This window comes from Acinetobacter haemolyticus, from assembly GCF_003323815.1.
GTDB lineage: Bacteria > Pseudomonadota > Gammaproteobacteria > Pseudomonadales > Moraxellaceae > Acinetobacter > Acinetobacter haemolyticus.
In genome coordinates this window covers 1,384,114-1,614,799 of sequence record NZ_CP030880.1, presented here as the reverse complement: position 1 = coordinate 1,614,799, position 230,686 = coordinate 1,384,114, and the positions used below count along the sequence as shown (strand labels likewise).

Here is a 230,686-nt window from a genome sequence, read left to right as displayed (position 1 = left end):
TAATAAGAAAATTCTTTCAAACCACTTCAGTCACTTAAATCTTTAATCAAATCTACTTTTACTCTAGACAAAGGTCTAATAAAAAATAATTTTGCCAATGATTTAAATGCTAAAACTTCAAATAATAGCTCCCGATGTCATGTCGGATTTGACATAGCACTTCGGTGGAAAACTAAAAAACAGGATTGTGATTGATGATTAAAACGGTTAAATCATTAGGATTAGCATGTACCCTACTTGCAGCTTCAGTTTCATTGTATGCAAAAAATAATGTCGTTATTATGGCGACAGGTGGCACGATCGCAGGTGCAGGCGCGAGCTCAACCAATAGTGCAACCTATACAGCAGCAAAAGTTCCTGTAGAGACACTAATTAACTCAGTTCCTCAAATTAAAGATCTAGCAAATGTCAGTGGTATCCAAGCCCTACAAATTGCATCTGAAAACATTACCGATAAAGAGCTTTTATCGCTGGCACGTCAAGTCAATGATTTAGTTAAAAAACCATCTGTGAATGGGATCGTGATTACACATGGTTCAGACACACTTGAAGAAACTGCATTCTTTTTAAATCTTGTTATCCATACTGACAAACCGATTGTTCTAGTTGGTTCAATGCGCCCATCTACTGCTCTTTCTGCGGATGGACCACTTAATTTATATAGTGCTGTTGCCCTTGCTTCATCTGATGAAGCAAAAAATAAAGGCGTACTGGTACTGATGAATGACTCAATCTTTGCTGCACGAGATGTGACCAAAGGAATAAATATCCATACCAATGCCTTTGTTAGTCAATGGGGGGCATTAGGAACAGTTGTTGAAGGAAAACCATATTGGTTTAGAAACAGTATTAAACGACATACCAAAGCATCAGAATTTAATATTGAACAGATTAAAGGTGAACAGCTACCCGTTGTTCAAATCGTATATGGTTCAGACTCAATGAAACCTGATGCGTATCTTGCTTATGCAAAAGCTGGAGCACGAGCAATCATCAACGCAGGTACGGGTAATGGATCTGTTGCAAAATATTTAGTTCCAACCTTACAACAACTACACAATGATAACGGGATTCAAATTATCCGTTCTTCTCGTGTGGCTCAAGGTTTTGTTTTACGTAATGCTGAACAACCTGATGATAAATATGGTTGGGTAGCTGCACATGATCTTGATCCACAAAAAGCACGCATTCTCGCGGCATTGGCACTCACTAAAACCAATGATGCAAAAGAAATTCAACGGATGTTCTGGGAGTATTAATTTACGTCCATAACGACTAAACCGATGTATATGATCAAATCGCATATACATCGGTTTTTTAGTTTCTGAGTCGAATACAAAGCAGATATGATCTTATTGCAAAAATATTAGACAACAGCCATAGACAGAGCGTGTTAGAATAATCGGCGGTCGCGTTAAGGATAGATCTATGCAGTTTGTTCATCTTGGTATTCATACAGAGTTTTCGATTACAGAGTCGATTGTTCGCATACCCGATTTGGTCAAAGCTGCTATAAACGATGAAATGCCTGCTCTGGCATTAACTGACCTGTCAAACCTACATGCTGCAGTGAAGTTCTATGAAGCATGCCTTAAGAAAGGAATTAAACCGATTTTAGGCAGCGTCATTCGACTCAATGATGCTGAACATCGCGCCACACTATTAGCAATGAGCAATACAGGTTGGAGAAACCTGACTGAAATTGTGTCCCGCGGTTTTATCGAGGGGCAACAACTCAGTATTCCTTGCGTCCAAAAAGAATGGGTACTCGAACAATCTGAAGACTTGATTATCTTGCTTGGGCAACACAGTGATGTGGGTAAAATGCTCTGCTCTTCAAACCCACAAAAAGCTGAACCGTTATTAGAAGCATGGATAGAAAAATTTGGTAACCGTGTTTATCTAGCATTAACACGTACCGAACGCGCGGGTGAAGAAGACTTTATCCAAGAAGCAGTCAAACTCGCCGCAAAATACCAAATTGGTGTTGTTGCGCATAATGACATTCATTTTATTGAAAAAGACGACTTTTACGCACATGAAGCCCGTGTTTGCATTGCGGATGGTTATGTACTCGGTGATGATAAACGTCCCAAAAACTATAGTCCCGAACAATATTTCAAAACTGGGCAACAAATGTCTGAACTTTTCTCAGATATTCCAAGTGCAATTGAAAATACATATTACGTCGCACAGCGATGCAATGTAGCACTCCAACTCGGAACCTATTTCTTACCAGACTTCCCTATCCCTGATGGTTATACCATTGATACCTATTTTGAGCATCTGTCTCGTCAAGGTTTAGAGGAGCGCTTAAACCATCTTTATCCAATATCAGAGCGTGATGAGGATTGGGAAGATATTCGAAAACCCTATGATGAACGAATCAAATACGAAGTTGATATCATCTTAAAAATGGGTTTCCCCGGCTACTTCCTCATCGTTATGGACTTCATCCAATGGGCAAAAAACAATGGGGTACCTGTCGGGCCGGGACGTGGTTCTGGTGCAGGTTCACTGGTCGCATATAGTTTAAAAATTACCGACCTCGATCCACTCCGATATGACCTACTCTTTGAACGTTTCTTGAACCCTGAACGTGTTTCAATGCCCGATTTCGATGTCGATTTCTGTATTGCAGGTCGAGATCGCGTTATTGAATATGTTGCGCAGAACTATGGTCGCCAAGCTGTTTCCCAAATTGCAACGTTTGGTACCATGGCTGCAAAAGGTGCTATTCGAGATGTTGCACGAGTCTTGGGTAAATCATACGGACTCGCGGACCGTATCTCAAAAATGGTGCCAACCAAACCACTTGGCGTTGATCTAGCGACTGCGATTGATATGGAGCCGCAACTTAAAGATATCGTTACCAATCCATCCAACCCAGACAATGATGATGCGGCTGAGATCTGGGAAATGGCGCTTAAACTTGAAGGTATCACACGAAATACAGGTAAACACGCGGGTGGTGTAGTTATCGCTCCCGGAAAAATTACCGATTACTCTGCGGTGTTATGCGATCCAGATGGTACCAACCGTGTAGCGCAATATGACAAGGATGATGTCGAGGCAGCAGGACTCGTCAAATTTGACTTCTTGGGTTTACGGAACCTCACGGTGATCGAGGATGCCGTTCAGAATATTAATAAACGAATCAAATCTGAAACTCCACTCGAAATTGCAAATGTCCCTTTAGACGATAAAGATGCATACTTAGTCTTTGCTGAAGCGAATACGACTGCGGTATTCCAGTTTGAATCCGTCGGCATGAAAAAAATGCTTAAAGAAGCAAGACCAAGTAAATTTGAAGAAATTATTGCCTTCGTTTCTTTATATCGTCCGGGTCCAATGGATCTAATTCCCGACTTTATTCATCGTATGCACGGTGGCGAGTTTGAATATTTACATCCATTACTCGAAAGCGTTTTAGAACCGACTTATGGCATCATGGTTTACCAAGAACAGGTCATGCAAGCAGCACAATTCTGTGCGGGTTACACCTTGGGTGGTGCAGATTTACTTCGTCGAGCAATGGGTAAAAAGAAACCTGAGGAAATGGTAAAGCAACGCCAAATCTTTATTAAAGGTGCTGCTGAAAAAGATATTGATGAAGCCACAGCCAATCATATCTTTGACTACATGGAAAAGTTCGCAGGCTATGGTTTTAACAAATCACATGCGGCTGCCTATGCACTGGTTGCTTATCATACCGCATGGTTAAAAGCACACTATCCATCAGAATTTATGGCAGCGGTACTATCATCGGAAATGCAGAACACTGACAGTATCGTGTTCTTGATTGATGACTGCCGTAACAATAAGTTAGAAGTACTTCCTCCGTCTGTAAATATGTCCTTATATCATTTCCATGCCAGTGATGAACGTACCATTGTCTACGGTTTAGGTGCGATTAAAGGTGTTGGCGAACAGGCAATGCAGTCTGTGATCGACTCACGCATTAAAGAAGGTCCATATAAAGACTTATTCGATTTCTGTCATCGTATTGACCTAAAAAAGATTAACAAACGTACCTTAGAAGCGCTTATCCGTGCCGGTGCATTAGATTGTCTCGGCATAGAACGCTCAAGCTTGATGGCGCAACTTCCAGAAGCCGTACAAGCAGCTGAGCAAGCACGTAGTAACCGAGAAACAGGAATTATGGATCTGTTTGGTGAAGTTGAAGAAGTTCAACGAAAACCAGCCAAACCTGTGAAGCCTTGGTCTGATGAAGTTCGTTTAAAAGGTGAAAAAGATACGCTCGGACTGTATTTGACAGGACATCCGATTGATGTTTATCGCCAAGAGTTAAAAGCCTTTATTCCAGCCAAATTAAATGAACTTACACCGACACGTCGAGGGGTCACAACTGTTTTTGCAGGGTTAGTCGTAGATATTGCTAACTTCCCGAATCGAATTATGATTACCTTAGATGATGGCACTGCACGTGTAGAAATCAGTTGCAATCATGAACGTTTCCAACGTTACAAAGATATTGTTCGACTCGAACAAGTCGTTGTAGTCGAAGGCGAAATCTATGAACGTGAAGGTTATGATCGCCCAATGGCCCGTTTAAGCAAAGCATTTAGTTTAAATGACATCCGCCAAAAGCGTGCTCAAAGTATTCAAGTACAGCTAAGCCCTGATTTAATGACCAAATCCTTAGCCAAAGATCTACAAGCTATTCTGCTTCCGTATTGTAATGTCGATATGAGTCAACATATTGGTTTACAGTTACAAATTGAGCAAAGCTTTGCCTATGCTGAATTACATCTTGGACCACAATGGAAAGTTGCCCCTCAAGATGAATTACTCGCTAAATTACGTGATTATTTTGGAAAAGATGCTATTTTCATCGAATATCAAGTGAAATCAAAAGCTGCCAAAGCAATTGAAAAACCTAAAGTTAGCACTGTCGCAACACCTCCTGAAAATATGTCTATGGATGAAGCCTTGGATCTTTATCAAGCCGAAGTTTCTCAATATTCTTAAATTTGGATGATATATGAATCAGTTTGAGCAAAATAATATGACCAAACCTTTGGATCATGTCCGTATTGTTATGGTCAATACAACTCTCCCTGCAAATATTGGTAGCGCTTTACGTGCGATGAAAACCATGGGATTATCCAAATTAGTTTTAGTCGCACCTAAAACATATCCTCACCCAGATATTGATGCCTTGGCGGCAGGCGCACAAGATCTAATCGAACATATCGACATTGTAGAAACACTCGAACAAGCGATTCAAGATTGTCATCTGGTGTTTGGAACCAGTGCTCGTAGTCGTACCATACCGTGGCCATTATTAGATGTAAGACCAGCAGCAAAAGAAGCACTTCACACGGCGTCACAACAGCAAAACATTGCTATTGTTTTTGGTCGTGAAGACCGTGGTCTGACAAATGAGGAGCTCGCCCTCGCCAATTATCATTTAACAATTCCTGTAAATCCTGAATATGGTGTGTTAAATGTCGCACAAGCCATTCAAGTTGTATGCTACGAGTTAAGAATGGCGGCACTGGAGCAAATCAGTCCAGTGGTTGACACATCAAATGAGCAAATGCAACTTAAACAACAGCAAACCATGCAATGGGACGAACCGCTTGTAACCCAACAGCAAATGGAAGAGTTTTATCCTCATTTTGAGAAAATGTTGACTGAAATTGAGTTTTTAGATCCTGATAATCCCCGTTTACTCCCTTTACGCTTGCGTCGTTTATTCGGAAGGATACAATTAGATCGTATGGAATATCATTTATTACGCGGTGTTTTTAGTCGTGTACAGTCTTTGGCAAATGGTTCATGGAAAAAATCTCAATCGGAGGATCATAACAAATGATTAAACAGCTTAAAGAAGATATTGAGGCTGTATTTGCACGTGATCCTGCAGCACGCAATACGCTTGAAGTTTTAACCACTTACCCAGGAATTCATGCATTAATCATGCATCGTATGGCGCATGAACTCTGGAAAAAAGAGTTTAAAGGGACTGCACGTTTACTCTCCTCTTTCAGCCGTTTTGCCACTGGTATTGAAATTCACCCTGGTGCAAAAATTGGTAAACGCTTTTTCATCGATCATGGTATGGGGGTCGTGATTGGTGAAACTGCTGAGATTGGGAATGACGTCACCCTATATCATGGCGTTACACTGGGTGGTACCACATGGAATAAAGGTAAGCGTCATCCAACCTTAGAAGATGGTGTGGTGGTTGGTGCAGGTGCGAAGATCTTAGGCCCTTTCACAGTTCACAAGGGTGCGAAAGTTGGATCGAATGCTGTTGTTACTAAGGAAGTTCCAGCAGGCGTTACTGCGGTGGGTAGTCCTGCCCGCTATATCTTTAAACAACAAAACACCAAAGAACAGACAGAACAAGAAGCTTTGCGACGTGATTATGCAGAGAGTATTGGTTTCGAACCGTATGCGACAACGGAAGATCAATCCGATCCGATTCTAGAAGGCATTCGGGTATTGCTTGATCGCATGCAAAAGAATGAAAAGCGTATGAATACACTTTGCCAAAGACTATCTCTGCTTGATCCGACTTTTAACGGTCAGAATTCTAAAACTCAACCATATAGTAAAGAAGAATTAAAAATCATCGAAGAAGTACGTCGTGAATGTGAAGCGCAAAGTACAACCTTTAAAACCGAGTAAGTTAAAAAAATATAACATCTCGTACATTGCAAGTTGGTTCCGCTTTTCCTAGACTAGCGGAACCAATCATTTTTATCCTCTTACTAAAATTAATGGATGTAGATCATGAATTTTAAGCCCTTGGCATTACTTGTACTTTCAACCACTTTTCTAACGGCTTGTGGCGTAGCCCCAACAAAAAAAGAAAATGTTGCTGAGCCATTTGTATTTAAAGAACCTGATCCTACTCCAGCATTCTATGCTTTAAATCCAATTCAATACGATGCACCACCGAGTTTTGAGTTAGCTATCAAAGAAGCTGCTGCACAACCAGTGACTAAAATGGTAGTTTCTCTCCAAAGTGATCCATCTAAATCAATGACTTTAGATGTAAACAAAATTATTATTCCGACGATCGATAGTAAACAACGTAATGTCAAATATGCGGTGCTTGCGGGTGAAAATGAAGTTGATGTGACTGAGATTGATGATTTCTTACAGCTTGTCGAAGGTAAAGCGCGTCACTATCCGCCACGTTTTACTGAACGCCAAGAACGTAAAGGTTATGAAACTAAGCTCAAAGAAATCACACATAAGCTGGATGCGCTCGCAGAAAAACCGAATGCATCATTTGATGTATTATCGCGTGCATTTAAAGCCAGCGTCATGGCACGCAACCTTGATCTAGGAACATCATACACCTCCAAGTCGTTAAACTATGCACAACGTATTCTTGCGATGAGTCCAAATGATCCTGAAACCAATTTCTGGTTTGGATTTGGCTTGTCTGAAGGTGGTGGTCAGCGCGAAGCTATCCCTTATTTAGATAAAGCAATTAAAGGCGGTGTACAAGAAGCATATCTTTCTGCTGCAAACAACTATTTATGGTTAGAGCAAAAAAGAAATGCAATTCAAACTCTCAGAAACTATAAAATCAAGTTCCCTGATGAGGCTGAAGTCGCAGATCGTTTAATTCGTGAAATTGAATCTGGTAAGCGCTGGAACGTGTGGCAAGTGATGAATTAATTTTTTATTTCTTGAACAAATAGACTGCCCTGAGCAGTCTATTTTTTTTACATTGAAAAAACATTAATTTTTCGTATTATAAATAACATCCAAGCCTACCGTGCTGATCCATCATGTTTGCATTTCAACCGAATAAATCTTTATTTATTGTTAGTCTACTCAGTGCAATCATGGTGAGTGGTTGCCAAGTCGTCAGTCTAAAGCAACAAGCGATAAATGTAACCATCGCCAATGAACGTAATAGCATTTTAACGCATAAAAAATTAAGCGAAGCCAGTCTGAATGTCCTCTCCATGTCTGGTAAAGAAGCTAAAGTCTGCACCCAAACACCAAATGACTGTGTCGCTGATTTACACAAAATCCCACAAATTTTAGATGAACAGCTCTTATCAACTGCAAGCGAATTGTATCTCGCTAAAGCATTGTCATTATCTGAATCTTCGGATTGTAAAATTAGCAAGCTAAGCAAACATCGTAAAGAAGAAGAACAGAAAGTCATTCAACAAAACTATGAAAAGTGTCTAGATCAAGAACTTGAGTCCTTAGATAAAAGTATTCGATATAGCTATGCATATTTATTCAAAACAAGTCGTCAACCACAAGAACGTATTTTTGATAACCGACAAGTTCAAATTCGAGATTTCTATAATCAAGCACTAACCAAATTAGTTAATGTACACAGTCTTCGAAATCCATCTAAAACCATTACCCCAACAATTAAAATTGGTAAAAGTATCTATACGATCGATATCGAATCTTATCAACGCCTGCAAAATGTTCAACAGCTTGAACAATTTGTTTCTAGCTATAATATGAATTTTTCAGGGTTAAGAGCCATTAACCGCAGAGATGGTTTTGGTTCTGATTTTGTGGCGGTCTTCCCGTCCTCAGAAGCCAATCGTGGGGAAAATAAATATATTCTTGATCCTCTGAATTATAAATATCCAAATGGCACCAACCCAAATATTCATAAAGCACGTTATTTGGCAGCGACGATCATTGCTCAACCTAAACAAGCAACTGCCAGCGTGGAAGATGTTTTAAATAACCCAAATTTTGAAATTAAAGTTTATGATCCTTACAACACTGAAAGAGTCAATATCGCAGGCAAAGCATACTCACTTGCCGCAAACTTTTCTGCGCCTTACGGCCTATGGTTAGCAGAAAACAATCTAGGTGCAGCTGCTTATCTTTCGTTGATTGATCGTGACCAGCATCTCACCATGCCGCATCTTTATATGTTGGAACCTTATAATCCGAATAAAAAAGTTATCGTATTAATACATGGTTTGGCGAGCAGTCCTGAAGCATGGATTGCGGTTACCAACGATATTATGGGTGATCCAGTTTTGCGTGAAAACTATCAAGTATGGCAAGTTTTCTATTCAACCAATATGCCTATCTTAGAAAGTCGCTTTCAGACCTATGCATTATTGAAACAGGCTTTTTCATCATTGAATCCTAGAGATGCTGCTGCAAAAGATGCTGTTTTAATTGGTCATAGTATGGGCGGTATCATTAGCCGTTTACTGGTAAGCGATGTAGATCTATCGAAACAAGCTTTAGCAATGATGACCAGCCGTCAGCAAGCCCAGCTCAGAAAGCATCCTGTTATTAGTGAGCGATTAAAGATGAAACCAATTCATAACTTTAATCGAGCTGTTTTCTTAGCGTCGCCCCATCGTGGAACTGATTATGCTGACCGTTGGTTTACCTTAGCTGCGCGGAAAATTATCCGTTTACCTGCAACTTTTCTCACAACTTTAGCAGACACACTTACCAGTGATGATATGGATCTTAAAGATTTTGTGAAAACACTGACTAATGATGTCATCCAAAATGGGCCAAGTGATTTAAGTAAAAAATCGAAATTTATGGAGTTAACTGCCGATGTTCCACCTGAAAAAGGTCTAGTGTTCCACTCTATTTTAGGCAACATTACTAAAAGTGATGATCCAAATGTCATCACAGATGGAATCGTTCCATACAAAAGTGCTCACTTAGATGGAGCAGTTTCAGAAAAAGTTTTGCATGGCGGACATTCTATTCAAGAAACGCCTGAAGCAATACTTGAGTTACGTCGAATCCTTCGTCAGCATCTTGTTGATCATGGCTTGTATAAGCAATAAATAAAAAAGCCCAAACTAAAGTTTGGGCTTTTTTGATTCTAATTTATTAAACGCCAGAACGAATCATATAATCAAAAGCAGAGAGCGAAGCTTTCGCGCCTTCACCTGTGGCAATGATAATTTGCTTATAAGGTACCGTAGTACAGTCACCCGCAGCAAATACACCTTTCACATTGGTTTCGTTGCGATCATTCACCATGATCTCACCACGATTGCTTAATTCAACAGCGCTGTCTTTCAAGAAATCTGTATTCGGTAATAAACCAATTTGAACAAAGATTCCTGCAAGCTCAACCACATGTTCTTGATCTGTAGCACGATCTTTATACTTCAAGCCTGTCACTTGTGAACCATCACCAAGCACTTCAGTACTCAATGCATTCATGATTACTGTTGTATTAGATAAGCTGTTTAACTTATCTTGTAACACTTGATCCGCTCGAAGTTTGGTATCGAACTCAACCAAGGTTACATGTTCAACAATTCCAGCAAGATCAATCGCAGCTTCCACACCAGAGTTACCACCACCAATCACAGCAACACGTTTACCTTTGAACAATGGACCATCACAGTGTGGGCAATAAGCGACACCACGGGTACGATATTCAGCTTCACCCGGTACATTCATCTCTCTCCAACGCGCACCAGTTGAAAGAATAATGGTTTTGGATTCTAGTTTGGCACCATTCTCCAGTTCAACCTCAACCAAGCCCGTTGCTGTTTGATCCGCACCAGTCACTTTGCTCACACGTTGGAGATTCATGATATCGACATCATACTCACGGACATGTGCTTCCATTTCAGCTGCAAACTTTGGACCTTGGGTCTTTTGCACTGAGGTAAAATTTTCAATATCCATGGTATCCATCACCTGACCACCAAAGCGTTCAGCCACGATACCTGTTTTAATTCCTTTACGTGCTGCATAGATTGCCGCAGTTGCACCCGCAGGACCACCACCAATTACCAAGACATCAAATGCATCTTTGGCATTGATCATCGCAGCATCTTTTTCCGCAGAGTTAGTATCTAACTTGGCAATGATTTCTTCCAAAGTCATGCGACCTTGACCGATATGTTGCTCATCTTGGAACACCATTGGCACGGCCAAGATTTTGCGTTGTTCCACTTCATCTTGGAAGAACGCACCATCAATCATGGTGGTCGTGGTATTTGGGTTATAGATTGCAATCAAGTTCAAGGCTTGAACTACATCTGGACAGTTATGGCAGCTCAATGAAATAAACACATCAAAGTTTGCTTTAAGATTTAAGCCTTTGATCTGATTTAAAACGTCATCAGAAACTTTAGGTGCATAGCCTGAAACTTGTAACAATGCCAAGATCAAAGAAGTAAACTCATGTCCCATTGGTAAACCCGCAAAGAACACACGCGGTTGTTCACCTGCTTTGGCAACACCAAAACTCGGACGGCGAGCGTTTGAACCGTCAAAACGCGCCGTAACTTGATCAGACAGTTCAGCAATTTCAGTCACGAGTTCTTTTACTTTCGCAGCTTTATCTGAATCATCTAAAGCAGCCACCAACTCGATTGGACTTTCTAAACGTTCTAAGTAAGCTTTTAATTGAGTTTTAATATTTTGATCTAACATGCAAATCTCCAAATTCTAAGCAGTTCAAGTCGGCTAAATTAATTTCATGGGGCTATAGTACGCAAAAGTTCAGCATAGAGGAAACAGTATGTTTTTATGAGTTCAATCGGTTTTTTGAATTTCAATCAATGCGATGTAGTGTTTGCTCGATACGCTGGCGACGAGTTTTTAAATGCTTCGCCAATATAAATAAAAAGATGCTTAAACTGATAAAAATAAAGCTCAACACCAATAACAACAGATTAACAATCTGAGACGTTTTTTCGGCTTTTTGAACACGAGGTTCCAATGATTGGGTTACTGGCGTAACACTTTTTCCATACAGTTGTTGTTGCATTGCCCATAATTGTTCAGGCTTAAAATTATAATCTTTGAACTGAGTTGGATTATTTTTTTCTATATTCATCAGCTGATTGACATAAACATTTGCTGTTTGTCGGTCTACAGGTCGATGCATTAAAGCGACTTGAGCCAGAACATAAGCTTTTTCTGCTGAGGGGACACGAGCTTGTTGCAAGTCTTGAGCAATCTGACTTTCAATAATATTACTCTTATAACTCATCCACTGTTGATAGGCTTGCTCCGTTTCATCTTTCCAATCGTATTGTAGATAGCTCAAACCTGACCAAAGTAAGATAAAAGCAATGATCCACGCCAGAATACGCTGTGACCAAGCTTGTAAGCGGCGTTGAAAAAAGCCAATTTTTTTTATCCAACTCAGTAACAAGAAAGCACCAATAAAGGAGACTAAAAGCTTTAAAAACAACCAGCCCACCCAAGACAATAAATTAAAAAAATAGTCGACTGGTTGCTTGAATGGAATAAATTCTTGAATGCTATAAGGTAAATCTAAAGCTTGAACATGTAATGAAAGATCAAAGAACCGATAGATAAATTCTTTTTGCAAAAACAAAGAAGCAACCATAACGAGTGCAAATGTAGTAAGGCACACAAACCAAATCGTCAAATGACGCTGTCTCTGTCGCAAACCTGCTAAACGTTGCTCAATCGGTTGAACATTTAAATCATCTATAGGTGACAATGATCTTTCCTTTCATACGAAAAAATTAGACTTTAGGTGGATTATGCCCACTATTTTCTAAAACCAAATGATTCAAATTTTCTTGCAACACCCGCAATCGCGTTGTTGCTTCTGCACGTTTTTGCATGCCCTCTTTTTGGATTTGAATCACATCATTCACAGTATTAATGAGGGTGTTTTGTACATGTTCAAGGGTTTCAACATCAATCACTGAACGTTGATTGGCTTTCGCTGTATCCACAGAGTTTTGATGCAATAACTCAGCATTACGGCGTAATAAATCATTTGTCGTATCATCGATTGCTTTCGCCAACTGCACACTATTCTTTTGTTCTTGCAATGAAATTGCCAAACTAATCTGGTTTTTCCAAGCGGGTAGCGTAATATTCTTAATCGCGTAAAACTTATCGACCAACATTAAATTGTTCGATTGAATAATACGAATCATCGGTAAAGTCTGCATCGCAGATTGCTGTAGAATCTGTAAATCGCTTACACGTTTTTCAAGATTGTTCGCTAAATGATTTAAATCATAAATTTGCTGGGTTGTCTTTTGATCTTGCTCCAGCGTCGTCAGAGTTGAGATTTGTTGCTGAATATCTTGCTGCTTCAGGTGTCCAGCTGCAATATAGACCCCAAGCTGTTTATATTCCTCTTGAACAGCATCAAACATTTTATCTAGTGTGCCTACACGCGCTTTCAAACCAGACTGAGAGCTTTCAATTTCTTTGACTAATGCATCAATTTGCTCTTTAGTTGTATTAAAGTGCTGATCAAAACTTTGCTTAGCTCCTTTAATTTTACTGAGCAAGCCACCAAAGAAACCTGAGCTTTTGGACTTATTTAAAATACTCGATGTATTCAATTGTTGTGCGACCTGCACCACTTCATTTAATTTTTGTCCTGTGGCATCCAAGTCCTTGTTTTGCACAAGATTGAGCAACTCATCCGTATAAGTAGAAGTTTTAGTCGCTATATTTTTGCCATATTCAGCCACAACAGTAGTATTGATCTCAGCAAGCTCTTTGTGTGCATTCATCACTTCAGCAAGATCTTGCGGTTGTAAGCCTAATTCTTTTAAATTTAGTCGTTCAAATCGCTGTTCTGGTTTTTCCACCAGCTCATTCGATGACTGTATCAATTCTGAATTTGACATGATGTCCCCTCTTTATTTCTGTAATGACTTTTTGAGATTTTGGATTAAATTTTCTCTGCTCTTATCTAACTGTTCAAGCACTGCCGATGAGTTTGATTCACGACTTTGCTTCAAATGATATTGCCAAGCAGGGATTAAAACTTGCTGTGCTTCTTTAAAACGATCTAATAGACTAAAAGATAAATGTTGAGACAATTGCATTTGTTTTATTGCGATATCATTACTGGTTTGTAGCGTTTGCAAAGTATTAATTTTTTTTGAAAGGCGTTCTACAAAATGATCCAAGCTCTGAGGTTTACTAAACTTTGGATATTCGTTTAGAAACTCTTCAGCCGCGACAATATAAACCGCCATCTGCTCTCTCAATCCTAATACCTGCTGCAATCTCGCTTGAGACTTTTGGATTTCGATCTGCAATTTTTGGCTTAAATGATTGGCTTGTTGTATTAGCTGATCTAAATCTTTGAGGTATTTGACCTGACCCGCATCATATTCAATATCAATTCCCAACCATTTTTGTATTGCGTTAAAACGTCGTCCACCCAAATATTTTTTAGATTGCGATAACTGAGTAATGATTTGTGTAATCACTTCACTCAACTGCTGGTTTAATTTAGGATCAACCCCATTTAATAACACACTTTGAGCTTGCACCAAATGATCAGCATAATGATTCAAATGATGAGGATCATTAAATAAAGGCAGTAAATCATTACGCTTGATTGCCAAGATACGTTCTGGGTCTACTTCAATTTGCGATAATGGTATGAGGTCTAGCGAAGTGGTCATGTTTACCGAATAATGTCAGAACAAATAAATTTGAACATCCTTAGTTTTAGCATGTTCTGACTCATCCGCATACTATAATGTTGTTATGTTTTTAGATATTTCATATTGTTAGCCATAAATGTGGTTAGGGTTTGTTTGGAAGTGCATAAGTTCCAATCACATGCGCTACTGGTTCTTCCTCTTCTCCTGAATATATCCAAACCTCACCTGTAACTAATGTTTTTCCCACTTTAATCAGTTTACAAACGGCTCGTATATTCTGACCTGCTTTGGGTTTTCGAAAAAAATTTATGGTCATATTGGTTGTGACAGCCATCGCGATCAAGCCCATATGTCCCATGATAGCGACATATAAAACGAAATCTGCTACCAACATTAAGGTTGGACCTGAAACAGTCTGACCAGGACGTAAATCATCCTGATCGACTTGATAGAGCAACTCAGCGCCCTTATCCGTAATCGCTTCAATGGTGCATTTTCTAAGTGCTTGCGGAAATTCTTGAGCTAAAAACTCAATAATTTCTTGCTTACTCGCCATCTTGTAACCCCCAATCCCAATCTTTGGTTTTCAACTTAATCTTCTTTTTTAGAAAGCTCATCCAATACTTGCCAATATGTCGGTGGTTCAGATACATGTCCTCGCTCACGCAACATTTGATGCATTTTAGGCAATTTAAAATAAGGTACTGCTGCCATCAAGTGGTGTTCTTTATGATAATTAACATGAATCGGTGCAACCAAAGCTCGTGCAATATAACCTGCTTTAGTCGTACGAGTATTCATCAAAGCACTTTTGCTACTTGGCATCCCTGCATGCTCGGCCATAGAGCGTACACGCAAGAATAATGGAAACGGTGTTAGATATGCGAGTATCCATAGCCCGTATAATTTAGGATGACCTGCTGCCCATAACGCTGCAAATAAAGCTGCGTTCGTGATGATCGCTCCGCCACTATTCTTAAAAAAAGCTTTCGGATAATCTGACCAATGCCTGCCTTCTTGTGAAATCCAACGACGATCATTCGAAACCGTCCACTCCATTTTTTCAATATCCATCAGAACTCGTCCGACTGCGAACTTGAATCCAGTAATACCAGCAAGGTCGCGTGCAAACTTACGCATCAAGGATTTTTTTGAGGTTGGAAAGCCAGCGACCAACGATAAATCGGGATCATCTTTTGTCGAAGTTTTACTATGATGACGCATGTGATGAGCACGGTACTTATGCAAATCATTCCAGATCGGACGTGCACATAACCAATCCGTTAAAGTGTCATTCAACCATTTTGTTTTAAATAAACTCTGATGTGAAGCATCATGCATAATAATGGCAAGTGCTAACTGACGCCCAGCCAAAACTGCTAAGGCAGCAATACACAACAATAACTTCCCCCAATTTGGTAAATATTCCCAAGAACTTGCAACAACAGCAAAGGTACCACCAATTACGGCCCAAGTTGAAAAAACAGCCCAACTACCATGCAAATCTGATTTGCTGGTCAAATCAGTGATTTCATCACGGCTAAATAAATCACTAATCGCGACTTGTGTATTCATATTCCCATCCGTCCTTCACATCTTATTTTTGTATTTACATAAATATTAATTTTATTTTAAACCATGTAATATTTCTGTCAATAAATTAAAAATAGATTTATTGTAATATTTTTAGATAAAAAATTAAGCTGTATTTAGCTCATAAAACTTTGCCCAAAGTGCCAAGCCTGTTTGATCAAGTTGTTGTACACTTGCTGCAAATTGATTACGCCCAGCCACATCCACAAAATCTTCTGGTAATAAAGGGTCATTCATCAATAAGGAAATTGTTTGGCGGCCTAACAATAAAGACTCTTTGGTTGCTTCTTCCAAATCTAATTGCTGCACATTGAGCAACCACTCCTGAATCATTTGACTATATTTTTTATAATTCTGATTTAAGATTTCAGTGGGCCACAAGCTTGGGATACTCGATGCTGTATGCGCATCAAAGTGATTGATTTGGCAGACTCTTGCATTTTCCTCCAGACCAGAGTTTCTGAGTTCGATGATCAAATCATTAAATTCAATTGCCAAGTTATCGGGACGGATAAAAATCCCTTGTTCCAGTTCCTTAAAGCCGAAATGTTTCAGAACACGTTCACGACGATGTAGTGCCGTCCGATCAACACGCCCAAGCCCACCGGTAAAAACCGCAAGATATTGATGATTCCAAACTTTAGTGTGCTTAATACCACGTTTTCGATTCAACATGACATCAGCCCATTCATGAGATCGATGTGTAAATTGATACACACCACGCTCGATAGCTTCAATCACACCCTCGCTAGACAAACGAGTTACCGCCACTCGAATACTATTTTCACTAATCTCAAACAGTTTTGCGGCGATAATAATCTGTTTGATTGAAATTGCTCGTCCTTGTGAACCTAAAAGTAAATCGACAATCAAGTCACGGGCATTCATTTTTATTAATATCATTTTTTCCATACAATCAACTAAATAATCATTAAACTATTTTTCTTAAGCATTTGCTCAACGACTTCTTGTGTGTCAAAACCTAAACGCCAATATAACAACTCCAAAACATCAAGTTCATCTTGAGTAATAATTCGATCACTCCATAAGCAGCGCTCTGCGATTGAAAGAATATTCAGACGATCACGTAGCAACAGCCCAGACACGTCATTCAATATCTCTGCTAAATCTAAAGGCTCATCTGAAATATCAGCATAAATCTGCATTTCATCGTCAGTTAAGATAAATCTTAAAATACGCTCGCGGACTTCTAACTGATTAGGGCTATTAATTTGTTGCACATGCAATAAAGCATCAATCAAATGAACAATCTGCGACTTTACTTCCTCAAATGATGTAGGTAAATGAGCAGGCATTAAATTCAATTCATGCTTCACTTTTTCTAATAACAATGCATCGAGTAAACCAACTTCACCATCGGCCTGTATAATATTGGCTAGTTTGGTTAAAAACTGACGTGCAATACTCGCTGGCATATGCCCTATGTTCTTACAAGCATCGTGGAAAATCTGCACATGAATACGGCCATCAAGATGAAGTAATGCATCGACAATCGCATGGCTTACAGGTGCATCTTGTGGAATAAATTCACGATATTGACGAATCATTAAAATCGCAACCATAACTTCACGAGAGCCCGTCGCTGTTTGCATGGCTCTTTGAATCAGTTCAGGACGCTTCTTATTTTTTCGCAGCTCAGGATTTAACGGTTTAATCGCATCATTTAAAGCAAAGCTGATCGGCGACAAACGCAACAATGGTAATGGCTGAGGAGAGCTCCAAGGTGTTGTCGCATCTGCTATTTCTTCCTCTAATGAGCGAAATAAACTAAACAAAGGACGACTACGTAACTTTCGTAAATTTTCTAGTTGTAAGTCCTGTAGCAAAGTTGGATTTAACTCATAAATACGGTCTTTAATACTAGGATGAATATTCATCCAGCTTTGAGGGCTAAGAGAGTTCGCAAAACACATATGTGAAATAGATTCAGAATATGCACTATGGATCTGAGAACCCGAGTGATGCACATAGATACGTAATAACGTCTGAATATTGGCATTGTTATTCATTAAATGCATTGTCTTCAAATCATTACGAAAAGTACGACCACTTAAGGTTAGATATTTAATAAAACGTGTAATTAGTATCCCTAAACTGCCGATTAGCCAAATCACGCCTCCAATTGCCACAAAGATTGTCTCGAATTTATTGCGACGATTCGTTGCATAGGGATTATAGCCAGCTTGAGCTAATTTACTTCCCCATTGGCTAAAAGTAGTTAGACCACTATATAAGATTTTAAGTTTGGTATTTTCAACCGCTTCACCTGATAAGATTTGATTGAACTCGTAACTTAACAGACCATACAGTTCTAACTCATCAAGATTCTGCAAAGCTCCCCAAGTCAAAATAATCACAATATCTTGAGACTTGAAGCCTGCTGTTAAAGCATTTACTCCCACTTCATCAGGCAGAACATAAACTGCAGGCGTTTCTATTGCAAAACTTTTAGCGACTTGTTCAGCAACTTTTAAGGCTGTACTTTCTTCAGGTGTACTTTCCTCATAAACCAAACGGCGGGCTTTTAATTGCTTAGCAAGAGAATGACCGCCTTCACGTAACACATAGAATTCAGCCCCAACGGACCAAACCAGCACAAGAAACAATAGCGCAATAAAATATGGACTAAGGACATGCCACCAAATTTGCTGTGTATAATCAAAAAAATGAACCACTAAACCTAAGATTAAATTGAGAATAAAAACTGTCAACAGCATCGCAAGCCAACAAAAACTCATTGACCATGCGATGCTTTTATTTTCAATTAAATAATGGCTCATTTCTTTCAATGTAAATTTTCCTGATTACATTGTTTATAGGTAAATTCAACATCTATCATAAAATAAAAAAGCGGGAATTTCCCGCTTTTCTAAACATAACAAATTATGCTTCTCGAATACCCGTTAAATCAACGGAAGCTGCATCAATATTCACATCAATATAGCCATCTGCATTTTTCTTGGCTGTATCATTACGCTTTTGCTCAAGATCTGTCAGATATTGTTGATTAATACCACCTGCAACATACACACCATCAAAAACAGAGCAATCAAACTCTCTTAAGTCTGGTACTTTGCTGGTACGCACTGCATTTTTCAAATCTTCTAAATCTTGGAAGATTAAGCGGTCAGCACCAATAATTTCACGAATTTCTTCTACACTACGCTCAGAAGCAATTAATTCTGATTTAGCTGGCATATCGATACCATACACGTTTGGATATTTCACCATAGGTGCAGCAGAGGCAAAGAATACTTTCTTCGCACCAGAATCACGTGCCATTTGAATGATCTCATTACACGTTGTACCACGCACAATTGAGTCATCCACCAATAAAACATTCTTGTCTTTAAACTCAAGTTCAACTGGGTTCAACTTTTGACGTACAGATTTTTTACGCTGTTGTTGACCTGGCATAATAAAGGTACGACCGATATAGCGGTTTTTCATAAAACCTTCACGGAATTTTACCCCAAGAATATTGGCCAACTCTAAAGCAGACGTACGACTCGTATCAGGAATAGGAATCACAACATCAATGTCATGCTCTTCACCCCATTCTTTGAGGATTTTATAAGCAAGCTTTTCACCCATTTTCAAACGAGCTTTATAAACTGAAATCCCGTCAATTGTTGCATCTGGACGAGCAAAATAAACGTATTCAAAAATACATGGACGGTATTCTGGATTTACTGCGCATTGCTTCGAGAATAACTGACCTTCACTATCAATAAAGATTGCTTCACCTGGTGCAATATCACGTTCAATTTTAAAACCAAGTGCAGTAATCGCAACCGATTCAGACGCAATAATATATTCTGTACCTTGCTCAGTCTCACGTGAACCATAGATCAATGGACGAATACCATTTGGATCACGGAAGCCAACCAAGCCATGCCCAGTGATCATAGCGACTACACCATAAGCACCTTTGCAACGTTCATGTACACGCGAAACGGTATGAAAAATATCTTCTGGCGTTGGATTTAATGTACCAATTTTCTGCAACTCATGCGCAAATACATTGAGTAAAACTTCAGAATCAGAATCGGTATTCATGTGACGTAAGTCTGTTTTGAACAGGTCATCATGAATTTCTATCGCATTAGTCAAGTTACCATTATGCGCCAAGGTAATACCGTATGGAGAGTTCACATAGAACGGTTGTGCTTCAGCACTGCTTGATGAACCCGCTGTTGGATAACGCACATGACCGATTCCATAATTTCCCAGTAATGCGCGCATGTGACGGGTATGGAATACATCACGCACCATTCCATTATCTTTTCGGAGAAATAATCGCCCTTGATGGCAAGTCACGATCCCCGCTGCATCTTGTCCTCGATGTTGCAACATCGTTAAAGCATCAAATAACATTTGGTTTACTGGCGATTTACCGGCAATCCCAACAACTCCACACATAGCAACCTCGCGACAAGCTAGGAACAGGGTTTAACCCCGATTAATAAAACGGATTTTTGGTTGAATGATCAGAACGTTCATTGACTAATACCCGCTCCGATTCATTGATTTTGCTTGAAGGACGGTGTAATAACGCACCTTCAGATGTCATTTGATGTAATGCTTCATTGGCAGCATCTTTCGATAACTCAGTTGCCAAAGGTGCATAAGGCAGTAAAACTTGTACAAATTTAGATTGTTTCCAGTGCGGTGAACTCTCAACCCAAGGACCTAAACCCTGCATGGTAATGAGGACAATTAATAATCCTTTTAAAGAACCAAAAGCACCGCCTGCTAAACGATTTAATGGGCCCAATTTCAGACTTTTCAAGAGCCCATTCAAAAATGCAGAAACAATCCATGTACACACAACAATGATCAAAACAATAAAAGCAAAAGCTGCAATTTTTTGCACGACTGGATCTTGACTCAAACCAGCCATTGCAGGTGCGAACACCACAGCGTATTTTGCCCCAACGATCAATGCGAATATCCATCCGATCAAGTTCGCAAAGGCTTTTATAAATCCTTGACGCAAACCGTTCAGCCCTCCAATGAGCAAGATGATCAGAATAATGATATCAAGCGTGTTCATTTCACACAGTCATCGCACTAACACAATCTTTTACAAGTTTTGGGCCTGTATAAATTAAGCCACTATATACTTGTACTAAACTAGCACCAGCAAGTTGTTTGGCAACAGCCTCTTCGCCAGACAAGATACCACCAACACCAATCAGTGGGATTTTGCCTTTTAGAATTTTTGAAAACTGTCGTAAACATTCAGTGCTTTTCGCAAAGACTGGCGCGCCAGATAAACCACCTGCCTCATCGCCATGTGCTAAGTTTTCAACACCCTCACGTCCCAAAGTTGTGTTAGTCACAATCAAACCGTCAATTTTAAAACTCAATAATTGATTCGCGATAAACTGAATATCTTCTGTCGTTAAATCTGGTGCAACTTTTAATACTAATGGCACATAATGATTGTATTGTTGCGAAAGTTCTAACTGACGATCTTTTAAAGTCTGTAACAACTCAGTTAATGCATCACCACTTTGTAAGCTACGGAGATTTTTAGTATTTGGTGAGGAAATATTGACTGTAATGTATGAAGCGTAGTTATAAACTTTTTCTAAGCAAATCAAATAATCTGAAACGGCATCTTCTACAGGTGTATCGGCATTTTTACCAATATTAATACCAAGAATTCCCTTAAATTTTGAAGCTTTGACATTTTCAACCAGTTGATCAACACCCTCATTATTGAATCCCATACGATTAATAATTGCTTTCGCTTCAGGAATACGGAATAAGCGAGGTTGTGGATTACCAGCTTGTGGGCGTGGTGTGATTGTACCAATTTCAATAAACCCAAAACCTAATGCTGCTAAGGCATCAATATGCGCACCATTTTTATCCAAACCTGCTGCAAGACCGACAGGATTAGGAAATTGAATCCCCATACATGTCACAGGTTTTGTTTCGACTTTTTGATGCATTAGACCCAATTTATGCGCTTTATCCAGCATAGAAAGTGTGACTTCGTGCGCACGTTCAGGTGCTAAAGTAAACAACAAAGGGCGAGCCAATGAATATAACATACCAATCACAGTCTACTGATTTTCAAGTAACCATATTATAGGCATAGGCTCGTGAAAACACCATGCTTGGCATGGAGTTATTTTAAAGTCTGCTGACATTTCAACCATAGATTATGATTTATTGAACTGTTGCCGTTAATTTGATCTGATTATTGTTAGAAACCATGTCCATTTTTACAATGCTTAACCCCATTTGAGATAATTGCATAAGGAAATTGGCCAATACGGCATAGTTCCGATGCTCTGCAACCAGTTGCAGTTGTTCACCATTTTGCTGTGATGAAACAGCAACTCCCTGTTGTTGTGCCGCGCGCTGGATTTTGTCTGCCGCAGAAAGCTCAAGATCATTCGCAGGCTTCATCGTAGCAGCATTGCTTTGCATCCATACGGTTAAATCTTTTAACTCATTTAGACGCTTTTGCTGCTGGTTTGCCTTGCTATGCATTTGCCAAAGCGCAGTTCCAATCATCACGACAACCACAAAAATAGTAGTGAATATAACCATCACTCTTTCACGTGGTGATAATCTTTGTAAATATTGATCAATCAGTTCTACTTTCTGATCCACAAAGTTTTGTAATTGTGTAAGTGCTTTCATTATTTTACTTTTACCGTCCCGATAGCACCCACACTATCTGCTTGTACATTCCCCAATTCTGCTTGGAAACCTTGTTGATTTAATTGCTGCACCAATGTTTGTAAGTCATTGGCTGCATTTGCCTTTAATGCCATTGATAAAACAGCAGCATCAAAACTCACTTGCTGAGCAACAATTCTGTTTTGCATCAAAATTGGTCCAACTCGACTTAATAATGATAGTGCTTGCGCATCCCCTTGTTTGCTCATTCGCAACTGACTTTCAAATTGGCTTTTAATATTTTGCTCAGTCACACGACTATTTTCACCAAACCAAGATTTATACTGATCCACCGCTTGTAATGCAGTTTGATCAGCAACACGCTTCAATTTCGACCAACGCAATACATCATAACTTAACTGTACAACGATCACTGCCATGAAGACAATTGCAGCGGCTTTCCAGTAACCTGACCACTTTACATTTGAGTTTTTTGCCTTAGGGAATACATTAAAAGGATGTTGCTTAGCACGAATCGGTTGAACGAACTGATAGCTAAATTCGGTACGATGGTCACGATCCGAAACATTTGCCAAATGATCGAGTTGATCTGCATTTAAATTAGCAAATTGATAATTCATTTCTGATGGCTGAAACTCTAAAAATAGCGCGAGATCATCCACAGAGTTGCCTATATATGCGCCTTCTCGGACCAACAAGTGCTCATACAAGTTAACCATCACCACTTGATCTATTTCAGGTTCTGGTAAAATCAAGAAATCTGGTAAGAATGCAACAATTTCAATAGTTAGCAAACTCAACGCATGTTGCCATGTTTCTACAGCCGATTGTGCTACCCCAAGAATACTCAATTGATCATTATGAAAGTGATGAACAACCTTCATCTGATCAATAGGTAAGGTCACGTATTCTTCTAATAAATATTTGACACCATCATAACCCAATTGCTTATAGTGCATCTTGGTCATTGTTTGTTGCAATATTTGTGCATTACGGCTAGGAAAATAGACAACCGCCTCTTTCCCATGGTACGCCTGTAATTCTTGAATTAATTGTTCAAGACTACTCGCCTGCACCCAATTTTCCCCAGTCGACCAATACCATGTTCCATTGGTTTCGGGCATCCATATATACAACATCGTTGTTTTATACTCTTATTTTATTGCGGACATAAAGATCTAGATCGTTGGAATAAAACGGTTCTTCTGTGTTGATAAACCGTTAGCTATCACTGCCTGATCATATATACGAGCTTCAGCCAATGCAAATGGTTGGAAATTTTCATGCGTCAATTGTTCAGCAATATGCGCCACAACGTTCATATGACAAACCACCGCAATCGACTCATATGGCAGTTTTGATAGCCATTCAATTGCATCTTTGGCATCATCATCTGGCTTAATTTTATCGCACATTAAAACAGGAATACCCTGAAAATGTGTTTGTATATGTGCCAACGTTTCTTGAGCTCGTAATAATGGACTAACTACAAAAATTTCAGGGCGTATAACCTCTTTCAAAAAAAGCCCTGTTTGTTCAGCTTGTTGATGCCCACGTTGTGTTAAAGGGCGTTGCATATCGTTTCCATTCACTGCTGGAGACGCTTCACCGTGACGGACTAAAGTTAACTGCATAAAACTACCTTATTCTTTATATTGATATCTTAACTATGCAAGATGACAATTTAATAAATCGATCTGGCTATATATTAAATACTCGTCTTTGTAATGGCTAAACCATGTCAATCATCATGCAAAAAATCTTTAAACTTCATGATGAGGTAAGACAAACTCGACATCACTCCGATGACCATTTTTCATTAAAGAAAGTGCGATTGTCATTGGCGGTGCGTTTTCAAAAATCACTTCATAGAGTGCATTGGTAATTGGCATATAAACATCTAGCTCTTCAGCTTTGGTACGCACTTGAACAATCGTATTAATACCTTCGGCTGTTTGACCTAATTCTTTGGTTGCTTGATCTAATGTTTTGCCTGACCCTAATGCATAACCAATTTGGTAATTACGACTCAACGGACTGTTACAAGTCGCAAATAAATCGCCTACACCTGACAACCCCAAGAATGTAAGTGGATTTGCACCTTGTTTTACTGCAAAACGGCTCATTTCTGCCAAAGCACGAGTTAAGATCATACTCTTAGTATTTTCACCAATGTTGTAGGCAGCACCCATTCCCATCGCAACGGCATAAATATTCTTTAACGCACCACCTAGCTCAACACCATGCACATCATCACTACCAAAAACACGGAATAATGCACTATGTAAAGCATGTTGCACAGCATAGCGGACCAACTCTGACTCACTTGCAATCACGGTACCCGATGGCATACCTGCCATGATTTCTTTGGCTAAGTTTGGACCAGATAGAACACCATAAGGAACTTCGGGTAACTCTTCACGAATAATCTCGCTCATAAAGCTAAAAGTTTTTGCTTCAATCCCTTTCGTTAGAGACACAACGGCTTGTGCGCTGATAAATGGTGCAATTTGCTTGAGTACATCTCGATAAGAATGACTTGGTATCGCAACCAAAATAATATCGCGATCACGTACAGCTAACTCTAAGTCAGCAACTGCGTGTAAAGCAGGCTCCAAAGTATAGTCTGGCAAATAACGCTTATTAATATGTGTTTGATTAATTTCTTCGGCTACTGCCGCATCACGTATCCAAATCATGGTATCGCAGCCATTACGTGCTGCCAAGTTCGCCATAGCAGTACCAAAACTACCGCCACCGAGAACCGTGATTCTCAACGCTGTTTTTTGATCTACTGCAACAGGTTCAACCAAATCAGTAAATTTTAACTCTGCCATTTTCTATCCTGAAACTCATTATTCTTTAATCATTTAAGATATAACTAAGGGGTTTGCCATACTGTCACAAAAGCTTGGCTATCTATTTCTGCACGAGGTGGAATTGCTTTGGCCGCTGTTCCAACATAAATAATACCAGAGATCAGATCCTGTTCTTTTAAACCCAATTGCTGCTTAAGCCAATTTGACTCTACAACCGCTCCAGAACGCCACATCGTGGCAAAACCTTGAGCTTGAAGAGATAATAAAAAATTCTGTACCGCAGCACCCGTACTTAAAATTTGTTCGAAGTGAGGAACTTTAGGATGGTCTTGCAGTGTTGTGAGCGCTAAAACCAACATAGGCGCACGAAAGGGATGATGTTTAACGCGCTCCAAATGTGCAGGCTCAGTTTCGCCTAAGTCTGCTAAAGCATTTGCTAAAAACTCACCAAAAGCAGCACGTTGATCAGCACCCACAATGACAAAACGTGTTGGTTTCAAACGATGATGATCAGGCGCAGTTAAAGCAGCCTGAACTGCTTTTTCGATTTGTTGAGTATCTGGTGCGGGTTCAATTAATTGCCCAATAGATTGACGTTGATGAATATTTTGATGAATTGTCTCTATTTTGGAGTCCGCCATTAATATAAATCTAACTAGCACAAGGATTTCGCTAGATTAGCATAATCTTATTCTTTTTCACTATGGGTAATTTTGGCTTGATGTATATTCATGGTTTACAACACCCTATCAATTACTTTTCTTACTAAGTTTCACAACAAACTGTACATAAGCTGCCAAAGAAATTGAAAATTCTATGCTCAAATAATCAAATAACTTTTTGACTAGAGAAAAGCAATGAAAAAAACTTTAATTTTTAGCTTACTAGGTAGTGTTGCACTTGGACTTACGGCATGTGCATCTTCCCCTACCCACACCTTAGCCATTCAGAAAGAAAATAATCATTATGAAGTAACGGGTATAGGCAAAACCAGCTTAATTGCTAAAAACAATGCTGTCAGTGCTGCTCAAAAAACCTGTACACGAAACACATCACCAGTCTTAGTTGACGAGAAAGTTGCCTATCAAGGTGTACTTAAAGGTGTTGTGGATGAAGAGACTGGAAAACTGGTTGAAGCTGCTGCTGGTGTGATTGGCACCATTACAGGACGAAACGCATCTTTAGCTAAAGATGATGACTATCAAACCACGCTGACATTTTACTGTAAAGCCAATTCGTAAACGAAAAAAAGCCGATGTTTGAAACATCGGCTTTTTTATTATCTGAATCCTATTGAGCTTCACTTGCTGCTACTTCAGCATCCTCAACATCAGTATTCTTTTCATCTAAAATCGGTTTATCAATTGCATCAATAGCTGCCTGTTGTTCTGGCGATGTTTGAACTGATTCAACCTCTGCTGCTTGTTCAGCATTTTTTGCTTCTTCTTTTTTTGCACACGCTGTTAACATAACAGTTGGTGCTACCATTAAAGCAATAAGTGTTAACTTCAAATTCATTACAGCTTCCCATCATAACTGGTTAGTTTGATGACAATCATATTGCAACAATATGACATTTTTATGACTAAGACGAAATTTAATCAAAAAAAGAGCCGACTTTCATCGACTCAATTTTAGAATATATAACTAAATCAATTATTAATATTGATTTAACTAGTTAGCTTATGCACGCTCAAGCAAAACAGCAACGGCTGGTAGAGTTTTGCCTTCAACAAACTCCAAGAATGCACCACCACCCGTTGAGATATAGCCAATTTGATCAGCAACTTGATACTTATCAATCGCCGCTAATGTGTCACCACCGCCAGCGATAGAAAAACCAGCTGACTCAGCAATTGCTAAAGAAAGTGTCTTTGTCCCTTCACCAAACTGATCAACCTCAAATACACCGACAGGACCATTCCATAGAATCGTTTTAGATGACTTCAAGATTTCAGCAAATGATTTTGCAGTCTCAGGGCCAACATCTAGAATCATATCTGTATCAGCGACATCTTCTACTTTTTTCACAACTGCTTGTGCATTTGCCAAAGAACCTAAGAAATCTTCGAAATTGATTTGGCTTGCATCTGCAACCACAACATCAGTTGGTAAAGGTACGCTTACTTTGGCAGCGATTTGTTTTGCAGTCTCAACCAAATCCGCTTCGTACAATGATTTACCGACATTGAAACCAGCAGCAGCCAAGAAGGTGTTTGCAATACCACCACCCACAATCAACTGATCACAGATTGTAGAAAGTGAATTAAGTACATCTAGCTTAGTTGAAACTTTAGAACCAGCAACAATTGCCACCATTGGCTTTTCAGGTGTTTGCATCGCTCGACCAAGTGCATCTAACTCAGCAGCCAATAATGGACCCGCTGCTGCAATTGGAGCAAAACGTGCTGCACCTTCAGTTGATGCTTCGGCACGGTGTGCAGTTCCAAATGCATCCATCACGAATACATCACAAAGCGCTGCATATTTTTTCGCAAGCGCTTCATTATTTTTCTTTTCACCATGATTGAAACGAACGTTTTCAAGTAAAACCACTTGCCCCGCTTCAACCTCTACACCCTCTAGGTAATCTGTAAATAGTTTTACTTCTTGCCCCAATGCTTTGGTTAAATAAGCTGCTACAGGCGCAAGCGATTGTTCTGGTTTTGGCTCACCTTCTACAGGACGACCAAGATGAGAAAACACCATCACAGCCGCGCCTTTCTCTAAAGCCGCTTTGATAGTAGGCAATGCAGCACGTAAACGTGCATCACTCGTAATTTCCCCATTTTTTACAGGAACGTTTAAGTCTTCACGAATAAGAACACGTTTACCTGCTAAATCAAGGTCAGTCATGCGCTGAAAATTCATGGATGGCTCTCTAGTTGATTTAAAAAACGGCACAATTTTAAATGATTATCAAAAATAAAGGTGAGTTTTTTTACAGAAAAGCTGCCGAAAGCGTCACTTTTGATTATGATAATGAGTACCACTGAATTTTTATAGAATTATGTCTATTCATCCAGATCCAAAAATCAATCGTTTGAACGTTCTCGGCGAGCCATTAGCAAGTTGTTGCTTTGACCCGATTACTGGTTATTTTCGCAATGGTTTTTGCCATACAGCGGTCAGTGATCTAGGCCAACACACCATGTGTGTGCAAATGACCTCAGATTTCTTAAATTTTTCTCAAAAAATGGGCAATGATTTGATTACACCTTTGCCTGAAATCGAATTCCCAGGTTTAAAACCAGGTGACTTTTGGTGCATTTGTGTGACGCGTTGGGTTGAAGCGTACCAAGCTGGTCACGCTCCTCCTGTGAAATTAAATGCTTGTCACAATGCTGTCTTGCACTACGTGCCTCTCAACGTTCTTGCGGAATATGCTGTCTAATGAATAGCTTGGAACTCATCTTGGCATCGAGTAGCCAAACCCGTAAAGAACTCATGGACCGTTTACGATTGAACTATCATTGTATTTCACCTGATATTGATGAGTCAGCAAACGGTGAATTACATGCTGATGATTTGGCAAAGCGTTTAGCTTATGAAAAAGCCCGTGTGATTGCAGAACAATATCCAAACGCAATTGTGATTGGTTCAGATCAAGTCGCTTGGCGAGAACATGCGCCTTATGATTTTATCGGGAAGCCACTTACTGTTGAAAATGCGATCCAACAGTTACAAGCCAATTCGGGTAACACCGTTTTTTTCAGCACTGGACTCAGTGTTCAACATATCCAATCTGGTTTTGAAACGACGCTAGTTCAACATTACCAAGTCAAATTTCGTCATCTGACACTCGGTGAAATTGAACGCTATGTTGAAATTGATCACCCCTTGCATTGTGCAGGCAGTTTTAAGTGTGAGAGTCTGGGCATTAGCTTATTTGAAAAAATGCTTGGTGATGATCAAACCACATTAATGGGTCTACCCATGATTCAGCTTTGTAAGATCTTACGTGAATTTGGGATAAATGCGCCTTAAACAGTCGCGAGTCGTTGCATTACCCAGTTTTGAAAAGCAATTACACTCGGATGATTGAGATTTCGCTTAGGAATAACACTGTAATAACAAAGATTATCCATGCCCTCAATTTGAAAAGATGGACTCTCTAACAACCAACCTTGAGTAACAGTTTGCTGGACTAAAATTTTACTTACATAAGCAACTCCTTGCCCTGCAAGTGCGGCTTGAATGACTTGATTCTCATCTTCAAAATACTCAACCGTGGGGCAAACTTGACCAAATCGCTGCAATAAAATATCAGACTGATCATGTTTTAATAAATTATCATTTTTCCATTGAGTCACTAGCAATTTCACATCAGAATTTCCCTCCTCTCTATCACGCCAATATTGTTGTGTCGCAAATAAACCAAATTGGTCATTTATAATCTTGCTCACCTGAATATGTTTTTTATCAACAAAGCCATAACGAATCGCCATATCAAATTTTAGATCATGATCGATATCAATTAAGCGATCATCTGCTTTGACCTGCACTTCAATATCTGGATATTGTGTTTTAAAAACATGTAATTGAGGAACTAACCACATTGCCGCAAAAGCATTTGTGGTGCTGATGGTAATATGCATGGAATATGTTGTGAGTTCTAATAGTGTTTGTTTCAATTCTGAGATTAATCGAATACTCACTTCAGCGAGCTTTTTACCCTCATCCGTCAAAGTTACGATCCTGAATCCTCGAATAAATAGCTTAATTCCTAACTCTTTTTCTAATTCACTAATCTGATGTGAAATCGCAGTGGGTGAAACATTTAATTCATGCGCTGCAGCTTTAAAACTACCTAACCGTGCAGTTGCCTCAAACACTTTTATACTATTTAGTGATGGTAATCGCTTCAACATCCTGTACTTCTTTAAAGATGAGAAAAACTCATCTTACACACAAATAATGTCATTTGTCAGCAGATTGCAAAATCCTCTACCTTGAAGATCTAGTAATCAAATCGAGTACAATTAAAATGACTAACTTATTACATATTGATGCCAGTGTCCGCTCATTCCTTGGCGAAGGTGAGAAACATAGTTCAATTTCTAAAATGTTAGGACATCTCTTTATCACTGATTGGAAAAAGCAACACCCTCATGATCCAATCACATATCGAGATCTAGCGGAAGATACACCAAATTTTATTTCCCAAGACTGGCTGGGAGCAGTATTTACCCCTGAAGAAAAAAGAACTCAAGTTCATAAAATGATACTAAGTGAATCTGATCAATATATCAATGAAGTCGCAATCGCAGATATCATCTTAATTACGACGCCCATGTATAATTATGGGATGCCTGCTGCCCTAAAAGCATGGTTTGATCAAATTATAAGAATCAATAAAACCTTTACTTTTGACTTAGCTAGAGGTGATTTTCCTTTGGCCCCTATATTTTCAAATAAAACCTTAATTTTACTCAATTCATGTGGAGAGTTTGGTTTTGGTGAAGGTGAAGGTGAAATTAGAGAACACATGAATCATCTGGGTACACACATCAAAGTGCTTAGTCATTACTTGGGTGTAAATCAATTCTTTGAAATTCGATCTGAATATCAGGAGTTCGGTGATCAGAGACATCTTGACTCCCTTAATGCTGCAAAACATCAAGTTAGACAACTCGTTGTAGAGTTATCTCAGGATCAATCCAAAGCAAAACTAACTGCTTAAAGCTGGTTAACATTTCAGCCAATTGTATGAACAGTGATGCCCCCTCACTCAAATATCAGTTTAAATGAGGGGAACCAACTTATTCTTCAACCGTAATCACTTTCTTCGGCAAAGCAAACCAAATAAATACAGTCAACACCAAAAAGAAAGTTGCTGCCACTTGTAATACAGCACGATGTGATTGACTAAAAGCATGTTGAGCCGCAGAAATCACTTGATCAGCAACGATTGGCGATACCTGTTTAGCTGCTTGCACAGCCTCACCAATCGAAGCACTAACTTGAGCCATCAATGATTGAGGAAGTTCGCTTGGTATTATGATTGCTTGCGCATAGAACCAAGAGAGCAATAACCCAAAGAAAGCAATACCGAAACCAGCACCAAGTTCATAGGCCATTCCTTCAATCGCACCAGCAGCACTCGCCTTGGTTGGTGGCACTGATGACATGATTGCAGAGGTAGACGCAAGCAACGCAATCTCAACGCTCAATCCCAATGTTCCCATCCATGCCCAAGCTTGCAATTTTGCTTGCATAAAGTCTGTATTGGCTAATCCCCACAAACTGATAGCACTCATCAACATTCCAAGACTTGCTATTAAGCGTAGACCAAAGCGATTGACCAAAATACTAGCAATAGGTCCGCCTAAACTAAATGCCAACATGAAGGGTAAAATAAACATCCCTGCTGCCAATGGCGATAGCTCATAAACAAACTGTAACTCCTGAGAAATCAGTAATTCAAAACCAACCAAAGCCATCATTGAGACGACTGCCATCACCATACCTGTGGCAATCACAGGATGCTTAAATAATTGAATATCAATCATTGGTGATGTAGCCGTTAATTGTGTACGGATAAAACCTATTAATAAGCCAAAGCCCACAACAAACATCACAACCACACTCATACTGAAAGCATGCATTGCTGTTTTTACTGCATAAATGATGCACAAAATAGCAACCACCAATACCAAGGCTTGTATTAAGTTTAAGCTTTGTTTAGGTTGTCCTTGCTGTTTTGGAATCACCCAGTAGGCCATGATCAATACCAATATAACGATTGGAATATTGATTAGAAATACGGCCCCCCAATGAAAATGCTCTAGTAAAAACCCACCAAATAAGGGACCGAAGGCTGCACCACCGCCCCCAACGGTCGTCCAAATACCAAGTGCAATATTGCGCTGTTTTTCATCCAAAAAGGTATTACGTACAGCTGAGAGCGTCGCTGGTAAAATCATGGCCGCGCCCACAGCTAAAAGTGCTCTAGATGTAATCAACATCCAAGCTGTAGATGAAAATGCAGCCATCAATGATGCTAAACCAAACAGAGCTGCACCGATCATCATTAAGCGTTTAAACCCAATCCGATCTCCTAACGCACCCATTGGTAAAATGAGCCCAGCCATGACTAAAGAATAAATATCAATAATCCACAACAGCTCATTATTCGATAGTGACAACGCATCAATGAGTGTTGGCGCAGCAACGTGTAGGACTGTTGCATCTATAACAACGGGAAGATAGATCAATGCGATGATTGCAAGAATTAACCACTTGCGTGACATAAAATGCCTCTAAATTTGGACAGATGTTCAATTTCAGCTATTATAATCAAAATTGAACACTTGTCCAATTTTAAAATTTAAGTTAGTTTGTTGCAGCTTCCGCTACAATTTCATCGGATTTTTAGAAATGGCCTATTTAAATCGAGAGCAACGTCGTGAAATGATTCTTCAAGCTGCAATGCAAGTTGCCTTGAACGAAGGATTCTCGGCAATGACTGTGCGTCGTATTGCAACCGAAGCTCAAACGTCAACAGGGCAAGTGCATCATCACTTTGCTTCTAGTTCTCATTTAAAAGCCGAAGCATTTATTAAACTGATGCAACAATTAGATGAAATCGAAAATCAAGTAACGACCAACAGCTATTTACAGCGTCTATCCTTGTTTTTAGGTTGTGAAAATATTGAGCAAATTCAACCCTATCTGCGCCTATGGAATGAAGCTGAAGTTCTCATTGAGCAAGACCAAGAAATCAAGAATGCATACAACATCGCGATGCAAGATTGGCATCAATCCATAGTTGCTATGATTGATGAAGGAAAAGATAAGGGAGAGTTTAAATTCGATTCAAAGAGTCGAGACATTGCTTGGCGATTGATCGCATTTGTATGTGGTCTAGAAGGGATTTATAAACTCGGCCTCAATGGTTTAAATGAAGCCGATTTTAAACGCCATGTAGAAGCGATTATTCAGGCGGAGCTATATACTTAAATTAATGATCGTGGGCATGTAGCTCGTGATCCTCAACACCCTCATCCATACCTTGAACAATTCCACGACCATTTTTGATTTCAGCAGTATAATTTCCCTTATCTGTATAAATCTGCATGATCGTGTACTGATCTTTTTGGCTTTGGGTTATGGTAAAGAAATTTAGCTCAGGATTTCCTTGCTGAAATCGACCATGCCACCGCAAAATATCATCATCAATCTTTTCAATTTCAACTATTTCCCCACTACGATTCAAACCATATTCAAGCATTTGAAATCGAACTTCATCACCGATTTTTTTGGTTTCAATGATATTTTGATCATAGCGAATCGCCATACCTTTGCCACTTTTTGCCAACGGTAAAAGAGTATTCGCCTCTAAGTCACCAGCCTGAATTTCATGAAATAAAACCGTTTCTTTCGCAGCTTTCTCTAACTCTGTCTTTGATAGTGTTAAATTGTGACGCGGATAAATTGAATCGGTTCGGTTAAAGGATTCCTGCTCTTTCGTTACAGCATTGTCTTGAACTAATGCTTTAACATTATTGGGTTTCAGGAAAATTAATAAAGTAGCAATCACGATGAACGTGACTGCTAGCAAAAGTAAAATTTTAGAGTGCTTCATATGATTGAAATCACTTAATTATATTGAGAAATACGAACAGCGTTGGCATTAATGACACTTACTGCATCTTTTTTACCTTCCTCGCCTAAACGTACTCCGTACTTAGGATTATAGAGATAAGGGCTTGAATAAAAGTTTAAATTATTTCCACCTAAAGCTGTGCTACCAAGCGGATGTGTAAAGCCCGAACCAATCTGACTTGAATCACCATGATATAGACCTAAATTATGGCCAATTTCATGACGCATTGCAGCTACTGAACAACCTGAAATGTCGTTTGTACCAATCATATTGTAGGCACTTGCATTTACATAAGCCCAACCACAACCACCATTCCCTGGCTCATTCCCTTGATAATAAACGCCATCTGCCAATACACGTTTACGTTCAGTTTGTACGGTTGTATCAGAACGACCAATGCTCAGAACAGCAGTTAATGTATCCCCTGGAATTTTATAGGTAATATAGCCAGTTTTGCGCAAATAGAACTTTGCAGATGAGTTTTCAGCCGTAACATTTGTTAAGCTTAATCCTTCAATCATACGAAGTTTTGCAGCACTTTCTCCCAAGATCGTTGAAACCTCTGGACTATTTACAAACAACATATCAATTGTATGGCTATCAGCAGCCCATCCTTGCTGCGTATAAACAAATCGGCGTGTTTCACCATTTTGCAGAACAGTTGAAAGCCCGTTAGATGCCAAAATGAAGCTGTTTGAATCTGCAGTTGAGGCCAAAATTACTTTATCTCCAATCTGAGCACTCGCAGGTAGATTGATTGATTGTCTCCAATTACTATTCGACACTTTCACCTTTAAAGTTGGTTCAGTCATGTTCGGTAGGACAGATGCAATGTTTGAGGTACTTTCAATATTCTTTATCGGCGCAGACATTAGCACCCAATACCCTTTATCACTTACATACATGAACTCATATTGATCTCCTGTTTTGAGCATCAAAGAAGCACTGCTATTAATGTTGGTGTTATTGATTTTGGCTGTCCAAGTTGCGGTGGACTTTACTAAGATTCGATCTCGGTCATTCGCAGTGGATGGTAAAGTAAAATTAGCGACCCAGTTTGCATTGGCAAAATTTACTTCCGTTACCGGTGCCGAGACTGCATTCAAATTTGTTCCAATATCTTTTACATTGAGTTTAATCGGTTTAATGAATTCTGGTACCCACTTTTGTAATGCTGAATTGTACTTAAACCAATACTCACTACCATTCTGCAAATTAAAACTACTTGGAAACAGTAAATTATTCGTCGCAATCATTGATGGATATGTGGCCGTTGAAGTAACTTGAACTAATGTTCCATCATTAACATTAGTTGGTAACGCGATTGTTTGTGCCCATTTACCATCAGCTAATGAAATATGTTGTAACTTTGCACTAGTAAGTGTGATTTCTTCAAATGGCATACCATTGGTTGGGCTCACAGCACTCAATTGCGCCACCCATTTTTTTTGATTGCCATCATAAGTAAACTGAAACACATCACCACTTTGAATTTCGAGTACTTCGATCGGTAGATTTGTATTGGAAGTATCTAGATAGCTCTTCCAACCCGCACTCGATTGAATCGTAATTTTATCTTGGTGATTGGCTGTATTTGGCAAATAAATATTTTTGACCCAATTCCCATTTGCCAAAACAAACTTTAAATCTGCGTAACCACTTGGAATACTTCCACTATTGTTAAGTTGATTTGGAGATAATGTGGTTGAAGCATACACTGCTGAAGCTGCAATTAGACTTGCAAAACAAATCGCTTTAATTCCAAATTTCATTTTCACCTTTCCTTTTAAGTATATTTTTTACACAACAAACACTACCAAACCAAATCAGACTTATCAATTATTTTAAAATTTTTCCGATTAAATATCATATATTTATTTTTATCACAATTTAACAAAAAGCTATTAAACAAATCAAAAAAATACGTAATAAGTAGGAGCGGCTTTATAAATTTGAGTTTAAACCATATCACATCAAAGTTTAAAATATGATCGAGAACCAAGACTCAAAGATCATTAAAACTCATTAACAGTTCTAAATAATATAACTAAATACCCAACTCTATTCTGGAAAAAAACGTTCTTAGATATTACATAAAAAAAGATGGTTTAGAACCATCCTTTTCTTCCCTTTAAGACTTGATCTGCACATCTTAAAGCTTCTTGGCTCAAACCCCATAAGCGGTAATCACCTGTTGCGGAGGTAATATTAAAATTATGTGTGTAAGCAAAACTGAGCTCTCGATCGGAATCGCACCATGCACCAGAACCATTAAAGCCAACATGACCAAAACCGTGTGGTGCACGTTTTCCCATAGTAAGAATTCGGTGATAACCCAAACGCCAATGCATTGGAATTGGCATAACACGATCACGTGCTTTCGATTGTACAATCCCTAATTGCTTGAAAATTTCAGGCCTGATCAACTGTTCACCATTCCACAGACCATTATTAGCAAGCATAGCGTAAACTCTAGCTAAGCTATCGGCAGTGAATACACCATTTGCAGCAGGAATAACGGCCTGCAAACCAGCATCACTAAAAAAGCTAAAATTACCCATTCCTTTTGGAATCATTGCATCTTTGAAATCTTGTGGACTTTGTCCTGATAACTCTAACAGTTTTTCTGATAATGACGGTTTTCGTGTTTGAGTACTTTTTCTATTTTCAGATTTCGAAGCAACAGAAGTTTTAGGTTTGGATATTAAACGAGCTACACGATCCAATTCAGAACTTGGAACACCAAAATACGCTCCATTTAATCCAAGTGGTTGCACCAAATAACGTTGCATTAGCCAGCTCAATGGTTGCTTGGCTGCCTTTTCAATCACACCACCAAGAATCCAACCATAGGTCAATGGTTGATAAGCAAAGCCTTGCCCAGCGGCAAAGCGCGGTGTAGCTTTGGCGATTACATCCAGCATATGCGACCAATCAAGCATTTCTGTTGCTGTCTCGATGAGATTTCGAATATCAAATAAACCTGTCTGGTGAGATAGGACATGTCTTAAAGTAATATATTGCTTTCCATTTTGAGCAAATTCCGGCCAATATTTTGCAATCGGCTCATCATAATCAAGCAAGCCTTCACTCACTAAAACATGAGCAAGTGTAGCTAAAATTCCTTTGCCAGTTGAATAACACATAGCCAAAGTATCAGACTGCCAATCTTCTTCTTGTGATTTTTTACCTGTAAATATATCGACAACTTTTTGACCTTGAAAATAGACAACTAAAGCTGCTCCACCCTGATGGCTTCTTGCATCTTGAAATCGGCTAAATTGAGTTGCTAAATCTAGGAATCGTTCATCAACAGTGCCATGATAGTTTTGAGTATTGGCCAAAAGGAATTCTTTAATCAAAGTACGCATCCTTATAATCATTTTATTGTAAGACAATCTCTCCTGCGAACAGAAGAGATGTAAATCTAAGGAATTAATTAAAGCTTAAATTGCTTTTACTGTTCCAGCGACATGTGGCTTTTTAGATTTCAAATTACGTATCAAAAATTCAGTTTGCTTCGCTTCATTCGCTGTTAAAAACTCAACTGTTGATGGTAAATACATTGGTAATTTAAACCACACATCCGCTTCATAAGCTGATGGCAATTCAATACTAGCTAATGCTTTTGCCTTACTCCACATACCATGCGCAATTGCTTGTTTAAAACCGAATGCTTTCGCAGTCACAGCATGAATATGAATCAGGTTAAAATCACCTGAAATTACGGCATAACGGCGACCTGTATTTTCAGAAATATTCCATTCAGCTTGTGGCTGATAAGCTGGCTCTTTGGTTTCTTTCGCTTTCTCAGCAGCTTTTTTCTCAGTTTTTTGGCGAGATAAGTAAGTGGTTAGACTTTCCATCACCACTTCACCACCTACTTTTGCAGTTGTGATGAAATCAAACTGCAAGCCTTTATCATGTGGTTGCAACTCACCAAATTTACATGACAATGTAATTTGTTCATCTACACCAATTTTGCGTGTTTGTTTGATCTGGTTACGAATATGCACCAAACCTAAAATCGCAAATGGGAACGCTTCACTCGTCATCATGTGCATTTGCAAGCTTTGAGATAATACTGCCAAGTATATTGCAGGTACGAATCCATCATTTTTAAAACCACAAATTTCGTTGTAGCTTTCTAAATGTTTTGTATCAATCTTGAGTGTATCAACCACATATTCAACTTGTGGCAAAACTTTTTCACCTTTCGGCTTTTTGAAAATTAAACCTTGGATAACTTTTGGATAAGCTAAATAAGGTTTTGGTAATTGACTAAAATGACGTGTATTCATAATAAACCTTTCTATATTTTTATAAAAAAGGGATGCACTAGCACCCCTCTTCAAAACCTTAATGCTTAAGCACCTAACAAGCTTTGACCACAAACGCGTACAACGTTACCAGTCACACCTGTTGAACCGGTTGATGCATACCAAGCGATCGCTTCAGCGACATCTACTGGTAAACCGCCTTGATTCATTGAGTTCATACGACGACCTGCTTCACGAATCGCAAAAGGAATCGCAGCAGTCATCTGAGTTTCAATAAAACCTGGTGCAACAGCATTGATGGTAATGCCATTCTTTAATGTAGGCGCAGTGAACTTCACCAAACCAATTACACCCGCTTTGGAAACAGCATAGTTGGTTTGACCTAAGTTACCAGCGATACCACTGATAGATGATACACAAACGATACGACCATTTGCATTTAAACCATCATTAGAAAGTAAGTAATCGTTAACGCGCTCAATTGCTGATAAGTTAATGTTGATTACAAGATCCCAAAGCTCAGGCTTCATATTTGCCAAAGTTTTGTCACGAGTAATACCAGCGTTGTGAACAATCACATCCAAACCACCCTGCTTGGCAGCAGCAGTTTTAATTTTTTCACCCGCATCCGCAGCAGTGATGTCAATTGCCAATACTGAACCACCAATTGAACCAGCAACACGCTCTAAATCAGCTTGTTGTTGTGGAACATCTAAACAAATTACATGCGCGCCATCACGAGCAAGAACTTGTGCAATTGCCTCACCGATACCACGGCTTGCACCTGTAACTAGCGCAGTTTTACCCGCCAATGGTTTTGCCCAGTCAATATCTACAACATCTGCTTTTGAAACACGAATCACTTGACCCGATACGTAAGCTGAACGTGGAGAAATTAGAAAACGTAACGTAGATTCTAGATTCGCTTCAGCACCTTGATCAACATATACAACTTGAGCAGTAATACCTTTTTTAAATTCTTTACCAACAGATTTGACAAAACCTTCAAGTGCGCGTTGTGCAATTGCTTGTTTTACTGTTTTAGCCGTTTCAGGTGTTGTACCAACAACGATAACTCGACCCGAACTTGAAATTTGACGAGCGATTGGATTAAAGAAATCATACAACGCTTTAAGCTGTTCAGAATCCTGAATGCCAGAAGCATCGAATACAACTGCTTTAAATTTTGACTCTTTGTCATCTGCGTTTAATGGACGAAGATTCAAACCTACTTTTGCAGCTGTTTGTTGTAATTCAACATTGTTTCCTACGTAGCTATCCGCATGAATATTGCTAAGAACCTGAGCAATCGCAGCAGAATTTGTACTTGAAGGTGCTGCGCCAAGCAATACTGCACCATTCACAACAGGTTGAGCATTTTCAAAACGATCTAGAACTACAGGTGATGGTAAGCCTAGATTTTTTACAACAAATTTACCCAAAGGTGATTGTGTAAATGCTTGGTATTGATCGGTCATGGTTATTATCTCTCATACAAATGAATTTTTTACAAACATGTGATTTTTGTTTGGTATATAACATAAAATCAATGTTTGATTGACTCATAGCAAATCATACTTGAGTTCATGTCTAGATGTCTTGACCTGAATGTGGTCTAAAGCGTCATTCTAGTCAATACAGCAATATTTGAAATATGCTATGGTTATATTAAGAATATCCCAATTATGCTTGGAAAAGCCTTATGAGCAAAACAACTCAAGAAAATCCAGCAGTCGAGAATTCTGCTGAAGAGAATGTGTCAAATACATCAAAAGCAACTTCGACTAGAAGTAAAAGTACGAGCACAACTCCTAAAGCAGCAAGTACGGCAACTAAAACGACTCGCACTCGTTCAACTAGTAGCCGTAGCACCAAAAGCACTGCTTCTTCTGCAACCACAAAAGCAGCTACAGCTAAAACAACCAAACCTTCTGTTCAACAGGATAAAACCATGAGCCAAAACACCGTTCGTCGTGTAGCCATTATCGGCGGTAACCGTATTCCTTTCGCTCGCTCTAACGGCGCATATTTCACAGCTTCGAACATCGACATGTTTACTGCTGCGTTAAACGGTTTGGTTGAGCGTTTCAACCTACAAGGTCAGCGCTTAGGTGAAGTTGTTGCTGGTGCAGTATTAAAACACAGCCGTGACTTCAACATGACTCGTGAGTGTGTTTTAAACACTCAACTTGCTCCTGAAACTCCAGCTTGTGATCTTCAACAAGCTTGTGGTACTGGTTTGCAAGCAGCATTCCAAGTCGCAAACAAAATTGCTTTAGGTCAAATCGAAGTGGGTATCGCTGGTGGTGTTGATACAACATCTGATGCTCCAATCGCTTTCGGTGATGGTTTACGTAAAGCTTTGCTTGAACTTAACATCGCTAAAACTGGTAAAGATCGTTTAAAAGCTTTATCTAAAATCAACATTAAAGATCTTATGGATGCGCCTAAAAATGGTGAGCCACGTACTGGTTTGTCTATGGGTGATCACCAAGCAATTACTGCTCTTGAGTGGGGTATTGCACGTGAAGATCAAGACGCTTTAGCTGCTTCTTCTCACCAAAAAATGGCGAAAGCATACGAAGAAGGTTTCTTCGATGACCTAATTACACCATTCCTAGGTTTAAGCCGTGACAACAACTTACGTGCTGACTCTACAGCTGAGAAATTAGCTAAATTAAAACCTGTATTTGGTAAAGGCGAAGCTGCAACGATGACAGCGGGTAACTCTACTCCACTTACTGATGGTGCATCATGCGTACTTTTAGCCTCTGAAGAATGGGCTAAAGCAAATGGTCACGAAGTTCTTGCTTACCTAACTTTCTCTGAAACAGCTGCAGTTGATTTCGTTGGTAAGAAAGAAGGCTTATTGATGGCGCCTGCTTATGCAGTTCCGCGTATGCTTGAGCGTGCTGGTCTTAAACTTCAAGATTTCGACTACTATGAAATCCACGAAGCATTTGCATCACAAGTTCTTTCTACTTTGAAAGCATGGGAAGATGAAAAATTCTGTAAAGAGCGTTTAGGTTTAGATGCACCTTTAGGTTCGATTGATCGTAGCAAGTTAAACGTTAAAGGTTCTTCTTTAGCTGCTGGTCATCCATTCGCTGCTACTGGTGGTCGTATCATCGCGACTGCTGCGAAGATCTTAAACCAAAAAGGTTCAGGTCGTATCTTAGTTTCGATCTGTGCTGCTGGTGGTCAAGGTGTAACGGCTATTATTGAAAAATAACTGCTAGCCTGACACAAAAAGGGATTAAATCTTTGGATTTAATCCCTTTTTTATTATAATTATGATTAAATAAACCAATATCTATAAAATATAGCACATGCAGTCATTTCTATTTGATCAACTCTTTTACATTGGTACTTGGCATCCAATATTCTTGATCATGCTATTTGCTTTTGGATTCTATCTAGCAGAGCTATCATTTAAAAAGGCTCTAGTTATACACCCTATTCATCACTTTAAAACTGGAAAAAGATTATTCAATAGTTCTTTTGGTGCTTCGCTATCTTTTTTAATAACTTATGCTCTTAATTTCAATTTTATTTTCTACCTAACGTTTTGTATTTTTGTTCCTTCTATCTTAGTAAGTAAAACGTATCATCAAGCACAAAATGGATATTAAAACATGTGGTTATTCATCATAAATATCTTCCTATTTTTGGGGCTATGTTTTGTTCTACTCCATTTCTTAGCTGGTGAAGAACAACATTTATCTATTATTATATTTTTGGCTATTTGTCTTTGGGGAGTAAGTTTCTTTGTTTCCGCTTTACATCTAGCTAATAAAATTCATTCTTAGGTTATTTAGCTCTTTTAAACTTCACGTAATAATCATTCAAAATTTTGATCATTTGTTTCAACTCTTTGAGATTTTCTTCTGTATTCCCCAAGCGTTCAACAAAACGTTGCGAATGAATTTCTAAATCAATTTTTTCATTTATCTGTGGGCTGATTTCAAACAACTTTGCCAAATCATCAAAGTGATCTAATTTTCGATTTGAAAAATACTCAAGGCGAAAACCCAATTCATTCAGTTTTACACCATTTAATATAGTGCCATGTTCCGTATCAAAGGCTAAAGCATGCTCTTTCAAAAACAATTGTTCTGGTGTTTCTTTTGAGCTTTTGAATAAACTAGATAACTGACTTAACATGAGTTGTTCACATCACAATATTTACTAAAGTATTTAAGCTGCAAAACAATCATGAATGCAACAACCAAATGATACAAAAAAGCACCTTCTTAAAGGTGCTTTTTCAAAGCTTATTGTCCGTACTGTTTCTTTAGATATTCAACAATTTTAGCTGATTCAAACATTTTCACACCCGTGTTCGGATCAACCAAATATGGAACCTGAATATCACGCCCCATGATTTCAACAGTCTTTTCACGCTTACCATTTGGCAATGGAATATATTTTCCTGGTTTTAACCGCAAAACCGCAGGTCCCATATCTTGCCAGCGCTCTTTCGGTACATTATGTAAAACATAAGGCAATTCTAATTCACACAATACTTCACGAACCAAACGTGTATATGGACTCGCCTCAAAGCTCCACAGCTCTAAAAGCTGTTCTGGCGCTGGACGATGAGTAATTTTCTTATTAATCCAAACACCGCGAGCTGCATTTGCAACAGTAGCCAAAGTCGAAACATACGGTAATTTAGGATAATGACTATATTTTTTTGGAGTTTGTCCCGTTTTTCCATAATGCTTAAATAAGTGATGAATGATCTCTTGTGACTCATATAACTGATCAACTGTATTCTCATCAATTAAAAATGGAAACTGCTTTTTCCCGCCTTTTTGTTTTACGATTTGGCGGTATTTTTCACCACCTTTGGGACACGGATAGATTTCAACATCTAAATTTAGGAGTGTAATCACTTCACGTACACGTCTGCAAAATGGCGAACCTTCAAATTCATATAGCTTGATTGGTTTTTCAGGCTGTTGGGGAAATGGTGTTCCTGATACACCACGCCCACCTTCGATAAGTGTTGCAGCTACTGATTGTAAAACTTTAAATTGATGGCTCACCATTTTAAGCATACTTTTATCCTTTTAGCAGTCGACTAATTTTTCTTTGGCAATCACAATTCCATTGTTATCTGCATAGATATAATCACCAGAATTGATTGTTACACCACCAAAATACAGCGTACTGTCAACCTCACCAATGCCTTTACGATTACTTTTTTGAGGGATTGCTGCCAATGCATGAACACCCAAATCAAGTTCTGCTAATGCATCTACATCGCGCACACAACCATAAATCACCACACCATTCCACTTATTCTTTACGGCAGACTCAGCGATCATATCTCCCATCAACGCACAACGCATTGAAGCCCCTCCATCTACAACAAGCACTTTACCAGCACCTTCTGTTGCCAGCAGCTCTTTCACTCTAGAGTTATCTTCAAAGCATTTAACCGTAACAACTTCACCACCAAAACTTTTACGTGCTCCATAACTTTTAAAGAATTTACCATCTAAGGAAGGAATCACCACTTGTAAGTTCTTTTCAGGATTATCATCTAACAAATCGCACGTTACAAAAGGTACAGTTGTCATTTAAGCTCTCCATTATTGGGTTTGTTGTATCGCTAAATTATCATACAGTTTAAATGCAGCGGACTGTGTTTGTGCTGCAACCACCATAGTATGCGCCAATTGTTCGGCTGTGACAGGCTTAAATTTAAACGGCTTCGTCCATTTTTTTTCGATCAATTTAAAGGCTGTCTGTGCCATATCTTCTAACAATCGTACATCACTACGTTTTCCGATCAAAAGTGAAGGTTGAAATATCGAAAGCTTAAAAATTGACAGACTTTTTAAATAATCTTCTAATTCACCTTTGACTTTATTATAAAAAACAGGTGAATTTGCGTTCGCACCTAAGGCACTTACAATCAAAAAATGAATATTTTTATCTTGAATTAAATCTGCAAAATGCGCATTGATCTCATAGTCAATTGCATAAAAAGCCTCTTTAGATCCTGCCTTTTTGATCGTGCTCCCCAAACAACTAAATGCGTGCGTATATGTATTCACATCTTCATCATTCAACAACAAGAAATCATCAATCACTAGTTGATTAACTTTACTATAACTATCTAATGTATCTAATTTTTTCCTTACAACAACCGTTATAGTTTCAAAACTATCTGACTGCTGCAACTCACTGACCAATGCCTGACCAACCAAGCCAGTTGCGCCAATAACAATTGCTTTTTTATCTGCTTTGCTCATTTATAGTTCTTCCGATTGATCATTGAGATTAATGTAACGTTTTCTTTTAAGATTATCACCTGTTAAATGCACTTAAAAACATGACAAGACTTGACTTCACGGCATAGTTTCCTCAAAATATGGCACTTGTTTACGGGCTGGTGAATGTTGCTAATATTGTATTGGTTTTAACTTCAGCCCGCCCAGACCAACTTATTTTCAAGGAGTGCACGAGTGGCAAACTCTGCTCAAGCTAAAAAACGTGCTCGTCAAAACGTTAAAGCACGTAAACACAACGCAAGCTTGCGTTCTATGGTTCGTACTTACATCAAGCGTACAGTAAACGCGATCGCTGCTGGTGATTATGCTGTTGCTTCAGAAGCTTATAAAACAGCTGTTCCTGTAATCGACCGTATGGCTGATAAAGGCATCATCCACAAAAACAAAGCTGCTCGTCACAAGAGCCGCTTAAATGCTCAAATTAAAGCATTAGCTAACTAATTTGCTGCATATAAAAAAGTCCGAATTATCGGACTTTTTTATTGTTTTAATTTTAGTAAAAATAGCTGATTAAGTGCCTAAGCTTAAATTTATTATCCTCGAACATAAGGTTTTAAAGCAGTCCCCTCACTTTCTACAATTTTCATTAACTTTTGACAAAAACTATAACTCTCTTCCAATAGACCTAGATCATGTGCGCGCGCATTACTTCGTGTAAATTGTTCCCTGTATTCTTCATAACGTTCAATTAGATATTCCTCATCCAAGCTCAATGCAAACATCATTAGCTCAAAACGAAAATCCATATCAATCATCAAACCAGCAGGCATATCACCATATGCCCAAGCCTGTAATGCATCTAACTTACCTTGGCCCAAATGGAAAAAAATAAAATTAATATACGCATCTAAATTTTTAAGAAAATCCTGAATATCCGAAACAGTATCCCAACGTCCAATCAAAGAAAAACATAAATCTGAGCGCCCTTTATCTTCTGAATAATGATAAATATCCATAGAGCGTAAACGAAAGATCAAGCGTTCAGATAACTGTTCCTGCAAATACTGCGAAATAAAACGATCTGTAAAATCCATAGCAAACGATAGCATTGGACTGACCGTTAGCTTTCTAAGCACCATTTTTAATTGATAAAAAACACCAATCTGTTTTTGTGTTAATAAAAAACAACGATACCCTGTATCCAATGCTAATTCAGGTCGCCCAATATTACCCCAATTAGAAATGTAATCATGCGCGATATTAAAAACATCGAGTTTTAGATCTTTAGTGTATGTCTGCTGCTCAAACCACTGACACATGAATTGTTCAGCAGCAGCCATATTATGCGGGATTTGAAAATCAGGCATTTGCCAAGCTGCAACTGTCTCTGTTTGTTCAAGTTTTAGACTTTGCACATCTAATGGTTCTAATAAATAAGGTTGTAGCATATGCTCTACAGCATTTTCAGGTGACTGCAATTCACCAATTGCCCAAATATTAAAATTAGGCTCATAAAACCCTACACCAGTTTCATGTACTGCCTCATAAAAAACACGATATATCGCATCGTTTTGAGTCGTATCCAACATAAACCCATCGATCGGCATAATCGCACATAAGTTCTCGGAAAATTGTTGCTGAACATGATCCAACCATTGTTGAACTTGTACTGAAAAAAAACATTGATATTGGGGATCACTAATCTTATCAGCAACATAATCCAACCATCTGAGCAATGTTTTGCCATGACTCGGCGTATGGCAATATTGTTGATGCAATTCAAATGCCACTTGATAAGAATCATCTTCTGCAGGAACTTTACCCGTAAATATTTCAGGTTCCCACAAATAAATCGTGTTTGATGACATGTTTTTATCCAGTTATGTGTCTAATTTATCTTTTTTATTGATACATAATGACGAATTTTTTGTTTTTTTAAAAGTAATTTTTTAATTTTCTAAGCAGAGTCTATTCATACTTAAATAGACCCTGCTTGCAACTATGATTCATCCTAAGATGGATAAAAAACTTCTATTTTTTTAATCCATCTTTTCTTAACAACGGTTCCGCTAACACTAAATTTTTTGCAGTTAACTCTGCAAGTATTAAGCTATTGTTGACCAATGGAATCGTCCACTTTTGATTGCTACCTCCCGTACAAGCATAGCGAATCAGACGTGCTCGATTATTGGTCAAATAACCACCTTCCAAATCGAAACATTGGTTGGATTGCTTAATGGCCTGTGCAGCAGGATCAACTGTCCAAATCTGATTTGCTAAATTACCGCATGGCAATAAATTAACAACATTACCCGCACTAGTAGTTAAACATTGGCCTATATATTTCTTATTATGAATTTTGCCATTGGCATCATAGATCCATTTTTCAGAATCATCCCCTGAACAGCCAGCTGCACCACTTATATAAGTATTTAAGACGCCACTTTCTAATTGCTCAGCTTTAAGGCAATGGGTTCTATTCATCAATGGAGTCGCAGAACTGAGTTCTAAATCATTGGTTAAGCCAAGTTTCTCAACAAATCCATTGAAGGCCTGTACAGCCTCAGGTTCAGTCTTATGCAAATCTGAAGAATAAACATTCATCCAGCGATTCAAGCGATACATTTTTTCTTGCTGATGATTATAACGAAGCATTTCCTTCTGAGCATCAGCAGACAATTGCCCTATAAATGATTGATAGGTTTCTAGCAATAACTTTGACTCAGCCGAAAGCGTCATCACCACTCGACCTTTATTGGCAAGCAAAGCCTGTTCAAGCCGTGGTAACTCAATTGCCCTAAGCGCCGAATAACCAGCTTGTTTGCCAATTTCCACATACGGATCTGATACTACCTCATATGCGGGTATTGTAATACTTGATAGTAGTGTTGCATCTTCATTTGCTTTTCTACAATACAAATTCGCAGTTTGAGGTGCATCAGCTTGTGCAAGATTAATGTGGAATTTATTTGCATTACTTCCAGCATTTACGCGCTGTGGCGCTAAAGCTATATTCTGAGAACTTTTAGGAAATTGAATATTAAGCCAACAATTTGCCGACTTAGCATTTGTATCAACTTGAGATAAGTTAAATACATTTCCCCAATTACCTTTAGCCGCAGGATAAATCAATCCGACCTGATTGACCGGATCATACCCCCCTAAGATCGTATAAACAGGAACACCAAACAACCGTGGTTTCAAATAGTTCCCATCCTTGCTGTTATACCAAACATTTTTCGAAGAAGGCACTTTGGGCTGTGATACTTCCATTTGTCGAGTTATCGTATTCCATTTTTTATAACCTGTTGGAGAAGACTCATCCCAAACATGACGATCAAAAGCAGGTTGAATCTTTGAATAGGTACTATAACCAGTATAGTGCGTATATTTTGAGATACTGCTTGCACTACCACCACCTGACATTGCATCCCAACCATAAGCATATTGATTCAAGAAGTTAGGTACACCATTTTTACCATCAGATAATTTAGTCGACGTCCAATTTAAATTACCACGCATCTTATTTCGAAAAGCAATATATCCCCAACCACTATCCGCATGATGCGCTGCCCAAAACATATTGTCTCCTACAGAACCCGGATAATGCCCCAAGCCATAGTGATGTCCAATTTCATGACTAAATTCGTTACCAATCGAATCAATCAAAGTCAGCATACCGTTTCCGCCACTCAAACCGTGTGTGACATCACCATTGCTATATTTACCACGAGCATGGTGAGCAACAACGCTTTGCGTAAGTTGTGGTTGTTCTTGGCTTGCCATGGATGCACTGGTAATCCCCCAGTTAGCGAGATTAATACCAACACCAAAAGTAGATTTTGCTGTATTTTCACGCATATCACCACTATACACGTCACCCGTAGTGTCGCTAGCTGCATCGTAAATAACGCCACTAGCAACCATTACTTTATCTAGCTTTAAATCATCATACTTCGCGACCACCATACGTGCAGCTGGAATCGTTTGAAAATAGTCCGTCCCCGCTTTTGCAGGTTCTAATAACATATAGTGACCTGTTGATTTAGGTGGCTCAGTGAGCAATCCCAGTCGAATGTTATGAAGCACCAATTCGCCAGGTACAGCAAAATCAATATTTTCTGCTGGCAAATCACCAACACGATTATTCGTAGGATCTATAATTCGGATGTTTAAACCTGCTCGAATTTCATCCCAGTTTAATGCTGCACTCCATGCTCGTTTTGAATAGCTTACCTTTGGGCGGCCATCGGCGTTAGATTGATCTGATGCTGGAATTCGTGTCGGCTCAATTAAATCTATCGTTCTTAAACGTTTCTGACCATCATAAATCTCTGCTTGTAAAGCTTGAATGTCACCCATATCAGCCAGAGGCGTAACCAATAAAAGAGCATCTTTTTCAGCCGTAAGTCTCGGCATCCAATCTTTTTCATTATTTTTTGGATTCACCACATGACTTTGTGCAAATTGCACCATCGCCATGAAATCTCCATTTAAATCATTTCTTAATACGCGTGTTTGTTCAGATTTATCATAATCGTAGAACCCAATAATAGAATCATCGACCACATCTTTCGTTGGTTCAGGGTATTTATTTATAACAGGAGGTATGGTGGTATTTTCACTTTTATTTTTGTCACCTGCGTCCCCTCCACCTCCACCACAGGCAAATAAAGTAGCAGGCAGCAGACAAACAGCTAAATACTTTAGGCGTAATTGCATCACATTTCCCCAAATATAAACACGATAACTTATCGTTAAAAACAAATTATGTGATTCAGTTAATTTATAAAAATCATATAGTTATAACAATATAACCTAAAACAAACCACAGGGGAAATTTAATAAAAACTAAGGAAAACTAATTTCTAAAATGATAGTTTTATTGATTATGAAGGATCATGAAAATGCTTAATCAGCAACTCTTCTCTCTGACCACGCCAAATCCATTTAAGTTTGCTATTTGCGAAATCTTCCCCCTCAAACCACACGAATAAACCTTCCATCATATCTGGCCAATCCGCTTGCTCAATTTGATTCTTGCCTGAGATTACTGCAATAATCGCTGCAAGTATGGTGTCATGACTGACGGCTAAACTTAAACCATGCTGATGTGTAGGATGAGTGTGATATAGCAACTCCAACACGTCAAAAACACCTGTGATTGGATGCTTCATGCCAGGCAAGGCGTTATTCACAAAGCTATTGATAAAACCTAATGCCCCTTGTTTACGAAAATAAGGAGCTGCTTGCTGTATATCAAGCACAAAACTACCTGGTTCGACTAATAAACGCTGCTCAACGATCTCTATCGTATGAGTATTTACTAACTTATGAACTACATCTGCCCCTTCGATCATCAAAGCAGCTGTATCCACGCATCGTTGAATAGGACTTGAGATGCAATGTTGAATCGCTCGATCCGTATTCTTAATTAAATATTGCCCCCAAGCATAGGCAAGTTCACGCCCTTGTTCAGTCAATTGCAAATCGTAGCCAGCCAAACCCTTCCCATTCACCAATTCACGCAAAGAATGACGCGTAAATAGCGTTACAGGAGTCGAAGCTTCTGGAAGTAAATCAATCGCTTCAAACATGCTTTTGGGTAATAAGTGCAAGGCCATATTCAATCGTTTAAATGAGAACTTAACTCACTATACCATGAGCAGCATAACACTCAATCTAAAATACCTGACAGGCGCAATGCATCATAAGCAATTGTTTTATAGTCTTGATCTCTAAATGCAATGAAGCCATTGTTTAATACTGTTTCACGCTGATTGTATTGAAATGGTTTTCCTTCTAATGTCATCAAACCACCTCCAATACTTTCCAAAAATGCTTGTCCTGAACTGGTATCCCATTCTGAGGTTGGATGAAATCGTGGATATATATCAATCTCACCTTCAAGCATCATACAAAATTTATAGGCACTGCCAGCTTCACGTCGCGTAACTTCTCGGTGCTGTAAAATCGGTTCAATAAATTTTTTATATTTAGGGTTTTTGCTATTGTGACTCAAACCTATTTGTACGGGTGTCGTTAATGAATGTGATTCCACCTGATACTGAAACCATTCTTGTCTACTAAAACTATACTTATAGGGTAATTGTGATCGATAGCCGATATACATGACTTGTTCACATGGCACTGCAATAATAGCAAATGTCGTTTCATGGTTTTCAATCAAACTTAAATTGATCGTAAACTCATCACGTTCATGAATAAACTCTTTTGTCCCATCCAGTGGATCAAGCATCCAACAGCGTTCCCAGTCTTTACGTGCTGAGTAATCGCTTTCTTCTGATAATACTGGCAAATCAGGCGTTAGTTCGGCAAGTTTCTTGATTATAAAACGATTTACCTTTAAATCAGCTTGTGTCACTGGTGAATCATCTATTTTTTCCTGAATATTAAACTCACCACCCGCACAATAATTTTGATATTCTTCCAGTAATATTTGACTAGCCTGCGCCATAACCGGGACAAGTTGCAAAATAAAGTTGTCTTGTGGGGCAAGCGTTTTAACAAACATAGATTAACCTTATGTCATATTCAGATTTACAACAGCCAATCATCATGTTTGACATGGATGGCACATTACTTGATTTAGCTTTTGATGATTTTATCTGGAACGATTGTTTGCCTGAACGACATGCGCAAGTCCATCAATGTAGTCTGGCACAAAGTCAACAAACACTATTTCAATTTTACCAACAGCATAAGCATACACTATCTTGGTATTCTTCGGCGTACTGGACGACCAAAGTTGGTGTCGACACGTTGCAACTACAGTATGAACATCAAGAAAAAATTAAAGCACGTTCTGGTTGCCATGAGTTATTAGAACAGCTCAATGCTCAAGGCTATCGTTGTTGGCTTTTAACCAATGCAGATCAAGCTGGTTTACAACTGAAACTTGAAAATGTAGCACTCAGCCCTTATTTTGAAGTGATGATCAGTAGTGAAGAATTGGGTTTTGCAAAAGAAGATGTCCATTTCTGGAAAGCCCTACAACAGCGACACGCATTTGATCCAGTAAATGCCGTCTTTGTTGATGATACAGTTGCTGTATTAAGAGGTGCTGAGAAATATGGAATCACAAAGTTATATAGCATTTTACAACCTTCGAGCAGTAAACCCACTCGCATCGCGACAGAACTAGAATATCTTGCTCTCGATCATCTCACAGAACTCCTTGATTATCTTGAACCCGACACACAGGTAACAGATGCCAAAACAGCATGAAGCAGAAAGCATGGATGCCATGCGAATTGATAAATGGCTTTGGGCAGCACGTTTTTTTAAAACACGCTCTATCGCCAAAGCAGCTATCGAAGGTGGTAAGGTACATCACAATAATGAACGCGTAAAAGTTTCTCGCGATGTACGTATTGGCATGCAGCTTACCATCCAGCAAGGTTTTGATAAAAAAACCGTAGTAGTCAAAGCACTTTCGTCCGTTCGTGGTGGAGCCCCAATCGCACAACAGCTTTATGAAGAAACAACTGAAAGTATTGAGCGCCGAGAGTTGCATGCATCACAGCGAAAGCTGCATAATCTAGCGCGACCAGATCACCGACCAAGTAAAAAAGATCGTCGTGATATCAATCGTTTTAAACATGAAAATGCTCAGTCATGGTCTTATCATGATGAATAAGATGAGATTGAGATTTTCTCAATTTGGGCGCGTCATTTTGTGTCGTACCGACATAGATCAGATGTGGAATTAATAACGAGAATCTGCCACTATACCCAAGTCCCAACAAGTTGAGATTCAGTACATCCACTTGGGTTAGTCGTTAAGAATATAAAGTTTTGAGGTTTTGAGATGGATGATAATAAAAGTAAAGCGTTACAAGCCGCTTTAAGCCAAATTGAAAAACAATTTGGTAAAAACACAGTGATGCGCTTAGGTGATAATACCGTACAAGCAGTTGAAGCTGTATCAACGGGTTCTCTAACACTTGATATTGCGCTTGGTATTGGTGGTTTACCCAAAGGGCGTATCATCGAAATCTATGGACCAGAATCTTCTGGTAAAACCACAATGACTTTGCAAGCCATTGCTCAATGCCAAAAAACTGGTGGTACATGTGCATTTATCGATGCAGAGCATGCCTTAGACCCTGAATATGCACGTAAATTAGGCGTAGATATTGACAACTTGTTGGTTTCACAACCTGACAACGGTGAACAAGCATTAGAGATTGCGGATATGCTGGTTCGTTCTGGCGCAATTGATCTTATCGTTGTCGACTCCGTTGCAGCCCTCACCCCTAAAGCGGAAATTGAAGGCGAAATGGGCGATTCACATATGGGCTTACAAGCACGTCTGATGAGTCAGGCATTGCGTAAAATCACTGGTAATGCGAAGCGCTCAAACTGTATGGTGATCTTCATTAACCAAATCCGTATGAAGATTGGCGTTATGTTTGGTAGCCCTGAAACAACGACTGGTGGTAATGCACTTAAATTCTATGCATCTGTACGCTTAGACATCCGCCGTATCGGTGCAGTGAAAGAAGGTGATGAAATCACCGGTAATGAAACTCGCGTTAAAGTTGTTAAAAATAAAATGGCACCGCCTTTCAAAGAAGCAGTGTTCCAGATCATGTATGGTAAAGGTACAAATCAACTAGGTGAACTGGTTGATCTTGCAGTTCAACAAGATATCGTTCAAAAAGCAGGTGCTTGGTACTCTTATCAAGGCAATAAAATCGGTCAAGGTAAGAATAATGTCATCCGCCATTTTGAAGAAAACCCACAAATGGCACAAGAAATTGAAAAGCTTATTCGTGAACAGCTTCTAACAAAGAACAGCAACGAAGCCGCAGCAGTGGAAGAAGATGAGCTAGATCTTCTAGAAAGCTAAACTAGACGCCCTTCGGGGCGTTTTCTTTTCGTCTATCATTTAAACCCAAGGTAATCTGCCTCAGAATAAATCACGAATAGCCGTAAATAAATCACCATTGAATTAATAACCATGTTTAGCACGACAAAAAATGACAAACCGAAAACACTCACAGGTCAAAGACTCAGGTCATATGCCTTTGCATTATTGACACGTCGAGATTACTCACAAGCAGAATTAACCGAAAAGCTAAATCAATATGCAATTGATCCAAATGAAGTTGCAATTTTAGTAACAGAGCTAGCAGAAAAAAATTATCAGAGTGATCAACGTGTTGCAGCTTTAACCCTATCAAGCCAAATTCGTAAAGGAAAAGGCTTACAACGTATTAAACAAGCACTTAAGGCGAAACAGCTAGATGCAGAATTAATAGCAGAAGAACTTGAAGAAGTGGATTGGCTAGATCAAGCCTACCAACTTAAAGTAAAAAAATTTGGTGAAGACGTTACAAAAGACCCAAAACTCAAAGCAAAACAAATTCGATTTTTACAATATCGCGGTTTTGATATGGGGGTAATTTTAAAAGCAATTGCTCGAACGAGCGAAGAAGAATAATTGGTGGCAACCCTACTAGCAAGATTTCGGCACATCATAGTTCTACTACCGTTGCTACCTTCCGGTCCTGGCGGGGTTCATAGAGTACAATTGCGAAGCTACCAGCAGGGCTACCATTGCCTGACAAAGTATAGAGATTTTTACTTGAGTTGCAAGACTTGTCTCTGTTTTTCAGTGAGTTTTCCGTTCAACTGCCTAATTACTCAACAATAAGTTAAAGCTTTCATTTAGTAAGCTTTAATAATGTACAAAGATTAAACAACAACCAAGCAATTCTCTTCAAAAGTGCTTGAAGATTGTAAATGCTTATTGCATTTAAATGAGTTGCTGTTTTAATGACTAAATCAAAATGCATATTTGCTGTGTGCTAGTCTGTAAAAAAGTGGAGACTGATTCGCTCGCAGCTTTAATTTTCAACTGAATGGATAGATTTTCATGCTAAAAAAGCATTCTGTACTCTTTGTTGCGTTACTCAGCAGTGCATATGTATATGCCAATATTCCAATTGAATCTCGTGCACTTAGCCAGCAGACTGCCAGCAGCAGTAATACCACAAATGTCGGCTCTAATTTAAACTGGGAACTCATCCAAAAAAATCAACGTCTTGAAGAAGAAGTACGTAAATTACGTGGTCAATTAGAAGAGCATGACAATGCGATTGAGCAATTAAAAAAAGAACTTGCCAACCGCTATACCGATTTAGATCAACGCTTAGAGCTACTGTCTCAGAAAATTGATCCACCAGAAGAAAATACTGAAGAGCCAATTGATGCTTCACAGCCACTTTCAAATAATACAGCTACACAAAGCACAGCTACGACAGCACAATCGCAGCCAAGCCCCGCTGCATCCAATATGAATGTGAACAACCAAATCGAGTTAGAGAAAGCTGCGTACACTGTCGCGTTAGATGCTTATAAACAAGGCGGTGCAAAACAAGCTATCCAACCGATGCAGAACTTTATCAAAAACCACCCAAATGGGATTTATATCGGTAATGCATACTTCTGGCTTGCAGAATTTTACCTCGCAGTAGAACCCGTAAATTACACAGCAGCAAAACAAAATTACACGACTGTTGTGAATCAATATCCAAACTCAGCTCGCGCATCTCGTGCCTTATATCAGCTCTACAGCATTGCAAAGGAAGTCGATAAAAATACAGCGCAAGCTAACCAATACAGAACCAAGCTACTAGCTCAATACCCTCAATCTGAAGAAGCAAAGTTTATTCAGAAAAAATAAAAACTCGGGTACAGGAGTCATAAAAAAGCCAGTTCATTGAACTGGCTTTTTTTATCGCGATCAAATCAAGCTTACTTGATATCGGCTTGAGATTTTAAATATGCCGTGTAGTCTTCTAGAACCTGCTGACCACGGAATTGTTGATACAACTGTTTTAATTCCAACAACTCTTTTTCTGGCAAGCTACTCGCCACACTACTATCCACATTTGAAACAGCAACGATAACGAGTTCATTTGGCAATTTCGCCGTTGTTGCAGACCACATCCCTTCCTTACTTGGCGCAGGAATGCTAAATGCAGCACGTTCAATCGCACGCTTTAAACCATGTGAGCGAGCAAAAGTACCTGCACTCTCAAAATTGACTTGTGACTTCGCAACAACTTGTGCAGCAGGCTGAGTTTTGAAATCAGCAAGGATAGATGCCATTTTTGCCTGAGCAGCTTTATAGGCTTTCTGTTCTACTACCTTTGCTTTAACTTCAGTAGTCACTTCAGATAATGGTTTAATTCCTGCTGAGTGATAATCACGAACTTTAATCCAGATTGAATCACCATTCGCCAATTGAATATTTGATGATGCGTTACGATCACCATTTTTCACATCATCACTAAATAGTTTCACTTTAACATTCAAATCACTCAAGATAGGATGTTGTGTTGCCAAAGTAATCGCTTTTGCAGATTCAACACGTGCAGCTTTGACTTCTTGTGCAACAACCTCTAGTGAATCACTCCCCACAACCATTTCGTTTAAGTTGTTGACCGTATCACTAAACAGATTTGCGGCTTTAGTTTTCTCAACTTCAGCAGTTAGACGTGCTTTTTCTGATTCAAATGACGGAATATTTACTGTTGGTACCTGCACTTCAATAATGTGATAACCATACTGCGTTTTTACAGGCTTAGAAACCTGACCATTTTTTAAAGTGTTTACAGCATTATCAAAATCAGCAGAGAAAGCTCCAGGCGCATAAGCACTTACCAAACCACCTTGATTTTTAGAACTCGGATCTTCCGAATATTGGCTTGCAGCTTGAGCAAATGTCATACCCGATTGAATTTTCGCGTAAACATCATTAATCAATTTCTGTGCTGCAGCATCATCACGCTCATCCGTCGTTACTAAGATATGCTTCACTTCACGCTTCACACTTTGCTGCTGTTTTTCTACAAACGCTGCATAAGCCTGTTGTAAGTCTGCATCAGTAACAGCTAAATTAGCTTGTTCTAATAATGCTGGGCTTAAAACCACATAATCCACATCAACACTTGCAACTTGCTTGAATTCATTTTTATGCTTGTTGTAGTAGTCAGTGATTTCTTGAGTTGATGCTGTAACACCCTTTTTATAATCATCTAGCTTGATGCTTGCCAAGTGCAATGTACGTTGCTCTGTTTGCAAATTCGCAAGTTGCTGTAAATCAGACTTACTTACCAATGCATTGTCCATCAGACTCGATGAGATCATTTTAAGAGCATGATCTTGACGCAAACTCGAAATGAGAGCCTGATTCGTTAAACCAACTGAGCGTAGATAGTTCTCATAAAGCTGTTGCGAGAATTGTCCATTTTGCTGAAAGCTTGGTTGCTGCGCCAACATCTGTTCAAGTTGCGCATCACTCAAAGAGATACCCAGTTTTTCAGCCTGCTGAGACAATAAGCTACGTGCCACAAGTGCATCCATCGCTCTTTCTTGAATCGCTGACAGATTCAACAATGACTCATCACCTTGAACCAAGGCCAAATATTGATCTTTATAATTCTTGATTGCACTTTCTAATTCTTTATTAGAAATATCTTGACCATTTACCGATTTGGCAACATCTGCTTTATTGCCACCGCTAAAATATCCTTCAATACCGACAAGAGCTAAAGGGGTCAAAAACAAAACTAACAGGACTTTGCCAAGCCAACCTTTAATGACCGTACGAAATGATTCCATAAATATTCCAATATTTAATTCCGGGGCAATTTTAACTTAAAAAACAAAGTGAATGAATGCCGAATGAAGATCAAATTAACTTTTTCATTGGATAAATAAAAAACGCACCCAAAATGGTGCGTTTATTGATTTAGAAAGATTACGCAACCGAATCTTTTAAACCCTTACCAGCTTTAAAGCTAGGTACTTTGCTTGCTTTGATTTGAAGCTCTTCACCAGTTTTAGGATTACGACCAGTACGTGCAGCACGTTCTTTTACGCTAAAAGTACCAAAACCAACTAAAGTAACCGTATCACCCTTTTTAAGTGCTTCAGTGATTGATGCAATTGTCGCATCGAGTGCTTTACCAGCATCCGACTTAGACACTCCCCCTTTTTCAGCAATCGCATCAATTAATTCTGATTTATTCATGATAAAAAATATCCTCTTAATATCGTTTGTTAAGATCCAAGGCTATAGTTTAAAAGGCCATGCAGCCTTTATAGCAATGCTTTAGGGGAGAACGCAATACTAGAAAGGCTTTTTTAATTAAAATAAATACCGAAATACGACATAAACGGACGAGTTACTTGCAATTTTTTTACTTTTTATTCAATTTAGCCTTCAATTGATCATTTTCTTCAATTAAAGCGTCCACCTTAATGTGAAGCTGTACTAACAGTTGTTCGATATGTTGAAGGTCTTTTGGTGTCACTAAACCAATACGATTCAGCGAGTGATTTACACCACTATCTAAAATCTTTTCAACCTTATCTTTGGTATCTGTTACCGACTCTTTTGCTTTCTCGGTTACCTTACCGACAGTGTTATCTGCAAAATCGACAGTTTTAGACTCAAGCTCCTCACCCACCTTGACTAAAGAGTCGAATAATTTGTTGCCCTCTTCTTCTGCACGCGAAAAAGCGCCTAAACCAGCTAGCCAGATCTGTTGTGTATACTTTTTAAAATCGAGTGCAGATTTCTTAGAACTCTTTGATTTTGACTTGGTTTTTGCTTCAGTATCTTCACTAGCATTGTCTATATTTGTATTATCCATGAACCATCACTCCTAAGCTCGTTACAAACAGCATGTCGTATTTAACCATAAAAATGTTTTTATAATATCAAAGTTAGGACTTGATCGTTTTAAAAAACTGTTCTACAAAGCAATATAGTCATGTAAATTATTTTTAACAATTGGGTAAGGATACTCAAGATTTACTAGACTTGATATTTTGTTATTTATTTTTTGGCAAGGAAAAAGAGATTTATGATTGATACGCAACAAAGACATAAACATCCGCATTTGTTGCTAAACATTGTCATCATTGTTTTAGAAACTTTTTTTTCCTTCATCTTGACGCATGATGCTGGGCTGCGTTTGCAAACGAAAAAGCTAATTGATGATAAAATTACTATTCGAATTAACAGCTATATTCCTTTCTTTGACTTTTACATTCAGTTCACGGAAAAAGGTTTACTGTTTGACATGAAAGCCTTGGATCGAAAAATTGACCTTGAAATCAATTGCACTCTGATCGATTTGATTAAAATTTTTGTTCTAAATAATCAAAAAAGTATTTCTAATCTTCGTATTTTAGGAGATTCGACTTTAGCCGAACAATTCACAGATCTCATTCCTCACTTTACCTTATCTAGTATCTTGGTGAACTGGAGACAATGGTTTAATGCATTTGATGATGATGCTGACACCATCGCATCCCAACATCGAATCGCTCCTCTTTTGGAAAAAATCGATCAACAACGCTCTGAAATCAACACGTTATTGGTTGAGGTAAAACAATACCAAAATCGCATTCATCGACTTCAAAAACGTCAACGTATGATCAATATTGCTTTTGTGACACTAAGCTTTATTTTAGTTGCCATTTTTGTATATAATATGTGGATACAATAATTCCAAAATATTTTACTTTTCACACGCATAATGGCAATTAAAAAACTTGACTATTTTAGTCGGAATTCATAAAATTTAGACATCTAGTCTATTCATGTGTATCGAATCATGCGCCTAACAACTCGCGGTCGTTACGCAGTGACTGCTCTACTTGATTTAGCTTTGCAGCCAACTGAACAAACGATCACGCTTGCGGAAATAGCAGCACGCCAATCCATCTCAGTCGCTTATTTAGAACAGTTATTCGCAAAACTTAAGCGTCACGGGTTAGTTTCAAGCGTTCGCGGTGCAAATGGTGGATATCACCTTGCACGCAATGCAAGTGAAATTACTGTGCTAGAAATCATTGAAGCCGTAAATGAAACTGTCGATGCAACGCGTTGTGACCATAAAGGTAACTGCCAAAATGGTGCAATGTGTTTAACGCATGACTTATGGCAAGACCTCTCCCACCATATTGCCGATTATCTTGCGAAAATCACTCTTGCTGACCTGATTGCGCGTGACAATGTTCAAACTGTTGCGTTACGTCAGAACTCACCAAGTTTAGATTCAGCCCTTCTATCGGTTACAGGTATTTGACATGAAACGTCCAATTTATCTAGATTACGCAGCAACCACTCCTGTACTGCCTGAAGTTGCAGAACGTATGATGGAATGTTTAACGTTCGAAGGGACTTTTGGTAACCCTGCGTCGCGCTCACATGCATATGGCTGGCAAGCTGAAGAAAAAGCCGAATATGCACGTGAACAAGTCGCAAATCTTATCAAAGCAGATCCTCGTGAGATCGTTTGGACTTCGGGTGCGACTGAATCGGATAACCTAGCATTAAAAGGTATTGCCCAATTCTACGGCTCTAAAGGCAAACACATCATTACAAGTAAAATCGAACACAAAGCAGTGTTAGATACTTGCCGTGAACTTGAAGAACAAGGCTTTGAGATTACTTATTTAGAGCCAGAACCACGTACTGGCTTAATTACCCCAGAAATGGTTCAAGCGGCTTTACGTCCAGATACTATCCTTGTATCACTGATGATGGTGAACAACGAAATTGGCACAGTAACAGATGTCGCTGCAATCGGTGAACTCACCCGCGCAAACAAAACCTTCTTCCATGTCGACGCTGCTCAAGCTGCTGGTAAAGTAGAAATTGATCTTTCTACGATGAAGGTTGATTTAATGAGTTTTTCTGGTCATAAGATTTATGGTCCGAAAGGAATTGGTGCATTATTTGTTCGTCGCAGCCCTCGTGTTCGCTTAAAAGCGCAAATGCATGGTGGCGGTCATGAACGTGGTATGCGTTCTGGTACTTTAGCGACTCATCAAATTGTTGGTATGGGTGAAGCGTTTGAGCTTGCTGGAAAAATGATGCAAGCAGAACAAGAACGTATTCGCAAATTACGTGACAAACTTTGGAATGGTTTACAAGACCTTGAACAAGTGTTCTTGAATGGCCACCCGACTCACAACGTTGCAAACTATCTTAATGTCAGCTTCAACTTTGTTGAAGGTGAATCATTGATGATGGCACTCAAAGATGTTGCTGTATCTAGTGGTTCAGCATGTACATCTGCAACTTTAGAGCCATCATACGTTTTACGTGCTTTAGGTTTGTCTGATGAGTTAGCGCACAGCTCGATCCGTTTTAGTTTTGGTAAATACACGACTGAAGCAGATATTGACCACGTGTTAACAATCACCAAAGCTGCTGTAGAGAAACTACGCGAACTTTCTCCGCTTTGGGATATGTATAAAGAAGGTATTGACCTTTCTACAGTTGAATGGGCTGAACACTAATTCATTGAATTCTTCATTGAAAATAGCGTTTAAACCCTCATATTAATATTAGGCTGACCCCGAGGTTTGGAGAAGCGACATGGCTTATAGTGAAAAAGTAATTGATCATTACGAAAACCCTCGTAATGTAGGCGTTTTGGATAAAAATGCAGAAAATGTAGGTACTGGCATGGTGGGTGCACCAGCTTGTGGCGACGTTATGCGTTTACAGATTCAAGTTGATGATAATGGTGTAATTGAAGAAGCTCGCTTCAAAACTTACGGCTGTGGTTCTGCAATTGCATCAAGCTCTCTTGTAACCGAATGGTTAAAAGGTAAGACGCTTGATGAAGCTCAAGCAATCAAGAATATTGATATTGCAACTGAGCTTGCGCTTCCACCAGTAAAAGTTCACTGTTCAGTATTGGCTGAAGATGCAATTAAGGCTGCGATTGAAGACTATCGTGGCAAAAAAGCGAAAGCTTAATTGATTACCGAAGATACATTGGAGTTTTCATGATCCATTTAACTGAAAATGCTGCGACTCACATCAGCAATTACCTGCAAAATCGTGGTAAGGGTGAAGGCATTCGTGTTGGTGTGAAAACTTCGGGTTGTTCTGGATTGGCTTACGTTCTTGAGTTTGTCGATGATGTCGACACACATGATGAAGTATTTGAGCAATTTGGTGTCAAAGTTTTTGTAGACCCAAAAAGCCTAGTTTATCTCGAAGGTTTAGAGATGGACTATGTAAAAAATGGTCTAAACGAAGGTTTTGAGTTTAACAACCCAAACCAAAAAGGTGAATGTGGTTGCGGTGAATCATTTACTGTTTAATCATTCAATTTTTATCTAAAGTCAAAAATCTCTCTGAATCCCCCTTTTACAGGGGGACTTCCACAAATGATATAGCATCATTTAATTTGTGAAGCCCTTCCTTTTTTTGTAAAGAAGGTTGAGAGGGATTTAAAACGGAATTCATCTCCCATGAATCATTTTGAGTTGTTCCAATTACCAGAAGCACTCGATATCGATTTAGCAGCTTTAAAAAAGCAATTTTTAAGTTTGCAACAGCAATATCATCCAGACAAAGCGATTGATAAAGATCAAGCTTTGATTATGTCTAGCGACATCAATCAAGCCTATAAAGTGCTTTCACAGGTTGATAGCCGCGCTGCATATTTGCTGAGTTTAAAAAAGCAGGATCATCACCTCGATCAGTCCATTAGTGATTTTGAGTTCTTACAATCAGCACTTGAAATGCGCGAACAACTCGATGAAGCCGCATCGCCCGATCAACTTCGGACATTAAAAATCGAAGTGCAGCAATGGATTGATAGCTTAATTCGAGAGTTTAAACTAGATTATGCCGATGAAGATTGGGCTGAAGCTCGCGATACCGTTCGTAAATTACGTTTTTTCCAACGTGTAATGAATGATATTGATAAAGCTGAAGATCGTATGCTAGATGAAGAAGAAAGCTTTGATCTAGATGATGATTTTTAATCCGCTGTTACTGATTATTTTCAAGGGATATCTCACGCATGGCACTTTTGCAAATTGCTGAACCTGGTCAATCAACCGCACCGCATCAACATCGTATTGCGATCGGTATCGACTTAGGGACAACCCACTCTTTAGTGGCGACAGTGCTATCGGGAAAACCGAAAGTTCTACAAGATGACAAAGACAGAGTTCTTTTACCGTCTATTGTTCACTATGCGAAAGACTCAACTACGTTTGGTTATGAAGCCAAACCATTTATGTTGACTGACCCCAAAAACACAGTTGTCTCTGTAAAGCGTTTTATGGGTCGTTCGCAAGCTGATATTAAGTTTCAGCACCCATACACACTTGTTGGTGCAGAAAATGAAATGCCTGCTTTTGAAACTATTGCTGGTCGAAAAACACCAGTTGAAGTTTCGGCTGAAATTTTAAAACAACTGAAAGACCGTGCAGAAGCGAGTCTAAATAATCCCATAAATGGTGCGGTGATTACTGTTCCTGCTTATTTTGATGAAGCTCAACGTCAAGCAACACGCGATGCTGCACAACTTGCAGGATTGAATGTTTTACGCCTACTCAATGAACCAACTGCCGCCGCAGTCGCTTATGGTCTTGATCAAGAAACCAATCTAAGTACCGATCGAAACTATGTGATTTATGATTTAGGTGGTGGCACATTTGACGTATCCATATTACGTTTTTCACAAGGTGTTTTTGAAGTTCTCGCAACAGGCGGACACACTGCCTTAGGTGGTGATGACCTTGATCGCTTAATCGTAAAATGGGCAAAAAAACAGCTCAACATCACGACACTAAGTGATGAAGAATATGCTGTTTTCGTGGTTGCTGCGCGTCAAGCCAAAGAATATTTAACAGATCACGAATCAACTGAATTAAAGTTATTAGATGATCGTCTAACTTTAGATCGCCAAACTTTTGAATCAATTATTCAAGTTGCGCTCGATAAAACTACAAGTGTATGTAAACGCGTATTACGTGATGCCAAACTTGAATTAGATGATATCGAACATGTTGTGTTGGTGGGTGGTTCTACTCGCTCTTACGCTGTACAAAATTCAGTACGTGAATTATTTAAACGCGAACCGTTATGTACCATCAATCCAGATGAAGTCGTTGCAATCGGTGCATCTATTACTGCCAATCAATTGATTGGTAATAGTCAAGATGGTTCATTATTACTAGACGTGACCCCTCTCTCTCTTGGATTAGAGACAATGGGTGGTTTAGTTGAGCGTTTAATTTCTCGCAATACAGCGATTCCTGTTGCCCGTCGACAAGAATTTACCACCTATCAAGATGGTCAAACTGCCATGTTGATTCATGTGGTACAAGGCGAGCGCGATTTGGTGGAACATTGTCGCTCTTTAGGGCGTTTTGTATTACATGGCATTCCTCCAATGACTGCTGGTCAAGCTCGTATCGAAGTTACCTTCCAAGTGGATGCTGATGGTTTACTCACCGTATCTGCAAAAGAAACGACTTCTGGTGTACAAGCGCAGATTGATATAAAACCCTCTTATGGTTTATCCGCAGCTGACACGGAGCGATTGTTAGTAGAGGGTTTCCAGCATGCTGAAGAAGACAAAAATCTTCGCCATTTGCAAGAAACCAAAGTTGAAGCTCAGCGTGAACTTGAAGCCTTAGAACAAGCCCTAAAGGTAGATAAAGATTTACTCTCCCAGCAGCAAGCGCGTGATTTAATTCTTGCTGCAGAAGCCTTGAAAGCTCGTCTGAAAACAGATGAACTCGAAGCGATTGAACACGCTGTTCAGCAACTTAAAACTCACAGCGATGCCTTTGCTGCACTTCGCATGAACCGACATATTGACCATGCCTTAAAAGGTACAAAACTTGAAGATTGGTCAAACTCAAACTAAAGGTATAGGTGATCAATATGCCACGTATTAAAGTTCTTCCTCATGCACAAATTTGCCCTGAAGGTGCAGAATTTGAAGTAGAACAAGATGCTAATTTGTGCCAAAGCTTACTTAAGCAAGGCATCAAAATTGAACATGCATGCGATATGTCGTGTGCTTGCACAACATGCCATGTAGTTGTTCGTAAAGGCTTTGATAGCTTAGAAGAAATGAATGACGTTGAGGCTGATTTACTTGACCGTGCATGGGGACTTGAGCCCGACTCTCGCCTATCATGTCAAGTTATAGTGGTTGACGAAGATCTAGAGATTGAGATTCCTAAATACACCATCAATCATGCTTCTGAAAATCACTAACTGACTTTCAAAAATAAAAAAACCTCATTAATACAATGAGGTTTTTTTATGGGTATTAACAAGTTAAGGTTTTATTTCATCATCCAAACTTAACCTTGGAACACCCTGCGCATTGGTGATCTTTTGTTGAGTCTTAATTCGATCAATCATCATTTCTAAGATTTCAACAAGTTCAGGATATTCATAATTCTGTACTTCTTCCAAATTTAATACCAGATGGAAGCCTTTGTAATCGTAATCAAACCATTTTTGTGTATCAGATTTCTTACCAGTGAATTTTTCCATCACTTGCCAAGTTTTAACAGGACCTTGAATCCCTTTTAAATAAATTGGCACTTTAGGTACACATAAAAATTCATTTTTAATCAGTTGATGTGTGTCATCAGCAATTAAGATTTCATCAACTTCAGCCGCTGACTGCAAACGTGCTGCTAAATTTACATCACGGCCAACAATGGTGTAAGCCATACGATGTGAAGCACCATAATTCCCAACGTGACAATAACCTGTACTAATCCCCATCCGAATATGCAGTGCTGGATAACCCATTTTCTTCCATCGCTCACGTAGCAATTTCATTTGCTGACGCATTGCAATCGCCATTTCCACACAAGATTTTGCATCTTGCTCAGTCCCTTGCGAGTTTGGATCACCAAAGAAGATTAAAATTGCATCTCCCATGAATTTATCAACAGTGGCTTCATACTGCTTCGCGATTTCAGTCATATGACTTAAATAGTCATTAAGTAAAAATGCCAAATCATCTGGAATCAGCGTCTCTGAAAGCTCAGTAAAGCCTTGAATATCAGAAAAGAAAATCGTTAGTTTTTTACGTTTATATTCAATTTTCGCCTCAGCTTCACCACGCATAATGGATTGCCACAATTGCAATGGTGCATACCGACTTAATTGATTCGCAAAAGCAATATAACGCGTCATTTGATTATGATAATGCTGACGCTGTTGACCGAGGATATTAAGACGACGATGCTGGTAATAGTTACCAATCACAATAAAAACCATTAACCCAAGTAAACTCACTACAGTCAACTCTGGATTAGTAGGTTCAAAATATTGCTCAGCACCAAAGATGAAGAAAGTACTGAAATAAAAGGTAATAACACCGATCAACCCAATTAAACAAGAAACCATTAAAGAGATTTTATTGTTTAATCCAACATACAATAAGGCAAATAGAATAACAAAAGTTGGAACTAGACTCAGATGTAAAGCGGCTAAAATAATTGCTACTATGATTGCTTCATTGGCAAAAAATACGTTCTTCTCAGTTTGTTTATCGTATTTGTATTGCAGCCATTTTTCCAAGCGCGGACAAAGCAAAAAATAAATCAATAATAAAGGGAGGATATAAAGTTGATAGTTAGCAGTCGATGAGGTAAATGTATAAATTACCAAAATAAGTGACAAGATCGAATATCCCATCAAACGATGAAAATATGCGAACTGTCTAGGTTCTTTATCAATCAACCTATCTAGCGGCACTCTATCCTCCTTTTTTATTATAGAATACTGTTATTCTTCTATTTTTGGATCAGTCCATGCGCCAATCAAACGGCATATCGCCTTGTCCACGTAATGCTAACATCAGCGTCTGACGCATATGTGCAAGTACATCGCTATTGTATGGTACTGCTGCTGTTCCCCAGACTGGTTTAGGCCATGCCACGTCATTTTGATAACGTACAACATGATGAAAATGCAATTGTGGTACAACATTTCCTAAAGCGGCAACATTCATTTTATCCGCACGGAATACGCGAGATAGTTGGCTCGATAACCAGCTAGATTCACGTAGAAATTGTTCTTGATCTGCTTGGCTAAGTTCATAAAGTTCTGTAACACCTGGTACGCGTGGTACAAGGATCAACCAAGGAAATTGCATATCATTCATTAAACGACATGTTGAAAGCGGGAAGTCGCCTACAAAAAATGTATCTTGAGCAAGTTGTGGATGCAAACTAAACATATCTTTATAAATGATGCAGAATAATGATGATCAATACTATCACATCAGTTCTGATGTGAGTATTCTTCATCAGTCGTTTGATTACAAATAACAATGATTTTCCTCACTTATTATCGGAGGAATCATTGATATTTTACCTTTACTTAAAATAAAGCATGTTTTTTAAGCTATACATTCAATTCATTGAGCAACTTATTCAACAAATCGACAATAAATTGGATGCGTTTATCATATTCTGCAAGTTGCACAGTCACTTTCAAACGCTGCCCGCCTTCCATCCGATAATAGGTCGGATTTTTCTGCATAAGCTGAATGATGCTGATCGCTTGCACTGGTGTATCTGGTGAAAATTCGATATAACCACCATTACTATTGATATCAATTTTGGTGATTCCTAACTGTTCTGCTCTTAAGCGAATCTGATGTACGCTAAACAGCTGTTTTACCGGTTGCGGTGGAATACCAAAACGATCAATCAACTCCATACGAATATTATCAAGTTTCTCTTGGCTATCGGTGTTACTGATACGCTTATAGAATAATAATCGCTGGTGTACATCTCCCAAATATTCATCAGGAATCAATGCAGGCATATGCAAATTGATTTCAGCAGTTAATGACAATGGCGCATCGAAATTAGGTGTTTTACCCTTTTGAATAGCTTTGGTCGCTTTCTCAAGCATTTCCATATACAAGCTATAACCAATTGCCTGCATCGAACCACTTTGTTGTTCACCCAATAATTCACCTGCTCCACGAATTTCTAAATCTTCGGTCGCCAACATAAAACCAGCACCTAAAGTCGAAGCACGTTGAATTGCATCTAGGCGTTTCTCTGCGTCACCTTTGAGATGCTTAATAGATGGGACAAGTAGGTAAGCATAAGCTTGATGATGTGAACGGCCTACACGACCACGTAATTGGTGTAATTGTGCAAGTCCCAACTTATCTGCGCGTTCGATGATAATCGTATTGGCATTTGGGACATCGATCCCTGTTTCAATAATCGTTGAGCACACCAATACATTGTAGTCTTTGTGATAGAACTGCTGCATCACTTGTTCAAGCTCACGTTCACGCATTTGTCCATGCGCAACTGCCACTCGCGCTTCAGGAACTAGATGACGGATATTTTCTGCCGCACGTTCAATTGTTTCGACTTCATTATGCAAGAAATAAACTTGACCTCCACGTAACAGCTCACGCAGTATAGCCTCTTTGATTGAATCATCTGTATGTTCTTGCACAAAGGTTTTCACCGCCAAACGGCGTGCAGGTGGTGTTGCGATAATCGATAAATCACGCATACCTGAGAAAGCCATATTCAAGGTACGTGGAATAGGCGTCGCAGTTAAGGTCAGCATATCAACATCCGCACGCAATGCCTTAATCCGCTCTTTGTCACGAACACCAAAACGGTGCTCCTCATCAACAATCATAAGTCCCAGATTATTGAATTGAATATTCTCTTGTAGAATTTTGTGCGTACCCACCACAATATCTACTTTGCCATCCGCCAAATCTTCTATAATTTTTAAGTGCGTTTTATTGCTACCAAAGCGTGAAAGTACCTCGATTCGTACTGCCGTATCCGCAAAGCGATCTTTAAATGACTCATAATGTTGCTGTGCAAGTAATGTGGTCGGCACTAATACCGCAACTTGCTTACCATTTTGTACTGCTACAAATGCTGCCCGCATCGCAACTTCTGTTTTTCCAAAACCAACATCTCCACAAACTAAGCGATCCATAGGTTTGGCAAGCTGCATATCATGCAATGTTGCTTCGATCGCATTTGCCTGATCCAAAGTTTCTTCATAAGCAAAACCACTAGCAAATTGCATATATGCAATATGATCAAGTTCAAAAGAAAATCCAGGTTTGGACTGACGACGCGCTTGGATATGTAATAATTCAGCAGCTACATCGTGGATCTGTTCTAAGGCTTTACGCTTGGCCTTACTCCACGCATCCGTTCCTAATTTGTGCAATGGTGCAAGATCAGGATCACCACCACTGTAACGACTAATTAAATGCAAGTTAGTGACGGGTACATAAACCTTAGCCGCATCAGCATAATCAAGTTGTAAAAACTCATGGTCTTGATCATCAATTTCTAAAGTGATTAATCCTGCATAGCGCCCTACGCCATGATCAATGTGAACCACAGGTGCACCAATGCTCAGTTCGGTTAAACTGCGAATCAAAAACTCTTCAGAAACTTCTTGCTGACGTTTACGGCGACGTTGTACCACCCGATGTTCATATAACTGATTTTCAGAAATGACAGATAACTGATCTGTTAGGAGCAAACCACGATCTAAAGGAGCACTTGTAATCGCAACTTTGAGTTTATCTTTTTGGAACTGAGCAAAACTTTCTACCGTTTGGATTTCACCTAGAACTGATCGCAAAGCATCTTTTAAAGTTTCTCGTCGACCTGCACTTTCAGCCACCAACAAAACAGGAAATTTACTTTGATCAATGTAGTCTTTGACCGCCTGAAATGGTTGTTCTTTTTTTGGATCAACTGCAAGTTTAGGTGGTTGCTCGGAAGCAAGATTTAACACCCCAGATTTTAAATCTAAAACATCAGGTGAAGCGATAATACGAGGTAATTGATTTAATGCTTGTAGTACATGATTAGGCATTAAAAATAAATCTTCGGGAGGTAGGATCGGTTGATCAATGTTGTGACGACGATCTTCATAACGACGTACAACTTCTTTCCAAAAGTTGATTAACTCATCTTCAATCTCATTATTTGTAATGACAATGCAATTTTTTGGTAAGTATGCTGTGAACATACTTTGTGCTTCCATCACCTTCTTATCGAAAAACAAAGGCAAATAGAATTCTAACCCTGGGGTCGCAATTCCTTCGAGGACATCTTGATAAATGGGATTTTTCTTTGGATTTGCTGTTGGAAAACTCTCAGCATAGCGGTCTCTAAAAGTTGAACGACCTTCTTTGAGTGGAAACTCTTTGGCAGGTAAAACAGTAAAGTTTTTCAAAGACTCCGTCGTACGTTGTGTTTCTGGATCAAAGAATTTTAGGCTTTCAATTTCATCATCGAATAAATCTATACGAATCGGTTGTTCCTGTCCCGAAGCAAAAATATCCATGATGCTACCGCGAACAGCAAACTCACCATGATCGTAAACGGTATCAACCAAACGGTACCCTGCTTGTACGAGCTGTTTTTTCTGTGTTTCTAAATCAAGCTTTTGTCCAACTTTAATATCAAAGTGCTCACCAACCACCCATGAATATGGTGCAACACGTTGCGCTAAAGTACTTGCGGAAATCAACAAAATACCTTTCTGCGGCATATTGGACAAAATAGCCAAGCGCTCTGAGACAATATCCTGATGTGGAGACAAACGGTCATAAGGCAAGATTTCCCAATCGGGAAAAATTGTAGGTTTAATACCATAAAACTCAAGCTCACTTTCCAGTTGAGCTAAATGCTGATTATTCCTTGCCACAATGACGTATAGATTTGAACTTTGGGTCGCAATTTCTTTAAATAATAGTGCTGCCGACGATCCCAGTAATGAGCCAATCCAACGCTTTTCGCCTGCTTTGAGTTGTTGTAGATTTAATTGAGAAATTTCTTGCTGAAACATAGAGAAAGTCGTGCAATTTATAATGACAAGTGACTTATTTTAGCATGATGTTTTTTATGTTGATATGAATCCTAAAATAAGACTAACGGGATTTTTCTCAAGTGAATGGTCTATCAACCGAAATAGTAGTCGAGTTAAATTTGTTATAACACAAAGCATTGTAAATTGAATCTAATCTTACAGTTATATGGTTTCTTAAAAAGCAGAGATATTATTTAAACGATATAATTATTTTATTTTCTAATAACATTATCAGGTGCAATATAAATTTCTGCCTCATCACCTTGAACAGTAGCACCCTTCATCAAGTGATAAAGAGTGCTATCTAACGATCTCATTATTATGATGCAAATTTTGCATTTGGGAAGAAACGATTTTCTACAGTGTCATAACACCATTGGAAGATAAAGGTATAGACCAAAATACATAAGGTTAAACCGATATCCAAAATAAACGCTTCAACGATCGTCATATTCATCATATAAGCAATCATTGGAACTGTCGCGATTAACAAACCACCTTCAAATCCAACTGCATGCAAAATACGTACTGGTACAGTTCTTTCCCAATTGTATTTAAGCTCAATTTTCTCAAAATAATTATTAAAAATCATGTTCCAAATCACTGAAACAACTGCCATAAACACACCTAATGTTCCTGTTACTTCCATCGGCATGTCAAAAATAAAACTTAACGCAATTGCGATGATGACCAATAAAATCACTTCATAGACAATCGCATGAATGAGTCTTCTTTTGGAAATCAACATTTCTATAACACTCTCTTGTTTGGATATTTGCCATTTTATTTTTATAATTTTGATTAATCCAATCAGGTTCTTTCAGTTTTTTTGACAAATGAACATTAATCAAGAACAACTCATCATGTTTCAAACCGTCATGGAAACAGGCTCATTTTCTGCGGCTGCACGCAAGTTGGGCAAAGTCCCTTCTGCGGTAAGCATGTCGATTGCTAACCTAGAAATTGATTTAAATCTCAACTTATTTGAGCGAGTGGGACGTGAACCAACTCCTACGTCTGAAGCAATGGTGTTATATGAAAAAACACAACAGTTGCTGATTGAAATGAATCAATGGAAACAACATGCGCATGCGCTCAGCACAGGTTTAGAGTCCACATTAAACATTGTGGTTGTATCCGAACTATTGCATACCAATTGGACAGACTACATTACCCTACTTGAGCAAAATTTTCCGAGTCTCGCGATTAATATCGTATCTGCTCCGCAAGAAGATGCTTTACACATGTTGCTGGATCAGTCAGCGCAATTGGCTTTGATGTTTGAACGTGAACAATTAGACAGTCGTGAGCAGTTTGTTGAACTTAAAAGAGAAGCGTTAGTACCTGTTATCTCGAATATTCATCCACTGGCTCAACTTGAACAAGTATCTTTTGAGCAAATGGTTCAAACCCGTCAAATCGTAGTTGCGAGCAGAGATAACAGGATTAAACCTGAATTACTTTTTGCTAAAGATTACTGGCGTACCGACAACCATCATTCAGCGTGCATGATGATTGTTCGAAATTTGGGCTGGGGTGTTCTCCCCTTAGAAATGTTTAATGAAAACCCTGAGTTAAAGAAAAAATTAAAAATTTTGAAGCTTTATGATTTCACACCAAAATTTGAATATTTTGTAGACCTCGTCTGGAGTCGAGAAAGTGAACTTGGTGCAGCTGCAAGGTTTCTGATTGAGTACATCCGAGATCAACGTCAGAAAAATGAACCTTAAAAAGCATGCAACAATAAGACATGTCATCACAAGTGACGCTTTGCTTTCTTGAATTGTGTGTTATAAATGAGAATACCACTATATTTGTTTAAGTAAGAACGTTATATCAATGACTCAAACCGCATTAAACCAATTAAAGAATTTTACAACTGTTGTAGCTGATAGCAGTGACCTTGAAGCAATTAAAAAATTTCGTCCGCTTGATGCAACAACAAATCCTTCATTAATCACAGCAGCAGCTGAACAACCAGAAAGTAAAGAACTCATCGAAGATGCTTATTTACAAGCAAAAAAAGAAGGTTATGAAGCTGATGAACTGATCGAACGTACGATTGATATTTTAACTGTCAAGTTTGGTGTTGAGATTTTAAAGTTAATTGACGGTCGTGTTTCTACAGAGGTTGATGCTTTACTTTCTTATGACACAGAGGCAACAATTACTAAAGCTAGAGAGCTTTCAAAGCTATACCAAAGCTATGGCATCGAACAGTCACGCATCCTAATCAAGATTGCTTCTACATGGGAAGGTATTCAAGCTGCTAAAGTTTTAGAAGCTGAAGGGATTCCATGTAATCTGACTTTATTGTTTGGTTTACATCAAGCACAAGCTTGTGCAGATGCAAACGTTACGCTTATCTCTCCATTTGTTGGACGTATTTTAGATTGGTACAAAAAAGCAGAAGGCGTCGATGCTTATCCAATCGAAAAAGATCCAGGCGTACTCTCTGTTAAGAAAATTTATAATTATTACAAGCAACAAGGTATCCCAACACAAGTCATGGGAGCAAGCTTCCGTAGCACGGCACAAGTACTGGGCTTAGCTGGTTGTGATTTACTGACAATTGCACCAAATTTACTGGCACAATTAGAACAAGATCAACAACACGTTAATGCTCAACTGACTGTAGAAGCAGCACAACAAGCTGAAAAAATTGAGCGCTCTGAACAAACTAAAGAAAGCTTCAAGGCTGAACTTGAACAAGACTTAATGGCATTCCAACTGTTGCAAGGTGGAATTGATGGCTTTATCAAAGCTCGAAATCAATTAAGTTTGTTACTTCGTCAATCTTTTGGTGTTGATGCTGAAATCAGTCCATAATTAGCTGATTTTTCACCTATTAAAAACCGATTTTTGCTATATTAGTGAGGGTCGGTTTTTTTATTGAGTTCATCGTGTTTGGTATCACAGATTTAACTACTTATATTATCGGTACGATCTTAATCATTTTATTACCCGGCCCTAACTCCATCTATGTCATGTCTGTGGCCTCACGCTATGGTATACGTACTGGTTATGCTGCCGCTTGTGGTGTATTTACTGGCGATTTTATCTTAATCGTTTGTACTGTATTAGGCGCGGCATCGCTATTAAAAGCCTTTCCCATTTTGTTTGTAATTCTTAAATTAACTGGGGCCTGCTATCTTGCTTACTTAGGTTTTCAACTACTCCAAAGTGGCTATCAAACATGGAAAAAGCCACCTCATCATACAGAGTTGGCCGATTTACCTCGATTAGATAAAGTTCACCCTTATCGGACAGCACTTGGCATTAGTTTGTTGAATCCAAAAGCAATTTTATTTTTCTTATCATTCTTTGTGCAATTTGTTGAGCCAAGTTATCCCTACCCAATGATCAGTTTCTTGGTATTGGCATTGGTTCTACAAATCATCAGTTTTAGTTATCTAACCGCACTTATTTTTTCGGGCGTGAAATTAGCTGGCTTCTTTAGACATAACTATAAACTGGCTGCAAGTGGCGTATTCTTAGTCGGCATTTTATTTTTTGGATTTGGTTTAAGACTTGCAACTTCGACGATTTAATTAGACCTAGACGTATTTTTTATTTTTAAGGTGGACTGTGACCTTGGTTCATGTTCCATCTCCATCTTTTTGAATCAAATGATCAATTTATTCAATCATCTTTGAACTACGTTTTATGCTGTATAAACGGTATACTTTTCAATAAATTTTTTAATCAATAATAGATATATATAGATGCAACGCCTGATCCAAGATTTTTCGATTCCTGCTGTATTCGCTGGCTTTATCACATTTCTGATTGGTATTAGTGTTTCAGCAGTATTGGTGATTCAAGGGGCACAATCCCTCGGTGCAAATACTGCACAAATTAGTTCGTGGTTTTGGGCCTTAGGGTTAGCGATCGGACTTTCAGGTTTATTGTTATCTTGGAAATATAAATATCCTGTTGCTACAGCTTGGTCAACGCCCGGTATTGCCTTAATTATTGCATCTACTGGACATTATGATCTCTATGAAGCCATTGGTGCATTTGTCATCTGCGGAATTGCGATTGCGGTTGTTGGTTTTTCTGGTGTTTTTCAAAGATTATTGACTCATATACCAGCCAGCCTAACCTGTGCCATGCTTGCAGGGATTCTCTTAAAATTCGGTATACAAATCTTTAGTAGCTTAGAAACTCATCTAGGTTTTATCCTCAGCATGTTAGCGATTTACTTACTCTCAAAACGTTTATTTCCGCGCTATAGTATTGTGCTGACAGTCATTTTGGGTGCTGCGATTTGTCCACTATTTATTAGTTTTCAACTCGCACCGATCACTTGGTCATTGACACAGCCGGTGTGGATGCAGCCTTCATTTTCTTGGTCTGCGATCTTGGGCTTGGCTTTACCTTTATTTGTGATCAATATGACTTCGCAAAACCTACCCGGTATCGCGATGATTAAAAGCTATGGTTATCATCCTCACGTCAATCAACTTGTAGGCTGGACAGGTATCGCACATACTTTTTTTGCGCCATTTGGCTGTTTCTCAGTAAATTTGGCAGCGATCAGTGCCGCAGTAAGCTTGGATGACCAAGTGCATCCTGACCCAAGTAAGCGTTATATCGCAGGCATTAGTTGTGGTTTATTTTATATTTTGATGGGGCTGTTTGCGGCAACATTAGTTAGTTTACTGATGTCATTCCCACAAATTTTCATCGTTGCGCTTGCAGGCATCGCTCTTTTTGCAACGATTAGCCATAACATTGCTGTTGCTTTTGCCAATGTAGAAGAACGCGAAGCAGCATTACTTACGTTCTTATGTAGCGCGTCTGGTGTGCAATTTTTAGGGGTTGGTTCTGCATTTTGGGGGTTAATCCTTGGAATCGTTGTTTTAATTATCTTCAAATTTAAAAATAAGCCTTAAGTCAAAACTTAAGGCTTATCCATCACAAGACAATAAACTTTGGGCGTTATTTATTGTCTAAATTTTTATGTGCTTCATCGTCATTTAAAATCCGCCCTGCTTGTTGTGGTTGAATCAACGGAGCTGTTGGACGTGGCTGGTTATGTGAATATTGGAATCCCACACCAGCATAAACATCATCAGCTGCTATTTCTGTCTCAAAGCGTTCCTCATCTCGTTCACGAATTTCATGAGCAATGCGTCTTACTTCCTCTTGGTCAACACCAAGCTCCTTTAAGATCACGCCACCAAATTTAATTGCAGATTCAAAAGTTTCACGAATCATATAATCAACTTTGTGCTTCACTAAATAGAGTGAATGTTCTCTGTCATAAGAGCGTACAAGTAACTTTGCTAACGGAAACTCATGTCCTACCAGTTCGACGATCTTATTGGTTGTTTCCTTACTATCAACACAAACTACGATCGCTTGTGCTGTTGCAGCACCTGATGCATGCAAAATATCTAAACGCGCACCATCACCATAATAGATTTTAAAACCAAATCTTTCTGCATTTTGAATCATATCGATATCATTATCGATGATCGTTACATCTACACCGCGAGCCAATAACAACTGACTGGTTACTTGCCCAAAACGCCCGAAACCGATCATTAAAACACTGCCACTTAAACCGTCAGCGACACTCACATTATCTAACGAGATTGCATCTTTAGTCTCAGTAAATCGTTTAAATAAAATCCCAATAATCGGCGTCAAGACCATAGAAAGGACAACAATCGCAGTCAAATTTGATCTAGTCGTATTATCAATAACTTGTGCACTTACAGCAGCAGCAAACAACACAAAAGCAAACTCACCACCTTGTGCCATGAGTAAAGCTCGATCTAGAGCTTCTGTATGCGGACTCTTGGTAATACGTGCCACGATGTAAATCATCAATGCTTTTACAAACATTAAAGCCAAAACACCGCACAAAATGAGTTGCCAATTTTGAGCGACAACAGACAAATCTAATGACATCCCTACACCAAGGAAGAATAGCCCTAATAATATCCCTCGAAAAGGCTCAATATCTGCTTCGATTTGATGTCTAAAAGTGGATTCCGATAACAACACACCCGCAAGAAAAGCTCCCATTGCCATAGACAACCCACTCACTTGCATGATTAATGCAGCACCTAATACCACTAAAAGTGCTGCGGCTGTCATCACTTCTCTCGCTTTTGCAGCGGCTAAAAGTCTAAACAATGGATTTAACAGCCAATAGCCAGCAGCAATTAAACCAGCTATTGCGAGCAAACCAATACCGATCATTTCTAATCGTGCAGAAGTACTTTCCACCACATGGTTTGGTGCCATAAAAGCAACAAGTGCCAGTAATGGTACAATTAATAAATCTTCAAATAATAGAATAGAGACAACCTTTTGGCCTCGTGGTTGCGCAATGTCTCCACGATCACCGAGTAACTGCATAACAATCGCTGTTGAGGTCAAAACAAAACCTGTTGCAGCGATAAACGCTACTTGCCATGTGAAACCAAAAAGGATTCCAACGCCTGTCAATGCACATGAACTGACCAGAATTTGTAAACTGCCTAGACCAAATATTTCTCGCCTTAGACTCCATAAATGTGAAGGTTGCATTTCTAAACCAATCACAAACAGGTACATCACGATACCCAACTCTGCTATATGTAGGATTGAAGCTGAATCATTAAAAAAAGCAAAACCAAATGGACCTATGATAAGCCCTGCAATTAAATATCCTAGGACTGAACCCAGCCCTATTCTTTTAAAAATAGGAACTGCAATAACAGCAGCTGCCAATAAAACAACGGGTGCAATTAAACTAATTGAGTGAGCGTCTGAACTCATACTATTCTCATTGTTATCAATGTGTTTCTATTTTATTTGAAACAATAGAAGACTTATACATCATTTATGAGACAATGCTTCTTATTGTATTGATTACAAACGCCCTCACTCGATTTAATTTATCGCATTCTTATCCCAAAAAGCTTGGCGAATTTGTGGCATAGAATTCAGATGGTTAATGATGTGTTGTGCTTCTTCTGCTTCAATCGAAGTTGCAATCAACGTCACTTCGATTTCGACTTCCTTTTCACCAAATGGTGTCACCTGAATATCTTTGGCAGGATAATTATGGTGCTTAAGAGTCAAATTCAACTCATCCATCACCGCTTTACTTTGACTACGATCACAAATGATGTAAATCACATGTAGCACCTCAGTATCGTCATCTAACGGTCTGCGATCAATCACATGAACAATTGGTCGTAATAACGTATTGGCAGCCAAAATAAACATAGTGGCTAAAATGGCTTCAATAATCAGATCTGATCCAGCAGATGCCCCAACTGCGGCAGAACACCACAAAGTTGCTGCTGTATTTAAGCCGTGGATATTGCCTTCTTGGCGCATAATTACACCTGCACCCAAAAATCCGATCCCTGAAACAACATAGGCAATTACACGTACTGCACCATCAGCTCCCGTAAGATTGATAGCAATATCTACAAAAATTGCGGCCCCAACCGCTACTAGTACATTGGTTCTTAATCCTGCCGTACGTTGACGATATTGTCTTTCAAAACCAATCAAAGCACCTAAAATAAAAGCGACACTAAGACTAATTAAAGTGTCTACGATATTTGATAAATCAATATTTTGGAGAAATTTAAACTGCATCATCGACTTGCTCAACTTTTAATTTCGTTATCGTGATCAGCAAAATGCTAAAAATTAGGCACATAAAAATGATCACTTTTAGGACAACAGACCTAAAAATGTCTTCGTGCAAAATCATTTTGCTGAAAGCTAAGTTTTTGATGGATTTATAAAAAATGATATCAGAGCTATCTCATTGCAAGATAGCGAATATTAATGGCGATCTTGCTCAGTTTCCGCTTTGATTTAATTGTTTCTTAAATCCAAACCTCGAACAACTGTCCATTTAATATTCCTTAACACATAAACTCGCCGACATTGTAGGGCATGTTATGTGATAAACAAGCCCTAATGTTATGAATTTTTTATGACAATCACATGTCTGTCATAAGATCTTTTGATTTATAGTTCACGAACCACGACGGTTTTCGCCATTTTGTCATGCCAGCCCTGTTTCTTTCGATCAAAAGCAATCCAGATCAAACCAATAAACAACACCAGTGTTGCAGGAATATAACCGATATAGCGAATAATACCTTGTCCTACTGAAACATGATTGCCAGTTTGTTCATCAAGAACTTTTAAACGTAGTAAGCGCTTACCTGGTGTACCTGCAAATTTGACCCAACAGAATATATAAAATACTGCTGACAAAATCTGCCCAATCCAATCCGTCCATGACCAACTCGTTCTGGTCAAATTATCCGTTACACTTGGAGACAACAACATCATTAATGGAATTAAAATTGCTAAAATAATAATTGTGTCAAGAATTGCTGCGCCTACACGTATCCAGAATCCAGCATATTCGTATTTATCTGACATATTCCCCTCTCTTTTTTGTTTATACAAAGTCAATGTTTAGAGATATTGTTTTCAGCAACAACTATAACATTTATCTTTAAATTTTTTTTAATTCGCGGTCAAAGAAATCGACTGTACGTTGCCAAACCAATGTTGACTCTGGTCGATCACGACTTACCGTACGAAAGCCATGTGGCATCGGATACGTATAAGCTTCAACACGATCACCTAATTGTTGAATCAGTTTATTCCTTTTTCTGGCAGGACAGAATGGATCAAATTGCTCAGACCAATGTCCTTGCAAAATCCTAATTTCATCCAAAGACTCTGTTTTAGGAACACCTGCACCTTCGATGCCGAAAGAATGATGATAGACAACAGGTGCTAACATGTCTTCACGCTTTGCCATTTGAATGACATAGCCACCTGTTAAACATTGACCTAACATCCCCAAACGACCATTTGATCGCGGATCCACTTTTAACTCATCCAATAACACGTGGATTTCTTTGTTTACTTCACTATCAGCTGCATTGGTACGTCCTGCTTTTGCAACCATTGCACGAATGCAATATTTGACTGCTCCTCCGCTATATAAGTTCGGCACGTATACTAGATATCCCCGATCGGCTAAGTCTTGAGCATCCTCTCGATAAGCATCAATCACACCATATAATTCATGGAGTAACAAAATTGCAGGTACTTTATCAGTCGTTTCGGCTGGCGCATAAATCTCAACCTCGATCTGTCGAGTTGGTAATGTGATTGTTTTTATTTCCATTTTCTAATGTCTATATTGATTAATTCTCAATCATATTATTTATGACAATAATAATTGTCAAATAAAAAGGGATGTGAAACATCAACAGCTCCATCCATCCCCCTTTCATCATACCTCTTGGGTTACCCATTTATACAAGTGCAACTACTTTTAACACTCAATCGAATTGACTGCCAATCCACCTTTTGAGGTTTCCTTATACTTATCAGACATATCCTTGCCTGTTTCTTTCATGGTTTGAATGACTTTATCCAATGAAATAAAATGCTCACCATCCCCATGTAATGCCATCTGAGCTGCATTGATTGCCTTTACAGCAGCAATGGCATTTCTTTCAATACAAGGCACTTGTACCAAACCACCGACAGGGTCGCAGGTCAGCCCTAAGTTGTGTTCAAGCCCAATTTCAGCAGCATGTTCAACCTGTTCAGGCGTACCTTCTAAAATTTCAGCTAATCCCGCCGATGCCATAGCACATGCAGAACCCACTTCACCCTGACAGCCAACCTCAGCGCCAGAAATGGATGCATTCAATTTGCATAGAATACCTACTGCTGCGGCACTCAAGAAAAATCTCACAATGGTGTCTTCAGATTTATCTTTAGAAAAATTAACATAATAAGATAACACTGCTGGAATAATTCCAGCCGCACCATTCGTAGGTGCTGTGACCACTCGGCCACCTGCGGCATTTTCTTCATTAACAGCGAGCGCGTATAAATTCACCCATTCCATGGCGTTGAATGTTGTCGCAATCAAATTTTCATTTTCTTTTTTTAATAGGCGTTGATGAATATTCTTGGCACGTCGTTTCACATTCAAACCACCTGCCAAAACACCTTCATGTTGCAAACCACTTTGGATACAGTCTTGCATCACTTGCCAAATTTGCATAATTTTGGCACGAATTTCTGCTTCGCTGCGCCAGCTTTTTTCATTTTCTAACATCAAATGACTAACACTACATTGATGTGTTTTACAAAGTGCCAATAGCTCTTTGGCACTTTGAAATGGATAAGGCACAACAGTCTGATCTTCGACAAAACTCCCTTGATCAACCTGACTTTCGTCGATAATAAATCCACCACCTATCGAGTAATAAGTATTGGAATAAATGAGTTCTTCTGCATCATTTACTGCTATTATCTTCATCGCATTCGGATGATAAGGTAAAGCCTCATCAATAAAAACAATATCTTGATTTGGATCAAACTTTACCGCATGAGTACCATCCATCATAAGTATGCGAGATTGCAACACCTGATCTAGCTGTATTTGGCTATGAGGGATATCAATTGTTTCAGGATCATTACCCATCAAACCCAATATTGTCGCTCGATCTGTGCCATGTCCTATACCTGTAGATGACAATGAACCGTATAAAAAAATTTGTACTCTAGCAACCTTGTCTAAAACATCTTGAACTTTAAGTGATTGAGTAAAGCGATATGCTGCTCTCATTGGTGCAACCGTATGTGAACTCGAAGGTCCAACACCAATTTTAAAAAGATCAAATACGCTCAGCGCCATATATTATTGTCCTCTGCTATCCCTTCATGTTTTTATAATTTTTATTTAATGGGAAATTCCATAAAAAAAGAAAATCAAAAAGAATAACCACAACCGCACTATGACGATTGTGATTATAGAGAATTTTAACGCTTAAATGCTTAATAATGAATTCAAAGTTTCTGACACATTCTTCGATTTCACCTTTGGCTGCAATGCTTTTAACGCTTGTTGTACCTGACTACGCTGAGGCTCCATCAACGTATACCAACGAGAAAGCACCTGTAATAAACGTGAACCTAAAATTGGATTCTTTTCATCTAGATAGGCAGCTAACTCAATGAAATGATCCACACCAAAACTCCATGTATTTACAGGATTACTTGCTAAACCACCGCTCACAGAACGAATTCGGTTCGGTGTGCCTAAATCGTAATCGGCATGTTTGGTTAGATATTCAATGGTTTCTGCAGTCGCGCAAGGATGCGAAGCTTGGATCGTAAACCATTGGTCTAAAGACAAGGCTTCATCTTTGAAACGATTGTAGAAGTCATCTAATGCTAGTTGAGCCTGTGGTGCATCATTCCAAACTAGAACACGTAATGCTCCTAAACGTTCTGACATATTTCCTGTTTGCTGATATTGCGCATAAGCTAAATCAAAAACAGAATCATCACCTTGACGTGCCAACATACTCAACATGATATTTTTTAAAGCACGAACACCCATTGCCAAAGAAAATTCTTTTTGCATATCAGGGTCTAGAGATAAATATGTTTCTTTCCAAAATGAACCCAGTTCACGAGCCAGACGATCTAAAACTGCTTCGCGTTTTTCACGAATGAGTTCTGGCTCATAGTCTTGATCAATTCTGCTACCTAAATAATTTTCACTTGGGACATCAAATAATCGAGAAGCAAGTAATGGATCTTTATTGACTAAATCAGGCAGTGTATTTTTGATGGCATCAATATAAGTATCTGCCTTATGATCCTCTAATAAAATACGCTCTAATAATGTCTGCGTTGCTTGCCATTGATTAAAACCATTGGTCTCATGCTGAATCAAGAATGCAAGATCATCATTTGAGTAATCAAATGCCAAATTGACTGGCGCAGAAAAATTACGCAGTAATGAAACTACAGGTTGTTCAGTAATACCTGTAAATTCAATCGTTGCTTCATCTTGCTCAAACAAATACATGCCATCTTTTACATCATTTACAAATAGATCGGCACTGTGCAAGGTGTATTGCTCACCAGACTTTGCATTAAATAAGGCTAAAGCAATAGGAATAGGTACAGCTTTTAAATTCGGATATTTTGGATGTGCTTTTAGACTTTGCTTGAAACTCAAACGATAAGTTTGAGCCGTAGCATCATACGCACCATTGACTTCCAGCTTCGGTGTACCTGGTTGGTTATACCACGTCAGAAAGTTTGATAAATCAACACCTGAACCTGCGCTAAGCGCCGCAACCCAATCTTCAACTGTGACCGCTTGTCCATCATGACGCTTAAAATATTCATCCGTACCTTGACGATATTTATCTTTACCCAATAGCGTTGCCATCATACGGTTAATTTCTGCGCCCTTTTCATAAACCGTTGCCGTATAGAAGTTGTTAATTTCAACAAAATGGTCTGGACGTGGAGGATGTGACAAAGGACCTGCATCTTCAGGAAATTGATGAGATTTTAACACTGCCACATCATCAATACGTTGTACTGCTGCTGACTGTAAATCTTCAGAAAAAGACTGATCACGGAAAACTGTCAAACCTTCTTTTAAACAGAGTTGGAACCAATCACGACAAGTAATACGGTTGCCTGTCCAGTTATGGAAATACTCATGGGCAATGACTGACTGCACACGCATGATGGCAGCATCAGTCGTATACTCCTCATCAGCAAGCACACATGAGGTGTTGAAGATATTTAAACCTTTATTTTCCATCGCCCCCATGTTGAACTGACTCACAGCGACAATCATATAGTTGTCGAGATCATAGGGACGACCATAATGTTCTTCATCCCAACGCATCGAGTGCTTTAACGCTTCCATCGCAATATGACACTTAGGAATATCTTTTTCTACGGCATAAATCTCTAACGCAACGTCACGACCTTCAGAAGTTGTATAACGGTCTTTGAGTACAGCCAAGTCCCCAATCACACAAGCAAATAAATAGCTTGGTTTCTTAGTTGGATCTTGCCAAATCGCGAAATGGCGATTTTCATCGACCTCACCAGTTTCAAGCAAGTTACCATTTGCCAATAAAACAGGATATTTCTTATCGGCTTCAACACGTGTCGTAAATACAGATAAAACATCTGGACGATCTGGATAAAAGGTGATTTTACGGAAACCTTCAGGCTCGTTTTGGGTAACGTACAAATCTCCGGCCTTATAAAGACCTTCTAGCTGGGTATTTGATTCAGGATGAATAATCACTTGAATTTGTAAAATGATCTCATCTGGTGCATCAGTGATCACCAATTGTTCACTATCTAACTCATATTGATCAGAATTTAATGTCTGACCATTCAGTTGAATTGATTTTAACTCTAAATCACGACCTAGAAGAATCAAAGAACCAGCGCTTTGACGCTTCATTACGAGCGTTGAATCAACAATTGTATGATTCTCATATACTTGAATATCCAAGTGAATCGAATCAACCAAAAATGATGGTTTTTGATAGTCTTTTAAATAAATGGTTTGATCCGTTTGTACAGGAGGTTGCGCCGCGATATTCATCAGTATTCCTTATCTTTCATAATTTCATGTCAACGGTCTTGTTGGTAAGACTTCTGGTTGCGTCATCAATTTGCACAAATTATGCCGTTTGGTCTAAATATTTCGTATTAGAAAATTATTTAGTACATCTCAACCGATCATACGCCAACTATCAGAGCCTGTCTTTAATGCCAGACACGAGTTTAAGAATTTTATTGGGTTGAAATAATTCAATTTCAAATATATTCGCTTCAATTAGCCGATCATTTAGACAAAATTACAACATAGTTTTCTATTCTTAAATAAAAGTGACAGACCGAACTGCTTTTCATCGCTTAATTTACATTTTTTTTATTTGTTTTACATTTTGTGCACGGTTATTGCTTAATCAATTATGCCAATGTAGGTAAATAAAATAACAAGCGAGGGCTACGACTATGGAATTGAAAGCACACCTTTATCGTCTCGAAAACATTAAAGCAATCCATGATCTTGCGAAAGCTGGTATTGACCATCATGTGATTTCCGTTTTTCTAACAGCAGAGGGAATTGAACTGACGACATTAGAAGTAACCAATATCGTGAATACTTACGATGCCCTAGGAAAAGAGAAAGTACCGAGTAAAAAAGTACAAGCACTTATTGCCGCAAAAAAAATCGGACAGGAGGACGAAAACTTACCATGCCCTGTTTAACATTTAACTCAATAAAAAAACCTCAAATCAGCCTCTGATTTGAGGTTTTTTTAAACTAGAATTTCAAAGTATTTGGCAATTTACGGATTTCCGCTATTGGTGCGAATCCAAACAACCGTACGCCCAAGCGCAGATACCCCCATATAGCCACGCATTCGTAAACGTTTACCTTCGCCCGATACGACACCTTTACCTTTATAAATTCGACCACTGGTCGCCTCTAAAACTGTACCGTCAATATAGGCATTAGAATTATTCGGATCTTGTCTAAATCCAGACAATATTTCCAATCCAAGTAAAGGTTTATTGGTATGCGGTGCTGGGCATTTGGTACAGTTGGTCAAAGCGATACCATGTGCATTTGGATAGCGATAAACAATTTTCCCATTAAACCGCCCATCATCACCTTTTCGAATTTCGACAATGGAGAGTTGTTCACCTGTGCGCTCTTCAATACTTTTCCAGTATCCTTCGATCGATGCAGCAGAAGCTGTCGCCGTTAAAAATGCAATAGAAAGCCCCATGATTCCTTTCATGAATACATGATTCGACATCTTTATATTTTCCCCGTTAAAAAATTACTTAGTCATGTTTTATAGATTTAATATTAAAAAAATAGCATATTTATAGCGCAGTTACACTGTACGCCCCAGTACTTGACTCTATAAAATTTTTAACAATCAAATACGTACAGTGTAATTCATAAATTTTAATTTAAGGATTTGGACTATCAGTACGAATCCAGACTTGCGTACGTCCTAAGGCAGAAATTCCCATATAACCGCGCATCCGCATACGTTTACCATCTGCACTGAGTTGTGCTTTACCTTTGTAAATATTTCCTGTTTTTGGTTCAAGAACACGACCATCAATATACTGATTTGGATTTTGAGGATCTTGTTTCAAACCCCACGCGATTTGCAGACCTAAAATTGGTTTATTCTTAAATGGTTCAGGACATTTAACACAATTGGTCAACAACGTACCACCACCAGGCACAGGATATCGATAAACAATCGTACCTGTATAAGTTCCGTCAGTCTTTTTTTTCACTTCAACAATTGAAAGCTGTTCACCTGTACGGTCATCAATACTCTTCCAATAGCCTTCTGGTGTTGACGCAATCGTAAGTGTAGTTAATAAACCTAGAGAGATTCCCACGACTCCATTCATGAGGATTTTTTTTTGCATATTGGCTCCTTTATCCCTAGCAATCCTTTGGGCCTACATTTTTATTACAATGCATCAATATGGTCAATAAAAAAACATGTATATTTCACAGTTTTATTCTTTATAAATTTGAATTAAATCACATATTTAAACATTACCAAAACAAGGTTTACATTCACAATCAGCCACCTTAAAATTTAAACATCTAGACTCATTCTCAACGATTCTTTGCACCACTTCATGTGCCAGCAATGTATAATATATTTTTTCTAAGACGACTTAATCAATGGATTTACAGATTCTACAAAAACAGTTAGATGAAAGTAGCCATTGCCCATTGTGTCAAGCATCAATGTATTGGGTTGAAGCTGAACAATATACTCAAGAGCTACAATTTCACGAATGCAGTCACTGCCAACACCGCGTTTTTCAGCAAGAAAGTAAACTGAATTGCCATTGTGCTCAATGTACTGCTGCAAGAAAGAAACAAACACAACAAACTCGCCTACAAGAACAACGAAAATACAGTACCAAAGATGAAGTCATTTATAGCCTTAATCAGCTCAGTTTTTTACATAAATTATTTTTACTGAGTTTACTCGACCATTATGCGCGTGAAGATGTACAACATGATGAAACCATTCATTGGGAAAATATTAAATTCCATCATTTTACGCCCAACTATTTATTCCAAAACCATTTACTTCAAAGCTTGCTCAAACTCGGTGTTTTAAAACCACAAGATTCAGGTATTGAAACAGGACATTACTATTTAAATATTCGTTTAGATGGTTATTCAGATCCTAGTTTATATAGTGTTGCTCAACAATTACGTAACTGGTTCTATGAAAATCTTAGTTTAGGCATTCCCTTTAAAACAACTGACGAAGTAAAAGATGCAATGTATTTGGTTTTGTACCAAGAGATTGTTCAGTTTATGCAATTTTATTGCCGAACATGGGGGATTCAAATTGCAGGTAGTCGCCCTTTTCAAAGTTTTTGTTTTCGACTTATGGATAGTTTAGCCATCGGTCAGATCTATTATCTAATTCAAACAGCACTCGAATATTTGTACAAACAAAAAGCTTTACAGCCAAAAAATGATAAATTTATTAACACCAATTTATTAAAGAAAACATTGGAACAATACCGCGAACGTTCTGTGACTGAACGATGGGAAACTTCAACATTACCCAGACCACATAATATTCCTTTAAGTAAAATGAGTGAAATTTTACTGTTTAAATTTCTTGGCTACGATGAAAAGATCTTTATTCAACCAATTTGGAAATCATGGCGAAAAATAGAGCCTCGTTTAAATTTTTATTCGGTAAAACGCTGCATGTATTGTGGTTCTAATGACCTCGTGGTTGAGTACGATGCTACAGATTATGTTTCCCTCATTTGTCGTCAGTGCAAACATCAAGACCACTACTTCACCCGTTAAAGCTTCAGGATTCTTATCATGTCATCAAAACAACAATTGATTGATCAAGTCATTCAAGCTTGGCATGCGTTGCAACAAAAAACACCGTTGATTCAGTGTATGACCAACAGTGTTGCCAACAACTATGTCGCCAATATACTGCTGGCAGCTGGCGCATCTCCTGCGATGATTGATAATCCATATGAAGCCGAAGAGTTTACCAAAATTAGTGCTGCTTTAAGTATTAATGTTGGCACACCGACCACAGAACAAACCCAAGCGATGTTGATTTCTGCTCAAACGGCGCAACAGCATCAAATACCATGGGTTCTCGATCCAGTCGGCTACGGTCCAATCTTAAAATGGCGCAGTGAAACCGTAGATCAATTATTGCAATACCATCCAACGATCATTCGTGGAAATGCCTCAGAAATTAGTGCATTAGCAGGTAATCATGTTCAATCTAAAGGCGTAGACAGTACACTCAATAGCCAAGATGTTTATGAGCAAGCTCGGCGTTTATTGCAGCATACAGATTGTGTCGCCATTTCTGGTGTTTCTGATTATATTATTTCAAAGCAATTTGATATGGTGATTCAAGTCAATGGTGGCTGTCATCTACAACCGAAAATCACTGCTACTGGATGCGCGCTAGGTGCCTTAACAGCAGCTTATAGTGCGGTTGCTTCGCCCGCAATTGCCGCACTTGCTTCGCACTTACACTTTGCAATTGCTGGTAAACTTGCTTATGACCAAGCACAAACAGTCGGTAGTTTTAATATTATGTTTTTAGACTATCTACATATGTTAGATGATAATTTAATTCATCAATATTACAGTATCGAATGTCTATAATTCTTTATCCATAAATAAAGTGCTGCTTTGACTTAAATGATTGATTAATGAAACCTTTACTTACTAAAGTTGAATTACTAAATACCATCCCAGATGATTTTCCATTTCTTCATCTCTATCCACTTGAGTTTAGAAAAAATATCACTGTAATTACTGGTGAGAACGGCAGTGGAAAATCAACGATTTTAGAAGCTTTAGCTTTAAAATTCGGCTGCTCGGCTGCTCGGCTGAAGGAGGAACGGTCAATTTTAATTATAAGACTGAAGATACCCATTTAGACTATAGCTCACATTTGCGTATCCAAAAATCTCCACGTCGAATAAGAGATATCTTTTTTTATCGCTCTGAAACTTACTACAACTTTCTAACCGAAATGCGTCAACTCGATAATGCACCAAGTTTCGGACCACCCATTCGAAATTTCTACGGCGGGAAAGATTTACATACGCTATCACATGGTGAAGCAATGAAAGCACTTATTGATCACCGTTTTCGCGCCGAAGGTCTATATATTCTTGATGAGCCAGAATCCGCACTTTCAGTCAATAATCAAATTAACTTTGTGGAAAAAGTAATTCAACTGAGTAAGCAAGGTGCACAATTTATCATTGCAACACACTCACCTATTTTAATGCTGATGCCAGATATCCAATTGCTTCAATTAAATGAAAATAGCCTGCGCGAAGTGAATTTTACAGACACACATATCTATTATATGTATAAGGAAATTATCAACTCAAATGGTGATTTTTTAAATCAAATCATTGATATTGAATAGAGTTATTACCAATTCACTAATGATGGCGCTTGAAAATCCCATCACTCATTAATGTATAAATTCTTTCTAAATCAGTCCTCTCAGATTGCGCAAGCAATTGTTGATGCATTTTTAAAATATTTTGATCACCGCGCATTGCTGGACCTGTTTGCATAAGCTTGGGTTGATTAACAACAGCTTTACTGGCCGTTTCAGTTATCAAAGGATATAACAAGCTAAAATCGACCTGTTCAGCAGCAACGATTTGCTGCGCCATGTCATAGCAATAATTACTAAAATTGCATGCAAATACTGCCGCTAAATGCAGTGTTTGACGTTGTTTAGAACTATATTGATAGACTCTATTACTTAGGCTATTAGCAAGCCCTGTCAGTATTTCTAAATCGGCTTGTGTTGATGCTTCTACAAAAATTGGTGTTTCAATCCAATCGATATCGCGATCCAAACTAAAAGTTTGTAGTGGATAAAACACCCCTGTTCGCTGTGATGCTTGCTCTATCGTGATTAAGCTCGTACTGCCCGAAGTATGTACAATTAAACTCTGAGGTACGAGTGATGTAATTGAATTCATAATTTCAGCAATCACTTGATCACTGACAGCAATCACCACTAAATCGGTTCGTGAATCTAATTGCGCGAATTGATCAATTGCTTGAGCATTTACTTGAGAGGCTAGATTTTCCGCATTTGCTAAATCACGACTAAAAACCTGAACAATATGATGCTGCTGATGTAAAACTTTGGCTAAATGAGTAGCAACCCGACCAGCACCAATAAATGTAATACGCATAAACTCAATCTAAATATTGTTTGATTGGCAGCATGCCAAGAACCGCGATCTAAATCAATTATTTACTTATCTGATATAACCAAAGTAATGAGAAACTAGCAAAAACCAAAGCAAAGAAAGGAAAAGCTTTGGGTTGCTTTGAGTCTTGTGGTGTTACTGGTATGGTCAAAATAGGTGGCATCAAGTTTTTTTCTGTCGTTTGCCCCAAGCTCAAAACCTCAGGAGTCCAATTTGGTAGCAATGCATGTATAGATTCTTTATGATCACGAAGATAATAAATAATACTGATGGTATCATTGCCGATCTCATTTGAAAGGACCGCTAAACTCTTTGGAATGGCTCGATTTAAAGTTTTTTCCACTTCAGCAACCGAAACTCGCCCTGCAGCCAAACGTAACAATAATGCATTTTTTACCTGATTATTTTTTTCAAACAAATCATAAACCGAAGGCGTTAATTTTTCCTTTAATTGATCAACAAGATCAGGTTTAACTAAAAATTGAGACAAAAGAATTGGGTAAAATCTAGACAAGATATCATTTTTTTCATTTACCAAGCTGGTTTGATCATTGACGATCACCGCTGATACTTTTTGTTTAAGTAACTCCATTGGATTTGTAGACATTGTATTAACTCCAACAATTCAAATGACTTATATCTCTTTTTTATAATTTTATGCAAAGTAAATCTCATTTCATTGATACTTTAATCTATTTTTTATCGTTTTCATGGGTTTTTAAAAAATTCAATACAATATAAACATATCAGCTACAGACTGCGGAATAGAGCTTTAAGCCAAAACTCTATTCCACTCAACAACTTGGACTAAATCTTAGGCAAATGTATGAACAACCTTACCAGTAAGCTGTTGTCCCAATAATGGCGTATTTTTGCCTTGAGAAAGGATGCTCTCTTTTGATACCGTCCATTGTTGTTCTGGATCAAGCAACACCCATCCCGCCTCTTGCAACCAACGCTCACGCATATTAGCAACCTCAGCAGGAATGATGGTCACTTTTTCAACCCATTCCAAAGGCTCAAATACACCTTCTTGAATCAGTTGAACACCCAGAGCAACATAGGTATCAAATGCTGTAATTCCTGGTTGCGTTTCTTCAAATGGGGCGATTTTAGCAGAGCTGCTTAATGGTTCATGATGGGTACAAATCGCATCAATTACGCCTTCTTTTAAACCTTGGCGCAGTAATGCTTTGTCCTGTTCTGAACGCAAAGGTGGACGTACATGCGCTAATGAATTAAAGCCATCAATTAAATGTTCTGTTAAATGTAATTGATGCATAGCAACATCCGCTGTAACAGGCAAACCTTTGGCTTTTGCCATACGAATCAACTCAACTGACGCGCCACATGACAAGAGACCAAAATGAGCTTTCACCCCAGTGGCTTCAATCATCAAAAGATATTTAGCAATCGCAACTGTTTCTGCAATTGCAGGAATCATTGGTAAGCCTTGGCGTGATGCAATAAAGCCTTCATGCACACAGCCATCTTTCGCAATTTGAGCCTCTTCCGCATAAAACACAACTGTCAGACCCAAACCAGCAGCATATTCGAGTGTACGGATCACGACATCATCATTTTCAAAAGCGGCATTGGCATTGGAAACTGCGGTACAACCACCTTTTTTTAGACCAGCCATATTTGCAGGTTGTTTGCCATTCAAAGCTTGGGTTTGCGCACCGATAATTTGCATATAAATGCCACCATCCAACCATGCTTTTTCGATTAAACCATGAATCAAGGCGCCATTGTCTTGAACAATTGGCTTAGAATCTGGTGGAGTAATAACGTGAAGAATACCATTGGCACGAGCTGCTTTACCTTCAGATTTTAAGGTACCGTGTTGTTGTTGTCCTGGTTCACGTAGACGTGCACAAAGATCAACCATGGTCGGCATTAACCATTTACCCTGACCATTGATAACTTCATCAACATGCTCGACAGCATCGATTAACTTGCCGTTTTCGATATAAACCGTTTTGACTTGATCAGTTTTTTGAATTGGATCGAGCACACGGACATTTTCAATTTTTACAATACTCATGTGATCTATCCTTTACAGTGCAATCGCTTCAATTAAACCTTGTTCTTGTAACTGCCCTTGCATCGCAAGTGCAAGTACCGCCATTCGAACTGCAATACCATTGGTCACTTGTTTTAAAATCACCGATTGATCTCCATCAGCGACACTCGAATCTATCTCCACACCACGATTCATAGGGCCAGGATGCATCACGATACAATCAGGTTTAGCCAACGCTAAACGCTCTTTGTTTAAGCCATACATTTTATAAAATTCAGCTTGTGATGATAAGGCTGGCGAGTCAATGCGTTCATTTTGAATACGCAATGCGATAATCACATCACAGTCTTTCACGCCCTGATCCATTTTATTAAACAAACGAACATGTTCACCGTATTCATCAAAGCCCACTGGCAATAATGTATTCGGCGCAATCACACGAATATCCTTACAGCCGAGAGTTTGTAGTGCTGCAACATTTGATCGTGCGACACGTGAATGTTTAATATCACCAATAATGGCAACCGATAACGCTTCAAAAGGTTTTTTAGTTTCGCGACGAATGGTCAACATATCCAACATCGCTTGAGTTGGATGTGCGTGACGACCATCCCCAGCATTGATAATCGCAACATTGGGACAAACATCTTTGGCAATAAAATGCGCTGCACCAGATGACGAGTGGCGTACCACAAAAATATCAGCAGCCATCGCTTCCAAGTTCCAAAGTGTATCTCGTAAGGTTTCACCTTTGGATGTGCTGGAACGTGCAATATCGATATTCAAGACATTGGCAGACAAACGTTTTGCTGCTGCTTCAAATGTAGTGCGAGTACGAGTAGAGTTTTCAAAAAACAGATTCATTACCGTTAATCCCTCCAGTAAGGGACGGTTAATCAAATTATTATTTTCATCTAAAAAGCTTTGCGCAGTATCTAAAATTTTGGTCAGGCTTTCCTTGGAAAGACCCTCAATTGTTAAAAAGTGTTTTAAATTTCCTTGTTGATTCAATTGAACCTGACTCGGTTGATGCAGGGCTGCAATATGCATAATGGATTCCTATGGGTCGAATCACCAAAACTTGCATAGTGTAGCCCAATTCTTTTATTTTAGTAGCACAACTTTTCATCGATATGTTGCAATAAATTAGAGCTTTGCAACAAAATTCCGCTATCGTAATGCACCAATATAGTGATGATGCACTTGAGCCTGATAAATCTCTTCTTCTGTAACCTCTGTTGAATAGAGCTCTGACACCTCTGGCTGTTCGACTTTTTCGATTTTTGCTGCTTTCTCTACACTGTTTTCAGGCAACAAATCAATTAATGAACTTAAGCGAGCAACATATCGCTCTAATTCCTGATCTTCAGTTGCCAAAGCAAGGTCTGCAATATGTCGAGCGTAATCTTTATTATGCACTAAATACATCACATCAATAACTCGACCTGATACACGTCGCATACGAACATACATTTGAGTTGCGATCGCAAAAGCATCTGCATTGACAACCACATCATTATTCAGATTATCTTTCATAATTCCCCCACTAAATTTCTTTAATTTCATCAACTTTAAGAAAAATAATTTTCTGATGAACAATGTTACTGTTAGCAAAATATGTACCAACTATTAAAATTATTATCCAAAATGCTTTTCTAACTGATAGCTCGCTCAGCTATCAGATATTCAAAAAAGTCGTTAATCGATGATAAAGCTGACAATCAAACAAATAAGCACCGACAGAATTGATAAAAATCAGTTAAAATAGCCGATTGCTGAACTGCTTTTTTGGAAATGTGCATGAATTCTACACAACGTCTGACAAACTATTGGGTGACCTGTGCGGATGGACTTGAAACCTTATTACAACAAGAATTGGAAAATTTAGGGATTCAAAACATTCAACGCTTCGCTGGACGTTTGGTATTTAAAGGCACACTTGAAAATGCATACCGTATTTGCATGTGGTCACGTCTTGCTTCTCGCGTACTTTTACCGATTCATACTCATGAGCTTGAACATACCCATGACGCACGTGATGTGGCTGAAGAACTTTATGAAGGTGCGATCAGCTTTGATTGGTCGCTTATCTTTGCGCCACAAAGCACATTTGCAGTACGCCTACATGTCGAACGTGAAATTAAGGTCAATACTCAATTCGCAACCTTACGTGTTAAAGATGGTGTTGTCGATTCATTTATGGAAGCTGTGGGTAAACGACCAAGCATTGATATTAAACAACCAGAAATTACGCTCTATGTTTTGGCTGGTAAGACAGAACACACTTACTGCTTAGATTTATCTGGCGATTCACTGCATAAACGTGGCTATCGTCGCTTCATGACCGATGCTCCTATTAAAGAAAATCTTGCAGCAGCAATTTTACAAAAAGCAGAATTAGCCGAATATCAACCCGATATTATCCTTGATCCTATGTGTGGTTCGGGTACATTTATCATCGAAGCCCTGATGATATTGACTGATCGCGCTCCAGGTCTAGTTAGACGTTTCGGTTTTAACGGTTGGCATGGACATGACCGTGAGCTTTGGTTATCACTAAAAGCAGAGGCTGCGGAACGCCATGAAAAGGCATTAGAACGCTCCTTACCAAAACTATATGCTTATGATGCTGACTGGGAAGCTGTTAAAGCCACTCGTCAAAACATCATCGCTGCTGGTTTTGAAAAACTACTCGATCAAATCCAAATTGAAGAACGTACTTTAGCGGATTGGGACAACTTCCATGCTGAAGGAAAAAAAGCCTTTATTGTAACTAACCCACCGTATGGTGAGCGTTTAGGCGATAAAGCATCTAACCGTTCTTTATATCTTGGTTTATCAGCGCTATTACAAAAGAATTTCCCAAATCAACGTGCAGCCATTATTGCCGCACAAGTTGAACAAGCTGATGTACTGGCTTTTCTTGAGCCTCAAACACTCCGCTTAATGAATGGTAAATTACCGATTTATGTGCGATTTGGTACGGTGAAGCCAGCCACAGTCACACAGCCATTTTTAGCAACATGGCAACCACAACAATTTGAAAAAATTGAAGGTGCAGAAGACTTTACCAACCGCTTGCAAAAGAACATGCAGAACCTAAAAAAATGGGCTGTAAAAGAAAATGTTTACTGCTTGCGTTTATATGATGCAGACTTGCCAGACTTCAATGTTGCAGTTGATCTGTATGGCGATCGATTGCATGTACAAGAATATGCTCCACCTAAAAGTATTGATCCAGAAAAAGCAAAAAAACGTTTTAATTTAGCCCTTGCTGCGATACGTGCTGTGACAGGCTTAGGTCGCGATGCAATCTTTATTAAAACTCGTGCACGACAAGCTGGATCAAACCAATATACAAAGCAAAGTACCGCATCTAAACGCTTTATTGTTCAAGAAGGCAATGCTCGTATCTTGGTTAACTTGACCGATTACTTAGACACAGGTTTATTCTTAGATCATCGCCAAATGCGTTTGAGAATTGCTAAAGAAGCTCGTGGAAAGCATTTCCTCAATCTTTATAGCTACACCTCAACAGCAAGTTTACATGCTGCTTTGGGCGGTGCAGCGAGTACAACTAGTGTAGATTTATCTAATACCTACCTGAGCTGGTCTAAAGAAAACTTTGTGCTGAATGGTTTAACTGTAGATCACGCTGATGAACAGCATATGTTCTTTGCAAGCGATTGTTTTGAATGGTTAAAAGAAGGACATGAGCAATACGATTTAATCTTTATTGATCCTCCAACGTTCTCAAACTCGAAAAAGTTTTATGGAACCTTTGACGTTCAACGTGACCATGTATCGCTGATTAAACGTGCAATGAACCGCTTAACCAGCGATGGAACGTTGTATTTCTCCAATAACTATCGTGGTTTTGAATTGGATGAAGAAATCGAAGCCATGTATGACATTGAAGAAATAACAAATGAAACCATTGGTTTAGATTTTAAACGAAATCATAAGATCCACAGAGCGTGGAAAATTATGCATCCCTCAATAAAATAAATGATCAAGTCGTTAACATTTCAGATCACGATTACTTTACAGTAATCGTGATTTCACCATGTATATTCGTCGATTCAAACTCATAGACCATAAATCGATCAGGAGACTCTTTATGTGGTTTCAAGGTTGCCCTCTTTTTATCACGGCTATCTGAAACCGTATTTTTCTTTTGTTCTTCGTAAGGTGATAGTGAACCATCTTCCAGCATACTGATCCTCACTTCACGTAAGAAACGATCACTTAACGCACGTTGAATACGCCAACGCTCTTGCTCAGGTTGCAAAGCATCTTGGTTGGCTTTGAAAATAATATTCGGCAAGGTACTCGTTGCCAATCCTGTTTGTAGTGCTAAGGTTGATTCTGGCATCGGTTGAGCACTCCACCCAAATGAAGAAGGCAAAATACCCATGCACAAAATTACACAAATACCTGCGTAATAATGTTGCTTGTTTTTCATTGCAATTCATCCTGAATCTTTTTCTTATTTGTTCTGAAACTATCAAGTTTTTCATCAAGCTGCAATCTTATTCAGCATATTCCTAAAAAAAACTGATCAATAGCATATAAACAAAAAAAGATGGCAATTTTCATCACCATCTTTTTGTTCAATTGATAAAATTTTAAGCTTAACTCAGTTTGACCTTATCAAATACAAGCTGACTATTTTCACCTTTAATCAAGATGTTATCACCTGCTTGAAACTCGCCAGATAAAATTTTCTGAGCTAAATTATTTTCTACCTGTTGTTGGATTGCTCGTTTCAATGGACGAGCACCATAAACAGGATCAAAACCAGCATCTATCAATAGGTCAAATGCAGTATCGTCCACAGTTAATCGCATGTCGCGCTCGGCCAAACGTGAACGTAAACGATCCAACTGAATATCGGCAATGCCGCGGATCTGAGCTTTTTTCAGTGAATGGAAAATCACCAGCTCATCAATACGGTTGATAAACTCTGGGCGGAAATGTTGGCTTACAGCACTCATCACCACAGCTCGAACCTCATCATCTGTCGCCGTTTCACCTAATTCACGTACATCTTGTGAACCGAGATTGGAGGTCATCACAATCACTGTATTTTTGAAGTCCACCACACGACCTTGTGAATCTGTTAAGCGACCATCATCCAATACTTGCAGCAAGATATTGAACACGTCAGGATGTGCTTTTTCTACCTCATCAAACAACACCACACTATATGGTTTACGGCGAATGGCTTCAGTTAAAACACCACCTTCTTCATAACCCACATAGCCTGGAGGAGCACCAACCAAACGACTGACAGAGTGTTTTTCCATAAATTCGGACATATCAATTCGAATCATGGCATCATCACTATCAAACAAGAAGTTTGCTAGCGCTTTGGTTAACTCGGTTTTACCCACACCTGTTGGACCAAGGAATAAGAAAGAACCACTAGGGCGATTCGGGTCTGATAGACCTGCACGTGAGCGACGTACTGCATTGGAAACAGCCACCACAGCCTCATCTTGACCAACCACACGGTTATGTAAAAATGATTCCATATGGAGAAGTTTTTCACGTTCACCTTGCAACATTTTCGCTACTGGAATACCTGTTGCCGCACTTACGACTTCCGCAATTTCGTTCTCAGTCACTTTGGTACGAATAAGTTTTGGTTCTTCGTTTTCCTCAGCAATCTCAGCCTGCTCTAGTCGTTTCTGCAACTCTGGAATCACACCATATTGCAAGCGTGCTGCTTCAGCTAAGTCACCTTCACGTTTTGCTTTTTCTAAAGCAACTCGAGCTTGGTCCAATTCTACTTGCGCTTTCTTATCACCTTCAACCAGTGTTTTTTCAGCTTTCCAAATCTCTTCAAGATCATTGTACTCTTTTTGCTTTTCAGCAATTTGCTGTTCAAGATGGTTGACTTCAGCTTTACTACCTTCATCTTGATCTTTTTTCACGGCTTCCAATTGCATTTTCAACTGGATTAAACGACGATCAAGTTTATCTAAAGCTTCAGGCTTTGAATCAATCTCCATTTTGATACGCGATGCTGCTTCGTCAATTAAATCAATCGCCTTATCTGGTAATTGACGATCAGTAATATAACGATGCGACATTTTCGCTGCAGCAATAATCGCAGAGTCTAAAATTTGCACGCCATGGTGAGTTGCATACTTCTCTTTTAGACCACGTAAAATCGCAATGGTATCCTCAACACTTGGTTCATCCACCAATACTTTTTGGAAGCGACGTTCAAGTGCAGCATCCTTCTCAATATATTGACGATATTCATCTAAAGTCGTTGCACCTACACAGCGTAACTCACCGCGTGCCAAAGCAGGTTTTAACATATTCCCTGCATCCATTGCGCCATCACCCTTTCCAGCACCCACGAGTGTATGTAGCTCATCGATAAACAGGATGATTTCACCTTCATGTTTAGCTAGGTCTTTAAGTACTGCTTTTAAACGCTCTTCGAATTCACCACGGTATTTTGCACCAGCAAGGAGAGAACCCAAATCCAGTGAAAGGACACGTTTATTCTTCAATCCTTCTGGCACTTCGCCATTTACGATACGTTGGGCTAAACCTTCAACAATTGCAGTTTTACCTACCCCCGGTTCACCAATCAATACAGGATTATTTTTGGTACGGCGAGATAACACCTGAATCGTACGGCGAATTTCATCGTCACGACCAATCACAGGATCAAGTTTGCCCGCTAATGCTCGTTCAGTTAAATCAATGGTGTATTTATTCAGTGAGTCCCGTTGATCTTCGTGATTATTGCTCATGACTTTGTCATTTCCTCTAATATTTTCAATAACTTTACGCAAGCTTTCTGAGGTTACACCGACACTATTGAGGATCGTCTTGGTTTCTCCTGTCTCAGCTAAACCAAGTAACACCCAATCGGTTGATAAGAACTCATCACCTGCTTTTTGAGCATAGCGATCAGCTAGATTTAATGCCTTTACCGCTTCAGGATTTAGATTAATATCACCCGTTGGATTTGCCAGTGTCGGTGCATTTTGTATAGCTTGCTCAAGTTTTTGCTTTAATTCTGGCAAACGAGCGCCCGCCTGTTGCAGCAAACTTAAATTGGCTGGCTCTTCTAATAAAGTTGTCAAGATATGAATCCCTGCGATAGCAGTATGATCCTTACCCATTGCCAAAGATTGTGCATCTGAGAGCGCTTGCTGTAAGCGGTTTGTAAATTTTTCAAAACGCATTCTTGTTATTCCTCACAACAAATTTTTAACTTATCACTTAGATGGGAACGTTTTTTAAAATTTCAAATAAAATTTATATATTTTTCAATATTTTATTAAAACAACAATGAATAAAACTCAGTCATAATATGGGTCTATAAACAATCTATTTCAAGTATATTTTGTTTAATTTTTCGATCTATCGCATTTTGAACAAAATCCTTATTGTGATTCTTAATCCGACGTTTTAGCTTAACACTTTACTTGAATCAAAAATGGCTCTCATGTATTTAAAAACAATATTGCTTGGCGCAGCTTGTCTTGTCTCTACTCATTCGGCATATGCACAACTTCCACAAGATTCTCGTCGCGCTGGTGGAGTTGCTGTTATTCCTTTAACGGCAGAAACTACAGAAGTCTTTTATCAACAAAAGCCTGTGTTAATCACGCAAGAAGGTACACAACGTTATGCTGTGCTAGGTATCCCTCTTTCTACACCTGTTGGTCAATTACAGCTCACCACAAACAGCAAACCGATTCAAATCGAAATCCGACCTTATACATATGCTGAACAACGGCTTACCATTAAAAATCAAGACTATGTCAACCCTAGTCAAGCACAGTTAGATCGTTATGCTCAGGAAGCTAAAGAGCAGAATAGCGTTTATGAGTCATTTACAACCAGTACATGGAAAAGCATACCAAATTTTATTCGACCAACAGCTGGGAAATTCAGTAACTCTTTCGGTCGCAAGCGATTCTTTAATGGCGAAGAACGTGCACCTCACTCTGGTTTAGATATTCCGGCACCAGTTGGACAAAAAGTGGTAGCACCTGCTGATGGTATTGTTGTTCAGACTGGTGATTATTTTTTTAATGGAAGAACCGTACTGATTGATCATGGTCAAGGTTTAATCAGCATGTTCTGTCACCTTAGTAAAATTAATGTAGAAAAAGGGCAATCTATTCGCCAAGGTGAGGTACTCGGCTTAGTGGGTAAAACTGGGCGAGTCACAGGTGCACATTTGCATTGGGGAATGAGTCTTAACAATGCACGTGTTGATCCTCAGTTGTTTCTAAAATAAAACCTAAAAAAAAGTGATCTATGTTAAATAGATCACCTTTTAGATAAACTTAATAGTTTTCCGTCTATTCTGCTTCAACAATTTCAAAATCATGTGTAATTTCTACACCACCATCAGACAACATTTTACTTGCTGAACAATATTTTTCTGCTGATAATTCCACGGCTTTTTCGACTTGCTTGGTTTTCACCGCTTTCCCTGTGACCACAAAGTGTAAGTGGATTTTGGTGAATACTGCTGGAATTGTGTCTGCCCTCTCAGCTTTTAGCTGACATATGACCCCTGTCACATCTTGGCGAGATTTCTTTAATATAGTCACAATATCAAACGAAGCACACCCACCAAGTCCCATTAAAATCAACTCCATAGGACGTGGGCCACGGTTTTCACCACCATATTCAGCAGAACCATCCATCACTAAACTGTGACCACTTTCTGATTTCGCCTCAAAAGCAACATTCTCTAACCAATGTACACTTGTTTGCATTGCAACTACCCGAAAAACGTTATAAATTTACTCTGTTCTTGTACACTAACATAAAATGAGTTGATAAGGAATTTCATCTCTTCTGTGTAGAAAAAGCTCAAACGAGCCTGTGCGATCGGTTTCATCCAAATTCGGAAATTTTAAGCATGACTTCAAATTTTTCACATCTTAGCACTGATGCTTTGTCTCCAGGCCAACTACCTGAATCAGTAAAAGCTTTGCTAAAACGTGCTCATATTAACAGATACCCTAAACGCACCACGATTGTTGACGCTGGAACGGAATCAAGATCACTGTATTTAATTTTAAAAGGTTCAGTATCAATTATTTTACGTGAAGATGATGAACGTGAAATCGTTGTTGCTTATTTGAACCCTGGGGATTTCTTTGGTGAGATGGGTCTTTTTGAAAAGAACCCTCAACGTACTGCTGAAGTACGCACTCGAGATGTATGCGAAATTGCAGAGATTTCTTATGACAATTTCCATGAATTAAGTAAACAGTATCCTGATTTAAGTTACGCAGTATTTGCTCAACTGGTGCGTCGTCTTAAAAACACAACTCGTAAAGTAACTGACCTTGCCTTTATCGACGTTTCAGGTCGTATTGCACGTTGCTTAATCGACTTATCTGCTCAACCAGAGGCAATGATTTTACCGAATGGTCGTCAGATTCGTATCACTCGTCAAGAGATTGGTCGTATTGTCGGTTGCTCTCGTGAAATGGTTGGTCGTGTCCTCAAAACACTTGAAGACCAAGGCATGATCCAAACTGATGGTAAAGCAATTTTAATTTTTGATGCGTCTTTAGAGGAAAATACCTTTCCTGAAGATGAATATGATGATGAAGATTGATTAATTTAGATCACCGTCATATAAAAAGCCAGTGTTCACACTGGCTTTATTTTTTGAATAAAAAGAACAAAATCAATAGGCTTTTGATTACATAATTACTATGATTATAGAGATAATCAGAATGTAAAGAATGGTCAACTTTTTTTATAATTCGGCTTAAGTATATTGATATTGATAAGATACTGATTTGGAGAGAATAAGTATGAAGAAGTTCGCTTTAAGCCTTTGTGCAATCACTGTGATGACCATTTCTGGCTGCGCATCGTTTGCTGAAATGGCTGGTGCCGATACTGCAACCCTCAATGCACAATCAGCACAGGGCTTTGCACAAATGACTCAAGAAGCCCGTGCAAAAAATCAACTTGATACAAGTTCTGCAACTTACCAACGAATCAACACGGTATTTAATCGTCTAAAACCGCATGCAGATAAACTTAACCAAACAGGTCAACGTTTTGACTGGCAGCTCGCTGTATTGAAATCAGATACCGTCAATGCTTATGTCGCTCCAGGTGGTAAAGTCGTCTTCTATACAGGCATTGTAAATAAGCTTAATCTCACCAATGATGAAATTGCTGCAATCATGGGCCATGAGATGACGCATGCTTTAGAAGAACATGCGAAAAGTAAAATTGGCGCTCAAGCATTAACTAACTTAGCAATTGGTATTGGTACCTCTTATGCAGGTGCAAACATTGGTGAAGCGGGTAATGCAGCAATCAATCTAGGCAGCCAAATTGGTATCGGCTTACCTTACTCTCGTAACCTAGAAAGTCGTGCTGACTACGGCGGTTTAATGCTGATGGCTCAAGCAGGCTACAATCCAAATGCAGCCATTACTTTATGGGAAAAAATGAACCGCTTAGATGGCAAGAGTGGTTCTGCTTTCTTATCCACTCACCCATCAAATACACAACGTATTGCAGATATGCGTAAGAACTTACCTGCTGCAATGGCGATTTATAATAACAGCCGTCGTTAATCTGTATACAGCCATTAAATCTCAAGTAGATTTAATGGCTTACATAATTCACTTGCTATCCTTCTATTCTCGCAATTTCCTCATCTGCATTTATGGTCAAATTTATACCTCTTAGATGCTGAATCCTTCCTGTGCAGTGAGCAATTACAGGAACCTCCATTTTCATCGCCTCCATCATGGCAATCACATCACCTTGTTGCACTTGATCATTCTCTTTAATTTTCCAAGCACTGATGACACCATTGATCGGTGCAAGTACAGCTTTTTCGTTTTTAGAAACTTGTTTAACATTGTTATGGACATCTGGGCTGTGCTTGTTCTCCATTTGAAAGAACGCTAAAGGCAACCCAATCTCATGCAGTTTACCGTCAATCTCAATATGATAGCGCTGCAATGTCATTTGATCTGATCTTTGACTGCGAGGCTGTACTGCAAAATAATGTGAACAATCCTGCTCAATCCAACGCGTATGAATTTTAAACTCATCCACAAAATCAGGTTCAGTTAAAATCGCCTGATGGAATGGCAATACAGAAGCAATCCCTTCTAATTTAAAATGAGCAAGCGCTCTCTTAGCACGTTGAATCGCTATTTCCCGCGTAGCTCCAGTCACAATCAATTTTGCCATCAAAGAATCAAAATGGCTGGACACCAGACTTCCATTTCCTACACCTCGATCTAAACGGATACCGATTCCGGATGGTGGATCGAACTGAGTGATTTGACCAAACGCAGGTATAAAACCACGTGCAGGGTCTTCTGCATTAATTCTAAACTCAATTGCATGCCCCTGAGGCTCAGGAGTTGTCTGAATCGAAAGTGGCTGACCCAAGGCGATTCTGATTTGCTCTACAACCAAATCGATGCCTGTAGTTTGTTCTGTCACAGGATGTTCAACCTGTAATCGTGTATTCACTTCAAGAAACGAAAGTTTGTTATCTTGACTCAATAAATATTCAACTGTTCCTGCACCCACATATTTTGCCATTCGACAGATATTGACTGACGACTGAATGATTTGCTGATAAATTTGTTCACTGATAAAAGGTGCAGGTGCTTCTTCGACTAACTTTTGATTACGACGCTGTAAAGAACAATCACGAGTACCAACGACCACCACTTGACCATGTTGATCAGCAATGATTTGTGCTTCGATATGTCTAGGTTTTTCTAAATACTGCTCTACAAAGCATTCACCTCGCCCAAATGCAGCTTGCGCTTCGCGTACCGCAGACTCATATAAATGAGCAACTTCATCTAACCGCCAAGCCACCTTTAAACCACGCCCTCCACCACCATGAGCAGCTTTGATTGCGATCGGTAATCCATATTGCTGAGCAAAATTGACTGCTTCAGCCGCAGAGTTAAGCGGTTGTTCCGTCCCATAAACTAAAGGTGCACCAACAGATTGAGCAATTTTACGTGCTTGTATTTTATCTCCTAGTTTCTCAATACTTTCTGGCGATGGTCCAATCCAGATCAATCCAGCATCAATGACAGCTTGAGCAAAATCCGCACGCTCCGACAGAAAACCATATCCTGGATGGATCATCGTTACCTGTGCCTGTCGCGCAATCGATAAAATTTTATCAATGTCTAAGTAGGTTTCTTTGGCAGTCACCCCCGACAGCGCCCATGCTTCATCCGCATATTGGACATATAAACTATCAATATCATCATCTGCATACACTGCAACTGAACGAATATCCAAATCTTGACAAGCTTGAATAATACGAACCGCAATTTCCCCACGATTAGCGATTAAAAGTTTATGCTGTGTATTCATGTGATGCGATATCCATAAAATCTAAAATTTTTCTAAATTGAATGAAACACCCTGCTGCAAGTTGAGCAATCAGCCCCAGATGATACGGTGCTACCGCGGCAATCACTGGATACCCCCCTGTTAATGGATGGTCATTCATAAACAAAACTGGTTGACCATTTGCTGGAACTTGAATTGCACCCGTACAACATCCTTCACTAGGTAACTCTTGGTTTATTTGTCGTTGTAGCGGCTGCTCTCCCAATAGTCTTAGACCAATTCGATTACTTTCTGTGGTGACTAACCAAGCTTGACTAAATAATAGATCCACACTCTGTGGATTAAACCAATCCACTCGAGGTCCGAGTATGACATCAACCACAACCGTCTCACCCTTGCTTGGTAAAGTAATAGCCGATTGATCTAAGTTTACAGCTTGTGTTTTTAATTGATCAGCATAAATTTGATCACCAACTTTAATCGGTAATGGTCCCAACTCAGCCAAAACATCATAACTTGCACTTTCTAGCACACGCTCAACAGCAAACCCACCACGAATAGCCAAATAGTTACGAAGTCCTGCTTGAGGTGGCGAGATATAAATTTCATCACCAGCGTCTAAAGCAATCGGCTGGTATAATGACTCTTGAACTTTGTTCGAGTTCGCATAAGTTATCCAAAGCGCTGCTGCTGCACCTGTCACTGCAATCACTGTTGATTGCAATACTTTCAATCGCAATCCACCATTCAATATTTCAAAGACAGCCGCATCAGAAGGGTTGCCTACAATTAGATTCGCACTTTTAAAAGCACGATCATCCATCGCCCCTGCTCGTCCTATACCCAGTTTGGACATATTTCTACGCCCATCATCTTGCACTAAGACTTGTAAACCGACATTTTTAACTTCGAATACTGCTGATTTTTCATTCCTTTTTGGAATAGAAATGGGTATATCGGGGACAGAAATCTGTGTTGGATGATTGCGAACATCTTTAAAAATGACCTGATCACTGGGTAACAATAAAGCAGGTTGAGCACGATGAATATCCCACATTTTTTCATCTGTTTGACCAATCAGTTGCCAGCCTCCAGGGCTATCTTTTGGATAAACACCACTATATTCACCCGCTAAACCCACAGATCCAGCCCGAATCTTCTTTCGTGGCGAGGCCAAACGCGGGATACTGGTGAATGGATGATCAGGACTGACCAAATACGCAAAACCTGGGGCAAAACCAATAAATGCAACCTGCCAATGACTGTGAGTATGCTTATAGATAACCTCATCAACACTGATTCCCAAATACTCAGCAACATGGGTTAAATCAGCGCCTTGATAATCAACCTGTAGAACAACTTCTTTGCCTGTATTGAAAAAGTTTTGTTTTATTTTTTGCGCTGAAATCCACTGGATTAATTTTTTTACATCAATACACAAACAATCAAAATAAACCAATATCGTTCGGGCTGCGGGTATCATTTCCTGAATATAAGGATGCTGGCTATGTTGTAAAAAATGATACGTTGCAATTGTTTCTTCTAAACTAGGAAATTCAATTAACACACAATCCAAATTAACTGATAAAAACCGCATCTCATCACTCTTTTTATTATGGTCAAAAAGGCTTAACCCACAAAATTACGTATTTGAATATGCTGTGCTAACAGTGTTTGTCGAATCTCTTGTGCCATTTGTACAGCACCCATCGTATCGCCATGCACACATATGGTATCGGCTTGAATCTTGGTGAACTCGCCTTCAATCGATTCCACTCCACCTTTTAACACCATATCTAATACCCGCTGTGCAACCAGCCCAGTATCATGAATCACAGCATTGTCTAGACGACGAGAGACCAAAGTACCATTGCTGTGATAAGCACGATCCGCAAACGCTTCTGAAACCACCGCTAAACCTTGCTTACGGGCAAAGGGAATCAACGATGATCCAGCTAACCCAACCAACACGAGACTGGCGTCATATTGTTGAATCGCATCAATCACCGCTTGGGCTTGTTCTAAATCTGTAGCGATGGTGTTATATAACGCCCCATGTGGCTTTACATACTTAACGCATGTTCCCGCAACCTGAGCCAAACCTTGTAAAGCTGAAATCTGATACAACACATCTGCAAATAATTCATCATAAGACAAATCCATGTTTCGGCGGCCAAAGCCAACCAAATCAGGATAAGAAACATGTGCACCAACAGCGACGTTGCGTTGAGCTGCTTGTTTTAACGTTTTTAAAATATTCTGTGGATCACCAGCATGAAAACCACAGGCAATGTTAGCACTACTGACCACAGAAAGGATTTGATCATCATTGCCCATTTTCCATGCACCATAGCTTTCACCTAAGTCGCTATTTAAATCAATCTGAATCATGGTCTTATATCAAAATCCAAAAAGTAATCCGTTTAATTATTACACTATAGTTTCGACCATGCCAATAAACTTAAGGGTGTTCAATTAATAAATTTTTGCTTGTCCTTCGATTCTTGTTTTAAATCTACGATGAAACCACATATATTGCGTTGGCTGCATTCTGATCTGATTTTCGATAATCAAATTCACTCGCGTCGCATCTTCAATCTCATCAAGACTTGGAAAATTTTCTAAAGGTGGTTCTAATAAAATATGATATTGCGGATTTGTTATATCACCTTCACGATAAAAGAATAAAGGAATAGCCAATGCTTTGGTAATTTTCATCAATCGTCGATGCGCTGTTAATGTCGCAGCCTGAACACCAAAAAATGGCGCCATAACCCCTTGCTTCAATCCAAAATCCTGATCAGGACTGTACCAAATGGCATGCCCATTTTTTAGACTGTGAATTAAGCCTTTCATATCATCTTTGCCTATTTGATTCTTATAAATCGTGGCTCGACATCTACGAATCAACATATCAAGTAGAGGATTGTTTTGTGGACGATAAACCACATCAAAATCAAAGAAACGACTACTTACAAAACCACCTGCATCTAAAAGTGTAGTATGTGTTCCTAACAATAGCACCCCTTGCTGTTGTGCGTTTTCAATATGTTGTAATCCATGGATATGAATTCGGTTTTTAAACCAACTTGGCTTATACCAAGCATTTAATGCCTCAAACAAACCAAGCATCATATTCAAGAAAACTTGTTGTGCATCCTTTTGTATTTCTAACTCACTTTTATTAGGGAAACAAACCTCTAGATTCCTAATTGTAGTTTTTCTGCGAGATTTCAAAGCTTTCCATGCAACTTTAGATAAAAGATCCGCTAAACGCCATTGGATTGCCCAAGGTAAAATTGCGAATACCATCAAAATCAGTAAAGCAATCCATATTCCCCAATACTTAGGCAGTAAAAAAGACCATTGAAATTTACTGGCCTCAAGTTGTTGTTCAGCGCTCATAGCGACAAGTTTCTTAAATAAAACTTACCAGCGTAGCATATCTAGTTTTTTTAATGTTTTTAATTGTGTTCTTCTCAATCTATTTTAAACACAAATGCAGCATATGCGTTGCTATGGTATGTCGAATATGGTCTGGACGCTGATGAAAATACCGCTGACTTAGACCATCACCTGATAAATCCTCTATGACCTGATAACCAAGTTTATTTACAGCGTGATGTAAGTCTTTCGGCCGAAACTGACCTTTTAATGGTTCTTTCAAAAACCGTGTAAATTGTGAAACGAACAAACTCCCGAAACGCTCAACACCATCCAACTCACGATAATCAATCGAATAATCTAAAACCACTTCACTGCCCTCGCTCGCGATTTGAGCAATACTGGATAAGGTATGTAATGTCGTTTGTGGTTCGAGATAATGGGTTGTGCCTAACCAAGAGAAAAATGCTTTTTGATCTTGTTGAAAGGAACTTCTTGCCAAAGCATCTGCAATCGACTCTTTTTCAAAATCAATTGATACAAACTCAACATTAGCTGGAATGTCACCAAATTCTTTGAGTTTCAACTGTTTTGCCGCTTGGGTATCAGGATGATCAACTTCAAAAATTTTTAAATTAGGATAGCGCTGTGCTTGTCTCAACGTGAACGAATCTAAACCTGCACCCACCAAGACATATTGCTGAGTTCCTTGCTGAATCGCTTGCTGCAATAAGTCTTCTGCATAACGCGAACGACCAACAACTTGCCCTGTCAGTAAACCTAACGTTCGGTTAAATACAGTAGAATTCATCACTTTAACGGTCAGTGGAGTTTTTAATAATTTTTGCCAACCTTTACTGGTTAGCTCAAATGCAAATGGATCAGAAAAAACAGGATTTTCGGCATTTTGGAAATGATTTGCACGTAATGCTGCAGCCGCTTCAGCCGTTCGGCTTGATTGTCCATCTTTCATCTTTATTTCCTAATTTATTTCTACCTTGCAAAAAATAAGCAGCAAACTCCACCCTAAGATAAAATTTACTGCCCTTATATCACTCGACTAAAAAATTAGTTGGTCTTTTCAGTTTGATACGTCACTTGATAATCGTTTAAATCCATCTGTTTTAAACGTTGTTTTAACTTCTTCAATGACCAAGGCCAAGCAGCAAAGTTTCGACCATTTGCATCTAAATAGTAGCTCTTACATCCACCAGCATTGAAAACAGTTGTTTTAAGATGCTTTTGTACTAACTCATTGTGCTTTTTAATCACTTCAGGTTTGATGTTTAACTTGGCAATACCTTGATCTCTAATTTTCAATAAACCATCAACGATATAATCAAGTTGAGCTTCTGCTAGACCAATAAAAGAGTCATATACCAGAACGTTCGGCCCCAAAACTAAGAAAGCATTTGGTACGTTTTCAATGCTTGTACCTAAATACGCTTCTGGAGAGCTACTTTTCCAAAGGTCATTTAAAATCTCACCTTTTTCATTCGCAACACGCTTACCAATCGGTGGATGAGAGACTTCAAAACCTGTACCCCAAATGATCACATCCACTTCATGACGCTCACCATTTGCAGCAACAACAGTATTGCCTTCAACTTTAACTAAACCATGAGGGATGAGTTTAGTATTTGGTTGCTGTAAAGCTGGATAATAATTGTTAGCGAACAACAAACGCTTACATCCGATAGTAAAGTTTGGCGTCACGTTTTTACGCAATTCTGGATCTTCAACTTGGAAGCGTAAAATCAGTTTAGCTAACTCACCGACTGGCTTTAACACTGCAGGATTACGTAAACCAAAGTTAATCGCATTCAATGATTGAGCAACCGCTTGACGCCAAGTTTTTTGGATCAATGGATATTTTTCGATTAACTTTTTACTTACATCGCCTAAATCCGTATCAGGTTTTGGGACAACCCACGGCGCGGTACGCTGGAATACATACAATTCTTTAGCTTTAGGTTGAATTTGTGGCACAAACTGAATAGCTGATGCGCCCGTTCCAATGACCGCAATACGTTTACCAGTCAAATCATAATCATGATTCCATCTTGCTGAATGGAACATTTCGCCTGTAAAAGTCTCTAAACCATCTAATTTTGGAATTTGAGCTTCGGTAATTGGGCCAGTTGCGAAGATCGCTGAGCGTGACAAGAACTGCCCTTTATTAGTATCCATCACCCATAAATTACGCTCATTATCCCATTTTGCACTGAGTAACTCTGTACCAAATTCAATTTTTGAACTTACACCAAAATTTTCACTCACTTCTTCAAGGTAGTTTAAAATTTCAGGTTGACGAGCAAATAAGTGACTCCATTTTGCACTTGGTGCAAATGAATATGAATACAAAGCTGACGGTACGTCACAACCACAACCTGGATAAGTGTTTTCACGCCAAGTACCACCAACGCGTGTCGCCTTTTCAATGATCTTGTAATTGCTATAACCAACTTGATCAAGACGAATTGCTGTCGCAATACCTGAAATCCCTGCACCTACGATAAATGTATCGTAAATATGCTGTGGGAGCGCTTTTTTGTCAGCAGAATTTAATTTTTTTGCTTGAGCTGTCATTCAAAATATCCTTTCTTTCATTTAACTGAAATACGCATTCATCCATCTAAAGAAAGCTTATTTCAGTAATTAAAATCTTTTCCTAAACAGGTTTTATTTCATTAATCGGTATGAAGTACCCAAGAATTTTGCATATAAATTCGGAGCAGTACGTTTCATTAACCAGAATAGTTTTGCGTCAATTTGAGGGATTGTATAAAGCTGATCTTTATCCAAACGGTCTAATGTCAGCTTGGCAACTTTGTCACTGGTCGTGAAGGCCAAGTTTGTCAGTGCATAGTCCAAGATACCCTTGTGCGGTACTTTTCCGTTTTTGATGATATTGGTTGGCACCAATGTTGGACATAACACATTGACTTTGATGTTATGTTTTCTCAATTCAGCTGAAAGCGTTTCAGACAAAGCACGTACACCAGCTTTAGTCACGTTATACGCTGTCATTTCAGGAGCCGCAGTATAAGACGCTGCCGAAGCAACATTGATAATTGCACCACGACCAAGTTGTTTAAACTTTGGTACGAAATAGTGACAACCATGAATCACGCCCCATAAATTAATATCTGAAACCCACTTCCAATCTTCCAGAGAGGTTTCATCAAACTTACCACCCAACCCAACACCTGCATTGTTGATCACAAGTGTTGTTGGGTGTTGCATCAATTGTTCTGCTTGGTCAGCAAGCTTTTCAACTTGTTTAGCATTTCCAACATCGCACTTTACTGCAAAAGCTTTTGAACCCAATTGCTCGATTAAGGCAACCGTTTCTTTTGCTGCTTCCAAGTTAATATCGGAGCAAACCACAGTCCCGCCACGCTTTGCCAGTTCAAGTGCAAAACTACGACCAATCCCACTGCCCGCACCAGTTACCACTGCATATGCGTTTTGGCTTGGTTTGGCTTTCTTTCCAAATAATTTCATATTTGTATTCCAAATTATTGTTTCAGCTTGACCAAGTTATGCAGATGCTGCACGAACAGGTGGTACAAATTCTTTTAAGAAATAAGGTGATAACAAACCTGTTTCTGGATTTAATAAACGCTCTTTGTAATATTCCATGTACTTGGTCGTATCATGGTCGTTTGGGTGGAAGCTTGGACGTAAATATTCCAAGATATGCATAAAGCTACTACCAAATACGCCTCGTTCACTACCAAATAACAATGCGGTACTTTCTAATACATCTTTCATATAGCGTGGATTGATTAAATTACTTGGCTTACGAATAAATGGCATCAAGTAACCACCTAAAGAAACACCACCTAAAATGGTTAAACTTGCAAGTAAGAATCCAGTAATACGAACCCAGTAATCGCCTGATAACTCTAGAAACACATCATAAGCAATATCTTTATGCTCTGATTCTTCGAGCATGTGCCACATCCACATCGCACGTTGTCTTTCATCTTGCGAACCAAGCAAATATTCTTCATGCTGCATCATAAATTCAGCGAGTACAGCGGTGTAATGCTCAATACCTGCCATCAAAGATAGCTGCATAGAGTGCGGTAGTTTATAAATTCCGTACTCAAACACTTTATCAGCAATCGCACGGAGTAATTCGACTGGATAACCATTCTCTTTGAGAACTTCATCATTGAATTGATTATGAATTTTTGAGTGAATTGCTTCTTGACCAATTAATGAAGTCAATCTTTGTTTCAAAATCGGATCATTAATAAATTCACGATGGTGACGAGCTGTCTCAATGACCACATCCTCACCAAAGGTTAAGAAAATCGATAAAGCGTGAAAATAAGAAGTCGCCAACTCTTTATTTAAGAAGAACTTCTGATCCAACTCGGCTGGATTAAATTTGAAATCAAAATGACGAATAGGAATTGGAGCCTTGTTCGCTAAATTTTGGACAATGCCTTGATATTTAGTACTAAGTTTGTCTGAAAATACATTTCGAATAACTTGAGCGACCATAACTGATCCCCTCATATAAAGAGTAAAAAATCAAAAACACCTTGAAGATCTTGACAGCATAGTGGACGAATAAAATATGACTAGAACCAAACTGCTCATATAACAATGAGCTATTCTGCCAACTAAACTCATAAAATCCGTCCTGCACTACTTACTGCAACTCAGTTCAAACTCTAAATTAAGCAGCTTGAATCTTCGGTGTAAATTCCTTCACAAAGAACGGATGTAAGGCACCGCCTTCTGACAACAATTTCTTCTCGTAGTATTCAAAATAATGTGAGGCATCATGGTCATTTGGGTGGAAGTCACGACGCAGATAATCAAAGATTCGACCTTGTGTGCTACCAAATACGCCATCTTTTGGACTAAAGATCAGTTTCACGCCACGTCGAGCATCTTTCCAAAATTTCGCAGTTAACATTTCTTGAGGTTTACGCAGAACTGGAACCAATGTTGCAGAGAATGGAATCAACCCAAGAATCGTGAAATAAGCAAGGAAGAATCCTGTAACACGTAACGCATAATTACCATTCAATGTTTGATAAACATCATAAGCAACATCCTTATGTTCAGACTCTTCAAGCATGTGCCACATCCACAAAGCACGTGTCTTGGCATCATCCGAGAAATAGAAATTCTGCTCATGTGCCATCATGTATTCAGCTAGAACAGCCGTGAAATGCTCGATTCCAGCCATTAGAGAAAGTTTTAATGGTTGTGGGAATTTCAAGAAAATATAATCAAAGAACTTTTCACCCAGGAAGCGGTATAAACGTACTGGATAATCTAGTTCAACAATTGCATCATTAAATTCATTGTGTAATTTCGAATGAATTGCTTCTTGACCAATCAAAGAGGTTACACGTTGTTTTAAAATAGGATCTTTGAGCAAATCACGGTGATGACGTGCTGTTTCAATCACTAAGTCTTCACCATAAGTCAAGAAAACAGAAAGCGTTGCAAAGAAAATCGTTGCAAACTGGTTATTCATATAGAATGATAAATCAATCTGTTTACCTTCAAATCCGATTGCCAAGTGTCGAATGGGTATGCTTTTTTTACTCGCAAAATCGATTTGCTCAGTTATTGGGTTGGATTTAAATAAACTCAAACCTTTGTTCAATGTGCTGCTAATCATGGCTACACCTACCTACTTCACTTGAGCGTCATTTGCCCTTTTGCATTCTTTGGATTAGGCTCATCTCATTTCGTTATACTCATTCATCATTAAGTAACGAAAAAAGATTCGGGAGATTTTATTGAACCTAGTTCCCTACTAGAACCAATGTAAACCGATCTTATGTTCGGATTCAATTCGGGTAAAATCGTTTGGTTTTTGATCTTAAATCACTTACTTATAAAGTTTAAAAACATCAAAAATCCAAAACACCAAATTAGAATAAACTGTTTAATAACAACACCTTAAAATAATTTTAATTTTTATAAGATTTCAATAAATTCAAATAGTCTATTTTATATTACAGATATAAAACATAAATTTTAAAAACTGTAATTTTATCTGTTCGGATTATTTTAATCAGTCTTTAACTTCAGATCGCAGCATGCTAATCTGACAATATGTTCGGATTTTAATAATAATGCATTATGGTTACTCGCAAACCCCGTCAATCTCGCTCAAAAGTTACTGTAGATACGATTATTGAGGCAGGATTTATCGCTGTTGCAACCAATGGTACAAGTGGCACAACCACACGTCATATTGCTGATATAGCAGGAGTAAGTGTCGGTTCTTTATATGAGTATTTTAAAAATAAAGAAGAAATTTACGATGCCATGGCCAAAACTTTTGTCAAAGAAGTTCTCGACATGGTGAAAGAGCTCACCCCTATTATTGTTGAAATGGAGTTAGAGCCTTTATTTGAAATGATTTTCTATACATTTCGTGATCTGCTTACTCGTGACAATGATCGTTATTTGATATGTCTGCGATATGCAACCGAGCTCAAATATGAGCGTTATATTGGTCAGATCGAAATGGCACTCATGGAAGTGCTGATGAAATACATGATGCGCCATCCAAAATATTTAAAAGTAAATAATTTGAGCGTCACAGCCTATATCAGTATTAATAGCAGTATCTTTAATGTGGCACGCCACTTGATTTTACCAAATCCACAAATTACTTTTGATGAAATGATCAAAGGCCTAAGCACGATGATTATTAGCTATATTGAAGCTGAATTGGCCAAAGCAGAAGCCTAAAAAACATAGTATTCATCATTCACAACATTTTCACGTAACCAACTATAAGCTGGATACAATGAATATAGGAGAATGATGATGTCTACCATTATAAAGCTTTCGATTGCTGCACTCAGCATCATTTCTTTGTCTGCCTGCAAAAGTATCCCTAGCTATACTCCTGATTATAGTCAAGCTCGTCAGCAAATCTCAGGGATTAATTTGAATGATCAACAAGCGTTGGAAGTAGGTCAACGATTTGTTGCAGCTTTCAATACGCTTGGTACCCCACAGTTTGTTGACACAGCTGGTCAACTCTATGCTGAGCAATTATTTATAAATGACACACTGGCTCAGTTTTCATCTAAGCAAGACTTAATAAAGCACTTCAATGGAATGAATCAACGCGTTAGTAATGTCTCGGTTAAGTTATTAAATACTACTTATCAACAAGACTCTGCATACGTGCACTGGCATATGACATACGACTTCAAATTTTTAGGTCGTAACAAAACCATGTCATCTTATGGAATCAGTGAAATTAAAATAAATCCGGCAAAACAAATTGTCTTCCAACAAGATTATTGGGATCCTGCCAATGGTTTGTATCGCTCACTTCCATACGTCAGTGGGGTCTACGCTTGGTTAACCCCGTTTAAGAAAGTTACCTAACAGAATCTTAAGGAGTTGATATGCTGATCTTAAAAAGACATTTGGCACTATTGTCATTTGGGGTGTTTACACTGGTAACAACAACAATAAGTCATGCCTCTTTACAATCATGTGGTTCAGCACCTTTAATTGTGACCAAAAAAAATGTGGGAACTGTGAGTTACCTCGCCGAAGATTGTAGTAAAAATTGGCAAGATCAAAGTATTCGCCTAGATTTCAACTACACTCACGACATTCCTGAATGGGCCTTTAAGCGAGCAGCACAACACTTCCTCAAAAAGAATGTTGATCGTTATAGTTCAGATTCTCCACTCAATCGCATTACCCAACTTTATCGGCCTGTACGGAAAGGTGATCTTTATCGTCTTGAATACACCGCCTCCTCAAAAACACTTGCACTAAGTCTAAACCAAAGAGTTTTAGGCTCAATTCAGGATGCACAAGCCAACCAATATTTTAAAATTTGGTTTGGGCAATCTCCATTTAGTGCTAAATTAAAACAACAACTTTTAAATGAATAAATCAAATACAATGCCGAATACAAGTTATTTCATCTTGATGGTTGAAGATCATTACGAGCTGGCTTCAACTGTCTGTGAATTTTTAGAAGACCACGGTTTCGTTATTGATCACGCACGTAATCTAGATGCTGCTCGCCAATTCCTTAAACAACAGCCCTATCACCTATTATTGTTAGATATCAACTTACCTGATGGGTCTGGCTATGAACTATGCGAGTGGTTAAGAACAGAACGTGGTTTGGATATTCCGGTACTTATGCTAACAGCACGTGATACCTTGGATGATAAACTCAAAGGTTTTGCCTCTGGAACAGATGATTATTTAGTTAAACCTTTTGATTTTAATGAATTAGTCGTACGCATACGAGCCTTAATCAAACGTGCAATGGGTGAAGTGTCCAATAGTAAACTTCAAATACATGATCTTGTCCTTGATAGTGCCACTCAACAAATTACTCGTGCTGGTAAAATCATCGATTTACCCCCTATTCAGTTTAAATTATTAAAAATCCTGATGCGAAACTCACCTAAAGTGATTAGCAAACAAGAAATTGTCATGGAACTTTGGGGAGATGAAGAACCTGAAAGTGATGCCTTAAGAAGCCATATTTATAACTTACGTAAAATGGTTGATAAACCCTTTGAGCAAAAACTCATTCATACGGTATCTGGGGTCGGTCTTAAAGTTGCTGTTGCTTCTGATTAGTTTAAATACACCACGACAATCAACCCTGTAGTTAAAGCCAAGTCCAGTTGTGGATGAGTCAAGAGATAAAATTGACGATCGTATAACTCTACTCGCCAACCCAATTGTTTGCATAACTTCTGTACAAGCTGCAATCCGATGCCGTGTCCTTTGGCTTTTAGTTGCAATTGTCGATCCGAGAGTTGTTGTACTTTTAAATCATCCGGCAATTTGATTCCAATGCCATTATCTGCAATCAAAATACTCTTCTTCTGCTGAATGATATGAATATCTGAACCTTCAGAATAGTTAAGTGCATTACGCAATATATTACTGAGTACCATTTTAGTCATCGAAGGATATAACCATCGTAACTGCTCAGCATGTTCTTGGATTACATGGATTTGCATTCCTTTGGAATGACTAACAGGCTCCAAATCAAATACCAAATCTTGCACGATTTCTGAGAGTTTAGCTTGCTCTATCGTCAAGGTATTCGTCGTATTTCTTGCTATCGCTAATAGGGTATCAACTAAAAGCTGCATATCCTCAATGGTATTTTGCAGACGAGTAAGCGCTTTATCTTGTCCATATCGTGCCTGACACAGTTGCACGTTACCTTTTAAAATCGTAAGCGGGGTACGCAGCTCATGACTAACATCTCCAGTAAACTCACGCTCTCGCTGGATAAACTCACTCAAAACCACATGATATTTTTCCAAAGCTTGCTTTAAATACTGTGCCTCCATATTGCCATTTGTTGAAATATCTTGAAATGGTGAAGCCTCTTTACTCTGATGCTCCCAATCTATTTGCTCAAGTGCATTTGCCAAACGAGTAATCGGTGAAAAATAGCGACGTGCACGACGATTCGACCACCATAAAAAACTATAAAGAATAAATAAGCTAAACATAAGTGGCGCAAGACCAAATAGCCACACTAGTTTATTCACATTACTTTCGCCAAAGACTAATAACACATGTTGACCATTACGTTCACCATAAACAGTCATGCGTTCTTTACCATCAATGAAGATACGATGCACACCAGATTGGAGCGACATTTGTCTAAATGGTTGCGGTGGAATATCAGTCATCCAGCGATAACCATACAGATTTTTGGTGTCAGGTAAATCTGCATTCGGATTACGCTCTATACGCATCCAATAATGTTCCATTTCCTGCTCTAGAGCTGTTTTGAGCAGCGATCCTTTAATTACCCATGCACTGCATGAAATCCCGATCACAATTGATAGCGCAATTAAACCAATCTGCAACCAATAATGGCGGCTGAATATCTCGCCTAAAGCGTGCGATTTCTTGGTTGCAGTGGTTTTTATTATCATATCAACTCGATTATTTAAGGGATTAGGATGTTTTTAATCGCTTATTATTTTTAAATAAAAAGTGACCAATCACCCATTCCTGTCCTTGTTCAAAACCGAATAGCTCAGCGCAAGCCATAAAGAATATACGCCAACGTTGCCACCAAGCGGCTGCATCTTGTCCATAAACACGTTCAAAGATTGGTTTTAAATATTGCTGTTGTCGATCCATATTTTCTAGCCATGCATTTGCGGTCTTTTCATAATGACTACCCGCCCATTGCCATTGCTGAGATAATTCTAAATGTTGTTGGAAATGTAAAAATGTTGATGTCGCTGGCATTAAACCACCAGTAAAAAAGTATTTTGACATCCAATCATATTCACTTTTTATCTCAAAAGGATAATGCATAAAACGATGACAGAAAATATGACACCACAATAAACCGTCTGCTTTTAACCATCTGTGGATTTTTTCAAACAATTTTTCATAGTTTCGAACATGTTCAAACATTTCCACTGAAACCACTCGGTCGAAACGATCTGAATCCAATTCAAGTACATTCACATCACAAGTAAGCACTTCTATATTATTCAATTTTCTAGTCGATGCTTGCGATAAAATATGTTCACGTTGTGTTGCAGAGTTTGAGACAGCAGTAATTTTGGCATTTGGATAACGCTCTGCCATCCATAAGGTGAGTGAACCCCAACCACAGCCTAACTCTAGAATATCTTGTCCATCATGTAATTGTGCACGCTCACAATATAGCTGCAATGCAAATTCTTCCGCATCATTTAAACTGGTTTTCTCATGCGGGAAATAACACGCGCTGTATTTTAAACGTTTGCCAAGTACAGCCTGGAAAAAAGCTGTCGGCAATTCATAATGCTGTTCATTGGCAATGTCTGTAGCAATTGCAATATCGCTTTGCTTCAGCATAGCCAACACATCCATATATCGTTGTGCTGACTGTTCAGGATCATAACGCCCTTCCTGAATTAAGCGTTTTTTACTGAGTGCACGAATTGCCGCGCGAATAGCTTGATCAGGGACAATCCCCGTTTCTACCAATTTTAAAGATTGTTGAATAATAAAGTCCATGTGCGCACCTACTTTTTGGGTTTCCACGGAATAAATATAGAAGTCCGTTGTTGATAGTCGAGATAATTCTGCCCTCTATTTCTCAGGGCTTGTTGTTCACTGAAAGGTATACCCGTGATGTAATATAAAAATAACCACATCAATACAGGGTAAATCCACAGCAAATATTGTCCTGCCGCCAAACCAATGATTGGATAAGCAAACCAATGTAACCATTCAAAAAAATAATTAGGATGACGTGAGTAACGCCATAAACCCTGATCCATTGTTTTGGCATGATTGTTAGGATTCTGCTTGAATCGATACAGTTGTTGATCTGCAATCACTTCACCACAAAATGCGATTAACATCACAGCCCCAGCAATCCATAAAGACAAACTGGTCAAATCATTCCATTGAGCTGCAGGGGTATTGAGTAAAATCATCATGGGTAATGAGAATAAAATCGCCAAACCCGCTTGAAACATAAAAAATGCAAAAAAGCCCAAATGCTGATATTTGCCCATCGCACGACGCATATTGGCATAACGACGATCTTCAACTTGCTCATCGAGATAACGTCGCAATAAATGTCCAGCTAGACGCAAAAACCAAATCGAACTCAGGATTCCAAGAAAGTATCGAACCGAAAGCGGTGCTTGATCTTGAATGAACGCAGTTAATCCAATGTTGAGCGCGATACAGAAACTCCACGCCGCATCAACAATTCCAGCACGGGAGTTCAAACTTGCCCATAACCAGCAGCAAATCATGATCGAGACATTGATCAGAAGTAGTGTCAACATGGATTTACCTCAGGCATTCAACAAAATGACCTAATATGGGTTTGCTTGAAAGAGCATATGTACATCACTGATCACGCCCTCTTTGAATCCACCTTCGCAGTAACAAAGATAGAAATCCCACATCCGTATAAAATTATCATCAAACCCTAAAGCTAAGACTTGCTCACGGGCTGCTAAAAAGCGTTCACGCCAATGATGAATCGTTATAGCGTAACTTTGTCCAATATCCTCAAGATGCTTCAGTGTCAGTTTTTGTTCGGAAGCCGTCTGGGTCAACACACTGATGCAAGGAATAAAACTACCTGGGAAAATATATCGCTTAATATAGTCCACTGTAGTTAAGGCTTTTAAATATCGAGCATCTTCGATAGTAATGGCTTGAATCAAAGCCAAGCCATTTGGCTTTAATAATTGACGGCATTGTTGAAAGTAGGTAGATAAATAGGCCTCACCAACAGCTTCAACCATCTCGATCGAAACTAACTTATCGTACTTTCCTTCAAGTAAACGATAATCTTTAAGTTGGATATCCACACGATGAGATAGCCCTGCAGACTCGATACGTTGCTTTGCTTCTTGATATTGAGCTTCAGAAATCGTAATCGTTGTGACTTTACAACCATAGTTTTGTGCCGCATATATGGCAAAGCCACCCCAGCCACTACCAATCTCAACTAAATGGTCCATGGGTTGTAATTTCAGCTTTTGGCAGATCAATTCCTTTTTATAATCAGATGCTTGCTCCAAGCTCATCTGTTCATTTTGAAATACTGCACTCGAGTACATCATTGATTCATCTAAGAATAATTTAAAAAAATCATTACTAAGATCATAATGCTCTGCAATATTTTTACGGCTTCCAGAAATTGAATTATGACGCGTTTTATACCAAGCTTTCAGTAAAAACTGGCTGGCTTGAGAGATCACATTTTGATTGATTTGATCAAGCAAATGACGATTTCGAGACAGAAGCTGTATCAAACCAACTAAATCTTCACAATGCCAATAGCCACGAATATAGCCTTCAGCAGCGCCGAGTACACCGTTCTTTAAAATGAGATCGAATAATTGTTTGTCGTGAACGTCAACCTCAACATGTAAATCAGCCTGCTCACCCACGGTACCATTCCATAAACCACGAAATGTAATTTGACCATGGCGCAGCTTAAATAAGCTTTTGAGTACCCAAGGGAGCGAATTTTGTTCACCGAAAATGAGAGTTTTCATAATGTTCTTTTCTATCCTTCTCTTTATTTGGGTGTCGATAAAATGGAACTTTTTTCTTCCATAAACGAAACGCTTGTAGATAAATTTGCGCTAACATTTTGAAAGGTTCAAAGACATGATAAATAGCATATCGACGTAGTTGTGAAGGCTGCGTGATGTCCGATAGCGTAAAGCGCATATTTGCATCAAATATCTTTTGTTCTTGTTGATAAAGCTGCATATAGATCACGTGTTGCTGCATTGAAAAATGAAATCGCCAGCGATAATCAAGCTGCATCGGCATGAAAGGTGAAACATGGAAAGATTTTTCAAAGTCAAATTGATAACCTTGAAAATCTGCACGCTGTTGAGCCTGTAACCGACAATCATGCACGTACACCTTACGCTCATTCCAAGGGGTATTGGTAATCTCACTTAAAATGAATAAAGGCTGCTGCTGTGCATCGAAAATGAAATAGAACACAACAGAGTTAAAACGAAATCCTAAACTTCTTGGCAATGCCAGTATTCGGATATTCGTGTGACTAGGTAATATGCTATCAGTCTGCTGTAGAATGATTCGCTTAATCTTTTCTCGGATTGAACCTGATTGTTCTGTCAGAAAATCTTCAGGATATAGATTTAACAAACTCCAATGGCGTTCTGAGCATAATTTTGATTGACTGAGTAAATCAGAGAGTTGCTCTGGATCAAACCAAAGATATTTGAGATCAGTTGAGAACTCATGTGACTTAGGTTGAAAACGCCGATGCCGTATCTGAGCAGAAGCGATGGCAAATGAACTGTCTAGCATAGCTCAACCCCCTGCTGTTCGGCGACTGAAGATACCCGTTCAATCTGAGCCACAACACGTGCAGCACTGCTTGCTCCATCCTCATGAAAACCCCATCCCCAATACGCACCGCAAAAGGAGCTACGATGTTGTCCATTGATTTCGCGCCAACGTTTTTGTGCGTCAATCGCTTCGGCATTAAATACGGGATGTCGATAATGTCGTTCAACTAAAATTTTATCCGCAGCAATGTTCAAATTTGGATTCAGTGTTGCAAAAATTTGAGTTTTACAGGATAGGTTTTGCAACTTATTCATCCAATAACTAAAACCGTAATGCAAATGTTGCGACGAAATAGTATTTTGATTTTTCGTTACATGAACATGCCAGCTCGCCCACTGAGATCGACGCTTCGGCATGATGGACTGATCGTGATGAACCACCATATGGTTATCTTGATAACCAAACTGCCCTAACACATTTTGCTCCAACTGCGTCGCATCAGTTAATAGCGCTAAAGTATCATCTGCATGGCTAGCAAAAATCACCCAATCATACTGTTCTACACCATGCTGGGTTCTCACACTAACTTGATCTGAGTGACGTGTCACAGCACTAACTGCCATAGCTCGCCATTGGATATTTGCACACGATTTTCGGATCGCCTCTATATAGGAAGCTGAACCACCTTGCACCGTTTGCCATTGCGGTCTTTGCTTGAGCTGTAACATACGATGATGCTGAAAAAAACTTACGACAAATTTATAAGGAATTTTTCCAACTTGATCGACTGGACTAGACCATAATGCGCCACACATTGGATACAAGTGTTCATGTCTAAAAGCGTCTGAATATGCGTGTCGATTTAAATACTGATCAAGCGTTAATTGCGAATCACAATCTGCAACAACCATGTCTTTATTGTTGTCATAAAAACGGATTAAATCTGCCAACATGTGTAGAAAATCTTTTTTAAAAAAATTCTGTGGCTTGGCAAATAATGACCATTTTTTTGACGGGTTGTACTGTAAGCCAGTTACGAGGTTGTTCACCGAAAAACTCATATCACTACTTTGCGACTCGACCCCTAACTCAGCAAGCATCTCACTAAACAAAGGATAGTTGTATTCATTGAATACGATAAAACCACTATCTACAGCAAGTGACTGCCCTTCGATGCAAAAACGATGCGTGTCCGTATGGCCACCAAAATAATCATTCTTTTCAAATATAGTGACCTGATGGCGCGATGAAAGTTTCCATGCGGCATAGAGTCCAGAAATTCCAGATCCAATAATTGCGATTTTCATGAAGACTCCCCTTGTCCAACTTTCTGTTTATTGATATTTATTTGCTGAGAGTAGGATTTTTTTGCCTCATATACCCGCTGAGGAACAGGTTTCATCCCCCAAACCAACCCTAAATAACTCATCATTTTTAATAAATAATAAGTAATGTCTATTTGCCACCAGTAAAAACCTTGACGTACGCTGCCTGCATAAAAATGATGATTGTTATGCCAGCCCTCACCTAAGGTGATAATTGATAAAATAAAATTATTCCGACTATTATCTGAAGTTTCAAAATCACGGCGACCATATAAATGAGCCATCGAGTTAATGCATAAAGTCGCGTGAATCAATAACACTGTAGAAATCACAAATCCCCATACCAAAAGCTGTAACCCAGATGTTGCCAAATGCGGATATGCAGCAGCCAACCATTCTCCCAGACCATAAATGGAAGCGGCTGTGAGCAAAACAACAGGTAAACTAAAACGATCTAGCCAAACAAGTTCTGGATATTTAAGCCAATCTCTCACGACTTCTTTGCGGATCGCAAAATTCTGATCATTGAGAAACCATCCAATATGGCTGTACCAAAATCCATGTGTCGAAGAATGGGGGTCTTGTGCTGTATCCGTATAACGATGGTGGTAGCGATGGTGAGCTGCCCACCACAAAGGACCGCGCTGAGCACTCATTGTTCCGATTAGGATAAAGATAAACTGAACTATACGAGAAGTCTGAAAGGTCTTATGGGATAAGTAACGATGAAAGAAAGCTGTGATTGCAAACATGCGAATCAGATAAAAGAACAACATAAAAACAACAGCAAACCAAGACACACCAACCCAAAACACCGCCAAGCAAGCGACGTGCAGCAGAATGAACGGTAAAATTCTAAACCATTGGATGTTACTGTCTTTAACTGTATTTGTAGAATCAACGTTTGTACTTAAACTGGCAGTCGATGACCAACTATCGATCCATTGCAGAAAAAATTTAAGCATTTTGGCATCCTAGTTCGGATCATAAATATTCTTTTTATGATGTTAATAATATTGATATGAATTTTACGTGAAGCCATTTCACTAGATGCTGCATCAGACTCAATTCTACATTCATTTTATTTCATATTTTTAGCAAGTTATGAAGCACTTATACCTCATAACTCTGCTTAATAAAATGATTTAATTAATTGAAAGTTATGGTGTCTTGTGCGATGTTTTGACCAAATGTTCTACATCGTAGCCATACTGACGTGCTGTTTCGACATAATCATTATAAATCTGCTCATTCAGCTTTGGTGTTCTAGACAAAATCCAAAGATATTTCTGGCTCGGCCCACCCACCAATGCCACTTGGTAATCTGGATCAACTCGTAACACCCAATAATCCCCCTTAGTGAAGGGTACCCAGCGTAAACCTTTTGGTAGAAAACTTACCTTTAATTTACTTTTGCCTTCATTTTGGGGGTAAGCGACACCCTCAGCCTGATCGATTTGATTTTGTTTATTGCGACAACGATTAACCACCTTAACTGTATTGTCAGAATTGAGTTGATACTCGGCAGTCGTATCCCCTACGCAATTACGTTGAAAAAACATAGGCAGATGAGCAATTTCATACCATTTTCCGGCATATTGTTGAATATCAATACGTTCAACAGCTTCATTTTTCAGTGTTTGTGATTGAGCAAATGCGAAACTTGAAAACAGGGCTAAACAACTACTAAAAAATAATTTTTGATACATAAGACCTATCCATTTGCTTTGAATAGCAATAAGCCTAATCAATCCTATGTGAACATTCTGTGATGTGAAATTTCCGAAAGATCATGGTTCGTCTAAACACGGTCTAAGTCAGTTGTCATCGGAATACGAATAGTAAACACACTATTTGGTTTTTTATTTTGGTATTGAATCGAACCCTGATGCGCAACGACTATCGCATGGACAACGGCTAAACCTAGCCCCGTTCCACCAAATTCTTTATTACGAGACTCCTCTAAACGAAAAAAAGGATCAAATAAATCATGTTGGTATTCTGAAGCAATCCCAGGCCCTTCATCTTCTATTTGTAAAATCCAATCATTGGCATTTATTCTTGATCTTATTGTTAGCAATCCCGCATTCGCATATCGAACAGCATTATCGACCAGAGCAATGAGCACTTGCTCCATACGTTGTCGATCACAATGCACAATATCTTTTGAAACTTCTGTTTCAATCGTGAGGCGAGCTTGTTTGAGCCTTTCGCCAAACATCGAAATGACTTTATCTACACACAACTGAAAATTCACAGCTTCAATATTTAATCGGAGCTGTTGGTTTTCGACCAAACTCAATGTTCTTAGATCTTCAACTAAGTACGAGAGTCCTTCAACTTGGTTCAATAAACTTTTCATGAGTTCAGGTTTAGGCTCAAATACACCATCAACAATCCCCTGTAAACGCCCCTGTAAAATCGTGATTGGCGTACGTAACTCATGTGCAATTGCAGCATTCCAGACTTGTGCCGTTTTCACAGAATCTTCAAGTTTTTGAGCCATATTATTAAAGTTATGCATCAACTCTGATATTTCTGTTGAATGTATTTTCGTATCTTCAGCTCTTGCAGAAAGATTACCTAAGCTAATTTCTTTTGCGGCATTGGCTAGAGAGTTAATTGGAACAATAAAACGTTTCGCCAGCAGTAAACCAATAATTAAGGAGATCACCGTACCACAAAATATCACCGTGAATAGCCAAACCCAATCAACGACATGAAATTCGGTCCAATCCTCTTCCAATGAACCCAGCGTAATCCACCCCGTTTCAATTGCATAATTGTAGATTACATAGCCTATAAAAACAGAAAATAGCGTCACACTTAAGTTCACAATACTCAGCGCGATAAAGAGTTGTTTGCTAATACCTGATTTATTTTTCATGTGGATGATCCAAGCGATAGCCAACACCACGTAAATTGATCAACATATGTTGCAGCCCCTGTTCTTCTAGTTTCTTCCTCAATTTACTGACATGACTATCAACGGTACGCTCTAAAGCATCACTATCTGGTAAACAGTGATTCATAAGTTCGCTACGGGTAAAAACTTTGTGTGGATGATCAATCATAAGGAGTAAAATTTTGTACTCAGTTAAAGTCAAATTGAGCAAAACTTTCTGAGTATCTCGATGTACATACACACTATGAATATCTGTATTAATCTCGATATTTTTATAAATTATATTTTTATTTAAAGCTTGAGTGTTTTGCTGAGTCCGTCTGAGAACAGCTTGCACACGAGCCACCACTTCATTTGGATTGAATGGCTTCACCACAAAGTCATCAGCACCTATACGTAACGCCATGACTTTATCAATATCTTGATCCAGTGCAGTTAACATGATTACAGGCGTCTGAGCTTTTTGACGGATTTTGTTAAGTACCTCCCAACCATTTAACTCAGGAAGTTTAATATCTAAAAGAATTAAATCAATCGGTTGCGATGCATGTATTTCAATCGCCTGCTTCCCATTCATGGCACGAATTACACGCATTCCTTCGCGTTTTAAATAGTGCTCGATAATATCGCCAATATCATACTCATCCTCAACGACAAGAATAAATTTGTCACGACAATCGAATGAAAATGAAGCTTCCAACATAGAGATCAATCATAGAAAAATCAGTCAATCTTCATAATACGACGATTTATCAATTGATCTCCACACTTTTTCCACACTTTACGGACGGTGGTTACACAAAATCAGAAAATACTGTCAACATCAAAAACTCCTGAGATTTGGCAGTATGCAAAAGCATCTTTTACTCCCATTAGTTTTATCCATTGGACTGGTTCTACACGGTTGTAGTTCCGAAGTAGAACAACCTGAAGCACCTCCTGCAAAAGTGAGTGTGATCAACGTTCAAGCTCAATCTGTAAATTTTAGCGAAAACCTACCCGCACGCGTACAAGCATTTCGTACGGCTGAAATTCGTCCTCAAGTCGGTGGCATTATCGAAAAAGTGCTATTTACTCAAGGGAGTGAGGTAAAGGCAGGACAAGCTTTATATAAAATTAATTCTGAAACCTTCCAAGCTGATGTAAATAGTAATAAAGCTTCACTTAATAAAGCAGAAGCGGAAGTTACACGTCTAAAAGTTCAACTGGAACGTTACGAGCAATTACTTCCGAGTAATGCAATTAGTAAACAAGAAGTCAGTAATGTTCAAGCTGAATATCGCCAAGCTTTGGCGGATGTTGCTCAAATGAAAGCCTTGCTTACACGACAAAATTTAAATCTTCAATATGCAACAGTTCGAGCACCGATTTCAGGGCGTATTGGACAGTCGTTCGTAACTGAAGGTGCTTTAGTTAGCCAAGGTGATGCAAATACCATGGCGACCATCCAGCAAATCGATAAAGTTTATGTCGATGTGAAGCAATCCATTGGAGACTTTGAACGTTTACAAGCGGCATTACAAAGCGGTGAATTATCTGCAAATGACCAAAAAACTGTTCGAATTTTTAACAGCCATGGTCAGCCTTATAACGTGACTGCACGAATGTTGTTTGAAGACATTAATGTTGATCCAGAAACAGGTGATGTCACCATTCGTATTGAGGTCAACAATCCAGAGAGAAAGTTACTACCGGGCATGTATGTCCGTGTAAATATTGATCGTGCTTCTGTCCCACAAGCCTTGTTGATCCCAGCACAAGCGATTCAACGCAATATCTCTGGGGAGCCTCAGGTTTATGTCATCAATACCAAAGGCACTGCTGAAATTCGTCCAATCGAATTAGGGCAGCAATATGAACAATATTACCTAGTCAATAAAGGGCTTAAAACTGGTGAAAAGGTGGTTGTTGAAGGGATTGACCGCATTCAACCTGATCAAAAACTTGAAATGACAGCGTGGAAAATCCCTGCCACCCAAGGAGCCCAATGATGTCCCAATTCTTCATTCGTCGCCCCATTTTTGCGTGGGTGATCGCGATTTTTATTATCTTATTTGGGTTACTGAGTATTCCTAAATTACCGATTGCCCGCTTTCCAAGCGTAGCCCCTCCACAAGTCAATATTAGTGCGGTCTATCCTGGTGCAACACCTAAAACCATTAATGATAGTGTAGTTACACTGATTGAACGGGAATTATCTGGTGTAAAAAACCTGTTGTATTACAGCTCAACCACAGATACGTCTGGTACAGCCGAGATTTCTGCGACCTTTAAACCAGGTACAGATGTGGATATGGCACAAGTGGATGTACAAAACAAAATCAAAGCCATCGAAGCACGTTTGCCTCAAATTGTTCGCCAACAAGGTTTACAAGTCGAGTCTTCATCATCCGGTTTCTTGATGTTAGTCGGTATCAAATCACCCAATGGTCAATATTCTGAAATTGATTTGAGTGATTATCTTGTCCGCAATGTGGTGGAAGAATTAAAACGTGTCGAAGGTGTCGGAAAAGTTCAATCCTTTGGTGCAGAAAAAGCCATGCGAATATGGGTCGATCCAAACAAACTCGTGTCTTATGGTCTATCGATTAGTGATGTAAATGCAGCTATTCGTGAAAATAATGTTGAAATCGCACCCGGTCGTCTTGGCGATATGCCTGCCGAACAGGGTCAGCTCATCACCATTCCTTTATCTGCACAAGGGCAACTTGATAGTATAGAGCAATTCAAAAATATCAGTTTGAAAAGCAAAACCAGTGGTAGTGTAATTCGACTTTCTGACGTCGCCAATGTTGAAATTGGCTCTCAAGCCTACAACTTTGCGATCTTGGAGGATGGTAAACCGTCTACTGCTGCTGCAATTCAACTCAGCCCAGGTGCCAATGCAGTAAAAACAGCAGACGCAGTCCGTGAAAAAATCGAAGAGTTAAACGTCAATTTACCCGAGGGTATGCAATTTAGTATTCCTTATGACACGGCGCCGTTCGTTAAAATTTCCATTGAGAAAGTCATCCATACTTTATTAGAAGCGATGGTTCTGGTTTTCATCGTGATGTACTTATTCTTACATAACGTTCGTTATACGCTGATACCTGCGATTGTCGCACCGATTGCACTACTCGGCACTTTTGCCGTGATGTTAGTTGCAGGCTTTTCCATTAATGTATTGACGATGTTTGGTATGGTGCTCGCCATCGGGATCATCGTAGATGATGCGATCGTCGTCGTGGAAAACGTTGAGCGGATTATGGCAACCGAAGGTTTACCGCCTAAAGAGGCAACCTCTAAAGCCATGAAGGAAATCACCAGTCCAATTATCGGGATTACACTCGTACTGGCAGCGGTATTTTTACCCATGGCATTTGCCAGTGGTTCAGTGGGTATCATTTATCAACAATTTACCCTGACTATGTCGGTGTCTATTTTATTCTCTGCACTATTGGCTTTGGTCTTAACACCTGCACTCTGTGCCACGATTCTCAAACCAATTGACGGGCATCATCAGAAGAAAGGTTTTTTTGCATGGTTTGATCGTAGCTTTGATAAAGTTACGAAAAAATATGAACGCATCCTACTTAAAGTGATTAAACATAGTATTCCAATGATGGTGATCTTTGTTGTGATTACAGGTTTAACCTTTGCGGGAATGAAGTACTGGCCAACTGCATTTATGCCCGAAGAAGACCAAGGTTGGTTCCTAACCTCCTTCCAACTGCCATCCGATGCAACCACTGAGCGTACAAAAAACATCGTAAATCAGTTTGAGGATAGCCTTAAAGACAATCCAAATGTTAAGAATAACACCACGATTCTCGGTTGGGGCTTTAGCGGTTCTGGACAAAACGTGGCTGTTTCATTTACTACATTGAAGGATTTTAAAGATCGTACTTCTAGCGCATCCGAAATGACCAACGCTGTCAATGCCGAAATGGCAAATAGCAAAGAAGGCGCGACGATGGCTGTGCTTCCACCCGCAATTGATGAGTTAGGTACTTTCTCAGGTTTCAGTCTCCGCTTACAAGATCGTGCCAACTTAGGTATGCCTGCACTGTTAGCAGCACAAGATCAATTGATGGCAATGGCTGCTAAAAACAAAAAGTTTTACATGGTTTGGAATGAGGGTTTACCACAAGGTGACAATATTTCTTTAAAAATTGACCGTGAAAAACTGAATGCTCTAGGTGTGAGATTTGCTGATGTCTCCGATATTATTTCGACTTCTATGGGTTCAATGTATATCAATGATTTTCCAAATCAGGGTCGTATGCAACAAGTGATTGTCCAAGTGGAAGCAAAGTCACGTATGCACTTAAAAGATATTTTGAATCTCAAAGTCGCAGGTGCAAGCGGTCAATTAGTCTCTTTGTCTGAGGTGGTTACACCTGAATGGAACAAAGCTCCTCAACAATATAACCGATACAATGGTCGTCCTTCATTAAGTATTGCGGGTATCCCTAATTTTGATACCTCTTCTGGTGATGCAATGCGTGAAATGGAAAATCTGATCGCTCAATTGCCGAAAGGAATTGGCTATGAATGGACAGGAATTTCACTGCAAGAGAAACAGTCTGAATCGCAAATGGCATTCTTATTGGTTCTATCAATGTTAGTGGTCTTCCTTGTGCTGGCTGCATTATATGAAAGTTGGGCAATTCCACTTTCTGTCATGTTAGTTGTTCCATTGGGTATCTTCGGTGCCATAGTTGCGATTATGACAAGAGGAATGATGAATGACGTATTCTTTAAAATTGGTTTGATTACCATCATTGGACTCTCTGCCAAGAACGCCATTTTGATCGTTGAATTCGCAAAAATGCTCAAAGAAGAAGGGATGAGTTTGATCGAGGCAACAGTACAAGCAGCGAAACTGCGTTTACGTCCGATTTTGATGACCTCACTTGCCTTTACCTGTGGTGTCATTCCCTTAGTGATTGCCTCTGGTGCAAGTTCAGAAACCCAACACGCATTAGGTACAGGTGTATTTGGCGGCATGATATCAGCCACTATTCTTGCAATTTTCTTCGTTCCTGTTTTCTTCGTCTTTATCCTTGGCGGCGTAGAGAAACTGTTTAAATCAAAGCGAACATCCACGAAGTAAGAAACTACCTCCTAAACTGAAAAATCAGAGGAAAGTCACCTTTCCTCTGATACAGCAGGCCTAAACCATATTCATTTATATTTGGAGCGTACCATGTCTAGATCGACTGTACTTTTATCACGTGGCATCGTCATCTCTACCCTTACTATCGCCCTGACTGCTTGTGTCAGTATGCAAGCGCCTTCACCTGTCATTCGCTCTGATATTCCGCAAAGCTTTAGTCATGCTAATGGTGGAACCTCAATTGCAGAACAAGGTTATAAAGATTTTTTTTCTGATCCTCGTTTATTGCAAGTCATTGAGATCAGTTTAGAGAACAATCGAGATTTGCGCACTGCAACGCTCAATATTCAACGCGCTCAGCAACAGTACCAAATCACTCGAAATGACCAACGACCAATGATAGGAGCCACAGGCAGCGCAGTACGACAAGTAAATCCCTCGATAAATCCCAATAATCCCTACTCTACCTTTCAAGTTGGTTTAGGTGTAACAGCCTATGAATTGGATTTTTGGGGACGAGTGAAAAGTCTCAAAGATACCGCTTTAAATCAATACTTAGCTACGCAAAGCGCACGCGACGCCACACAAATTAGCCTCGTGAGTCAAATCACACAAGCATGGTTAAATTATGCATTTGCGAAAGAGAATCTCAGCCTAGCTGAACAAACCTTAAAAGCTCAACTTGATTCATACGAGCTGAATAAAAAGCGCTTCCACGTTGGGATTGATAGTGAAGTACCATTACGACAAGCACAAATCTCTGTAGAGACTGCTCGTAATGATGTGGCAAATTATAAAACCCAAGTCTTGCAAGCACAGAATTTATTGAATCTATTGGCTGGGCAAACCATTCCAAAGTACTTACTGCCTCACCAAGCGATCTCTAATATCACTCAAGAAAAGACCTTTGCAACGGGCTTAAGTAGTGACATATTGAATAATCGTCCAGATTTAAAGGCTGCCGAATATCAACTGCGTGCTGCAGGCGCAAATATTGGTGCAGCGAAAGCACGAATGTTTCCGACTATTAGCCTAACTGGTTCTGCTGGATATGCTTCAACTGAACTGAATGATTTATTTAAGTCTGGTGGTTTCTCTTGGTCAATCGGCCCAAGTATTGACCTCCCCATTTTTGACTGGGGCACTCGAAAGACGAATGTTAAAATCTCAGAAACAGACCAAAAGATAGCACTCTCTGAATATGAAAAATCAATTCAAGCTGCTTTTCGTGAGGTGAATGATGCTCTTGCTGCCCATGCACATATTGATGAACGTCTTGATGCTCAACGCCGCTTAGTCTCGGCAACAGATACGACTTATAAGCTATCTAGTGCTCGTTTTAGAGCTGGTATTGATAGTTATCTGACCGTATTGGATGCACAACGTTCAGCTTATGCAGCTCAACAAGGCTTATTGATACTTGAACAAACTAAATTGAATAATCAGATCGAACTCTATAAGGCTTTAGGAGGTGGATTATCTCGACATTCGTAAACGCTTAAGTCTGTTATTCGGGCTGATTTTTAAAGACTCAGCCCTTATAGTGTTTAAGTTTAAATCAGAAAATAACCGTTAATCTATGTTTACACTTTCGCTCACACCAAGATTTTATGAAACAGATGCTTTCGGACATATCAACAATACTGTAATCACAGGTTGGTTTGAAACCGCACGTGAACCTGTTTTTCGTTTATTCAACCCAAGTATGGAAATCAAAAACCTACCTTTGATTCTCGCACGAGTTGAAGTCGATTTTGTTGCCCAAATTTATTATGGTGCTGATATCGAAATCAAAACATGGATTGAACAGATCGGGAATTCTTCATTCATTGTCGCACATGAAGCTTGGCAAAATGATCACTGTGTTGCGCGAGGTAAAGCTGTTCAAGTGTATTTCGATTTCAGCGCGCAGAAATCAGATCGTATTCCAGATCAATTCCGTACTCAGTTACAAAAATATCTGATTAGCCAATAAACATTTTCGCTGAAATAAACTGATTCATTTCAGCGAATTAAACTTACTCGCCTAAATCTTCGAGGAAGTCAAAGGTCGGTACAAAGAATAAGCTCCCAGAAACAGGTGTACTGAAATCTAATAACCGATCCACATGACCATTTTCTTTGCCAAGAAACATATTTTCTAACATCGTTTTGGTGATATTGAATGAGCGTGAATACCCAATAAAGAAAGTGCCGTACTCTCCTTCAGTTGGGTTTGAAAATGGCATATTGGCTCTGAGAATTTTCAATTCATTGCCATCAGCATCGTGTGCTTTACTCACCACATTATGTGCATTTTGTGGCTTAACATCATCACCTAATTCAACATCATCATATTTCTTTCTGCCAATCACTTTTTCTTGTTCTTCGGTGCTTAGCCCTTTCCACATTTCCATGTTATGTAAATATTTTTGAATGAATACATAACTACCACCAAGGAACTCAGCATCTTCTGCACCTACATAGGCGATTTCTTTGGCAATTTCATGTTCAGGATTTTCAGTACCGTCCACAAAGCCTAAAATGGCACGGCCATCAAAATATCTGAAACCTTTGGTTTCACTGATGGGATAGGTATCTTGTTTAAGTTGTTCATGGAGAATCGCAGCAAGTTCATAGCAGATCGCCACCTGATCCGCTCGGATATGGAAAAATAAATCTCCTGCCGTCGCTACCGCAGTATGTTTGATTCCCTTTATTTCCTGAAATGGAGTTAGCTCTTTCGGTTTATTTAACTGTGGAAATAATAAGTCCCAGGCATTTGAACCAATCCCAACAGAAGCACTAAAATTACTCTGTGGAAATCGATGATTGAGACTCCGAACCAAAGCAGAAAAGTTTGCAAGAAAATCAATCACCCCAGAATAATCAGGTTGAGCATGGATACCTAGAACGATAAATAAGGCATTTTCACCTGAAAGATTATTAATTACAGGCTGTGGTCTAAGCGGTATATTCATAATTTTTAGGAATAAAAAAAGTTAATACGTATATCCTACACAAATCGATGAATCACTTAGCAACAGAAACACAAATTTTTACTATTCGTGCGTATAAACGACGAAGCTATCTCCACGACAAAAACTTGCTAAGGTTAGGTTCAATTTTTTTGCCATTTCGATTGCCATGCTAGTCGGTGCCGAAATCGTTGCCAATAAAGCAATGTTGAATTGCGCACATTTGCGAATCAGCTCATAACTGGCACGACTGGTCATGACCACAAAACCATTCGCAACATTTAACTTTTGTTCAGCCAAATAACCCAATAATTTATCTAAGGCATTGTGTCGCCCAACATCTTCAAACAAAGCAATGATCTGACCTTGGACCACCCAAGCAGCGGCATGAGCACCACCTGTTAATTCACTAATTTTTTGTTTAGCTTTGAGTTGAGCAATTGCACTTGGAATTTGATTAAGCCAAGAGGACGAAACATGACTGCTCACCAATGGCAGCTCGGAATAAAGTTGCTTTAAACTCTCAATCCCGCATAAACCACAACCTGTTCGCCCAACCATCATCCGTCGATGTTGTTTGAGGGCCATAAATGCACGCGATGCAATTGTCATCTCTACTTGCACACCCAGTTCATTTTGACTAATTTCAATCGAATATAATTCATTGAGACTCTGCACAATTCCTTCAGATAAGCTAAAGCCTTTGGCGAATACCTCAATATCGGACGGCGTTGCCATCATAACTGCATGAGAAATGCCGTTATATATCAATGCAATCGGATATTCCTGAACGATATAATCCATTTCATTTTCAGACAAATCCTGATGGAAACGGTGTACTTGCACCGTTTCATAGCCGCGTATTTTGGTATCCACCTATAACCTCTTTGATATTTCTCATTCGAATATTAAAAATCGAATACGTTATACGCCACTGACCCGTTGATTTGCATGTTCTGGATCAACTTCAACTGCCAAATTAAAATGTTCAGGTGCTTGCCCAGCATGAAGAATGACAGGAATACTCTTTGATGCAGGAATCTTGGCGTATTTATCGTGGCTACCTAATGCAACTAACGGATTGGTTTCTGGATAGTATGCCGCTAAGCTACCTTGGGGAATGTTATAGGGTACGATACGGAAACTATGCACAATCCGCTTAACCCCATCAGAGAATACACTTTCAATATCAACCCATTGATCAGCTTCAAAACCTGCCGTATCTATATCCGCTTGATTCATAAACAACACACGACGTTGTCCATAGACACCCCGATAACGATCATCTAATCCATATAAAGTCGTATTGTATTGGTCATGCGAGCGTGTGGTCATTAAGGTATAAACCTGTTGTTCGCTATAAGCCGCCGCATATTGATTCTCAGCATCTTCATAAACTTCTGCCAAAGGCGTAATCAAGAATTGGGCTTTACCACTTGGTGTATTCCAAACATGTTGATTGGCAGGATGCTCTAAGTGAAAACCACCCGGTTGGTAAACCCGCTGATTAAAGTCATGGAACTCATCAAAAACATCAGCGATAGAATCACGAATACGATCATAACTCTCGATATACCAACGCCATTTGACTTGACTGTCAGGCAAAGTGGCTGCTGCCATACGTGCCACAATGTCAGGTTCAGACAAAATATTGTCTGAGATTGGTGGATTGCGTCCTGCGGATAAATGGACATTACTCATAGAATCTTCGACGGAAATTGCTTGTGGACCATGCACTTGCATATCAACTTCGGTACGTCCGAGACAAGGGAGCATCAATGCATCTTTGCCACACACCAAATGGCTTCGATTAAGTTTAGTGGTGATGTTTACGGTCAAATTACAGCGTCGAAGTGCTTCTTGTGTATAAGGTGTGTCTGGTGTAGCAACTGCAAAATTACCACCTAGACCAATAAAGACTTTTACCTCTCCTTCATACATCGCTTTAATGGTATCAACCACACCAAAGCCATGTTTGCGAGGAGATGTGATCCCAAACACACGGTCAATGCTATCTAACAACTTATCGCTTGGATTTTCATTAATCCCCATCGTGCGATCACCTTGTACATTGCTGTGACCACGTACAGGACATAAACCTGAGCCCGGGCGACCAATATGCCCTCTAGCCAACATTAAGTTTGCAAGCATATGAATATTGGCAGTCCCATGACGATGTTGAGTGATGCCCATGCCCCAACAGAAAATTGCGGTTTTAGCATCTAAATACATTTTCGCAATCGATTCTAAATGCTCAGGTGAAAGCCCTGTATATTTATGGATTTGTTCCCAGTCCGTGCGATCAACTTCAGCTAACATTTCATCAAAACCAATCGTATTCATCGCAATAAAACTACGATCAAATACACTCGGTTTTCCTTGCGCTATCGCCTTTTTGTCCCATTCAGATAAATGCTTGAGCACCCCAAATAGTAGTGCATAATCTCCCCCAATTTTGGGCTGGAAATAATAACGACTGATCGGCGTACTACCATTGGTCATCATTTCCAACGGTGCTTGAGGATCTTGAAAACGTTCCAAGCCACGTTCTTTGATGGGATTAATGGCAATAATATTGCCGCCACGCTTTGAAACCTCTCTCAGCGTTGCCAACATACGTGGATGATTGGTGCCCGGATTATGACCAAAACTAAAGATCGCATCTGCTTGATCAAAGTCATCTAAGATAACCGTACCTTTTCCCAAACCAATTGAATCTTTTAAACCAACGCTCGTCGTCTCATGGCACATATTGGAACAATCAGGAAAATTATTGGTTCCAAAACTTCTTACAAAAAGTTGGTACAAAAAAGCGGCTTCGTTACTGGCACGACCAGAGGTATAAAATGCGGCTTGGTCTGGGTGATCTAAAGCTTGTAAATGTTTGGCGATGAGCTGGAAAGCTTCATCCCAAGAAATTGGGACATATTTATCTGAGCTAGGATCGTAGCGCATCGGATCAGTTAAACGCCCAAGATCTTCTAGATAGAAATCACTCTGCTCTGCCAACCAACTGACCGTATGCTCTGCAAAAAACTCAGGTGTTACTGTTTTACTGGTTGCCTCAAATGCAACGGCTTTGGCACCGTTTTCACAGAAGTTAAAGGCATGTGCATCTTTTTTTTCAGGCCATGCACAACCCGGACAATCAAAACCTGTTGGTTGATTAATATTGAGTAGTGTGATTGAACCTTTCTTTAGAATATCTTGCCTTTTGAGGTTACGGGCAACACTGAGCAATGCTCCCCAACCACCCGCAGGTTGGTTATACGGCTCAATTCTGGCAAAGCCATTATTTTCTTGCTTATGAATGGTTTGTTCTGAATTATCCATCTAGCTGCCCTCATCTGAGCTTTTGTCATTTCTACACAAGTAGAATTAACATGAAAGCAGCTTGCTTGACTATTCAAGTTTTGTCTGATTATTTTAACTGTTGAGCTTCAACATTTTTTTGCTGCTGTGAAGGCATATAATCAGGTTGATGGCTCACTGCTAAAAAGAAGAACAGTAGGAATAAGCAACCTAGAAAAATACTAATTCCAACAGTAAGATACGGAAATTTTGATTGTGCTTGAGACATATAATCTCTCCTCTTTAAATCCTAAACTCAACGATGTGACAACTCATTTGTAGATAAAACTTTAAAGTTGGCACCATTTTGAATACGTGTTTGCATGTATTCGCCATAAACTGATAATTTTTCAAAGATATGTTCCGAATAAAACATATCCTCAATGAGATGCATTGCTTGCTGCTGGTTAAATTGACCAATCTGAGCAATCAGCGGCGTATTTAATTGAGAAAACAATGCGCAAAGATTTCGATGAAACTCATCTTTGCTTTTAAACAATAATTTCCGAGTATTAATCAAATCATCATTTACAACTGATCGCTGTTTATCCGCATAGATCACATGAATTTTGATTTCAAAATAATCTTGTAAGATGCAAAGCTGTACCTCATCGATTCCCAAATGCGTAATTAAAAACACTTCTGAAACGTCGGTTCTACACAAGGCCTTAATCAAACTCCGATACAAGAAATCTTCTTCATTTCTCGGCTGATCAACCAGATCAACATATAAGTTGAGGCTTTGTATAACCTCTTCAATTTTTAAATGAATACTTCGATCTGATTGATAATATTGATTCAGAATCTTAAATACAGGCAGTGAGTACGAAGTGGTATAAATCACAAATTGATTTAAGTTGGCAATGATCAATGGCGCAAATAAGTACGCAAGATTATTGTCATTTTTAACAATTTGGGCTTGCGCAATATACACGACACGCGCTTTAGAAAAGTTTCTTAGTACTTTCGCTCTGAGTAGCGTCGCTTCTAAATTGACATATTCTAGACATAACTTGTGCTGTATCCATTCAGAAGGTTGCTGCTCTGGAAAAAGCCGAGTTATTGCATTGAGTTCTGGGGTTACAAACGTCATTGATGCCATCCAGCCGAATCAGTAGCTTAAGATCCAGCAACTTATTTTTTGAGTAATCTAACAAGCTGCTTGGTTGATAGCTTTATTGTGCAATGAATACAAATTGATAAGTAGCTACAGAGTTTTACTAAAAAAATATAACAGATCATTTCTTTTTCATTTATCTGTTATAAAATTATTTATATAAAAGGCATTACTCATAAACAGAAAAGTTTGATCTGGGTATTTTATGTATAAATCAGAACAGTTAGCACATCAGCTGAAACTTCTCATCGAAAATGGATCATGGGAACCCCATAGCAAATTGCCGTCCTTACGAGAACAAGTCCAACGATCTGGTTTTAGTCTCATTACAGTAATGAATGCTTATCAAGAACTAGAAGCACAGGGCTTAATTTATTCAAAAGAAAAATCGGGTTATTTCGTTGCTGAACAAAGTCATCAACATATTCCACAAGCCTCCACTGTGGTGTCATTAAATCCCAAAATTGAAATCAACTCGCTAGTATTTAAATATCTAAAGTCGATTCAGTCGGATCAAATCTGCCCCTTAGGATCAGCGTTTCCAGATAGCCAATTGCTCTATCCACCCAAATTAATTCAAATCATGGGACAGCTCTCTCGCAATCGGCAAAGTTATGATCAAACTTCCAATCTGCCACCGGGAAATTTTGCCTTAAGAAAACTGATTGCTCAGCGCTATTGTATGCAAGGCATACCAACCGATGCTGATGATATCGTTATCACATCTGGGGGCTTGGAAGCTTTAAATTTATCACTACAGACCATCACGCAACCTGGTGATTATATTCTGTTGCAGCAAACAATTTTCTATGGTGCATGGCAAGCGGCTGAACGTTTAGGTTTGAAGGTCATCACCCTGCCTGAACATCCCCTACATGGCTTTGATCTTGAGGCTTTTGAGCAAGTGATTCGAGATTATCCAATTAAAGTCTGTTGGTTCATGCTCAATGCTCATAACCCGATTGGCTTTACAGTCAGCAACGACACTAAGTATAAAATTGCCAAGCTTTTACACGAGCACCAAATTCATTTAATCGAAGATGATGTCTATGAAGAGTTGTTCTATGGTGCTCAAAAACCACTGCCCATGAAATATTTTGATCAACAAAACTTTGTCTTACACTGTTCATCTTTCTCCAAGACCCTAGGCTCTGGCTTTCGTATAGGCTGGGTTTATGCAGGTAAGTTCTCAGAACACATCCAACATTTACAATTGATGAGTACTATTTCTGCGAATGCACTGATTCAAAATGCATTGGTTGAGTTCTTATCACATCATCATTATGAAAAGCATTTGAGAACGCTTAGACGTGCTCTAGAAAAGAATAAAAAGCAATTTTTTCAATATCTCAAACATCATTTACCCAAAGGCTGCAAAGTCTTTAACTACCCAAGTGGCTATTTTCTATGGATTCAACTGCCTGACAAAGTCAACAGTATGCAAATCTATGAACAGCTGATCCAACAACAGATTGGAATCGCGCCAAGTCCGCTCTTTAATGTACTACCTTCACATCAACACTTTATTCGAATGAATTGCTCTTTTGAATGGACAGTGCATATTCAATATGCAGTAGATCAATTTATTCAAGCTGTTCAAGATGCAATCTAGCCCAATCCCATAAAAAAACGCCCTTAAGCCATTTAGCTTAAGAGCGTTTTGATTCACCGAGTTATCAATTAACCTGGGAAAATACCGCGCTCTTTACGTGCTTTTAAGATACGCTCACAACCCAAAATGAAGGCAGCTGTACGTAAAGTACATTCTTTCTCACTTGATTTGTGCCATACATCATTAATCGCTTGAATCATAAGTTTATCAAGACGTTCATTGATTTCTTCTTCTGACCAGAAATAGCTCGACATATCCTGAACCCATTCGAAATAAGATACGGTTACACCACCCGCATTACAGATTACGTCTGGAACAACAGTGATACCACGTTCAACGAGGATGTCATCTGCTTCTGGATATGTTGGGCCGTTCGCGCCTTCAAGTACCAGTTTTGCTGATAAATTTTTCGCACGTTCAACCGTGATCTGACTTTCTAACGCAGCAGGGATCAAGATATCCATGTCTACAGTCCAGAACGCTTCATCGCTGATCGCTTGCGCACCAGCAAAACCACCCACACCTTGATGAGTTTCCATGTGTGTTTTTAATGCCGCAAGATCAATCCCGTCAGGATTGTAAATCGTACCTGTATGGTCCTGGATTGTTACGATTTTAGATTTTGATTCAACAAATAAATACGCAGCTTCACTACCTACGTTACCAAAACCTTGCACCGCAACTTTAGCGCCATCTAAAGGTAATTTGATTTTTTCAGCAACTTGCTGACCAGTAATAAATACACCTCGGCCTGTTGCTTTGATACGCCCCAAAGAACCGCCCAAATGTACAGGTTTACCTGTTACCACACCCGTTACGGTATGACCTTGACCCGATGAATAAGTATCCATGATCCAGCCCATGACGTTTGGATTAGTACCCACGTCTGGTGCAGGAATATCTTTTTGTGGACCAATAATATGGCTGATTTCACTGGTATAACGGCGTGTTAAGCGTTCTAATTCACGTGGAGAAAGTTGACGTGGGTCAACACGGATACCGCCTTTTGCACCGCCAAATGGTAGATTTACCACCGCAGTCTTAATTGTCATCCATGCTGAAAGTGCCATTACTTCATTTAAATCTACATCTGGGTGATAGCGAATACCGCCTTTACCCGGACCACGTGACAAGTTGTGTTGTACACGATAACCCTCAAAATGACGAATTGTGCCATCGTCCATAACAATTGGCACGTCAACGATCAAAGCACGTTTTGGGCGCTTCAATGTATCCACATAACCTTCTAGACCTTCTAGATATGGAGCAACACGCTCGATCTGTTCGAGATAAGTTGCCCATGGACCGTCATTTTGAGAGACATAAGATAAATTAGACATTTTTGCCTTATCCTTTTGAAAGGTTCACGTGAACCATCAATCAAATATATAGTTAAAAATTATATAAGCGGCTAATTTGGCAGTTCTGCTATCCAAATCGAACCGTGGATTACATTCAGCCACATCAAAAACTTTAATTTTGCCAGTTTCCTTTATGGCTTCTAATAATGGATCAAATACCGATAAATCAACTCCTTTTACCGCTGGTGCGCTTACACCCGGCGCAATGCTAGCACTAAATACATCAAGGTCAACCGTAATATACAAATAGTCAACTTTTCCGATAAATTTTTGTATTTTTAAGATTATATTTTCGACATTTTTCTGTTGTAATTCATCATCGTAAATATAAGTACTGTTCAAACGGTCTGCTGTTTCAAACAAAATTTTGGTATTTGAATGCTTCGCCACACCAATGCATAGATAATGAAATTCTTGTTGATGTTGTGCTGATAATGTTGCTGCATTTAGAAAAGGCGTGCCTGAAGTGACTTGCTCTGCTTCACGAAGATCAAAATGGGCATCGAAATTGATAATTCCAATCTTTTTATTTGGCTCGTGATTTTGAATATATTGAAACAAACCTGAAAAACTACCAAAAGCAACCTCATGCCCACCGCCCAAGACGATCGGTTTCATGTCCTGTTTCAAACAACGTTCAACCTGATCAGCCAATTCAGCCTGTGCAACTTCCAACTTACCACTATCACAAACAACAGTTCCAAGATCAGCAATTGTGACAGGTTGGTGCACAGGTAAATTCGCCAATTGCGCACGAATCAGATCTGGCGCATCCGCAGCACCGACACGACCTTTATTTCGCTTTACGCCTTCATCTGAACTAAAACCAATGAATGCATATGTGGCGTGTTGACTGGTATTGACCACCTGATGGATACGTAAGTGCGCCTCACCTTCTCCATCATATCTTCCTTGCCACTTAAATGAATGATCCATAATTAATATCGCTACTTAAATGTTATGCACTTAGCTGATCGAAATTTCAGTACCGTGTCGTACGATTCTTTTGCCTAAATCACCGCCGAGCCAATACACAATTTCAGAAGGGTGCTCAATATCCCATGCAATAAAATCCGCATATTTTCCCTGTTCTAAGCTGCCGTGTGTTGCCTGTAAACCTAATGCATGAGCGGCATGAATCGTGACACCTGCCAAGGCTTGTTCAGGCGTTAAACGAAACAAAGTACTCCCCATATTCAACATCAAACGTAAGGACAAAGCTGGTGAAGTTCCTGGATTCAAATCGCTAGATAATGCAATCCGAACACCATGCTTATGCAAGCTTTCTAGTGGCGGAAGTTGGGTTTCTCTCAAAAAATAAAATGCACCGGGCAATAGCACAGCAACCGTTCCAGCCTCAGCCATTGCCTTAACATCATCTTCCGTCATGAACTCTAAGTGATCAGCAGATAATGCATGGTAACGTGCAGCTAAACTTGAACCACCCAATGAAGAAAGCTGTTCTGCATGCAATTTAATTGGAAGATTTAATGTTTTCGCTGTTTTAAATACACGCTCAACTTGTTCAGGTGAAAATGCTAAATACTCACAGAACGCATCAACAGCATCGACAAGCCCTTCTTGATGCAGTTTGGGCAACATTTCTGTACAAATATGCTCAATATAGGCATCACCTTGATCTTTAAATTCAGGCGGCAATGCATGTGCAGCTAAGCACGTGCTTTTCACAGTCATAGGTAATGTTTGTGCAATCTGACGAATGACACGCAACATTTTCCGTTCATTTTCATAATCCAAGCCATAACCTGACTTGATTTCAATAGTCGTCACACCTTCTTTTAACATGCAACGAATACGTTTTAGCGCTGATTCAAGTAACTGCGCTTCAGTTGCTTCACGGGTTGCCCGCACAGTACTGGCGATACCACCACCATTAGCAGCAATCTCCGCATAGCTCACACCTTGTAAACGTTGTTCGAACTCAACACTGCGATTCCCCCCAAAAACACTATGGGTATGACAATCAATCATGCCAGGCGTGACCCATGCACCATTGAGATCAATAGATTCTTCAAACTCTAGTGGAGGTACATCTTTTTCTAAACCAATCCAATCAATATGCTTTCCATCTGTCACCATGGCTGCATTTTCTATACTGGAATATTGTCCATTTTGCATCGTGGCAATATGACAGTTTTTCCAAAGCTTTTTCATGCATTTATCCTCAAATAGCCCAAGCATTAACTACTTAGGCTATTTTGTCTTTCATGTTGTACTGATTAAGCTTTAACTAAACTCGGTAACAAATTTGGGAGAATGAGCTCATTCAAACAACCACTTGCGAGTAACTCACTTGCTTGTTCAATATCAGGAGCAAAAAAACGATCTTCACTGTAATACGGCACTTGATCACGCAACACTTTACGCGCACGTTCAAGTTTCGGAGAGCTTTTTAAACCTTCACGGAAATCAAGACCTTGACAGGCACCTAACCACTCCACTGCCAAGATGCCACGAACATTATCAGCCATATACCATAAACGTTTCCCTGCATTTGGTGCCATAGAAACATGGTCTTCTTGGTTTGCTGAAGTTGGCAAACTATCTACACTTGCAGGATGTGCTAAAGCTTTGTTGTCACTTGCCAAAGCTGCGGCAGTCACTTGAGCAATCATAAATCCTGAATTGACCCCACCATTGGCAACTAAGAACGGTGGAAGTTGTGACATATGGCGGTCCATCATCATCGAAATACGACGTTCAGACAGTGAACCAATTTCTGCAATTGCCAATGCCAAATTATCTGCTGCCATCGCAACAGGCTCAGCATGGAAATTACCACCTGAAATCACATCACCTTCAGCAGCGAAAACCAGTGGGTTATCCGACACAGCATTTGATTCAATTTCTAATACTTCCGCTGCTTGACGAATTTGGGTCAAACAAGCACCCATCACTTGAGGTTGGCAACGCAGTGAATATGGATCTTGAACTTTGCTGCAATCTTCATGTGAGTGGGCAATTTCACTTGAGTCAGTCAATAAGTCACGATAAGCCGCAGCAACATCGATTTGCCCACGTTGACCACGTGCTTCATGGATACGAGCATCAAATGGTGCACGTGAACCCAACATTGCTTCAACACTTAAACCACCACAAACCGTAGCTGCTGCAAATAAATCTTCTGCTTCAAATAAACCACGTAACGCATACGCTGTTGATACTTGTGTACCATTTAATAAGGCCAAACCTTCTTTAGCCACAAGAGAGATTGGTTCTAAACCAGCCGCTTTTAGTGCATCAACAGCAGATAGCCACTCACCTTTATAGCGAGCTTTACCCTCACCTAATAAAACCAATGACATGTGTGCTAATGGGGCTAAATCACCTGAAGCACCAACCGATCCTTTGAGTGGAATATGTGGATAGACTTCCGCATTGATCAACGCAATAATGGCATCAATCACTTTGCGACGAATACCAGAAAAACCTCGTGCCAAACTATTGGCTTTAAGCAACATGATTAAACGAACCATTGCGTCATCTAATGGCTCGCCAACACCTGCAGCGTGCGAAAGAACCAATGAACGTTGTAGTTTCTCTAAATCTTCAGGCGCAATTTTCGTTGAGGCAAGCAAGCCAAAACCTGTATTAATCCCGTAGGCAGTACGACCTTCATTGACAATTTTTTCCACGCAAGCAACGCTGGCCTCTATCGCAGCCGATGCACTTTCATCAAGTTTAACTTTAATCGGATTTAAATAAGCTTGGCGAAGATCTGCTAGCGTTAATTTGCCGGGTTGAATGAGAAGTTCCATGATTGGTGTCCTATTTTGAACTATATTGTTCTCTTACAGCGTCTCTTACACAATTGCAAAAAACGCCGTAAATGTGATTGAGTGATTTTTTATTGAGTAATCATTGGCAAGTTCAAACCTTGCTCTTTAGCACAATCAATCGCAATGTCATAACCTGCATCTGCATGACGCATCACCCCTGTTGCAGGGTCATTGGTCAATACACGTGCAATACGTGCTGCTGCTTCATCAGTACCATCACATACAATCACGACACCAGAGTGTTGAGAGAATCCCATACCTACACCACCACCATGATGCAGCGATACCCAAGTTGCGCCACCTGCGGTGTTCAAGAGCGCATTTAATAATGGCCAATCTGATACTGCATCTGAACCATCTTGCATCGCTTCTGTTTCACGATTCGGACTTGATACTGAACCTGAATCTAAATGATCACGACCAATGACGATCGGTGCTGAAAGCTCACCACTACGAACCATTTCATTAAAAGCTAAACCGAGTTTGGCACGTAGACCTAAACCAACCCAACAAATACGTGCTGGTAGACCTTGGAAGCTAATACGTTCACGCGCCATATCCAACCAACGATGCAAATGCTCATCATCAGGGATTAACTCTTTTACTTTTGCATCTGTTTTATAGATATCTTCTGGATCACCAGACAATGCAACCCAACGGAATGGACCTACGCCACGACAGAATAATGGGCGAATATAAGCAGGCACGAAACCTGGAAAATCAAAAGCGTTCGCAACACCTTCTTCTTGTGCCATTTGACGAATATTATTGCCATAGTCAAATGTTGGTACACCCATTTTCTGGAAATCAAGCATCGCTTGTACGTGTTTTGCCATCGATTGTTTAGCCGCTTTTACCACAACTTCAGGTTCAGTTTGAGCACGTTGACGATATTCTTCCCACGTCCAACCCACTGGCAAATAACCATTAAGTGGATCATGTGCACTGGTTTGGTCAGTGACCATATCGGGACGTACACCGCGACGCACAAGCTCAGGTAAAATTTCTGCTGCATTACCATGCAATGCAATTGAAACAGCTTTACCTTCTTTGGTGTATTTTTCAATACGTGCGAGCGCATCATCTAAATCTGTTGCTTGCTCATCAACATAACGTGTGCGTAAACGGAAATCGATACTGGTTTGTTGGCATTCAATATTCAGTGAACAAGCACCTGCCAATGTTGCTGCTAATGGTTGAGCACCACCCATACCACCTAAACCAGCAGTGAGTACCCAACGACCTTTTAAATCACCATTGTAGTGTTGGCGACCTGCTTCTACAAAAGTTTCGTATGTACCTTGTACGATGCCTTGGCTACCAATATAGATCCAAGAACCTGCAGTCATTTGACCGTACATCGCCAAACCTTTTGCATCTAATTCATTGAAATGTTCCCAATTCGCCCAGTGCGGTACCAAGTTCGAGTTCGCAATCAAAACGCGCGGTGCATCTTTATGGGTTTTGAACACGCCGACAGGTTTCCCTGATTGAACCAATAGGGTTTCATCCTCTTCTAGTGTTTTTAATGTTTCAACGATCTTATCAAAACATTCCCAATTACGTGCTGCTCGTCCAATCCCACCGTAAACAACAAGCTCTTTCGGATTTTCAGCAACATCAGGGTCAAGATTATTCATCAGCATGCGTAGCGGCGCTTCAGTTAACCAACTTTTAGCACTGAGCTGTGTACCACGTGGTGCGCGAATTTCTACGTCACGAAATTTTGTTGTCGTTGTCACGATGAGACTCCTTTCGATGGAATTTGGTTAGCAAGTTAAACTGTTATTTACGATATAGCATGTATTAACTTGTATATACATCTATATACTACACAAAACTTTTAACTTGAAAAGATGCATTTCATTCCATTTCTAAAAATAAATTTCAAACATATGAAATAAAATAATTTATTTTTTATTCGACAACAAAAAACCCATACAACTACAATTTGTATGGGTTTTAAAAAAGAGAGATAAAATTAGACTTTTTCAGTGTTATTAGACAAGTAGGCTGTATATTCTGCTGACTCAAAGCAATATTTTTCAAGCATTTCTAATGAGATTAGAAAGATGAAATCATTGCGTAAACTTACCTTCCAGATAATATCGACTGCCTGGATAAATCAAACGCGCACTGGAAATCAGTTGTTTATTTGACCATGTACGGCGGCGGATCAACAGACAAGGCTCGGTTTTATTAATCTTCAACCATTTACATTCTTGAGCAGAAGCTAAAATCGCCGTAACCACATGCTCACCCTCGGTTACAGGTGCTTTTGACATCAAATATGCATTCGGTGTAATCGCTGTAAAATCTTGTGCTAAATAATCTGGAATCAACACTGGATCAACCAAACGGTCTTCGATTTGTACAGGCACATCATTTTCATAATGCACAATAATCGAATGAAATAGCTTTTGCCCTTCACGCATCTGCATTAACACACTCTGCTCAGCATCAGCTTGAATTTGCTCTAACACTAACACTTCTGCACGGTGCTTATGATTTCGAGCGATAATCTCTTCAGCAATATTATTCACGTGAAATAAAGCTGTTCGCCCTTGTCCTTCCGCAACAAAAGAACCCACACCTTGTATACGTACCAGCAAGCCTTCGCTGGTCAACTCACGCAAAGCGCGGTTGACTGTCATACGACTGCAACCAAGCAAATTGACTAGTTCACTCTCGGATGGAATCTTTTTATTGACTGTCCATGTGCCTTCATAGATTTTTTGTGAAATCATTTGCTTTACACGTAAATATAAAGGAACAGGACTATCTTCCCCGAATGATAAATCCAAATCGTTTTGCTTGGATGTTCTTGACATTGACTAAAACTCATACAAAATACTTTCAGCTATTGTATATGGATTAGTGTCAATTTGTATATACAAGCTTATACAATTAGAATCCCACTTTTAAATAATATGGAATTTTGTTCACTTAAATTCTTGAGTTGATAAACTCGTAAGCTAAACGGTATAACGCTTACTCAACCCCCAATCTGCCAATATACGACGATACATGGTTGAAGAGCGATCAGCTTCAAAATGTGCTTCCATGGTAATATCTACAGGTAATTCTTCAGGTTTTTGAGACTCTACCATCTCCTGATCTTCTGCAAAAATTTGTGCATTAAAGTCATAAACAGCTTGCAAATCCCCAGTGGTATCAAAGTTACGTGTCAGTGGTACAAACAATCGAGTTTTATTATGTGAGATTGGGCAACAGGCATTGAGGATTTTCAACACGCCAGCATTTGGAAAATGAATCGTCAATACTGCTGAAAATGGTGCATAAACATCAAAAATCCGCTCCCAAAGAAAATCATCAGGCGCTAAATGTTGCATCCCATGTGGATAATTACTGACGTTACTGACATATTCAGTATGTAACCCATAATTGGTGCGTTCAGTCGAATACTTCGGAACGACAGGATTCTCTCTGTCCGCAAATGCATTGTGATGCACCCAAGCAAAATGCGCCACATCAATAAAACCCTCTAATTGACGACCACTTGAACCAGCAATATCCACATATGGAGGTAAAATTGCTTGGTGTTCTTCTGTATCCCATGTATCCAGTACTGGGAGATTTGCCAAGCTTTCATCTCTGCCTAAAATACTCGTCCATACCAAACCATATTTTATGACCACAGGAAATTTGGTTAAGGAAAAACGATCAGAAATTTTGGTTAGATCAGGCTGTGCAGGAATTTTTATGCATTTACCTTGTTCATTGAAATGCAAACCGTGATAAGGACAAATAATCGTTTCACCTTCAACCCAACCCTTGCTTAACGGTACACCTCGATGTGGGCAAATATCACGAACTAGATGAATGTTGCCTGACTCAGTTTTATAAATCGCAATATTCAGATCAAGCAATGTGACTTGCTGTGGCTTAGTCGTTACGTCTTCAACTCGTGCTACGGGATACCAATGTTGAGCCAATATGTGCCAATCCCTATCATCAAACTGACTGTGACAAGGTTTATTTGGAAGATTGATTAACGGAATTGCATTCATGTTTTGCTCTCTGTCTGCTAAAGATCACGGATCTATATGGCTTAAATGCAGTGTGGAACAGAACGTTTTTTTCGTCTATTAGAATGAATTTGATCATTCATTCTAAAAATTAGAACAGTAACGGCACTAAAATTGCTTTTGTTTAAATACTTATTTTTTATAAAACGTACATGTAATGGCATTACCCTTTTCTCGCTTCGCTGAATATTTTATTGCAGTCGCCAAAACCGGTAGTTTAAGAAAAGCAGCGGATCAGCTTTTTATTTCAGTTTCAGCGGTACATCGTCAGATCGTTTTAGCTGAAGAGGAACTTGGTGTAGCTTTATTTGAACGCCTGCCAAATGGCTTAAAACTAACTTTGGCCGGTGAGTTGCTATATGCAGATTTGCGAAGTTGGCAAAAAGACTTTCAAATGACACAAAAGCGCTTGAATGAAATCCAAGGCTTACAGAGAGGTTCAATTGATTTTGGTGTCATTTCCGCTCTCAGTGAAAGTTTTGTCACGGATGTTATTCAATCCATTCATCAAGATTATCCTTGGATTAATTTCAATATTCGCGTGTTAGATAGCGACTATGTTGCCGATCTCGTAATTAATGCAGAACTCGATTTTGGTTTAATCCTCAATCCAAAACATCAGCATCAATTGCAAGTCAGCTCATTTATTGAAATGCCACTTGGTTTTGTCATTCCCAAACAACATCCCTTAGCAAACAAAGAAAAAATCTATTTCTCGGATACACTGGAATTCAACCATATCATCGCCGCTGCACCGCTGATTATTCATGATCATGTGATGGCTTTATATAAGAAACATGATTTTAATCCTCCCCATCAAATTGAATGCAACGATATTCGTATGATGCTTTCATTGCTCAGAAACAGTCTAGGTATTGGTATCATGAGTTATCTAGATGCCTATGCTTTTATTGAAAATGGTGAATTTGAATTCAGAACGATTCACGAAAATGGACTACATCCGATTACCCTTGCCTTGTGTGTTGCACCAAAACGGCAACTCTCACGAATATCACAAATTATGATGAATCAAATCATTGAACACATGGAAGCACTAAAATTGCGCATGATGAAGATTACCCAGCAAATAAACTCGATTAACGCACCAAAATAAAACACACAAATATATGATTTATATTATTTTATTGTTTGACACCCAAACAATCCATCGAGTAATTTAATGAGAAGTTTCACATTTCCATCTTCTTAGGCAACCCCATGACACTCATAGATCAAACTAACCATGTCACCCATGATTATCCTCGAGATATGCTAGGTTATGCCAATCATCCTCCACATGCTCAGTGGCCAAATCAAGCCAAAATTGCCGTTCAGTTTGTATTGAATTATGAAGAAGGTGGAGAAAGACACATTTTGCATGGTGATGATGGTTCAGAGCAGTTTCTTTCTGAAATCAGTGGCGCTGAAAGTTATCCAGCACGACATTTGTCCATGGATTCTATTTACGAGTATGGTTCACGCGTTGGTTTCTGGCGCATTCATCAAGAGTTTGCCAAACGTAATTTACCTATGAGTATCTTTGCAGTCGCCATGGCACTACAACGAAATCCGTTAGTTGTAGAAGCAATTAAACAGCATCATTATGATGTTGTTTCTCATGGTTTACGTTGGATTCATTATCAAAATGTAGATATTGAAACCGAGAAAGTACATATGGCTGAAGCCATGCAAATTTTAAAAGATTTATTTGGGGAATATCCAACAGGTTGGTATACAGGGCGTGATAGCCCCAATACCCGTCAACTCTTGGCTGACTATGATCAGATTCAGTATGACAGTGATTATTATGGGGATGATCTACCTTTTTGGACAACACTATCAAAAGAGAATGGTGAAACTCGTCCACATCTCATTATTCCATATACGCTTGATACGAATGATATGAAGTTCGCCTCTCCGACTGGTTTCAATCGTAGTGAAGATTTTTTTGAGTATTTAAAAGATGCTTTTGATGTGCTGTACGCTGAAGGAGCGACTTCACCGAAAATGTTATCTATCGGGATGCATTGTCGAATTCTAGGTCGCCCTGCCCGTATTAAAGCATTACAGCGCTTTTTGGATTATGTGCAAAATCATGATCGGGTATGGATTTGTACTCGTCAGCAAATTGCGGAACATTGGTATAGATATCATCCTTATCAGGATGATATAACTTAAAAACCATCTAAGTATTTTTGCGTGTTTAGGTAAAGTTTTAACTATTATTTACTATTGTGGTTGGCGGCAGGGATGCCGCCGTTGAGCTGTGGCATCAAGGATGTGCCATCAGCTCAACAAAGCGGTTTTGTTACTTTTGCCCAGTCAAAAGTAAGGCTAAAGCTTATACAAGAATAATTCGTCTTTGGATCAATTAAAAAGTAATGCCAACTTATACAATTTAAGAATCCAGCCATTGAAAAATAATTAAAATTAATTTTTATTAAACTCAAGCTATTTTTGCCATCTCCATACTCCGCTGTTGTAACAGCTTTACTGATTGTTTCGCTTGCGAAGCCAGCTCCATCATATCTAGATCTGGAATTTGATCATTTTCAATCACCATTTTACCTGCAACAAACATCGCTTTAATATACGCGCGACCGCCACTTGCAATAGGACCAATCGCCATATCGTGTAAGCCTAAATAACGAGGATCATCCAAACGATACAATACCAAATCCGCTTGTTGACCGATCTCAATCGTACCGACTTGATCTAAACCGAGAACTTTTGCACCACCTACTGTTCCCCAGCGAATAATATCTTCAATACTTGCAGCATCGGCACCGCCCTCAAACATCCCACCTTCATATTGTGGTTTTGCCAACATACCTTTTCTCGCACGTTGTAATAACCATGCGGCATGTGTTTCTGACAACATATCAGCAGCCTCGTTGGACGCTGCACCGTCAACACCAATCGAAATTGTCATGCCAGCTTTTTCTAAACTTACCAAATCAGCGATACCACTGCCTAAACGTGCATTACTTTGAGGACAATGTGCAACTCCTGTTTTTGTTTGACCCAAAATCTGGATTTCTTCTGGTAATAGCTTCACCAAATGAGCAAACCAAACATCATTGCCCACCCAATCATTTTCAGCACAATATTGCACAGGTGTCATATTAAATTTAGCTTTTGCTGCGTCCAAATAATCTACCGTTTCAGATAAATGACTATGCATACCGATACCAAGCCTTCTAGCAATTTTTGCACTTTCTCTAAATTGTTCTGGTGTCATGGAATGTAAAGTTGATGTGGGGGCCATTACAATTTTTCTAAAAGAGTTGCCTTCTGATTGATGATATAAATGAACTAACCGCTCTATATCAGCCATATAGTCATCAAATTTTTCTGGACGTAATGCTTGTGGTAAATCACTTTCTAAACCACGTGTAAGCGTTGCACCACCACGACATAATACAAAACGCATGCCGAGCTTTTCAGCTTCATCAAATAAAATAGCAGCACCATCAAACGGCATTTTTGGCCAATATAAATAATGATGATCTGCAACTGTTGCGCAACCTGAACGTAGTAACTCGATTAAACCTATACGCACTGCGATTCGAAATGTCATTTCATCAAATGCACCACGAAAACGATACGGTGTAGTCGCGAGCCATGAACTTAAATTTTGATTTAAACCCTGAGGCTCTCCTTTTAATAAAGACTGAAATAAATGGTGGTGGGTATTTACCCATGCAGGATAAATAACACAATCTTTCGCATTTACTACCTGTTCATTTTCATACTCAGCCAATTGTCCAATTTCAGTAATTACTCCAGCTTGGATACGAATGTCTGGCGCAGAAGATCGAGCAGCAGTACCTGATAAACCAGTCAAAATCGCATGGGCATTTTTAATCAAATAACTATTATTCATCATACTTGTTCACTCTCATGCCATTTACGAAGAAATACACGACTTAATAAAGACATCAATACAAACAGCCCTAAGCCTGTACAAGTAATGAGAAACAGTGCAGCAAACATTAAAGGTAAATCTAGTTGGAATCCTGCCTGTAAAATTTGATAGGCTAAACCTGCACTTGTACCGCCAGCACCTGCAACGAACTCGGAAACTACCGCTCCTATAAGCGCTAAACCACATGAAATCCGTAGGCCACCAAAGAAATAAGGCAACGCATTCGGCACACGCAGACGCATCAGAATTTGCCAACGACTGGCTTTATTAATCTGAAAAAGATTAAGTAGCCCTTTATTGACACTACGTAGGCCTAAAGTTGTGTTGGTGAGTATTGGGAAAACAGCGACTAACATGGCGCATACCACCAATGCCAAAGTGGTATTTTGAATCCAAATAATCACTAAAGGTGCAATCGCCACGATCGGAGTTACCTGAAATAAAATGGCATAAGGCATAATACATGCTTCTACAACACGACTTTGTACAAATAGAAAAGCAATTAAAGTTCCAATAATCACTGCACAAGCAAAAGCAAGTAATGTGATCTTTAACGTCACCCATAAACTACCAAACAACAGTGAAGATTGATTCATCATTGCCATCACAATATCACTTGGCTTTGGTACAACATAAACGGGAACTTCTAATTGCTGAAAACTCAATTGCCATGTGAGTAATAAGAAGCAGCCAAGCATAAATGGCGCTGCAATACGCTGCATAACAGGTTGTTGTATTAAAGGTTTAACCATGATCATACCCTCCGTTTGCTTGAGCCAACAAAGCAGAAAAATGTGCACATTGTTTAATAAACGCATCTGATGTTCTAAAAGATTCATCTCGATGATATGGTCCATCCACTTCTAAATCTGCGATTACTCGACCAGGTCTTGCACCCATCACGATCACTCTAGAAGACAAATACACTGCTTCGTAAATACTATGAGTAACAAAAACAACGGTTAAATCGCGTTCAGACCAAAGTTTTCGGATATCACTATCGAGTTTATGTCGAGTAAACTCATCTAAAGCTCCAAAGGGTTCATCCATGAGTAATAAATCTGGCTCTGTCACTAATGCACGAGCAAGAGAAGCGCGCATTTGCATTCCTCCTGAAAGTTCACGCGGATAAGCTTTCGCAAATTGCTCTAATCCTACTGCTTTCAAAGCATCAGATACTTTGGAGGAACTTTTCGACTTAGCAATGTGTTGTAAATCAAGTGGCAGACGTACATTTTCCTCAATCGTTGCCCAAGGCATAAGTGTGGCTTCTTGAAATACCATTGCCATTTTGCACTGTGATTGAATATCCGCCTTACCATTCCAGCGAACTTGCCCCGCTGAGGGTTGCTCAAGATCAGCAAACATCTTCAGTAATGTACTTTTCCCACAGCCCGATGGTCCAAGTAGAGAAACAATTTCACCTTGTGCAATATCTAGATCAAGTCGCTGTAAAGCATGTGTGCCGTTTGGATAGGTTTTTTCGGCTCCACGCACCATAATCATTGGCGTAACAAAATTTGATGTAGTCGGAATATCTACAGATAAAACTGAATTCATGCGGTTTCCCCTTGAGACGAATGTCTGATTTTCTAACCTACTGATGTAATTGTTATTTACTTACAGGATTGAACTGTGTGGTATAAGCCGCTTTCCAATTAGTTTTAGCATTGAGCAAACCTGCATTTACCATAAAATCACGCGTTGCTTTCCAACGTGCGTCTGTCATCACGCCAATCCCTCGAGTTTTGGCATCTCCACCATCAATCAATTTTCGTTTTTTCATTTGATCAACTGCAAAAGCCAATAAATCATCATTCATATTGGGATTTTCTTTTTTTATCATCGCATTGCCTAAACGAGGATGGGCTAGGTAGTTTTTCCAACCTTCCATAGAAGCCTGTACGAAACGTTTTAAAACATCGGGTTTTGCTTGAATGACATCATTTCGAGTCACAAGAATTCCACCATAGGCTGGGTATCCAGCATCAGCGAATAAGAAAAAATTACTCGAAGGTTCAGCTTTTTTTGCTTGAAACACCTCTGAGGTTGCATAGGCTTGTTGAGCTACATTTTTACTTGCTAAAAATGGTTGCATGTTGAAAGTATAAGGACGAGCCTGAGCTGCATTTAAATTATATTTTTCTCTCAACCATGGCCACCAACTTGCTTGTCCGCTGGTAGATACAAGAATTGTTTTTCCTTTCAAATCTGCCAAAGATTTCACATCGCTGTGAGTCAAAATACCTTGTGGATCAAATTGAAATGGTGCAGCAATTGCCTTGATCGGAAAATTACTTTCTATACCTTTTAATACTTGGAGATCATAATTAATAATAATATCTGCACGTTTAGAAAGTAATAACGTCATATTATTGACTTGTGGGCCACCGATTTTAATATCGACATCTAGCCCATATTTTTTATAGATTCCTTGTGCTAAAGCTTGATAATAACCACCTTGCTCTGCTTGTGCATACCATGTGGTTTGTAAAACTAATTTGTCGGCAGCTTGAGTAAATGAACTGAATAGTAATGCGCTCGCAATGACAGCTAATCGCCCTTTGCCTACATAGTGCTGAATTTTCATAAGTAAGACCCCTAAATATGTTTGAACTCATTTCACTGTTCTTTTAGGGGAATAAAAATCGAATGTAAAAAGGCACACAGATTCTCTCAAAGCCCTGAAATGACTTTGTCCCCAGAAGAGGAACAGCTAACGCTGTAGAGCAATGTCCCATGTGTAATACACACTAACCGCTTATACTCAGTTATGATTTAGCAAACACCATGCCAGTATTTATTTAATCGATATATTTCATAAAGATAGGCTAATATTTTTTCTTTTAATTTCACATCAGCCATCTATTTTTTATTAACATTACTTTTAATTTTGAATAATTTTAGATAGACAAATAAAATGCACCATTTTTAAACCATAACATGCACAAAAAAGGATCAAATATTAAACTATCATTTTAGACATTCAAATATTCTATACTGGTCAATATTATTTCTCATATTTTATATACATCAAGTTCATAAATTAATCTCTTTTTAGATTGGTATAAAAAATGCTTGTATTGATTTGTCGGAGTAGAAGCGTTCAGCATATATCTAAACAATATATGTGGGTCATTGCTCAGAAATAAGCTCACATTCTATTTATTTAGGATGTGTTGCTCTTTTTTGAAAAAATGACCCAGTCGCCTTTCATTCAATTTGATTGGGTCATGGTTTATTCAACAATTGAGGTGAAATATGAATAGCGCGAACATGACCAATTTAGCTGAAAATAATTACAGTTTAGAAGAGCTGCAAAAAGAAGCACGTATGGGGGCTTTGGGTCAAGAAACTTTTGAAAGAGAAGTTCGTATCATTGATCTTTCCAACTTTGAAGATCGTAAATATGAAATTGCAGAACAGCTTTGGTCTGCGGCAACTGATATTGGTTTTTTTCAAGTTTCAAATCACGGGATTAATTTAGAACAAATTCAAAATGCTTTTGAAATGACAAAAAAGTTTTTTGAGCTACCTACACATATCAAATCCCAATACCCTTTGAATCGAAATGCTGGCTGGGAAAGCAAAGCTCAAATTCGCCCATCTACAAGTACGCCCGATCAGAAAGAATCCTATCAAATTACGCGCCCAAGAATGATGGGGTTGTATCCCAGCGAACAAGAATTACCAACATTTAAGACCACAATGCTTGAGTTTGAAAAAGCATGCTGGCAAGTGGGTATGAAAATATTATCTTGCTTTGCTTACAAACTTGGATTCGCAGATAATTTCTTTACGCTAGCACATGATCCTGATCAAGAAACTTATCAAAGTACACTCCGGATGCTGCACTATTATGCAATTGATCCAGCCATCAAAGATCAACTGGGGTTATGGCGTGCTGGTGCACATACCGATTTTGATTGTTTAACCTTACTATTTCAGCGCAAAGGCCAAGGTGGTCTGCAAGTTTGTCCTGGTAAAGACATGGACCAACAACAATGGACAAGTATTGAACCGCGTGATGATGTAATCACTTGTAATATTGGTGATATGTTGATGCGCTGGAGTGATGATCAACTTCCATCAAATTTTCATCGCGTTAAAAATCCTGAAGCCCATGAATATCAAGGCGCACGTTATAGTTTGGCATTTTTCTGTCAAGCCAATGAAGATGTGGTCATCGAAAGTCCGCAAAAGAAATATCCAGCAATCACGGCAAAGGAATATCTAAAACAAAGAATTAGTGCAAATTTTAAAGGTAAATATTAAGTTAATAAACATTCATTGCATTTGTACTTTCTGAATCAACAAATAGAAAACCTATGCAATTAATGGATTAAATTTGAGGCAAAAGGTTAAATCTGAGCAATAAATTCAATTTTTTCTTTTGCCTCTCCGCTTTCGTTTTGGTGTTGTCTTCTGAGGAGGGGTAATTTTTCCAGTACCTAATCCTCGAAAAAAATAATTGAATAAATAAATCGCTAAAAGCCAAAAATATAAAAATGAGGCTATAGTAAATAAACTAAAACTTGCTTCACAGACAAGAACACCAATCCTATAGTTATAGCTAAACCGAATAATCTCACCTCTACGGCTACTATTATGAAATGAAATCTCATCGAAAATAAAATGTAAAAGACCCATTAAAAGGCATAATAAAAATATACTCGAAACGATGGTTTTTTTAATTAATGGCTTTTCAAGCCATGGACACTTCTTCGATAAATTAAACTCACCTTGAAAAAAGTTATCATAAATAAAATGTTGGAATTCCTTTTTTAATCCAAATCTTTTAATCAACAAAAAAAATAGATAGCAGCTAAAAATCAGCATTACTGAAGTGATATAAATACTGGAAAGAATAGTAAAAAAAGGCAAAGGCCCTTTAGTTCCTATAGTGATGAACATTTCCTCAGTGATATAACGATAAATACCATATTGCCATTCGTTCTTTGGGTATGCAGGAAATAAAATTAGAGGCGGGATAAATAAAACAAGTAAAAGAATGAGCAATATTTTATTTTGCTTTTTTTGTTTAGTTTGTTGTTCAAGTTCTTCAGGTGACACATAAGGCTTTTTGGACATATCAAATCAGTATTTTTGCTATTATTTTGACTTTCCCATGAATAGGAGTCTCAATGAATAGTAAGCAATTAGAAATAAAAAGAGAATATAATCAAAATAAAAAATAAAACAAGAAATATCCAAAATCTATAACATTCAAATTTACTCGACAACCCATCGCGGTTGGGTCAAATGATACACATCACAATTTTGTCCACCACCAATACGATCCACCACTAAAAAATCACTTTCAGCTTCTAAGGTAATTAATGGATGATGCCAAACCCCTTGGCGATAGGTAATACCCTGCTTACCATTACTTAGAAAGGCATAGATTTGCTGTTCATCTGGTTGTGAGTGATCCAAAGGTAAAGCCACAATAATGATAAATTTTTGTTGTTGTAATGGAATGAATGATTGTGAACCGTAAGGATGACGCTCAAGCATGTCTATTTTAAACGGAATCTGCGTTGCGCATAAATTATGAAAAATACTCATACCAACAGCGGTATTATCGCCACTAATTTGAGCAACTGATAATGCATGATAGCGCTGCGTTAAACCTTGGTTAATCGAAAAAAAATCATGATTTTCTTTTTCAATCACATCACCAAAAGCGGAAAAACTCTCTTGAGTTAAAGGCTGAATTTGGATGTTTTTCTTCATAGATTGATTTTCACTTTAATGCCTTGAATTTAATTTAAAAGCTATCTAATTATTAAAAAAATGATTAGCAGAATCATACTAAGTTCCCATCAAACCTCAGGATAAACCTGCGGTTCGCCCTACTTTTCTTTCGGGAAAAGTAGGCAAAACCATTTGTTGGACTGACATTACGTCCATGTAATGCAGTCCAACGGGCGGCATCCATGCCGCCTCCACGATAGTAAATAAATACCTAAATTTCATATCTAATTAATAATTTTCCCCCACAAGCGAATCCGACTAATTCCACCATCTGGGATCATATTGACACGAATATAGTTCACTTTTTGATGCTGCAAAATTTCGGTAATATATGCATGAATCGCATCCATTGATAACGGTTGCTGCTCTAACACAAAAGGCCAAAACATACTCTGAGGAATCAACTGAGCATCCGTAGCATCCTCAACATAAGCAGCTTGTATCGAACAAAAAGCAGGAAAATTACCCTTAAAATGTGCTGTATCAATTTCTATTTTTTCTACGTGCCCCGCTTGACCTAAGGCAATAACGCACCAGTCAAAACCAGGTTCACGACGGCGCTTGGTTTCCCAACCATCTCCCATATTGATGCCGCGATCTGGGCTGAGTAAATTATTCGGATGCCCATAGTGCGCATCACTAAATGCAACAATACGCCCTCCATTTTTCAAACCAATCAGATCAATTTGTTGGGTTGAATCTATATTTTCCAGTACAACATTGCCATAAACACGTAAACGAGCAACACCGCCATCAGGGAAAATATTAAGTCGAATATGGGTAATTCTATGTACTTCACAACTAAAAAAATGATGATGATCAGGAGACAAAACCGAGTTTTCTAACAATGGAATCCAAGTGATATTTTCCAGTTGATCATCAGGTGCATAACACCCTTCAATCGATGCAGAAGCAGGATAATTCCCTGTGAAAAAAGAAGTATCGAGATCAAAACCTGAAACTTTTCCAGTTACACCCAAACGTACAATACACCAATCGTATCCTGCTTCACGCTTACGACGTGTTTCCCATCCATCCATCCATTTCCCATGATCATCGAACTTGCCTTCGATGAATTTTGCAGGTTCTGGTTGTAACATTCTTTCCGCACTTGCAAAAAACTCATCAGAGCAAGACACAATGCTCGCGCCAATGCGCGCATCAGCTAAATTGGTTAAACCTTGTAAGTTATCTGGCAAAGCGACTACTTTGGCAATATGCACCGTCATTAATCAATCCTACAAAACATTTTCATATGGTTCATTCTATGCAAAATCCAGTCCAACTGGTCTGACCTGTTATAAATAATTATCTAATTTTAGCTTTGAAGCAATTTAAATTTATAAATTTTGTGTAGAATCAAATTGTTCATTTTATTTTTAGGAAACGATGTTTATGAGTCCACAAGCAATGCTCAATGGAAAATCATCTCAAGTGACTGAGCAAGCGGTGGAAGTCATTCATCAACGCATTCAGGAAGGTACTTATGCAATTGGTTCTGCATTACCCTCTCAACGTGATCTTGCCACGCAATTAGGAATTAGCCGCGCTTCTCTACGTGAAGCTTTGACCCGCCTTGCCGCTTTAGGTCTATTAGAAATCAAGGCTGGTAAAGGGGTGTATGTCATCTCACAACACAGTAAAGCAGCAGAACAATGGGAAGGTGAACATCGCATTTCTTTAAAAGATTTTTATCAATTACGCTACGTACTTGAAGGGTTTTGCGCCCTGCTGGCATGTGAATACCTAACTGAACAAGATAAATTGATTTTAAAACAACACTATGAAGCGCTCTCAAATGCAATTTTGCAACAAAATTGGCAAGCTGCTTCTGAATTTGATTATGCATTTCATCAACATATCATTGATTTAAGTCATAATCAGTCGATCATTCAAACACTTAAAATGCATAATGAATGGATTAAGAAAAGTCAGATTCTTCCTTTTGTTCAACCAAATTTAGCATTTAAAACCATAAAAGAACATGATGCGATTTTACAGGCACTCTTTAAACAAGATGCTTTAGCGGCTGAAAAGGCAATGCAGGCACATATTATTGGCGCTGCTCAACGTGCTGGTGTTTATTTTTCTCGTCATGAGTCTTGATAAAATACCCATGCACCACTTTAACTCAAACTTTGAACCACATCGAAACACCCATCCTATTTCCGCTTCTTCATAGCGCATAATAACTGGTATGACCTGTTAAACCACTAAATAAAATTGGCACAATTCTCGCTTAAGACTCATTAGAAATTTTATCATTTTGAATACTAGGGTCTGAACAATGAATATTGCGATTGTAGGTGCAGGTATGGGCGGTTTAACTGCTGGTATCGCTTTAAAAAAATTTGGACATCAGGTCACGATTTATGAACAAGCAGCAGAAATTTTACCGGTAGGCGCAGCAATATCACTATGGTCGAACGGCGTAAAATGTCTAAATTACCTTGGTTTGACTGATCAAATTCAAGCTTTAGGCGGAGAAATGGAGTCTCTTTCCTATATCGATGGTCTCACTTGTCAAACCATGACTCAATTTAGTTTAACTCCTTTATACAAAGAAGTTGGACAACGTGCCTACCCTGTTGCACGTGCAGATTTACAACGCCTGCTCATGGAAACATTTGGCTTAGAAAATATTAAACTAGGCATGAGAATGACCGAGATTGAAAATCAGTCTGAATATGTCAGCATTCGTTTTGCCGATGGTTCCCAGATAAAAGCTGATCTATTAATTGGTGCGGATGGAACCCACTCCATCACACGCAAGTTTGTACTCGGCCATCAAGTTGAACGACGTTATGCTGGTTATGTCAATTGGAATGGACTGGTTGAAATTGATGAAAAAATTGCACCGGCACAACAATGGACAACCTATGTCGGTGAAGGAAAACGTGTCTCACTTATGCCTGTAGCACAAAATCGTTTCTATTTCTTTTTTGATGTGCCTATAGAAGCAGGTCTACCCAATCAACGTGATCAATATAAAACTGAGCTGAAAAAATATTTCAAAGATTGGTGTTCACCTGTGCATCAACTGATTGATTGTTTGGATGAACAAAAAACCAATCGCGTTGAAATCCATGATATTGAACCTTTTATGAGTTTTTATAAAGGTCGTGTCGTTTTACTTGGCGATGCAGCACACAGTACAACCCCAGACATTGGGCAAGGTGGTTGCCAAGCAATGGAAGATGCTATTTACTTGGCACGTGCTTTGCAGATAAATACTTTTGGGCTAAGTGATGCACTAGAACGATACCAGAACAAACGTAATGACCGAACCAAAGAAATGGTATTACGTGCTCGTAAGCGTTGTGATGTAACGCATATGAAAGATCAAAAAGTGACTGAAGAGTGGTATCAATCACTCTATACAGAACAAGGTTCGCACATCATGCAAGGAATTATTAGCAATATTGTAGGAAATCCTTTAGATTAATAACATAAAGTTTTAACTCCCCCCTTCAATGGGGGCTTTTTTTATCTAAATAATTTAATCAGGCAAATCCTTATAAAATAGCTTATGAGAATCTTTAGCTATTGATCATTACCAACTTAGTAACTAGCTTTTTTTCACGATATTCACTACAATAAAAAAATACGCCATTGACGTACCTACGCCATGCTATTTATTGAAACCAGTATTTTTACCAAACAAATCAAAGAGCTTATCTCTGATGATGAATATAGAGAACTCCAACAAGAACTTTTAGTTCAGCCAGATAAGGGAGATCTCATTAAAAATGGTGGTGGAATTCGTAAAGTACGTTGTGCCCAAGGCAGTAAAGGAAAAAGTGGTGGCATTCGAGTAATTTATTACTGGATCACTAAAGATGATCAAATATTTATGCTATTGGCTTACCCTAAATCTGTTAAAGAAAACCTAACTGAGAAAGAGACCGCTATCCTATGTCAACTTGTGAAGGAGCAATTTCATGGATAATAACTTATTTGATGACCTCGTTGCTTCGATCAAAGAAGCAGGAGCTATTAAACGTAATGAAGTTAAAGCAAGTCGAGTGACCGAGCTGACTCTTCCTGATATTAAAGAAGTTCGTGAGAAAACAGGATTGAGCCAAACAGAATTTGCTGCACGTTTGCATATTAGCCCTCGTACACTTCAGAACTGGGAACAAGGCAGACGCTATCCAACAGGGCCAGCAGCAACCCTGATTCGCATTCTAGATGCACATCCGAGCCTGATTTAAATTATTACTAGCCCAAACCCGATCTGACAGTTATCCATTTTTTCATGTGCCTATCAGGTCAAATTTGGGCTAGTACACCTTATACGAAGTTAAGCTATCGAAAACCAAAACTTTCTAATTCAGCAGGATTGAAGGTTTCATCAAACATATGGTGATCCCGCTTGGCTGTTTTAAGTACGGAAAGCATATTAAAAAACAGGTTTCACAAAGCTGAAATAGGCAATTGGAATAAAGCAGACTTTAAAACTTATAGCTCAATGTAAATCGATTTTGTAAAAAGTCTTTTTCATAACGTGGTGAAGTTTGGATACCAAAGAAGTTACTCACACTAAATCCTTTTAAAGCGCCTGTGAAATTATAAATTCCAAAAACCATATACTCAGACTGATTACGACTCGCAACATGATCAGCCTCTTTCAAATCCATAAAAGAATATCGAGCACCAGCAATCACTTGATCAGTGAGCTTCCCTTCCAAGGACGTCATAAAAGCATTCCCTGCACCTAGATCCTGAGTACTGGTAAAAAATGGCTGTGCGAAAATTTCACCTGAAGAAGTTTTAGTAGCGTATGGCGTTAATAAAGCACCATTTAGATAACTTTCGATATCTGGTTTGATATAGTTATAGGCCACTTTCAAACTTGCTTTTGGCAAAACTTTAAACGCTGCCTGAACACCAAAAATTTGGCTATCTACTGCTCCAGCCAAAGCTTTACCTTGATCTATACCTGAAATATATTGCATAGAAAACTCTGGCGAATAATTCAATTTTGGTAAAGACAAATCTGCTTGGGTATAAATCAAACGTGTGTAATCATCATAGTCTTGATACCAAAATTGGGCTTTAAGCTTCTTACCTTCGGCGATATCAAAACTCTTACCTGCACCAACTGACCACACGCCATCTGATTGAGTATTTGAATTTTGACGTGTGGTTTTGCTAAATTCATCATCAGCATAACTTTTAAATTTATTGACCTTGGTTAAGCGTATAAAGTCTGTGTTATTTCCCACTTGGAGATCCGCAGCTTGATACAAAGCCATTAAAATACGCCGATCTGCATAATCCCCCATAAATGGTAAATTAAGACGTTGATTACCGACCGTCACCCGTGCGAAATCATTTTTCCAAGTCACATAGGCTTCTGCTAAACCATCACGATCTTCTTTTAACTCAAATACTTCATCATTTTTATTTTTTTCATCTAAACGACGTTGCAGATCATAACCAATGGCTGCTTGTACGCCATACAATGGCGCTGTTTCATATTTAATATAACCTCCAATCGCAACTGTATCTTGATTAAGATTATTGACAAAATAACCATTATTCAAAGAATAATAAGCTGTTTTAACTGCACCATGTATCGCTCCACAAGTCAGCATTTCCTGTATGGATTTAACTGAATTATCTTGCACTTTGCAGTCTTGCCCTAAATTAAACAGCCCATTCAAACTCGTATCCGCAGCCCAAACTTGGGCCATGCTCCCCATTGCGATGAGTAGGGTCACCGATTTCAAAGTAAAATTTTTCATAATATTCCCCTAATGATTCATTTAAAAATCGACTCAGTTCATTTTTAAGTTGTAAAAGTCCCAACCTTTGATTTTTAAAATCAAAAGCTCCCCTAGACCTATTCGAAAATGAATAAGTAATTTTTAATGGTTGATGTTTAAAACGTGTGATGGATTTGGAAAATCAAGCCACCGCAATACGATTATGAGTGGCCAGAATTAATAGGTAATGTGGTTGTTTCCACAGACTTCTTAGTGAAAGGTAAATGATTAAATAAAATATTGAGCAAAATGGCAGTGATACATGCTGAGCTAATTCCAGAATGTAATAACGTACCTACCCATTTGGGGAATTGAGCATAAAACTCATGGTTTGCAATTGGAATCATACCGATTGCCAATGAGGTTGCGACAATAATCAGATTTTTATGATCGTTATAATCAACTTTTGCCAATGTACGGATACCACTTGCGGCCACTGTGCCAAACAATACAATACCTGCCCCACCCAATACTGGCATTGGAATAGCAGCGACTAAACGCCCAACAATTGGTAATAAGCCAAGTACTACCAGAATCCCTCCAGCGGTTGCCACCACAAAACGGCTTTTAATCCCAGTAATTGCAACTAACCCCACATTTTGTGCAAATGCGGTTTGCATAAACGAACCAAAAATTGGGGCAACTGCACTAGACAGCATATCAGCGCGTAGACCATCTCCAATCCGTTTAGAATCAACTTTGCTTCCAACAATTTCACCAATTGCGATAATGTCCGCCGTAGTCTCAGTCATAATGACTAAAGTCACGATCACCATAGAAAGAATGGCAGTAAATTCAAATACTGGCATGCCGAAATGGAAGATATGAGGAAAAGCGAACACTGAACCGTTAGCAACTTTGGAAAAATCGGCAAAACCAGCCAATGAAGCGATAATCGTACCTAATACAATCGCCATTAAAATCGCCAGACGACGCATTAACTGACTTTTTAACATACTGAAAATAATGACAATCGCTAAAGTCATCGCAGCTAAACCAATATTTGCTGGATCTCCCCAATTTTCAGCTTTGGGATTGCCACCCATCATCCAACGAATCGCAACAGGCAATAAAGAAATACCAATCATGGTAATCACACAGCCAGTCACCACAGGAGGGAAAAAACGAATAATTTTTGAAAAGAATGGTGCCAGTAATAAACCAATCAATGACGCAACAATGACTGCACCAAACGCTGAAGCTAATCCTCCACCTGTGGTGACAATTGCCAAAATTGTTGCAACACCTGCAAAAGAGACTCCCTGAACAATCGGCAACTTTGCTCCAAAGTGCTTGAAACCCAAGGTCTGTAACATTGTTGCAATGCCTCCAACAAACAGCGCCGCAGCAACCAACAAACCTATTTCCGAGGCTTCTAAACCTGCGGCAGCACCAATAATGATGGGTGGTGCAATAATTCCGCCATACATCGTCAGCACATGTTGCAGTCCATAAATAACATTTTTATTCATTCCTAAATATTGATGTTCCGCTGAAACGGTTGCACGAGGTTCACTGTGCATTTTATCGTTGTGCATGGTGGCCTTTCCTCAATAAAAATTTATACTTTCTACATCGCGAGTCATTAACTACCGCGATAGGTGGAATAAGAAAATGGGCTGATCAATAAAGGCACGTGATAATGTTGTTGAATTTCGCTTACCTTAAAATCGATACATACTCTCGGATAAAAGCTTTCAACCTCCATAGATTGAAAGTAATCGGCAATGTTGAAAATGAGCTGATAATTACCTGGTGTAAATGAATCAATAGCGAATGCTTTAATACGACCATCCGCATCGGTTAATTGTTTATCCACCGATACATCACCTTGGGAAGTTTGCTTAAATAATTCAACGAAAACCCCCGCAGCAGGTTTACCCAATGAAGCATTTAGAATATGTGTACTTATACCTGCCATTATTGAATCTCCTGCTTTAAACGAATTAACGCGATTTCACTGAGTTGTTGTTTGACTTCGAACTGCTCCAACTCAACTGAGTTTTCTAAACGTCGATTAAGTTCTGCGAGCATTTCAGTTCCTGAACGCCCTGCAGCACGAATTAAAAAAATATGACCAAATTTGTGCTCATAAGCTAAATTGCCCTGATACAGTGCTTGTTGAATATCTTGATCTGCACCAAGCTGAGCCTGTTCTTTTTGTGAAAACTGCTGCTCTCTTTCCGATAAAGTCGTGGCAGCTTTTTTTTCACCAATTCGTGGATGTTGCGCAAGCGCTTCTGATATTTCTGACCATTGCCATGTTTGAGCCTGTAAAGCAGCCGTTTGATATAACTCATCAACTGAACCAAAAGGCCGTTGCTGAATAATGCTCTGAATCCATGATTGAATATGAACGCATGATTTTAATGCTTCAAATGCCTGCTCATTATTTAATGAATTGAATTGTTCCAAATCCATGTTTGCTCCAATTTGCATCACTGTCTGACTGGTCAGACCAGATTTATTTATATTAAGCAATGAATATGCCAATTTACGAATATACTTTTGAATCATTAAATAAAAAAAAGCTGCAACAGTTAACCTATTGCAGCTTTTTAAAGATTGAATTGAACTTAATCTAAGCTATATGCAATCACATAATCGCCATGATCAGGAGATTGTCGTGCACCGCCTGCTGTGATCATCACATACTGTTTACCATTTTTAGGTGAAACATAACTAATCGGCGTACCTTGGCTACCGACTGGTAAACGAGATTTCCATAACTCTTTCCCTGTTGATGAATCAAGCGCACGTAAATAATAGTCTTGAGTCGCAGCAAAGAATACTAAGCCACCTTGGGTTGCCATTGGCCCCCCAATCGTTGGCATTCCAATTGGTGCTTTAAGCCCCATTTTGATGCCCATAGGTCCTGTATCTTCAACTGTTCCCATGGGTACTTGCCAAGCAATTTGACGTGTCCGCATATCAATGGCTGTCATTGTACCGTACGGTGGTTTTTGGCATGGGATATTGAATTTAGACCAGAAACGATCTTTATTTACTTTATAAGGTGTCCCTTTCATTGGAACGGCGCCCATTCCAGTGTTGACTTTCTCTCCACCACTTGCTTCAAGTGCCAAATCTTCAGGTGTTTGTTTAATCAACTGAATCCATAAACCCAGACGCATATCATTCACAAACATGTATTGATGACTTGGATCAAACGCGATACTTCCCCAATTCATCCCACCTAAAGAACCTGGGAAGCTAAGTGAAATATCTGTTCCTGGTGCTGTATATAAACCTTCGTAACGCATAGATTTAAAGCTAATACGACACATCAATTGATCAAATGGCGTTGCACCCCACATATCTGACTCAGTGAAAGTTTGATTGCCGATTTGTGGCATCTCTACTGAGCGCGGTTGCGTTGCACTATATTGTTCATCAGGAATATTGGCGGGTTTAACAGGTTGCTCAATCACTTTTGTTAAAGGTTTTCCTGTTAATCGATCAAGAACAAAGAACTGACCTGATTTTGTTCCAATCACGACCGCAGGCTGATTGGTTCCGTCCTTCATAGGGAAATCAACAAGACTCGGTTGCATCGGCAAATCGAAATCCCATAAATCATTATGGACAGTTTGATAAACCCATTTTTCTTTACCTGTGGTTGCATCTAAAGCCAATACAGATGAGTTGTATTTATGGTCGAGTGGCTGACGATTACCGCCCCAGACATCGACAGAAGAACTTCCCATTGGCAAAAATACGGTATTCATCTCAGGGTCATAAGATAATGCAGCCCATGCGTTAGCAGAACTCCGCTTATATATTTCGCCTTCTTTGAGCATATAATTTGGATCAGGATTACGTGGATCAAATACCCAACGCAATTCACCTGTAATGACATCGTATGCACGGACTACCCCACCCGGCATGTCTGCTGCAAAGTTATCAGCAATACGACTACCTATAACTAAGACTGATCCTGCCACTGTTGGAGCTGAAGTGACTTGGAAACGCGGTGCTTTGGTGCCCTCACCTAGACCTTTGTGCAAATCAACCGTTCCATTCACACCAAAATCTTTACAACGCTCTCCCGTATCCGCATTGACCGCGATTAAACGCCCATCTGGTGTGTTGGTATAAACTCGACGTAAACATGCGGTATTATTTGCAACTGCTTTTACTGGTGTGGCCCCAGCTAGAGTCGGCTGTTGTAATGGCTGGGTTGTATCAAAATAAGCAACTCCACGACAACGCTCCCAAGCATCGGCTTTGGAGTTAACCTCCGCCTTCCAGATTTGTTTACCAGAATCTGCTTCTAAAGCAAAAATATTGTTATGTGGTGTACATAAAAAAACTTTATTTCCAACTTGCAAAGGCGTCATTTGATCCTCAGCGCCATTGCCTGAACCCGTTGTAAAGTCACCTGTACGAAAGCGCCACGCTTCTTTTAACTGATGTACATTGTCACGGGTAATTTGATCTAAAGCTGCAAAACGGCTACCACCTGCATCTTGACCATAATGTTGCCAATTGGTTTGCTTCATATCCGTTTCAACAGGTACCAATGGTAATTGCTGTCCAGATGCAGTAACCGTTGGATGCGGCTGAAACATTTGATAAAAACCAACCATCATTCCAAATACAGTTAATATGCCCAAGCTATAAGCAGGTAAATCTATGCTAGATTGGAATTGGTAACGGCGAATCGATGGCAAGGTAAACATCAATGCAGCAAAAATACCTGCTGGGAACATTAGACGCGAAAATAATGGCCAAAACTCCCAACCTGCATCAATTAATGACCAAATAATCGTGCCGATAAAAACAAGACTAAATAACCAAACACCGAGAGCTTTCTTCTTAAAAATAAAAATCGCAGATGCTAGGGTGAATAAACCTGCAATCATGAAATACCATGAACCGCCTAGAGCAATCAGCTTTCCACCACCAATGGTGAAAAATAGCCCAGTAAGCAATAAGGCGAGACCTAAAATAAAACACCATATCTTTAATATGGTATGGCTATTGGTAGACTCTGACATGGGTCATACTCCTAAATTAGAAATTCACTCGCATGCTCAATCCAGCAACCCAAGCATCATCCACCTCTTTCACACCAGCAGGCTGATGGATATATTGTAGATTTGGTCGTAACATGACAGCTGGTGACCATTGATAGGTATAGTTCAATTCAACATTGAGCTCATCTCGTTGAACAGGAACATAATCTGCTGCGAATGCATCATATTGGTCGTAACCACGACTATGATTGATATCGATTTGACGATCTTTATAACGATCATTGACTAGATAGTTTGCAATACCCAAACCAATTGAATCATTTGGACGACTCTCAAATGGTCCTTTGTACCAAAGTGCAAGTTGTTGCGTACTTCGAACTGCTGTTGTTTCTTTATCGTTTACCACGACATTAACACTGGCATACAAACCACGCTTTGGATCATCGCCGTTCTGTGTCAATTGTTGTTGCGCATTGAGCCAAAAGCTATGTTTACCATCATGCACTTTATCTGCAATCGCGATGTCATTCGCTTCAGCAGTTGAATAAAGTGCCCCAATTTTGTATTCACCGGGCAAACCATTGAACACAGTCCATTGAGGTTTCCAAACCAGTTCAACAGGAATAGTTGCACCTTTAACATTGTCCATATCCAAGTTAAACCCATCACTGTTTTTATCGGTTTTAACGTTATCAGGATTAACTTCATAAACACCTACACCGAGCGTCCACTCAGGTGCAAACTGGTATTTCACATTGGCACCCCATAGACCGACTGGTAAGTTGTACCAAATCGAGCCGATCGATTTACCGAGTTGGCTTCCACATAGTAATAAATTTTGGAATTCACATTGAGAGCCATTAAAGTCCTCAGACATGCCCATACGACCGATTTTGAATTGGACTGAATTATCTGCAAAACCGGTTTTAATCCATGCTTGTGATAAACGCCAGATTTTGCCGCGTCCATATATTTCTTGGCTATTTCCCAAAGCACTTGAACGTGGATCTTTAATACGATCTAAAGTTAAGGCATTACCATCTCGTTTAGTGATCAAGATATTAGCGGTCGTGTCTTTCCACCCTGCAATTTTTTCTAAGTCAAAATTTGCACCTAAAGATAATTGCGCTGCATTTTTAAAGGCATTGTCATCATTGTAGCCACCATCCAAATTGGTTGCTGATTGACTCATGATCGATGCGGTAAATTTATAACCCTCTTTTTCTAGTTGTTGGCGTTGTCCATTCCAATCACCTAATAACCATTGACGATCTTGTGACCATGGTTGATCTGCTAAAGCATGCTGTACAGATAAAATTGAAAATGTCAGTAACGTCGTTTTAAATAAAAACAAATGCTGTTTCATCGATAAATTCCTTGTCTTTCTAATCTAAGTAGCACCTCAGGAAAGGTGCTACTTTTATTGTTATTTGACTTGCACGGCTGAACTCAGTTCAGAGGTAGCGCCTAAATGATCCGTCACATTGGCGGTTATGGAGGCAATTTGAGCAGTTGGTTTCCATGAAACTGTTGCAACACCCTGAGCATTGGTAACAGCAATCTCTGAACCTAAATAAAGCTCGGCTTCATTTGAACTTGCTACCGAGTTTCCAAAAAATTCGACTTGATAACGCTGATTTGGTCGTCCTTTTACCTCAACAACAAGCTGCCCTTTTGAGAGTGTAAGTTTTGGTGCTTGAATGGCTTGGTTCGGTTGTGGATTACAGCCTTGTTGATTTGGTTGCTGACAAGTTTTTTGTAAGTTTTCAGGATCAATCTTGACACCATGCCCACGAGAACCAACAAAATGTGCATGCTCTAAGCCCGGAATATCAAAAGTGATTGCACCTAAACGTTGGTTTGGTTCACAGCTTCCGCCTGCTTCACAGCGTTTAATATCCTTTGAATTATTCCAAATTTGATTTTTTGTTAATGTAATACGTGCATTAGCATCTTTTTCAGAGCGAATCGCAATTCCAATACGATTACCATGAATTTTGTTGCTATCTAAAATATTACCATCACCCGTTAGGTTAAATCCTAATGAGTTATTGGTCAGTTCGTTATAGGCGATATAGTTACGTTTGCCCCAATTAATCTGTAAACCATCCGAATAATTTTCAAATTTATTCCCCACAACCGCATTGTCATTGCCCCAAAGAATTTCAATCCCTTGTGATGGCTCTGGATTTGCTGAAGTTGAAATAAAATGGTTATTCGCAACTAAATTAAATGCAGCACCACGTGTTAGCTCTAAACCATCACCATTGTCTTGGAAATAATTATTGAGGACTTTGTTGTTATTGGTGGTGGTTGCTGTTGGATTGCCTTTACCATCATCACCTGTCAACATCACGCCCGCACCACCATAGTTGTGCATAATGCGGTTATGTTGAATCAGGTTATTGCTGGCACGATTCATCAAAATACCAATACAGAAATGACGAATTTCTAGACCTTGAATGGTCACACCATTAATGTCTCGTAACACAATTCCCGGTAAAGTGGTTGTACGTACATTGGTTCCAAACTGCCCTTCAACTGCGCCAGGACATGCTTCAACGCCACGACCTTTAATATAATTGGAACCATCAATGGCAATATGCTCACCTGTTTTCGCCCATTGTGTACCAATGATTTTGACAGGTGCTTTAATTTCAGGAAGTGGGCTATTTACTTTGATTGCATAAGGTGCTTTCCCTACTGCCTGAATTAGAATCTCACTGGTTTCTGTCGGTTTGCTATTGGCTTGTTCAATCGCCCAACGCAGTGAACCTTTTTCAGTATCGTCCTGATAACGATCTACGATGTAAGTTTCAGCTACTGCCAAACCTGATACAGCTAAACCCATTGCTAAAGCAGTTAAACGTAAAGAAATAACGTTCATTGTAAAAATCCTTTTCAATTATTCTGTCGGCTGAACTATTTTTAACAACTGTTTCAGTTGGGTCACATCAATTTGACCGGGTGCTGATGCTTCACCAATCATGCCGAAGCTAAAACTTCCCCCCATATTGGCTGTCGCAATACGTGAAATGGTGCCTAGTTTGCCCATCGACATCGTCAACAATGGTTTATTTGAAAGTTGACTAACTTTTAAAGTGGCATTCATCAAGGTGAAAACATCTTGTTTGTTTTGCGGCATCACTGCGATTTTTAAAATATCCGCACCAAGTTCATCTTGTTTCAATAAACGTTTAACGATCTCATCTTCGCTTGGCGTTTTCTTAAAATCATGATTCGACATCACGATCAGCACTTTTTTATCATGTGCCAATTGAACTGTATTTTTGACCACCTGCTGATCACGTAACATTTCAATATCCAGCATGTCCATAAAAGGCTGTTTTAAATAGGCTTGATAGGTCTTGCCATAATCAGCATCGCTAATAGTGAGTTGACCACCTTCGTTATGGGTACGAATGGTCGCGATCACTGGTTTATTACCTAATACCTTTTTTAATTCGTGTCCTAAAGCAATTACCTGTTTGGTATCAGCAGCAAAATCGAGCAGATCAATACGAAATTCTGCTAGATCTGCGTCTCGATTGGCTGCAATCACTTTAGCTTGAGCAATTGCTTGTTCTTTAGTTTTTGCAGTAATCGGTACAATCGTTTTAACTGGTGACTTAGCAATCTCAGCTAATTGAACTGGGCTATGAACATTTTCTTGTGCCTGTACCATTTGAACCGTAAATAAAGGGCTAACAAGCAGTGTTAATGCTGCCAGTGTTTTCATCTTCATCTTCATCTTCATCTTCCTTAATGGATTGCCTGTCTTTCCCAAGAGCAAGCAATCATTGGCTATTCACTTAAAACTTAGAAAAACTTTAAATATCAAAAAACACAGTTTCATCTTCACCTTGGATACGGATGTCAAAGCGATACACCACTTTACCATCCACTTCTGTGCGTTTGGCAATTAGGGTTTGACGACGAGTCGCCCACTCAATGCTGTTTAGAATCGGATCATTGGCATTTGCTTCAACTTCATCATCAAAGTAAATACGAGTATGCAAACCGAGATTGATACCACGCGCAAATACAACTACCGCAATATGCGGCGCTTGTGTTGTGCCTTTACGACCTGCCACAGCACCCGGTTTAATGGTGTCGAAACTCCAAAAACCTGTTTCAAAGTTTGCACCCGTCCGTCCCCAACCTAAAAAGTTTGGATCAACAGCCTTACCTTGCGTATCGGCTTGACTTGGGTAAACACCATTGGCATCGGCTTGCCAAATTTCCAACAACACGTCTCTTAATGGCAAACCTAGTCCGTCAAATACTTGTCCTTCAAGACGAATACGCTGACCTTGCGTTTTTTCACTCACCAACTGATTGTTAAAATTGTGTTCAAACACTTCGATATTGGCTTGTTGTGGTAACAAACCAATATGTACATAAGGACCACCTGTTTGTGATGGGGTTTCTTTCAATTCCTGAAAATTCCACGCGTTCATTGTGTTACTCCATTAAGTCAAATCATTTTCAAAATAAGTCGCACGACGACCACGAAGATGAATATCAAAGCGGTAACAACGGCTATCTGATTCAATGAAATTGTTTTTGTCTTCCAACGCAATTAAGGCACGACGTTGATCTTCAGATGGGATCGTTTTCAAAATTGGACAAGAGTCAATCAATGTATCGCCTTCAAAATAGAACTGCGAAATTAAACGTTGCGCCCAGCCATCCGCAATTAATGAGAAATGAATATGCGCTGGACGCCATTCATTGATACGGTTACGCCACGGATATGGACCTGGTTTAATGGTACGGAAAATATAGAACCCATTTTCATCCGTCAAAGTACGACCACAACCACCAAAATTCGGATCCATCGCTCCGATGAACTTATCATTCGGATGACGATAACGACCTGAAGCATTGGCCTGCCATACTTCTAATAAGGCATTTTTAACAGGGCGACCAAACTGATCACGCACATAACCATGCACAATAATTCGCTCGCCAACAGGTAAACCCTCTTTGGCATAATTCAAAATCAGATCATTGTCTTTAGGACCAAAAAGGTTCTGTGAGAAGTGTGGCGAAGTCACTTCCGTTAAAGTTTCATTGATCGAAATTAACGCATTTTTTGGTGAGCGTAATACACTGGTTTTATAGCCTGGTGTATATGCTGGTGGGTGATCATCTGTATTACGTTGCGGATACGCACCTAATGTATGATTTAACATGCCTATCTCCTTAATCCTGTGGTTGTGCCGAAACGGGTTGCATTTCGATTCCAATTTCTTTAAAGACGTCTTCAGCCAAGTGCATTGCAGCATTTGCAGCGGGTAAGCCTGCATACAATGAACTATGTAAAATCAGTTCTTTAAGTTCATCTTTAGTCACGCCGTTGTTAAAACAAGCACGTAAATGCATCCTAAGTTCATCTTCTCGCCCCAATGCCAATAAAATGGCAATGGTGACTAAACTGCGGGTATGGCGTGGTAAACCGTCACGTGACCACACTTCCCCCCAAGCAAATCGACTAATAAAATTCTGAAAATCTTGGTTAAAGTCATTCAGGTTCTCTAAAGAACGCCCGACATGTTTTTCACCCAGTACTTCTGTACGGACTTTCAGACCTTGTTGATAACGCTGTTCATCATTCATTGACGTTGTCCCGAATTGAAAGAAAGTTAGGTTGCATCCGTATGCGCAACTAGAGATTTCACAAAGATCGCCACAGCAGCAGCCGTTGCTGGAATAAACAACATGCTTAAAATCATAGTGAACGACCAATTATTCCCAAGTAACACTGCGCCAATCCAAGCACCAAACACAGCACCGAAACGACCGATACCTGTCATCCATGCAATGCCTGTTGCACGACATTGGGTAGGATAAAAACGAGCACTTAAAGCTGGCATTGCTGATTGCGCACCATTGATCGCAATACCAGCGCAGAGAACTAAAACAGCAAGCAATGTTGGATTTGCTAAGCTTTGACCGACTGCAATCGCAAATAAACCTGCGGCAAAATAAAAGCCTGCAATAATTCGATTAGGATTAAAGCGATCCATTGCCCAACCGATAAATAAAGCACTGAGTACACCACCAAATTGGAACAAACCACCGATAAATGCAGCGCGTTCCAACGTCGCCCCAGTTTCACGCATTAAGGTCGGTAACCAACTGGTCAGTAGATAAATCACCACCAACCCCATAAAATAGGTTGACCACAATAAAACGGTGCCTTTGGAAAATTGTTTTGAAAACAACATGCCAAATACACTCTTTTTCTGAGCTACATTTGATTGCTCTTCTGGGATGTGGAATTCCGTTACACCTTGAACTTGTGATGGTGCAATGTGCGTTAAAATTCGACGTACTTTCTCAGGATTCTTATTTTTTACAATTAAGAAGCGATAAGACTCAGGTAAGAAAAAAATCACCAGAAGCATTAAAAACAATGGTGTCCATCCGCCTAACAAAAACAAACTATGCCAACCATAATTGGGAATAAGCCAGCTACTAATGAAACCACCCGTTGCCATCCCCAAGTTGTAGCCACAGAACATACAGGTCACCATTAAAGACCGTACACGCGTTGGGCAATATTCAGAGAATAATGTGGTTGCATTTGGCATCGCCGCACCCAGACCAATACCCGTTAAAAAACGCAATACCACCAACTGATCCAAATTCGTTGCGTAGGCAGAAGCAAGCGTAAAGCCCCCAAAAATCAGCATGGAAACGATCAATACAATCTTGCGGCCAAAACGATCGGCTGTGGGACCTGATACTAATGCACCAATAATCATCCCGCCTAAAGCTGCACTCATTACGGGTCCAAGCTGTGAGCGATCAATTCCCCAATCCTGTGTTAATGCGGGAGCAATAAACCCCATCGCAGCAGTATCAATTCCGTCTACAAAAACGATGAGAAAACAAACAATTGCGATTAACCACTGATATTTACTGATTGGTGCATGATCAATCAGTTTCTGTGCATCCATACTATTTTTGGGAGCAGCAAATTCCTGTGCCATAGTTGCCTCCTTGTAGGCGAGTTCCTTTCTAACCTGAACTGGTTATATTTTCTGAATAAACTTAGACAATGCTTGATTAAAGACTTGAGGTTGCTCAATATTCGATAAATGAGAAGCTGCCAAAATCTCAATCTGGCTTTGTGAAATAGACTGATGCATAAAAGCAGCATCTTGAACCGTCGTTACTGGATCAAATTGACCAGCAATAATTAAAGTTGGGATATGAATCTGTTGAAGTTGATCACTTAGATCTGCCCCTGCCAAAGCACGACATGCATTCGCATACCCTTGCGCAGGTGTAACAGCTAAACTTTGAATGGTTTTCTGTGCTAAAACATCATGAGCATAATCAAAATGCTCACTAAACCAACGAGTATGTGTGGTTTTAACAAGCTCTGCCAAACCGTGTTGCTCTACACTGTCCGCACGATTATTCCATGCTTCAGCAGTTCCTATTTTTGCGGCAGAATTTGCGATCGTGACACTCAAAAAGCGATCTGAATGATGAATCGCGAGATACAATCCAGTGATACCTCCCATTGAAATGCCACAGAAATGTGCTTTATCAATCCTGAGCGCATCTAAAATATCCACCACATCTTCAGCAAGGTTTTGCAAAGTGCTTTGCTCAATCACACGGCTCATACCATGACCACGCGTATCGTAAGTCACGACTTGATAATGTTCTGACAATGCTTCAACCTGTGCTTGCCACATCCCATGATCGGTTCCAAGTGAGTTGGAAAATACAATCACTGGAGCATCTTTCTGACCCTGCACTTGCACTGCAAGTTGATATCCTTGACGATTATGAATGTTGATCATCATTGTGAATCTCCTTGAGCTGCCTTGAGAACAGAATCAATTTGCATTTGGATATTGCCTATATAAGACTCGGGCTTAAAAAGCTCATCTAAGGCTTGTGCTGAAAAATGTTCTTTCACTTCATCTAGATTGGATAAAATATTTTTTAAATGAGTTTGTTGTGCAATTGCTTGTTGACACGCTTGCTCGACTACATGATGGGCATTCAAGCGTCCAATCTTGCCTGCAAGTGACATCATCACTGCTTCAGCCATGATCAAACCTTGTGTAGATTCAAGATTACGTTGCATTGCTTCAGGATTAACCTGCATATTCTCAAGCACATCATTTGCTCGCTCTAATGCGCCAGCACATAACTGAAAAATTTCAGGTATCGCCAACCATTCCGCATGCCATGCACCTAAAGCACGTTCGTGGTCTTGAACCATGCTTTGATAAACACTAGCCATCAGCGCTGGAACGCGATTTGCAGCGGCAAGAATTGAAGCGGCTGCAACTGGATTGCGCTTGTGAGGCATTGTCGATGAACCACCACGCCCTTTTGCTGTTGGTTCATAAACTTCAGCGATTTCAGTCTGCATGAGTAATGACCAATCTTTTGCCATCTTGCCAACATTGCCCACGATCATGGCAAGCAGACTAGCAATCTCTACAATACGATCACGCTCGCCATGCCAAGTGCATTCAGGCGTCGTAAGTCCTAGTTCGGCTGCAAAAGCTTCAACTACAGCAGAACCTTGATTTTGCAAAGATGCTAATGAACCTACTGCACCACCAAGCTGGGCGGTGAACACTCTAGTTTTCATTGCCTGTAAACGATCAAGATCACGTTTTAATGCAGCTGCATAACGTGCAAACTTATGTCCTAATGTAATCGGCAAAGCTTGCTGCAACCATGTACGCCCAATCATCACTTGGTCACGGTAACGTTCAGCCTGTTGCAAAGAAATTTGATATGCAGATTGAAGTTGCTTTTCAATCATGGCTAAAGCATCACGACACTGCAAAATCGTTGCCGTATCAATAATGTCTTGACTGGTTGCGCCCCAGTGCACATAACGTGAAGCTTGTTCATCTTGCTGCTTTACAATGGCTGTAAATTGCTTAACAAAAGGAATAGCAATATTTCCAGCCAAACCTGTTGCAACCACCAAAGCATCAAAATCAATCTGTGTTAAAGCAGATTGCCCAACTTGTTCGATGATCGTCGCCATTTCACGAGGAATGACATTGACCTGAGCCTGTGCTTTTGCCAAAGCCACTTCAGCTTGGATCATATAACTCAATAAAGAACGATCACTAAAAATAGTGGTCACATCTGATTGATAAAACAAGCTGGCATATAACTGGCTCATTTCACACCTCACTCAACACGCTGAATAATCAAGGCAATGCCTTGACCCACGCCGATACACATCGAACACAAAGCATATTGTCCTTGGATCTGTTCAAGTTGGTTCAGAGCTGTGGTCACTAATCTCGCACCCGATGCACCGAGTGGATGACCTAAAGCAATCGCACCACCATTCGGATTGATACGGGCATCATCATCTGCCAAACCTAAATCACGAGTCACCGCTAACGCCTGAGCTGCAAAGGCTTCGTTTAACTCAATCACATCCATTTGTTCTAAGGTCAGATTGGCTTGTTTGAGTAACTTTTTGATTGCAGGTGCAGGGGCAAAACCCATAATGCGGGGTTCGACACCCACTGTCGTGGCTGCAATGATTTTGGCACGTGGTTTAAGTTGATATTGAGCAACTGCCTCATCTGAAGCGATCAAAATCGCTGCTGCACCATCGTTAATACCTGACGCATTACCCGCAGTCACTGTTCCATCTGCTTTCACAACACCTTTGAGTTTGGTCAATGCTTCAATCGTGGTCGATGCACGTGGATGTTCATCCGCATCGACAACAACCGCATCACCTTTACGTTGAGGAATCGTGACAGGAACGATTTCATGTTTAAAAAAGCCTTTGGCTTGCGCTGCTGCAGTACGTTGTTGGCTCACCAAGGCAAACTGGTCTTGATCGATACGATTAATATTAAATTGCTCTGCCACGTTTTCTGCAGTTTGTGGCATGGTATCTACACCATACATTTCTTTGAGCTTTGGATTGATAAAACGCCAACCCATGGTGGTATCTTCAATCTTTTGGCTACGACCAAAAGCACTATCCGATTTACCCATCACATAGGGTGCACGGCTCATACTCTCAACGCCACCCGCAATAATGAGATTTGCTTCACCTGCTTTAATTGCACGTGCTGCCATGGCGATGGCATCTAAAGATGAACCACAAAGACGATTTACTGTGGTTGCAGGGACTTGATACGGCAAGCCTGCTAACAGCGCAGACATACGGCCGACATTACGGTTGTCTTCACCTGCCTGATTGGCACAACCATAGATCAAATCATCGACTTGTTGCCAATCCACGGTTGGATTACGTTGCATTAAGGCTTGAATCGGAACTGCACCAAGGTCATCAGCACGTACAGGCGCTAAACCACCTGCATAACGACCGAATGGTGTGCGAATCGCATCAATGATATAAGCGTTTTTCATTTTAAATATTTTCCTTCAATCCATGTCTGGCTCAATTCGGCCCAATATCACTGGTATTTCGCGGAGGCGACAGGGATGTCGCCCGTTGGACTGTGGTATATGGATATACCATCAGTCCAACAAAGGTTTTTGTTACTTTTGACCTTTCAAAAGTAAGGCAATGCCTATACATAAAACTTTCGCTTTAACCCGTAATTAGTGGCTGGTAAACATTATCCCCGTGTCGCATCAATCAATTGAGCACCCGTCAAAGCCTGTAGCTCTTCAAAACTCAGACCATTCACTTTCTCAATCACCTTTAAACCTTCTGTAGTCACATCAATCACACACAGATCGGTATAAATACGATCAACACATTTCAGACCCGTGGCTGGATAAGACAGTGCTTCAACAATCTTGGGTTCACCTTGTTTGGTGACATGATCTGTAGTGATAAAGACTTTCTTTGCACCGACAGCCAAATCCATTGCACCACCGACAGCAGGAATCGCATCGGCTGCACCTGTATGCCAATTGGCAAGGTCACCGTTGGCTGCAACTTGGAATGCACCTAGTACCGCAATATCTAGATGACCACCTCGCATCATGGCAAAGGAATCTCCATGATGGAAAAAGCATCCCCCTGTGAGCATGGTCACATACTCTTTGCCTGCATTAATCAATTCAGGGTCTTCTTCACCTTTAGCTGGTGGTGGACCGAACGCCAATAAACCATTTTCAGAATGCAGAAAAACATCTTTATCCGCAGGTAAGTATTTTGAAATCTTAGTCGGTAAGCCAATGCCTAAATTGACATAGGCACCATCAGGAATATCTTGTGCAACACGTTCTGCAATTTGGTCACGGCTGAGTTTTTGATAGCTCATTGTTATTCTCCTTATTGCGCAGCGACAGGTGATATTGCTTCAACAGCAACCACATGCTGGACAAAAATCCCTGGGGTAATAATGTGTTCAGGATCAAGCTGACCAAGTTCAACCACTTCTGAGACTTGAGCGATGGTGACATCCGCAGCCATGGCCATAATCGGTCCAAAGTTACGTGCAGATTTATTGAAAACTAAATTGCCCCAACGATCGCCCTTGTAAGCTTTGATCAAGGCAAAATCAGCTTTGATTGGATATTCAAGAACGTAATCTTTACCATCGATATGACGAGTTTCTTTACCTTCTGCCAATAATGTTCCAAAACCAGTCGGTGTAAATACAGCACCTAAACCCATACCCGCGGCTTGAATACGGCAAGCGAGGTTACCTTGTGGCACGAGTTCTAATTCGATTTTTCCAGCATGGTAGAGTTCATCGAACACCCATGAATCAGATTGGCGAGGGAAAGAGCAGATGATTTTACGGACTGCACCTGTTTTTAGGAGTTTGGCAAGGCCATAATCGCCATTGCCTGCATTGTTATTGACGATGACAAGGTCTTTAACCCCGAGTTTAATCAGAGCATCGATGAGTTCAGCAGGTTGTCCTGCGGTTCCAAAGCCACCGATCATGATGGTCGATCCATCTTTTATTTGGGATAAAACCTCAACCAATGAGGCTGTACTCTTATCAATCATCTGACTACTTCCTGTACGATAAGTCACTCAATCTTTCAGGCCGAAAAACGGGCCAATGAAGTTGAGTGTTCTGTTCGGATTGCTTGTATTTATTCTTGATAAATTTTGGACGCACTTCTATGCTTTAAAGTGTATTTTGTTCGATATATATATTTTATGTTCGATGATCGAACATTATCCAAGTAAAACAGTCAGCTTTTGATTAGAATGGAAATGAGCAACTGAAATTGCAGATTGGAGTTATCATCATATGGATCATGATCAAGAAAAAACTGTTCGATTGATTCATCACAGTGAGAATAAGAAGTCAATTCGACATGAAGATTTTATCGCAGGTATTGCTAAAGGTTTAACCATCCTAGAGTGTTTCGGTCCAGAACGTCATCGTCTAAATATCAGTACAGCTGCTGAAAAGACAGGCATGACACGTGCCGCTGCTCGACGTCATCTACTTACTTTGGAATACTTAGGCTATTTGGAGTTTGATGGACATTATTATTATCTTGCACCTAAAATTCTAAAATTTTCAGGTGCTTACTTAGATGGATCCCCACTCCCCAAAATTTGTCAACCGTTATTAAATTTATTGACCAATCAGACCTCACTTATTTATTCAGTGATGGTGTTAGATGGATATGAAGCAATTACCATCGCACGAAGTGCAGCACATCAACAAACAGATCGCGTTAACCCATATGGTCTACATCTAGGTAATCGGTTGCCCGCTCATGCCACATCAGCAGGTAAAATTTTACTTGCGCATCTTGATTTGGATGAACAGAAACAATGGTTAGAAAAATATCCCCTAAAACGACTTACTAAATATACGCATACCGAAAGTGAGGAGTTTTTGGCGCTACTGCATGAAATCAAAGAGCAAGACTGGTGCTATTCATGTGAAGAGCATGAACTGGGTGTACACGCTGTTGCGGTGCCTATTTATGATTCAAATACTGATGTTGTTGCAGCGTTGAATATCGTATCGCCAACCATGCGAACGACCAAAGATTATTTAATTACTCACATTTTGCCATTACTGCTGGAAACTTCTCGAGACCTAAGACATGTGATCTAAAGCATAAAAGAAGCTCTAATTTAAATAGAAATGTAAATTAGAGCTTAACTTTATTTTCTCGAATTACTTTAAAATCATATCTGTCCAACCCGTAAATGGATTGTCAAACTGCTCCCATTCTTTTGCACCAAGTGCCATTTCGTCATCTGTTAATAAACATGCATCAAACTGCGCCGTTAGTGCGTCTTGATCCATATCCATACCGATCAGAACAATTTCCTGCCTTGCGTCACCTGTTAATTCATCCCAATTTCTTTCAATTGCATCACGACTATTTTGATCTTCGGGCCAATGCTCATCTGGTACAGCTGCCCACCAATACCCTGCTACACCATGACGAGCCATCGCACCTGCTTGCGACCACGAACCTGCAAACTCAGGATTGGAAGCAAGCCAGAAAAATCCTTTTGATCGAATCACACCTTGCCACTCAGAGTTTACAAAATCAAAAAACCGTTGTGGATGGAAAGGCTTTCTTGCTTTGTAAACAAAACTACTGATCCCATATTCTTCGGTTTCAGGGGTATGTTCACCTCTGAGTTCTTTCAGCCAACCAGGCGCTTGAGCTGCTTCATTAAAATCGAATAAGTTAGTATTTAGAATTTTATCTAGCTTCACTTGCCCAAATTCAGAAATTTCAATTTTCGCTCTTGGGTTAAGTGAATGTAGAATGCCAAATAATTTTTCTTTTTCTTCACGATTAATCAAATCAACTTTATTCAACACAATCACATCACAGAACTCAATTTGGTCGATTAAAAGATCAACCACATTACGCTCGTCATCTTCCCCCAATGATTCACCTCGTGAAGTTAGGCTATCCAGAGAACTATAATCCTTTAAAAAATTATAGGCATCGACCACAGTCACCATGGTATCCAAACGCGCAAATTCATTCAGTGAAACGCCATTTTCATCTTCAAATGTAAATGTTTCTGCCACGGGTAAAGGTTCAGAAATTCCTGTCGATTCAATCACCAATTGATCAAAGCGATTATCTTCAGCCAAACGGCGTACCTCAATCAACAAATCCTCTCGTAAGGTGCAACAAATACAACCATTGCTCATTTCCACCAGTTTTTCATCTGTACGTGATAATTCAGCACCGCCCTCACGAACTAATGCCGCATCAATATTCACTTCAGACATATCATTGACGATCACAGCGATTTTTCGCCCTTCCCGATTGTTCAAAATATGATTGAGCAACGTGGTTTTTCCTGCACCTAAAAAACCAGATAGGACGGTCACAGGAAGTTTGCTTGGAGTGGCTAAAGAATGATTCATTGGCGTTCTCACTGATTAAATATGTTGAGTTTCATGTTTGGAAAGACATGAGAAACATTGACCCAATACTTCTAAATATGGGTATCTTGGATTGAATTGTTTGGCTTGGATGGTGTTTTCCACACAGGTTTTAAGTTGTGGAATGGCGATACTTTGCACGCTTTGGCATTCGGTACACACGGTAAAAAGCCGATAACTCGCTGAAATTTCGGCTTGGTCTAGCACATACATATTTAAGGTATTTAGTTTTACGATCAGGCACTGTTCTGACAGTTTTTTCAGAATTCGATAGATTTGAATTGGCGCTTGAAAGCCATAAGGTTTGGCCTTCTCCAATAACTCATAAGCACTCATGGCTTTATTTTCTGTTTTTAAAATATCTAAAATATTTTGTTGAGCGATCGTCAGCTTCATTGCAATTTACTCATTGTTATTATTAAAAGAATTATTCATACAAGGTGAAGAAGTGTACCGATGGTCGACTCCCCATGTACGATAGCCTGCTGTATCGATATGGATTTGTCCTGATGCATACACACCTAAACCCATATTTAATGCTTCACCTTGCTCTATCCAGAATTCACAAAGCTTCTTTTTTGTATTTTCGATACGGATTTGTTCAATTGGATCTGGATTCTCACTACCTATACGAAAATCTAGTGCGGCATTAAACACATGTTTAGATCCACCCGCCCCACCTGCACACCGATTCAATGCATAGTTTCGATACACAGATGTCACCGTAAACTGATCAATGCGTTTTTGTTCAACCAATTGCTTCAGAATCTTTAAAGTCGGAATGCTGTTATTCCAGAGTTCTCTAGGTGGAACTTCATATTCAGCGTAATTACACTTTTGCCAATCTCTCGCTGTTTGAAAAAACTCAAAATCTGGAATAAAAGAATCAATCCCTTGGGTTTTCAAGAAATTTTTATAAGCTTGGATTTGCTGTTGATGCTGAGCCTGCATTGCCCACTGGAGATACGAAGATGGGATACGCTTTTCTTGCAGAATCACTTTGGGAATCGTATGTTTCGATTCAAGTTTTGGTCGAGGTTGCGGTTGGATCTCTTGATACGAAGACTGACAAGCAGACAGACCACAAATGAATCCGAGCATGTAGATTTTTTTCATTTTGACTCGCCAGCATCACTTAAATCGAATTTACTTCGCAACGCGCTTGTCGATGCTTATTGTTATGTTATAACATTACAACAAACATTACAACGTAAGCCATTAGACAAATGAATCTCGCTCTTCCAGATATTTCAGCTGAATCGACTTTACCCAAAGCTTATAGCCATTGCCTAGATTGGGTTGGCATGGAAAAAATTGCATTACCCGTTCGTATCGAAAGTACGCTATGTCAAAGTCAAATCAATGCTTATGTCAGTTTGGACGATCCCTTAGCCAAAGGGATTCATATGTCACGCTTGTATACGCGACTATTAGAACTGAGTTCGATTGAAAATTTGAACTTGATCGATCTGCAGTCATTATTACAAGACTTTTTAGAAAGTCATCGTGATCTATCCAAACATGCAAAAATTGAAATTCATAGCGAACTGTATATCGAACGACCTGCATTGATCAGCAAGCTTTCAGGTTGGAAAAGTTATCCTTTTGTTTTGTCATGCCAACTTTTAGATGGGCAGTTTTTAGCAGAACTAAACGTTGAGATTCCCTATTCATCAACCTGCCCATGCTCGGCTGCTCTTGCAAGAAACATTATTCAACAACGTTTTGAATCAGCACTCAACAATCAAGACATTCGTTTAGATCAGCAGGAAATTTTAGATTGGCTAAGCAGTACAGATGCGATTGCTGCAACACCACATAGTCAAAGAAGCTTTGCAATTCTTAATTTCAGACTTGATCATAATATCCAACATATCCCACTGATTTTATTTATCAATCAGGCTGAACAAGCCCTTATGACACCAGTTCAAACAGCCGTTAAACGCATAGATGAACAAGCGTTTGCGATTGCCAATGGTCAAAACCTGATGTTTTGTGAAGATGCCTTACGACGGTTATATGGCACATTTTTAAATCATAAAAGCATTAGAGGCTTTAATTTCAAAGTCATTCATGCAGAAAGCCTGCATGCGCATGATGCTGTGGCTCAAGGTTCATGGCAATGGTAAAGCATTCTATTTTTGAGCAGATGGAACATGGGGCTTTGGGGCAGAAATTTGATTTTGAAGCTGTATTTGAACAGATCAAATGGAACCAAGATGGTCTTGTTCCCGCGATCACTCAAGATCAAACAAGCAAAGAAGTATTGATGATGGCTTGGGTTAATCGAGACGCCTTAATCGAAACCTTGCAGACCAAACAAGTTTGCTATTGGTCACGCTCACGGAAATGTTTATGGCGTAAAGGTGAGAGTTCAGGTCATCGTCAATATTTGACGGATGCCAGACTCGATTGTGATGGAGACTGCCTATTGTTTTTCGTTAATCAAACTGGTCCAGCCTGCCATACCCTACGCCCGACTTGTTTTTATCTTGGTCTAGATACAGATCAAGTGACGATTTTAACTCAACCTGTGATTTAACTTATTTTAAGCGGTAATTCTATGCTACGTAAAAATCCATCCGGTCATTTGCCTGTTATCGATCAATCTGCTTATGTCGATCAAACTGCTATTATCTGCGGCAAAGTCATCGTACATGCCAATGTATTTATTGGTCCTTATGCCGTAATTCGTGCTGATGAAACCGATGAACATAGCGAAATGGAACCGATTATTATCGGTGCTAACTCCAATATCCAAGATGGTGTGGTGATTCACTCCAAAGCAGGTGCAGCAGTGACAATTGGAGAAAATTCATCTATTGCACATCGTTCGATTATTCATGGTCCTTGTGAGATTGGTCGCCATGTTTTTGTAGGTTTTAACAGTGTCTTGTTTAACTGCAAAGTCGGTGATCATAGTGCGATCCGACACAATGCAGTGGTCGACGGGCGTGATTTACCGAGTCACTTTTATGTTCCTGCCATGAGCTATATCAATCCCAAAACAGATTTAAGCCTATATCCGCCTGTTGATGTTTCAATCAGTGAGTTTTCTGAAAGTGTGGTGAGCACCAATATCGAATTAGTCAAAGGATATAAGGCATTGCACAATGAATTTTAGACAATTTTCCAAGATCATTATTCGCAATGCCAATCTAGTCAATGAAGATAAACAGTACATTGCGGATGTACTGATTCAAGATGGACGAATCGAGAAAATCGCTAGCAATATCACAGGCGTTTTCAATGCGAAAACCATAGATGCCAATGGTGCTTGGTTAATCCCAGGCATGATTGATGATCAAGTGCATTTCAGAGATCCAGGTTCACCACAAAAAGGCAGTATCGCCTCTGAATCTATGGCTGCAACCATTGGTGGTATTACTAGTTACATGGATATGCCCAATACCAATCCTGCGACATTGAACTTAGAGACACTGGCACAAAAAAAGCAGATCGCAGCGCAACATAGCATGGCAAATTACGCATTTCATTTTGGCGTGAGTTCTGAAAACTTAGATATTATTGAACAGCTTGATCCTAAATTAGTCAGTGGTGTCAAAGTCTTTATGGGTGCATCAACAGGCAATATGTTGGTCGATGATCCTAAAATTCTAGAGCGTTTATTTGCTAATGTACCGACTATCTTATTGACGCATTGTGAATATACACCTCGGATTAAAGATCAGGAAAAAATATATTTAGAAAAATATGGCGAAAATATTCCAGCAGCAATGCACCCTAAAATTCGAGATAAACAAGCTTGCTTTGAAAGTTCTCGACTTGCTGTTTCCTTAGCCGAAAAATACGGCACTCAATTGCATGTTTTACATCTGACCACAGCCAAAGAATTATGTTTATTTAAGGATCTGCCTTTAAACCGAAAACATATTTCAGCCGAGGTTTGCATCCATCATCTTAGTTTTGATGATTCTGACTATGCCGCTCTGGGGCATATAATAAAATGTAATCCTGCAATCAAAACCCAACAGGATAAAGAGGCTTTGATCCATGCAATTTCCAACAGTAATCAACTGGATATTATTGGAACCGACCATGCACCACATACTTGGGATGAAAAACAACAATCCTATATGAATGCGCCTTCAGGTCTGCCACTGGTACAACATGCTGTGCCCGCATTGATGGAACTGGTTGCAGATGGAAAACTCAGTATCGAAACGATGGTGCGTAAGACATCTCATCAAGTTGCAGACTTATTTAAGATCAAAGATCGTGGCTATATTCGTGAGGGCTATTGGGCCGATCTCGTTCTACTCAAAGAAAATACGCATAGGATCGCGGTCAAAGATCAAAAAAATTATATGCAATGTGGTTGGACACCATTCCAAGATAAAACCTTTCCTTATGAAGTTGATACCACCATTGTTTCTGGGCAACTGGCGTGGCATCAGAATCAATTGTTTTTGAGTTGCCGTGGAAAAGCACTAGAAATTGATCGATAGGAAGGATATTTGATTTATTTCAAAAACATAAGGAAATATACCTTTTGTTTATTACAAGATTAATCGATGTACATTAGATCACGTTATTGATACGTCGATTAGACTTATACCATAGCAATATGAATAAATTTGGACAGAGTTATATTTATCCTTTTATAACAAGATTCTACATAACTCTTTCTTCATAATATCCAATACTCCATATAGTCAAGCAAAGAAAAACTCCAACCAACCAAAATACTACTTTTAAAAATATCACCTCTCGCTGATAACTATTATCACCCTTAAAAACTAAATCGTTGACTACTTTATTGAAAGTATTGCTTTTTGAGAAAAAACTCCAAATGTCCTGCGCCAAACCCTTTCTAATATAATATCGATAAAGAAAATATATAAACAATAAAAACAAAGATAGAAATAATATTAAAAACACCCAACGCAAATAAAATATAAGATCCACTATTAAAACCCTCCAAACAATCAAAGCTATTTAATAATTAAATCTCAATTAAATAAGAATAAATACTAAAGCTTCATTATGATAAAAAATCACATAATGAAGCCTCGCCATTTATTTATTTCTAGGAATATTTAAATTATTAGTTGCGTTCAAATGTCCCTGTTTCGCTGCTTTTTCATACCAATATTCAGTTTGCTTTTTATCTTTTTTTACAAACACGCCTTGCTCAAAGAAAACCCCTAAATTATATTGTGCTTCAGGATTACCTAGTTCAGCAGCTTTTTCAGAGAAACTAAATGCTTTTTCATAGTTTTCTTGATCCAAGTACATTTTTGATAACCCCTCATATGCCCGTGAAGGATTATCTTGGACTCCCAATAAATACCAACGCTCTGCTTTTTCAAAATCAGGTGACCGACCAAAATCCTTAACTCTATATAGTTCTGCCAAGTTCAATTTAGCATCTTTGCTACCATACTTATTTGCTTCTAAAAAATATTCTTCAGCCTTTTGAAAATCCTTATCTTTTCCTAACCCAGCAAAGTAAATCATACCTAATGAGTTTATAGCTTCATGGTTATTAGCTTTTGCAGCCTTTTCAAACCAATAGTAAGCTTTATCATGATTAGGTTTGATATTATCTAACCCATTTAGATAGACCCATCCCATTAGATTCTCTTTTTCATCTAAGGATAGATCTTTTAAATTAAAAATTTCACACTGCTTACTACTACTTCCTGCTAATTTACACTCTTCCTCGAGCGTAGGGAACTTGTCCTGTTTATTCAAATTTGTACAAGCAATTAAGCTACATATAACAATGCTAGTTGAACCCAGCAACAATTTGTTTTTTAACATCTTTATACAAACGCTTAGAATTTCATTTTGAATGACTATTATCTCACAAAAAACTTTTTTGATAACTAAACACGTAATTTAAATTTAACTAATCTTATGGGACCTTTCATTAGGTTAGACCATTAACACTCATCAATAGATTAGGAAGCCCCAAGCTATATAGAATACGCTTCATAGGGGCAAGATCAGCTTGAGTAAATAAGCCAAACTACTTATCATTCTCCATAAGTAGTTTTATATCATCTGGTATTGATGCATCTGGTATTTGATTATTCTTTATTTGCTGTAAATAATTTTTAGCAATTTCTTCATTATTACTTGCAGCAAGTGTTAGCCACTTTTCCGCTTTTACCAAGTCTTGAGTTACTCCATTAGTTCCAAAAAAATAGGCTGTGCCTAAATTAAGTTGAGCAAGTGAATATCCCTTAGATGCAGCTAACTCTGACCAATAAATGAATTTTTCTCCACTTTTTGGTACACCCTCACCAAATGCATACAATCCAGCCAATTCATTTTGGGCGATTACATCCCCACTTTCAGCAGATGCTTCTAAAGATTTTAAATAATTTTCATTATCACCAGCTTCAGAATATTTTTTTGATTTTTGATAAGAGTTTTTTTCACTTGATTCAATTTTCTCTGAATCAGGAATCTTGTTTGTCGATGTACCATTACTACAACCACTTACCAGCAATAAGGTTAAAAAAATAGAATAAGAAAATTTCATTTACAGACTCCAAAAATTAAAAACTTGACGGAAACCATTGAGAACTCGGAGGTACATTTAAATAAACAGGGTTTTCTTTTTGATATCTCTCACCAAGCTCCTGTAATCTTTTCATTTCTTCATCCCTTCTTTTCTTACACTCACCTTCGCATTTCGCCTCAACTCTACAATCCTCAAAGTGTTGGGAGGTGACTCTTGATACTCCTAAAACAGAACCTGCAGAAGCCGTATATCCTCGTGAGAAAAAAGTAAGAACACCGTTAGAAAGTGCCGATCCTAACTTTGTTTTACCTACTGCTATACCCTTGATAAAGCTAACACCAGCAGAAACTTCTGACCAAGTTCCATTAAATACACCAGGATCAATCGCTTCATTCCCATCTTCAAATGATACACTTTCCGAGCCAACGGCTCCAACTGCCAGACCTTTTCCTTCAGTACCACCTGTAGCATAAACTACAACCCGCGCTCTACGCCCATTTATACACTCACTTCGAAGTTCATATTTAACTCCTGATACAGGTCCACCAGAAACTTGATAAGAAGAACCACTCCACTCTACTAATCCCAAAGGATCTACTAGCTGATGAGGATTTCTAACATATTTAAATGCATTAAAACCTCCATTTAACCCAATCGGGTCTTTACTCACATATCTTGCACTATGTGGCTCGTAATATCGGTAACGGTTATAGTGCAATCCTGTTTCTTGATCGTAATATTGACCTTGGAATCTGAGATTACTCTGCTCAAACGGATTGTCTGGATTTACTGTTTTGATGTCGAGTGTGCTGCCCCAAGTATTTTGGGTAATTTCCCAAACACACTCACCTCTTGCATTAGTCATAGTCTGTGGCGTACCGACTTGATCACAATGGTAAAAAGTGATCTGCTCTAAATCCACTCGATTTTTACGGGTATCATTGCGCCATACAGGATCTTTATAAACTGAATAAGGTTTGTTTTGATATTCAGCATAATCAGGTGTTTCTATTAGTTGAATAAAATCTTTATATCCAGCTTGCAACAGTGGAACAAAGCTATTCGGTTCATAAAGATAGTGTTTAGTAAAACTGTCTTGCTCTGATTTGCGGGATTCCCAAATCATCAAATCGCCATCCCAACCAAACAAGGTCAGCGCATCTACCGTTTTCTTGTAAAGTCTGCGCCCAAATACATCATAACCGTAGTCAGTGACTTGACCATTGTGATCACTGCGAATCAATCGATTTTGGTTGTCCCATGTCAGTTTGAGGGTTTTACCTGCTTGTTTAGCCTCTATGACATTGCCTTGTACATCGTAGTGGTAATGTTTTCCTTGATAGCTTCTGACCAGATTGTTTTTAATTTGTGCCGTACCAGATGCGGATACAGGGTCGATCAAATTACCCGCAGGATCAAAGCTAAAACTCTCGGTTTTATGTGCGCTTTGTGTAGTGATTAAGCGCCCAATTGGATCGTATTGATAGTTGAGCTTACCCAAACGACTATCTTCAACTTGGTTTAGTAGGTAGTTTTGGTCGTAATGATAATGTCGATGCGCTTGGTACTGTAAATAGTCTTGCGTTTTTTGTTCAGGCTGAATCAGTTGTGAACTGAGTAAACCAACGTCATTATAGTGTTTAGTTTGGATGAGTCCATTTGCCAATAGGCGTGTTGTTTCTCGATGTAAGTCATCTCGTTGGAATGAAACCATGTCCTGTTTATTCAGGGCAATGGCATACAAATGTCCTGAGCCGTAACTCAAATTGGCTTGTTCCTGTCCATCTGGGCGGATTGTTTTAACCAGATTACCAAGTTCGTCATATTCATAACGTAACACCGCAGTAAGTGGACGAAGCCCTGCGATTTTGTAGTGCTGATGTTCTCTTACCAATTGCCCAAGTGCATTGCGATAAAAATCAATTTGGCTAACCTCATTACTGGCTCGGCTCAGTTGATTGTTCAGGTTGTAATCAAATTGTTCTGTTTGCTTCTTTCCAGTATTTAAATGGGTAAAGCTTTTCGATGCGATTTGTCCATCGGCGTAATAATCAAATTGGGTCAGGATATTAGGCTGTCGGATTTCAGATAATCGACCACTCTCATCATGATAGCTGTAGTGTTTTTCTTCTCCATCAAAGGCTTGTTCACGTACCAAATAACCATATTGATTGTAATCAAATAAATATTCTGCTTGGTTTTGGTTGATTAGTTTTTTGATGCGTCCCTGTTTATCCCATTGATAGCCAATGCGATGTCGATTAGCATCGATGCGTTGTTCGAGTAATCCTGTGGCATTGTATTGGTACTCAGTCACTAAACCTTTAGTATCAATATGTTTGAGTAAACGCCCTTCTTCATCATGTTCAAAGTGTTCTTTTAATCCATCAGGGTAAACAATATTTTGGAGTTGTCCTTTGTCTCGACCTTGAGTGCTGTAAAGGTACTGCACGACCTTATTATTTGCAGTTTGTTCAGCAGTTAACGAACCCTCTTCATCGTATTCCCAAGTACTGCTTTTGCCTGAGCAATCAGTATAGGAGGTCATTTGTCCTAATTCATTGTATTGAATTTTTTTGCTGCCGCCTTTGGCATCAATCACTTCGATCAATTGATTGTCATTGTTGTATTTATATTGGGTGATATGCCCCAAAGGATTTATTTCTTTGCTGATATTACCCTTAGCATCATATTCTCGTTTCCAAATATTGCCTTCGGGATCTTTTGTTTCGACCAAATTGCCTTGTTCATCGTAGGCAAAACGGATTACCCCGCCATTTGGCTGTACGATTTTGATGAGTTGATCCTGATCATTGTATTCTTGTTGTGTCTCACGCCCTTCAAAATCAATTTGACGGGTAATACGTTTTTGACTATCACGGCTGTACCATGATTCACGTCCATCTGCTAAACGAGTACGGTAGGTAAATCCATTCAGATCAAAATAGTAATAGGTCGGAACATCGTAGGCATCATAAACAGCAACTTGACGTAAGCGAGGATGCCACTTGAGTTTGGTATGGTAACTACCATCATCTGCCCACTCTTCAATTGCTTTAGCTTTGGCTTCAGTTGATTCATAGCGAATATTTTGCCCACGCCCTGTACGATCGGTATAACGTGTGAGTTGATGGAAATGGTTGTATTCATAGTTTCGGACATGACCATTTTGATCAATGGCTTCAATTAAATTGCCTTGGGTATCATATTGATAACGCGCTAAAGGCTCAACCTGTTCATCAACAAATACAGCAATGATTTTAACTTGCTCATTAAAAGCAAATTTTAATTGATGTTGGGCATGTTCTAATTGGAAATCAACGCTTTGCAGATAGGCAATTTCATCGAAAACAAGGTAACTTAAAACAACCTTTTCTTGTGTATTTTCATTAAATTGTTGAATCAACTGATAAGGCTGACCAACCGAAAATTGATGGAATTGAAAAGACCATTCTCCACCAAAGTTTAAAACGAGATCACTATTTTCAATCGGTTGTACCGTTATACCTTCATACGGTACTTCATAAGTTTCAAATGTAATCGAAGCTGGAAGTTGATGCTTTCGCCCTTTACTGTCAATAAATAGATGCCCTTGAGCGTTGGGTTGAATCATGTTGGAAAATGGCATCATCCAACGTGCGCCGATCTTGCTGTGATCAAACTCATTCATTTGTGAGTTATATTGACGGATAAAGGAAAAACCAACTTTCGGCAAATAAAAATCTGCATGCTGCACTCGTTCAGCACCAATTGAATAGCTAATGCTTTTTCCTGATTGCGAATCAGCACCCTCACATGGTGGAGCATTTAAAGCATCGGCTTGTAAACTCACGAACTCTAAAGTATCCCCTTTGGTATGCCGTTCATATTCCCCCGTTTGATTCATCGGCACACTAGCGCTGCCTTTATTTTCTAACGCTTTTATCGCTTTCAAGGTTTCTTGTATTAACCAAGCCAAAGTATATTTTTGGTTAGCATTGGCTTGCTGTTGCAGTGTTTGGCTTAAACTCGTAATCGCTTGAGTTGCTTCTTGCTGTAAACGGCTTTGAATATTCGGCTCAATCTTCGGTGTCAGGTTTGCTTGGCTCGGTGTTCCAATTAGGTCAATTAATGGCACGGCCCAATTGCTAAATTTAAGCTTGGGATCCCGTTTCTCTGCCGAAGCGCCTGTTGGAGCTGCAACACCTGCATTAATAGCTGTAGTTTGGGTTGCCATACTTTGTAAAATACTTGCACCCAAGGTTGCCGCTTGGGTCAGTAGTCCACTTAACTTTGCTTGAGTTTCTTTTAAAAATACTTCTAAATCCCCTGCAACCATTGCATTGAGATGTAAGCCTAAACGCTTAATATCAGCTTCTTTAATTTTCCCATTTTCAGGGTATAAACATTCTGCCATTACACCAAACATTGGTCGTAACGCCATGCGAGCATGAGCTTCATTATTCGGTTCAGGAAACAATCCGATTAAATTTGCCCCGAGTAAAGCACCACGCTGCAAATCAGCATCACCAGTCTTCGGTGTTGTTGCATACAAAAGTAAATCTAAGACGCTACCAGTCAATGCAAAAATATTCGCAACCGTCGGAACATTGGCATTACTTTTGACTTGTTCTAGCGAGGTATTGCCACAGACATGTAAATAAAGTTGAATTTGATTTGCAATCATTTGTAAATCAGTGACATCCCGAGTACTTTCTAAGTTAAATACTGCGAGTTCAACAGCGGGTTGTTTTGTTGTTTCTACCTGTTGTGTCTTTTCAGTAGTCATTAATATAAAACCTTTAATTCATTAAATTACATCAATACTGTGACTTAAACTCAGTATTTCTTTTCATCTGATCTACTTTTTAAGCTTTGTAAATGTATCCATAACACCATATTGAATTGGAGAATCAACTTTAGTGAATTGAGTGAGTTTTGCTGAGGCTTGATCGTTAAAAAAATCCATTCCCTGCGCCTTAATCATTTCAACAGATTGGTTTGGGTTTTTCACAACCTGCCCAAGGCTTCTGATTTGATCTGGGGATACATTTAAATTAAGTTGATTCGAGATCGCACTAAAAGCTGTATCTGTCACTTGGCTTTTGATTTGCCCCACAGTTTGGTCAACTAAATTATTGACTGTGTTTTTTCCAAGGTCTTTTAAACTATTTTTGTCCAGTGAAAGAAGACTATCTTTTAACTGTGACATAGTATTTTGACCCAATGAACCCAAAGCATTTTTCATTAATCCTGCAACACCAGAAACAGGCTCAGCCCATGTATAATCACGGCTAAAATCACTACTTTGCATCCATGCACTACTGTCATCTTTATCAAAAATCACTTTCGCTGGACCTGGTGCAATGCCTGTCACTTGAGCAAAACCACTTCCATCAAGCTTGCCTGTAATTTGCTTGCCGAGTGAATCAATCACTTTATAACTATTTTGTTTAAAGAAGTTTTCGCCACCATAGCTTCGTAATAACTCCAAAGCCCTTTGCATTGGTTTAGCTTTTGGTAACTGAGGAACATTAGCACTTGCACTCGCTCCCGCAGCAAACAAATGCTGCCCTGCTTTCACTTCGAACTTTCCACCCGTCGTTGGAAAGATCCCTGAACCATTCAATTTGAGCTGTGAACTATCAGCGGTAAATACGATTTCTTTTGGGCTCGTGATATAAATCGTATCTTCGGTGGAAATAATCTGGATGTCTTTCCGAGCAATAAAATCAGCCCCATCCCCTTGTGCCTGTATCTCAACCTTACCTTTGCCTGCGACTTGTTTGATTCCACTTTGCGCTGCAAATAAGCTGATCTTTTGACTGGCTTGGGCAATCAGGTTCTTCTGCGTGGTCAGGTTAATACTGTCCCCTGCAAATTGGTTCAGTTGTCCATCTGCGGATAGATGGATGTCTTCTGAGGTGCTGAGTCCAATCCCATTCGGTGAACTGAGTAATAGTAAGGCTTTGTTGAATTTGGCTATATCTTGCTGAATTTCTTCTGCAAAGCTTTTGAGTTGCTCTACCGATTCTAATTCATCCGTTTGTTGGTTCTTTGCCACTTCACTCAGGGCTTTGGCATTGTTTTGGTTGCCTTCGAGTTGTTGTTTGGCTGTTTGTGCTTCGAGATGTTCGCCTTCGGCTTGCGCTTGTGCATGAGTGGTGATCAGTAAGCCTTCACCTGCTCGAATCGCACCCCATTGGTCTGTGCGTAGTTCAAAACCTTCACCCCGGTCTTCGCTTTCTGCTTGGGCTTTGGGATGGCTCAGTTTGCCGAGATTGAGTTGGCTGGCTGCATGGCTACTTTGTAGTTGGGCACTAATCTGTCCGTTGGTGTCGTCAAAGCGTAGTTGGTTGTAGCCTGAACCTTGATATTCTTTGGATTTGATCCCTGCTAGTTTTTTGGTATCAGGTAATTTGCCTTGGTCATCGAACTTAGTTGGACTGCGTTGTGCTTCGTGCAGTCGTCCGGTGACAAAGGGACGGTCAATGTTGCCATCAAAGAAGTCGATGACGACGATTTCTCCAATGCGGGGTAGGAAGCGTGCACCATAACCTTCGCCTGCCCAATGAGTGAGTACATCCACCCAAGCTGAATCGGTATCGTTGTTGTTGCTGCCTGCGCCACCATCGTGGCTATGGTCGTCATTGCGGGTAAACAGGAAGCGAACTTTGATTCGTCCCCATTCATCCACATGGATTTCTTCGCCTTCGGGTCCCACTACTCTGGCACGTTGTGGGTGAGCAGTTGGACGGTGTTGCAGTGGATGGTATTCGGGTACGGTTTTGATGTTGCGGCGTTGTAGCGTCAGTTGGTTGGCTTGGCGTTCTTCGCTCTTGTTTGTGTGCTTGTGGTCTTGCTGCCATTGGCTTTGATCGATCAAGCTTTGGATTTGTTGGTTTAAGTCTTTGGGTAGGTTGTTTTGGTTGTAGTAGCTTTTGGCTGTGATTAGAAATTCTTGGTCAGATCCGCTGTGTTGGTCGATCTCTGGGTGTTCGTTGAGTTTAAACCAGTAGCCCACTTGGGTATCTCGCACGGTAGTACTGGCAATAAATTGTTTGGCTTGGGCATCGTGGTAGTGACTGAGGTGTTGGTTCAGTTTTTCGATTTGGGTGTTGCCTGATGCGGTTGCACCATCTTCACCATTCAGGTCTTGCATCCATGCGGGAGTGAAGTGCCATGCATCTTCGAGTCCTAAGCTGGCGTTGTCGTGGTGTTGGCTATGTTGGTGTTTGCTTTGGACGCTACCTGCCCCATCTTCTTGTTCTAGGGCATCAGCTTGCCAGCGTTGGATATGGACTGCTGTGGGTTGTAACGAACGTTCTGCAATGAGGCTGGTCATGCTGTCGTATTGTTCGGTAGCACTGCTACGGTGGTAGCGAATCGTTCTTCGATTTAAGGCTTGGTATTGGCTGTTGTCATCGATCAAGCGGAGTTTTTGAGCTTGGATGGGGTTGTTGCTGTTGGCAACGTTGAGTTGAGCTTCATCGATCAGCCAGTTGATGCCTTCGCTTCGGAGCAGTCGGGTAATGAAGTCGTAGTCGCTTTCATTGGCTTGCATCACAAAGGGACGGATGTCGTAGTCTTGTTTGATCCCACCAAGGTCGAGTGTAAGACTTGATGCAAATAGTGGACTGCGTTGTTGCCATTCTTTGAATAGGGTCTGTACGATGTCGAGTACATTTTTATTCATAAACACGCGGCTGTTTCGGCGTTTATGCCACAGTGCAGTTGCATCTTGGAGTTTGAGTTTATACAGCGTGAGGCTACCGTCAGATTGTCCTTGTACGGCTTCTGTGATAATCCCTGTGGTTCTAAACAGTGTGCCTGTATCGGTGACTTGGTCTATCGCTGCCTGACAACCGATGAATTGTTTTAATGGAATCGTTGCATTAGTAGAAAGGCAGATCAGTTCTGCAATCATGCCCTGATTAATGGCGTGCTGACCTTGAATTTTTTGGAGGAAGACTTGTTGATTTAAGCTCGGATTGGCAAATTGTATGTGTATCGCACGTTTTTGTGCGGTTAAGCCGAGTTGTTCTAATGCAGCATAAATAGTCTTGAACATCGCTTCTTATTGAGTTTTTTTAAACGTGAGGGCATTTTACAGGAAAATTCGATCAGATGTTCAGACCGTCCCGTCTATTTGTGACAATTTGTATTTTTAACCACATATATCAATGTTATCTGATTAAAAAAGTGAGCTTCCTCTCCAAATATCATAAAGAAGAGGAAGAATTTATTAGAAAATAGACAGTCCCAATTTATTAACTGATTAAACTTAGAATTTTTGGGAAATACTCAACTTATAATCACGCCCCGTACCCGTCATGTATTCCCCCAAATACATCTTGTAATCTCGATTAAATAAATTATCTATCGAAAGATTTAAAGTTGGTCCTTTTTCTCCCACTGGCTGCCAGTCGATGTAAACACCATGCAGTGAATACCCTTTGGTTTTGGGTAAAGAAAAAGAGGATGCTGCAATCGACTTATCATTATCGGAAAGACTGCGATCTTGTGCAGCAACAAATATTCCTCGCCATCCCATTGTTAGATGGTGCTCTGGAACATTGACACCTAGGGTTGCTGTTGCTTTCTTCGGTGGAATATCCGTCATCCATGTTTTCTGATCAAACCACGGATTAACAGGTGAATTATCACGTTGCCCCCGAATATATGAATAAGTCAAACCTGTAAACCAAGTCGGCTGATTATAGAAAATTTCCGCCTCATACGCTTTGATCGTATAGTCTGTGACATTGCGATAGAAGCCATGATGATACTTTCCATTACAGTCACTGATGCTGCCATTGCCACCATTGGCATTATTTTCAGCCTGTGCTTTACAGAAGGTTGATCGATTACGGAAGATTTCATCACTACCACGATTACGGTGATAAGTTAGACGGACTTGTAGATGATCATCTGTCGTAAAGACATCATCAAAATTCATTTCGTTACCCAAACGAATCGCTAGCATTTTTTCTGGCAATAAATAACGACTGGTTGATGGCACCGAAGTCATTGCAGATTGCACATAATATTGCTCATCTACGCGTGGCGCACGCCATGTTTTACTGATATTGGCAAACCACGTCAGATAATCCGCCTGCTTCCATGCCAATGCTAATCTTGGCGACCAACCTGTATAAGTTTTACTAGAATAATCATGCCCTGCACTTGGATCATTAAAACGTGGTGCGCGATTTGGAGTACCTGTATTGGTAATATGATCGTAGCGAATCGAAGGCGTAATAGTGAAATCGTTAATTTGATACTGGTCTTCTACAAATGCACTCAACATCTGCTGATGTCCTGATGGCATATAGTTAGGCTCATAATAGCCAAAGTTATAATCTGCTTTCTTTGAATTATTCTTATCATACAGAAGCGAGTTCTGTTCCATTTTTTGATATTGCGTACCCACTTTTAATTTATGTGTACCGTATTGGGTTTCAACAAGACTAATATTACTGAGTTTGAATGCAGTATTGGTATACTTCACCCAGCTTTCATTGCCCAATAATGCAGCCGAAGCGTTAACACTAGGTAATCTTTGATCATGTTGATTCGTCTTGGAATAGGATGCAACTGCTTTCAAATTCAGATAAGGGTTTGATTCTGGATTGAGTTCATAACCGATCGAATAGCTTGTATCGCTCTGATCACGATAAACTAGACGACGTTTCCAGGCTTCTTCATAGCCATATTTTTTAATATCTGCCTCAGTTGGTACAGCGTCTTGATCACGCATAGCCGCAAATGGCTCCCACCCTTTATGACCACTTTGCATCGCATTTAGCGTAATTTTTTGGCTGTCTGTAGGATGAAAATCAAGCTTAACTAAATAGGTATTTTGCTCTTGTGCAGAATATAGAAATTTGCTGCCATCTGGGCGTTTCACATCCCCACTATCTCGATTGGTATAATACAACATCCCATCAACCAAACCATTTTCAGTCTGAGCGTAAACGGCCCCAGTATAGGTATTTTGTGCATTATTTGAGAAGCGTGAATACTTTAAAAAAGCTCCAATATGATTATCATCAACAAGTAGGTCAGTTGCATCCTTGGTTTCTAAAGTCACCTTTCCACCGAAGCCACCATTTCCTACCTCAACGTTATGTGGACCCTTATCTACAGTAATTTTCTTTAAAATTTCTGGTTCGATAAAAACTGAACCTTGACGATATTTATCAAAACTTTTAATCGAATCATCCAAGCTAATCGGCACATCCTCAACGCCACCCATCCCAAGGATATTGATCGTTTGACCACCTGGTCTTGGTGAGCCTGCAGAACCAACACTTGGCATATTATCCAATAATTGCGCAACATTATTGGCTTGATAACGATCAATCGCTTTTTGGTTCAAAATACTTTGCCCGAACTGAATGGTATCTTCTTTTTCAGCTTGTATAACAATCGGAGTCATCTGATAAATTTGATTCTGAGCATTCACATTCGCTAACGCAGTATTCGATATACGCTTATCTGCGGTATCTATCGGAAGCTTTGAGCTTTCCGCGTAAGTCTGAGACATAAGCCCCATTGATACAGCAATTGAAATAGCCAATACATGTGGTTGAATAAGTGTTGGAAGATTTGGACATAAAATTCACTAAATTTAATCAGGATCATAAGTTGTTCTAAACACAACTGAGCTTTAAGCTAGAAAATTGAAATCAATAATTTGTTTGAAATGTTTTATCGAATCACGATTTCTTAAAACACAGATCACTTGAGAGTTGTTCAAAATACATAACATTGATGGGACAATGCAGCACCGCTTTAATGATATTAATTATCATTTACATCAACGGATTTGTAAATGAATTATTCTGATTTTTAAAGGTTTTTATTATCATTTTTTGACTAAACGTTTAAATTTTATTTGTCAGTAATTTACCAATTGAATGTACGTTAAGTTTTGGAGGTAGATGTATTTACTTGAGAGTTAACTTTGCTGAATAAGGGTTCATAGGCTTACTCGCACAGCTAAGCGATTGCTATCCTAATTTGTCTAAATCAGTCCATATCAATCCAAAATTTGATGAAGGATAGGTTGAGGGGTAAAATCACAGATAAAAAATAAGCCCTTGTAAAAACAAGGGCTTATTTAAATATTTGGCGGAAGCGGTGAGATTCGAACTCACGGAGGACTCACACCCTCGTCGGTTTTCAAGACCGGTGCATTAAACCGCTCTGCCACGCTTCCATGTGCGTAAGAATACAAAGCTTGTTTCCTTTATTCAAGAAAAATTTAACTGCAATGTATTCAAATGCATAATGTTTCATCAATTATTAAAGTCTTGCAGCTAACTCTGCGCCATCTCGAATCGCTCGTTTAGCATCTAGCTCAGCCGCAAGCTTCGCACCACCAATAATATGGTAGTTTGCAAAAGTATTCTCACCCTCTTTAGGCATCAAATCCTTCACAGATTCTTGCCCTGCACAGACAACAATGGTATCAACACGCAATAATTGATCATGCCCATTGTGTTCGACCCACAATCCTTCATCAGTCACTGCTTTATATTGCACACCACGAAGCATACGCACTGCGTGTTTTTTCAATTGCGCACGATGCACCCAACCAGAGGTTTTACCTAAACCAATTCCGAGTGGTGTCGTCTTACGTTGTAATAAATAGATCTCACGAACAGGTGCTTCAACTTCAGGGCGTTGCAAGCCACCTTCTGAAATATAATTTGCTTCAGGATCCACACCCCACTCACGTTGCCATTCCGCTAAAGGTTGTGGCTGAGGCTGATGTGGTGGCTTTAATAAAAACTCAGACACATCAAAACCAATACCACCTGCACCGATCACTGCAACTTTACGTCCAACCTCAGCACCTCTTAACACTTCTGCATAGGATAGTACTTGCGGTGCTGTGCTGCCTTGAATTTTCAACTCGCGCGGTACAACCCCTGTTGCAACCACAACTTCATCAAATCCTTCGCTTTCTAATTTTTCACGACTTACGCGTGTATTTAAACGAACGTCCACACCTGTTTGTTGAAGTTGCACTTTGAAATAACGAATGGTTTCATGAAACTCTTCTTTTCCAGGCACAACTTTAGCTAGATTAAACTGGCCACCAACATCACTATTGGCTTCAAACAAAGTCACAGCATGTCCACGGCTTGCAGCAACAGTGGCAGCAGACATCCCTGCGACACCACCACCCACAACGGCAATGCGCTTTGGCTTTTTGGTCTTGATATAAACCAGTTCTGTTTCAAAGCAGGCTTGTGGATTGACCAAACAACTCACACGCTGATTTTTGAATGCATGATCTAAACACGCTTGGTTACAAGCAATACAAGTATTAATTTCATCAACACGATTGGTCGCAGTTTTATTCACCCAATATGGATCTGCCAAGAATGGACGTGCCATTTGCACCATGTCGGCCTTACCCGATGCAACGATCTCTTCAGCTACATCTGGCATATTGATACGGTTAGAAGCAATAACAGGAATTGAAAGATGCTGTTTAACCTCTGCGGTATAATCTACAAATGCTGCACGAGGTACCGACGTTACAATCGTTGGAATACGTGCTTCATGCCAACCAATTCCTGTGTTTAATAACGTTACACCAGCTTTCTCTAATGCCTTGGCTACAGTAATCACTTCTTGCATGGTATTACCATCGTGTACTAAATCCAACAACGATAAACGAAAAGCGATAATAAATTTTTCACCAACTTTAGCGCGAATTGCTTTTACGATCTCAACTGGGAAACGCATCCGGTTTTCAATGTCACCACCCCAGCGATCTGTACGTTTATTTACATGATTACTTAGAAATTGGTTAATTAGATAGCCTTCTGAACCCATGATTTCCACACCATCGTAACCTGCTTTTTTTGCCAAGCTTGCACAACGTGCATAATCATCGATGGTTGCCAAAATCTGAGAGTCAGACATTTGGCGCGGTTTAAACGGATTAATCGGTGCTTTTATCGCAGAGGAAGAAACGGAAAATGGGTGATAACCATAACGCCCAGAATGCAAAATTTGCATTAAGATTTTTGAACCATGCTTATGTACAGCATGCGTTACTAGACGATGATGAGGGATATCAGCCAAACTATTCATAGTACCGCCAGCAGGCAATAACCAGCCTTGACGATTAGGAGAAATACCACCTGTAATGATTAGACCAACTCCACCCTTGGCTCTTTCTTCAAAGTAAGCCGCAAGCTTAGGGTAGTTATAGAAACGATCTTCTAAGCCTGAGTGCATCGAGCCCATTACCACACGATTTTTAATGGTGGTGAATCCCAAATGTAGTGGTTTTAATATATTTGCATAGCTAGTCATGGTATTCCTTCTATATTTTTGGCTTTGCAACTTGTTGCATAGTACTTTGATTTGTTATTGGAGTGGATGACACTTTTTTACTAAAACGTGGTCAAATACGTCAATACATGTATACAGGCAAACTATATAGTCGATATAACTTTCAAATTTCAAAGAATAACAAAACAATATGTCATCTAAACCCCTACTCTTATTTCATGGTTCTTCAAACTATCGAGAATCTCTTGAACCAAAACTAGCTATAGGCGATGGGGAAATGGACAATGCTTTTGGCATATATGCCGTTGAAGATAAAAGAATTGCTCAATTATTTGCAATTGAATATCTTAGCTTATCCAAAGAAGCTCGATTCAGCATTAAATTTGAGGATGACTTCGTTTATGTTGAACTTTTCCAATGTAGCGTCAATTGGGATCGTATTGGTTATTTATATACACTCCCCTCAGAAAACTTTATCAAAGTTGATCACATGCAATGGCTATCATCAGAAAGTGTCATTCCCACAGAAGTTGAACCTGTCAACCCATACGATTTCAAAGCATTTATCCAGCAACGGTAAAAATTAGTTGTATCTGTAATATGAAAAATCTATTTATCTATTTTGAGCCTCCACTTTAATAGATCACTCAAATCGCAAAAAGATACCAAGCGCTATAAAAATTTTAATTTTCACCATGATCAACTCGATTTTACAAAACTTTGCTGCACGAAAAGTGTTACAATAGTTCCGATTTTTTATTCTCAAGACGACCTATTCGGTGTCTTTACTAATAAACGTTAGGACAAGCAATGACTGATAATGCAACTATCTTGCAGCACGTACCTGTAGGCAAAAAAGTTGGGATTGCCTTTTCTGGTGGTCTCGATACTTCAGCAGCTTTATTGTGGATGAAACAAAAAGGCTCAGAACCTTATGCATATACTGCAAACTTGGGTCAGCCTGATGAAGATGACTATGATGCGATTCCAAAGAAAGCTGAACAATACGGTGCAGTCAAAGCTCGATTAATCGATTGTCGTTTACAACTTGCACTTGAAGGTATTGCTGCGATTCAATGTGGTGCATTCCACATCAGCACTGGTGGTGTTCCTTATTTCAATACTACACCTTTAGGTCGTGCAGTAACGGGTACAATGCTTGTCACTGCAATGAAAGAAGATGATGTGAACATTTGGGGTGATGGTTCGACTTATAAAGGTAACGATATTGAACGTTTTTATCGTTATGGTTTATTGACCAACCCAGCGCTTAAAATTTATAAGCCGTGGTTAGACCAAACCTTCATTGATGAGTTAGGTGGTCGTGCGGAAATGTCACAATTCCTCATCGACAATGGTTTTGACTATAAAATGTCAAAAGAAAAAGCATATTCAACTGACTCAAACATGTTGGGTGCTACTCACGAAGCAAAAGATTTGGAATACCTTGATGCTGGCATCAAAATCGTAGACCCAATCATGGGCGTTGCATTCTGGAAAGATGATGTAAAAATTGATGCGGAAGAAGTATCAATCACTTTCGAGGAAGGCTTCCCTGTTGCATTAAATGGTCAACGTATCGAAGATCCTGTTGAACTTATCTTAGAAGCAAATCGTATCGGTGGTCGTCATGGTTTAGGTATGTCTGACCAAATTGAAAACCGTATTATCGAAGCCAAATCTCGTGGTATATATGAAGCACCTGGTATGGCTTTATTGCACATTGCTTACGAGCGTTTAGTGACAGGTATTCATAACGAAGATACGATCGAACAATATCGTATTAACGGTTTACGTTTAGGTCGTTTGCTTTACCAAGGTCGTTGGTTCGACTCACAAGCACTTATGCTACGTGAAACAGCACAACGTTGGGTGGCTAAAGCTATTACGGGTACAGTTACTTTAGAGTTACGTCGTGGTAATGACTACACTATTATGAACACTGAATCTCCTAACCTCACTTATGAAGCTGAGCGTTTAACAATGGAGAAAGGTGATTCAGTATTTACACCAATGGATCGTATTGGCCAGTTAACAATGCGTAATCTGGATATTACTGATACCCGTGCAAAACTTGGTCTTTATACAGAAACTGGTTTACTTTCTGTAGGTCAAGGTTCTGCGATTCCGCAGCTTGGAAATAAATCAAAATAATAAATTGGTAAATTAGCTTACTAATTTGAAAAGGCTGAATATTTTATTCGGCCTTTTTTGTTCTATTCAGGAAAATACATCCTATTTAATCATTGCATTTATAGAACAATATGTCGCAATTAAAGACTATATATCATCATTATGAATCAATACTATAAGCATTAAGCAAAACACAATAATTTAGGAGATGAAGGATGAATGCTTATCTACATCGTAGTGAAAACCGTGGTCATGTAAAAGCAGGATGGTTAGACACCTACCATAGCTTTTCATTTGGGAGCTGGTACAACCCGAAATACATGGGGGTCAGTGCTCTCCGCGTGATTAATGATGATACGGTTGCAGCACATAATGGTTTTGGTACTCACCCTCATGACAACATGGAAATCTTGACTTGTGTTCTTGATGGTACCATTTCCCATAAAGATAGTATGGGCAATGAGGGTCAAATCAATGCGGGTGAATGGCAGTTGATGAGTGCGGGTACAGGCGTTACCCATAGTGAAATGAATAAGCATGATAAAGCGGTACATCTATTACAGATTTGGATTCAACCGAATGTACAAGATGCTGAACCAACTTATCAGCAAATTCACTTAAACCCAAAAGACCATCCTAACCAATGGCATTTGATTGCAGGTGATGAATCTGCACCAATGTTGATTCGTCAAAATGCAGAAGTGAAAACTGCTGTTCTTGAAAAGGATCAAAAATTGGAGATCAGTGCAAAGAAAAAAGTGAACTATGTTCATGTGATTTCTGGTGAAGTTATGATTGCTGATCATGTAGTCAAAGCTGGTGATGCTTTACTGTTTGATGAGACTGCAACCATTACCGCATCACAAGACAGTCAAATGATTTGGTTTGATTTGCCTTAATGCTCTTTCTAAGTTGTAGACATTAAAAAAGCCCGATTTACGGGCTTTTCTACAACCTTGAACATTTTTAAAAACGATCTCAATCGTTTCGTTCGTTGTTAGCTGATGTATACGGGTTTGTCATAACGTTTATTATCTAGGCAAGATTTCTCTTAAATCCCAAATCGTATATGACTTCCGTATTGTTTAAATTATCACCAATATGTGATTAGGTCAAGTGGGTTAAACTCCCACCAGTTTTGAAGTAACAGATACAATAATCCGAATCGCTAGACGCGAATAGCTTTGACCCACAAAAGCCTATAAATTTCTCTTTTTAAGTTACATTCATCCTCCCCATCCAAAAGATGGAATATAGCCTAAAACTCAATTATTCACATAAGCCCTGTCATCTTTCTACCTGAAATTTGCTTAAAAATGCTTAATCACTTTTAAGAATCTCTCATTTCAAAACAATTCTCTATTAAGCTTATCGATCTAAATTTGAAGAAATGGCTAAAGGATTTAAATAAGTTGAAATATCATGTAATTTAAAAAATTATTTCAATTATGTTTCAATTTTATGACAATGATTTAATAAATTTTTTCTATTTTTCATATAGATAACAAAGTTGAATTATATTATTATTTAATAAATTCTTAAAAGTGATGCATCTTAACCATGAGTGATACAAGTCTTTTAAATGAATTAAATCAAATGATTGATTATTACGTTTCTAGAAATGGTCAACAGCCAAATCGTATAATCTTAGGATATAAAGCATATGGGACTTTGATGAAAGATTCCGTGTTTGCAACAGAGGTGACAAACTCAGCACTTGATCCCAATAAGCGAAAATATAAAAAATTGAAAATTAAAGTGACAAAAGACGACCATCAAATCGAATTAGAATAGATACCTCTAACGCACTTCTCAGATTGTTTTTTTAAAACCTTACAATCACAAAAAGCCCACTTTTGAGTGGGCTTTAATATACTGTTTTCAAATTTAATTTAGATCTCCTTATGCAGAATTTTCTGCTTCTCTCTTAAGAGAAAACTCTACTTTTTAGATACTTTTATTGTTCGGGGAAATTACAGCTCCAGCACTTGAGAGAGCGGCAATTGCTCGCTGGATAAAACTGATCGATTGCTTAGTTTGTTCATACAGCCATTACCTCCGTTGTTTACAAGCCTGACAATTTACAAATTTCATAGATTAATCCTCGAATTTGAAAAAGAAAAAGCCCTGCTATCACATCTGTATTAGCAGAGCTTTGTACGCAGTAATCCGTTCAGAAGGTTGATTCGCTTTGCGCTAATGAGAGTAAGTACCAATCTGCTCTGCTCATTTCTTTCCATCTCAAGCGTCAAGCATTAAAAAACCCACTGAAGTGGGTTATGCTCACTCTATATAATAGCTATTGCCATCAGAGCTGTTGAAAACTAAATCTAAAGTAGGAAAAATAAATTCTCCTTTAAATAAAATGTATTCAACGTTAGGTTTCCGAACTCTCGATGAATGATTGATTTTATTAGCATTTACTTCTGTATAGTTTGCCTGTGCTCTTCTTTCTTTGCCTTGGAAATCAATAATTGTAATGTCTTTTAGCATTCATATGCTCCAGTTTAATTAATCATACTATGCTTAGCGGCTATCGAATACAAACTATAATTGTACAACCATTAAGTTTTATTGTTTTTTAAGTTAATCTTTTATCAAAATATATATGTGTGTTTTATGTACTCACACTTGAAATTTGCACAGGGTAGTTTCAAGCTTTAAACGATACTACTCAAGCAGTTATATATAATTGATTTTATTTATGAAATATTTAATCGATATAAACTACTTTTCAAGCACATATCAACACATATAAGTCTTGAAACTACCGTAGTGTATCTGGATTTAAAGCGTACTATGAGATCTCCACAGTGAAGTTAAGAAGATAAAAATGTCAGGTTTCAAAAGTTTTTCTCAAAATACAACGAACCATGCAAAAGTTATCAAAGCTCAAGCAATGGAGCATTCTGCTGTAACACCACCTACTGAAACTCAACCGACACAAGTTCCTGGCAACGTAAAAGATCTGCCTGAGAATAATGAACAAGCTGATCCAAATAACAAATAATTTGTTATTAACAGCGCCTTAGAATCAGTTTTGAGGCGCTGCTACTATAAAGAATAAATTAGTGCACTGATTTATTATACTATTAACTACTTTTATCAATTTGATTTGTTTAGTTATTTAAGAAATTACAGCCATTCATACCAAATAATTGATATAACTAGTCTCTCAGATATGAGGGGCTTTTTTAATTGGATTTTTTACCAATATTTATCCGACTAACTCACTCTATATAAATTAAACCCACCAAAATGGGCGGGCTAATTTTTAAATATTTGAGTTACGAAAGATAAGAATGTTTTTGAGCTAAATAGTTATTCGCAATTCTGGTTGTTTCAGCGTAGGACATTTCCGCGCAAAGCCAAAAATGATAAATGTTTTCACCTACAATAATATAAGTCTGAACACCGAAAACAAAAAAGCCCACTTTTTGAGTGGGCTTTAATATACTGTTTTCACAGTGAATTTTGGTAGGTATATCCAGACTCGAACTGGAGACCTCTACGATGTCAAGATTGCGTCAAAGTGAATACAATATATTGATAAATAATAATATTATGTACTTTTTTTGCCTAAGAATTAGGTCAAAAACGGCTTACCTAACTTCAATAAAATCAGTCACTTAGAAATTCATTCCCCGAAAGTTTTTCGATCACTTTTTAATCAAAAAAACTTTCGGGATTTGTATTCAAGAAGTATTCTCTCCAGTTAAAATTTTATAGGCATCTTCCTGAGATTTACTAAACTCAAGTGAGTCTTGAATCATGCTATTTGTAATCTGAAAAAGCCGAATTAGTTCTTTGAACACAGATTCAGGTACGTTATAAACTTTGCTCAGATATTCAATAGTTCGCTCTTGCTTGTTCTGAATTGCATCAAGAATTGCTGCAATATCGGCAACTTGTTCATAAGCCAGTGCAAAGCCTTCGGCTACATCATTTGCATCATAGACTTGATTTTCAGCAACTAACTGCGTCATACTGTTCATGTAGTTTATTGCTCCATGCGATGACAATACTAAGCCCTTTGTTTTCCGCCAAGAAATTCGCAAGGGCTTTTTTATTGCCTGAATTATGCATTGTAGTTTCCTAATAGCTTTGAAAGCTTGGTTAACCCCTTTGGTGTCACTCTCACCTGCTCTGTGATTTTGATTGTTCCATCAGGCAACTGGATATCCTTAACTTTGTGTTCTAGATAGCCTGCTTTGATTTTGTCTTGATACGCCACCCAATGTTTACTCCCATTACGTTTGTAAATCCAATCATTCAAATTGAGCCACTTATTAAATTTATGTGGTTCCTGCTGTAGAGTCTTAGCAGCATCTGTTAAACACAAGCTTCCATCCGCTGTCGCAATACGATCAAATGCTTCAACTGTTGGCTGCATCACTTCCACTTGCTGCTCTAGTTCAATCACTTTTTCGGAATACGTGAGTAAGGCATTTCGTAAAGCATGTGGATCTGCAAGTAATCGCATTGGATCTATAGGTTTATTGATTTGGGCTTCTAGTTCCTGCCAACGATCTACTAAGCGGGCTGTGAACTCTGGGCAAAGTTGAGCTACTACGATGATACTATCTCGTTTGCCTTGTTCACCAGTGAATACGAAAAATGTACTTGGGCGACCTGCTGTAGGCTTTTCCTCAATTTGAGGAGAAGTAATAACACCTTGGTTTACAAGAGTTTCAATAGTGCGTTTAACATTATCATGACGCTTTTCTACAAGTTCAGAGATTTCTAAACTGGTCATGGATTGGGTTAGTAATGGGACAATTGCATTCATACTTTTACCTCTTTATTTTGATTAAGCAGTAACTCAACAGCCTTATTGATTAAATAATTCATTGAGCGTTCTTCATTCTGCGCTTTCGCTTTCAGCTTTTTGTGAAGTTCATCATTTAGACGAACTTTTACATACACAAATTCTTTAGGTTTCATACTCTCTCCACCATCCCCATTTTGGGGATTTAATAAAATGTACCCGTTTTGGGGTTATTGGTCAATCCCCAAAATGGGGTTATCATCAATTTTATTTTTTAAGCCCTTTGCTATGACTGAAGACGACAACAAAGTAGTTACTATGAAAGTACGTGTAACTCCCGAATTTAGAGAGAAACTAGCTACAACCGCTAAGGAAAATAACCGATCTATGAATGCTGAGATTGTTGATAGACTTGAGAAAAGTTTTGAATCAACAATTTTTACTAATGAACAAAAGATAGAATATGGCAAAGGTTTTTTATCAGGCACTGCCGAAGCTTTCATTATCTTGTATACAGGTATTCTTGATGGATTGAAAAACAGCTATATAAATGATCCCAACCCAGAGTTATTTCTAGAAATTGAGAAATATAAGTTCTTAATAGAAAAATTGAAAATAATAGCAGACAATAAAGATTCAACCCCATTAATTCATGAAATAAATAAACTTCTTTAAATAAGCCTATCATTACTTTAGCCTCGTCGTGTGAATGAGGCTAGTAAAGCAAAAAACATGATGTGTCATACAAGTGTCACTTGTAAATTAATTTGTGACACATAATCTACCGTATTAATTTAGTTATGTGACACATACATGTGTCACATAACTAATTACTTGTTTTCTTTGGATTAACCTTGTTAGTAATAGCAATTATCCTTTTCGCTAAATTAGTTAGGTCTAAGGTTTTCGCTGATCGTGGTTCATATCCTTTTTCGTATAAAAGCTGTTCGACTGATTTACTGTGCGATTCAACATATTTTCCGTTCACATAGATTTCTTCCCACAACTCAAATGCCAGCTTCAACTCTGGTGCATGATTAGGGTGATCGGTATCAAGGGCGGGATGTTGGCTTAAAAGACTGGGGAATGCGTCAGGTATTTCCTGTGGTGTGACATCTCTAAGCTCTTTCAATTTAGGGTACATGTCGTACCATTCATCACTAAATATCTCAGGTTGAGATTGGCGATAATTTCGTAAATCCTCATTTAATTCTTTTATATTTAAATCACCATACTTTGCTGAACCAAATACCTCATAACCAGAGCGGATATTAACCGTTAAATCATTTAATGGTTTAAAGCTGTAAAGACTATTTTTTTCAATTTGAATATGACCAAACTCATACATGAGTTCATCATCTAAGCTATTTTCAAATCTTGTACTATTAAATTTTTTATTGCTTAAAATATTTAAAATGTGATGTATGGCTTTTGTTGAACTCAGGTCATCTAAAGCTATACAATCTATTTTACTAATATTAACATATACAATAGTTTGGCTTTCGAAACCATTTAAAAGCAAAAAACTAGATAATTCATAAATTAATATATCGAAAGTATGGCAAAAATCCTCTATAAGATAGATAAATGAAGAGTATTTTTCTTTTTTCTCATTTAAAATATCTGAGATATATAAGTTATTTTTGTTTAATTCTTTTTTAGAATTAGTGCTAGATATAGGGGTTTCTATGCTTGATACTTCTAATATTTGAGTCGGTATAAGTATACCTTTAAGTTCTTTAAATTTTAATAGATCGGACTTTTTCCAATAATAATCGACAGATTTTAGACATACTTTATCAAGGGTAGCTTGAGTTTCTTCCTTAGTTCCATTTGTATCGTAAATAAGACAGTTTATGATCTCTTCAATATCTGAATAAGTATTATTTGGAGGGGCTACATGGCCAACCTGATAAAATTCATTTACCCTATATAAAGGTAATTTCCTTGTATGGGCTTCTATACTTCCTAAATATACCCCAATATTGCAATATTTATCTGTGTTTGAAAGCAACTCTATCAGCTTCCATACTTCTAAATAGTTATCCCTTATAAGTTTTTCTTTTTCGTCCAATAACCCCATACAACGTACCCTTAGAACACTTCAAACAAACTATCAATTTTGAGATTAAATATACCTCAACTTGGGGGTGTTGTGGGGTGGAATTTGATGTACTATTCAACATAACTCCAAAAATTTTTAGAGATGTTACCTACAAGCTAACTAGATGATTTATGTTATTTATTTTCTAGGAGTAACTTCGTGACATTTTGGAAAGTTGAGCGGGATTCGATGGTTTTTATCTGAGTTAAAAATTAATGAGTACAGATGTTAATATATTTAAAGAAATAATTAAAAAATTCTTCTCAAATGAGAAAAGAATTATTGCTTATAAATTGATAGGACTACTATCAATTGGCTTTTTTATTCTCATTATTATGCTTTACACTTTACAAAAAGAAAAAAGTTTTTTTGATTATGTATATGAAAATATACCATATTTTATTTATTTCCCCATTTTATTATTACTTTTTATTGAAGTAAAACTCTTAACTCCAGGTCAAAATAAGGAGTTAAGTGATATTGATGAGGAGAGTAAATATAGAACCATTAATATTGTAAATAATAATGGCAATATTACAGTAGAAAGTAGCAAGAACAGTAAGCTAACTCCCAATGAGGCATCAAGTGATTTCTCTTCATACTTTATTAATATTATAAATTATTTAGAAAATAAATCGATTGACTCAGATAGGAAAGCATCACTACTTTTAGATAATGGGAAACGGTTTTCTGGACTTGGTATCTTATTTTTCATTGTGGCTACTATAATTTGGCAGTTTCATATAAATTATGTAGGTAAATTTGAAACACACCATATCTACGGAATTGTTTCCACTTCATTAGTTTTTATATTTATTGAATTCCTAAGTGCTTGGTATCTACGTCAGTACAAAAGCTTCTCAGATACTTCTACATACCTTACAAAAATTAAGTCTATCTTTGATAAGTATATGCTTATCTATCTCGTTTCTGTTGAGAAAGGAGATCGGGATTTCAGTATTCTCTTAGAACAGCTTAGTTCTGAAATTAAATGGCCAGAAACTTATCTTCTTAAAAATGCAGATGTAAGTTTTGCCAAAGATGCACTAGAGACCATGACAACTATGGCTCAAGCATTTAAAAAAGAGGTCAAAAACAATCCATCAGAAAATTGAAATATATATAATTTTCTTTATTTAACTACAAACATAAATGGACGGCATCTGCTATGGAACTAGAAACACGACTAATTTTTATCGATACTTGTGCATTTGAAAATAAAAATTTTCAATTTGGACATCATGCTCTTCAAACGTTAGAAGAATTATTAGAATATGATAAACTACAACTACTAATAACAGATATAACAAAAAATGAGATAAAGTCACATATAATAAAAAAATCAGAAGAAGCTATTAGAGAACTGAACACCTATATTGATGATAAAGGAAAAATATTAAGAGCTGCACCAGAACTATCTTTAAATTCAATATTCTCAAAAACAAAAAAACAAGATGTTTACAATAATATAATCGCAAAGTTTGAAAATTTTTTAAATTATCCGAATGTTGAAACAATCCCCATAAGTAACGTTAATCCAGATATTGTTTTTGAAAAATATTTTTCTAAACAACCCCCATTTATCAATGAAAATAAGAAAAATGAATTTCCAGATGCATTTGTATTAGAGGCTATTAAAGAGGTTGCCCAATCAAGAATGCATAAAATATATATAATTAGCAGTGACAAGGATATGCTATCTTTTGCTGAACAAAATGAATGTTGCATACCTCTTCAATCTATAAATCAACTTCTCGACTTAGTCTTAAGAAATGATGAGGAGCTATCCCAGCCAATTGAGTTTGCAGACAGCATTTTTGAAAGACTAAGAAATGAGATTTTCAAATTAACTAGAGAAATTTTAATTGAAGCTCAATTTGAAGTACAACTTGATACCTCTGATTTTTATGATTCAATAGATGAGGTTTATGATATTGCAATTGATAATATTGATATAAAAAATAAAAAATTAATTGAGGTAACTTCCAAAAATGCTCAATATGAAGTTGAATTTGAAGTTGAAATAACTGCATCTTATTTACTTCCTGACTATGATAATTCACCCTGGGATCCCGAAGATAAAGTCTATATTTTTCTAAGAAATGAAGAGGTTATAAAAACCTATAAACAAAACTACCTAGCACATATTGCCTTATCCTTCTCGGAAGGAATTAGAAGCCAAGCTGACATATCAGAATTTGAGTTTGAACATTCAGTATTTCCATTAGATGAAGAAAATTCAAAATTAGTTACAATAAATCCCTCTTTTTCTCCCTACGATCAATAAGTTCAACAGAAGAAAGACAAGCAAGAATATTGGAGAAATATAATGCTCTACCCGTGTTTATGCTGCGGCTATCTTACAAGAAGCGAACCATCAAACGGCGAATATGACATCTGCCCTGTATGCTTCTGGGAGGATGACCCTGTTCAATCAGAGGATCATGATTGGGCTGGTTGTGCAAACGTGCCTTCACTTAATCAAGCTCGTGAAAACTTTAAAAAGTATGGAGCAATGGAAGAAAGGTTTGTTGAGAATGTCAGAAAGCCTAGGGATTATGAGATCCCAAAGGGTTAGGCATTTGTAATTAAGTTTGATGTTACCTTTGCAATAAAAATACATAAAAGTCCGTACACCCTAGACTCACTTTGCTACCATGTTGCCAAAATAAAATATTACGAGGGTTTTAAAATTGGCAACGCCATATATCGTAATTGGTTGCCCCACGACGGGCGGCGGTAAAGTTATTTCAGGAAATAGTAGTTTCTTAATCGAAGGTAAAGCCATTGCTTGCGTTGGTGATAAAGCAACCTGCCCTAAACACCAAACTGTTTCAACGATTATTAGTGGTGATCCATACATGCAAGTGTTTGGAAAAGCTGCTGCCCGAGTAAATGATTCTTTATCTTGTGGCTGTAAGCTATTACCACAACAAAATCTTGTTGTTCAGGATAATGGTGGTGGTAGTTCAAGTGCATCGTCAAATTCTGAAGCTGCATCTTCACCAGTTAATCAATTATTAGCTGATACCACAAAAGAATTTGGGCAGAAATTTTTTATCGTTGATGAAACGACCTCAGAACCTTTAGCTAATGTTCACTACGAAATCTATAAAACTGGCGCTTTGTTTTCGACAGGTGTCACGGATGAACAAGGGTATACACAATTTATATCAGGCTCAGAAAACGAAGAAATTGAATTAAAAATACTTATTGAGGATAAAGATCATGAACATTGTTGTAAGCCTTAAAGCCAAATTAAAAAGTAAAGACAGTGTTGAGCAGAATCCAACAACGGTACCTGTCAATACACGTAGAAAACTGACTAGTGGTGAAATTAATCTAGCCAAAATTATGTTTAAAGAATCAATAGATTATACAAAAGTAGAAATTATCCGTGGTGGCCTGTTGTCAATCCCAACAAGAAGCAAAAATGCCATGACACCCTTTGGTAGCATACATTTACCTAATGAGGATTATGATAAAGTTAAAGACTTTTCAATTGATAAAAAAGCAACAAATAAAATATGGTTTATCCATGAAATGGCGCATGTATGGCAATATCAACTAGGCTTAAACGTAGCTGCTCGTGGTATCGAAATTGGCATAAGAGGCGGCTATAGTGATGCTAAAGCTTACGATTATGATTTAGTCTGTGACGATCAAGGCAAGAATTTTAATCAGTTTAATTTTGAACAACAGGCTGAAATTATCAGTCATTACTACGATGCTTATCATCTACCACTTCAAGGACATAACTATCCAATTCTGCATAACAAAAATGTCATGCAAAAATTTGCTTTAAAAAATGTTCTGAAAGATTTTCTTGCAGATCCATCTAACAGTGAATTGTTATCAAAGAATTATGGTGGAATTTATTATCATCAAGAACCAAAAAGGTATTAATCATGCATAAATATTTATTCTTAGCCTTTTTATATCTTCCATTCCATGTTTCGGCCACTTCATCCCCATATAGAGGTGGTGAAGTGAGTATTGAACTAAAAAATAATAAACCATGTTTTTATATTAATGATACACAGCAAAAAGGTATATTTAACCTCGTCATACTTAATTTATCTCAAGATAGTACGGAATCTTGGATTTATGAAAATCATTTTGAAAATAACTATCCGACAAAAACCAATTGTATTCTTCTTACAGAGAAAAATTTTAATAACTTTAAAGGTTTAAAAGAAAATACACCATATAGTGCAACATTGGGTGGGGTGAAAAAAGCTTACAACAAAGATTTTTGCGTTAAGAAAAGTTCAGGAAAACTTGTATTACAAGAAGTCCAAGGGACCAAGTGCACAGATATAAAGCCAAGTTTTTGGGAAAACATAAAGAACTTTTTTAAATAGTTTTTATTCGGATGCTTTTTTATAGATCTCCCCTGGGCAACTCAAAATACAAGATAAACCTTGAATTTTAGGATTCTTTATTTCAATGTTACCGAGCAGCTAATTATGATAAAACAGAGTTTAAAATTCAGCCTTGTATTGACTATAGGTATTATATTAAATGCATGTAGCCAAGGTCCACGTCCATTAGAGTTAACAATTAAACAAGATAATCTATGTGCATTTACGGACAATACTAGAACTTTTTATGGTTTTGATAATACATTTTTAATTTCCGTGGGTAAGATTGATTATACAAAAGAGTTTGAAAGTACTTACGAAAAGCTGTATAAAAATGCCCCACTCCCAATAGATGAAAAAAACTGTGTTCTAATACCTTTTAAAGAGATTGAAAAAAATGTTGCTTATGACGTTATTTTAAATACTAATAAATACTTTCAAGCAAATGTCTGCTTAATTGAGCATAACAATAATTTATCGATTAAATACGTTGACCCTGGTAAATCTACCTGTGACTAATCCAAGTTCTATATAAAGCCCTCCTCAGAGGGCTTTAACACATATCCCAACATGGACATTACTATTGATCGTATGCGCTGAACATCCTGACAGTAAGCACAAAACTAAAACGCTCACAATCAATGATGACCATGAGCGTTTGCAATGATGAACTAGTTTGTTATGCGATTCGATTGTTGATCCAGCCATAAAAGAACTGCTCCTGTGTAGGGTTACGTTCGCATATTTCGATATAGCGTTGCCCTTGCATGATATTGAGCACTCGGATTAAGACCTTTTCACCTTCTTTCCCGCGTTTGGCCATAAAGGTTTTCAGGGCATTCAAAGTGGCTGATCCATAGATTCCATCAATTACTAAATCTGGCCATCCGCCTTTACCTTGATTGTTCAAAAGATTTAAAGCACGTTGCAGTAATGGTTTGGCAAAGCCCGTCCCACAGTTGACACCTGTATCGAGTAGTTCTTCAGCCACGGCGTTACTAATCAGATTGACTTGATCAAATCGTGGTGAGATCCAATACTGTTTTCGATATATGTCTTTGGCCACACTTAACGGCAGATCTCGCATGTGACCTTTAAATCCACTCGCACGTGCGACCACTTCAGTGATACCAAACTTGGTCGCACCTCCCCGATCTGCGGGATTATTTACATAACCACCTTCACGCTTAATTAATTCTTCAAGATATTGTTCGATGTTCATTTTGCTTTCCTTTAGGCAATAAAAAACCGCCTTTCGGCGGCATAGGTTGTACTCGTAGCTCATTTCAAAGCTAAAATTATGGCGATAACAACAATACCGATTACCAACCCCAAATTTGTGATTGCTTGCATTAGCCCCGCACGATCTGCGCCTTTTTCGCTCATTTTTCCATCTACCTTTAATTCAGATTTTGATGTATGCTTATGCATAGAGACATTTCCCCTTTGCTTGTGGGTTAAGTGGATTTGAAAACCCTAGTGTTGGCGCACTGGGGTTTTTGCTTTTTAGTGCATATATCCTCATTGATCTCCTCGTTTGTTTATTGATAAAGCAACGATAAGAAAAAAAGTCTTTCCGTATTAGGCGGAAAGACTTCCGTTTACTTTTCGACTTGTATGCAAAATTTAAGCGTTAATGAGGAATTGCACCTAATACAAAAAAACCGCCAAACGGCGGCATCAATTAAAAATTATCTTTGAAGTCCTTTACTTCCTTCACTACTTCAAAAATTGTTGAATCCTCTCGTTCATTCACATAATTAAAAGTCCAACGAATGATTGCCCATATTGGTAAACCTGATGCGAAGAACAAACCACCTAAAGCACATAGCCCTGCCCAAGTTGTTGCATAATCATGTAGTCCAAAATGCTGGATGATGAAACCACCTCCTGCGATACTTCCAACTAAGGTAGTGATTAAACTCACCACCCACTCGCTACGTGATCGAGGCATTCGCGTCATAATCACCACAAGATACCCCAGTGCAAATGCCAAGGCTGCAATGACCATCAGAAACCACATGCCATACATTTTTATTGCTGTAGCTACTCCAACACCGCTACTTACTGGCTCTGCCATTTTTCATTTCTCCAGATGTAAAAAACCGCCTTTCGGCGGCTGTTGATTCAGACATAATCTTTATCGTTTAAGTAATATTGATCAGTGTAGTTTATTGCAGTGATTGAAGACTCAGCACCTCCACCAGACTTTTCAGTAATCAAAAATAGATCTCGCTTGCTGTGCATGTCGGTCGTAACCAGATAGGTTGAACAACTGATATTCCCCTCATACTCAATAACAAGCTGCGAAGTCGGTGCACGTGCTAATAAGACTTCTCGCTCATGGCCTCCTTGTGTCACATGAACAACGTCCACTTGGCCATTTGGCAATTGAAGATGAATGACATAACTTCCATCTTGTTCTAGTACACACGGCTGTGACAACGTTAAATAGAGCCCATCTTGGTCAATGACAGATCCTGAACTAATTAGCATCGGACGCGTATCATCAGCAACAAGAATTAAGTCATTCCGAGTGACAAGATCAGCTTCACTATAAGCAGAAAATTCGACAGTTTTCTTCTGATAAAGCAACTTATTCAAAGCTCGATGCGCTAAAAGCATCGCTTGCTGAAGATTGGTGATGCCTTTAATTTCCAACTCTCGCGCATTGACCACATTATCATTAGGTAACTTGATTTCTGATTCAGACCAGGAATCAGTCGGATCGATCCATTTGAGTTTTACCCCATCATAGTCTTTGTTTACACCAAAGTTGACAGAACGCTTCTCGCTTTCAGGTTTTTTATTCCTGTGATTGAACAATAAAGTCGGTACTTGTTGCGGCTTTTCAAATACAAAGAAAACTTGATTTGATTCACGGCGCGCATCACAAAATACGGCATTCGCAATCGTTGTAAGTGTCTCTTCATAGGACATCTTGGCATCATCAAATGTATAGTTAAACTGAATCGGCACACCAAAATAAGCATCAATTTCATCAGCAACCGCATAGAGATTAGCGACATCAAGCGTGCTTATATCTCTACGCCCAATTAATTCATCGGTCGTAATCGCACAGACAATGTCAGCAAAATTACTTGTCGGGATTCTCTCTACTGACTTAAAGCCCGTTCGATATGTAAAAAGCTTACGTGTGGCGATACAGTTCAACATGCGGTTTTTAACGCTGGTTGCTTCATTGGTGCCAATTGTTTTAGTACGAATGATCGTTACATCATCATAACTAAGCTTGCTTGAAACTGAACATGCGTAAACAGATTTGAGTTTTGCTTCACGTATACGCTGAATAACATTTTTAGCCCAAACTTCAGGCTCTTTCTTGATTCTGAAACGAACGCCATCCGTAAAATTATGACTTAATTGGATTCTACTTGAGTAACCAAAACCGACGATGGTATTGTCATAAGTCCATTCGACATGCTCAGAAATTGGACCAACTGGAACACCTGCAACCACTTCTTGATACTGAATCGTCCAACCAACTGACTCATTGTAATAGTTGCCTTTCCAGCCGATTAAACGTAAACCTTGAGGAAAGTAAATGTTGAAAATGAGTTCTTGAATGTCGTTGTAATCAATGTAATACCAACCAAGCCAACTTGATACAACTTTTCTCAGATGAATATCCGTTTGTCCAATGCTAATTCCTTGTAATTTATCCCACTCAGGTTGCAAAGTTGTTGGAACTTCCAAGTCTATATAGTTTATGCCAACAGCAAGAACTGAAGGATACTCACCACCCACGTCAATTGAATCAGCATTTTGTTGTAGTATTCCAGAAAAGAAAGCAGACTTTTCATCTAGATCTACAATCAATGACCAATTTGAGTTTACTAATTCAGGATCAACCAAATTACAAATATATCCATCAATCACCTGCGTGATACTTGATACTTGATAAGTACCAGATAAATTCAGATCATCAAGCATAAGTGATGTAATTTGCAGTGACTTAAAGTTAAGACTATCCAATACTTGAGTAGTTTGAATATGGAATTCACCCGTGCTTTTAGGAACTGATTCACTTGAAATATTCGCATTCGCTACACCTATCTCTGACATGTTGAGAAGCAAGGTATTACCAATCTGAAAATAATCCCGCATATCAATCGCAGGATTAAGTGTTTGCAATCTATTTGGATATTGAGCTGTGAGTTGAAAATCTACATCCAAGTTTGTTATATCTTCACTACCCTCATTCAATGACTGGCCATTGATCGCTGTACACATCTTCGCAACTAATGGATTTTCTGTAAAAGCATTTCCTATCTGAATTTGTGGTGTACCAATGATACTGGTATTTGGTTCATAGATTGAACATGCTGATCCTGCAATTGTAGATAAGGTGGTGTCACCGTCTTTAATGTCTTGAATGTGATAAAAACCACGACCTAAACACATCAATGATTCTTCAACTTCTTGCTTATCTACGTAGTACACAAAACTTGGTGCGATCAAGTCAGGAATTGCTTTTACTTTTCCATAAATGTCAGCAACACGTTGACCGATTCGCTGTTTATTTTCACGACTAGTCAAATCATTATTGCTTGAACCAGCATCTGAAGATTGATTCTTAAGTGTTGGCACTTTCACTAAAGCATTAACAATAGAACCAAATATTTTAACGACAACATAGTTCACTGCTGAAATGATGTCTCCAGCATGACAAACAATATGAAATTGATCCTCTGGTCCAGCGTCTAGCAAATTTAATGCTGTAAATTTATCAGTTGGAGTAACATCATTTTCCACACAAGGCGTATTCTTATAAATTCGTGCTTGCGGAAATCTTGCTTTGATTTCAAGGAAACGCTTTAAAACATTATCTGTCTGCTCAAGCGTAATCGTACTCGCATCAAGCGGATCTTCATAAATCTGTAAGTGGCTCATAGTATCTAAATCTCGTGTAAAAGCATTTCAGACTACGCATTGATAAATATTGAGTGCCGGATTCATTCAAGTGCAAAACCTTGCCGCAATAAAAAAGCCCTACGTGATTATTTCCCGTAAGGCTTGTCATAAGGACAATGCAACCATGTATAGGCTCTTTTATGTGTTTATTGCGAATGACTGTCTGTCTTGATGTCTGAATGGAATCATTTAGCGAAGCTGTCAAACCAATAAAGCTTTTTGAATAATCTTGATCTAGCAACTGTCTAGCAGCATCAATTACGAAATGAACACAATGATAATTTTGGACGTTGTATTGCTTTTCAAACAATGAAAACAATTGCTTATGCTGAACACTCATTTACTCAGCTCTCTATCTAGTAAAAGCCTACTAAAGTCGGGAAATTCTCTTTTGAAAAGAGCAATCCCGTACCAACTTCATTAAGCTGCTCTGCTTCAGCTTCAAAAGTCGTCCCCTGGTAGTCATTGTTCTGACTTGTGATTTCTAGGTGATCGATCTGCAAAATTGGATTTGCTAAATCAATGCTTGAATATGCACGATAAGTCACTAGTGGTCGCTCAAGTGATACTTGCTCAATAATTTGATCAACAAGGTCAGGAATAACTTTACCCAGATCCCCGACCGTTATTGATAGCTTCTGATCAAGATCATCACTGACACTGCCGCGATCTATTTTTAAAACAGCATATTCATAGAAAGTTGGCTGGCCACTTTGAATGACGGTTACACCTTCAGAAACATTGGTCACATAGCGCAATGGTTTTGGCCACAAACTATGTTTAATCTCGATACACTCAATCAAATAAGCATTATCTGGACCGTATAAAAAACTCTCAAGCTCTGACATTCCTTGACTCCGCTATTGCCTGAATCGTCGATTTATCAAATTCATTATTCAAGATAAATAACTGGGCACTTACTTTAAAAATAGCCCCAGTCTTAGACATTGAGATACTGTCATGTATGAAATGCGCTAAATACTGGCTGAGTGGCCGCCGATCTAAAACGAGATCTACATAGAACGGCTTACGTTTATGCTGCCAAATCCGAAAAAATGACATGAAATAATCAAAATCTTTTTCTTTCAAATTGAAATTGATCGACACAACATTTTCTATATTTTCAAATTGAGTTCTCAATGCATCTTCATTCAGTCCCTCAGCTTTGATGACATTATTTCCGAATTGAACACTGTAAGATGCCTGCAGTGGGCATAGATCCAGATAATCAAAACGCAATGCTTTATTTCGAGCATCGACATACATCTGATCTAAAAACAGATCAAAACCGTTCATGATCTTTGTAGCAAACCCAAATCTATTATTCGTCATCATTCCGATTTGAATGAGTACCTGTCCAGCCCCAAGCTCATACTCAATTTGATAACGATCTCGTTGCAATCGAATACATAGTTGCTCAGCTTTGATATATGCAAAAATCACATCCGCATTTGCTGAATAAATTGTGCGGTGATCATCAAGGGATAACTGTGGAGTAATGATCAAACTGCCGAAACTCGTTGTCACATGATCTGCTGCTGCGGTGTCATACCACCATAGAAACACTTCATTATTGACCACATAAGTCACAACAGGGCGCATATTTAAATCAAATGCAAAGCTTAATGCTGTTATATCAGCAACAGTGATTAAGTCATATGCGACTTGATCAGCTTTAGCTTTGATGACTCCACTCTCATAAAAACAAGTCCATAACTTGGCTTGCAAACCCTGCGATGCATCATATAAATCAATACCACCCCATTCATAATCAATCAGCTCATCAATACGATTAGGCACTAAAAAAGCAGCGTAAACGCTGCTTGTTGATAATGCATTATTCGGCATCATGGCGTATACCTATCCCATGTTAGCTCAAACATATATCTTAGTGTTTGCTGATTACTCTTTGGAATTGGTGGATCAATATCCCATTTGTAACCGATCAGCGCAGACGAATCTCCTTTAGACAACAAGTTTGCAATCGGAATCAGGATGCCCTTGTGATCCCAATCATTTCCCTCATTCAGACCCAATGTAAATAAACCAATTAAAGCTCTGTTATTTGGTCTTGATTGGGACATGCTTTTGGTTACAGCACCTGTGGTATTTGGATATGATGTATTTAATGGATTTACTGAATTTGCCATCACTCTTGCTGCTAGTAATGGCAAATCTACACGAACAGACGCTACTGACCATGCTATACCATTATTGTGAAGTACAGCATTGCCAGCATAGTCATGTGCACTAACTACTTCGTCAAATTTGTTGAGTAACTGAAATTGACCTGAGAAATTTGTGGATGGATAAACACGTAGCTCAACGAGAACATCTAGTATCTCATCTGCTAGAACCGTGATTGACGTAGGGTTGCCTGAACTATCTCGAATCAAAGCTCTGTTAAACAAAGAACCTGCACCATTACCAAGCCCTACCTCAGACAAGTTTCCAGCCGAAGCTCCAAGAGGAAAACGGAATGTTCTTTTGCAAAAATAATAATAAGGTAAAGCGGATACCTGCAATCCCGATTGATCGCTACCTTGTGTTGTACTTGTTCCAGCAATAGCATTATCTAAACTAACTTGAGACGGAACTGGTGCAGAATTCCCCGATCCAACCCATACATGAGAGATTGCTGCACTACCAACTCCAGCCATCGCGTCAAGTCCTGCATCAAGAACCAAATTATCACTCCACGCACTTTCGCTTAATCTTTGTTCATCAGACTTTCTAACAATAAGCTTAAATCTCGCGCCAACTTTTATATTCGTTTTAAATAACATATTAAATCTCCTCAATATACTTGGCACTTAACACAATGAATTCCGATTGCATCAGATCAGCATTTGTCTCATGCGTAATTAACACATCTTTGATCACTGCATTTTTGACTGAAAAAGCAGACTTAATTTGATCGATAGGTTCATAAGGCAAAGTTGTATAAGTGATTTCAGACAGATACTTTGCATTTCTGACTGAAAAATCTGATTTAACTTGATCAACAGGTTCGTAAGGCAAAGTTGTATAAGTGATTTCAGATAAATACTTTGCATTTTTGACTGAAAAATTCGTTAAAAGATTCTCATTGCTCAAAACTGGATCGAATGTTCTTGGATTTACTGGAAGAGCACTTGATTTAATAGAATCATAAAAAAACAAGGGGTACGGCTTTGAAGTCAGAATCTGCACTTCAGAAGTCACCACAACAAGCTGCGCCGAGACTTTAAAAATCTTTCCGCTTAACTCATTAAATGAGAAAGAATCAGGCACAAACTGAGCGATATATTCTCTAAACTCGCTGTCCTCAATAATTAAAGACATTAAAAAAGGCAGCGGATTAAGCTGCCAATTTAGATAAAATGCCCTGAAATATATGAAGTCATCTTCTCGAAGCGTAAAGGCCACATCTACAAGATGTTTTTTTGCGTTTTTAGTTTGAACATATCGACCAAATCCACCACGTAAAGTTATTCGTTCAACTGATGTACCGTACTTGACCGAATAGCTTGATTGAAGTGGGCATAGATCAAGTTTATTCATCGCACACGCCCTGCTGCTATGTTGTTTCTGACCTGTTTTGACTCAAATGAGTTCGCTTGGTTGAGATTCGCAAAGCCTTGTTTTACTTCATCCCTTGCAATCTGCCTAATTCGTACATCTAAAGAGCCATCTCTATTTTCAGTTACATCAGCGGTAGTGCCTGGTAGTGTATAAACGTTAATATTTATCCCTTCACTAGGGCGAATTGGATTTGATAAAAAACGTTCCTTACCTATCGGTCCACCTGTCGCAAATTTCTGGGGTAGCATGCCAGTACGGTTAATGTAGTCAAGATTTGCTAATCCTAACTTTTCAACAGCGGCAGCACGAAGCATATATTCACCATTAGATGCCCAAATCGGAATATCATCACTCGTACCTGTTCCCTTCCCCGTAATATGCCCACCAGTGGCAAAGCCCTGTAAATTCATTGATCTAATTTGTGCGGCCTGACCAAGTTGAACTGCTAAAGCACCACCAGCAACAAATGGAGCAATGTATGGACCGATCATTGGAATTGCTGAAACAGAGTTATAAACATTCGAGAACGTTTCAGGGGCATTTAGAAGAACTTTTGAAAGTGCAAACATCTTGGAAGCAATGAACATAGCCTTATAACCTGCTGATTGTTCACCTAGTAGCGAACTCATCAAATCCGCCATACCAGCTGTCGTATTTGCTGCATCTTGCACACCCAAGGCCGCTTTAGCTCGATAGTACAGGCTTTCACTTTCAAGCATTTTTTGTTGATACTCTTCTTGAGTAATTAACTGCCAATCCAAAGCAGCTTGAAATGCTTCAGACCGTTGCGCTGCCGCTTGCTCAGCTGCTGTATCTATACCTGCCGCACCCCAATAAGCATATAAAGTAGAATCACGCCCCTGTGCAGAATCAATGCTTTCAGTGATTCGAGATGCACTAATCAAAGCATCACGCTCATCTTTACTTAACTTGCTATTCAAACGGATCTGTTGACGCTCAAACTCATATTTGGCAGCAATATTCTGCATCTCAGTTTGAAATGCTTGAGATGCATCGTTTAAACGCATGTTTTGCTCAAGCTGCAACCAAGCCATTGTTCGAGTATGTTTTTCTTGCAGTGCATTCAAATACTGTTGTTTTTCAGCAGTATTTATATCTGTTCGATTTGCGATGATTTGCTGATCAATAATAAAAGTCGCTTTGGCTTTAGCTTCTTCATTTACCTTATGTTCTTGAAGTTCAAAAGCCTGCTTCATCTTATAAAGAACTTGCTCATCTTCAAATCTAGCTTTTGCAGCAGATAAAAATTGACTACGTAATGCTGGAGAAAAATTAGCATCATTGATATCAGAAATAACGCTCTCATAATCAAGCTTCATTCGTTGAATATCTGAAGAAAACTCATAAATTAATGATTTTCTCAAATAATATTGTTTCTCTAACAATCTATTAAGCTCAGTTTGAGCCTTCGATTGTCGATTAGTCGCATCACTAGATTTATTCTGTTTATCAACCCATTCATCAAGACCGTTGGTTACACCAGATTGAGTTTTAGATAACTCTTTCAAGCTAGCCATTTGTTTTGCTGTTGAAGCGTCATTGCCTTCCCACATTTTATCCATGCGTTCAGCCGCACCGATTACAGTATTATGTAAATCAGACTTTATTTCCGTTGTAAGTGCACCGATTTCTTTTCTAGCATCATAAGCAGCTTTAACCAATCCGATTGGATTCATTTCATACCAATTTGCTTCACTAAAAATCGCTCCACCAACAGCAGCCATTCCACCCAGTGTTTTACCTACTAGCTGAATCGCTGTCACCGCACCAATCGCTACCGAGGCAACACCTTTCAACGATTTTGCGACACCATCTGCAACTTCGGTAAATTGCAGACCTTGTTCTGAACCACTAAAGAATGCTCCTGCTATATCTACAAAAGCAGGAATAACAGCTTGCATAAGTTGGTTTTTTGCTCCACGCAACTGCAAATCTAATAGATATACTTGCTCTTTTAAAATCTTTGATGATGCAATCGTTTTTTCATTCATCACTAAGCCAGCACGCTCAGCAGCATCTGAATAAAGTTTCATTCCTTCACCACCATTGATCAACAATGGGATAAGGTCTGTCATGTCTGATGCCATGCTTTCTAAATAAAATGACATCTGTTGTTGTGTTACACCTGCTTCTTGCATCTTATCGACATAAAGTTGCAAAGCATCTGGACCACTTAATTTTTGCATTTCTATTGCAAGTTTTTTGGCCCCAGCAGCACTACCCTCGGTTTTAGTGGCAATCTGCTCAAAAAAGTCTACCGCCTCCCCAGAACCAATCGTTGTAAACTCTCCCAGTTTCTCATTGAAATCTTTCAACATGTCAGAGAGTTTTTCTTGCTGGATACCATAGGCAGCAGCACCTACCGCCATCTTTTGAAACTCTTGGGTTGATGAGTTTGCTCGCAGTGCAAATTTCTCAAGCTCTACTGCAGTTTGTGCTGTTTGATATGCTAGGCCAGCCAACCCAACAATAGCACTCGCTGCTACAGCACCAACAACATTGCCATAGGTATTAACTGCACCACGCATTTTTTTAAAGGCTGAGTCTGTTGAACTTTCAGCATTTCGCAAACCTTGTGTAAATGATCCTGTATTTGCAATAAGATTTAATGTCAAAGTACCAAGATTGATCGCCATACTTTTCTCCAGACAATAAAAAACCGCCAACAGACGGTTCACTTTCATCGAAATCCATTTTCCATAGCCTCATCCAAAGAGATCTCAATTTCTTTAGGTTTATCCTCATGTGGCATAAAAAGAGCAGGTTCGAGATAATCTTCCTCTTTCACTTTGCCATTGTGATAAAAGGCCATGAAACTTCCAAAAGCCTGCTCAATACGGCGACCAATAAATAGAGAACCGCGTCTTTCGCGATAGGCTCTCCACATTTGAAACTCGGCATTGCTCAGGTTTTGCTTGGCTTCTCCAATGGTGCTTCCACCGATTCCATTGATAACGAGCTCGCACCAAAATTCATTTTCTGAGAACTCTTTGTCCGAGACTTTCCCGAAAAATTATTGACCTCACTGGAAACGGCATATAAAGCATTAATGAAATTAGGATCTGAGCAAAGAACATCATCGACAGAACTAAAGAAAAGCTTACCATCTAAATCTTCACAAACTGAACCTAACAACTGTGCAGCCTGTAATTGTCGATGATCCACAGCCTTTACCTTTGAGTTTTCAATATTGTCGTAGTCAATATCCCACTCGATGGCCTTTGAAGTTTCAGATGTATCATTAAAGCTAAGTTTTTTGATAAACACCTGACCTTCTAAATCTACCGATTCCCCCAAAACGATTTCACTATTACCCGTTTGTTCACGTAGGAAATCAATATTTTCATCATCGGCAATGACCGTCCATGAAACTGTACGCTTAACAGGTGCACCAATTTTGGTGACACGCTTAAGATCTTTAATACTTTTCATGATTATGGTCCAATAGTACGAATTGTTTCTTGGACTGAAGAACGGCGTTTCAGTGGGAATGAATATCCAACATGTTGTCCTTTTTCAAAAGTTGGTGCTGCACGTTTAAGATAACCATCAAACTCCCACCATGTACGTGTTGTTGGTAATGTTACCGCACCTCCAGTCACCGTTGGTCCATCAGTACTGTGTGAAGAGCCTAGATACCAGTGTACTGTTTGCTTTGGATCTGTTTTAGATAAAGCTAATAATTGAAGATGTGATGAGTTTTCATCATCAAAATCAATTGCAAGTGAACCTTCACCTGGTGTGACCTGACCTGCATCACTATCAACCTCATCTGAATCAAGACACGTTACATCCACATCTTCTTCGCTGTCCTGGCCTAAATCAATTGTTTTTGCACAGACCACTGGAACGATTGCAGTTCCATCAAAATAAAATACTTGGGTTTTTTGAACTTTAATACGCGCCATGAGTAGCTACTCCTCAAACAATAGGCAATAAAAAACGACCATTTAGGTCGCTATCTTTAAATAAAATCTCTAGGCCTCAATCAACCAGCCACATGTGAATGTCCCTCTGTAAATACCAGGAACACCTGAACCAATATTAGGAAAATTATTAATAATGCTGTGATGCTTTAATACATTTCGCACTGCTTTAAATACATTGTCTCTGTCTTGTTCAGTCTGAGCATAAACATCGATTTGTATTTCAATACTGTCGTCTACCGCAGGAACATCTACGTTATCGATAGCATGGCCACTGATTAAGGTCCACACAACATAAGGATATTGCACTCCCTCACTTGCCAAATCTCGATAAACTCGCAACACACCATCACTACCCTTTAATAACGCTGTAACAGATGGTGCATCATTCAGAATTGTGCGTATTGGAATCATTGGATTTTCCTCAACTCCTCATCTATACCCGTCATAAAATCAACTGAAAATGTTCGAGTAACAACTTCAATATTGTTATCCAATGCTGGGCGTAGAAATGGAACAGCCATTGAGTACCTGGTACCTAACTCCACATGCCACCAATACGAAGTATTGTTGGGAATCGATGTGTAATAAGGGTTTGGTACACGCTCATTCTCACCATTTGCTTTGTTTTTGCGAATCATATTTTTATGTATGCGCCAAAATTCAGTACCTCCTTTCACACCAACTCGCATCCGCACAGAATTTCTATCTTTAGATTTTCCAGCTCGGACAACGATATTTTTTGAGATTTGCTCTGATGTTTCAGGATCATCAATTAAACTTGCATTTGCAACAGCAGCATTCTTGACCAGTGTCATGGCTTTACGAGCCGAACGAACTGCCATTTTTTTAGCTATCTGAGGGTTACTGAGTTGATTAAGTCGTTTAGAAATCTGCTTGTCACCACTTAACTCAAACTCAACTATATCCATTCTATTAAACCCTCACTTAATTCAATCGTGATGTAAGTTTTACGGTTGTGCAAATCTCGTTTGGGTTCACCATTGATTTGATAATATTTATTATCAAATAAGATACGCATAGAGCTATCGATTGCTGCTGTCTGAGCACTATAGCGAATCATAGCGCGAGCCTGTAACGTTGAACCAATAGATTGAGCTTGCAGCCTATCTTTAGTTGATAGATCCCGTACATCCGCCCAAACAGTGCAATATTCAACCCATCCCTTAATTAAATATTCAGGGTTATTGTCGTCTTGCGTTTCAACATACTTTTGAATAGTGATACGGTGCTTTAATTTCCCAAACTCCATAGATCACCCCATATTTAAAAATCGATGTCGATTCCAAGCCCATGTTGTTGATTTCGGTAATAACTCCATGTTACCTGTTGCTTCAGGATTTTCATGCCAATATCCAATTAAGGCTAAAGCACCCTGAATAATGAAAGGCGATACATGTATTCCATTAGTGACATCCTCAGGAATTACCTCACCAACTTCATACAGTTTTCGATTAGTTACTTCTTCAAATGCAGAAAGCGAAGCATCTATTAATAGTTGAAGATCTGCATCCTCATCTTCGCTATCAATTTTGAGCCGCTGCTTCACCTGTTCCAGTGTCAAAATTGGCATTTTTGCTACCACCCTTTTTTAGTACAGCGACTTTAAGTTGGTGAA

At 39.0% G+C, this 230,686-nt stretch carries 215 protein-coding genes, 1 tRNA gene and 1 other RNA gene (1 of these 217 cut by a window edge); 73 read left to right on the top strand and 144 right to left on the bottom strand.

Going from position 1 to position 230,686, the window contains the following annotated elements:
• Positions 1-191: 191 nt before the first annotated feature.
• The 6 genes from DS737_RS07350 (at position 192) to DS737_RS07325 (ending at position 9,794) form a co-directional block, all read left to right on the top strand.
• Positions 192-1,259: an asparaginase gene (locus tag DS737_RS07350; protein ID WP_100833590.1), complete on the top strand. Its 1,068-nt coding sequence runs from the start codon at positions 192-194 to the stop codon at positions 1,257-1,259.
• A gap of 169 nt (positions 1,260-1,428) precedes the next feature.
• Entirely contained in the window at positions 1,429-4,992 is a 3,564-nt protein-coding gene (dnaE, locus tag DS737_RS07345) for a DNA polymerase III subunit alpha (protein WP_008941295.1), read from the top strand.
• Between the two features lie 13 nt (positions 4,993-5,005).
• Positions 5,006-5,842, top strand: coding sequence for an RNA methyltransferase (locus DS737_RS07340; protein ID WP_113997205.1), 837 nt, complete (start codon positions 5,006-5,008; stop codon positions 5,840-5,842).
• The gene (gene cysE / locus DS737_RS07335) at positions 5,839-6,660 is read left to right on the top strand and encodes a serine O-acetyltransferase (RefSeq protein WP_004639373.1); all 822 of its coding nucleotides are present in this window, start codon (positions 5,839-5,841) and stop codon (positions 6,658-6,660) included. Before DS737_RS07340 ends, cysE begins: the two co-directional genes overlap by 4 nt.
• Positions 6,661-6,765: 105 nt before the next feature.
• Positions 6,766-7,665: an ABUW_2363 family tetratricopeptide repeat lipoprotein gene (locus DS737_RS07330; protein WP_005081200.1), complete on the top strand. Its 900-nt coding sequence runs from the start codon at positions 6,766-6,768 to the stop codon at positions 7,663-7,665.
• Between the two features lie 113 nt (positions 7,666-7,778).
• Positions 7,779-9,794 carry an esterase/lipase family protein gene (locus DS737_RS07325; protein ID WP_005090269.1) on the top strand — a complete coding sequence of 672 codons (2,016 nt, stop codon included), beginning with the start codon at positions 7,779-7,781 and terminating at the stop codon, positions 9,792-9,794.
• Positions 9,795-9,840: 46 nt separating this feature from the next.
• Here the strand turns inward: DS737_RS07325 and ahpF are convergent, their stop codons facing one another.
• The 16 genes from ahpF to DS737_RS07245 form a co-directional block, all read right to left on the bottom strand.
• A complete protein-coding gene (gene ahpF / locus DS737_RS07320; RefSeq protein WP_005090948.1) occupies positions 9,841-11,406 on the bottom strand; it encodes an alkyl hydroperoxide reductase subunit F in 1,566 nt (521 codons plus the stop codon).
• Positions 11,407-11,527: 121 nt separating this feature from the next.
• A complete protein-coding gene (locus DS737_RS07315; protein ID WP_113997204.1) occupies positions 11,528-12,448 on the bottom strand; it encodes a hypothetical protein in 921 nt (306 codons plus the stop codon).
• Between the two features lie 25 nt (positions 12,449-12,473).
• Entirely contained in the window at positions 12,474-13,604 is a 1,131-nt protein-coding gene (locus tag DS737_RS07310) for a toxic anion resistance protein (RefSeq protein ID WP_004639377.1), read from the bottom strand.
• A gap of 12 nt (positions 13,605-13,616) precedes the next feature.
• A complete protein-coding gene (locus tag DS737_RS07305) occupies positions 13,617-14,393 on the bottom strand; it encodes a tellurium resistance protein (protein WP_113997203.1) in 777 nt (258 codons plus the stop codon).
• A 124-nt stretch (positions 14,394-14,517) separates the two neighbouring features.
• Positions 14,518-14,931 (bottom strand): PaaI family thioesterase, encoded by a 414-nt coding sequence (locus DS737_RS07300; protein WP_113997202.1) that lies wholly within the window; start codon positions 14,929-14,931, stop codon positions 14,518-14,520.
• A gap of 35 nt (positions 14,932-14,966) precedes the next feature.
• Entirely contained in the window at positions 14,967-15,950 is a 984-nt protein-coding gene (locus tag DS737_RS07295; RefSeq protein WP_113997201.1) for a fatty acid desaturase family protein, read from the bottom strand.
• Positions 15,951-16,073: 123 nt separating this feature from the next.
• Positions 16,074-16,871: a PaaX family transcriptional regulator C-terminal domain-containing protein gene (locus tag DS737_RS07290; RefSeq protein WP_113997974.1), complete on the bottom strand. Its 798-nt coding sequence runs from the start codon at positions 16,869-16,871 to the stop codon at positions 16,074-16,076.
• A gap of 17 nt (positions 16,872-16,888) precedes the next feature.
• On the bottom strand, positions 16,889-18,778 hold the full coding sequence (locus tag DS737_RS07285) for a M48 family metalloprotease (protein ID WP_017396415.1): 1,890 nt from the start codon (positions 18,776-18,778) through the stop codon (positions 16,889-16,891).
• Between the two features lie 94 nt (positions 18,779-18,872).
• Positions 18,873-20,411: an amidophosphoribosyltransferase gene (gene purF / locus DS737_RS07280; RefSeq protein WP_005090262.1), complete on the bottom strand. Its 1,539-nt coding sequence runs from the start codon at positions 20,409-20,411 to the stop codon at positions 18,873-18,875.
• Between the two features lie 40 nt (positions 20,412-20,451).
• The gene (locus DS737_RS07275; RefSeq protein WP_004639385.1) at positions 20,452-21,045 is read right to left on the bottom strand and encodes a CvpA family protein; all 594 of its coding nucleotides are present in this window, start codon (positions 21,043-21,045) and stop codon (positions 20,452-20,454) included.
• Between the two features lies 1 nt (position 21,046).
• A complete protein-coding gene (locus DS737_RS07270; protein WP_004639386.1) occupies positions 21,047-22,054 on the bottom strand; it encodes a quinone-dependent dihydroorotate dehydrogenase in 1,008 nt (335 codons plus the stop codon).
• Positions 22,055-22,172: 118 nt separating this feature from the next.
• Complete coding sequence (gene gspM / locus DS737_RS07265) at positions 22,173-22,652, bottom strand: type II secretion system protein GspM (protein WP_005090261.1); 480 nt, start codon at positions 22,650-22,652, stop codon at positions 22,173-22,175.
• Entirely contained in the window at positions 22,652-23,791 is a 1,140-nt protein-coding gene (gene gspL / locus DS737_RS07260; protein ID WP_113997200.1) for a type II secretion system protein GspL, read from the bottom strand. Before gspL ends, gspM begins: the two co-directional genes overlap by 1 nt.
• A gap of 39 nt (positions 23,792-23,830) precedes the next feature.
• Positions 23,831-24,286 carry a phosphohistidine phosphatase SixA gene (gene sixA / locus DS737_RS07255; protein ID WP_005082761.1) on the bottom strand — a complete coding sequence of 152 codons (456 nt, stop codon included), beginning with the start codon at positions 24,284-24,286 and terminating at the stop codon, positions 23,831-23,833.
• A gap of 129 nt (positions 24,287-24,415) precedes the next feature.
• Positions 24,416-25,489 (bottom strand): NAD(P)H-dependent glycerol-3-phosphate dehydrogenase, encoded by a 1,074-nt coding sequence (locus DS737_RS07250; RefSeq protein WP_004639390.1) that lies wholly within the window; start codon positions 25,487-25,489, stop codon positions 24,416-24,418.
• Positions 25,490-25,533: 44 nt separating this feature from the next.
• Positions 25,534-26,112, bottom strand: a complete 579-nt coding sequence (locus DS737_RS07245; protein ID WP_075315490.1) for a nitroreductase family protein — start codon at positions 26,110-26,112, stop codon at positions 25,534-25,536.
• Between the two features lie 216 nt (positions 26,113-26,328).
• On the opposite strand from DS737_RS07245, the gene DS737_RS07240 reads away from it, so the two are divergent.
• Positions 26,329-26,712, top strand: a complete 384-nt coding sequence (locus DS737_RS07240) for a hypothetical protein (protein WP_005082757.1) — start codon at positions 26,329-26,331, stop codon at positions 26,710-26,712.
• Positions 26,713-26,761: 49 nt separating this feature from the next.
• Here the strand turns inward: DS737_RS07240 and DS737_RS07235 are convergent, their stop codons facing one another.
• Together DS737_RS07235 and DS737_RS07230 are read right to left on the bottom strand one after the other, a co-directional pair.
• Positions 26,762-26,989 (bottom strand): hypothetical protein, encoded by a 228-nt coding sequence (locus DS737_RS07235; protein ID WP_005082755.1) that lies wholly within the window; start codon positions 26,987-26,989, stop codon positions 26,762-26,764.
• 165 nt (positions 26,990-27,154) lie between these two features.
• Complete coding sequence (locus DS737_RS07230) at positions 27,155-28,342, bottom strand: phosphoglycerate kinase (RefSeq protein WP_005090121.1); 1,188 nt, start codon at positions 28,340-28,342, stop codon at positions 27,155-27,157.
• Between the two features lie 139 nt (positions 28,343-28,481).
• Here DS737_RS07230 and DS737_RS07225 point away from each other — a divergent pair, with 139 nt between their 5' ends.
• Both DS737_RS07225 and DS737_RS07220 read left to right on the top strand, forming a co-directional pair.
• Positions 28,482-28,865: a DUF2237 family protein gene (locus DS737_RS07225; protein ID WP_004639395.1), complete on the top strand. Its 384-nt coding sequence runs from the start codon at positions 28,482-28,484 to the stop codon at positions 28,863-28,865.
• The gene (locus DS737_RS07220) at positions 28,865-29,458 is read left to right on the top strand and encodes a Maf family protein (RefSeq protein ID WP_113997199.1); all 594 of its coding nucleotides are present in this window, start codon (positions 28,865-28,867) and stop codon (positions 29,456-29,458) included. The genes DS737_RS07225 and DS737_RS07220 overlap by 1 nt, the downstream gene beginning before the upstream one ends.
• Here DS737_RS07220 and DS737_RS07215 read toward each other — a convergent pair.
• Complete coding sequence (locus DS737_RS07215) at positions 29,455-30,342, bottom strand: LysR family transcriptional regulator (protein ID WP_113997198.1); 888 nt, start codon at positions 30,340-30,342, stop codon at positions 29,455-29,457. The genes DS737_RS07220 and DS737_RS07215 overlap by 4 nt on opposite strands.
• Positions 30,343-30,458: 116 nt before the next feature.
• On the opposite strand from DS737_RS07215, the gene DS737_RS07210 reads away from it, so the two are divergent.
• Entirely contained in the window at positions 30,459-31,154 is a 696-nt protein-coding gene (locus DS737_RS07210) for an FMN-dependent NADH-azoreductase (protein ID WP_113997197.1), read from the top strand.
• Between the two features lie 79 nt (positions 31,155-31,233).
• Here DS737_RS07210 and DS737_RS07205 read toward each other — a convergent pair whose 3' ends face one another.
• The gene (locus tag DS737_RS07205; RefSeq protein ID WP_113997196.1) at positions 31,234-32,724 is read right to left on the bottom strand and encodes a SmvA family efflux MFS transporter; all 1,491 of its coding nucleotides are present in this window, start codon (positions 32,722-32,724) and stop codon (positions 31,234-31,236) included.
• A gap of 127 nt (positions 32,725-32,851) precedes the next feature.
• Here DS737_RS07205 and DS737_RS07200 point away from each other — a divergent pair, with 127 nt between their 5' ends.
• Positions 32,852-33,433, top strand: a complete 582-nt coding sequence (locus DS737_RS07200; RefSeq protein WP_005082743.1) for a TetR family transcriptional regulator — start codon at positions 32,852-32,854, stop codon at positions 33,431-33,433.
• A gap of 1 nt (position 33,434) precedes the next feature.
• On the opposite strand, the gene cpaB is transcribed toward DS737_RS07200, so the two are convergent.
• The 5 genes from cpaB to DS737_RS07170 form a co-directional block, all read right to left on the bottom strand.
• Positions 33,435-34,058, bottom strand: a complete 624-nt coding sequence (cpaB, locus tag DS737_RS07195; protein ID WP_005082741.1) for a metalloprotease secretion chaperone CpaB — start codon at positions 34,056-34,058, stop codon at positions 33,435-33,437.
• 14 nt (positions 34,059-34,072) lie between these two features.
• Complete coding sequence (gene cpaA / locus DS737_RS07190; protein WP_113997195.1) at positions 34,073-35,851, bottom strand: metalloendopeptidase CpaA; 1,779 nt, start codon at positions 35,849-35,851, stop codon at positions 34,073-34,075.
• Positions 35,852-36,187: 336 nt separating this feature from the next.
• Entirely contained in the window at positions 36,188-37,441 is a 1,254-nt protein-coding gene (locus DS737_RS07180; RefSeq protein ID WP_113997973.1) for a serine hydrolase domain-containing protein, read from the bottom strand.
• A gap of 84 nt (positions 37,442-37,525) precedes the next feature.
• Positions 37,526-38,380, bottom strand: coding sequence for a MaoC family dehydratase (locus tag DS737_RS07175; protein ID WP_075315483.1), 855 nt, complete (start codon positions 38,378-38,380; stop codon positions 37,526-37,528).
• 65 nt (positions 38,381-38,445) lie between these two features.
• The gene (locus DS737_RS07170) at positions 38,446-39,837 is read right to left on the bottom strand and encodes a 3-oxoacyl-ACP reductase (RefSeq protein WP_005082733.1); all 1,392 of its coding nucleotides are present in this window, start codon (positions 39,835-39,837) and stop codon (positions 38,446-38,448) included.
• Between the two features lie 224 nt (positions 39,838-40,061).
• Between DS737_RS07170 and DS737_RS07165 the strand changes: the two genes are divergently transcribed.
• On the top strand, positions 40,062-41,591 hold the full coding sequence (locus DS737_RS07165; RefSeq protein WP_004639407.1) for an acetyl-CoA C-acetyltransferase: 1,530 nt from the start codon (positions 40,062-40,064) through the stop codon (positions 41,589-41,591).
• Between the two features lie 578 nt (positions 41,592-42,169).
• Here the strand turns inward: DS737_RS07165 and DS737_RS07155 are convergent.
• From DS737_RS07155 to DS737_RS07140, 4 genes are all read right to left on the bottom strand, one after another.
• Positions 42,170-42,523, bottom strand: a complete 354-nt coding sequence (locus tag DS737_RS07155; RefSeq protein ID WP_004639410.1) for a hypothetical protein — start codon at positions 42,521-42,523, stop codon at positions 42,170-42,172.
• A gap of 110 nt (positions 42,524-42,633) precedes the next feature.
• Positions 42,634-43,422: a glutathione S-transferase N-terminal domain-containing protein gene (locus DS737_RS07150; protein ID WP_113997192.1), complete on the bottom strand. Its 789-nt coding sequence runs from the start codon at positions 43,420-43,422 to the stop codon at positions 42,634-42,636.
• Between the two features lie 12 nt (positions 43,423-43,434).
• A complete protein-coding gene (gene rraA, locus DS737_RS07145) occupies positions 43,435-43,947 on the bottom strand; it encodes a ribonuclease E activity regulator RraA (protein ID WP_113997191.1) in 513 nt (170 codons plus the stop codon).
• Between the two features lie 12 nt (positions 43,948-43,959).
• Positions 43,960-44,625 carry a Rossmann-fold NAD(P)-binding domain-containing protein gene (locus DS737_RS07140; protein WP_113997190.1) on the bottom strand — a complete coding sequence of 222 codons (666 nt, stop codon included), beginning with the start codon at positions 44,623-44,625 and terminating at the stop codon, positions 43,960-43,962.
• A 213-nt stretch (positions 44,626-44,838) separates the two neighbouring features.
• Between DS737_RS07140 and rpsT the strand changes: the two genes are divergently transcribed.
• Positions 44,839-45,105 (top strand): 30S ribosomal protein S20, encoded by a 267-nt coding sequence (rpsT, locus tag DS737_RS07135; protein WP_004639414.1) that lies wholly within the window; start codon positions 44,839-44,841, stop codon positions 45,103-45,105.
• Positions 45,106-45,197: 92 nt separating this feature from the next.
• Here the strand turns inward: rpsT and DS737_RS07130 are convergent, their stop codons facing one another.
• The 4 genes from DS737_RS07130 to DS737_RS07115 all read right to left on the bottom strand — a co-directional run bounded on the left by DS737_RS07130 (position 45,198) and on the right by DS737_RS07115 (position 51,139).
• Positions 45,198-46,472: a hypothetical protein gene (locus DS737_RS07130; RefSeq protein ID WP_113997189.1), complete on the bottom strand. Its 1,275-nt coding sequence runs from the start codon at positions 46,470-46,472 to the stop codon at positions 45,198-45,200.
• A 163-nt stretch (positions 46,473-46,635) separates the two neighbouring features.
• Complete coding sequence (locus tag DS737_RS07125) at positions 46,636-49,326, bottom strand: M66 family metalloprotease (RefSeq protein WP_113997188.1); 2,691 nt, start codon at positions 49,324-49,326, stop codon at positions 46,636-46,638.
• A 167-nt stretch (positions 49,327-49,493) separates the two neighbouring features.
• Entirely contained in the window at positions 49,494-50,228 is a 735-nt protein-coding gene (locus DS737_RS07120) for a histidine phosphatase family protein (RefSeq protein WP_004639417.1), read from the bottom strand.
• 53 nt (positions 50,229-50,281) lie between these two features.
• Positions 50,282-51,139 (bottom strand): 3'(2'),5'-bisphosphate nucleotidase CysQ family protein, encoded by an 858-nt coding sequence (locus tag DS737_RS07115; protein WP_113997187.1) that lies wholly within the window; start codon positions 51,137-51,139, stop codon positions 50,282-50,284.
• A gap of 11 nt (positions 51,140-51,150) precedes the next feature.
• Here DS737_RS07115 and DS737_RS07110 point away from each other — a divergent pair, with 11 nt between their 5' ends.
• The 4 genes from DS737_RS07110 (at position 51,151) to DS737_RS07095 (ending at position 54,073) form a co-directional block, all read left to right on the top strand.
• Positions 51,151-51,852 (top strand): HAD-IA family hydrolase, encoded by a 702-nt coding sequence (locus DS737_RS07110; protein WP_113997186.1) that lies wholly within the window; start codon positions 51,151-51,153, stop codon positions 51,850-51,852.
• Positions 51,836-52,264, top strand: coding sequence for an RNA-binding S4 domain-containing protein (locus DS737_RS07105; RefSeq protein ID WP_004639420.1), 429 nt, complete (start codon positions 51,836-51,838; stop codon positions 52,262-52,264). Before DS737_RS07110 ends, DS737_RS07105 begins: the two co-directional genes overlap by 17 nt.
• A gap of 171 nt (positions 52,265-52,435) precedes the next feature.
• On the top strand, positions 52,436-53,479 hold the full coding sequence (gene recA / locus DS737_RS07100) for a recombinase RecA (RefSeq protein WP_004639421.1): 1,044 nt from the start codon (positions 52,436-52,438) through the stop codon (positions 53,477-53,479).
• A gap of 111 nt (positions 53,480-53,590) precedes the next feature.
• Positions 53,591-54,073 carry a regulatory protein RecX gene (locus tag DS737_RS07095; protein WP_005082704.1) on the top strand — a complete coding sequence of 161 codons (483 nt, stop codon included), beginning with the start codon at positions 53,591-53,593 and terminating at the stop codon, positions 54,071-54,073.
• Positions 54,074-54,083: 10 nt separating this feature from the next.
• Here the strand turns inward: DS737_RS07095 and ffs are convergent.
• Positions 54,084-54,180, bottom strand: an RNA gene (ffs, locus tag DS737_RS07090) — signal recognition particle sRNA small type.
• A 328-nt stretch (positions 54,181-54,508) separates the two neighbouring features.
• On the opposite strand from ffs, the gene DS737_RS07085 reads away from it, so the two are divergent.
• On the top strand, positions 54,509-55,318 hold the full coding sequence (locus DS737_RS07085; RefSeq protein WP_113997185.1) for a YbgF trimerization domain-containing protein: 810 nt from the start codon (positions 54,509-54,511) through the stop codon (positions 55,316-55,318).
• Positions 55,319-55,389: 71 nt separating this feature from the next.
• On the opposite strand, the gene DS737_RS07080 is transcribed toward DS737_RS07085, so the two are convergent.
• From DS737_RS07080 to DS737_RS07070, 3 genes are all read right to left on the bottom strand, one after another.
• On the bottom strand, positions 55,390-57,261 hold the full coding sequence (locus DS737_RS07080; RefSeq protein WP_113997184.1) for a SurA N-terminal domain-containing protein: 1,872 nt from the start codon (positions 57,259-57,261) through the stop codon (positions 55,390-55,392).
• A gap of 139 nt (positions 57,262-57,400) precedes the next feature.
• Positions 57,401-57,673, bottom strand: a complete 273-nt coding sequence (locus DS737_RS07075) for an HU family DNA-binding protein (RefSeq protein WP_004639426.1) — start codon at positions 57,671-57,673, stop codon at positions 57,401-57,403.
• Positions 57,674-57,842: 169 nt separating this feature from the next.
• Positions 57,843-58,298 (bottom strand): phasin family protein, encoded by a 456-nt coding sequence (locus DS737_RS07070; protein ID WP_004639427.1) that lies wholly within the window; start codon positions 58,296-58,298, stop codon positions 57,843-57,845.
• Between the two features lie 213 nt (positions 58,299-58,511).
• On the opposite strand from DS737_RS07070, the gene DS737_RS07065 reads away from it, so the two are divergent.
• The 8 genes from DS737_RS07065 to fdx all read left to right on the top strand — a co-directional run bounded on the left by DS737_RS07065 (position 58,512) and on the right by fdx (position 64,699).
• The gene (locus DS737_RS07065; protein WP_005090089.1) at positions 58,512-59,159 is read left to right on the top strand and encodes a hypothetical protein; all 648 of its coding nucleotides are present in this window, start codon (positions 58,512-58,514) and stop codon (positions 59,157-59,159) included.
• Positions 59,160-59,267: 108 nt separating this feature from the next.
• Positions 59,268-59,741, top strand: a complete 474-nt coding sequence (locus tag DS737_RS07060) for an Rrf2 family transcriptional regulator (protein ID WP_004639430.1) — start codon at positions 59,268-59,270, stop codon at positions 59,739-59,741.
• A gap of 1 nt (position 59,742) precedes the next feature.
• The gene (locus tag DS737_RS07055) at positions 59,743-60,960 is read left to right on the top strand and encodes an IscS subfamily cysteine desulfurase (RefSeq protein ID WP_005090087.1); all 1,218 of its coding nucleotides are present in this window, start codon (positions 59,743-59,745) and stop codon (positions 60,958-60,960) included.
• Positions 60,961-61,039: 79 nt separating this feature from the next.
• Complete coding sequence (iscU, locus tag DS737_RS07050; protein ID WP_004639432.1) at positions 61,040-61,426, top strand: Fe-S cluster assembly scaffold IscU; 387 nt, start codon at positions 61,040-61,042, stop codon at positions 61,424-61,426.
• Between the two features lie 29 nt (positions 61,427-61,455).
• The gene (iscA, locus tag DS737_RS07045; RefSeq protein ID WP_005082695.1) at positions 61,456-61,776 is read left to right on the top strand and encodes an iron-sulfur cluster assembly protein IscA; all 321 of its coding nucleotides are present in this window, start codon (positions 61,456-61,458) and stop codon (positions 61,774-61,776) included.
• Between the two features lie 150 nt (positions 61,777-61,926).
• Positions 61,927-62,445: a Fe-S protein assembly co-chaperone HscB gene (gene hscB / locus DS737_RS07040; protein ID WP_113997183.1), complete on the top strand. Its 519-nt coding sequence runs from the start codon at positions 61,927-61,929 to the stop codon at positions 62,443-62,445.
• Between the two features lie 38 nt (positions 62,446-62,483).
• Positions 62,484-64,343 (top strand): Fe-S protein assembly chaperone HscA, encoded by a 1,860-nt coding sequence (gene hscA, locus DS737_RS07035; protein WP_004639435.1) that lies wholly within the window; start codon positions 62,484-62,486, stop codon positions 64,341-64,343.
• A gap of 17 nt (positions 64,344-64,360) precedes the next feature.
• Positions 64,361-64,699 (top strand): ISC system 2Fe-2S type ferredoxin, encoded by a 339-nt coding sequence (gene fdx, locus DS737_RS07030; RefSeq protein WP_004639436.1) that lies wholly within the window; start codon positions 64,361-64,363, stop codon positions 64,697-64,699.
• Positions 64,700-64,762: 63 nt separating this feature from the next.
• Here the strand turns inward: fdx and DS737_RS07025 are convergent, their stop codons facing one another.
• From DS737_RS07025 to aceI, 4 genes are all read right to left on the bottom strand, one after another.
• Positions 64,763-66,202: an adenylate/guanylate cyclase domain-containing protein gene (locus tag DS737_RS07025; protein WP_005082689.1), complete on the bottom strand. Its 1,440-nt coding sequence runs from the start codon at positions 66,200-66,202 to the stop codon at positions 64,763-64,765.
• A gap of 49 nt (positions 66,203-66,251) precedes the next feature.
• Positions 66,252-66,686 carry an HIT domain-containing protein gene (locus DS737_RS07020; protein ID WP_004639438.1) on the bottom strand — a complete coding sequence of 145 codons (435 nt, stop codon included), beginning with the start codon at positions 66,684-66,686 and terminating at the stop codon, positions 66,252-66,254.
• 167 nt (positions 66,687-66,853) lie between these two features.
• Positions 66,854-70,315 (bottom strand): transcription-repair coupling factor, encoded by a 3,462-nt coding sequence (gene mfd, locus DS737_RS07015; protein WP_113997182.1) that lies wholly within the window; start codon positions 70,313-70,315, stop codon positions 66,854-66,856.
• Positions 70,316-70,655: 340 nt separating this feature from the next.
• Positions 70,656-71,084: a chlorhexidine efflux PACE transporter AceI gene (gene aceI / locus DS737_RS07010; protein WP_113997181.1), complete on the bottom strand. Its 429-nt coding sequence runs from the start codon at positions 71,082-71,084 to the stop codon at positions 70,656-70,658.
• 88 nt (positions 71,085-71,172) lie between these two features.
• On the opposite strand from aceI, the gene aceR reads away from it, so the two are divergent.
• The 4 genes from aceR to DS737_RS06990 all read left to right on the top strand — a co-directional run bounded on the left by aceR (position 71,173) and on the right by DS737_RS06990 (position 75,234).
• Positions 71,173-72,066, top strand: a complete 894-nt coding sequence (gene aceR / locus DS737_RS07005) for an HTH-type transcriptional regulator AceR (RefSeq protein WP_113997180.1) — start codon at positions 71,173-71,175, stop codon at positions 72,064-72,066.
• Between the two features lie 109 nt (positions 72,067-72,175).
• A complete protein-coding gene (gene tal, locus DS737_RS07000; RefSeq protein WP_113997179.1) occupies positions 72,176-73,165 on the top strand; it encodes a transaldolase in 990 nt (329 codons plus the stop codon).
• 74 nt (positions 73,166-73,239) lie between these two features.
• Positions 73,240-73,887 carry a leucine efflux protein LeuE gene (leuE, locus tag DS737_RS06995; RefSeq protein ID WP_113997178.1) on the top strand — a complete coding sequence of 216 codons (648 nt, stop codon included), beginning with the start codon at positions 73,240-73,242 and terminating at the stop codon, positions 73,885-73,887.
• 174 nt (positions 73,888-74,061) lie between these two features.
• Positions 74,062-75,234 (top strand): benzoate/H(+) symporter BenE family transporter, encoded by a 1,173-nt coding sequence (locus DS737_RS06990; protein WP_113997177.1) that lies wholly within the window; start codon positions 74,062-74,064, stop codon positions 75,232-75,234.
• A 46-nt stretch (positions 75,235-75,280) separates the two neighbouring features.
• Here the strand turns inward: DS737_RS06990 and DS737_RS06985 are convergent, their stop codons facing one another.
• From DS737_RS06985 to pepN, 6 genes are all read right to left on the bottom strand, one after another.
• Complete coding sequence (locus tag DS737_RS06985; RefSeq protein ID WP_113997176.1) at positions 75,281-77,113, bottom strand: monovalent cation:proton antiporter-2 (CPA2) family protein; 1,833 nt, start codon at positions 77,111-77,113, stop codon at positions 75,281-75,283.
• Between the two features lie 114 nt (positions 77,114-77,227).
• Entirely contained in the window at positions 77,228-77,947 is a 720-nt protein-coding gene (locus DS737_RS06980; protein ID WP_113997972.1) for an MgtC/SapB family protein, read from the bottom strand.
• A gap of 381 nt (positions 77,948-78,328) precedes the next feature.
• Positions 78,329-78,751: an RDD family protein gene (locus DS737_RS06975; protein WP_004639450.1), complete on the bottom strand. Its 423-nt coding sequence runs from the start codon at positions 78,749-78,751 to the stop codon at positions 78,329-78,331.
• 76 nt (positions 78,752-78,827) lie between these two features.
• The gene (locus DS737_RS06970) at positions 78,828-79,511 is read right to left on the bottom strand and encodes a dienelactone hydrolase family protein (protein WP_113997175.1); all 684 of its coding nucleotides are present in this window, start codon (positions 79,509-79,511) and stop codon (positions 78,828-78,830) included.
• Between the two features lie 150 nt (positions 79,512-79,661).
• Positions 79,662-81,041, bottom strand: coding sequence for an L-serine ammonia-lyase (locus DS737_RS06965; protein ID WP_005082666.1), 1,380 nt, complete (start codon positions 81,039-81,041; stop codon positions 79,662-79,664).
• Between the two features lie 132 nt (positions 81,042-81,173).
• Positions 81,174-83,780, bottom strand: coding sequence for an aminopeptidase N (gene pepN / locus DS737_RS06960; protein ID WP_005082664.1), 2,607 nt, complete (start codon positions 83,778-83,780; stop codon positions 81,174-81,176).
• 416 nt (positions 83,781-84,196) lie between these two features.
• Here pepN and DS737_RS06955 point away from each other — a divergent pair, with 416 nt between their 5' ends.
• Positions 84,197-84,454, top strand: coding sequence for a hypothetical protein (locus tag DS737_RS06955; protein WP_004639454.1), 258 nt, complete (start codon positions 84,197-84,199; stop codon positions 84,452-84,454).
• 80 nt (positions 84,455-84,534) lie between these two features.
• On the opposite strand, the gene DS737_RS06950 is transcribed toward DS737_RS06955, so the two are convergent.
• Together DS737_RS06950 and DS737_RS06945 are read right to left on the bottom strand one after the other, a co-directional pair.
• A complete protein-coding gene (locus tag DS737_RS06950) occupies positions 84,535-85,008 on the bottom strand; it encodes a DUF2147 domain-containing protein (protein WP_004639455.1) in 474 nt (157 codons plus the stop codon).
• A 160-nt stretch (positions 85,009-85,168) separates the two neighbouring features.
• Positions 85,169-85,645: a DUF2147 domain-containing protein gene (locus DS737_RS06945; protein ID WP_005090061.1), complete on the bottom strand. Its 477-nt coding sequence runs from the start codon at positions 85,643-85,645 to the stop codon at positions 85,169-85,171.
• 265 nt (positions 85,646-85,910) lie between these two features.
• Here DS737_RS06945 and DS737_RS06940 point away from each other — a divergent pair, with 265 nt between their 5' ends.
• The 4 genes from DS737_RS06940 to DS737_RS06930 are packed head-to-tail and all read left to right on the top strand — an operon-like array spanning position 85,911 to position 88,683.
• Positions 85,911-87,071 carry a hypothetical protein gene (locus DS737_RS06940; protein WP_113997174.1) on the top strand — a complete coding sequence of 387 codons (1,161 nt, stop codon included), beginning with the start codon at positions 85,911-85,913 and terminating at the stop codon, positions 87,069-87,071.
• Between the two features lie 18 nt (positions 87,072-87,089).
• On the top strand, positions 87,090-87,905 hold the full coding sequence (gene thiM, locus DS737_RS06935) for a hydroxyethylthiazole kinase (protein WP_005090060.1): 816 nt from the start codon (positions 87,090-87,092) through the stop codon (positions 87,903-87,905).
• 47 nt (positions 87,906-87,952) lie between these two features.
• On the top strand, positions 87,953-88,183 hold the full coding sequence (locus tag DS737_RS16260) for an AAA family ATPase (RefSeq protein ID WP_228206855.1): 231 nt from the start codon (positions 87,953-87,955) through the stop codon (positions 88,181-88,183).
• 14 nt (positions 88,184-88,197) lie between these two features.
• Positions 88,198-88,683, top strand: a complete 486-nt coding sequence (locus tag DS737_RS06930; RefSeq protein WP_228206854.1) for an AAA family ATPase — start codon at positions 88,198-88,200, stop codon at positions 88,681-88,683.
• A 16-nt stretch (positions 88,684-88,699) separates the two neighbouring features.
• Here the strand turns inward: DS737_RS06930 and DS737_RS06925 are convergent, their stop codons facing one another.
• From DS737_RS06925 to DS737_RS06905, 5 genes are all read right to left on the bottom strand, one after another.
• Positions 88,700-89,473 (bottom strand): Rossmann-like and DUF2520 domain-containing protein, encoded by a 774-nt coding sequence (locus DS737_RS06925; RefSeq protein ID WP_005082657.1) that lies wholly within the window; start codon positions 89,471-89,473, stop codon positions 88,700-88,702.
• A 58-nt stretch (positions 89,474-89,531) separates the two neighbouring features.
• Complete coding sequence (locus tag DS737_RS06920) at positions 89,532-90,098, bottom strand: hypothetical protein (RefSeq protein ID WP_017395270.1); 567 nt, start codon at positions 90,096-90,098, stop codon at positions 89,532-89,534.
• 207 nt (positions 90,099-90,305) lie between these two features.
• The gene (locus DS737_RS06915) at positions 90,306-91,538 is read right to left on the bottom strand and encodes a dihydroorotase (RefSeq protein WP_004639467.1); all 1,233 of its coding nucleotides are present in this window, start codon (positions 91,536-91,538) and stop codon (positions 90,306-90,308) included.
• A gap of 12 nt (positions 91,539-91,550) precedes the next feature.
• Positions 91,551-92,567, bottom strand: a complete 1,017-nt coding sequence (locus tag DS737_RS06910) for an aspartate carbamoyltransferase catalytic subunit (RefSeq protein ID WP_004639468.1) — start codon at positions 92,565-92,567, stop codon at positions 91,551-91,553.
• Between the two features lie 120 nt (positions 92,568-92,687).
• The gene (locus DS737_RS06905; RefSeq protein WP_113997173.1) at positions 92,688-93,053 is read right to left on the bottom strand and encodes a hypothetical protein; all 366 of its coding nucleotides are present in this window, start codon (positions 93,051-93,053) and stop codon (positions 92,688-92,690) included.
• A 264-nt stretch (positions 93,054-93,317) separates the two neighbouring features.
• On the opposite strand from DS737_RS06905, the gene rlmKL reads away from it, so the two are divergent.
• Positions 93,318-95,525 (top strand): bifunctional 23S rRNA (guanine(2069)-N(7))-methyltransferase RlmK/23S rRNA (guanine(2445)-N(2))-methyltransferase RlmL, encoded by a 2,208-nt coding sequence (rlmKL, locus tag DS737_RS06900; RefSeq protein ID WP_113997172.1) that lies wholly within the window; start codon positions 93,318-93,320, stop codon positions 95,523-95,525.
• Between the two features lie 31 nt (positions 95,526-95,556).
• Here the strand turns inward: rlmKL and DS737_RS06895 are convergent, their stop codons facing one another.
• Together DS737_RS06895 and clpB are read right to left on the bottom strand one after the other, a co-directional pair.
• The gene (locus DS737_RS06895; RefSeq protein ID WP_004639475.1) at positions 95,557-95,982 is read right to left on the bottom strand and encodes a hypothetical protein; all 426 of its coding nucleotides are present in this window, start codon (positions 95,980-95,982) and stop codon (positions 95,557-95,559) included.
• A gap of 169 nt (positions 95,983-96,151) precedes the next feature.
• Positions 96,152-98,731, bottom strand: a complete 2,580-nt coding sequence (clpB, locus tag DS737_RS06890; RefSeq protein WP_113997171.1) for an ATP-dependent chaperone ClpB — start codon at positions 98,729-98,731, stop codon at positions 96,152-96,154.
• Between the two features lie 263 nt (positions 98,732-98,994).
• Between clpB and DS737_RS06885 the strand changes: the two genes are divergently transcribed.
• Entirely contained in the window at positions 98,995-99,795 is an 801-nt protein-coding gene (locus tag DS737_RS06885) for a peptidoglycan DD-metalloendopeptidase family protein (protein WP_162784538.1), read from the top strand.
• Between the two features lie 64 nt (positions 99,796-99,859).
• On the opposite strand, the gene DS737_RS06880 is transcribed toward DS737_RS06885, so the two are convergent.
• The gene (locus DS737_RS06880; protein ID WP_005082647.1) at positions 99,860-100,282 is read right to left on the bottom strand and encodes an OsmC family protein; all 423 of its coding nucleotides are present in this window, start codon (positions 100,280-100,282) and stop codon (positions 99,860-99,862) included.
• 146 nt (positions 100,283-100,428) lie between these two features.
• On the opposite strand from DS737_RS06880, the gene crp reads away from it, so the two are divergent.
• Both crp and DS737_RS06870 read left to right on the top strand, forming a co-directional pair.
• A complete protein-coding gene (gene crp, locus DS737_RS06875; RefSeq protein ID WP_005082645.1) occupies positions 100,429-101,136 on the top strand; it encodes a cAMP-activated global transcriptional regulator CRP in 708 nt (235 codons plus the stop codon).
• A 202-nt stretch (positions 101,137-101,338) separates the two neighbouring features.
• Entirely contained in the window at positions 101,339-102,118 is a 780-nt protein-coding gene (locus DS737_RS06870) for a M48 family metallopeptidase (protein ID WP_004639486.1), read from the top strand.
• 55 nt (positions 102,119-102,173) lie between these two features.
• Here DS737_RS06870 and DS737_RS06865 read toward each other — a convergent pair whose 3' ends face one another.
• The 9 genes from DS737_RS06865 to DS737_RS06825 all read right to left on the bottom strand — a co-directional run bounded on the left by DS737_RS06865 (position 102,174) and on the right by DS737_RS06825 (position 112,923).
• Positions 102,174-103,904, bottom strand: a complete 1,731-nt coding sequence (locus DS737_RS06865) for an acetyl/propionyl/methylcrotonyl-CoA carboxylase subunit alpha (RefSeq protein WP_113997169.1) — start codon at positions 103,902-103,904, stop codon at positions 102,174-102,176.
• A complete protein-coding gene (locus DS737_RS06860; protein WP_113997168.1) occupies positions 103,888-105,480 on the bottom strand; it encodes a 5-oxoprolinase subunit B/C family protein in 1,593 nt (530 codons plus the stop codon). The genes DS737_RS06865 and DS737_RS06860 overlap by 17 nt, the downstream gene beginning before the upstream one ends.
• Positions 105,481-105,512: 32 nt before the next feature.
• A complete protein-coding gene (locus DS737_RS06855; RefSeq protein ID WP_113997167.1) occupies positions 105,513-106,274 on the bottom strand; it encodes a LamB/YcsF family protein in 762 nt (253 codons plus the stop codon).
• Positions 106,275-106,358: 84 nt separating this feature from the next.
• The gene (locus DS737_RS06850) at positions 106,359-107,288 is read right to left on the bottom strand and encodes an LpxL/LpxP family acyltransferase (RefSeq protein WP_075315449.1); all 930 of its coding nucleotides are present in this window, start codon (positions 107,286-107,288) and stop codon (positions 106,359-106,361) included.
• A gap of 79 nt (positions 107,289-107,367) precedes the next feature.
• Positions 107,368-108,240 (bottom strand): class I SAM-dependent methyltransferase, encoded by an 873-nt coding sequence (locus tag DS737_RS06845; protein ID WP_113997166.1) that lies wholly within the window; start codon positions 108,238-108,240, stop codon positions 107,368-107,370.
• Between the two features lie 95 nt (positions 108,241-108,335).
• The gene (locus DS737_RS06840; RefSeq protein WP_113997165.1) at positions 108,336-109,856 is read right to left on the bottom strand and encodes a flavin-containing monooxygenase; all 1,521 of its coding nucleotides are present in this window, start codon (positions 109,854-109,856) and stop codon (positions 108,336-108,338) included.
• Positions 109,857-109,949: 93 nt separating this feature from the next.
• Positions 109,950-110,774 (bottom strand): SDR family NAD(P)-dependent oxidoreductase, encoded by an 825-nt coding sequence (locus tag DS737_RS06835; RefSeq protein ID WP_004639500.1) that lies wholly within the window; start codon positions 110,772-110,774, stop codon positions 109,950-109,952.
• A 36-nt stretch (positions 110,775-110,810) separates the two neighbouring features.
• The gene (locus DS737_RS06830; protein WP_017395081.1) at positions 110,811-111,785 is read right to left on the bottom strand and encodes a metal-dependent hydrolase; all 975 of its coding nucleotides are present in this window, start codon (positions 111,783-111,785) and stop codon (positions 110,811-110,813) included.
• 178 nt (positions 111,786-111,963) lie between these two features.
• On the bottom strand, positions 111,964-112,923 hold the full coding sequence (locus tag DS737_RS06825; RefSeq protein ID WP_005090013.1) for a metal-dependent hydrolase: 960 nt from the start codon (positions 112,921-112,923) through the stop codon (positions 111,964-111,966).
• 467 nt (positions 112,924-113,390) lie between these two features.
• On the opposite strand from DS737_RS06825, the gene DS737_RS06820 reads away from it, so the two are divergent.
• From DS737_RS06820 to DS737_RS06805, 4 genes are all read left to right on the top strand, one after another.
• Positions 113,391-114,008: a TetR/AcrR family transcriptional regulator gene (locus DS737_RS06820; RefSeq protein ID WP_004639509.1), complete on the top strand. Its 618-nt coding sequence runs from the start codon at positions 113,391-113,393 to the stop codon at positions 114,006-114,008.
• A gap of 78 nt (positions 114,009-114,086) precedes the next feature.
• Positions 114,087-114,659: a nuclear transport factor 2 family protein gene (locus DS737_RS06815; protein ID WP_113997164.1), complete on the top strand. Its 573-nt coding sequence runs from the start codon at positions 114,087-114,089 to the stop codon at positions 114,657-114,659.
• Positions 114,660-114,679: 20 nt separating this feature from the next.
• Positions 114,680-115,180 carry a chalcone isomerase family protein gene (locus DS737_RS06810; protein WP_005082619.1) on the top strand — a complete coding sequence of 167 codons (501 nt, stop codon included), beginning with the start codon at positions 114,680-114,682 and terminating at the stop codon, positions 115,178-115,180.
• Positions 115,181-115,190: 10 nt separating this feature from the next.
• The gene (locus DS737_RS06805) at positions 115,191-115,886 is read left to right on the top strand and encodes a response regulator transcription factor (RefSeq protein ID WP_017395079.1); all 696 of its coding nucleotides are present in this window, start codon (positions 115,191-115,193) and stop codon (positions 115,884-115,886) included.
• On the opposite strand, the gene DS737_RS06800 is transcribed toward DS737_RS06805, so the two are convergent.
• The 10 genes from DS737_RS06800 to adeR form a co-directional block, all read right to left on the bottom strand.
• The gene (locus DS737_RS06800) at positions 115,883-117,211 is read right to left on the bottom strand and encodes a sensor histidine kinase (RefSeq protein ID WP_113997163.1); all 1,329 of its coding nucleotides are present in this window, start codon (positions 117,209-117,211) and stop codon (positions 115,883-115,885) included. The two genes, DS737_RS06805 and DS737_RS06800, sit on opposite strands and share 4 nt — an antisense overlap.
• 22 nt (positions 117,212-117,233) lie before the next feature.
• Complete coding sequence (locus DS737_RS06795; RefSeq protein WP_005082615.1) at positions 117,234-118,295, bottom strand: SAM-dependent methyltransferase; 1,062 nt, start codon at positions 118,293-118,295, stop codon at positions 117,234-117,236.
• A gap of 8 nt (positions 118,296-118,303) precedes the next feature.
• Entirely contained in the window at positions 118,304-119,080 is a 777-nt protein-coding gene (locus DS737_RS06790; RefSeq protein ID WP_005082613.1) for a DUF1295 domain-containing protein, read from the bottom strand.
• A 30-nt stretch (positions 119,081-119,110) separates the two neighbouring features.
• Complete coding sequence (locus tag DS737_RS06785) at positions 119,111-120,307, bottom strand: class I SAM-dependent methyltransferase (RefSeq protein WP_407641402.1); 1,197 nt, start codon at positions 120,305-120,307, stop codon at positions 119,111-119,113.
• Positions 120,285-121,100 carry a DUF1365 domain-containing protein gene (locus DS737_RS06780; protein ID WP_005090006.1) on the bottom strand — a complete coding sequence of 272 codons (816 nt, stop codon included), beginning with the start codon at positions 121,098-121,100 and terminating at the stop codon, positions 120,285-120,287. The genes DS737_RS06785 and DS737_RS06780 overlap by 23 nt, the downstream gene beginning before the upstream one ends.
• Positions 121,094-122,389, bottom strand: coding sequence for an NAD(P)/FAD-dependent oxidoreductase (locus DS737_RS06775; protein ID WP_113997161.1), 1,296 nt, complete (start codon positions 122,387-122,389; stop codon positions 121,094-121,096). Before DS737_RS06775 ends, DS737_RS06780 begins: the two co-directional genes overlap by 7 nt.
• Complete coding sequence (locus tag DS737_RS06770; protein ID WP_113997160.1) at positions 122,386-123,372, bottom strand: acyl-CoA desaturase; 987 nt, start codon at positions 123,370-123,372, stop codon at positions 122,386-122,388. The genes DS737_RS06775 and DS737_RS06770 overlap by 4 nt, the downstream gene beginning before the upstream one ends.
• Positions 123,373-123,567: 195 nt before the next feature.
• Positions 123,568-124,116, bottom strand: a complete 549-nt coding sequence (locus tag DS737_RS06765) for a lipocalin family protein (protein WP_113997159.1) — start codon at positions 124,114-124,116, stop codon at positions 123,568-123,570.
• Positions 124,117-124,208: 92 nt separating this feature from the next.
• The gene (gene adeS / locus DS737_RS06760; protein ID WP_113997158.1) at positions 124,209-125,294 is read right to left on the bottom strand and encodes a two-component sensor histidine kinase AdeS; all 1,086 of its coding nucleotides are present in this window, start codon (positions 125,292-125,294) and stop codon (positions 124,209-124,211) included.
• Complete coding sequence (gene adeR / locus DS737_RS06755; protein ID WP_113997157.1) at positions 125,284-126,015, bottom strand: efflux system response regulator transcription factor AdeR; 732 nt, start codon at positions 126,013-126,015, stop codon at positions 125,284-125,286. The genes adeS and adeR overlap by 11 nt, the downstream gene beginning before the upstream one ends.
• A gap of 145 nt (positions 126,016-126,160) precedes the next feature.
• On the opposite strand from adeR, the gene DS737_RS06750 reads away from it, so the two are divergent.
• From DS737_RS06750 to DS737_RS06735, 4 genes are all read left to right on the top strand, one after another.
• Entirely contained in the window at positions 126,161-127,303 is a 1,143-nt protein-coding gene (locus tag DS737_RS06750) for an efflux RND transporter periplasmic adaptor subunit (protein WP_113997156.1), read from the top strand.
• A complete protein-coding gene (locus DS737_RS06745) occupies positions 127,300-130,410 on the top strand; it encodes an efflux RND transporter permease subunit (RefSeq protein WP_113997155.1) in 3,111 nt (1,036 codons plus the stop codon). The genes DS737_RS06750 and DS737_RS06745 overlap by 4 nt, the downstream gene beginning before the upstream one ends.
• A 93-nt stretch (positions 130,411-130,503) precedes the next feature.
• A complete protein-coding gene (gene adeC / locus DS737_RS06740; RefSeq protein WP_113997154.1) occupies positions 130,504-131,907 on the top strand; it encodes an AdeC/AdeK/OprM family multidrug efflux complex outer membrane factor in 1,404 nt (467 codons plus the stop codon).
• Positions 131,908-131,992: 85 nt separating this feature from the next.
• The gene (locus tag DS737_RS06735) at positions 131,993-132,388 is read left to right on the top strand and encodes an acyl-CoA thioesterase (protein ID WP_005089986.1); all 396 of its coding nucleotides are present in this window, start codon (positions 131,993-131,995) and stop codon (positions 132,386-132,388) included.
• A 43-nt stretch (positions 132,389-132,431) separates the two neighbouring features.
• On the opposite strand, the gene DS737_RS06730 is transcribed toward DS737_RS06735, so the two are convergent.
• From DS737_RS06730 to DS737_RS06715, 5 genes are all read right to left on the bottom strand, one after another.
• Positions 132,432-133,373, bottom strand: coding sequence for a Dyp-type peroxidase (locus DS737_RS06730; protein WP_113997153.1), 942 nt, complete (start codon positions 133,371-133,373; stop codon positions 132,432-132,434).
• 81 nt (positions 133,374-133,454) lie between these two features.
• A complete protein-coding gene (gene fdhD, locus DS737_RS06725) occupies positions 133,455-134,246 on the bottom strand; it encodes a formate dehydrogenase accessory sulfurtransferase FdhD (RefSeq protein WP_113997152.1) in 792 nt (263 codons plus the stop codon).
• Between the two features lie 48 nt (positions 134,247-134,294).
• Positions 134,295-136,703: an FdhF/YdeP family oxidoreductase gene (locus DS737_RS06720; RefSeq protein ID WP_113997151.1), complete on the bottom strand. Its 2,409-nt coding sequence runs from the start codon at positions 136,701-136,703 to the stop codon at positions 134,295-134,297.
• A gap of 88 nt (positions 136,704-136,791) precedes the next feature.
• Positions 136,792-136,950, bottom strand: a complete 159-nt coding sequence (locus tag DS737_RS16170; RefSeq protein WP_167365848.1) for a hypothetical protein — start codon at positions 136,948-136,950, stop codon at positions 136,792-136,794.
• A gap of 27 nt (positions 136,951-136,977) precedes the next feature.
• The gene (locus tag DS737_RS06715) at positions 136,978-137,814 is read right to left on the bottom strand and encodes a hypothetical protein (protein WP_113997150.1); all 837 of its coding nucleotides are present in this window, start codon (positions 137,812-137,814) and stop codon (positions 136,978-136,980) included.
• Between the two features lie 229 nt (positions 137,815-138,043).
• On the opposite strand from DS737_RS06715, the gene DS737_RS06710 reads away from it, so the two are divergent.
• Entirely contained in the window at positions 138,044-139,450 is a 1,407-nt protein-coding gene (locus DS737_RS06710; protein ID WP_113997149.1) for an aminotransferase-like domain-containing protein, read from the top strand.
• A 68-nt stretch (positions 139,451-139,518) separates the two neighbouring features.
• Here the strand turns inward: DS737_RS06710 and DS737_RS06705 are convergent, their stop codons facing one another.
• The 7 genes from DS737_RS06705 to DS737_RS06675 all read right to left on the bottom strand — a co-directional run bounded on the left by DS737_RS06705 (position 139,519) and on the right by DS737_RS06675 (position 148,642).
• On the bottom strand, positions 139,519-140,790 hold the full coding sequence (locus tag DS737_RS06705) for a Glu/Leu/Phe/Val family dehydrogenase (protein ID WP_004639559.1): 1,272 nt from the start codon (positions 140,788-140,790) through the stop codon (positions 139,519-139,521).
• Positions 140,791-140,826: 36 nt separating this feature from the next.
• The gene (gene hutG / locus DS737_RS06700) at positions 140,827-141,747 is read right to left on the bottom strand and encodes a formimidoylglutamase (RefSeq protein ID WP_113997148.1); all 921 of its coding nucleotides are present in this window, start codon (positions 141,745-141,747) and stop codon (positions 140,827-140,829) included.
• A 30-nt stretch (positions 141,748-141,777) separates the two neighbouring features.
• Positions 141,778-142,986: an imidazolonepropionase gene (hutI, locus tag DS737_RS06695; RefSeq protein WP_113997147.1), complete on the bottom strand. Its 1,209-nt coding sequence runs from the start codon at positions 142,984-142,986 to the stop codon at positions 141,778-141,780.
• A 65-nt stretch (positions 142,987-143,051) separates the two neighbouring features.
• Positions 143,052-144,590, bottom strand: coding sequence for a histidine ammonia-lyase (hutH, locus tag DS737_RS06690; protein ID WP_113997146.1), 1,539 nt, complete (start codon positions 144,588-144,590; stop codon positions 143,052-143,054).
• Positions 144,591-144,679: 89 nt separating this feature from the next.
• Entirely contained in the window at positions 144,680-146,356 is a 1,677-nt protein-coding gene (gene hutU / locus DS737_RS06685; RefSeq protein ID WP_113997145.1) for a urocanate hydratase, read from the bottom strand.
• Between the two features lie 333 nt (positions 146,357-146,689).
• A complete protein-coding gene (gene hutC, locus DS737_RS06680; RefSeq protein WP_113997144.1) occupies positions 146,690-147,442 on the bottom strand; it encodes a histidine utilization repressor in 753 nt (250 codons plus the stop codon).
• Between the two features lie 144 nt (positions 147,443-147,586).
• Positions 147,587-148,642, bottom strand: coding sequence for an aromatic ring-hydroxylating oxygenase subunit alpha (locus DS737_RS06675; RefSeq protein ID WP_113997143.1), 1,056 nt, complete (start codon positions 148,640-148,642; stop codon positions 147,587-147,589).
• A 175-nt stretch (positions 148,643-148,817) separates the two neighbouring features.
• Between DS737_RS06675 and DS737_RS06670 the strand changes: the two genes are divergently transcribed.
• Positions 148,818-149,774 (top strand): LysR family transcriptional regulator, encoded by a 957-nt coding sequence (locus tag DS737_RS06670; protein WP_005089957.1) that lies wholly within the window; start codon positions 148,818-148,820, stop codon positions 149,772-149,774.
• Positions 149,775-149,878: 104 nt separating this feature from the next.
• Complete coding sequence (puuE, locus tag DS737_RS06665; protein ID WP_113997142.1) at positions 149,879-150,838, top strand: allantoinase PuuE; 960 nt, start codon at positions 149,879-149,881, stop codon at positions 150,836-150,838.
• Positions 150,839-151,106: 268 nt separating this feature from the next.
• Here puuE and DS737_RS06660 read toward each other — a convergent pair whose 3' ends face one another.
• From DS737_RS06660 to DS737_RS06645, 4 genes are read right to left on the bottom strand one after another with little or no spacing between them, the layout of a single operon-like run.
• Positions 151,107-152,549 (bottom strand): amidohydrolase family protein, encoded by a 1,443-nt coding sequence (locus DS737_RS06660; RefSeq protein WP_113997141.1) that lies wholly within the window; start codon positions 152,547-152,549, stop codon positions 151,107-151,109.
• Entirely contained in the window at positions 152,546-153,340 is a 795-nt protein-coding gene (locus DS737_RS06655; protein ID WP_113997140.1) for an ABC transporter permease, read from the bottom strand. Before DS737_RS06655 ends, DS737_RS06660 begins: the two co-directional genes overlap by 4 nt.
• On the bottom strand, positions 153,333-154,148 hold the full coding sequence (locus DS737_RS06650; protein ID WP_005089950.1) for an ABC transporter ATP-binding protein: 816 nt from the start codon (positions 154,146-154,148) through the stop codon (positions 153,333-153,335). Before DS737_RS06650 ends, DS737_RS06655 begins: the two co-directional genes overlap by 8 nt.
• Positions 154,149-154,200: 52 nt before the next feature.
• On the bottom strand, positions 154,201-155,178 hold the full coding sequence (locus DS737_RS06645) for an ABC transporter substrate-binding protein (protein WP_113997139.1): 978 nt from the start codon (positions 155,176-155,178) through the stop codon (positions 154,201-154,203).
• Between the two features lie 671 nt (positions 155,179-155,849).
• On the opposite strand from DS737_RS06645, the gene DS737_RS06640 reads away from it, so the two are divergent.
• Positions 155,850-156,863 carry an isopenicillin N synthase family dioxygenase gene (locus DS737_RS06640; protein ID WP_113997138.1) on the top strand — a complete coding sequence of 338 codons (1,014 nt, stop codon included), beginning with the start codon at positions 155,850-155,852 and terminating at the stop codon, positions 156,861-156,863.
• Between the two features lie 105 nt (positions 156,864-156,968).
• Here DS737_RS06640 and DS737_RS06635 read toward each other — a convergent pair whose 3' ends face one another.
• From DS737_RS06635 to alc, 3 genes are all read right to left on the bottom strand, one after another.
• On the bottom strand, positions 156,969-157,679 hold the full coding sequence (locus DS737_RS06635) for a hypothetical protein (RefSeq protein ID WP_113997137.1): 711 nt from the start codon (positions 157,677-157,679) through the stop codon (positions 156,969-156,971).
• A 141-nt stretch (positions 157,680-157,820) separates the two neighbouring features.
• On the bottom strand, positions 157,821-158,324 hold the full coding sequence (locus tag DS737_RS06630; protein ID WP_113997136.1) for an ureidoglycolate lyase: 504 nt from the start codon (positions 158,322-158,324) through the stop codon (positions 157,821-157,823).
• 245 nt (positions 158,325-158,569) lie between these two features.
• The gene (gene alc / locus DS737_RS06625) at positions 158,570-159,574 is read right to left on the bottom strand and encodes an allantoicase (protein ID WP_113997135.1); all 1,005 of its coding nucleotides are present in this window, start codon (positions 159,572-159,574) and stop codon (positions 158,570-158,572) included.
• A 166-nt stretch (positions 159,575-159,740) separates the two neighbouring features.
• Between alc and DS737_RS06620 the strand changes: the two genes are divergently transcribed.
• The 4 genes from DS737_RS06620 to nadS all read left to right on the top strand — a co-directional run bounded on the left by DS737_RS06620 (position 159,741) and on the right by nadS (position 162,559).
• A complete protein-coding gene (locus DS737_RS06620) occupies positions 159,741-160,451 on the top strand; it encodes a FadR/GntR family transcriptional regulator (protein WP_005082543.1) in 711 nt (236 codons plus the stop codon).
• 181 nt (positions 160,452-160,632) lie between these two features.
• The gene (gene hpxO, locus DS737_RS06615) at positions 160,633-161,790 is read left to right on the top strand and encodes an FAD-dependent urate hydroxylase HpxO (RefSeq protein ID WP_113997134.1); all 1,158 of its coding nucleotides are present in this window, start codon (positions 160,633-160,635) and stop codon (positions 161,788-161,790) included.
• A 183-nt stretch (positions 161,791-161,973) separates the two neighbouring features.
• Positions 161,974-162,294, top strand: coding sequence for a type II toxin-antitoxin system RelE/ParE family toxin (locus DS737_RS06610; protein WP_113997133.1), 321 nt, complete (start codon positions 161,974-161,976; stop codon positions 162,292-162,294).
• On the top strand, positions 162,287-162,559 hold the full coding sequence (nadS, locus tag DS737_RS06605; RefSeq protein WP_005082538.1) for a NadS family protein: 273 nt from the start codon (positions 162,287-162,289) through the stop codon (positions 162,557-162,559). The genes DS737_RS06610 and nadS overlap by 8 nt, the downstream gene beginning before the upstream one ends.
• Before the next feature lie 240 nt (positions 162,560-162,799).
• Here nadS and DS737_RS06600 read toward each other — a convergent pair whose 3' ends face one another.
• From DS737_RS06600 to DS737_RS06520, 17 genes are all read right to left on the bottom strand, one after another.
• Entirely contained in the window at positions 162,800-164,095 is a 1,296-nt protein-coding gene (locus DS737_RS06600) for a hypothetical protein (protein WP_113997132.1), read from the bottom strand.
• Between the two features lie 182 nt (positions 164,096-164,277).
• Positions 164,278-165,654, bottom strand: a complete 1,377-nt coding sequence (locus DS737_RS06595; RefSeq protein WP_113997131.1) for a nucleobase:cation symporter-2 family protein — start codon at positions 165,652-165,654, stop codon at positions 164,278-164,280.
• 47 nt (positions 165,655-165,701) lie between these two features.
• Complete coding sequence (gene uraH, locus DS737_RS06590) at positions 165,702-166,037, bottom strand: hydroxyisourate hydrolase (protein WP_005082534.1); 336 nt, start codon at positions 166,035-166,037, stop codon at positions 165,702-165,704.
• Positions 166,037-166,537, bottom strand: coding sequence for a 2-oxo-4-hydroxy-4-carboxy-5-ureidoimidazoline decarboxylase (gene uraD, locus DS737_RS06585; protein WP_113997971.1), 501 nt, complete (start codon positions 166,535-166,537; stop codon positions 166,037-166,039). Before uraD ends, uraH begins: the two co-directional genes overlap by 1 nt.
• A 155-nt stretch (positions 166,538-166,692) precedes the next feature.
• Positions 166,693-169,116: a glucose/quinate/shikimate family membrane-bound PQQ-dependent dehydrogenase gene (locus DS737_RS06580; protein ID WP_113997130.1), complete on the bottom strand. Its 2,424-nt coding sequence runs from the start codon at positions 169,114-169,116 to the stop codon at positions 166,693-166,695.
• A 16-nt stretch (positions 169,117-169,132) separates the two neighbouring features.
• The gene (locus DS737_RS06575; RefSeq protein WP_113997129.1) at positions 169,133-170,461 is read right to left on the bottom strand and encodes a carbohydrate porin; all 1,329 of its coding nucleotides are present in this window, start codon (positions 170,459-170,461) and stop codon (positions 169,133-169,135) included.
• Positions 170,462-170,521: 60 nt separating this feature from the next.
• Positions 170,522-171,982 carry a right-handed parallel beta-helix repeat-containing protein gene (locus DS737_RS06570; protein WP_113997128.1) on the bottom strand — a complete coding sequence of 487 codons (1,461 nt, stop codon included), beginning with the start codon at positions 171,980-171,982 and terminating at the stop codon, positions 170,522-170,524.
• Positions 171,983-172,000: 18 nt separating this feature from the next.
• Positions 172,001-172,834 (bottom strand): type I 3-dehydroquinate dehydratase, encoded by an 834-nt coding sequence (gene aroD, locus DS737_RS06565; protein WP_162784537.1) that lies wholly within the window; start codon positions 172,832-172,834, stop codon positions 172,001-172,003.
• Between the two features lie 91 nt (positions 172,835-172,925).
• Complete coding sequence (gene pcaG / locus DS737_RS06560) at positions 172,926-173,555, bottom strand: protocatechuate 3,4-dioxygenase subunit alpha (RefSeq protein ID WP_113997127.1); 630 nt, start codon at positions 173,553-173,555, stop codon at positions 172,926-172,928.
• Between the two features lie 12 nt (positions 173,556-173,567).
• Positions 173,568-174,293 (bottom strand): protocatechuate 3,4-dioxygenase subunit beta, encoded by a 726-nt coding sequence (gene pcaH, locus DS737_RS06555; protein WP_113997126.1) that lies wholly within the window; start codon positions 174,291-174,293, stop codon positions 173,568-173,570.
• Positions 174,294-174,303: 10 nt separating this feature from the next.
• A complete protein-coding gene (pcaC, locus tag DS737_RS06550) occupies positions 174,304-174,717 on the bottom strand; it encodes a 4-carboxymuconolactone decarboxylase (protein ID WP_113997125.1) in 414 nt (137 codons plus the stop codon).
• A 26-nt stretch (positions 174,718-174,743) separates the two neighbouring features.
• Positions 174,744-176,096 carry an MFS transporter gene (locus DS737_RS06545; RefSeq protein ID WP_113997124.1) on the bottom strand — a complete coding sequence of 451 codons (1,353 nt, stop codon included), beginning with the start codon at positions 176,094-176,096 and terminating at the stop codon, positions 174,744-174,746.
• A 42-nt stretch (positions 176,097-176,138) separates the two neighbouring features.
• Positions 176,139-176,924, bottom strand: coding sequence for a 3-oxoadipate enol-lactonase (pcaD, locus tag DS737_RS06540; RefSeq protein WP_113997123.1), 786 nt, complete (start codon positions 176,922-176,924; stop codon positions 176,139-176,141).
• A complete protein-coding gene (gene pcaB / locus DS737_RS06535; RefSeq protein WP_113997122.1) occupies positions 176,921-178,276 on the bottom strand; it encodes a 3-carboxy-cis,cis-muconate cycloisomerase in 1,356 nt (451 codons plus the stop codon). The genes pcaD and pcaB overlap by 4 nt, the downstream gene beginning before the upstream one ends.
• A gap of 8 nt (positions 178,277-178,284) precedes the next feature.
• Positions 178,285-179,493 (bottom strand): 3-oxoadipyl-CoA thiolase, encoded by a 1,209-nt coding sequence (gene pcaF, locus DS737_RS06530; protein ID WP_113997121.1) that lies wholly within the window; start codon positions 179,491-179,493, stop codon positions 178,285-178,287.
• 212 nt (positions 179,494-179,705) lie between these two features.
• On the bottom strand, positions 179,706-180,359 hold the full coding sequence (locus DS737_RS06525) for a 3-oxoacid CoA-transferase subunit B (protein ID WP_113997120.1): 654 nt from the start codon (positions 180,357-180,359) through the stop codon (positions 179,706-179,708).
• 11 nt (positions 180,360-180,370) lie between these two features.
• Positions 180,371-181,057, bottom strand: coding sequence for a 3-oxoacid CoA-transferase subunit A (locus DS737_RS06520; protein ID WP_113997119.1), 687 nt, complete (start codon positions 181,055-181,057; stop codon positions 180,371-180,373).
• 250 nt (positions 181,058-181,307) lie between these two features.
• Between DS737_RS06520 and pcaU the strand changes: the two genes are divergently transcribed.
• Positions 181,308-182,132 (top strand): IclR family transcriptional regulator PcaU, encoded by an 825-nt coding sequence (gene pcaU / locus DS737_RS06515; RefSeq protein WP_113997118.1) that lies wholly within the window; start codon positions 181,308-181,310, stop codon positions 182,130-182,132.
• Between the two features lie 63 nt (positions 182,133-182,195).
• On the opposite strand, the gene zigA is transcribed toward pcaU, so the two are convergent.
• The 3 genes from zigA to DS737_RS06500 are packed head-to-tail and all read right to left on the bottom strand — an operon-like array spanning position 182,196 to position 184,553.
• The gene (gene zigA, locus DS737_RS06510; protein ID WP_113997117.1) at positions 182,196-183,419 is read right to left on the bottom strand and encodes a zinc metallochaperone GTPase ZigA; all 1,224 of its coding nucleotides are present in this window, start codon (positions 183,417-183,419) and stop codon (positions 182,196-182,198) included.
• 15 nt (positions 183,420-183,434) lie between these two features.
• Positions 183,435-183,833, bottom strand: a complete 399-nt coding sequence (locus DS737_RS06505; RefSeq protein WP_113997116.1) for a transcriptional repressor — start codon at positions 183,831-183,833, stop codon at positions 183,435-183,437.
• Positions 183,834-183,839: 6 nt separating this feature from the next.
• Complete coding sequence (locus tag DS737_RS06500) at positions 183,840-184,553, bottom strand: D-Ala-D-Ala carboxypeptidase family metallohydrolase (protein ID WP_113997115.1); 714 nt, start codon at positions 184,551-184,553, stop codon at positions 183,840-183,842.
• A 110-nt stretch (positions 184,554-184,663) separates the two neighbouring features.
• On the opposite strand from DS737_RS06500, the gene folE2 reads away from it, so the two are divergent.
• Genes folE2 through DS737_RS06480 form a run of 4 tightly spaced genes read left to right on the top strand, consistent with a single transcriptional unit; the run spans position 184,664 to position 187,906 of the window.
• On the top strand, positions 184,664-185,566 hold the full coding sequence (gene folE2 / locus DS737_RS06495) for a GTP cyclohydrolase FolE2 (RefSeq protein WP_113997114.1): 903 nt from the start codon (positions 184,664-184,666) through the stop codon (positions 185,564-185,566).
• Positions 185,560-185,979 carry a phosphoribosyl-AMP cyclohydrolase gene (gene hisI, locus DS737_RS06490; protein ID WP_113997113.1) on the top strand — a complete coding sequence of 140 codons (420 nt, stop codon included), beginning with the start codon at positions 185,560-185,562 and terminating at the stop codon, positions 185,977-185,979. Before folE2 ends, hisI begins: the two co-directional genes overlap by 7 nt.
• A gap of 21 nt (positions 185,980-186,000) precedes the next feature.
• On the top strand, positions 186,001-186,561 hold the full coding sequence (locus DS737_RS06485; protein WP_113997112.1) for a gamma carbonic anhydrase family protein: 561 nt from the start codon (positions 186,001-186,003) through the stop codon (positions 186,559-186,561).
• Complete coding sequence (locus DS737_RS06480; protein ID WP_113997111.1) at positions 186,551-187,906, top strand: dihydroorotase; 1,356 nt, start codon at positions 186,551-186,553, stop codon at positions 187,904-187,906. Before DS737_RS06485 ends, DS737_RS06480 begins: the two co-directional genes overlap by 11 nt.
• 571 nt (positions 187,907-188,477) lie before the next feature.
• On the opposite strand, the gene DS737_RS06470 is transcribed toward DS737_RS06480, so the two are convergent.
• From DS737_RS06470 to DS737_RS06440, 7 genes are all read right to left on the bottom strand, one after another.
• Complete coding sequence (locus tag DS737_RS06470) at positions 188,478-189,224, bottom strand: tetratricopeptide repeat protein (protein ID WP_113997109.1); 747 nt, start codon at positions 189,222-189,224, stop codon at positions 188,478-188,480.
• 208 nt (positions 189,225-189,432) lie between these two features.
• Positions 189,433-189,951 (bottom strand): tetratricopeptide repeat protein, encoded by a 519-nt coding sequence (locus DS737_RS06465; RefSeq protein WP_113997108.1) that lies wholly within the window; start codon positions 189,949-189,951, stop codon positions 189,433-189,435.
• A 16-nt stretch (positions 189,952-189,967) separates the two neighbouring features.
• On the bottom strand, positions 189,968-194,701 hold the full coding sequence (locus DS737_RS06460; RefSeq protein WP_228206853.1) for an RHS repeat-associated core domain-containing protein: 4,734 nt from the start codon (positions 194,699-194,701) through the stop codon (positions 189,968-189,970).
• Positions 194,702-194,773: 72 nt separating this feature from the next.
• On the bottom strand, positions 194,774-197,983 hold the full coding sequence (locus DS737_RS06455) for a type VI secretion system Vgr family protein (protein WP_113997107.1): 3,210 nt from the start codon (positions 197,981-197,983) through the stop codon (positions 194,774-194,776).
• 213 nt (positions 197,984-198,196) lie between these two features.
• Entirely contained in the window at positions 198,197-200,470 is a 2,274-nt protein-coding gene (locus DS737_RS06450) for a TonB-dependent hemoglobin/transferrin/lactoferrin family receptor (RefSeq protein WP_228206852.1), read from the bottom strand.
• Between the two features lie 576 nt (positions 200,471-201,046).
• A tRNA-Ser gene (locus tag DS737_RS06445) sits at positions 201,047-201,136 on the bottom strand.
• Positions 201,137-201,222: 86 nt separating this feature from the next.
• Positions 201,223-203,253: an NADPH-dependent 2,4-dienoyl-CoA reductase gene (locus DS737_RS06440; RefSeq protein ID WP_005089869.1), complete on the bottom strand. Its 2,031-nt coding sequence runs from the start codon at positions 203,251-203,253 to the stop codon at positions 201,223-201,225.
• Positions 203,254-203,422: 169 nt separating this feature from the next.
• On the opposite strand from DS737_RS06440, the gene DS737_RS06435 reads away from it, so the two are divergent.
• The 4 genes from DS737_RS06435 to DS737_RS16225 all read left to right on the top strand — a co-directional run bounded on the left by DS737_RS06435 (position 203,423) and on the right by DS737_RS16225 (position 207,159).
• Positions 203,423-203,812: a hypothetical protein gene (locus tag DS737_RS06435; protein WP_113997105.1), complete on the top strand. Its 390-nt coding sequence runs from the start codon at positions 203,423-203,425 to the stop codon at positions 203,810-203,812.
• 230 nt (positions 203,813-204,042) lie between these two features.
• Positions 204,043-205,386, top strand: a complete 1,344-nt coding sequence (gene argG / locus DS737_RS06430; RefSeq protein WP_004639599.1) for an argininosuccinate synthase — start codon at positions 204,043-204,045, stop codon at positions 205,384-205,386.
• A 194-nt stretch (positions 205,387-205,580) separates the two neighbouring features.
• Positions 205,581-206,264, top strand: a complete 684-nt coding sequence (locus DS737_RS06425; RefSeq protein WP_100833801.1) for a pirin family protein — start codon at positions 205,581-205,583, stop codon at positions 206,262-206,264.
• Between the two features lie 661 nt (positions 206,265-206,925).
• Positions 206,926-207,159: a hypothetical protein gene (locus DS737_RS16225; protein ID WP_004639602.1), complete on the top strand. Its 234-nt coding sequence runs from the start codon at positions 206,926-206,928 to the stop codon at positions 207,157-207,159.
• A gap of 489 nt (positions 207,160-207,648) precedes the next feature.
• Here DS737_RS16225 and DS737_RS06415 read toward each other — a convergent pair whose 3' ends face one another.
• Positions 207,649-207,858 (bottom strand): hypothetical protein, encoded by a 210-nt coding sequence (locus DS737_RS06415; protein ID WP_004639604.1) that lies wholly within the window; start codon positions 207,856-207,858, stop codon positions 207,649-207,651.
• A 340-nt stretch (positions 207,859-208,198) separates the two neighbouring features.
• Here DS737_RS06415 and DS737_RS16165 point away from each other — a divergent pair, with 340 nt between their 5' ends.
• Positions 208,199-208,375, top strand: a complete 177-nt coding sequence (locus DS737_RS16165; RefSeq protein WP_005084947.1) for a hypothetical protein — start codon at positions 208,199-208,201, stop codon at positions 208,373-208,375.
• A 685-nt stretch (positions 208,376-209,060) separates the two neighbouring features.
• Here DS737_RS16165 and DS737_RS06410 read toward each other — a convergent pair.
• The 3 genes from DS737_RS06410 to DS737_RS06400 form a co-directional block, all read right to left on the bottom strand.
• A complete protein-coding gene (locus DS737_RS06410) occupies positions 209,061-209,360 on the bottom strand; it encodes a hypothetical protein (protein ID WP_113997104.1) in 300 nt (99 codons plus the stop codon).
• Between the two features lie 83 nt (positions 209,361-209,443).
• Positions 209,444-210,154 (bottom strand): phage antirepressor KilAC domain-containing protein, encoded by a 711-nt coding sequence (locus DS737_RS06405; RefSeq protein WP_113997103.1) that lies wholly within the window; start codon positions 210,152-210,154, stop codon positions 209,444-209,446.
• Complete coding sequence (locus DS737_RS06400; protein WP_113997102.1) at positions 210,151-210,309, bottom strand: toxin-antitoxin system HicB family antitoxin; 159 nt, start codon at positions 210,307-210,309, stop codon at positions 210,151-210,153. Before DS737_RS06400 ends, DS737_RS06405 begins: the two co-directional genes overlap by 4 nt.
• Before the next feature lie 37 nt (positions 210,310-210,346).
• Between DS737_RS06400 and DS737_RS06395 the strand changes: the two genes are divergently transcribed.
• Positions 210,347-210,808, top strand: a complete 462-nt coding sequence (locus DS737_RS06395; RefSeq protein WP_228206850.1) for an Arc family DNA-binding protein — start codon at positions 210,347-210,349, stop codon at positions 210,806-210,808.
• 151 nt (positions 210,809-210,959) lie between these two features.
• On the opposite strand, the gene DS737_RS06390 is transcribed toward DS737_RS06395, so the two are convergent.
• Positions 210,960-212,216, bottom strand: coding sequence for a hypothetical protein (locus tag DS737_RS06390; RefSeq protein WP_113997101.1), 1,257 nt, complete (start codon positions 212,214-212,216; stop codon positions 210,960-210,962).
• A 236-nt stretch (positions 212,217-212,452) separates the two neighbouring features.
• On the opposite strand from DS737_RS06390, the gene DS737_RS06385 reads away from it, so the two are divergent.
• From DS737_RS06385 to DS737_RS06355, 7 genes are all read left to right on the top strand, one after another.
• On the top strand, positions 212,453-213,352 hold the full coding sequence (locus DS737_RS06385; RefSeq protein WP_113997100.1) for a hypothetical protein: 900 nt from the start codon (positions 212,453-212,455) through the stop codon (positions 213,350-213,352).
• A 53-nt stretch (positions 213,353-213,405) separates the two neighbouring features.
• A complete protein-coding gene (locus tag DS737_RS06380) occupies positions 213,406-214,524 on the top strand; it encodes a PIN domain-containing protein (protein WP_113997099.1) in 1,119 nt (372 codons plus the stop codon).
• 42 nt (positions 214,525-214,566) lie between these two features.
• Positions 214,567-214,815: a CPCC family cysteine-rich protein gene (locus tag DS737_RS06375; RefSeq protein WP_113997098.1), complete on the top strand. Its 249-nt coding sequence runs from the start codon at positions 214,567-214,569 to the stop codon at positions 214,813-214,815.
• Between the two features lie 115 nt (positions 214,816-214,930).
• Entirely contained in the window at positions 214,931-215,488 is a 558-nt protein-coding gene (locus DS737_RS06370; RefSeq protein ID WP_113997097.1) for a PAAR domain-containing protein, read from the top strand.
• A complete protein-coding gene (locus DS737_RS06365) occupies positions 215,466-216,143 on the top strand; it encodes a zinc protease (protein ID WP_113997096.1) in 678 nt (225 codons plus the stop codon). Before DS737_RS06370 ends, DS737_RS06365 begins: the two co-directional genes overlap by 23 nt.
• Before the next feature lie 2 nt (positions 216,144-216,145).
• Positions 216,146-216,601, top strand: coding sequence for an NF045616 family extracytoplasmic (lipo)protein (locus DS737_RS06360; RefSeq protein WP_113997095.1), 456 nt, complete (start codon positions 216,146-216,148; stop codon positions 216,599-216,601).
• A gap of 105 nt (positions 216,602-216,706) precedes the next feature.
• Positions 216,707-217,120 carry an NF045616 family extracytoplasmic (lipo)protein gene (locus DS737_RS06355; RefSeq protein ID WP_113997094.1) on the top strand — a complete coding sequence of 138 codons (414 nt, stop codon included), beginning with the start codon at positions 216,707-216,709 and terminating at the stop codon, positions 217,118-217,120.
• Positions 217,121-217,280: 160 nt separating this feature from the next.
• Here the strand turns inward: DS737_RS06355 and DS737_RS06350 are convergent, their stop codons facing one another.
• The 17 genes from DS737_RS06350 to DS737_RS06270 form a co-directional block, all read right to left on the bottom strand.
• Entirely contained in the window at positions 217,281-217,823 is a 543-nt protein-coding gene (locus tag DS737_RS06350; protein ID WP_113997093.1) for a glycoside hydrolase family 108 protein, read from the bottom strand.
• 59 nt (positions 217,824-217,882) lie between these two features.
• On the bottom strand, positions 217,883-218,032 hold the full coding sequence (locus tag DS737_RS16160; RefSeq protein ID WP_005196342.1) for a hypothetical protein: 150 nt from the start codon (positions 218,030-218,032) through the stop codon (positions 217,883-217,885).
• A 253-nt stretch (positions 218,033-218,285) separates the two neighbouring features.
• Complete coding sequence (locus tag DS737_RS06345; protein ID WP_113997092.1) at positions 218,286-218,681, bottom strand: hypothetical protein; 396 nt, start codon at positions 218,679-218,681, stop codon at positions 218,286-218,288.
• Positions 218,682-218,728: 47 nt separating this feature from the next.
• A complete protein-coding gene (locus DS737_RS06340) occupies positions 218,729-221,515 on the bottom strand; it encodes a host specificity factor TipJ family phage tail protein (protein ID WP_113997091.1) in 2,787 nt (928 codons plus the stop codon).
• A 377-nt stretch (positions 221,516-221,892) separates the two neighbouring features.
• A complete protein-coding gene (locus DS737_RS06330; RefSeq protein ID WP_113997089.1) occupies positions 221,893-222,384 on the bottom strand; it encodes a DUF1833 family protein in 492 nt (163 codons plus the stop codon).
• Entirely contained in the window at positions 222,371-223,387 is a 1,017-nt protein-coding gene (locus DS737_RS06325; protein WP_113997088.1) for a hypothetical protein, read from the bottom strand. Before DS737_RS06325 ends, DS737_RS06330 begins: the two co-directional genes overlap by 14 nt.
• Positions 223,384-224,223, bottom strand: a complete 840-nt coding sequence (locus DS737_RS06320) for a hypothetical protein (protein WP_162784526.1) — start codon at positions 224,221-224,223, stop codon at positions 223,384-223,386. Before DS737_RS06320 ends, DS737_RS06325 begins: the two co-directional genes overlap by 4 nt.
• A 100-nt stretch (positions 224,224-224,323) precedes the next feature.
• Positions 224,324-225,079, bottom strand: coding sequence for a hypothetical protein (locus tag DS737_RS06315; RefSeq protein ID WP_113997086.1), 756 nt, complete (start codon positions 225,077-225,079; stop codon positions 224,324-224,326).
• Positions 225,076-227,757, bottom strand: coding sequence for a hypothetical protein (locus DS737_RS06310; RefSeq protein WP_162784525.1), 2,682 nt, complete (start codon positions 227,755-227,757; stop codon positions 225,076-225,078). Before DS737_RS06310 ends, DS737_RS06315 begins: the two co-directional genes overlap by 4 nt.
• 44 nt (positions 227,758-227,801) lie before the next feature.
• On the bottom strand, positions 227,802-228,008 hold the full coding sequence (locus tag DS737_RS06305; protein ID WP_113997084.1) for a hypothetical protein: 207 nt from the start codon (positions 228,006-228,008) through the stop codon (positions 227,802-227,804).
• 17 nt (positions 228,009-228,025) lie between these two features.
• A complete protein-coding gene (locus DS737_RS06300) occupies positions 228,026-228,553 on the bottom strand; it encodes a phage tail assembly chaperone family protein, TAC (RefSeq protein WP_322873875.1) in 528 nt (175 codons plus the stop codon).
• A gap of 2 nt (positions 228,554-228,555) precedes the next feature.
• A complete protein-coding gene (locus tag DS737_RS06295; protein WP_113997082.1) occupies positions 228,556-229,029 on the bottom strand; it encodes a phage tail tube protein in 474 nt (157 codons plus the stop codon).
• Positions 229,030-229,098: 69 nt separating this feature from the next.
• Positions 229,099-229,461 (bottom strand): tail completion protein gp17, encoded by a 363-nt coding sequence (gp17, locus tag DS737_RS06290; RefSeq protein WP_113997081.1) that lies wholly within the window; start codon positions 229,459-229,461, stop codon positions 229,099-229,101.
• On the bottom strand, positions 229,458-229,979 hold the full coding sequence (locus tag DS737_RS06285) for an HK97-gp10 family putative phage morphogenesis protein (protein ID WP_113997080.1): 522 nt from the start codon (positions 229,977-229,979) through the stop codon (positions 229,458-229,460). The genes gp17 and DS737_RS06285 overlap by 4 nt, the downstream gene beginning before the upstream one ends.
• Complete coding sequence (locus DS737_RS06280; RefSeq protein WP_113997079.1) at positions 229,970-230,320, bottom strand: phage head closure protein; 351 nt, start codon at positions 230,318-230,320, stop codon at positions 229,970-229,972. The genes DS737_RS06285 and DS737_RS06280 overlap by 10 nt, the downstream gene beginning before the upstream one ends.
• Positions 230,321-230,323: 3 nt before the next feature.
• Entirely contained in the window at positions 230,324-230,641 is a 318-nt protein-coding gene (locus tag DS737_RS06275; protein WP_113997078.1) for a head-tail connector protein, read from the bottom strand.
• Positions 230,595-230,686: the final stretch of a hypothetical protein gene (locus DS737_RS06270; RefSeq protein ID WP_113997077.1), read on the bottom strand. 115 nt of this gene lie beyond the right edge of the window; 92 of the gene's 207 nt are visible here — the last part of the coding sequence; the start codon falls outside the window, past its right edge; the stop codon is at positions 230,595-230,597. Before DS737_RS06270 ends, DS737_RS06275 begins: the two co-directional genes overlap by 47 nt.

Coding starts and splice junctions, on each gene's coding strand:
- DS737_RS06825 (WP_005090013.1), bottom strand. CDS start 112,923: ATGATTAGCAGCACATTGAACAAAGGTTTGAGTTTATTTAAATCCAAC.
- DS737_RS06745 (WP_113997155.1), top strand. CDS start 127,300: ATGATGTCCCAATTCTTCATTCGTCGCCCCATTTTTGCGTGGGTGATC.
- pcaF (WP_113997121.1), bottom strand. CDS start 179,493: ATGAAAAACGCTTATATCATTGATGCGATTCGCACACCATTCGGTCGT.
- DS737_RS06815 (WP_113997164.1), top strand. CDS start 114,087: ATGTCTACCATTATAAAGCTTTCGATTGCTGCACTCAGCATCATTTCT.
- DS737_RS06465 (WP_113997108.1), bottom strand. CDS start 189,951: ATGAAATTTTCTTATTCTATTTTTTTAACCTTATTGCTGGTAAGTGGT.
- recA (WP_004639421.1), top strand. CDS start 52,436: ATGGATGATAATAAAAGTAAAGCGTTACAAGCCGCTTTAAGCCAAATT.
- DS737_RS07310 (WP_004639377.1), bottom strand. CDS start 13,604: ATGTCAAATTCAGAATTGATACAGTCATCGAATGAGCTGGTGGAAAAA.
- DS737_RS06310 (WP_162784525.1), bottom strand. CDS start 227,757: ATGGCGATCAATCTTGGTACTTTGACATTAAATCTTATTGCAAATACA.
- DS737_RS06675 (WP_113997143.1), bottom strand. CDS start 148,642: ATGAATGCAATTCCGTTAATCAATCTTCCAAATAAACCTTGTCACAGT.
- DS737_RS07300 (WP_113997202.1), bottom strand. CDS start 14,931: ATGGCGAGTAAGCAAGAAATTATTGAGTTTTTAGCTCAAGAATTTCCG.
- DS737_RS06790 (WP_005082613.1), bottom strand. CDS start 119,080: ATGTTGACACTACTTCTGATCAATGTCTCGATCATGATTTGCTGCTGG.
- DS737_RS06390 (WP_113997101.1), bottom strand. CDS start 212,216: ATGGGGTTATTGGACGAAAAAGAAAAACTTATAAGGGATAACTATTTA.
- DS737_RS07210 (WP_113997197.1), top strand. CDS start 30,459: ATGACTAACTTATTACATATTGATGCCAGTGTCCGCTCATTCCTTGGC.
- DS737_RS06945 (WP_005090061.1), bottom strand. CDS start 85,645: ATGCAAAAAAAAATCCTCATGAATGGAGTCGTGGGAATCTCTCTAGGT.
- DS737_RS06850 (WP_075315449.1), bottom strand. CDS start 107,288: ATGAGCGCTGAACAACAACTTGAGGCCAGTAAATTTCAATGGTCTTTT.
- DS737_RS07295 (WP_113997201.1), bottom strand. CDS start 15,950: ATGAATACACAAGTCGCGATTAGTGATTTATTTAGCCGTGATGAAATC.
- DS737_RS06295 (WP_113997082.1), bottom strand. CDS start 229,029: ATGGCGCGTATTAAAGTTCAAAAAACCCAAGTATTTTATTTTGATGGA.
- aroD (WP_162784537.1), bottom strand. CDS start 172,834: ATGAAAACACTGGCAGCATTAACACTGCTTGTTAGCCCTTTATTTACG.
- DS737_RS06610 (WP_113997133.1), top strand. CDS start 161,974: ATGCTATTTATTGAAACCAGTATTTTTACCAAACAAATCAAAGAGCTT.
- DS737_RS06345 (WP_113997092.1), bottom strand. CDS start 218,681: ATGGCAGAGCCAGTAAGTAGCGGTGTTGGAGTAGCTACAGCAATAAAA.
- hpxO (WP_113997134.1), top strand. CDS start 160,633: ATGAATATTGCGATTGTAGGTGCAGGTATGGGCGGTTTAACTGCTGGT.
- DS737_RS06635 (WP_113997137.1), bottom strand. CDS start 157,679: ATGTCCAAAAAGCCTTATGTGTCACCTGAAGAACTTGAACAACAAACT.
- DS737_RS06400 (WP_113997102.1), bottom strand. CDS start 210,309: ATGAAACCTAAAGAATTTGTGTATGTAAAAGTTCGTCTAAATGATGAA.
- adeC (WP_113997154.1), top strand. CDS start 130,504: ATGTCTAGATCGACTGTACTTTTATCACGTGGCATCGTCATCTCTACC.
- cpaA (WP_113997195.1), bottom strand. CDS start 35,851: ATGAAATTTGGAATTAAAGCGATTTGTTTTGCAAGTCTAATTGCAGCT.
- DS737_RS06580 (WP_113997130.1), bottom strand. CDS start 169,116: ATGTCAGAGTCTACCAATAGCCATACCATATTAAAGATATGGTGTTTT.
- DS737_RS07165 (WP_004639407.1), top strand. CDS start 40,062: ATGAGCAAAACAACTCAAGAAAATCCAGCAGTCGAGAATTCTGCTGAA.
- DS737_RS16165 (WP_005084947.1), top strand. CDS start 208,199: ATGTCAGGTTTCAAAAGTTTTTCTCAAAATACAACGAACCATGCAAAA.
- DS737_RS06870 (WP_004639486.1), top strand. CDS start 101,339: ATGAAGAAGTTCGCTTTAAGCCTTTGTGCAATCACTGTGATGACCATT.
- DS737_RS06575 (WP_113997129.1), bottom strand. CDS start 170,461: ATGAAACAGCATTTGTTTTTATTTAAAACGACGTTACTGACATTTTCA.
- DS737_RS07170 (WP_005082733.1), bottom strand. CDS start 39,837: ATGACCGATCAATACCAAGCATTTACACAATCACCTTTGGGTAAATTT.
- DS737_RS07325 (WP_005090269.1), top strand. CDS start 7,779: ATGTTTGCATTTCAACCGAATAAATCTTTATTTATTGTTAGTCTACTC.
- pcaC (WP_113997125.1), bottom strand. CDS start 174,717: ATGAATGATGAACAGCGTTATCAACAAGGTCTGAAAGTCCGTACAGAA.
- DS737_RS06710 (WP_113997149.1), top strand. CDS start 138,044: ATGTATAAATCAGAACAGTTAGCACATCAGCTGAAACTTCTCATCGAA.
- uraD (WP_113997971.1), bottom strand. CDS start 166,537: ATGGATTTGGAACAATTCAATTCATTAAATAATGAGCAGGCATTTGAA.
- fdx (WP_004639436.1), top strand. CDS start 64,361: ATGCCACGTATTAAAGTTCTTCCTCATGCACAAATTTGCCCTGAAGGT.
- pcaH (WP_113997126.1), bottom strand. CDS start 174,293: ATGTTAAATCATACATTAGGTGCGTATCCGCAACGTAATACAGATGAT.
- DS737_RS07205 (WP_113997196.1), bottom strand. CDS start 32,724: ATGTCACGCAAGTGGTTAATTCTTGCAATCATCGCATTGATCTATCTT.
- nadS (WP_005082538.1), top strand. CDS start 162,287: ATGGATAATAACTTATTTGATGACCTCGTTGCTTCGATCAAAGAAGCA.
- DS737_RS06955 (WP_004639454.1), top strand. CDS start 84,197: ATGGAATTGAAAGCACACCTTTATCGTCTCGAAAACATTAAAGCAATC.
- DS737_RS06480 (WP_113997111.1), top strand. CDS start 186,551: ATGAATTTTAGACAATTTTCCAAGATCATTATTCGCAATGCCAATCTA.
- DS737_RS06405 (WP_113997103.1), bottom strand. CDS start 210,154: ATGAATGCAATTGTCCCATTACTAACCCAATCCATGACCAGTTTAGAA.
- DS737_RS07095 (WP_005082704.1), top strand. CDS start 53,591: ATGTTTAGCACGACAAAAAATGACAAACCGAAAACACTCACAGGTCAA.
- DS737_RS07235 (WP_005082755.1), bottom strand. CDS start 26,989: ATGAATTTGAAGTTAACACTTATTGCTTTAATGGTAGCACCAACTGTT.
- DS737_RS06280 (WP_113997079.1), bottom strand. CDS start 230,320: ATGGAGTTTGGGAAATTAAAGCACCGTATCACTATTCAAAAGTATGTT.
- DS737_RS06300 (WP_322873875.1), bottom strand. CDS start 228,553: ATGAAAAGTATTAAAGATCTTAAGCGTGTCACCAAAATTGGTGCACCT.
- argG (WP_004639599.1), top strand. CDS start 204,043: ATGACTGATAATGCAACTATCTTGCAGCACGTACCTGTAGGCAAAAAA.
- ahpF (WP_005090948.1), bottom strand. CDS start 11,406: ATGTTAGATCAAAATATTAAAACTCAATTAAAAGCTTACTTAGAACGT.
- aceR (WP_113997180.1), top strand. CDS start 71,173: ATGAACATTAATCAAGAACAACTCATCATGTTTCAAACCGTCATGGAA.
- DS737_RS07130 (WP_113997189.1), bottom strand. CDS start 46,472: ATGTCATCAAACACGATTTATTTGTGGGAACCTGAAATATTTACGGGT.
- DS737_RS06500 (WP_113997115.1), bottom strand. CDS start 184,553: ATGAAAAAAATCTACATGCTCGGATTCATTTGTGGTCTGTCTGCTTGT.
- DS737_RS07200 (WP_005082743.1), top strand. CDS start 32,852: ATGGCCTATTTAAATCGAGAGCAACGTCGTGAAATGATTCTTCAAGCT.
- pcaG (WP_113997127.1), bottom strand. CDS start 173,555: ATGAACGCGTGGAATTTTCAGGAATTGAAAGAAACCCCATCACAAACA.
- puuE (WP_113997142.1), top strand. CDS start 149,879: ATGACACTCATAGATCAAACTAACCATGTCACCCATGATTATCCTCGA.
- DS737_RS06970 (WP_113997175.1), bottom strand. CDS start 79,511: ATGGAAATAAAAACAATCACATTACCAACTCGACAGATCGAGGTTGAG.
- DS737_RS06785 (WP_407641402.1), bottom strand. CDS start 120,307: ATGAAAACTCTCATTTTCGGTGAACAAAATTCGCTCCCTTGGGTACTC.
- DS737_RS06365 (WP_113997096.1), top strand. CDS start 215,466: ATGAACATTGTTGTAAGCCTTAAAGCCAAATTAAAAAGTAAAGACAGT.
- pcaU (WP_113997118.1), top strand. CDS start 181,308: ATGGATCATGATCAAGAAAAAACTGTTCGATTGATTCATCACAGTGAG.
- DS737_RS06630 (WP_113997136.1), bottom strand. CDS start 158,324: ATGAAGAAAAACATCCAAATTCAGCCTTTAACTCAAGAGAGTTTTTCC.
- folE2 (WP_113997114.1), top strand. CDS start 184,664: ATGAATCTCGCTCTTCCAGATATTTCAGCTGAATCGACTTTACCCAAA.
- iscA (WP_005082695.1), top strand. CDS start 61,456: ATGATCCATTTAACTGAAAATGCTGCGACTCACATCAGCAATTACCTG.
- DS737_RS06925 (WP_005082657.1), bottom strand. CDS start 89,473: ATGCGTATTACATTTATTGGTGCTGGTCGGGTTGCTACTCATTTAGCC.
- zigA (WP_113997117.1), bottom strand. CDS start 183,419: ATGAATCATTCTTTAGCCACTCCAAGCAAACTTCCTGTGACCGTCCTA.
- DS737_RS06820 (WP_004639509.1), top strand. CDS start 113,391: ATGGTTACTCGCAAACCCCGTCAATCTCGCTCAAAAGTTACTGTAGAT.
- gspM (WP_005090261.1), bottom strand. CDS start 22,652: ATGAAAGCACTTACACAATTACAAAACTTTGTGGATCAGAAAGTAGAA.
- DS737_RS06330 (WP_113997089.1), bottom strand. CDS start 222,384: ATGTCAGAGCTTGAGAGTTTTTTATACGGTCCAGATAATGCTTATTTG.
- DS737_RS06595 (WP_113997131.1), bottom strand. CDS start 165,654: ATGCACAACGATAAAATGCACAGTGAACCTCGTGCAACCGTTTCAGCG.
- DS737_RS06505 (WP_113997116.1), bottom strand. CDS start 183,833: ATGAAGCTGACGATCGCTCAACAAAATATTTTAGATATTTTAAAAACA.
- DS737_RS07175 (WP_075315483.1), bottom strand. CDS start 38,380: ATGAATACACGTCATTTTAGTCAATTACCAAAACCTTATTTAGCTTAT.
- DS737_RS06650 (WP_005089950.1), bottom strand. CDS start 154,148: ATGAATTCAGTTTTATCTGTAGATATTCCGACTACATCAAATTTTGTT.
- DS737_RS06380 (WP_113997099.1), top strand. CDS start 213,406: ATGGAACTAGAAACACGACTAATTTTTATCGATACTTGTGCATTTGAA.
- DS737_RS06750 (WP_113997156.1), top strand. CDS start 126,161: ATGCAAAAGCATCTTTTACTCCCATTAGTTTTATCCATTGGACTGGTT.
- DS737_RS06395 (WP_228206850.1), top strand. CDS start 210,347: ATGTACCCGTTTTGGGGTTATTGGTCAATCCCCAAAATGGGGTTATCA.
- DS737_RS06800 (WP_113997163.1), bottom strand. CDS start 117,211: ATGATAATAAAAACCACTGCAACCAAGAAATCGCACGCTTTAGGCGAG.
- hutC (WP_113997144.1), bottom strand. CDS start 147,442: ATGTCAAGAACATCCAAGCAAAACGATTTGGATTTATCATTCGGGGAA.
- DS737_RS06375 (WP_113997098.1), top strand. CDS start 214,567: ATGCTCTACCCGTGTTTATGCTGCGGCTATCTTACAAGAAGCGAACCA.
- DS737_RS06350 (WP_113997093.1), bottom strand. CDS start 217,823: ATGAACATCGAACAATATCTTGAAGAATTAATTAAGCGTGAAGGTGGT.
- DS737_RS06275 (WP_113997078.1), bottom strand. CDS start 230,641: ATGCCAATTTTGACACTGGAACAGGTGAAGCAGCGGCTCAAAATTGAT.
- DS737_RS06885 (WP_162784538.1), top strand. CDS start 98,995: ATGTATTTAAAAACAATATTGCTTGGCGCAGCTTGTCTTGTCTCTACT.
- DS737_RS06620 (WP_005082543.1), top strand. CDS start 159,741: ATGAGTCCACAAGCAATGCTCAATGGAAAATCATCTCAAGTGACTGAG.
- DS737_RS06830 (WP_017395081.1), bottom strand. CDS start 111,785: ATGGTCGCTCAAGTTATTCGAAATGTATTTTCAGACAAACTTAGTACT.
- alc (WP_113997135.1), bottom strand. CDS start 159,574: ATGACGGTGCATATTGCCAAAGTAGTCGCTTTGCCAGATAACTTACAA.
- hscA (WP_004639435.1), top strand. CDS start 62,484: ATGGCACTTTTGCAAATTGCTGAACCTGGTCAATCAACCGCACCGCAT.
- DS737_RS07105 (WP_004639420.1), top strand. CDS start 51,836: ATGCCAAAACAGCATGAAGCAGAAAGCATGGATGCCATGCGAATTGAT.
- DS737_RS07150 (WP_113997192.1), bottom strand. CDS start 43,422: ATGCTTAAAATGGTGAGCCATCAATTTAAAGTTTTACAATCAGTAGCT.
- DS737_RS06775 (WP_113997161.1), bottom strand. CDS start 122,389: ATGAAAATCGCAATTATTGGATCTGGAATTTCTGGACTCTATGCCGCA.
- DS737_RS07245 (WP_075315490.1), bottom strand. CDS start 26,112: ATGGCGGACTCCAAAATAGAGACAATTCATCAAAATATTCATCAACGT.
- DS737_RS06325 (WP_113997088.1), bottom strand. CDS start 223,387: ATGATGCCGAATAATGCATTATCAACAAGCAGCGTTTACGCTGCTTTT.
- DS737_RS06845 (WP_113997166.1), bottom strand. CDS start 108,240: ATGAAAGATGGACAATCAAGCCGAACGGCTGAAGCGGCTGCAGCATTA.
- DS737_RS06965 (WP_005082666.1), bottom strand. CDS start 81,041: ATGGCGCTGAGCGTATTTGATCTTTTTAAAATTGGTGTTGGACCTTCG.
- dnaE (WP_008941295.1), top strand. CDS start 1,429: ATGCAGTTTGTTCATCTTGGTATTCATACAGAGTTTTCGATTACAGAG.
- cysE (WP_004639373.1), top strand. CDS start 5,839: ATGATTAAACAGCTTAAAGAAGATATTGAGGCTGTATTTGCACGTGAT.
- DS737_RS06315 (WP_113997086.1), bottom strand. CDS start 225,079: ATGAATAAACTTGATCTATGCCCACTTCAATCAAGCTATTCGGTCAAG.
- DS737_RS06600 (WP_113997132.1), bottom strand. CDS start 164,095: ATGAAAAATTTTACTTTGAAATCGGTGACCCTACTCATCGCAATGGGG.
- DS737_RS07155 (WP_004639410.1), bottom strand. CDS start 42,523: ATGTTAAGTCAGTTATCTAGTTTATTCAAAAGCTCAAAAGAAACACCA.
- adeR (WP_113997157.1), bottom strand. CDS start 126,015: ATGTTGGAAGCTTCATTTTCATTCGATTGTCGTGACAAATTTATTCTT.
- hisI (WP_113997113.1), top strand. CDS start 185,560: ATGGTAAAGCATTCTATTTTTGAGCAGATGGAACATGGGGCTTTGGGG.
- DS737_RS07250 (WP_004639390.1), bottom strand. CDS start 25,489: ATGGCAGAGTTAAAATTTACTGATTTGGTTGAACCTGTTGCAGTAGAT.
- DS737_RS06340 (WP_113997091.1), bottom strand. CDS start 221,515: ATGAGCCACTTACAGATTTATGAAGATCCGCTTGATGCGAGTACGATT.
- DS737_RS07055 (WP_005090087.1), top strand. CDS start 59,743: ATGAAACGTCCAATTTATCTAGATTACGCAGCAACCACTCCTGTACTG.
- DS737_RS06410 (WP_113997104.1), bottom strand. CDS start 209,360: ATGAACAGTATGACGCAGTTAGTTGCTGAAAATCAAGTCTATGATGCA.
- DS737_RS07230 (WP_005090121.1), bottom strand. CDS start 28,342: ATGAATTTTCAGCGCATGACTGACCTTGATTTAGCAGGTAAACGTGTT.
- pepN (WP_005082664.1), bottom strand. CDS start 83,780: ATGAATATCGCGGCGCAACCTCCTGTACAAACGGATCAAACCATTTAT.
- DS737_RS06835 (WP_004639500.1), bottom strand. CDS start 110,774: ATGAAATTATTTGGAAAGAAAGCCAAACCAAGCCAAAACGCATATGCA.
- crp (WP_005082645.1), top strand. CDS start 100,429: ATGACTTCAAATTTTTCACATCTTAGCACTGATGCTTTGTCTCCAGGC.
- hutI (WP_113997147.1), bottom strand. CDS start 142,986: ATGAAAAAGCTTTGGAAAAACTGTCATATTGCCACGATGCAAAATGGA.
- gp17 (WP_113997081.1), bottom strand. CDS start 229,461: ATGATTCCAATACGCACAATTCTGAATGATGCACCATCTGTTACAGCG.
- DS737_RS06440 (WP_005089869.1), bottom strand. CDS start 203,253: ATGACTAGCTATGCAAATATATTAAAACCACTACATTTGGGATTCACC.
- DS737_RS06940 (WP_113997174.1), top strand. CDS start 85,911: ATGGATTTACAGATTCTACAAAAACAGTTAGATGAAAGTAGCCATTGC.
- clpB (WP_113997171.1), bottom strand. CDS start 98,731: ATGCGTTTTGAAAAATTTACAAACCGCTTACAGCAAGCGCTCTCAGAT.
- DS737_RS06855 (WP_113997167.1), bottom strand. CDS start 106,274: ATGATTCAGATTGATTTAAATAGCGACTTAGGTGAAAGCTATGGTGCA.
- DS737_RS06985 (WP_113997176.1), bottom strand. CDS start 77,113: ATGAGTTCAGACGCTCACTCAATTAGTTTAATTGCACCCGTTGTTTTA.
- DS737_RS06485 (WP_113997112.1), top strand. CDS start 186,001: ATGCTACGTAAAAATCCATCCGGTCATTTGCCTGTTATCGATCAATCT.
- DS737_RS06645 (WP_113997139.1), bottom strand. CDS start 155,178: ATGAAAATTCAGCACTATGTAGGCAAAGGGCGATTAGCTGTCATTGCG.
- DS737_RS07240 (WP_005082757.1), top strand. CDS start 26,329: ATGAAAAAAACTTTAATTTTTAGCTTACTAGGTAGTGTTGCACTTGGA.
- DS737_RS07120 (WP_004639417.1), bottom strand. CDS start 50,228: ATGGCCTTGCACTTATTACCCAAAAGCATGTTTGAAGCGATTGATTTA.
- DS737_RS06435 (WP_113997105.1), top strand. CDS start 203,423: ATGTCATCTAAACCCCTACTCTTATTTCATGGTTCTTCAAACTATCGA.
- DS737_RS07215 (WP_113997198.1), bottom strand. CDS start 30,342: ATGTTGAAGCGATTACCATCACTAAATAGTATAAAAGTGTTTGAGGCA.
- DS737_RS16260 (WP_228206855.1), top strand. CDS start 87,953: ATGAAACCTTTACTTACTAAAGTTGAATTACTAAATACCATCCCAGAT.
- DS737_RS06860 (WP_113997168.1), bottom strand. CDS start 105,480: ATGCGGTTTTTATCAGTTAATTTGGATTGTGTGTTAATTGAATTTCCT.
- hutG (WP_113997148.1), bottom strand. CDS start 141,747: ATGGATCATTCATTTAAGTGGCAAGGAAGATATGATGGAGAAGGTGAG.
- DS737_RS06715 (WP_113997150.1), bottom strand. CDS start 137,814: ATGACGTTTGTAACCCCAGAACTCAATGCAATAACTCGGCTTTTTCCA.
- sixA (WP_005082761.1), bottom strand. CDS start 24,286: ATGCAGTTAACTTTAGTCCGTCACGGTGAAGCGTCTCCAGCAGTGAAT.
- adeS (WP_113997158.1), bottom strand. CDS start 125,294: ATGAAAAATAAATCAGGTATTAGCAAACAACTCTTTATCGCGCTGAGT.
- cpaB (WP_005082741.1), bottom strand. CDS start 34,058: ATGAAGCACTCTAAAATTTTACTTTTGCTAGCAGTCACGTTCATCGTG.
- uraH (WP_005082534.1), bottom strand. CDS start 166,037: ATGGCAGGTATAAGTACACATATTCTAAATGCTTCATTGGGTAAACCT.
- DS737_RS07080 (WP_113997184.1), bottom strand. CDS start 57,261: ATGGAATCATTTCGTACGGTCATTAAAGGTTGGCTTGGCAAAGTCCTG.
- DS737_RS07225 (WP_004639395.1), top strand. CDS start 28,482: ATGTCTATTCATCCAGATCCAAAAATCAATCGTTTGAACGTTCTCGGC.
- DS737_RS06730 (WP_113997153.1), bottom strand. CDS start 133,373: ATGAATATACCGCTTAGACCACAGCCTGTAATTAATAATCTTTCAGGT.
- DS737_RS06655 (WP_113997140.1), bottom strand. CDS start 153,340: ATGGTTAAACCTTTAATACAACAACCTGTTATGCAGCGTATTGCAGCG.
- DS737_RS06660 (WP_113997141.1), bottom strand. CDS start 152,549: ATGATGAATAATAGTTATTTGATTAAAAATGCCCATGCGATTTTGACT.
- DS737_RS07330 (WP_005081200.1), top strand. CDS start 6,766: ATGAATTTTAAGCCCTTGGCATTACTTGTACTTTCAACCACTTTTCTA.
- DS737_RS16170 (WP_167365848.1), bottom strand. CDS start 136,950: ATGTCTCAAGCACAATCAAAATTTCCGTATCTTACTGTTGGAATTAGT.
- DS737_RS06910 (WP_004639468.1), bottom strand. CDS start 92,567: ATGCATATTGCAGCCCTGCATCAACCGAGTCAGGTTCAATTGAATCAA.
- DS737_RS06980 (WP_113997972.1), bottom strand. CDS start 77,947: ATGCAGTTTAAATTTCTCCAAAATATTGATTTATCAAATATCGTAGAC.
- DS737_RS06720 (WP_113997151.1), bottom strand. CDS start 136,703: ATGGATAATTCAGAACAAACCATTCATAAGCAAGAAAATAATGGCTTT.
- DS737_RS06920 (WP_017395270.1), bottom strand. CDS start 90,098: ATGTCTACAAATCCAATGGAGTTACTTAAACAAAAAGTATCAGCGGTG.
- DS737_RS07065 (WP_005090089.1), top strand. CDS start 58,512: ATGATTGATACGCAACAAAGACATAAACATCCGCATTTGTTGCTAAAC.
- DS737_RS07020 (WP_004639438.1), bottom strand. CDS start 66,686: ATGTTTAGTTTGCATCCACAACTTGCTCAAGATACATTTTTTGTAGGC.
- DS737_RS06460 (WP_228206853.1), bottom strand. CDS start 194,701: ATGACTACTGAAAAGACACAACAGGTAGAAACAACAAAACAACCCGCT.
- DS737_RS06905 (WP_113997173.1), bottom strand. CDS start 93,053: ATGAAAGATAATCTGAATAATGATGTGGTTGTCAATGCAGATGCTTTT.
- DS737_RS06840 (WP_113997165.1), bottom strand. CDS start 109,856: ATGACAGCTCAAGCAAAAAAATTAAATTCTGCTGACAAAAAAGCGCTC.
- purF (WP_005090262.1), bottom strand. CDS start 20,411: ATGTGTGGAGTTGTTGGGATTGCCGGTAAATCGCCAGTAAACCAAATG.
- DS737_RS07115 (WP_113997187.1), bottom strand. CDS start 51,139: ATGTTTGTTAAAACGCTTGCCCCACAAGACAACTTTATTTTGCAACTT.
- DS737_RS06425 (WP_100833801.1), top strand. CDS start 205,581: ATGAATGCTTATCTACATCGTAGTGAAAACCGTGGTCATGTAAAAGCA.
- DS737_RS07305 (WP_113997203.1), bottom strand. CDS start 14,393: ATGACCACTTCGCTAGACCTCATACCATTATCGCAAATTGAAGTAGAC.
- DS737_RS07275 (WP_004639385.1), bottom strand. CDS start 21,045: ATGAACACGCTTGATATCATTATTCTGATCATCTTGCTCATTGGAGGG.
- DS737_RS06950 (WP_004639455.1), bottom strand. CDS start 85,008: ATGTCGAATCATGTATTCATGAAAGGAATCATGGGGCTTTCTATTGCA.
- aceI (WP_113997181.1), bottom strand. CDS start 71,084: ATGTTGATTTCCAAAAGAAGACTCATTCATGCGATTGTCTATGAAGTG.
- DS737_RS06520 (WP_113997119.1), bottom strand. CDS start 181,057: ATGATTGATAAGAGTACAGCCTCATTGGTTGAGGTTTTATCCCAAATA.
- DS737_RS06810 (WP_005082619.1), top strand. CDS start 114,680: ATGCTGATCTTAAAAAGACATTTGGCACTATTGTCATTTGGGGTGTTT.
- DS737_RS06990 (WP_113997177.1), top strand. CDS start 74,062: ATGCAACGCCTGATCCAAGATTTTTCGATTCCTGCTGTATTCGCTGGC.
- DS737_RS06470 (WP_113997109.1), bottom strand. CDS start 189,224: ATGTTAAAAAACAAATTGTTGCTGGGTTCAACTAGCATTGTTATATGT.
- DS737_RS06385 (WP_113997100.1), top strand. CDS start 212,453: ATGAGTACAGATGTTAATATATTTAAAGAAATAATTAAAAAATTCTTC.
- DS737_RS06705 (WP_004639559.1), bottom strand. CDS start 140,790: ATGTCTAATTTATCTTATGTCTCTCAAAATGACGGTCCATGGGCAACT.
- rlmKL (WP_113997172.1), top strand. CDS start 93,318: ATGAATTCTACACAACGTCTGACAAACTATTGGGTGACCTGTGCGGAT.
- DS737_RS06975 (WP_004639450.1), bottom strand. CDS start 78,751: ATGTCAGATAAATACGAATATGCTGGATTCTGGATACGTGTAGGCGCA.
- mfd (WP_113997182.1), bottom strand. CDS start 70,315: ATGTTTCAGCAAGAAATTTCTCAATTAAATCTACAACAACTCAAAGCA.
- hscB (WP_113997183.1), top strand. CDS start 61,927: ATGAATCATTTTGAGTTGTTCCAATTACCAGAAGCACTCGATATCGAT.
- DS737_RS06545 (WP_113997124.1), bottom strand. CDS start 176,096: ATGGCACAGGAATTTGCTGCTCCCAAAAATAGTATGGATGCACAGAAA.
- DS737_RS06415 (WP_004639604.1), bottom strand. CDS start 207,858: ATGCTAAAAGACATTACAATTATTGATTTCCAAGGCAAAGAAAGAAGA.
- pcaD (WP_113997123.1), bottom strand. CDS start 176,924: ATGATGATCAACATTCATAATCGTCAAGGATATCAACTTGCAGTGCAA.
- DS737_RS06455 (WP_113997107.1), bottom strand. CDS start 197,983: ATGTTCAAGACTATTTATGCTGCATTAGAACAACTCGGCTTAACCGCA.
- gspL (WP_113997200.1), bottom strand. CDS start 23,791: ATGTTGTATATATGGATGCCCGAAACCAATGGAACATGGTATTGGTCG.
- hutH (WP_113997146.1), bottom strand. CDS start 144,590: ATGGAACTTCTCATTCAACCCGGCAAATTAACGCTAGCAGATCTTCGC.
- DS737_RS07110 (WP_113997186.1), top strand. CDS start 51,151: ATGTCATATTCAGATTTACAACAGCCAATCATCATGTTTGACATGGAT.
- DS737_RS07270 (WP_004639386.1), bottom strand. CDS start 22,054: ATGTTATATTCATTGGCTCGCCCTTTGTTGTTTACTTTAGCACCTGAA.
- DS737_RS06795 (WP_005082615.1), bottom strand. CDS start 118,295: ATGGACTTTATTATTCAACAATCTTTAAAATTGGTAGAAACGGGGATT.
- DS737_RS06525 (WP_113997120.1), bottom strand. CDS start 180,359: ATGAGCTATCAAAAACTCAGCCGTGACCAAATTGCAGAACGTGTTGCA.
- DS737_RS06805 (WP_017395079.1), top strand. CDS start 115,191: ATGCCGAATACAAGTTATTTCATCTTGATGGTTGAAGATCATTACGAG.
- DS737_RS06570 (WP_113997128.1), bottom strand. CDS start 171,982: ATGAACGTTATTTCTTTACGTTTAACTGCTTTAGCAATGGGTTTAGCT.
- pcaB (WP_113997122.1), bottom strand. CDS start 178,276: ATGAGCCAGTTATATGCCAGCTTGTTTTATCAATCAGATGTGACCACT.
- DS737_RS06770 (WP_113997160.1), bottom strand. CDS start 123,372: ATGCTTAAATTTTTTCTGCAATGGATCGATAGTTGGTCATCGACTGCC.
- tal (WP_113997179.1), top strand. CDS start 72,176: ATGACTCAAACCGCATTAAACCAATTAAAGAATTTTACAACTGTTGTA.
- DS737_RS06735 (WP_005089986.1), top strand. CDS start 131,993: ATGTTTACACTTTCGCTCACACCAAGATTTTATGAAACAGATGCTTTC.
- DS737_RS06360 (WP_113997095.1), top strand. CDS start 216,146: ATGCATAAATATTTATTCTTAGCCTTTTTATATCTTCCATTCCATGTT.
- DS737_RS06865 (WP_113997169.1), bottom strand. CDS start 103,904: ATGAATACACAGCATAAACTTTTAATCGCTAATCGTGGGGAAATTGCG.
- DS737_RS16160 (WP_005196342.1), bottom strand. CDS start 218,032: ATGCATAAGCATACATCAAAATCTGAATTAAAGGTAGATGGAAAAATG.
- DS737_RS07075 (WP_004639426.1), bottom strand. CDS start 57,673: ATGAATAAATCAGAATTAATTGATGCGATTGCTGAAAAAGGGGGAGTG.
- DS737_RS06895 (WP_004639475.1), bottom strand. CDS start 95,982: ATGAAAAACAAGCAACATTATTACGCAGGTATTTGTGTAATTTTGTGC.
- thiM (WP_005090060.1), top strand. CDS start 87,090: ATGTCATCAAAACAACAATTGATTGATCAAGTCATTCAAGCTTGGCAT.
- DS737_RS06765 (WP_113997159.1), bottom strand. CDS start 124,116: ATGTATCAAAAATTATTTTTTAGTAGTTGTTTAGCCCTGTTTTCAAGT.
- DS737_RS06305 (WP_113997084.1), bottom strand. CDS start 228,008: ATGTGGAGAGCCTATCGCGAAAGACGCGGTTCTCTATTTATTGGTCGC.
- DS737_RS06915 (WP_004639467.1), bottom strand. CDS start 91,538: ATGAGTATTGTAAAAATTGAAAATGTCCGTGTGCTCGATCCAATTCAA.
- DS737_RS07220 (WP_113997199.1), top strand. CDS start 28,865: ATGAATAGCTTGGAACTCATCTTGGCATCGAGTAGCCAAACCCGTAAA.
- DS737_RS06780 (WP_005090006.1), bottom strand. CDS start 121,100: ATGCTAGACAGTTCATTTGCCATCGCTTCTGCTCAGATACGGCATCGG.
- DS737_RS07340 (WP_113997205.1), top strand. CDS start 5,006: ATGAATCAGTTTGAGCAAAATAATATGACCAAACCTTTGGATCATGTC.
- DS737_RS06640 (WP_113997138.1), top strand. CDS start 155,850: ATGAATAGCGCGAACATGACCAATTTAGCTGAAAATAATTACAGTTTA.
- DS737_RS07070 (WP_004639427.1), bottom strand. CDS start 58,298: ATGGATAATACAAATATAGACAATGCTAGTGAAGATACTGAAGCAAAA.
- DS737_RS06670 (WP_005089957.1), top strand. CDS start 148,818: ATGGCATTACCCTTTTCTCGCTTCGCTGAATATTTTATTGCAGTCGCC.
- DS737_RS06285 (WP_113997080.1), bottom strand. CDS start 229,979: ATGGATATAGTTGAGTTTGAGTTAAGTGGTGACAAGCAGATTTCTAAA.
- DS737_RS06880 (WP_005082647.1), bottom strand. CDS start 100,282: ATGCAAACAAGTGTACATTGGTTAGAGAATGTTGCTTTTGAGGCGAAA.
- DS737_RS06355 (WP_113997094.1), top strand. CDS start 216,707: ATGATAAAACAGAGTTTAAAATTCAGCCTTGTATTGACTATAGGTATT.
- DS737_RS07125 (WP_113997188.1), bottom strand. CDS start 49,326: ATGCAATTACGCCTAAAGTATTTAGCTGTTTGTCTGCTGCCTGCTACT.
- DS737_RS07085 (WP_113997185.1), top strand. CDS start 54,509: ATGCTAAAAAAGCATTCTGTACTCTTTGTTGCGTTACTCAGCAGTGCA.
- iscU (WP_004639432.1), top strand. CDS start 61,040: ATGGCTTATAGTGAAAAAGTAATTGATCATTACGAAAACCCTCGTAAT.
- DS737_RS07290 (WP_113997974.1), bottom strand. CDS start 16,871: ATGATATTAATAAAAATGAATGCCCGTGACTTGATTGTCGATTTACTT.
- DS737_RS06450 (WP_228206852.1), bottom strand. CDS start 200,470: ATGGGGCTTATGTCTCAGACTTACGCGGAAAGCTCAAAGCTTCCGATA.
- DS737_RS07060 (WP_004639430.1), top strand. CDS start 59,268: ATGCGCCTAACAACTCGCGGTCGTTACGCAGTGACTGCTCTACTTGAT.
- DS737_RS07140 (WP_113997190.1), bottom strand. CDS start 44,625: ATGAGCAAAGCAGATAAAAAAGCAATTGTTATTGGCGCAACTGGCTTG.
- rraA (WP_113997191.1), bottom strand. CDS start 43,947: ATGACAACTGTACCTTTTGTAACGTGCGATTTGTTAGATGATAATCCT.
- DS737_RS16225 (WP_004639602.1), top strand. CDS start 206,926: ATGAGTGATACAAGTCTTTTAAATGAATTAAATCAAATGATTGATTAT.